General features: G+C 41.4%; 209 protein-coding genes, 7 tRNA genes, 3 rRNA genes, 1 pseudogene and 1 other annotated feature (2 of these 221 cut by a window edge). Of the genes and pseudogenes, 135 read left to right on the forward strand and 85 right to left on the reverse strand.

From position 1 onward, the window contains the following. From tkt to fbaA, 4 genes are all read left to right on the forward strand, one after another. Positions 1-848 carry the end of a transketolase gene (gene tkt, locus AB6N04_RS00500; protein WP_369310009.1) on the forward strand. It extends 1,144 nt beyond the left edge of the window, so 848 of the gene's 1,992 nt are visible here — the last part of the coding sequence; its start codon lies beyond the left edge, outside the window; it ends in the stop codon at positions 846-848. 478 nt (positions 849-1,326) lie between these two features. Then, the gene (gene epd, locus AB6N04_RS00505; RefSeq protein WP_369310010.1) at positions 1,327-2,346 is read left to right on the forward strand and encodes an erythrose-4-phosphate dehydrogenase; all 1,020 of its coding nucleotides are present in this window, start codon (positions 1,327-1,329) and stop codon (positions 2,344-2,346) included. A 93-nt stretch (positions 2,347-2,439) separates the two neighbouring features. Then, positions 2,440-3,603: a phosphoglycerate kinase gene (gene pgk, locus AB6N04_RS00510; protein ID WP_369310011.1), complete on the forward strand. Its 1,164-nt coding sequence runs from the start codon at positions 2,440-2,442 to the stop codon at positions 3,601-3,603. 59 nt (positions 3,604-3,662) lie between these two features. Then, the gene (fbaA, locus tag AB6N04_RS00515) at positions 3,663-4,739 is read left to right on the forward strand and encodes a class II fructose-bisphosphate aldolase (protein ID WP_369310012.1); all 1,077 of its coding nucleotides are present in this window, start codon (positions 3,663-3,665) and stop codon (positions 4,737-4,739) included. Between the two features lie 420 nt (positions 4,740-5,159). On the opposite strand, the gene AB6N04_RS00520 is transcribed toward fbaA, so the two are convergent. Beyond that, positions 5,160-6,014, reverse strand: coding sequence for a LysR substrate-binding domain-containing protein (locus AB6N04_RS00520; protein WP_369310013.1), 855 nt, complete (start codon positions 6,012-6,014; stop codon positions 5,160-5,162). A gap of 84 nt (positions 6,015-6,098) precedes the next feature. On the opposite strand from AB6N04_RS00520, the gene AB6N04_RS00525 reads away from it, so the two are divergent. From AB6N04_RS00525 to AB6N04_RS00560, 8 genes are all read left to right on the forward strand, one after another. Next, a complete protein-coding gene (locus AB6N04_RS00525; protein WP_369310014.1) occupies positions 6,099-6,785 on the forward strand; it encodes an ankyrin repeat domain-containing protein in 687 nt (228 codons plus the stop codon). Further along, the gene (locus AB6N04_RS00530; protein ID WP_369310015.1) at positions 6,785-7,249 is read left to right on the forward strand and encodes a nucleoside deaminase; all 465 of its coding nucleotides are present in this window, start codon (positions 6,785-6,787) and stop codon (positions 7,247-7,249) included. The genes AB6N04_RS00525 and AB6N04_RS00530 overlap by 1 nt, the downstream gene beginning before the upstream one ends. Then, complete coding sequence (locus tag AB6N04_RS00535; RefSeq protein ID WP_369310016.1) at positions 7,249-8,430, forward strand: cyanate transporter; 1,182 nt, start codon at positions 7,249-7,251, stop codon at positions 8,428-8,430. Before AB6N04_RS00530 ends, AB6N04_RS00535 begins: the two co-directional genes overlap by 1 nt. Positions 8,431-8,526: 96 nt before the next feature. Continuing rightward, positions 8,527-9,396 (forward strand): helix-turn-helix transcriptional regulator, encoded by an 870-nt coding sequence (locus tag AB6N04_RS00540; RefSeq protein WP_369310017.1) that lies wholly within the window; start codon positions 8,527-8,529, stop codon positions 9,394-9,396. 108 nt (positions 9,397-9,504) lie between these two features. Beyond that, positions 9,505-11,646, forward strand: coding sequence for a TonB-dependent siderophore receptor (locus AB6N04_RS00545; RefSeq protein WP_369310018.1), 2,142 nt, complete (start codon positions 9,505-9,507; stop codon positions 11,644-11,646). Next, entirely contained in the window at positions 11,646-11,897 is a 252-nt protein-coding gene (locus AB6N04_RS00550; protein WP_369310019.1) for a hypothetical protein, read from the forward strand. The genes AB6N04_RS00545 and AB6N04_RS00550 overlap by 1 nt, the downstream gene beginning before the upstream one ends. After that, positions 11,894-13,309, forward strand: a complete 1,416-nt coding sequence (locus tag AB6N04_RS00555) for a PepSY-associated TM helix domain-containing protein (RefSeq protein ID WP_369310020.1) — start codon at positions 11,894-11,896, stop codon at positions 13,307-13,309. The genes AB6N04_RS00550 and AB6N04_RS00555 overlap by 4 nt, the downstream gene beginning before the upstream one ends. Before the next feature lies 1 nt (position 13,310). Next, positions 13,311-14,525 (forward strand): RhtX/FptX family siderophore transporter, encoded by a 1,215-nt coding sequence (locus tag AB6N04_RS00560; RefSeq protein WP_369310021.1) that lies wholly within the window; start codon positions 13,311-13,313, stop codon positions 14,523-14,525. Positions 14,526-14,564: 39 nt separating this feature from the next. Here AB6N04_RS00560 and AB6N04_RS00565 read toward each other — a convergent pair whose 3' ends face one another. From AB6N04_RS00565 to AB6N04_RS00645, 17 genes are all read right to left on the reverse strand, one after another. Continuing rightward, the gene (locus tag AB6N04_RS00565; RefSeq protein WP_369310022.1) at positions 14,565-14,972 is read right to left on the reverse strand and encodes a hypothetical protein; all 408 of its coding nucleotides are present in this window, start codon (positions 14,970-14,972) and stop codon (positions 14,565-14,567) included. After that, positions 14,972-15,511, reverse strand: a complete 540-nt coding sequence (locus AB6N04_RS00570) for a LemA family protein (RefSeq protein WP_369310023.1) — start codon at positions 15,509-15,511, stop codon at positions 14,972-14,974. Before AB6N04_RS00570 ends, AB6N04_RS00565 begins: the two co-directional genes overlap by 1 nt. Position 15,512: 1 nt before the next feature. Next, on the reverse strand, positions 15,513-16,550 hold the full coding sequence (locus AB6N04_RS00575; protein WP_369311918.1) for a hypothetical protein: 1,038 nt from the start codon (positions 16,548-16,550) through the stop codon (positions 15,513-15,515). 18 nt (positions 16,551-16,568) lie between these two features. Next, a complete protein-coding gene (locus tag AB6N04_RS00580) occupies positions 16,569-17,129 on the reverse strand; it encodes a LemA family protein (RefSeq protein WP_369310024.1) in 561 nt (186 codons plus the stop codon). Positions 17,130-17,381: 252 nt separating this feature from the next. Then, complete coding sequence (gene hpaC / locus AB6N04_RS00585; RefSeq protein WP_369310025.1) at positions 17,382-17,900, reverse strand: 4-hydroxyphenylacetate 3-monooxygenase, reductase component; 519 nt, start codon at positions 17,898-17,900, stop codon at positions 17,382-17,384. 19 nt (positions 17,901-17,919) lie between these two features. Beyond that, a complete protein-coding gene (hpaB, locus tag AB6N04_RS00590) occupies positions 17,920-19,482 on the reverse strand; it encodes a 4-hydroxyphenylacetate 3-monooxygenase, oxygenase component (RefSeq protein WP_369310026.1) in 1,563 nt (520 codons plus the stop codon). Between the two features lie 478 nt (positions 19,483-19,960). Next, positions 19,961-20,833 (reverse strand): 4-hydroxyphenylacetate catabolism regulatory protein HpaA, encoded by an 873-nt coding sequence (gene hpaA / locus AB6N04_RS00595; RefSeq protein ID WP_369311920.1) that lies wholly within the window; start codon positions 20,831-20,833, stop codon positions 19,961-19,963. Between the two features lie 206 nt (positions 20,834-21,039). Then, positions 21,040-22,407, reverse strand: coding sequence for a 4-hydroxyphenylacetate permease (gene hpaX / locus AB6N04_RS00600; RefSeq protein WP_369310027.1), 1,368 nt, complete (start codon positions 22,405-22,407; stop codon positions 21,040-21,042). Positions 22,408-22,566: 159 nt separating this feature from the next. Then, the gene (gene hpaI / locus AB6N04_RS00605) at positions 22,567-23,373 is read right to left on the reverse strand and encodes a 4-hydroxy-2-oxoheptanedioate aldolase (RefSeq protein WP_369310028.1); all 807 of its coding nucleotides are present in this window, start codon (positions 23,371-23,373) and stop codon (positions 22,567-22,569) included. Positions 23,374-23,383: 10 nt separating this feature from the next. Beyond that, entirely contained in the window at positions 23,384-24,187 is an 804-nt protein-coding gene (gene hpaH, locus AB6N04_RS00610; protein WP_369310029.1) for a 2-oxo-hept-4-ene-1,7-dioate hydratase, read from the reverse strand. Between the two features lie 142 nt (positions 24,188-24,329). Then, positions 24,330-25,793 (reverse strand): NAD-dependent succinate-semialdehyde dehydrogenase, encoded by a 1,464-nt coding sequence (locus AB6N04_RS00615; RefSeq protein ID WP_369310030.1) that lies wholly within the window; start codon positions 25,791-25,793, stop codon positions 24,330-24,332. Next, positions 25,790-27,016, reverse strand: a complete 1,227-nt coding sequence (locus tag AB6N04_RS00620; RefSeq protein WP_369310031.1) for a Bcr/CflA family multidrug efflux MFS transporter — start codon at positions 27,014-27,016, stop codon at positions 25,790-25,792. Before AB6N04_RS00620 ends, AB6N04_RS00615 begins: the two co-directional genes overlap by 4 nt. A 27-nt stretch (positions 27,017-27,043) precedes the next feature. Then, positions 27,044-27,427 carry a 5-carboxymethyl-2-hydroxymuconate Delta-isomerase gene (locus AB6N04_RS00625; RefSeq protein WP_369310032.1) on the reverse strand — a complete coding sequence of 128 codons (384 nt, stop codon included), beginning with the start codon at positions 27,425-27,427 and terminating at the stop codon, positions 27,044-27,046. A gap of 9 nt (positions 27,428-27,436) precedes the next feature. Beyond that, complete coding sequence (hpaD, locus tag AB6N04_RS00630) at positions 27,437-28,318, reverse strand: 3,4-dihydroxyphenylacetate 2,3-dioxygenase (RefSeq protein WP_369310033.1); 882 nt, start codon at positions 28,316-28,318, stop codon at positions 27,437-27,439. Positions 28,319-28,588: 270 nt separating this feature from the next. After that, positions 28,589-30,055: a 5-carboxymethyl-2-hydroxymuconate semialdehyde dehydrogenase gene (gene hpaE / locus AB6N04_RS00635; protein WP_369310034.1), complete on the reverse strand. Its 1,467-nt coding sequence runs from the start codon at positions 30,053-30,055 to the stop codon at positions 28,589-28,591. Next, positions 30,055-30,822 (reverse strand): fumarylacetoacetate hydrolase family protein, encoded by a 768-nt coding sequence (locus AB6N04_RS00640; RefSeq protein WP_369310035.1) that lies wholly within the window; start codon positions 30,820-30,822, stop codon positions 30,055-30,057. The genes hpaE and AB6N04_RS00640 overlap by 1 nt, the downstream gene beginning before the upstream one ends. Further along, a complete protein-coding gene (locus AB6N04_RS00645) occupies positions 30,822-31,451 on the reverse strand; it encodes a fumarylacetoacetate hydrolase family protein (protein WP_369310036.1) in 630 nt (209 codons plus the stop codon). Before AB6N04_RS00645 ends, AB6N04_RS00640 begins: the two co-directional genes overlap by 1 nt. A 433-nt stretch (positions 31,452-31,884) precedes the next feature. Here AB6N04_RS00645 and hpaR point away from each other — a divergent pair, with 433 nt between their 5' ends. After that, a complete protein-coding gene (hpaR, locus tag AB6N04_RS00650; RefSeq protein ID WP_369310037.1) occupies positions 31,885-32,340 on the forward strand; it encodes a homoprotocatechuate degradation operon regulator HpaR in 456 nt (151 codons plus the stop codon). A 544-nt stretch (positions 32,341-32,884) separates the two neighbouring features. Beyond that, complete coding sequence (locus AB6N04_RS00655; protein ID WP_369310038.1) at positions 32,885-33,490, forward strand: hypothetical protein; 606 nt, start codon at positions 32,885-32,887, stop codon at positions 33,488-33,490. A 140-nt stretch (positions 33,491-33,630) separates the two neighbouring features. On the opposite strand, the gene AB6N04_RS00660 is transcribed toward AB6N04_RS00655, so the two are convergent. The 4 genes from AB6N04_RS00660 to AB6N04_RS00675 form a co-directional block, all read right to left on the reverse strand. Further along, on the reverse strand, positions 33,631-35,637 hold the full coding sequence (locus tag AB6N04_RS00660; RefSeq protein ID WP_369310039.1) for a BCCT family transporter: 2,007 nt from the start codon (positions 35,635-35,637) through the stop codon (positions 33,631-33,633). A 430-nt stretch (positions 35,638-36,067) separates the two neighbouring features. After that, complete coding sequence (locus tag AB6N04_RS00665; protein WP_369310040.1) at positions 36,068-36,334, reverse strand: DksA/TraR family C4-type zinc finger protein; 267 nt, start codon at positions 36,332-36,334, stop codon at positions 36,068-36,070. 74 nt (positions 36,335-36,408) lie between these two features. Continuing rightward, a complete protein-coding gene (locus tag AB6N04_RS00670; protein ID WP_369310041.1) occupies positions 36,409-36,849 on the reverse strand; it encodes a GNAT family N-acetyltransferase in 441 nt (146 codons plus the stop codon). A gap of 650 nt (positions 36,850-37,499) precedes the next feature. Further along, positions 37,500-37,823, reverse strand: a complete 324-nt coding sequence (locus AB6N04_RS00675) for a hypothetical protein (RefSeq protein ID WP_369310042.1) — start codon at positions 37,821-37,823, stop codon at positions 37,500-37,502. A gap of 303 nt (positions 37,824-38,126) precedes the next feature. On the opposite strand from AB6N04_RS00675, the gene AB6N04_RS00680 reads away from it, so the two are divergent. Then, a complete protein-coding gene (locus AB6N04_RS00680; protein ID WP_369310043.1) occupies positions 38,127-38,813 on the forward strand; it encodes a DUF421 domain-containing protein in 687 nt (228 codons plus the stop codon). Between the two features lie 112 nt (positions 38,814-38,925). Here AB6N04_RS00680 and cptA read toward each other — a convergent pair whose 3' ends face one another. Beyond that, positions 38,926-40,635: a phosphoethanolamine transferase CptA gene (cptA, locus tag AB6N04_RS00685; protein WP_369310044.1), complete on the reverse strand. Its 1,710-nt coding sequence runs from the start codon at positions 40,633-40,635 to the stop codon at positions 38,926-38,928. 357 nt (positions 40,636-40,992) lie between these two features. Between cptA and AB6N04_RS00690 the strand changes: the two genes are divergently transcribed. The 5 genes from AB6N04_RS00690 (at position 40,993) to cdiI (ending at position 52,368) form a co-directional block, all read left to right on the forward strand. Then, complete coding sequence (locus tag AB6N04_RS00690) at positions 40,993-42,171, forward strand: ion channel (RefSeq protein WP_369310045.1); 1,179 nt, start codon at positions 40,993-40,995, stop codon at positions 42,169-42,171. A gap of 24 nt (positions 42,172-42,195) precedes the next feature. Beyond that, positions 42,196-42,813 carry a cytochrome c biogenesis heme-transporting ATPase CcmA gene (gene ccmA / locus AB6N04_RS00695; protein WP_369310046.1) on the forward strand — a complete coding sequence of 206 codons (618 nt, stop codon included), beginning with the start codon at positions 42,196-42,198 and terminating at the stop codon, positions 42,811-42,813. Then, entirely contained in the window at positions 42,813-43,478 is a 666-nt protein-coding gene (ccmB, locus tag AB6N04_RS00700) for a heme exporter protein CcmB (protein WP_369310047.1), read from the forward strand. The genes ccmA and ccmB overlap by 1 nt, the downstream gene beginning before the upstream one ends. Positions 43,479-43,615: 137 nt before the next feature. Then, the gene (locus tag AB6N04_RS00705) at positions 43,616-52,021 is read left to right on the forward strand and encodes a hemagglutinin repeat-containing protein (RefSeq protein WP_369310048.1); all 8,406 of its coding nucleotides are present in this window, start codon (positions 43,616-43,618) and stop codon (positions 52,019-52,021) included. Continuing rightward, positions 52,018-52,368, forward strand: a complete 351-nt coding sequence (gene cdiI / locus AB6N04_RS00710) for a ribonuclease toxin immunity protein CdiI (RefSeq protein ID WP_369310049.1) — start codon at positions 52,018-52,020, stop codon at positions 52,366-52,368. The genes AB6N04_RS00705 and cdiI overlap by 4 nt, the downstream gene beginning before the upstream one ends. An 85-nt stretch (positions 52,369-52,453) precedes the next feature. On the opposite strand, the gene AB6N04_RS00715 is transcribed toward cdiI, so the two are convergent. Next, positions 52,454-52,555, reverse strand: a complete 102-nt coding sequence (locus AB6N04_RS00715) for a SymE family type I addiction module toxin (protein WP_369310050.1) — start codon at positions 52,553-52,555, stop codon at positions 52,454-52,456. A 500-nt stretch (positions 52,556-53,055) separates the two neighbouring features. Here AB6N04_RS00715 and AB6N04_RS00720 point away from each other — a divergent pair, with 500 nt between their 5' ends. The 5 genes from AB6N04_RS00720 to AB6N04_RS00740 all read left to right on the forward strand — a co-directional run bounded on the left by AB6N04_RS00720 (position 53,056) and on the right by AB6N04_RS00740 (position 56,715). Beyond that, a complete protein-coding gene (locus AB6N04_RS00720; protein ID WP_369310051.1) occupies positions 53,056-53,700 on the forward strand; it encodes a hypothetical protein in 645 nt (214 codons plus the stop codon). Positions 53,701-54,163: 463 nt separating this feature from the next. Continuing rightward, entirely contained in the window at positions 54,164-54,940 is a 777-nt protein-coding gene (locus AB6N04_RS00725; RefSeq protein WP_369310052.1) for a DNA/RNA non-specific endonuclease, read from the forward strand. A 2-nt stretch (positions 54,941-54,942) separates the two neighbouring features. Further along, on the forward strand, positions 54,943-55,272 hold the full coding sequence (locus tag AB6N04_RS00730) for a hypothetical protein (protein WP_369310053.1): 330 nt from the start codon (positions 54,943-54,945) through the stop codon (positions 55,270-55,272). A 450-nt stretch (positions 55,273-55,722) separates the two neighbouring features. Next, positions 55,723-56,304 (forward strand): hypothetical protein, encoded by a 582-nt coding sequence (locus AB6N04_RS00735; RefSeq protein ID WP_369310054.1) that lies wholly within the window; start codon positions 55,723-55,725, stop codon positions 56,302-56,304. Between the two features lie 48 nt (positions 56,305-56,352). Beyond that, complete coding sequence (locus AB6N04_RS00740; protein WP_369310055.1) at positions 56,353-56,715, forward strand: hypothetical protein; 363 nt, start codon at positions 56,353-56,355, stop codon at positions 56,713-56,715. A 70-nt stretch (positions 56,716-56,785) separates the two neighbouring features. Here AB6N04_RS00740 and AB6N04_RS00745 read toward each other — a convergent pair whose 3' ends face one another. After that, positions 56,786-56,941 carry a SymE family type I addiction module toxin gene (locus AB6N04_RS00745; RefSeq protein WP_369310056.1) on the reverse strand — a complete coding sequence of 52 codons (156 nt, stop codon included), beginning with the start codon at positions 56,939-56,941 and terminating at the stop codon, positions 56,786-56,788. A gap of 373 nt (positions 56,942-57,314) precedes the next feature. On the opposite strand from AB6N04_RS00745, the gene AB6N04_RS00750 reads away from it, so the two are divergent. Genes AB6N04_RS00750 through AB6N04_RS00760 form a run of 3 tightly spaced genes read left to right on the forward strand, consistent with a single transcriptional unit; the run spans position 57,315 to position 58,663 of the window. Further along, entirely contained in the window at positions 57,315-57,932 is a 618-nt protein-coding gene (locus AB6N04_RS00750; protein ID WP_369310057.1) for a hypothetical protein, read from the forward strand. Then, positions 57,929-58,297, forward strand: coding sequence for a cysteine peptidase family C39 domain-containing protein (locus AB6N04_RS00755; protein ID WP_369310058.1), 369 nt, complete (start codon positions 57,929-57,931; stop codon positions 58,295-58,297). Before AB6N04_RS00750 ends, AB6N04_RS00755 begins: the two co-directional genes overlap by 4 nt. Positions 58,298-58,309: 12 nt before the next feature. After that, on the forward strand, positions 58,310-58,663 hold the full coding sequence (locus AB6N04_RS00760; RefSeq protein ID WP_369310059.1) for a hypothetical protein: 354 nt from the start codon (positions 58,310-58,312) through the stop codon (positions 58,661-58,663). Positions 58,664-58,765: 102 nt separating this feature from the next. Here AB6N04_RS00760 and AB6N04_RS00765 read toward each other — a convergent pair whose 3' ends face one another. Further along, entirely contained in the window at positions 58,766-58,873 is a 108-nt protein-coding gene (locus AB6N04_RS00765) for a SymE family type I addiction module toxin (protein WP_369311922.1), read from the reverse strand. A gap of 177 nt (positions 58,874-59,050) precedes the next feature. Between AB6N04_RS00765 and AB6N04_RS00770 the strand changes: the two genes are divergently transcribed. The 12 genes from AB6N04_RS00770 to AB6N04_RS00825 all read left to right on the forward strand — a co-directional run bounded on the left by AB6N04_RS00770 (position 59,051) and on the right by AB6N04_RS00825 (position 66,975). Then, positions 59,051-59,620: a hypothetical protein gene (locus AB6N04_RS00770; RefSeq protein ID WP_369310060.1), complete on the forward strand. Its 570-nt coding sequence runs from the start codon at positions 59,051-59,053 to the stop codon at positions 59,618-59,620. A 69-nt stretch (positions 59,621-59,689) separates the two neighbouring features. After that, entirely contained in the window at positions 59,690-59,914 is a 225-nt protein-coding gene (locus AB6N04_RS00775; RefSeq protein ID WP_042844926.1) for a hypothetical protein, read from the forward strand. After that, positions 59,914-60,363, forward strand: a complete 450-nt coding sequence (locus tag AB6N04_RS00780) for a hypothetical protein (protein WP_369310061.1) — start codon at positions 59,914-59,916, stop codon at positions 60,361-60,363. The genes AB6N04_RS00775 and AB6N04_RS00780 overlap by 1 nt, the downstream gene beginning before the upstream one ends. A gap of 293 nt (positions 60,364-60,656) precedes the next feature. Beyond that, positions 60,657-61,013, forward strand: coding sequence for a hypothetical protein (locus AB6N04_RS00785; protein ID WP_369310062.1), 357 nt, complete (start codon positions 60,657-60,659; stop codon positions 61,011-61,013). Positions 61,014-61,300: 287 nt separating this feature from the next. Beyond that, on the forward strand, positions 61,301-61,495 hold the full coding sequence (locus tag AB6N04_RS00790; RefSeq protein ID WP_369310063.1) for a hypothetical protein: 195 nt from the start codon (positions 61,301-61,303) through the stop codon (positions 61,493-61,495). Positions 61,496-61,504: 9 nt separating this feature from the next. Continuing rightward, positions 61,505-61,849, forward strand: a complete 345-nt coding sequence (locus AB6N04_RS00795) for a DUF6572 domain-containing protein (protein ID WP_369310064.1) — start codon at positions 61,505-61,507, stop codon at positions 61,847-61,849. Between the two features lie 189 nt (positions 61,850-62,038). Continuing rightward, positions 62,039-62,386 carry a DUF6572 domain-containing protein gene (locus tag AB6N04_RS00800; protein ID WP_369310065.1) on the forward strand — a complete coding sequence of 116 codons (348 nt, stop codon included), beginning with the start codon at positions 62,039-62,041 and terminating at the stop codon, positions 62,384-62,386. A 248-nt stretch (positions 62,387-62,634) separates the two neighbouring features. Continuing rightward, a complete protein-coding gene (locus AB6N04_RS00805) occupies positions 62,635-63,018 on the forward strand; it encodes a hypothetical protein (protein WP_369310066.1) in 384 nt (127 codons plus the stop codon). A gap of 184 nt (positions 63,019-63,202) precedes the next feature. Next, the gene (locus AB6N04_RS00810; protein WP_369310067.1) at positions 63,203-63,610 is read left to right on the forward strand and encodes a DUF3597 domain-containing protein; all 408 of its coding nucleotides are present in this window, start codon (positions 63,203-63,205) and stop codon (positions 63,608-63,610) included. Between the two features lie 915 nt (positions 63,611-64,525). Further along, positions 64,526-64,873, forward strand: a complete 348-nt coding sequence (locus AB6N04_RS00815; protein ID WP_369310068.1) for a thioredoxin family protein — start codon at positions 64,526-64,528, stop codon at positions 64,871-64,873. Between the two features lie 54 nt (positions 64,874-64,927). Continuing rightward, on the forward strand, positions 64,928-65,722 hold the full coding sequence (locus tag AB6N04_RS00820; RefSeq protein ID WP_369310069.1) for a sulfite exporter TauE/SafE family protein: 795 nt from the start codon (positions 64,928-64,930) through the stop codon (positions 65,720-65,722). 245 nt (positions 65,723-65,967) lie between these two features. Continuing rightward, positions 65,968-66,975, forward strand: a complete 1,008-nt coding sequence (locus AB6N04_RS00825) for a LacI family DNA-binding transcriptional regulator (protein ID WP_369310070.1) — start codon at positions 65,968-65,970, stop codon at positions 66,973-66,975. Positions 66,976-67,152: 177 nt separating this feature from the next. Here AB6N04_RS00825 and AB6N04_RS00830 read toward each other — a convergent pair whose 3' ends face one another. The 6 genes from AB6N04_RS00830 to AB6N04_RS00855 form a co-directional block, all read right to left on the reverse strand. Next, a complete protein-coding gene (locus tag AB6N04_RS00830) occupies positions 67,153-68,124 on the reverse strand; it encodes an ABC transporter permease (protein WP_369310071.1) in 972 nt (323 codons plus the stop codon). Between the two features lie 10 nt (positions 68,125-68,134). Further along, a complete protein-coding gene (locus AB6N04_RS00835; protein ID WP_369310072.1) occupies positions 68,135-69,619 on the reverse strand; it encodes a sugar ABC transporter ATP-binding protein in 1,485 nt (494 codons plus the stop codon). A gap of 159 nt (positions 69,620-69,778) precedes the next feature. Next, the gene (locus tag AB6N04_RS00840) at positions 69,779-70,693 is read right to left on the reverse strand and encodes an ABC transporter substrate-binding protein (RefSeq protein WP_004905241.1); all 915 of its coding nucleotides are present in this window, start codon (positions 70,691-70,693) and stop codon (positions 69,779-69,781) included. A gap of 95 nt (positions 70,694-70,788) precedes the next feature. Then, the gene (locus tag AB6N04_RS00845; RefSeq protein ID WP_369310073.1) at positions 70,789-71,862 is read right to left on the reverse strand and encodes an alcohol dehydrogenase catalytic domain-containing protein; all 1,074 of its coding nucleotides are present in this window, start codon (positions 71,860-71,862) and stop codon (positions 70,789-70,791) included. A 728-nt stretch (positions 71,863-72,590) separates the two neighbouring features. Then, a complete protein-coding gene (locus AB6N04_RS00850) occupies positions 72,591-73,892 on the reverse strand; it encodes an anaerobic C4-dicarboxylate transporter (RefSeq protein WP_369310074.1) in 1,302 nt (433 codons plus the stop codon). 78 nt (positions 73,893-73,970) lie between these two features. Continuing rightward, positions 73,971-74,702: an aspartate/glutamate racemase family protein gene (locus tag AB6N04_RS00855; protein WP_369310075.1), complete on the reverse strand. Its 732-nt coding sequence runs from the start codon at positions 74,700-74,702 to the stop codon at positions 73,971-73,973. Between the two features lie 456 nt (positions 74,703-75,158). Here AB6N04_RS00855 and hypT point away from each other — a divergent pair, with 456 nt between their 5' ends. Beyond that, positions 75,159-76,067: a hypochlorite stress DNA-binding transcriptional regulator HypT gene (gene hypT / locus AB6N04_RS00860; protein ID WP_369310076.1), complete on the forward strand. Its 909-nt coding sequence runs from the start codon at positions 75,159-75,161 to the stop codon at positions 76,065-76,067. A gap of 60 nt (positions 76,068-76,127) precedes the next feature. Here the strand turns inward: hypT and AB6N04_RS00865 are convergent. The 4 genes from AB6N04_RS00865 to mutY form a co-directional block, all read right to left on the reverse strand. Beyond that, positions 76,128-76,203, reverse strand: a tRNA-Phe gene (locus tag AB6N04_RS00865). Positions 76,204-76,375: 172 nt separating this feature from the next. Further along, a complete protein-coding gene (gene mltC / locus AB6N04_RS00870; RefSeq protein WP_369310077.1) occupies positions 76,376-77,449 on the reverse strand; it encodes a membrane-bound lytic murein transglycosylase MltC in 1,074 nt (357 codons plus the stop codon). A gap of 54 nt (positions 77,450-77,503) precedes the next feature. Then, positions 77,504-77,773 (reverse strand): oxidative damage protection protein, encoded by a 270-nt coding sequence (locus AB6N04_RS00875; RefSeq protein ID WP_369310078.1) that lies wholly within the window; start codon positions 77,771-77,773, stop codon positions 77,504-77,506. A 10-nt stretch (positions 77,774-77,783) separates the two neighbouring features. Next, positions 77,784-78,836 carry an A/G-specific adenine glycosylase gene (gene mutY / locus AB6N04_RS00880; RefSeq protein WP_369310079.1) on the reverse strand — a complete coding sequence of 351 codons (1,053 nt, stop codon included), beginning with the start codon at positions 78,834-78,836 and terminating at the stop codon, positions 77,784-77,786. Positions 78,837-79,128: 292 nt separating this feature from the next. Between mutY and trmB the strand changes: the two genes are divergently transcribed. The 5 genes from trmB (at position 79,129) to AB6N04_RS00905 (ending at position 83,118) form a co-directional block, all read left to right on the forward strand. After that, positions 79,129-79,848, forward strand: a complete 720-nt coding sequence (gene trmB, locus AB6N04_RS00885) for a tRNA (guanosine(46)-N7)-methyltransferase TrmB (protein WP_369310080.1) — start codon at positions 79,129-79,131, stop codon at positions 79,846-79,848. Next, a complete protein-coding gene (locus AB6N04_RS00890; protein WP_369310081.1) occupies positions 79,848-80,177 on the forward strand; it encodes a YggL family protein in 330 nt (109 codons plus the stop codon). The genes trmB and AB6N04_RS00890 overlap by 1 nt, the downstream gene beginning before the upstream one ends. Before the next feature lie 104 nt (positions 80,178-80,281). Next, on the forward strand, positions 80,282-81,208 hold the full coding sequence (gene glsB, locus AB6N04_RS00895) for a glutaminase B (RefSeq protein WP_369310082.1): 927 nt from the start codon (positions 80,282-80,284) through the stop codon (positions 81,206-81,208). 27 nt (positions 81,209-81,235) lie between these two features. Continuing rightward, the gene (locus AB6N04_RS00900; protein ID WP_369310083.1) at positions 81,236-81,967 is read left to right on the forward strand and encodes a DUF2884 family protein; all 732 of its coding nucleotides are present in this window, start codon (positions 81,236-81,238) and stop codon (positions 81,965-81,967) included. Between the two features lie 200 nt (positions 81,968-82,167). After that, positions 82,168-83,118: an ABC transporter substrate-binding protein gene (locus AB6N04_RS00905; RefSeq protein WP_369310084.1), complete on the forward strand. Its 951-nt coding sequence runs from the start codon at positions 82,168-82,170 to the stop codon at positions 83,116-83,118. Between the two features lie 423 nt (positions 83,119-83,541). On the opposite strand, the gene hemW is transcribed toward AB6N04_RS00905, so the two are convergent. The 9 genes from hemW to rsmE all read right to left on the reverse strand — a co-directional run bounded on the left by hemW (position 83,542) and on the right by rsmE (position 90,305). Beyond that, a complete protein-coding gene (gene hemW / locus AB6N04_RS00910) occupies positions 83,542-84,681 on the reverse strand; it encodes a radical SAM family heme chaperone HemW (protein WP_369310085.1) in 1,140 nt (379 codons plus the stop codon). Further along, positions 84,674-85,267, reverse strand: a complete 594-nt coding sequence (gene rdgB, locus AB6N04_RS00915) for an RdgB/HAM1 family non-canonical purine NTP pyrophosphatase (protein ID WP_369310086.1) — start codon at positions 85,265-85,267, stop codon at positions 84,674-84,676. The genes hemW and rdgB overlap by 8 nt, the downstream gene beginning before the upstream one ends. A gap of 16 nt (positions 85,268-85,283) precedes the next feature. After that, positions 85,284-85,868: a YggT family protein gene (locus AB6N04_RS00920; protein WP_369310087.1), complete on the reverse strand. Its 585-nt coding sequence runs from the start codon at positions 85,866-85,868 to the stop codon at positions 85,284-85,286. An 18-nt stretch (positions 85,869-85,886) separates the two neighbouring features. Continuing rightward, positions 85,887-86,708: a pyrroline-5-carboxylate reductase gene (gene proC / locus AB6N04_RS00925; RefSeq protein ID WP_369310088.1), complete on the reverse strand. Its 822-nt coding sequence runs from the start codon at positions 86,706-86,708 to the stop codon at positions 85,887-85,889. Between the two features lie 13 nt (positions 86,709-86,721). Then, entirely contained in the window at positions 86,722-87,414 is a 693-nt protein-coding gene (locus AB6N04_RS00930) for a YggS family pyridoxal phosphate-dependent enzyme (protein WP_369310089.1), read from the reverse strand. 145 nt (positions 87,415-87,559) lie between these two features. Further along, the gene (ruvX, locus tag AB6N04_RS00935; RefSeq protein ID WP_206084733.1) at positions 87,560-87,979 is read right to left on the reverse strand and encodes a Holliday junction resolvase RuvX; all 420 of its coding nucleotides are present in this window, start codon (positions 87,977-87,979) and stop codon (positions 87,560-87,562) included. Then, the gene (locus tag AB6N04_RS00940; RefSeq protein WP_369310090.1) at positions 87,979-88,542 is read right to left on the reverse strand and encodes a YqgE/AlgH family protein; all 564 of its coding nucleotides are present in this window, start codon (positions 88,540-88,542) and stop codon (positions 87,979-87,981) included. Before AB6N04_RS00940 ends, ruvX begins: the two co-directional genes overlap by 1 nt. Before the next feature lie 74 nt (positions 88,543-88,616). Next, a complete protein-coding gene (gene gshB / locus AB6N04_RS00945) occupies positions 88,617-89,564 on the reverse strand; it encodes a glutathione synthase (protein ID WP_369310091.1) in 948 nt (315 codons plus the stop codon). Between the two features lie 9 nt (positions 89,565-89,573). Continuing rightward, a complete protein-coding gene (gene rsmE / locus AB6N04_RS00950; protein ID WP_369310092.1) occupies positions 89,574-90,305 on the reverse strand; it encodes a 16S rRNA (uracil(1498)-N(3))-methyltransferase in 732 nt (243 codons plus the stop codon). A gap of 278 nt (positions 90,306-90,583) precedes the next feature. Here rsmE and AB6N04_RS00955 point away from each other — a divergent pair, with 278 nt between their 5' ends. Then, positions 90,584-91,393 (forward strand): prepilin peptidase, encoded by an 810-nt coding sequence (locus AB6N04_RS00955; protein WP_369310093.1) that lies wholly within the window; start codon positions 90,584-90,586, stop codon positions 91,391-91,393. Between the two features lie 37 nt (positions 91,394-91,430). Here the strand turns inward: AB6N04_RS00955 and AB6N04_RS00960 are convergent, their stop codons facing one another. Next, positions 91,431-92,075 (reverse strand): DsbA family protein, encoded by a 645-nt coding sequence (locus AB6N04_RS00960; RefSeq protein WP_369310094.1) that lies wholly within the window; start codon positions 92,073-92,075, stop codon positions 91,431-91,433. Between the two features lie 143 nt (positions 92,076-92,218). Then, positions 92,219-93,091, reverse strand: a complete 873-nt coding sequence (locus AB6N04_RS00965) for an MBL fold metallo-hydrolase (RefSeq protein WP_369310095.1) — start codon at positions 93,089-93,091, stop codon at positions 92,219-92,221. A gap of 132 nt (positions 93,092-93,223) precedes the next feature. Here AB6N04_RS00965 and AB6N04_RS00970 point away from each other — a divergent pair, with 132 nt between their 5' ends. Beyond that, positions 93,224-94,144 carry a LysR family transcriptional regulator gene (locus tag AB6N04_RS00970; RefSeq protein ID WP_369310096.1) on the forward strand — a complete coding sequence of 307 codons (921 nt, stop codon included), beginning with the start codon at positions 93,224-93,226 and terminating at the stop codon, positions 94,142-94,144. On the opposite strand, the gene AB6N04_RS00975 is transcribed toward AB6N04_RS00970, so the two are convergent. Continuing rightward, entirely contained in the window at positions 94,118-95,053 is a 936-nt protein-coding gene (locus AB6N04_RS00975; protein ID WP_369310097.1) for a LysR family transcriptional regulator, read from the reverse strand. The genes AB6N04_RS00970 and AB6N04_RS00975 overlap by 27 nt on opposite strands. A 126-nt stretch (positions 95,054-95,179) precedes the next feature. Between AB6N04_RS00975 and lysA the strand changes: the two genes are divergently transcribed. After that, entirely contained in the window at positions 95,180-96,445 is a 1,266-nt protein-coding gene (gene lysA / locus AB6N04_RS00980; RefSeq protein WP_369310098.1) for a diaminopimelate decarboxylase, read from the forward strand. A 233-nt stretch (positions 96,446-96,678) separates the two neighbouring features. Here the strand turns inward: lysA and fadE are convergent, their stop codons facing one another. Beyond that, complete coding sequence (gene fadE, locus AB6N04_RS00985) at positions 96,679-99,144, reverse strand: acyl-CoA dehydrogenase FadE (RefSeq protein ID WP_369310099.1); 2,466 nt, start codon at positions 99,142-99,144, stop codon at positions 96,679-96,681. Positions 99,145-99,535: 391 nt separating this feature from the next. Between fadE and lpcA the strand changes: the two genes are divergently transcribed. Next, positions 99,536-100,114, forward strand: coding sequence for a D-sedoheptulose 7-phosphate isomerase (lpcA, locus tag AB6N04_RS00990; RefSeq protein WP_369310100.1), 579 nt, complete (start codon positions 99,536-99,538; stop codon positions 100,112-100,114). Positions 100,115-100,141: 27 nt separating this feature from the next. Next, positions 100,142-100,909, forward strand: coding sequence for a class II glutamine amidotransferase (locus AB6N04_RS00995; protein WP_369310101.1), 768 nt, complete (start codon positions 100,142-100,144; stop codon positions 100,907-100,909). Here the strand turns inward: AB6N04_RS00995 and AB6N04_RS01000 are convergent. Then, entirely contained in the window at positions 100,880-101,617 is a 738-nt protein-coding gene (locus tag AB6N04_RS01000; protein ID WP_369310102.1) for a L,D-transpeptidase family protein, read from the reverse strand. The genes AB6N04_RS00995 and AB6N04_RS01000 overlap by 30 nt on opposite strands. Before the next feature lie 416 nt (positions 101,618-102,033). Between AB6N04_RS01000 and AB6N04_RS01005 the strand changes: the two genes are divergently transcribed. From AB6N04_RS01005 to nqrM, 8 genes are all read left to right on the forward strand, one after another. Continuing rightward, positions 102,034-103,377, forward strand: coding sequence for a Na(+)-translocating NADH-quinone reductase subunit A (locus AB6N04_RS01005; protein WP_369310103.1), 1,344 nt, complete (start codon positions 102,034-102,036; stop codon positions 103,375-103,377). Positions 103,378-103,381: 4 nt separating this feature from the next. Next, complete coding sequence (locus AB6N04_RS01010) at positions 103,382-104,620, forward strand: NADH:ubiquinone reductase (Na(+)-transporting) subunit B (protein WP_369310104.1); 1,239 nt, start codon at positions 103,382-103,384, stop codon at positions 104,618-104,620. Beyond that, positions 104,613-105,407: a Na(+)-translocating NADH-quinone reductase subunit C gene (locus AB6N04_RS01015; protein WP_369310105.1), complete on the forward strand. Its 795-nt coding sequence runs from the start codon at positions 104,613-104,615 to the stop codon at positions 105,405-105,407. The genes AB6N04_RS01010 and AB6N04_RS01015 overlap by 8 nt, the downstream gene beginning before the upstream one ends. Continuing rightward, the gene (locus AB6N04_RS01020; protein ID WP_369310106.1) at positions 105,400-106,029 is read left to right on the forward strand and encodes an NADH:ubiquinone reductase (Na(+)-transporting) subunit D; all 630 of its coding nucleotides are present in this window, start codon (positions 105,400-105,402) and stop codon (positions 106,027-106,029) included. The genes AB6N04_RS01015 and AB6N04_RS01020 overlap by 8 nt, the downstream gene beginning before the upstream one ends. A gap of 4 nt (positions 106,030-106,033) precedes the next feature. Next, entirely contained in the window at positions 106,034-106,630 is a 597-nt protein-coding gene (gene nqrE, locus AB6N04_RS01025; RefSeq protein ID WP_353242789.1) for an NADH:ubiquinone reductase (Na(+)-transporting) subunit E, read from the forward strand. A gap of 15 nt (positions 106,631-106,645) precedes the next feature. Then, positions 106,646-107,872, forward strand: coding sequence for an NADH:ubiquinone reductase (Na(+)-transporting) subunit F (gene nqrF, locus AB6N04_RS01030; protein ID WP_369310107.1), 1,227 nt, complete (start codon positions 106,646-106,648; stop codon positions 107,870-107,872). A gap of 241 nt (positions 107,873-108,113) precedes the next feature. After that, positions 108,114-109,145: an FAD:protein FMN transferase gene (locus tag AB6N04_RS01035; RefSeq protein ID WP_369310108.1), complete on the forward strand. Its 1,032-nt coding sequence runs from the start codon at positions 108,114-108,116 to the stop codon at positions 109,143-109,145. 18 nt (positions 109,146-109,163) lie between these two features. Then, positions 109,164-109,391 (forward strand): (Na+)-NQR maturation NqrM, encoded by a 228-nt coding sequence (nqrM, locus tag AB6N04_RS01040; RefSeq protein ID WP_369310109.1) that lies wholly within the window; start codon positions 109,164-109,166, stop codon positions 109,389-109,391. 63 nt (positions 109,392-109,454) lie between these two features. On the opposite strand, the gene AB6N04_RS01045 is transcribed toward nqrM, so the two are convergent. Next, on the reverse strand, positions 109,455-110,387 hold the full coding sequence (locus tag AB6N04_RS01045; protein ID WP_369310110.1) for a glycerophosphodiester phosphodiesterase family protein: 933 nt from the start codon (positions 110,385-110,387) through the stop codon (positions 109,455-109,457). A gap of 290 nt (positions 110,388-110,677) precedes the next feature. Here AB6N04_RS01045 and dinB point away from each other — a divergent pair, with 290 nt between their 5' ends. After that, positions 110,678-111,733 (forward strand): DNA polymerase IV, encoded by a 1,056-nt coding sequence (dinB, locus tag AB6N04_RS01050; protein ID WP_369310111.1) that lies wholly within the window; start codon positions 110,678-110,680, stop codon positions 111,731-111,733. A gap of 44 nt (positions 111,734-111,777) precedes the next feature. On the opposite strand, the gene pepD is transcribed toward dinB, so the two are convergent. After that, a complete protein-coding gene (gene pepD, locus AB6N04_RS01055) occupies positions 111,778-113,238 on the reverse strand; it encodes a beta-Ala-His dipeptidase (protein ID WP_369310112.1) in 1,461 nt (486 codons plus the stop codon). A gap of 439 nt (positions 113,239-113,677) precedes the next feature. Between pepD and gpt the strand changes: the two genes are divergently transcribed. The 18 genes from gpt (at position 113,678) to luxS (ending at position 131,469) form a co-directional block, all read left to right on the forward strand. Continuing rightward, entirely contained in the window at positions 113,678-114,142 is a 465-nt protein-coding gene (gene gpt, locus AB6N04_RS01060; RefSeq protein ID WP_369310113.1) for a xanthine phosphoribosyltransferase, read from the forward strand. Between the two features lie 184 nt (positions 114,143-114,326). Continuing rightward, the gene (frsA, locus tag AB6N04_RS01065) at positions 114,327-115,577 is read left to right on the forward strand and encodes an esterase FrsA (protein ID WP_369310114.1); all 1,251 of its coding nucleotides are present in this window, start codon (positions 114,327-114,329) and stop codon (positions 115,575-115,577) included. Positions 115,578-115,648: 71 nt separating this feature from the next. Next, complete coding sequence (crl, locus tag AB6N04_RS01070; RefSeq protein WP_369310115.1) at positions 115,649-116,050, forward strand: sigma factor-binding protein Crl; 402 nt, start codon at positions 115,649-115,651, stop codon at positions 116,048-116,050. A gap of 115 nt (positions 116,051-116,165) precedes the next feature. Continuing rightward, a complete protein-coding gene (proB, locus tag AB6N04_RS01075; protein ID WP_369311924.1) occupies positions 116,166-117,269 on the forward strand; it encodes a glutamate 5-kinase in 1,104 nt (367 codons plus the stop codon). Between the two features lie 2 nt (positions 117,270-117,271). Continuing rightward, positions 117,272-118,525, forward strand: coding sequence for a glutamate-5-semialdehyde dehydrogenase (gene proA / locus AB6N04_RS01080; protein ID WP_369310116.1), 1,254 nt, complete (start codon positions 117,272-117,274; stop codon positions 118,523-118,525). 135 nt (positions 118,526-118,660) lie between these two features. Then, a complete protein-coding gene (gene aroL, locus AB6N04_RS01085; RefSeq protein WP_369310117.1) occupies positions 118,661-119,158 on the forward strand; it encodes a shikimate kinase AroL in 498 nt (165 codons plus the stop codon). Positions 119,159-119,443: 285 nt separating this feature from the next. Next, positions 119,444-121,591, forward strand: coding sequence for a bifunctional acyl-ACP--phospholipid O-acyltransferase/long-chain-fatty-acid--ACP ligase (aas, locus tag AB6N04_RS01090; protein WP_369310118.1), 2,148 nt, complete (start codon positions 119,444-119,446; stop codon positions 121,589-121,591). Position 121,592: 1 nt separating this feature from the next. Further along, positions 121,593-122,789, forward strand: a complete 1,197-nt coding sequence (gene lplT / locus AB6N04_RS01095) for a lysophospholipid transporter LplT (RefSeq protein ID WP_369310119.1) — start codon at positions 121,593-121,595, stop codon at positions 122,787-122,789. Positions 122,790-122,808: 19 nt separating this feature from the next. Continuing rightward, positions 122,809-123,312 (forward strand): nicotinamide-nucleotide amidase, encoded by a 504-nt coding sequence (gene pncC / locus AB6N04_RS01100; RefSeq protein WP_369310120.1) that lies wholly within the window; start codon positions 122,809-122,811, stop codon positions 123,310-123,312. Between the two features lie 104 nt (positions 123,313-123,416). Continuing rightward, complete coding sequence (recA, locus tag AB6N04_RS01105; RefSeq protein ID WP_369310121.1) at positions 123,417-124,484, forward strand: recombinase RecA; 1,068 nt, start codon at positions 123,417-123,419, stop codon at positions 124,482-124,484. A 326-nt stretch (positions 124,485-124,810) separates the two neighbouring features. Next, positions 124,811-127,438, forward strand: coding sequence for an alanine--tRNA ligase (gene alaS / locus AB6N04_RS01110; RefSeq protein WP_369310122.1), 2,628 nt, complete (start codon positions 124,811-124,813; stop codon positions 127,436-127,438). Positions 127,439-127,667: 229 nt separating this feature from the next. Next, a complete protein-coding gene (gene csrA, locus AB6N04_RS01115; RefSeq protein WP_004264815.1) occupies positions 127,668-127,853 on the forward strand; it encodes a carbon storage regulator CsrA in 186 nt (61 codons plus the stop codon). Positions 127,854-128,479: 626 nt separating this feature from the next. After that, a tRNA-Ser gene (locus tag AB6N04_RS01120) sits at positions 128,480-128,572 on the forward strand. Between the two features lie 11 nt (positions 128,573-128,583). After that, positions 128,584-128,660 (forward strand) — tRNA-Arg (locus AB6N04_RS01125). Positions 128,661-128,802: 142 nt separating this feature from the next. Continuing rightward, a tRNA-Arg gene (locus AB6N04_RS01130) sits at positions 128,803-128,879 on the forward strand. Positions 128,880-128,970: 91 nt separating this feature from the next. Next, positions 128,971-129,047 (forward strand) — tRNA-Arg (locus AB6N04_RS01135). Positions 129,048-129,233: 186 nt separating this feature from the next. Continuing rightward, complete coding sequence (gene gshA, locus AB6N04_RS01140; RefSeq protein WP_369310123.1) at positions 129,234-130,799, forward strand: glutamate--cysteine ligase; 1,566 nt, start codon at positions 129,234-129,236, stop codon at positions 130,797-130,799. A gap of 154 nt (positions 130,800-130,953) precedes the next feature. Beyond that, a complete protein-coding gene (gene luxS / locus AB6N04_RS01145; protein WP_369310124.1) occupies positions 130,954-131,469 on the forward strand; it encodes an S-ribosylhomocysteine lyase in 516 nt (171 codons plus the stop codon). A gap of 68 nt (positions 131,470-131,537) precedes the next feature. On the opposite strand, the gene AB6N04_RS01150 is transcribed toward luxS, so the two are convergent. Both AB6N04_RS01150 and AB6N04_RS01155 read right to left on the reverse strand, forming a co-directional pair. Beyond that, positions 131,538-132,824 (reverse strand): CNNM domain-containing protein, encoded by a 1,287-nt coding sequence (locus AB6N04_RS01150; protein ID WP_369310125.1) that lies wholly within the window; start codon positions 132,822-132,824, stop codon positions 131,538-131,540. Positions 132,825-132,865: 41 nt separating this feature from the next. Further along, positions 132,866-133,657, reverse strand: a complete 792-nt coding sequence (locus tag AB6N04_RS01155) for an inner membrane protein YpjD (protein WP_369310126.1) — start codon at positions 133,655-133,657, stop codon at positions 132,866-132,868. A gap of 375 nt (positions 133,658-134,032) precedes the next feature. On the opposite strand from AB6N04_RS01155, the gene ffh reads away from it, so the two are divergent. The 8 genes from ffh (at position 134,033) to AB6N04_RS01195 (ending at position 142,529) form a co-directional block, all read left to right on the forward strand. Continuing rightward, positions 134,033-135,394: a signal recognition particle protein gene (gene ffh, locus AB6N04_RS01160; RefSeq protein WP_369310127.1), complete on the forward strand. Its 1,362-nt coding sequence runs from the start codon at positions 134,033-134,035 to the stop codon at positions 135,392-135,394. Between the two features lie 136 nt (positions 135,395-135,530). After that, positions 135,531-135,779 carry a 30S ribosomal protein S16 gene (gene rpsP / locus AB6N04_RS01165; protein ID WP_004264823.1) on the forward strand — a complete coding sequence of 83 codons (249 nt, stop codon included), beginning with the start codon at positions 135,531-135,533 and terminating at the stop codon, positions 135,777-135,779. A gap of 18 nt (positions 135,780-135,797) precedes the next feature. After that, on the forward strand, positions 135,798-136,343 hold the full coding sequence (rimM, locus tag AB6N04_RS01170) for a ribosome maturation factor RimM (protein WP_369310128.1): 546 nt from the start codon (positions 135,798-135,800) through the stop codon (positions 136,341-136,343). Between the two features lie 38 nt (positions 136,344-136,381). Next, positions 136,382-137,146, forward strand: coding sequence for a tRNA (guanosine(37)-N1)-methyltransferase TrmD (gene trmD, locus AB6N04_RS01175; RefSeq protein ID WP_369310129.1), 765 nt, complete (start codon positions 136,382-136,384; stop codon positions 137,144-137,146). Between the two features lie 41 nt (positions 137,147-137,187). Continuing rightward, a complete protein-coding gene (rplS, locus tag AB6N04_RS01180) occupies positions 137,188-137,541 on the forward strand; it encodes a 50S ribosomal protein L19 (RefSeq protein WP_004914006.1) in 354 nt (117 codons plus the stop codon). Positions 137,542-138,421: 880 nt separating this feature from the next. Then, entirely contained in the window at positions 138,422-139,516 is a 1,095-nt protein-coding gene (locus AB6N04_RS01185) for a 3-deoxy-7-phosphoheptulonate synthase (RefSeq protein ID WP_369310130.1), read from the forward strand. Between the two features lie 13 nt (positions 139,517-139,529). Further along, positions 139,530-140,651 carry a bifunctional chorismate mutase/prephenate dehydrogenase gene (gene tyrA, locus AB6N04_RS01190; protein ID WP_369310131.1) on the forward strand — a complete coding sequence of 374 codons (1,122 nt, stop codon included), beginning with the start codon at positions 139,530-139,532 and terminating at the stop codon, positions 140,649-140,651. A gap of 312 nt (positions 140,652-140,963) precedes the next feature. After that, positions 140,964-142,529, forward strand: a complete 1,566-nt coding sequence (locus AB6N04_RS01195) for a methyl-accepting chemotaxis protein (RefSeq protein ID WP_369310132.1) — start codon at positions 140,964-140,966, stop codon at positions 142,527-142,529. A gap of 53 nt (positions 142,530-142,582) precedes the next feature. Here the strand turns inward: AB6N04_RS01195 and pheA are convergent, their stop codons facing one another. The 3 genes from pheA to bamD all read right to left on the reverse strand — a co-directional run bounded on the left by pheA (position 142,583) and on the right by bamD (position 145,452). Continuing rightward, on the reverse strand, positions 142,583-143,755 hold the full coding sequence (gene pheA, locus AB6N04_RS01200) for a bifunctional chorismate mutase/prephenate dehydratase (protein ID WP_369310133.1): 1,173 nt from the start codon (positions 143,753-143,755) through the stop codon (positions 142,583-142,585). A 25-nt stretch (positions 143,756-143,780) separates the two neighbouring features. Then, positions 143,781-143,900 (reverse strand) — a sequence feature (Phe leader region). A gap of 141 nt (positions 143,901-144,041) precedes the next feature. Continuing rightward, on the reverse strand, positions 144,042-144,371 hold the full coding sequence (gene raiA, locus AB6N04_RS01205) for a ribosome-associated translation inhibitor RaiA (RefSeq protein WP_369310134.1): 330 nt from the start codon (positions 144,369-144,371) through the stop codon (positions 144,042-144,044). A gap of 349 nt (positions 144,372-144,720) precedes the next feature. Continuing rightward, positions 144,721-145,452, reverse strand: a complete 732-nt coding sequence (gene bamD / locus AB6N04_RS01210) for an outer membrane protein assembly factor BamD (RefSeq protein WP_369311926.1) — start codon at positions 145,450-145,452, stop codon at positions 144,721-144,723. 137 nt (positions 145,453-145,589) lie between these two features. Between bamD and rluD the strand changes: the two genes are divergently transcribed. The 13 genes from rluD (at position 145,590) to megL (ending at position 163,321) form a co-directional block, all read left to right on the forward strand. After that, the gene (gene rluD, locus AB6N04_RS01215; protein ID WP_369310135.1) at positions 145,590-146,567 is read left to right on the forward strand and encodes a 23S rRNA pseudouridine(1911/1915/1917) synthase RluD; all 978 of its coding nucleotides are present in this window, start codon (positions 145,590-145,592) and stop codon (positions 146,565-146,567) included. After that, complete coding sequence (gene yfiH / locus AB6N04_RS01220) at positions 146,567-147,301, forward strand: purine nucleoside phosphorylase YfiH (RefSeq protein WP_369310136.1); 735 nt, start codon at positions 146,567-146,569, stop codon at positions 147,299-147,301. The genes rluD and yfiH overlap by 1 nt, the downstream gene beginning before the upstream one ends. Before the next feature lie 124 nt (positions 147,302-147,425). Further along, on the forward strand, positions 147,426-149,999 hold the full coding sequence (clpB, locus tag AB6N04_RS01225; RefSeq protein ID WP_369310137.1) for an ATP-dependent chaperone ClpB: 2,574 nt from the start codon (positions 147,426-147,428) through the stop codon (positions 149,997-149,999). Positions 150,000-150,641: 642 nt separating this feature from the next. After that, positions 150,642-152,181, forward strand: a 16S ribosomal RNA gene (locus tag AB6N04_RS01230). A gap of 65 nt (positions 152,182-152,246) precedes the next feature. Then, positions 152,247-152,323: transfer RNA gene (locus AB6N04_RS01235), tRNA-Ile, on the forward strand. Between the two features lie 138 nt (positions 152,324-152,461). Next, a tRNA-Ala gene (locus AB6N04_RS01240) sits at positions 152,462-152,537 on the forward strand. A 331-nt stretch (positions 152,538-152,868) separates the two neighbouring features. Beyond that, positions 152,869-156,163, forward strand: a 23S ribosomal RNA gene (locus AB6N04_RS01245). A gap of 139 nt (positions 156,164-156,302) precedes the next feature. Beyond that, a 5S ribosomal RNA gene (gene rrf, locus AB6N04_RS01250) occupies positions 156,303-156,418 on the forward strand. The 16S, 23S and 5S rRNA genes sit together here with 2 tRNA genes alongside, the layout of an rRNA operon. Positions 156,419-158,856: 2,438 nt before the next feature. After that, positions 158,857-159,648: an endonuclease/exonuclease/phosphatase family protein gene (locus AB6N04_RS01255; RefSeq protein WP_369310138.1), complete on the forward strand. Its 792-nt coding sequence runs from the start codon at positions 158,857-158,859 to the stop codon at positions 159,646-159,648. A gap of 136 nt (positions 159,649-159,784) precedes the next feature. Next, entirely contained in the window at positions 159,785-160,291 is a 507-nt protein-coding gene (locus tag AB6N04_RS01260; RefSeq protein WP_369311928.1) for a DUF1287 domain-containing protein, read from the forward strand. A 218-nt stretch (positions 160,292-160,509) separates the two neighbouring features. After that, entirely contained in the window at positions 160,510-161,697 is a 1,188-nt protein-coding gene (locus AB6N04_RS01265; RefSeq protein ID WP_369310139.1) for an FAD/NAD(P)-binding oxidoreductase, read from the forward strand. Positions 161,698-161,710: 13 nt separating this feature from the next. Further along, positions 161,711-162,103, forward strand: a complete 393-nt coding sequence (locus AB6N04_RS01270; protein ID WP_369310140.1) for a hypothetical protein — start codon at positions 161,711-161,713, stop codon at positions 162,101-162,103. 15 nt (positions 162,104-162,118) lie between these two features. Beyond that, positions 162,119-163,321 carry a methionine gamma-lyase gene (gene megL, locus AB6N04_RS01275; RefSeq protein ID WP_369310141.1) on the forward strand — a complete coding sequence of 401 codons (1,203 nt, stop codon included), beginning with the start codon at positions 162,119-162,121 and terminating at the stop codon, positions 163,319-163,321. 55 nt (positions 163,322-163,376) lie between these two features. Here megL and AB6N04_RS01280 read toward each other — a convergent pair whose 3' ends face one another. Further along, complete coding sequence (locus AB6N04_RS01280) at positions 163,377-164,744, reverse strand: amino acid permease (protein ID WP_369310142.1); 1,368 nt, start codon at positions 164,742-164,744, stop codon at positions 163,377-163,379. Between the two features lie 173 nt (positions 164,745-164,917). On the opposite strand from AB6N04_RS01280, the gene queE reads away from it, so the two are divergent. Further along, the gene (queE, locus tag AB6N04_RS01285; RefSeq protein WP_369310143.1) at positions 164,918-165,589 is read left to right on the forward strand and encodes a 7-carboxy-7-deazaguanine synthase QueE; all 672 of its coding nucleotides are present in this window, start codon (positions 164,918-164,920) and stop codon (positions 165,587-165,589) included. Between the two features lie 63 nt (positions 165,590-165,652). Here the strand turns inward: queE and queD are convergent, their stop codons facing one another. Then, positions 165,653-166,018: a 6-carboxytetrahydropterin synthase QueD gene (gene queD / locus AB6N04_RS01290; protein WP_369310144.1), complete on the reverse strand. Its 366-nt coding sequence runs from the start codon at positions 166,016-166,018 to the stop codon at positions 165,653-165,655. A 364-nt stretch (positions 166,019-166,382) separates the two neighbouring features. On the opposite strand from queD, the gene cysJ reads away from it, so the two are divergent. The 15 genes from cysJ (at position 166,383) to rpoS (ending at position 182,614) form a co-directional block, all read left to right on the forward strand. Beyond that, entirely contained in the window at positions 166,383-168,182 is a 1,800-nt protein-coding gene (gene cysJ / locus AB6N04_RS01295) for an NADPH-dependent assimilatory sulfite reductase flavoprotein subunit (RefSeq protein ID WP_369310145.1), read from the forward strand. Continuing rightward, on the forward strand, positions 168,182-169,915 hold the full coding sequence (cysI, locus tag AB6N04_RS01300) for an assimilatory sulfite reductase (NADPH) hemoprotein subunit (protein ID WP_369310146.1): 1,734 nt from the start codon (positions 168,182-168,184) through the stop codon (positions 169,913-169,915). The genes cysJ and cysI overlap by 1 nt, the downstream gene beginning before the upstream one ends. Next, the gene (cysH, locus tag AB6N04_RS01305; RefSeq protein WP_369310147.1) at positions 169,912-170,646 is read left to right on the forward strand and encodes a phosphoadenosine phosphosulfate reductase; all 735 of its coding nucleotides are present in this window, start codon (positions 169,912-169,914) and stop codon (positions 170,644-170,646) included. Before cysI ends, cysH begins: the two co-directional genes overlap by 4 nt. 946 nt (positions 170,647-171,592) lie before the next feature. After that, positions 171,593-173,005, forward strand: a complete 1,413-nt coding sequence (gene cysG / locus AB6N04_RS01310) for a siroheme synthase CysG (protein WP_369310148.1) — start codon at positions 171,593-171,595, stop codon at positions 173,003-173,005. A 14-nt stretch (positions 173,006-173,019) separates the two neighbouring features. Beyond that, positions 173,020-173,928: a sulfate adenylyltransferase subunit CysD gene (gene cysD / locus AB6N04_RS01315; protein ID WP_369310149.1), complete on the forward strand. Its 909-nt coding sequence runs from the start codon at positions 173,020-173,022 to the stop codon at positions 173,926-173,928. Between the two features lie 27 nt (positions 173,929-173,955). Next, entirely contained in the window at positions 173,956-175,398 is a 1,443-nt protein-coding gene (gene cysN / locus AB6N04_RS01320; RefSeq protein ID WP_369310150.1) for a sulfate adenylyltransferase subunit CysN, read from the forward strand. Position 175,399: 1 nt separating this feature from the next. Further along, positions 175,400-176,008, forward strand: a complete 609-nt coding sequence (gene cysC / locus AB6N04_RS01325; protein ID WP_369310151.1) for an adenylyl-sulfate kinase — start codon at positions 175,400-175,402, stop codon at positions 176,006-176,008. A 187-nt stretch (positions 176,009-176,195) separates the two neighbouring features. After that, positions 176,196-176,492, forward strand: coding sequence for a cell division protein FtsB (gene ftsB / locus AB6N04_RS01330; RefSeq protein ID WP_369310152.1), 297 nt, complete (start codon positions 176,196-176,198; stop codon positions 176,490-176,492). A 58-nt stretch (positions 176,493-176,550) separates the two neighbouring features. Beyond that, on the forward strand, positions 176,551-177,273 hold the full coding sequence (ispD, locus tag AB6N04_RS01335; RefSeq protein ID WP_369310153.1) for a 2-C-methyl-D-erythritol 4-phosphate cytidylyltransferase: 723 nt from the start codon (positions 176,551-176,553) through the stop codon (positions 177,271-177,273). A gap of 9 nt (positions 177,274-177,282) precedes the next feature. Continuing rightward, positions 177,283-177,795: a 2-C-methyl-D-erythritol 2,4-cyclodiphosphate synthase gene (gene ispF / locus AB6N04_RS01340; protein ID WP_369310154.1), complete on the forward strand. Its 513-nt coding sequence runs from the start codon at positions 177,283-177,285 to the stop codon at positions 177,793-177,795. Further along, entirely contained in the window at positions 177,761-178,819 is a 1,059-nt protein-coding gene (gene truD / locus AB6N04_RS01345; RefSeq protein ID WP_369310155.1) for a tRNA pseudouridine(13) synthase TruD, read from the forward strand. The genes ispF and truD overlap by 35 nt, the downstream gene beginning before the upstream one ends. Then, positions 178,797-179,558, forward strand: a complete 762-nt coding sequence (surE, locus tag AB6N04_RS01350; RefSeq protein ID WP_369310156.1) for a 5'/3'-nucleotidase SurE — start codon at positions 178,797-178,799, stop codon at positions 179,556-179,558. Before truD ends, surE begins: the two co-directional genes overlap by 23 nt. After that, positions 179,555-180,181, forward strand: a complete 627-nt coding sequence (locus AB6N04_RS01355; RefSeq protein WP_369310157.1) for a protein-L-isoaspartate(D-aspartate) O-methyltransferase — start codon at positions 179,555-179,557, stop codon at positions 180,179-180,181. The genes surE and AB6N04_RS01355 overlap by 4 nt, the downstream gene beginning before the upstream one ends. A 315-nt stretch (positions 180,182-180,496) precedes the next feature. Then, the gene (gene nlpD, locus AB6N04_RS01360) at positions 180,497-181,573 is read left to right on the forward strand and encodes a murein hydrolase activator NlpD (RefSeq protein WP_369310158.1); all 1,077 of its coding nucleotides are present in this window, start codon (positions 180,497-180,499) and stop codon (positions 181,571-181,573) included. 54 nt (positions 181,574-181,627) lie between these two features. Beyond that, positions 181,628-182,614, forward strand: a complete 987-nt coding sequence (gene rpoS, locus AB6N04_RS01365; protein ID WP_369310159.1) for an RNA polymerase sigma factor RpoS — start codon at positions 181,628-181,630, stop codon at positions 182,612-182,614. A 73-nt stretch (positions 182,615-182,687) separates the two neighbouring features. On the opposite strand, the gene miaE is transcribed toward rpoS, so the two are convergent. Together miaE and mutS are read right to left on the reverse strand one after the other, a co-directional pair. Further along, positions 182,688-183,452, reverse strand: a complete 765-nt coding sequence (miaE, locus tag AB6N04_RS01370; RefSeq protein ID WP_369310160.1) for a tRNA isopentenyl-2-thiomethyl-A-37 hydroxylase MiaE — start codon at positions 183,450-183,452, stop codon at positions 182,688-182,690. Between the two features lies 1 nt (position 183,453). Then, complete coding sequence (gene mutS / locus AB6N04_RS01375) at positions 183,454-186,021, reverse strand: DNA mismatch repair protein MutS (RefSeq protein ID WP_369310161.1); 2,568 nt, start codon at positions 186,019-186,021, stop codon at positions 183,454-183,456. 230 nt (positions 186,022-186,251) lie between these two features. Between mutS and AB6N04_RS01380 the strand changes: the two genes are divergently transcribed. Next, positions 186,252-187,538, forward strand: a complete 1,287-nt coding sequence (locus tag AB6N04_RS01380; protein WP_210813328.1) for a site-specific integrase — start codon at positions 186,252-186,254, stop codon at positions 187,536-187,538. A gap of 359 nt (positions 187,539-187,897) precedes the next feature. On the opposite strand, the gene AB6N04_RS01385 is transcribed toward AB6N04_RS01380, so the two are convergent. Together AB6N04_RS01385 and AB6N04_RS01390 are read right to left on the reverse strand one after the other, a co-directional pair. Next, positions 187,898-189,268, reverse strand: a complete 1,371-nt coding sequence (locus AB6N04_RS01385; RefSeq protein WP_196722448.1) for a hypothetical protein — start codon at positions 189,266-189,268, stop codon at positions 187,898-187,900. Positions 189,269-189,505: 237 nt separating this feature from the next. After that, a pseudogene (locus AB6N04_RS01390) lies at positions 189,506-190,150 on the reverse strand (IS3 family transposase). Between the two features lie 360 nt (positions 190,151-190,510). Between AB6N04_RS01390 and drt4 the strand changes: the two are divergent. Continuing rightward, positions 190,511-192,151 carry an antiviral reverse transcriptase Drt4 gene (drt4, locus tag AB6N04_RS01395; RefSeq protein WP_196722447.1) on the forward strand — a complete coding sequence of 547 codons (1,641 nt, stop codon included), beginning with the start codon at positions 190,511-190,513 and terminating at the stop codon, positions 192,149-192,151. A 369-nt stretch (positions 192,152-192,520) separates the two neighbouring features. Here the strand turns inward: drt4 and AB6N04_RS01400 are convergent, their stop codons facing one another. The 4 genes from AB6N04_RS01400 to AB6N04_RS01415 all read right to left on the reverse strand — a co-directional run bounded on the left by AB6N04_RS01400 (position 192,521) and on the right by AB6N04_RS01415 (position 194,789). Then, the gene (locus AB6N04_RS01400; RefSeq protein ID WP_247603625.1) at positions 192,521-192,832 is read right to left on the reverse strand and encodes a hypothetical protein; all 312 of its coding nucleotides are present in this window, start codon (positions 192,830-192,832) and stop codon (positions 192,521-192,523) included. A gap of 185 nt (positions 192,833-193,017) precedes the next feature. After that, on the reverse strand, positions 193,018-193,428 hold the full coding sequence (locus AB6N04_RS01405) for a hypothetical protein (RefSeq protein WP_196722446.1): 411 nt from the start codon (positions 193,426-193,428) through the stop codon (positions 193,018-193,020). 85 nt (positions 193,429-193,513) lie between these two features. After that, positions 193,514-194,311, reverse strand: a complete 798-nt coding sequence (locus tag AB6N04_RS01410) for a DNA translocase FtsK (protein WP_210813329.1) — start codon at positions 194,309-194,311, stop codon at positions 193,514-193,516. 61 nt (positions 194,312-194,372) lie between these two features. Further along, positions 194,373-194,789, reverse strand: a complete 417-nt coding sequence (locus AB6N04_RS01415) for a hypothetical protein (protein ID WP_196722444.1) — start codon at positions 194,787-194,789, stop codon at positions 194,373-194,375. A 137-nt stretch (positions 194,790-194,926) separates the two neighbouring features. Between AB6N04_RS01415 and AB6N04_RS01420 the strand changes: the two genes are divergently transcribed. From AB6N04_RS01420 to AB6N04_RS01440, 5 genes are all read left to right on the forward strand, one after another. Then, entirely contained in the window at positions 194,927-195,211 is a 285-nt protein-coding gene (locus tag AB6N04_RS01420) for a helix-turn-helix transcriptional regulator (protein ID WP_087802311.1), read from the forward strand. Positions 195,212-195,309: 98 nt separating this feature from the next. Continuing rightward, positions 195,310-195,651, forward strand: coding sequence for a hypothetical protein (locus tag AB6N04_RS01425; protein WP_196722443.1), 342 nt, complete (start codon positions 195,310-195,312; stop codon positions 195,649-195,651). A 9-nt stretch (positions 195,652-195,660) separates the two neighbouring features. Beyond that, complete coding sequence (locus AB6N04_RS01430; protein WP_196722442.1) at positions 195,661-195,978, forward strand: hypothetical protein; 318 nt, start codon at positions 195,661-195,663, stop codon at positions 195,976-195,978. A 281-nt stretch (positions 195,979-196,259) separates the two neighbouring features. Further along, a complete protein-coding gene (locus tag AB6N04_RS01435; protein WP_196722441.1) occupies positions 196,260-196,694 on the forward strand; it encodes a DUF2787 family protein in 435 nt (144 codons plus the stop codon). A 70-nt stretch (positions 196,695-196,764) separates the two neighbouring features. After that, the gene (locus AB6N04_RS01440; protein ID WP_196722440.1) at positions 196,765-197,286 is read left to right on the forward strand and encodes a hypothetical protein; all 522 of its coding nucleotides are present in this window, start codon (positions 196,765-196,767) and stop codon (positions 197,284-197,286) included. 5 nt (positions 197,287-197,291) lie between these two features. Here the strand turns inward: AB6N04_RS01440 and AB6N04_RS01445 are convergent, their stop codons facing one another. Next, entirely contained in the window at positions 197,292-197,888 is a 597-nt protein-coding gene (locus AB6N04_RS01445) for a hypothetical protein (protein ID WP_196722439.1), read from the reverse strand. Between the two features lie 254 nt (positions 197,889-198,142). On the opposite strand from AB6N04_RS01445, the gene AB6N04_RS01450 reads away from it, so the two are divergent. The 3 genes from AB6N04_RS01450 (at position 198,143) to AB6N04_RS01460 (ending at position 201,405) form a co-directional block, all read left to right on the forward strand. Further along, positions 198,143-198,340, forward strand: a complete 198-nt coding sequence (locus AB6N04_RS01450) for an AlpA family transcriptional regulator (protein ID WP_161707213.1) — start codon at positions 198,143-198,145, stop codon at positions 198,338-198,340. Between the two features lie 84 nt (positions 198,341-198,424). Beyond that, positions 198,425-199,531: a hypothetical protein gene (locus AB6N04_RS01455; protein ID WP_196722438.1), complete on the forward strand. Its 1,107-nt coding sequence runs from the start codon at positions 198,425-198,427 to the stop codon at positions 199,529-199,531. 371 nt (positions 199,532-199,902) lie between these two features. Next, entirely contained in the window at positions 199,903-201,405 is a 1,503-nt protein-coding gene (locus AB6N04_RS01460; protein WP_247603641.1) for a hypothetical protein, read from the forward strand. A gap of 231 nt (positions 201,406-201,636) precedes the next feature. On the opposite strand, the gene AB6N04_RS01465 is transcribed toward AB6N04_RS01460, so the two are convergent. Both AB6N04_RS01465 and AB6N04_RS01470 read right to left on the reverse strand, forming a co-directional pair. After that, on the reverse strand, positions 201,637-202,335 hold the full coding sequence (locus AB6N04_RS01465) for a DsbA family oxidoreductase (RefSeq protein ID WP_196722437.1): 699 nt from the start codon (positions 202,333-202,335) through the stop codon (positions 201,637-201,639). A 68-nt stretch (positions 202,336-202,403) separates the two neighbouring features. Then, the gene (locus tag AB6N04_RS01470) at positions 202,404-203,513 is read right to left on the reverse strand and encodes an alkene reductase (protein WP_196722436.1); all 1,110 of its coding nucleotides are present in this window, start codon (positions 203,511-203,513) and stop codon (positions 202,404-202,406) included. 215 nt (positions 203,514-203,728) lie between these two features. On the opposite strand from AB6N04_RS01470, the gene AB6N04_RS01475 reads away from it, so the two are divergent. The 6 genes from AB6N04_RS01475 (at position 203,729) to AB6N04_RS01500 (ending at position 207,284) form a co-directional block, all read left to right on the forward strand. Then, positions 203,729-204,070, forward strand: coding sequence for a thioredoxin domain-containing protein (locus tag AB6N04_RS01475; RefSeq protein WP_196722435.1), 342 nt, complete (start codon positions 203,729-203,731; stop codon positions 204,068-204,070). Between the two features lie 144 nt (positions 204,071-204,214). After that, complete coding sequence (locus tag AB6N04_RS01480; protein WP_196722434.1) at positions 204,215-205,009, forward strand: SDR family NAD(P)-dependent oxidoreductase; 795 nt, start codon at positions 204,215-204,217, stop codon at positions 205,007-205,009. A gap of 26 nt (positions 205,010-205,035) precedes the next feature. Then, on the forward strand, positions 205,036-205,371 hold the full coding sequence (locus tag AB6N04_RS01485) for a carboxymuconolactone decarboxylase family protein (protein WP_196722433.1): 336 nt from the start codon (positions 205,036-205,038) through the stop codon (positions 205,369-205,371). An 89-nt stretch (positions 205,372-205,460) separates the two neighbouring features. Further along, positions 205,461-206,012, forward strand: coding sequence for an OsmC family protein (locus tag AB6N04_RS01490; RefSeq protein WP_196722432.1), 552 nt, complete (start codon positions 205,461-205,463; stop codon positions 206,010-206,012). Between the two features lie 87 nt (positions 206,013-206,099). Next, the gene (locus tag AB6N04_RS01495; RefSeq protein ID WP_196722431.1) at positions 206,100-206,660 is read left to right on the forward strand and encodes a TetR/AcrR family transcriptional regulator; all 561 of its coding nucleotides are present in this window, start codon (positions 206,100-206,102) and stop codon (positions 206,658-206,660) included. A gap of 459 nt (positions 206,661-207,119) precedes the next feature. Then, positions 207,120-207,284 (forward strand): hypothetical protein, encoded by a 165-nt coding sequence (locus tag AB6N04_RS01500; protein ID WP_196722430.1) that lies wholly within the window; start codon positions 207,120-207,122, stop codon positions 207,282-207,284. Here the strand turns inward: AB6N04_RS01500 and AB6N04_RS01505 are convergent. Beyond that, positions 207,281-207,898 (reverse strand): Fic family protein, encoded by a 618-nt coding sequence (locus tag AB6N04_RS01505; protein ID WP_196722429.1) that lies wholly within the window; start codon positions 207,896-207,898, stop codon positions 207,281-207,283. The genes AB6N04_RS01500 and AB6N04_RS01505 overlap by 4 nt on opposite strands. A 708-nt stretch (positions 207,899-208,606) precedes the next feature. Between AB6N04_RS01505 and AB6N04_RS01510 the strand changes: the two genes are divergently transcribed. Further along, positions 208,607-209,620, forward strand: a complete 1,014-nt coding sequence (locus tag AB6N04_RS01510; RefSeq protein ID WP_369310162.1) for a tyrosine-type recombinase/integrase — start codon at positions 208,607-208,609, stop codon at positions 209,618-209,620. 178 nt (positions 209,621-209,798) lie between these two features. On the opposite strand, the gene AB6N04_RS01515 is transcribed toward AB6N04_RS01510, so the two are convergent. The 5 genes from AB6N04_RS01515 to AB6N04_RS01535 form a co-directional block, all read right to left on the reverse strand. Further along, positions 209,799-210,665 carry a hypothetical protein gene (locus tag AB6N04_RS01515; protein WP_369310163.1) on the reverse strand — a complete coding sequence of 289 codons (867 nt, stop codon included), beginning with the start codon at positions 210,663-210,665 and terminating at the stop codon, positions 209,799-209,801. A gap of 104 nt (positions 210,666-210,769) precedes the next feature. Beyond that, entirely contained in the window at positions 210,770-211,606 is an 837-nt protein-coding gene (locus AB6N04_RS01520; RefSeq protein ID WP_369310164.1) for a hypothetical protein, read from the reverse strand. Positions 211,607-211,699: 93 nt separating this feature from the next. Further along, positions 211,700-212,530: a hypothetical protein gene (locus tag AB6N04_RS01525; RefSeq protein WP_369310165.1), complete on the reverse strand. Its 831-nt coding sequence runs from the start codon at positions 212,528-212,530 to the stop codon at positions 211,700-211,702. Then, positions 212,527-214,956, reverse strand: a complete 2,430-nt coding sequence (locus AB6N04_RS01530) for a peptidoglycan DD-metalloendopeptidase family protein (protein ID WP_369310166.1) — start codon at positions 214,954-214,956, stop codon at positions 212,527-212,529. Before AB6N04_RS01530 ends, AB6N04_RS01525 begins: the two co-directional genes overlap by 4 nt. Continuing rightward, on the reverse strand, positions 214,947-215,435 hold the full coding sequence (locus AB6N04_RS01535) for a hypothetical protein (protein ID WP_369310167.1): 489 nt from the start codon (positions 215,433-215,435) through the stop codon (positions 214,947-214,949). The genes AB6N04_RS01530 and AB6N04_RS01535 overlap by 10 nt, the downstream gene beginning before the upstream one ends. Before the next feature lie 963 nt (positions 215,436-216,398). Between AB6N04_RS01535 and AB6N04_RS01540 the strand changes: the two genes are divergently transcribed. After that, positions 216,399-216,746, forward strand: coding sequence for a hypothetical protein (locus tag AB6N04_RS01540; RefSeq protein WP_369310168.1), 348 nt, complete (start codon positions 216,399-216,401; stop codon positions 216,744-216,746). A gap of 63 nt (positions 216,747-216,809) precedes the next feature. Here AB6N04_RS01540 and AB6N04_RS01545 read toward each other — a convergent pair whose 3' ends face one another. The 6 genes from AB6N04_RS01545 to AB6N04_RS01570 all read right to left on the reverse strand — a co-directional run bounded on the left by AB6N04_RS01545 (position 216,810) and on the right by AB6N04_RS01570 (position 226,617). Continuing rightward, the gene (locus AB6N04_RS01545) at positions 216,810-218,126 is read right to left on the reverse strand and encodes a cytochrome c (RefSeq protein WP_369310169.1); all 1,317 of its coding nucleotides are present in this window, start codon (positions 218,124-218,126) and stop codon (positions 216,810-216,812) included. An 11-nt stretch (positions 218,127-218,137) separates the two neighbouring features. Further along, a complete protein-coding gene (locus AB6N04_RS01550) occupies positions 218,138-218,704 on the reverse strand; it encodes a (2Fe-2S)-binding protein (protein ID WP_369310170.1) in 567 nt (188 codons plus the stop codon). Next, the gene (locus tag AB6N04_RS01555; protein WP_369310171.1) at positions 218,701-221,619 is read right to left on the reverse strand and encodes a xanthine dehydrogenase family protein molybdopterin-binding subunit; all 2,919 of its coding nucleotides are present in this window, start codon (positions 221,617-221,619) and stop codon (positions 218,701-218,703) included. The genes AB6N04_RS01550 and AB6N04_RS01555 overlap by 4 nt, the downstream gene beginning before the upstream one ends. Positions 221,620-222,041: 422 nt before the next feature. Beyond that, positions 222,042-223,277 carry a cytochrome c gene (locus AB6N04_RS01560; RefSeq protein WP_369310172.1) on the reverse strand — a complete coding sequence of 412 codons (1,236 nt, stop codon included), beginning with the start codon at positions 223,275-223,277 and terminating at the stop codon, positions 222,042-222,044. Continuing rightward, positions 223,274-223,825 carry a (2Fe-2S)-binding protein gene (locus AB6N04_RS01565; protein ID WP_369310173.1) on the reverse strand — a complete coding sequence of 184 codons (552 nt, stop codon included), beginning with the start codon at positions 223,823-223,825 and terminating at the stop codon, positions 223,274-223,276. The genes AB6N04_RS01560 and AB6N04_RS01565 overlap by 4 nt, the downstream gene beginning before the upstream one ends. Continuing rightward, a complete protein-coding gene (locus AB6N04_RS01570; RefSeq protein WP_369310174.1) occupies positions 223,822-226,617 on the reverse strand; it encodes a xanthine dehydrogenase family protein molybdopterin-binding subunit in 2,796 nt (931 codons plus the stop codon). The genes AB6N04_RS01565 and AB6N04_RS01570 overlap by 4 nt, the downstream gene beginning before the upstream one ends. A gap of 194 nt (positions 226,618-226,811) precedes the next feature. Here AB6N04_RS01570 and AB6N04_RS01575 point away from each other — a divergent pair, with 194 nt between their 5' ends. Together AB6N04_RS01575 and AB6N04_RS01580 are read left to right on the forward strand one after the other, a co-directional pair. Then, positions 226,812-227,375: an NTP transferase domain-containing protein gene (locus AB6N04_RS01575; RefSeq protein WP_369310175.1), complete on the forward strand. Its 564-nt coding sequence runs from the start codon at positions 226,812-226,814 to the stop codon at positions 227,373-227,375. An 8-nt stretch (positions 227,376-227,383) separates the two neighbouring features. After that, positions 227,384-228,394 (forward strand): XdhC family protein, encoded by a 1,011-nt coding sequence (locus tag AB6N04_RS01580; protein ID WP_369310176.1) that lies wholly within the window; start codon positions 227,384-227,386, stop codon positions 228,392-228,394. A gap of 155 nt (positions 228,395-228,549) precedes the next feature. Here the strand turns inward: AB6N04_RS01580 and AB6N04_RS01585 are convergent, their stop codons facing one another. The 3 genes in view from AB6N04_RS01585 to AB6N04_RS01595 are tightly spaced (at most 56 nt apart) and all read right to left on the reverse strand, a layout consistent with a single transcriptional unit that may run on beyond the window. Then, positions 228,550-228,903, reverse strand: a complete 354-nt coding sequence (locus AB6N04_RS01585; RefSeq protein WP_369310177.1) for a RidA family protein — start codon at positions 228,901-228,903, stop codon at positions 228,550-228,552. Between the two features lie 2 nt (positions 228,904-228,905). Further along, positions 228,906-230,147, reverse strand: a complete 1,242-nt coding sequence (locus AB6N04_RS01590) for a D-amino acid dehydrogenase (RefSeq protein ID WP_369310178.1) — start codon at positions 230,145-230,147, stop codon at positions 228,906-228,908. Between the two features lie 56 nt (positions 230,148-230,203). Then, positions 230,204-230,686, reverse strand: the 3' portion of a protein-coding gene (locus tag AB6N04_RS01595) for a LysR family transcriptional regulator (RefSeq protein WP_369310179.1). Its footprint extends 426 nt past the window's final position; 483 of the gene's 909 nt are visible here — the last part of the coding sequence; its start codon lies beyond the right edge, outside the window; the stop codon is at positions 230,204-230,206.

Here is a 230,686-nt window from a genome sequence, read left to right on the forward strand (position 1 = left end):
CACCAAGTAACTTAACGATGTGGTCAGGTTCTAAACCTTTGAACGTAGACCTTGCAGGTAACTACATTCACTACGGTGTGCGCGAATTTGGTATGTCGGCGATCATGAATGGTATCGCATTACACGGCGGTTTCATTCCTTACGGTGCAACATTCCTGATGTTCGTTGAGTACGCGCGTAATGCCGTGCGTATGGCTGCACTGATGAAAATTCGCAGTATCTTCGTATATACTCACGATTCCATCGGTTTAGGTGAAGATGGTCCAACTCACCAACCTGTTGAGCAGTTGGCAAGCTTACGTGTGACACCAAATCTCAGCACATGGCGTCCGTGTGACCAAGTTGAGTCCGCAGTGGCATGGAAATATGCCGTTGAGCGTAAAGAAGGTCCAAGCGCTCTGATTTTCTCTCGTCAGAACTTAGAGCAACAACCGCGTACTGCTGAGCAACTCGCCAATATCGAGAAAGGTGCTTACATTCTGAAAGATTGTGCAGGTACGCCTGAGCTTATCTTCATTGCAACAGGTTCTGAAGTTGAATTAGCGGTGAAAGCGGCTGAGCAACTGACGGCGGAAGGTCGCAAAATTCGCGTTGTTTCAATGCCATCAACAGATGCATTTGATAAACAAGATGCAGCGTACCGCGAAGCGGTGTTACCTGCTAATGTTAGTGCTCGTGTGGCTATCGAAGCAGGTATTGCAGACTACTGGTTCAAATACACCGGCTTAAATGGTGCTATTATCGGTATGCATACCTTTGGTGAATCTGCGCCTGCGGAAGAACTGTACAAAGCGTTCGGTATCACCGTAGAAAAAGCGGTTGAAGTAGCGAAATCGCTTCTGAAATAAGTGATCTCATGATGGGATATCCGTATATTGGATCTCCCACATAGTCTTATTTTGCTGAACAACGCCTAACATGAGTTAGGCGTTGAGGTTGTTGACAAAGCGGGAGAAAAGCGTGGTTTTTCCCACTTTGTGTTATCAGCCGAAAATCAATATATTGATTTTCCTTATTTTTTCAAAACCTATCCAACTGGCTGGCAAACCTAATCGGTTTGTCAGCAGTCTGAACGCCTAACATTAGTTAGGCGTTGTTTTTTTGTGCACCAATCGAGGATTATCTATTGCGTTCTCTTGCTTTATCCCTTAATCTAATCCTAAATTAGCTGAACCGTTTCAGTGAAATGAAAATTAATGAAAAAATATTTTAAAAGTGTCGGTTACAGCACACTTTTGATGTTTAACCACTAAAATGAGCAGTAGAGTGAGTGCGAGTCAGTTATCCTTAGCAACCGTGTGATTTTGCTCATATACAAGGTGTGGAATGGCAATCAGGGTGGCAATAAATGGCTTTGGCCGCATTGGTCGAAGCGTTTTAAGAGCGTTATATGAATCGAGCCGTCGGGCAGAGATAGTCGTTGTGGCAATTAACGAACTTGCTGAACCAGAAGGCATCGCGCATTTGCTGAAGTATGATTCCAGCCATGGGCGATTTGCATGGGATGTGAGGCTAAATGGCTCACTCTTACAAGTCGGAGATGACAATATCCGCTTATTTCACCAAACTGATATCACTGATTTACCTTGGAAAGAACTTAGCATTGATATTGTGCTTGATTGCAGTGGTGCTTATGGTTCTCGTGATGATGGTTTAAAACATATCGCTGCGGGGGCTAAAAAAGTGCTCTTCTCCCACCCGGGTACGGATGATCTTGATGCGACTATAGTCTATGGTGTTAACCACGAATGCTTAACAGCTTCAGATAAGATTGTTTCAAACGCATCTTGTACAACCAACTGCATTATCCCGATTATCAAATTGCTAGATGAGGCATTTACGATTGAGTCAGGGACTGTGACCACGATCCACGCGTCAATGAATGACCAACCGGTTATCGATGCCTATCATAAAGATTTACGAAGAACGCGTGCAGCCAGTCAGTCCATTATCCCTGTGGATACCAAATTAGCGGCGGGGATTACGCGTATTTTCCCAAAATTTAAAGACCATTTTGAAGCGATTTCTGTGCGCGTACCGACAACCAATGTGACAGCCATTGATTTGAGTGTTACCGTACATGATGATGTTTGTGTTGAAAAAGTGAACCAATTACTGCGAGGCGCTGCACAAGGGCATTTTCGTGGTATAGTGGACTACACAGAATTGCCGTTAGTCTCGATGGATTTTAATCACGATCCACACAGTGCTATTATTGATGGTACGCAAACGCGAGTTAGCGGAAAACATTTAATAAAAACCCTCGTTTGGTGTGATAACGAATGGGGATTTGCTAACCGGATGCTAGATACCACACTAGCTATGGCAGCAACAGGTTTAAACTAATTGGCTACTGACAGACAGCAGGGCATGATAACCTTTTCGCCTCTGCCCAGTAGTTGATGGAAACTTTATAGAGAATCAACAAGAGGATTCACCATGTCTGTAATTAAGATGACCGATTTAGACTTAGCGGGTAAACGCGTTTTTATTCGTTCTGATTTAAACGTTCCTGTAAAAGATGGCAAAGTTACTTCTGACGCACGTATCCGTGCTTCATTACCAACAATTGAAGCTGCTCTGAAGCAAGGTGCTAAAGTCATGGTCACTTCTCACCTCGGTCGACCGACTGAAGGGGAGTACAACGAAGAGTTTTCACTGCAACCTGTTGTTGACTATCTGGCAGATAAAATCGATTACCCTGTTCGTTTAGTCAAAGATTATTTAAATGGCATTGATATTGCCGCTGGCGAGTTAGTCGTTCTGGAAAACGTTCGTTTCAACAAAGGCGAGAAAAAAGACGACGAAACGCTGTCAAAGCAATACGCTGCATTATGTGATGTGTATGTTATGGATGCGTTTGGTACAGCTCACCGTGCTCAAGCGTCAACTCATGGCGTGGCAAAATTTTCGCCAGTTGCTTGTGCTGGTCCACTATTAAGCAATGAGTTGGAAGCATTAGGTAAAGCTCTGGATAACCCTGCGCGCCCAATGGTTGCGATTGTAGGGGGCTCTAAAGTGTCCACTAAACTGACGGTGTTAGATTCACTGTCTAAAATCGCTGACCAATTGATTGTTGGTGGCGGTATCGCAAATACCTTTATCGCAGCAGAAGGCAACAATGTTGGTCGTTCATTATATGAAGATGACTTGATCCCTGAAGCAAAAAAACTACTGGCTAACTGCCAAATTCCAGTACCGACGGATGTTCGCGTGGCGACTGAGTTCTCTGAAACTGCGGAAGCGACACTGAAATCCAGCAGTGAAATCAAAGACGACGAACAAATTCTGGATTTAGGTGATGAATCAGCGCAACGTCTGGCTGAAATCCTGAAAAATGCCAAAACCATTCTATGGAATGGCCCAGTTGGTGTATTCGAATTCCCTAACTTCCGTAAGGGAACGGAGATCGTTGCAAAAGCCATCGCAGAAAGTGACGCATTCTCTATCGCTGGTGGTGGTGACACATTAGCGGCTATCGATTTATTCGGTATCGCAGACAAAATTTCATATATCTCTACGGGTGGCGGTGCTTTCCTTGAGTTTGTTGAAGGTAAAAAGCTCCCAGCCGTTGTGATGCTAGAAGAACGTGCTAAAGCGTAATTAATTGTTCATACACAACAGGCAGCGTAGGCTGCCTGTTTACCACAGGACCTTTTCACATGTCTAAAATTTTTGATTTTGTTAAACCGGGTGTTATCACGGGTGATGATGTACAGAAAGTTTTCGCAGTTGCTAAAGAAAATAACTTTGCATTGCCAGCGGTGAACTGTGTTGGTACGGATTCAATTAACGCCGTACTTGAAGCGGCCGCAAAAGTGCGTGCACCTGTTATTGTTCAGTTTTCAAACGGTGGTGCTGCATTTATCGCAGGTAAAGGTTTGAAAGCAGAAGGCCAACAAGCTGCAATCTTAGGTGCAATTTCCGGTGCTTATCATGTGCACCAAATGGCAGAGCACTACGGTGTGCCAGTCATTCTGCATACTGACCACTGTGCGAAAAAATTACTGCCATGGATCGACGGCCTGTTAGACGCAGGTGAAAAACACTATGCGAAAACCGGTAAACCACTGTTCTCTTCTCACATGATTGACCTGTCAGAAGAAACACTGGAAGAAAACATCGAAATCTGTGCTAAATATTTAGCGCGTATGGCTAAAATCGATATGACGCTGGAAATCGAATTAGGCTGTACAGGTGGTGAAGAAGACGGTGTTGATAACACAGGTATGGACAGCTCTGAGCTGTATACTCAACCAGAAGACGTTGCATATGCATACGAGAAACTGAGCGCAGTGAGCCCACGTTTCACTATTGCCGCTTCTTTCGGTAACGTTCACGGCGTTTATAAGCCAGGTAATGTTCAATTAACGCCAAAAATTCTGCGTAATTCACAAGACTACGTTTCAGAAAAATATAACCTGCCACACAACAGCTTAGACTTCGTATTCCACGGTGGTTCTGGCTCAAGTGCTGCTGAAATCAAAGAAGCAGTTAGCTACGGTGTTATCAAAATGAACATCGACACTGATACTCAGTGGGCGACTTGGGATGGTATTTTACAGTACTACAAAAAGAACGAAGGCTATCTGCAAGGTCAGTTAGGTAATCCAGAAGGTGCGGATAAACCTAACAAAAAATACTATGACCCACGTGTATGGCTGCGTAAAGCACAAGAGTCAATGGTTGTTCGTTTAGAACAAGCTTTCAAAGAACTGAATTGTGTTGATGTACTGTAATTAGTACAGACTAGACGTCGAATCGAAATCCCCTAGTAAGGTGACTTGCTGGGGGATTTTTTTATCAGTTTGCAGGGCCCCTTGATGAAAGCTTAATCGCCATTGATTTGCTAAATTTTGAGCCAAATGGATGAGCGGTTAGTTTCGTTTTTTACTCATCTTGTAGTTCAATTCTGGTGTAAGTCATTCGTAGCGTATTATGACTTGGTTGCGAACAGTGAAAGTATTTGGCGTAAATTGTTCTGGATTTTTCATTAACCAATGAAACTAAGCTATCTTGTTTATTGGTTGAAAAGGCAGAACGGTTAAATTCAAAAAATCAGGGTGCAAGATACCTTGCAGAAAATTGATATTTTATCGATTAACGTAAAAGTGCAGTTTTTTCTGGTTTAATCAAAGTAATAAATAAGATAGCCATCATTAACGTTGCGCCAATTGCAGAGCCAGTTTTTCAGCGAGATCGGTAAGGGTATCGGATACATTGCGATGAAAATGCATGGCAATTTCCATTTCTTGTGCGGCTGGGAAACCGTCTTCTTCCGTTAAAATACGATGTTGTGGAAGTTTCGCGCGCAGTGGCAGTAAGCTAACCCCTAGGCCATCTGTAATGGCGCTTTGAATACCCGCAAGGCTGGAGCAGGTATAGGTAATGTGCCAAGGGCGTTGCGCGTTATCTAATAACTTAAACATATCATTGCGGTATAAGCCATTTTCAGGGAATACAATTAATGGCACAGAGTCGCTATTGAGTGGTTGATGCTGATTGCTGGTCAACCAGCACAGTGGTTCAGGCCAACAATAGTCACTCTTAAACTCGCCTTTTTTCTGCTTAACGATGATTAAATCTAATTCTCCATGTTGATAGCGTTGATGAAGCTGGCGACTTAAGCCGCTAGTGACTTCTAATCGTACATTGGGGTTCCCTTGCATAAAGGCGGCAAGGGTGGGGGTGACTTGTCCTGACGCTAGATCTTCAGGGAAACCTAAGCGAAGAGTTTGGATCACCGCACTGCCGGTGATCTTCATAAAAAAGGTGTCGTTCAATGCTAAGATTTTTTTCGCATAACTCAGCAGGATCTCACCCGTTTCAGTCAAGGTTAAAATACGATGACCCCGAATAAACAATGATTGGCCTACTAAGGTTTCTAACCGTTGAATTTGCTGGCTCAAAGTGGATTGTGTTGAATTTAAATGTTGTGATGCGACAGTGAAATTGCCTGTTTCGGCAACGGTAATAAAAGTGTTCAACAGCACTAAATTGAGCAATGGATTCATTTATTTAATACCTGTCATTTAGTTATTTAATTTCTAAATAGCATACTTTTTGAGTAGATTAAATAGATGAGAAGGAGATAAATCATGAAAACAACATTGTTACGTGTTAATTGGTTGGTTTATTTACTGGGTATTGTTTCAATTTCATTGATATTTATGGTGAAAGGAATGGCAAAACCACAATCTGATACGCTGGTTATGGCAGCGGAGAAAGGTGATTTACGCCAAGTGCAAATGTTAGTAGAGCAAGGGGCAAACATTGAACAGCGGGATCTGCGCCAACGTACTCCATTAATGGCTGCGACCCATGAAAATCGTGTTGATGTAGCGCGCTATTTAATTGAGCACGGTGCCGATGTAAATGCAAAGGACAATATGCAGGACTCGCCATACCTCTATGCGGGGGCGCGGGGGCTGCAAGATATTTTGTTGTTAACGTTGAGAAATGGGGCTGATTTAAAAAGTACCAATCGATATGGTGGTACTGCATTGATCCCGGCTGCGGAACGTGGGCATATCGAGACGGTTAAAACGTTAATAGATGCAGGTGTGGATGTAAACCATATTAATCGGTTAGGGTGGACGGCACTGATTGAAGCCATTATTTTGGGAGATGGTAGTGATAAATATGCACAAATTGTCACACTACTGATTAACGGTGGAGCAGATGTTAATTTGGCGGATGGATCAGGGATCTCGCCGCTAACGCTAGCAAAAAGTAAAGGCTATCGTAACTTGATTGAACTTCTTGAAACAGCAGGAGCGAAATAATGTCGGATAAGCAATTTTTACAACAGGCAATTTCCCTTGCACAAGAAAATGTGCAGGCAGGTGGTCGCCCATTTGGCGCAGTTGTGGTTAGCCAAGGAAAAGTGGTGGCGACGGGGGTAAATCAAATGCTTGAATTACATGATCCCACCGCCCATGCGGAGTTAATGGCGTTACGTCAAGCGGGGAAGGTATTGAACCGTGTTAAATTGGATGATTGTGTTGTTTACGCAAGTGGACAGCCTTGCCCTATGTGCCTTGCGGCAATTCGCATGGCAGGTATTTCTCGCATTGTTTACGGCTATTCAAACCAAGATGCTGAACCCTTTGGCTTATCGACTGAGGAGATTGCCAAGGCACTGCGTGTGGCACCTGAACAGCAATTAGGTTTACAGTTTGAGCAGTTAAGGCCCAATGATGCTCCGGGTTGTGCGTTGTACCAAATGTGGTGGGAACGGCAAATATAATGGAAAAAACAGCGTCGTATTCCTTCGCATTAGTGATCACCATCGTATTAGTTGGCCTCAATTTGCGCCCTTTTATGACGGGGCCAGGTCCTGTGATTGACAATATTATTCAAACCACAGGGATGAGTTACCAAATGATTTCGTTGCTTACCTTATTACCTATGTTGTTAATGGGGATTGGTGCATTAGTGGTGCCCGCATTAAACCAACGAATTGGTGAGCGAAGCGGAATTGCGTTGGCGATGTTATTGCTATTTTTAGGCTCCTTTTTTCGCTATTTTGCCGAAAATGGCAACATATTATTGTTTACAGCATTGCTGTGTGGTGCTGGTGCCGCTTATATCCAAGCGGTTTTTCCCGGTTTTATTAAAGCGCATTTCCCCCAAAAAATGGCCATGATGACAGGGCTCTATTCTGCGACATTAATGGCGGGAGGCGCGATAGGTGCGCAGTTAACACCTATTCTAGACAGTGTCACAGGACATTGGCAAAGTGCGTTAGCATGGCTTGCATTACCTGCGTTAATTGCGCTCATCGCGATTTTGCTCAACATTCGCACGATGAAGAAAACCAATGTTAGCCACGTTTCAGTAGTGGCATTTCTTAAAAAACCGCGAGCTTGGCTATTGATGGTCGGTTTTGGGTTAATCAATGCAGGCTACGGCAGCGTAGTAACGTGGCTAGCGCCTTTTTTCCAAGAACAGGGAATGAGTGCAGCACAAAGTGGTTCATTTGTTGCCATGCTAACCGTGTTCCAAGCGCTGTCTGCATTGATGATACCCGTATTCGCTTCTCACAATGTCGATCGTCGTTTTTGGCTTATTGCAACCTTAAGTTGCCAAGCCATAGGGTTTATCGGGTTAATGTTGTTTGCTGCTGAGCTCCCTTTTGTGTGGATAGCGCTGTTGGGTGTTGGCTTAGGTGGTTGTTTTGCGCTTAGTATCATTACTGCACTGGATCATATTCCTCATCCGGTGAACGCAGGGGCATTAACGGCATTAATGCAAGCTGGCGGATTTATTCTCGCCGCATTTGGTCCACTGGCTGCCGCATGGTTACAACAACTCAGCCAGAGTTTTACATGGGTATGGGGAATGCATGTTATTTTTGTTTTAGTGACATTGCGGCTTTATTTGCGTTTAAACCCGAAAGGATATAGCCAAATCTTCACTTTGAAATAAAAAGTTTCTTTTATTTTATTGCGAATGATAATTATTGTTATTCTAATGTTTTTTTGCCAAGATAGCTGCATATTTGTTCATTCCACAAGAGTCACTATGTCGCAGCCTATTGAAAAAACATTCACTCAAGCCCACTCAATACAGGAAGAGCATTGTGTAGGGGAGTTTATTCGTGTTCGCCGTGGGGAGTTTGTTATTAACCGTGACTTAGGGATTGAGGAAGAACAAAAAGCAGGGTTGAAGATTGTCGCTATCCACCAAGGTATGATGGCGTGCCACAGTAGTGAAGGACAGAGGATTGATGTCAGTTCGCCGTCATTGATTTTATCCAGTAGCGCCAACTGCTATCAACTCAATAATCAGTTTTATCGCCAGCAGCCCATGAAATACACCATGATTGATATTTCCCCTCAATGGTTAGAACTGCAACAATTAAATTTACCGGCGTCTTATTATCATCCCTACAAACCGACACTATTGCGTTTGGCAATACCACCTAATGTGTTAGCGATGACACACCAACTCTTTAGCCAGCCGATCCATGCTGCGGTTCGCCAGCTCTATTTGGGGGCTAAAGTCGCTGAAATTACGGCATTGTGCCTGCATCATTCATTATCTCATCAAGAGTCTGTCTCTTTATCCTCATTGAGACAAAGAGATATTGATACTTTGCATATGGCAAAAGAAATATTGATTCAGGAAATGGAATCCCCACCAAGTTTGGATGAATTAGCTAAACGCTTAGGGCTGAATACCCGTAAGTTGACGCAAGGATTCCGCCAATTATTTGGTAATAGTATTTATGGCTGGTTGCAGGAATATCGCTTAGAAACAGCTTTTCAATTACTCAGTTTAAATGATGCCAATATTTCGACGGTGGCTTATCAAGTCGGGTATACCCCAGCACATTTTTCAGTCGCATTTCGTAAACGCTTTGGCATTTCTCCCAATCAACTCAAAAAATAGTAAACACTTCGCCGGATAACCAAAGATAAATTCCGGCAGTCGAAAGTATCCCCTGCTATTAATTGCTAAATTGATAACAATTATCATTTAACTTTTTAAGGGTGGGAAATGCTGTCCGTGTCTAACATCAAATCATTGGGGATCTTCCGTCTTACACCTTGTGCGCTACTGTGTGCAACAGCAAGTTGGTCTTTGATAGCAAATGGCGAACCTGAAGTACAGCCTAAGCATGATGCTATTCAAGTGACGGCATCTTCGGCTTCAGATGATGATTATCTCGCGCCCGGTGTGACGACATTAGGCAAAATGCCTCTTAAACCACGGGAAGTGGCGCAGTCCGTCAGCGTGATAGACAAAGAGCAAATCGAAAAACAAAATCTGCAAACCCTTGATGAGGTGATGCAACGTGCAACCGGGGTGACGAGTGCACCTTATGTGAAGCTGACAACTGCTTATTATGTGCGTGGTTTCCAAATTGATTCATTTGAAATGGATGGCGTCCCTGCGTTATTAGGGAATATGGCGAGTTCACCTCAAGATATGGCGGTGTATGAGCGCGTTGAAATTTTACGTGGTTCAAATGGATTATTGCATGGTATGGGAAACCCTGCGGCAACAGTCAATATGGTACGTAAGCATGCACCTAAAGAAAATAGGGCTAAACTGAGCCTCAGCGCCGGCAGTTGGGATCGTTATCGAGGGGAAGTGGACGTAGGCGGGTTACTGAACGAATCGGGATCGGTGCGCGGACGTTTTGTGATGGCGTGGGAAGACAGGGATTATTTCTATGATGTATCAGACCAACAAACGCGCTTGATGTACGGTACGGTTGATATTGATATCACTCCTGACACCTTGTTACGTCTGGGAGCTCAGTTTCAAACTATCGATTCGGTGACTAACATGGCGGGGGTTCCTTTTGGCAAAGATGGCACAGATTTACATTTACCCCGTAAAACCTATTTAGATGTCGATTGGGATCGCTTCAAATGGGATACCTCACGCAGCTTTGCAGGCATTGAGCATCAAATCAATGACGATTGGCAATATAAATTAAACGCTGAATATCAACATGTTAACGCCAGACTCCTGTATGCAGGGGCGTGGGGTAATATTGATCCGGTAACAGGGGATGGGGCGATGTTGATGGGGGGCGCGTATAAATTTCGTAATGAGCAAACCAGTTTAGACACCAGCTTAAATGGCAAAGTTGATGGGTGGGGCTTAACGCACGATCTTATTGTTGGAGCGAGCTATTCTCACGCCAGTGAAAAGCAGTACAGTGCCGATCTTGATCCCGCTTTAAATGTCCCTGTAAATGTCTATCGCTGGGATCCACACAGTGTACCGAAACCTAAAATTGGTGCCTACAGTTCAGCGGGAGCAACCAAAACCACCCAAAAAGGCGTATACGGTATGAGCCGCATCAAAGTCGTGGAACCTGTGACGGTGATTGTCGGGTTGCGCGATAGCTGGTGGGATGTGAAAACACCTACAGCGAACTTCACTGAAAATGGCCGTATTACACCTTACGGTGGTGTGATTTGGGACTTTGCACCGCAATGGTCTTGGTACAACAGTTACTCGACAGTATACCAACCGCAAACAGGGAAAACATGGAGCGGTAAAATGCTTAAACCTGTTGAAGGCCAAACTTTAGAAACCGGGATCAAAGGGTCATTGTTAAACGGCGGACTAAATTTATCGGGTGCGGTTTATCAAATTGATATCAAAAATAACCCACAAATAGATCCTGAGCACCCAACGGGTGGTTTCAATAACTATTTTATTAGTGGTGGAAAAGTCCGTAGCCAAGGCTTTGAGCTTGAAGGTATTGGGTATTTATCCCCATTCTGGGACTTATCAGTGGGGTATACCTATACAGATACAAAATACCGCAATGATAGCCAGCATCAAGGGGATGCCTACAACACCTTGACACCTCGTCATATGTTGCGTGTTTGGTCAAACTATGATCTACCTTGGGATGAACGCAAATGGAGCGTAGGTGGTGGTATGCAAGCACAAAGTGCTTATAGCACCAGTAATGGAAATGTGACGCTGCGACAAGGTGGTTACGCGATTTTCAATGCACGCCTCGGTTACCAAATTGATGAAACATGGACAGCAGCGGTTAACGTGAATAACGTATTTGATCGTCGTTACTATTCTGGCTTGTTCTCTCCTCAATGGAATAACCGCTATGGTGATCCACGCAATGTGATGTTCACTTTAAAGGCTGATTTCTAATGAGATTAGTGAGTGCCTTGTCGGTGGTTGGAACCATCATGGGTGGTGTCGTGCTATCGATGTTGATAGCACGCTTTTATCCGTCATTAGATCCCGTTAATCGCTTATATGCTGCTGTCTTTCTGAGCTGTTTAGTGACGATGGGATTATTCGTGTATAACCTGATTGCCCCGACTTGGCAGCGCAAGTTATTACGTAGCTATGGCTGGTGGCCACTCCCGCTTGCGTTGATGGTAGGAGGCGTATTGTGAGCCTTAGCAAAACGCCTTCATTAGCACACCGTTTAGCTGTACTGCACCGCAGTGCAGGGGCATTTTTCGGCATCTGTTTATTTGTCATTTTATTAAGTGGTTGCTGGAGTTTAGGTAGTGATGCACTGCGCTTATGGTGGAATGGCGAGCCATTATCAGGAAATATATTACCGTTAAATCAATTGGTTGCTTTGCAAGCAGATGCAAAAATGATCCAATTGCCTCAAGCACACAACCCGATCATCACGTTTTGCCAAGGTATGGGGCAATGTACAGCTAGCTATAGTGCTATTACTGGCAAGGCAATCGAACAAGATACTCCAGCGATGTGGTTAGTTACGTTACATAAAAATCTCTTTTTGGATTTTCCTGGACGTGTTTTCCTGAGTTTATTTGGCTTTGCGTTGGCCGTGCTATTAATCACGGGATGGTTGATTCAACGCAAACGAGTCGCCACGATGTTGCGTTTACCGAGGCGGACAAACCTACGGCTCTTTTTTTATGATCTACACAGTTGGCTAGGGCTTTGGTGCTACCCATGGCTTATTCTATTTGCACTGACAGGGGCGCTCTCTGGATTAGGGGCGCTTGGTACGGTCTCATTGGCACAAAGAGCAGCACCTGAATCCCCTCAAATGATTATGAAAAACCTGATGGGTGGGGAAGAGATGGTTGAAATTCCCACTTATGTATCAGAAAACACGGTGAAAGCAGTTGTTGGAGCGTTATATCAAATTGCCCCCTCTTTTATTCCTCAACAAATTGTATTTCAAGGCGAAAATTGGGTTATTGGTGGCGTGCGAAAGGGGCAGATTTCAACCGCTAATTTTGAACAATATCAATTTGATAGCGCCACAAAACAGTTAGTCGGTATCCGGGATTCTTCTTTGCAAGGTGGGTGGACAAGGGCATTTATTGCCGTTCAGCCAGTGCATTACGGGCAATACCAATGGTGGCCTCAAGCTGAAAATATTGCGACTAGGTTGCATTTTATCGCGGGTATTGGTGCGTTGTTATTAGTTTCTACTGGGTTAGCAATGTGGTGTTGGCGGCGAATGGAGATGCTATCAGCTCGCGTGATTGTGGGAAGTTGTGGCGGGCTGCTATTCGCAAGTAGCGCTTTGCTTGCATTGGCACCTTGGTCTTTTTTGTTGTCATCCTTTGCTTTTTTTCTATGTTGGGGCACCTGTTTGCTGCTGTGTTTGTTGCTTAAAAATGCGCGAACCAGTTTAGCTCTCATCTGCTTGTTATCAGCCTGCCTGTTGTTTAGTGCGTTTATTGCTTCATGGATTAATCACCCACAGCCATTTTCACGTATTGATCTCTGTATGTTGTGTAGCTCAGTGGGGTTATTTGTCGTTTTTTTCGCTTGTCAGACGTTGTTATGCACAGCAAAACGTGTTCGGAGTTAAAATGAAAGATCTTTTACAAAATAAGCAGTTAGTTTTGACACTTGGTCTACTTTACCTTGCTCAAGGGATCCCAATGGGGATTGCAATGGATGCGCTGCCTACTTTTTTACGCCACGATGGTGGAGAATTGAAGGTGTTGGCTTTTTTGCCTTTAGTGGGCTTGCCATGGGTGGTGAAATTTTTATGGGCGTCATTTGTGGATAACCACTGGGGGAAAAGACTCGGACGACGAAAAAGCTGGATCATTCCAATGCAAATTATTGTCACTCTGGCGATGTTTGCACTCAGTACATTGGGGTTATCTGTTGAAAACGCACTCCCTTGTGTGGTGTTGCTATTTATTGCTTCGTTTGCCAGTGCAACCCAAGATATAGCAACGGATGGCATGGCGGCAGAGCAAGTGAGTGGCACTATGTTATCAAAAATTAATGCCGTACAGATTGCAGGTGTCATGGCTGGTTTCTTTATTGGCGGTGCGGGTCTAATGATCATGAGCGAAAGTTTCGGGCAGCATATGGCATTGGGGATTTTAGCCTGTGTACCGTTACTCAGTTTATTTTTTGTATCGTTTTGCCCGTTAAAAAACACGCTAATCCCGGCACATTCCGATGAAAAAGCGAGTCTATTTAAAACGTTTAAACGCCGAGGTGCGCCGCGTTTATTATTATTAACGTTATTGTCTGCGGTGACGGCGGTTTCAGGGTTTGGCTTGGCTAAATTATTTTTAAACGATGCTGGGTGGTCATTGGCACAAATCGGTAAGATGGGGATGGCAGGGGGAATGGTTACCTTGGTTCTCGGTTGTGGTGGTGGCGCATGGCTAATTGGTAAAATCGGTGTGTGGCGTGCATTTTCGTTTGGCTTATGGTTTGCGCTAGTGTCTTCGTTACTATGGATGTTGCAATCATTCAATGGTGTTTCGATTGGGATGGTGGCACTTTGCATCACCTTTGGATCATTATCCGCCGGGATCACGTCGGTGGCGATTATGACAGCAGGGATGCAATTTGCATCGCAATATCAACAAGCGGGAACGGATATGACCGCAGTACAGAGTACGCGAGATATTGGTGAGCTTGTCAGCTCTATGATGTTAGTCGGATTGACGGCGGCAGTTGGCTATACAGGCGGATTTATGTTAGGTGCCTTTATTGCATTTATCGCTTTAATTGTCACTTTTTCTCATCGACGTTACATGCAACGTATTGAAGCTTAGTTTTTAGCCCCCTGATTATTTGGCTAATTAGGGGGAGAATTACTTTTTATGGCGTTTTTTTCTTTTAGTTTTGGAAGCTGTGGTTTTTTCTTCAGCTTTTGTTTTGTAAGTCTCTAAAACCATATCAACATAACGCTGATTACTTAAAAAGAATGTGATGCAACTGATGATGACAACCAGCCATATTAAGAAGAGCTTGAGTGCATTTTCAATATTAAATAATAAAAATGCCGGGATGAGGAGCATCATACTAATAAAGATTGAGCATAAAAGAGCGAATGCAATGTAGCTCACAAACTGTTTAAGACCAAGTAAACTGAATATAGGAATGATAATAAACAGCGAAAGCAGTGTGCCAAAGGTTGCAATCATAATAATGAAAGCTGGCTCTTCAAGAGAAACCACCCAATCGGTAACACCCAATAAAGAAAACGGAATACTGATCATTATTTGGGTTCCTGTTGTGCATAGAGTAACGGGATATCTTTGAAACGGAATAACGATGCGAAAATGAGATTTGGAAATTGATGAATTTCCGTATTATAAAGCGTCACGGTCTGATTAAAAAATTCACGCCTATCTGCGATTTGATTTTCTATCTGTTTAACCTGCTTTTGCAGTCCAAGTAACGTATTTTTACTAACCAGTTCAGGGTATTTTTCAGCAAGAGCAAAAATAGAGGTGAGATTTTTAGGTAACTGGTTTGTAATGTTAATCTTATTTTTTAATGAGAGAGCCGCAATAAATTGTTCTCTTTGTTGTAATAATTCTTCAAATACGGCTTTTTCATGCCCCATTGCTTTAGTTGCAATAATGGCTAATTGAGGTAATAAATCAACCCGCTTTTTTAATAGTACATCGATATTTGCGAACGCTTTATCACAGTTATTTTTTAAAAATACCATGTTGTTATAAAGATTAATGAAATAACGGATCACGATATAAGCAATAACAGAAATAATGAGAAAAAAAATGATTATTTCCATGTTAGTCTCGGCCCCAAAAAGAGATCTGTTCAAAATGGAATGTGAGATAACCATTTTGATAGCTGATTGGTGTGATTAACAGTGTTGCAATGACCAACAGTGCAAGGCAGACTGTAATGACTGCATTACGACGCAATGGGCTCAAAATGTTCCATTTTACCACATAATCAGCAGTTGACAGACCAAGTAAGTAATGAGGCGGCTTACGCGTCATGATCAATTTACCGTTCTCAGCGGTGACACTCCCGATAAGTAAATAACGAACATTTTTTTCAATTAAATATTCGGTATAGCGGCGGTTACCGTCTTCTCTATCAATATGAGGTTCAATTCCCGTATAGACAAAATAGTCGGGATCACAGGAAACCGAAATTGACCCTGTATCGTCAGTGATCGTGAAGTCAACTAGGCGTGCTTGGCTATTTTGCAGGTGGTAGCTTTTTTTCCCTTCTTTATCTTTAGAAATCGAATATTCATAGTAAAAAGATCCAATACAAGACTTGTGACCCAGTTTACTGGTTATTTCAGTCTGGCTCGTGATTGTTCCTTCGACTTCTGCCAGCCCTATCGCGACAGAGCGAATTTTTGAAGTGGCTAGGTTCTTTTGAAATTTTAAAAATCGTTTTTTCGGTGTATTTTCGAGCGCTTTAAAAACAAAAAGCAAAGCAAAAGCAATAAAGAAAATGCGGGTATCAATAAAAAAACCCGAAAATAGACAAGATAGGAGGAGCCCAATAAAGGTGACTTTGACTAATGCGTTAAACTTATTAGTCCCCTCATTTTGTAGGCGAATATATTCTTTATGAGCGCGTTTACTGACCAGTACTAAATTGCGGATCACAAAATAGGAAATAGCGAGGATCACTAGATAATAAGCTATAACGGCATAGTCACCTTGGTGTGGTGAAATATTATGCCAAGCGCCAAATGCAATACTGAGAAACGGAATCGCTCCCCAATTTATTTTTTTATTGAGTGAAAACTTATTATCTAAAAAGAAAATAAGTGCCCCAATACTTGCCCCTAGTAGATAATACATATTCACAACGTTGCACCTTTACTTAAATTGGATGCCATCATATTTTTTTTCAGCATCAGTAATTTCGAGTAAAGGGAGCGGTGTGAAACGGAAAAAATTGGCAACAATGCTATCAGGGAACATTTGGATCGCGGTATTGTATTCGGTTGTTGCATCATTAAAGCCTTCACGGCGCTGCGCAATTTTATCTTCCACTTCGCTCAGTGAAATTTGTATTTGTGTGAATTGTTCACCTGAGATGAGGGTTGGATAATTTTCTGCAATGGCAATGATATTTTTTAGCGAATGTCCCATGTCATTAGATGCGGAAATTTTATCATCCATATTTGTGGCATTGAAGTAACGCTGGCGGGCATCGCTCAGGGAAGTGAATAATGCTTTCTCATGCTCCATTGATTTTTCTACAATGGTAACGAGTTGTGGGATCTGATCTGCACGTTGTTTTAAAACCACATCAATATTGGCAAATTGATTACTGACTTGGTTTCGAGTGCTAATAAGGCGATTATAAATAGAGATCCCCCAGCCTACGAATATAAATAGTAATACAATTAGAACGATGATAGATATCATTGTCATAATAAAACCTTCTAAATTAATCAATTAAGAAAATTTGTAAAGATAACTTAAAGCTATAAAAAAATAATGGGTTATGCAATCAGAAAAGAGAGAATGATTCAGTAATGCAAGGTGATAGCCGTTTGGAAAGGTTTAAATATTAACAATCAGCTTATTGTTTTTTGATCGGAAGCACAAGCGGGAAAAGCTTAAGCTTCCATCCAGTATTTGAATGGAAGCTTTTAAGTGCTATTTAACGTACTGCTTATAGACTTATGCAGTCACTTCTAAGAGTTGATGCATAACAGGATGGAATTTGCGTTTAAAGTAAACTAACCCATGCCCTGTATCATTGACAATGATTTGTTTTATTTCAACCATATAGACAGAGTGCGTGCCAATGTCTTGCACTTGTGTGATCTCGCCTTCAAGGTTGGCAAGGGCATTTTTTAGTAAAGGTTGCTGTAAAATACCGTTATCCCACACATTCCAGCTAAAGCGCTCTTCCATTGTAGAGCCTTTCATCCCCGCAAAATGGCACGCTAACTCTTCTTGATCATGGCTTAATACATTCACACACAGGCGGCCATTCTTTTGAAACACCGCATTCATTGCACTGTTGCGGTTGACACAGACCATCAAAGTTGGTGGCGTATCTGTAACGGAACAGACTGCGGTTGCTGTAATTCCACAGCGACCTTCAGCACCATTCGTGGTGACAATGTTCACTGCTGCACCGAGACTTGCCATCGCATCTCTGAAACGCAGGCGATGTTCATTTTCTAAAGACATATTGACCTCCTGCTACTGATTACTTCAGCAGCGAATCTAACTGATTAATATCATTGTTGTTATACAGGTGTGGACGTTTCCATCCGTGTTGATCGTAATCTGATAAACAGCGATCAACCATATCTGTCATGGCTTTCATGTTGCCAGAACCTTGTGCATGACGCAGACATTGCAGACGAATTTCGTCTTGGCTACCTGCGTAGTTAATTTCATACAGTTCATGGCGACCACCAAACTCGCTGCCAATTGCATCCCACATGAGCTTGAGGATCTTAATACGTTCTACGTGATCCATTCCATTTGAACCACGTACATATTTCGCTAAGTACTTATCAATTTCTGGATTATTCATATCACGAACGCTTGATGGTAAGTAAATCAGACCACTGGTGACGTTACTTTCAATGATATTCTTAATTTTAGTGTAGGCCATTGGTGCCATAACACGATAAGTCTGGATAGCTTGTGTATCTGGTAAGAATGCGCCGCCTTCCCAAGCTTTCGCTTCGGAGGTCATAGCATCAGTCAATGACCAGAACAAGTTACGCCACGCAACCACTTCACCCAGATCAGCTTGTACACCACGGAAATCAATAACACCTGTACATTCTAAACTTTTTTGTAACAATCCGGTAATGAAGTCTAATTTAACGGCTAAACGGACACAAGCTTGTAATGGGAATAAACGAGCGAATCCGCCTTGTACAGCCCAGTTACGAGCGCGGTCGAAGTCACGATAAATCAATACGTTTTCCCATGGGATTAATACATGATCCATTATCAAGATGGCATCATTTTCATCGAAACGGCTTGAAAGTGGGTAATCAAATGGTGCGCCCGTTGCGCCTGCCACTAGTTCATAAGATGCGCGGGAAATTAGTTTCACACCATCGGCATCCATTGGTGCAACAAACATCAGTGCAAAATCAGGGTTATCACCCATCACTTGTGCAGAGCCAAAGCCAATAAAGTTATAGTGTGTTAACGCTGAGTTGGTCGCTACCACTTTAGCGCCGCTGACGATAATACCCGCATCGGTTTCTTTTTCGAGTTTGATATAAACATCTTTCACTTCATCAGCTGGCTTGTGACGATCAATCGGTGGGTTAACAATCGCATGGTTAAAGTACAAGCCGCTTTCTTGAATGCGTTTGTACCATTGGCGAGCGTTATCTGCAAATTGGCCATAATATTCAGGATTTGCACCTAAACAGCTGGCGAATGCCGCCTTATAGTCTGGAGTGCGTCCCATCCATCCATAGCTTTGGCGTGACCAATCTGCGATGGCATCACGTTGTTGGCGCAATTCATTTGCGCTCGTTGCGAAACGGAAGAATTTATGTGTGTATCCACCGTTACCTGTGTCTGTGTTCCAGCAAAGTTGGTTATGAGTCGTTTTATCGTGGAGCGCATCATATAACTGTCCTATGGAAGCTGCTGAATTACGAAAAGCAGGGTGTGTGGTGACATCTTTTACGCGTTCGCCATAAATATAAATTTCACGGCCATCTTGTAGGCTTTTTAGGTATTCTTGGCTATTAAAAGGGCGTTTAGCATCGGAACGGAAATCTTCTGGTTTCATGTCTACCTCGTTATCTCACAATGAGGGCTTGCATTGATAGGGAACAAAGGTGCAAGCGAAATATGTTAATTTTATGTTTGTTTTGTGTTTCTTAATTGAATCGCTTTCTGTGCAAGTTTTAAAGAGATTTTCGAAAGGTTTACTGGTACTTTTCGTTGAAATGGAAGGTTTATAAAAGAAATGTGATCTTATCGATGTTTTGATATTAATATAATAATTATTTTTAATTTTATTTATATATTTATCATAATATTACGTTATATTCATATATTAATGTTGATTTGTTTTAATAAAATTAATTGTTTATTTTATCATCAATCATTTCACTTTTTGTTATTCTTGTTATGGCTATTTAAGAAAATTAAAACAAAGCAAGCAAGAGATAAAAATGTTTTTAAAATGTAAAATAAAATTTAATTGCCGCTGAGCATTTCAACGACAATGATGTTTTTCAACTGAATACAGTGCTGCGAATCGATTAATGGATATTTTGTTCGCGCCAAGTGCTTGGCGAGCAACCCACTAATCGGTTAAAAAAGCGGGCAAAATAGGCAGGATCTTTAAACCCTAGCTGGTAAGCAATTTCAAAAACAGGGCTATCTGAGAAAATGAGTAGCCGCTTTGCTTCACGTAAAATGCGATCAAAAATCAGCCGCTTAGGTGGTCGATTGGCAAATCGGCGGCACATATCTTTGAGGCGAGATTCTGTGACGCCAAGTTTTTTGGCATATTCAGGCACCGCAAGGTGTTCATGGTAATGTAAGTCAATTAACTGGTTAAACCGTTGGAATAGGCGATGTTCTCCACGAACACCGCTGGTAGGGTGCTCATCCAGCGGGATAGACCTTAAGAGAAAGGTAAAGAGTGCCTGTGCCAAAGAGGATAAAACCTGATCTTTCCCCACGAAGCTGTTCGCTGATTCACGTGCCATTAAAGCCCAATAATGATTAAAAGTCTCAATATCATCAGGTTTATCGGCAACGGACAAGCAAATAGCCGGAATATCCACCAAGTCAGGATGAGCAGGGTAAAGGGAGGCAAGTAAAGGTGTGATCAGATCTTGGCGCACAGTGAGTACGTGCCCATCCGTGTCTTCTTGGGTAAAAAAAGCATGGGCAACGGACGGTGGCGTTAATATAAACAGTGGTGCTTGGACAGAATAACGTGATTCGTCGAGCTGCAAAGTGATATGACCAGTAACCAAATAGTGCAATTGGAAGAAACCGTCATGGCGATGTGCTTGCATATCGCGACCAAAAAAGGCCGCCATGTTACCGAAAGTTTGGTAGTGGACGTCGTCGGTACCTTGGGTTTCGTCGTAGTCTTTACCAATGTCTATATTTGTAATCATGTCCTTCATATTTCGACCTGTAGCGTTGTTGGCTTCACTGCGCTACTTGGGGAGCATACTTATGTATGCTCCCCAAGATATTGTCGTTTGCCGTGTAGCTGCAACTTGAATTATTTTGAACAATATTTAGGAGGAAGCTTAAATAATTTCAATTATTCCAATCCGTTGCAGCACTATATTGAGTAAAGCTAGACAGTTTTTACCGTTTACGGTGTTGCTCTTGGGCGTGAGCTTTTCATTGGGATAGCAATGACTAACAGCGCACCAACCACCAGCAAACCTGCCACAAAATACAGACCTGAGTTAAAGCTACCTGTTTGATCTTTTAACCAACCAATTAACAGCGGACTGACGGCGGAGCCTATATTACCTGTTGCGTTGATAACCGCAATGCCGATAGCTCGAGCTCGTAAACTGATCGATTGGTCTGGGGTCGTCCAGAAGACGGCCATCGCTGTGAATGAACCTGTTGATGCCATGATAATACCAATTAGCTGAATAACAGGGTGACTGGTCATTGCAGCGAGGATCCAACCAGCAGCAGCGAATAAATAGGGTAAGGCGGTGTGCATCTTGCGTTCTTGCAATTTATCTGAACGACGGCTCCAATAGATCATCCCTAAAATCGTACAGAATTGCGGTATTGCGGTCAGTAACCCAATCATGGCATTGCTACTGTTTTGGTTGAAGCTCTGCATGATTTGTGGTGTCCAAATATTAATCGCACTTAACGTATTGGTTAAACAGAAATAAGCCACGGTATACATTAAGATAATTGGGGTGAAAATCTCTTTCCATAAACTGGTGTTTTGTAGTGCGCTATGGCTTTTTGCCCCCTGTGGTTGTACAAGTTCCAGTTGGTCTCTATCCATCATTTCTTGCAGTGTGTCTTTGTCTTCTTGCGTCAACCATTTTGCTTTTTTCGGTGAATCATCAAGATAAAACCACACTACTATCCCCAAAATCACAGATGGGAAACCTTCTAACAGGAATAACCACTGCCAACCTTTTAAGTTTAAAATGCCATCCATACCTAAAATATAGCCAGAAGCTAGCGAGCCAAACGCCATGGTGACAGGCATCGCAATCATAAATAAGGCATTTGCACGGGCACGGAAATAGGCAGGAAACCAGTAAGTCAGGTAAACCAAAATCCCCGGTAGGAAGCCCGCTTCAGCGATCCCCACTAACATCCGCAGAACGTACAAACTGGTTGGCCCTGTGGCAAACATGGTTGCCGTTGATGCAATCCCCCAAAGTACCATGATGGTGGCTATCCAACGGCGAGCACCGACAATCCCCAACATGATGTTGCTTGGAATACCGAATATAACGTAAGTAACATAGAATAAAGTGGCGGCTAAGCCGAACATGGTTGAGGTTAGACCGATATCTTTCCCCATAGTAAGACCTGCAAAGCCGATATTAATCCGGTCTAAGAAAGAGAAAACAAACAGCACGAATAAAAAGACGATCAGCCGTTTGAATAACTTATTAATCACCTGCTGTTGAGGCTTGGTTAAATTCTTATGTTGTTCAGCAGGATTCGTGTTTGCAACTTGTTGATTGCTCATTGTAGGGCCCTCAATGCTTTCTTCTGAAAATTATTATAGGTACAAGGGACGACGAGGCAGTCATGGTAGTGTCTGCCCTTTATTGCAACTTTTATATTTCACTCGTTTAGATAAGCTATTTGTTTGTAGGGTAAGGTTTATCTAAATGAGGTGGTTCAGCTAGTACACACTGGGGCTGCTGGACGTGATATTCGAAACCGTTTTGCCAAATTTAGCGGCAAGGGCTTCTGCGGTACGTGCTAGCAGTGTGGTGTCTACTCCGACAGCAACAAACAGTGCGCCGAGTTTCAGATAATGTTCAGCAACCTCGGGGGCGGCCATTAAAATGCCAGGAGCGAGACCCGCGGCACGAATTTGAACGATCGCTTTTTCAATTGCGGCTTTGACTTCTGGGTGATTAGGATTACCCGAAAACCCCATGTCCGCACTGAGATCCGCAGGGCCGATAAACACCCCATCAACCCCTTCCACTTTTAAGATCTCCGGCAGGTTATTCATGGCTTCACGCGTTTCGACTTGGACTATCACGCACATTTCATCGTTGGCTCGTGTTAGGTAATCAGGTACACGATTCCAGCGAGAGGCGCGAGCCAATGCACTGCCAACACCGCGGATCCCAGCAGGTGGGTAACGCATTGCACGTACTGCTTGTTTCGCTTGTTCGGCATTTTGTATCATCGGCAGTAGTAGTGTTTGTGCACCAATGTCCAGCAGTTGCTTGATGATCACCGGGTCATTCCACGGTGGGCGGACAACAGGCTGTGATGGATAAGGGGCGATCGCTTGCAACTGTGATAATGTCGTTTGTACATTGTTTGGTGCATGTTCACCGTCAATCAATAACCAGTCAAATCCAGCACCAGCCAGTAATTCGGCACTGTATGGACTGCATAGACCGAGCCATAAACCAATTTGAGGTTGACCATTTTTTAAGGCTTTTTTAAATTTATTTTCTAAGATGTCCATCGTGATTTCCTTATACAAAACGGCAGCTTATAGAGCCCATATTGCCGTAATCGACGTGGAATACATCGCCTTTACGCGCAGGAACTGGGCGAGTAAATGAACCACCAAGAATGATCTGACCCGCTTCAAGTTGGACATTATGTGGTGCTAATTTATTGGCTAGCCATGCAACCCCGTTCGCTGGGTGATTCAATACCGCCGCTGCGACACCTGATTCTTCGATTACGCCGTTGCGATAAAGTAGGGCGCTGATCCAACGCAGATCTAAATCGCGAGGCTTTATTGGTCTGCCTCCTAAAATGACGGCTGCGTTTGCTGCATTATCTGAAATAGTATCGAACACTTTACGTGGGCGATTCGTTTCTGGATCATTGTTATGGCAGCGGGCATCGATCAGCTCAAGCGCTGGGATCACATAGTCCGTGGCGTTATATACATCAAAGATAGTGCAGTTCGGTCCGCGCAATGGTTTCGCGAGAACAAAGGCTAACTCAACCTCAATACGAGGAACAATAAAGCGCTCTGTTGGAATATCACTGCCATCATCAAAAAACATATCGTCAAGAAGCGCGCCGTAATCAGGTTCATCAATTTGTGAACTGGCTTGCATGGCTTTTGAGGTTAGTCCAATTTTATGGCCTTTAAGCATGCGCCCTTCTGCAATTTTTAACCCAACCCATTCCTTTTGAATGGCATAAGCATCGTCAATCGTCATTTCAGGGTGGTCTAATGAAATCTGGCGAATTTGCACACCTGACTTTTCAGCCTGATTTAGACGTTGGGCGATTTGTGAGATTACATCTTTTTGTAACATCTTAATTTTCCTTTTGCACCTCAGCTCGTCATACTTCGAGCGATAACTGCGTTGACCGCCTTGTTATCACTCGAACTATTTAGTGCTAAATTCGATGCTTTAGAAACGATGGCTAAAGCATCATACGAGGTTTCTTTACTGATTAATTAGAAAGACCCCCAAAGCAGAGGTATTTCACTTCTAGATAATCTTCAATCCCGTAGCGTGAGCCTTCACGCCCCAGCCCAGACTGTTTAATGCCACCAAATGGGGCGACTTCGTTTGAAATAATGCCTTCGTTAATACCCACCATGCCGCTTTCCAGTGCTTCAGCCACGCGGTAAATGCGACCGATATCCCGTGAATAGAAATAGGATGCCAAGCCAAATTCAGTGTCATTGGCAAGGGCAATGGCTTCTTGTTCATCACGGAATTTAAACAGTGGCGCGAGTGGACCAAAGGTTTCTTCTTTGGCAACTTTCATGGATTTTGTCACACCGGTGATAACGGTTGGTTCAAAGAATAACCCCCCTAGACTTGCAGGTTTACCCCCTGCAACCACTTTTGCACCGTGCGAAACGGCGTCAGCAATATGCTCAGTAACTTTGTCGATGGCGGCTTGATTAATTAATGGACCTTGCTGGGAATCCGCTTCAGTTGCAGGACCAATTTTTAATTGATTAACGGCCTTGGCTAGGCGAGCAGCGAATTCATCATAGACACCTTCTTGCACTAAAATGCGGTTTGCACATACGCAAGTTTGACCGCTATTGCGGAATTTTGCCGCTAAGGCACCTTGAACCGCCGCATCGAGGTCTGCGTCATCAAACACGATAAACGGTGCGTTACCGCCGAGTTCTAATGACATTTTTTTCACGGTGTTGGCACATTGCTCCATCAATAATTTACCAACACGGGTTGAACCTGTGAATGTAAGCTTGCGCACGATTGGACTTGAGGTCATCACGCCACCAATGGCTTGTGCGTCAGTTCCCGGAACGATATTAAATACCCCAGCAGGAATACCCGCTTCTTCGCCAAGCGCCGCTAAGGCAAGAGCTGACAGTGGTGTTTCAGCCGCAGGTTTTAACACCATCGTACAGCCTGCCGCAAGGGCTGGTCCCACTTTACGCGTGATCATTGCATTCGGGAAATTCCAAGGTGTAATCGCTGCGACAACCCCTACAGGTTGTTTGATGGTCACAAGACGACGACCTGGTAATGGTGAGGGAATACTTTCCCCATAAACACGTTTACCTTCTTCGGCGAACCATTCGATAAAACTCGCACCGTAAGCAATTTCACCCATCGATTCTGTCATCGATTTGCCTTGCTCAGCGCTAAGCAGTTGTGCTAACTCCTTTTGGTTATCCATCATCAAACGGAACCATTTATTCAAGATTTGGCTACGCTCTTTGGCGGTTTTCGCTCGCCAAGCGGGTAATGCTTTTTCGGCTGCTTCAATGGCTTTTTGGGTTTCTACCGCGCCGACATTACTCACTTTTGCAATCACCGTATTATCCGCAGGGTTCGTCACCTCAAACACACTTTTGTTTTGGGCATCAACCCATTGACCATCGATATAAGCTTGTTGGCGAAATAATGCTGAATTGGTGTTTATGCTCATTTTTCGTTTTTCTCCGAAGACACAGACTGGATTTGTGAGCGGATGTTTTTAGCCGATAAACGTTGGCTTGCAAAACTTAATCCGGCACAGCTAGCCATCACAAGTGTCATAGCAAAAGGGGATTCATCCTGTAAAACAGAAACTGCAACACTGGCCAGTGCTGCCAATGCAAATTGAATCGAAATCGCAAGAGCGCTGGCACTACCCGCGATTTTGCCGCGATGTTGCAGTAACCGTGACAAACTGTTGGTGCCGATAGCGTTGACCATCGATAAGAACAGCACCACAAGAATAACAATTATGGGAAGACTTTGTTGGTAAAAAAGAAGTAAAAGCAGACCAAATGCTAATTGAAACCCACTTTGCATGGTGAGTATGCGCGTTAAACTGTAAATTTTTAGCAGTTTCACGTTCAACAATACCATTACAATCATCCCCAAAATATTGCAGCCGAACAGTAAACCATAATACTGTTCAGATACCCCAAAATAGTTGATGTACACAAACGGTGAACCACTGATAAAGGCAAACATACCAGCAAAAGAGAACGCCATCGTGCCGATAATACTCAATGCTTCTCGGTCTGTGAGCACCTGTAGGTAGTTTTTAAACGCCAGACAAATTAAGTTCTCTGACGTGTGCTGATGGACTAGCGTTTCCGGTAATAGTAGGAAAATCGTACTCACCGAAATCAGGCCAATAAACGCCAACAAATAAAAAATCGCTTGCCATTGAAAATGAATTAATAAAAAGCCACCCAGTAGTGGTGCTAGTAAAGGGGCGACCATGGTAACTAAGGTCATTAACGACAGCACTCTGGGGAGTTCATTAGCTGGGTAAACATCCCTCGCTATCGCCCTTGCCATTACAATTGCAGCACCGCTACCAAACGCTTGTAATGCTCTGAAGATAATCAATGTATTTGCACTGGTGGCTTGGGCACACAGTAGGCTTGCCACAGTAAAAATGGCAAGCCCGCTTAACAACATTTTTCGGCGACCCAATAGATCACTGAGTGGGCCGTAAAACAGCATACCGACACAGAAACCTGAAAAAAATGCCCCAAGGGTGTACTGCATTTGCCCCTGAGTGGCATGTAAATCTATCCCCATTTGAGGTAGAGCAGGAAGGTACATATCGATAGACAATGGTCCAAATGCCACCAATGATCCTAATAATGGGATCAGCCAGTGTGGGATGCGTTTATCGAAACTTTTGACCATCGTGCCCTCGCTTTTTAGACTCAACCATCACCCTTTGAATAAGGCGTGAACATTGTTTTGTTTGTAGTTCAATACGGGATCAAGCTCTTCCATGGTAAATGACAGTGCTAAGTAGCGTTTTGCCATCAAATCCGCAAAATGCGTTTTGATTAGGTCGAAAATCATTTCTCCTGTTTTTTGTCTGTCTTCAAGAGAGCGACCTGCACCAATTTTTAACGTCATATGCACAAAGGCATAATCTTGCTTACCGTCTGCCATTTGCCAGGTATCTAACCAAATCGCACGACTACGGATGCCGCCTAATGGGAAAATACCTGTGCCCGCTAGGGCTTCATTCACTTTGGCAAATAGTTCGGGAAGCTTGGCGTCTTCACGAATATTTTCGGTACATTCTGCATAAAAATGTGGCATAACAATTCCTTACGCAGTTTCAGTTTGTTTGTCAGTAATATAGCTTGGCAGTGGGAATACCGCATTAAGTTGCCCTGTACCAGAGCTTGCGAATAAATCGGTTAATATTTCCACTTTCTCAGCGTATTTATCCCAACCTAACATGCCAAGTAACATGACAGTGTCGTGCATATGCCCTTCACCGTAGCAGTAATCCGCATATTCAGGCAGCATTTTGCAAAACTCTTGGAAGCGGCCTTCACGCCATAATTTGACGACGCGTTTATCCATTTGCTCATCAAATTCACGGGTATAACTATTCATCCCATCTTCCGCTTTTTGGTCGTCAATAAAGCGGTGTGATAACGACCCACTCGCGAGCACAGCAACCGTACCATCGTATTTTTCAATGGCTGTGAGGACGGCTTCACCTAACTTGCGGCTGTCTTCAAAACTATGTGAAGTACAAAATGCAGAGATAGAAATCACTTTAAAGTGGCGATCGCTATTCATATAGCGCATCGGTACTAATGTGGCGTATTCAAGAGTTAAGCTTGGAATTTCATGGGCTTGGGCTCTGACACCTAATTTACGCGCTTCTTCACCGATCATTTGACCTAATGCGGAGTTACCATCGTATTCATACTCCATATCGCGAATAAAGTGAGGTAGTTCATTACTGGTATAAATACCTTTGAAATGATCAGCGCAATTGATGTGATACGCGCTGTTGACTAACCAGTGGGTATCAAAAACGATAATGGTATCAACGCCTAATTCACGGCAGCGACGGCTGATTTCTTTATGTCCATCGATAGCGGCTTGGCGGCAACCATGATTTTTACCCGGTAGTTCAGATAGGTACATGGATGGGACGTGTGTTATTTTTGCAGCTAGAGCTAATTTACCCATTTTCTTCCCCTTTATTTGTCATACTTCACGTTGTAGCGATGTTGGCCTTACTCTGCCACTCGAGTCACATACTTATGTATGCGCCTCTTATCCGTCATACCTCGCGCTGTAGCGATGTTGGCTTCGGGTCACATACTTTATGTATGCTCCCCGAGATGCCATCATTTGCTGCCTTGCCACATCATGAATTATTTAGGATAAACAATAGCTTGGCTTAATCTGCTATGACGTTGAGTTAATAATAATTCACAAAAAGGCTGATAATAAAAGCTATACCCCCCAGCGAGGGATATTGTGGTCTCCGTAAGAGATACACACATTCTTCATTTCGGCGAATACTTCGAAACTGTATTCACCACCTTCACGACCAACACCAGAAGCTTTAACACCGCCGAATGGTTGGCGTAAGTCGCGAACGTTTTGGGTGTTAACAAACACCATACCTGCTTCGATACTGCGCGATAATCGAAGGATTTTGCTAACATCTTGTGTCCAAATATAAGATGCAAGGCCATATTCGATATCGTTAGCCATGCGTAAGCCGTCTTCTTCAGATTTGAACGGGATCAAGCAAGCCACAGGACCAAAGATCTCTTCTTGTGCGACGCGCATACGGTTATCTACATCAGCAAGCACTGTTGGACGTAAGAAATTGCCACCTTTTAGGTGATCAGGCAGATCCGTTGGTTTATCAGGACCTCCCGCTAATAAAGTTGCACCTTCTTCCATACCTAAACGGATATAACCAGAGACTTTGTTCCAGTGTTGTTCACTGATTAATGCACCCACTTGGGTTTTCGGATCGTTCGGGTCACCAACAATCAAACGATTTGCTCGCTCAGCAAAGCGTTTCACAAACTCTGGATAAATGCTTTCTTGAATGAAAATACGTGAGCCTGCGGTACAACGTTCACCATTGATAGAGAAAATGGTAAATAAAGCGGCATCCAGTGCACGTTCGATATCTGCATCTTCAAATATCAGAACAGGGGATTTACCACCTAATTCCATTGAGTATTTCTTCAGGCCTGCATTTTGCATGATCGTGCGCCCTGTTGTAGTGCCTCCCGTAAAGGACACGGCACGGACGTCATGGTGTTTTACTAATGCATCACCTGCTGTGCTCCCATAGCCTTGAACCACGTTTAAAACGCCCGCTGGGATACCCGCTTCAAGAGCTAATTCACCGAGGCGGTTTGCGGATAATGGCGACAATTCAGACATTTTTAACACTGCGGTATTACCCAATGCTAAACAAGGTGCTGTTTTCCATGTTGCGGTCATAAACGGCACGTTCCACGGGGAAATCAGCGCACATACCCCTACAGGCTGAACCAACGTGTAGTTCATCATCTTGTCGTCAACGGGATAGGTGCGCCCGTTCATTTGCTGGCAAATTTCAGCGAAGAATTCAAAGTTGTGTGAAGCGCGAGGGATCAACACATTTTTAGTTTGGTGAATTGGCAAACCAGTATCTTTGGTTTCCATTTCTGCGATTTGAGGCACGTTTTCATCGATGAGCTCACCCAAACGGCGCATTAAGCGAGCGCGCTCTTTCATTGGGGTATTGGCCCACTTCGGAAAAGCGTCTTTCGCTGCGGCAACAGCTTGGTTGATTTCGTCTTGACCGCCAGAAGCGACTTCAGCAAGTACTTCCCCAGTCGCAGGGTTCGTCGTTTGGAAATAGTCCTTACTGGCAACGTTTTTACCGTTGATCCAATGATTAATCTTAGTCATTACATACGCTCCTCATATTCTTTTTCGCTGACAATGGTATTGACTAGTCGGCCAACGCCTTCAACTTCAACAATGACTTCGTCACCCGGCACGACGTCAGACAGCCCTTTTGGTGTGCCTGTCGCAATCATGTCCCCCGGTTGCAGTGTCATAAAGTCACTGAGGTAAGCAATTAAAAATGGAATATCAAAAATCAAATCTGCCGTAGTCCCTTTTTGGCGTAACTCCCCATTTACATAGGTATAAAGCGCGAGGTTATGTGGGTCTTTCACATCGTCTTTATCCACTATCCAAGGACCAATCGGTGTTAATGTATCGCGGCTTTTTACCCGTAAATTCGGGCGATAGTAGTTTTCCAGATAGTCGCGGATCGCATAGTCATTACAGACGGTGTAACCCGCAACATAGTCCATTGCATCTTCTTTCGATACTTTGTGTGCGGCTTTACCAATTACCACCACCAGTTCAGATTCATAATGCATATACTCAACATTATCTGGGCGAACAGACACTTGGCGGTGCCCGGTTAAACTGCTTTCAGCTTTTAAGAAAATTAATGGCTCTTCAGGTGGCTTAAATTCTAATTCTGCGGCGTGGTCTGCATAGTTCAAACCTAGAGCAAATAATGTGCCTTGTGCAGGTGGTAACCAAGTCACATCAGGCGAATCCCCTGCAACACGCTCTTTGTTTGGTAATGTGATAGTCTCGTTATCGCCAACGGTGACGGCATATTCTGTCCCTTTAAAAAGGATTTTTGCATGCTTCATTATTTTCCTCCTGCCGCAACAACGGTATTTTTCAGGCTAGGAAAGCCTTCTGCTTGGATCACCACTTCATCACCTGGTTGGATAGTGACGCGTTGTTGCGGTGTTCCCATCAGGATCACATCCCCTTGTTTTAAGGTCGCAAAATCACTAAGGGCAGCAACTAACTCGCTAGCATCACGGATCAAATCTTTTGTTGACCAGCGGTCGACTTCTTTACCATTTATTTGTGTGATGATATCAACTGGCGTATTCAGTGAGGTTTTCACCATTTCGCCAATTGGGCAGAAAGTGTCACGGCATTTTGCTTTGATAGCAGGGCGGTAGAAGGTGTCTTCCGGCAGGCTCACTTCATTTGCAAGGGCAAATCCAGCAATAAACTTCATTGCATCCCCTTTGCTGACTTTACGTGCATCTTGACCAATCACGAGTGCGAGAGTGGCGCCACTTTGTACTTCTTCACCCGCAGGGTGCAAAATTTCCTCGCCACAATTGATGCGCGTATTACGCGGTTTAATAAACCACACTGGGGTTTTGGGTGGGGTTTTATAAGGGGCTTGCTGGAATGCCTCTTGCCAGTGGTCAAGCTGGCTTTGATGATTGAGGGCAACGGCAAATACTGTGCCTTTCATTGACAACTCCTTAATGAGAAGAATTCAACTTTTGAGTAATTATTAACATATTAATAAAGTATAATTTTGGAATTAGCAATAGTTTTATAAAATTGTTAATTTTAATTGTGATCGTATTAACACAATCAGGTTGTTATTGTGTAAGTTATTGTTATTAATATTTTTATTATTTTTTCAACTTTATTTTAATTACATTTATTTAACTTGGGTTGTGAGTAAAAAATTATTTACTCATTAATATTTTAGGGTTTTTCTTTGAGATTGTTATTTTAGCGTGCTACTCTTTATCAGAGGTAGGTGAAGTGGGGGAAAATCACAGTAAACTAGGTGTGACTTTTTCAGGGATATACTAAGAAAAGTATCAAAAGCCCGTAACCTCAAAGCACCTAAATTGGGTTCAAATAACATTAATTAAGTGGTGAGTTTTAAGCTTATGCATGAATCGTTGACAATTGCATTATTGCAGGCGAGAGAAACCGCAATGGGGTTCTTTCGGCCGATATTAAAGTCGTATAATTTGACTGAACAGCAATGGCGTATTATTCGCGTTTTAGCTGATAACCGTTCAATTGATTTTCATGAGTTATCAGTTCAAACCTGTATTCTCCGTCCAAGCCTAACGGGGATCCTAACTCGCATGGAGCGCGAAGGTTTAATTTTCCGCTTAAAACCACTAAATGACCAACGTAAGCTCTACGTTTCCCTAACGCCAGCAGGGCAGGAACTGTTTGACAAGGCGCGTCAGGAAGTGGAAGAAGGCTATCAAAAAATTGAATTAGCCTTTTCGCCAGAGAAAATGCAGCAACTGACGGCATTGTTGGATGAGCTAATCACCTTAGAGAGTCCAGATTATAGTGGGATTGTTTCTGAGAAGAGAAAGAGCGCCTAATTTTCGTCATATTTCGAACTCTAGCTGTGTTGGCTTCTTTCGGCTATTTGGGTCACATACTGATGTATGCTCCCCAAACTATCCTCAATTGCCGCCTTGCTAGAGCTCGAACTATTTAGAAAATTACGGTGTTATCATATTTCGAACTTTAGCTGTGTTGGCTTCTTTCGGCTATTTAGTTCACATACTGATGTATGCTCCCCAAACTATCCTCAATTGCCGCCTTGCTAGAGCTCGAACTATTTAGAAAATTACGGTGTTATCATATTTCGAACTTTAGCTGTGTTGGCTTCTTTCGGCTATTTAGTTCACATACTGATGTATGCTCCCCAAACTATCCAACATTTTGTAAAAATAGAGTCGGTTCTTGTGCTGAGATATCAGCCGCAGACTCGTTGATACGCCAAGGAGTCAAGCCAGAAAATATCCGATTTACCCAAGCGGTCAGGCTACGAGAGGTTTGGGGAAAAGATACAATTCCGCTAAAAGCAATAAAAGAAACATGTGACAATTGCCTAGTTACATGGCCAACAGGAGTAGATAAATGAGTATGTTAGATATTAATTGGGAACCTAGCTTTGGTTCGGTTTTTACTTGGTTTGCCATGGATAAAAACGGAAAAATCGCTGTCATGATTAATAATAGTTTTGGTGATTTACCTAAATCGTTACTGGCGATTGGTAATGTTACAGAACTATTGAATAATTTAAATGAATACATGTGGGAAGAATCAGCAATCTTTGTAAACTATCCTCTGGATAAAGGCGGCTCAGCTATTTTAGATTTATATTCATCATGTCTTTATCGACATCTATCTTCGAAAAAAGAAGTTGAAGAGTGCATAAAAAACGAGTTAATGACTTCGGGACATTACAGTGATACTAATCTGTCAGTCAATAAAGGCTTTTTTATATATCAAGCTATAGAGGGCAATAACCCTGGTGATGATTACCCTGTCGGCTATGAGGGGGAAACTAAGATGGGGGATTATTTTCGCTATTTGATGCCGACTATTTATGCTTCAATTGAAGATTTTCCCAAAGAGTTACACCATGGAATTGCGGTATCTGATACCATTGATTTCACTGTAGACCAATTATTCGATAACGATAAAATTAGTGAGTATTTTCCTCGTATGTACCATGATTAAAATCATGGACTATTATACGAATAAATTAAAACATGACATAAGTTAGGAAAGTATCATAAGTAACCGCCATCTATGCATAAAGATGGCGGTTACTGAGGTGTAAACTTTAGCCTTTAATATTCAATGCTTCTCTTTTTAGGCTACTTACCCAATAAGTGTAAGAAATGAATATGTTTTTCGTACTGATCAAGAATATCGTGAATGATCTGCTCTTTTGCCCAGCCCATCACATCGTAGTCTTGTCCACCTTCCTTTAAGTGAATTTCTGCGCGGTAATAACGTTGTTCTTCGCTCTTTTCTTCATCACTGTCAGTGCCCATACCCGCTAAGGCAAATGAGGGTTGAATATAGTAACGGAGGCGAACTTCATAGAGGAAGTTCATATCGTCACCTAAATCCACCTCAAAGCCGATCCTGTCGTCTTTATCTGTGTGAATATGGCAAACAGTTCCTTGTTTAGCTAACTCTTCTGAAACCATCTCCATTGATGGCTTGACGGCCTCTTCCATAAAACGCTTTACGTGAGCACGTTTAGGAAAATAGACGATATTGCGTAAGCGGCGTTGCCAAGGGATTGGGTTACGGCTTGCCGTAGGCGCAATAGTGGCTAATTGTTGGCTATCGCGTTTATAGGCATCCACTCGCAGCGCTTTGAACAGTCCATAGATAGAAACAAGTAGCACCATCGCAAACGGTAAAGCGCTGGCAATCGTTAGGGTTTGTAGTGCTTGTAAGCCACCAGCAAGCAGCATAGTGATGGCGACAACGCCCATTAGACCAGCCCAAAAAATACGTTGCCAAATAGGCGTGTTAGAGTCGCCTCCTGAGGCTAATGTATCGACGACCATCGCCCCTGAGTCAGCCGAGGTAACAAAGAATACCACCACCATCAACATCGCAAAAAATGATAATACAGACGAAAACGGGAAATAAGTAAGAAACTCAAATAAAGCGAGAGACACATCAGCTTGAACCGTTTCTGCTAATAGTGTTGCGCCTTTATTTTTGATTAAGTCTATTGCGGTGTTACCAAAGAAGGTCATCCACATCAGTGTGAATCCCGCAGGCACGAACAGCACCCCCATAACAAATTCACGGATAGTACGACCACGGGAAATCCGTGCGATAAACATACCAACAAACGGTGACCAAGATAACCACCACCCCCAATATAGCAGCGTCCAGCCACCTAACCAATCGCTTGATTTAGGTTCATAGGCGTATAAATTAAAGGTTTTGGTCACAATCTCAGAAAGATAACCGCCTGTATTTTCCACAAACGATTTTAGCAACAGAACAGTAGGCCCTAATATTACGATCAGCACCAATAACAAGAAGGCGAGACCGAGGTTAAGTTCCGATAAAATGCGAATGCCTTTATCCAGTCCTGAAACCACAGAAAGCGTCGCTAATGCAGTAAAAGTAACAATTAACCCGACTTGCACCATTTCATTCACTGGCCAGCCAAATAGGTGATTTAGGCCCGCGTTGACCTGCAATACCCCAAAGCCCAATGAGGTGGCAACACCAAACACTGTTCCCACAACCGCAAAGATATCAACAGCATGACCAATAGGACCATAAATACGATCACCGATAATGGGATAGAGCGCTGAGCGCAAGGTGAGCGGCAGCCCGTGGCGATAACTAAAAAACGCTAAAATTAAGGCGACAATGGCGTAAATAGCCCAAGCGTGTAATCCCCAGTGGAAAAAGGTCAAACGCATCGCTTCTTTTGCCGCTTCAATGGTTTGGGCTTCGCCCACGGGGGGGTTAAGGTAATGCATTACAGGCTCTGCAACCCCGAAGAACATCAACCCAATTCCCATTCCTGCGGAAAACAGCATGGCAAACCAAGAAACATAGCTAAAATTTGGCTGTGCGTGGTCAGGCCCCAGTTTTATTTGCCCATAACGGGAGAGTCCCAGATAAGTCACACTCAGTAGGATGATGGCTACAGCAAGGATGTAAAACCAACTGGCGTTGTTAAACAAGTTTTGTTGAAGATGACTTAGATGAGATTCTGCGACTTTTGGCATGAGGGCGGCAAAACCGACAATAACCAAAATGATAAGAGCAGAGCTATAAAACACTGGGGGGCTAATTTTAGAACGAATTTTTTTAGAATCAGTATTAGTTTGACTCATAACAACCTTCTTTTGTTTTATTTTATTTTGGGCATACCAAAAGCGAAAGCGGTATGCAACGACCTGTCCTTCTTAATGAAACAATGGATAACTGCGAAAAGATCCCCAGAGGGAACGTAATAGAAAGAACAATAAAAACGCGTTATACGTGGTGTTGATGACAGTGAAAACTGCCGAAAAAATCATAAATGTCGAGTCTTCGCCACCTTGATAAGTTAAAAAATAGGCGGTTATACTGCCATGATCAGGGGGAATGATCAACAATCGGGGAAAATAAGATTAGAAAGGTAGGTAAAATATCGTATTGATTATCAAATTATTAATAGTCAAGATTGATAAAATTACATGTTTTACCAATAAGTTAAGGATGATGGATGAAAGTGGTCATTAACTTGCAATAAATTGCCAATTAGTAGATGAAAAAGTGATGTTATCTTAATTGGCTATCCTTACTGCCACGGCGATTATAACCACTAAAAGCGGCTTGTTTTTTGTCTAATTCTGATTGGCATGCAAAGCATAATTTCACCCCTAATACCGCCATCCGTCGTGCTTCAGGGATCGGTTCGCCGCACTCTTGGCAAAATAGCGCACTTTCCCCACTATGCAGTTGGCTGCGTGCTTTCGCAATTGCGTCATCCAATGTAGCATCAATTTGTTCTTGTACCGCATTTTCATTTGCCCAGCCGTTAGCCATGGCTCACCTCGAACTGTTTAATTTTCGACCATATTTTACATATGGAGGCAAGAAAAACAATTTCAAGGGGGCAGTTAATGGCTTAACGATAAGCTCATAAAAATATGATCCATGCCATCTTCATCGTACATTTCCCCTTCGGTTTGATAACCTAAGCTTTGATAGAAGGAAATAGCCGTGTGCTGGGCAGACAGAATAATTTTTTGATACTGATGAGTATTGCCATACAGTTGGACAAATTTCATCAATTCTCGACCTAATCCTTTGCCACGATGGGCTTTTTGTACTGCAACACGACCCACTTTGATTAACCCATTATCTAAAAATATGCAGCGCAAAACCGCCGCAGGTTGTTGGTTTAAATATAAAACGACGTGCAATGCCGAGTCGTCATATTCATCCACATCAATTTCAGCGGGGAACCCTTGCTCTTGGGTAAATACCTGCTGGCGTAACTCAAAGGCATCTGCCACCAGAGCGGGGTGTGCATGGCCAAGGCTATGTTTGATTTCCATGGTGAGGTCCTAGGGGCTGTTTATCTTTGCTGCTGATTTTTACCGCTAAAAAAAAGATTAAAAAACAACCAAAAAAATGAATAAATAACTCCGTCGTGCTGACTGACGACGATTTGAATCAACTATTTTCCCTAAACACTGCCCTACGGGTTCGATTAAAGCACGTTTCACTCATTTAATGCTGCGTTGAGAGGCTCTTGCCTAGTTCACTAGGCGGCGAACCTCTCGCCTTGCCTAAAATGGCTTTAATTCGAATAAAAATCGACCATCAAAGCTCAACAGCCCCTAGGGGCTGTTGAGCTGTCCCGCTGATTTTTACCGCTAAAAAAGTAAAGGAATACTTACTATATAACGAGATAGCGGTAGAACAAGGTAAATTGTGTTTCTGTTGATGATGGCAATAGACAAAAACAGACAATTGTAGGCGAGAAGTCTGCATTTTAGGCTGCTGCCAAACATAACATGTTTGGCAGCAGGTTGGATAGATTTTGAAAATAAATGAGGAAAAGCAATGCATTGCTTTTCGCCTAATAATACAACGTGGGAAAAGCTAGGCTTTTATCCCACGTTGTCAACAACCTCAAATGCAGGTGATTTAAAGTAATGAATAAGTGAAATAGCTATTTTTTCACTCTCACACTTTTTCAATATTACTTGTTATCTGTTTTTGTATCATTTTCAGCTTTGATGGATTCCGTTTTATCTTTAACGTCAGTTGCTAGCTCATCAGCTTTATTGATGGCATCCGTTTTAACCTCTTGACCCAGCTCTGATGCATCTTGTTTCAACTCTTGGGCTTTATTTTTTGTATCTTCAGCAAGTTCGTTGGCTTTTTGCTCACCATCAGCCTTTAGTTGCTGGGTTTTCTCTTCAGCTTGCTTAACCGTATCGCTGGGTTTAGATGAATCATCACAGCCTGTTATGACAGTCAATAAGCCGACAAAAAGTAATGAAGCGATGACTTTCTTATTCATAAACATGTCCTTAGGGAAAAATGAATTTAAAACCATTTATCAGCATTGAGACTCATGCTCATATTTTAATATAGTTGAGTTTAGGGTTTTTATAAAGAGAATAAGCGAATTTTTGAAATATTAAATTAGGGATTTAATTGGAAGATATGTTTAATTGCTATATTATGTTGAAAATAGATGCTTTTTATCGATTCATAAGTCATAACATCTAAAATCGCGTAAATGGGCTAAACTGGTTGCAACTTATTGCATAATCAGTAATAAAAATAACGCGTTGGACTAGCTAAATAAAAGGATAGCAATATGACTTACTATTATTCATTTATCATTCTAAAGTTCCTTATTGGTTTTGCTATTGTTATCACTCATATGAATTTATCTGGGAAAACACAGCTATCCCAAATGACGCCAATTGATTTTATTGGTAATTTTGTTTTAGGTGGAATTATCGGAGGGGTTATTTATAGTGATACTATACCACTGTATCAATATATAACGATTCTAATAATTGGTGTTTTATTTATTAGTTCTTTGAATTTATTAACCAAGAAAGTGAATTTTTTCCGTAATGTGGCGATTGGTAACCCAATACCCATTATCAAAAAGGGGCAATTCATTATGGAAAATATCTTAAAGAAAAAAAATAAAATCGACATTATCAATATCTCATCACGTATTCATGCCCAGGGGATCCACTCTTTTCAAGAAATTTACTACGCACAAATTGAGCCGGATGGGCAACTGACCATTATTTGTGATGAAAAGAATATGCCCTCTGTCATTTTAATGAAAGATGGTGTGATCAGAGCCAGCGAATTAGAGTCGATAGAAAGAGACGAGGCGTGGTTAAAACAACAGATTGAATCTCAAGGAATTGAATCGCTCGATGATATTTTCTTGGCTGAATTTTGGCGCGGTGAAGTGAGCTTTATTTTGCAAGATGGAAAGATAAATCGTAAAGATGCCCATGAGCTGAAAGTCATTGCTTGATATCCTCCCCGCCCTAAAGGCATCCAACTATTAGGGGCTGTTCAGGGAGGGAGACGGTTTTAAGATAAGCAAGTAGATGAAATGTACAGCACTCCATCTACTTGTTATATCATTATTTTTTTAAATCATCGTACAGCATGATTGAGGATTTATTATCAGGGTCACCGATATAGCGAGGCTGAGGTTTAAATTCAGGGCTAAACAGGCTCTTTTCGGGATCATAACCTGTGTAGTTAAAGCCTGCTAAGTCAGACCAAGCGTAGATAAAATCCATCGTACTGAATGGACGAGTTGTTTTATCATTTAAATCAAACTGATGTGTGCTTAACCATTCAGGTGATTGCCACACAAGGAATGGGACATTGTAGATAACTTTGCTTGGTTTACCTTCACTGCGCCCTAACATTTCATGTGGTGGCGTATCATAGACATCTTCCCCGTGATCAGAGAAGAAAACTAAAAAACCATTTTCTTTTGAAGAATCAAAGTCTTTAATTAAAGTCGAAACCACATAGTCATTATAATGTTGAGCATTATCATAGGCATTGTAGTCTTTAACTTGGTCGCCCTTTAGGTTCGCAGGCACGATGCTATCTTTTTGCGTAAAGACCGCCTTATCTTCTGGGTAGCGGAATTCATAACGCATATGGGTTCCTAACAGGTGTACCACGATAAATTTCTTTTCTGCTGGATCCGCAAGTGCTTCTTTGAAAGGTGCAAACACGACATCATCATAGATACGTGAACTCTGAGCCATATCATTGTTGAGATAATACTGCTTATCTGTCTGACGAGAGAAGGCTGTCAGTAAAGTATTTCGTTCAGTCATGGTTTGCTGATTAGTGATCCAGAATGTTTTAAAGCCCGCTTGCTTCATCATATTCATGATAGAAGGGCGTGAATTAAACAATTCAGGTTCTGTTTGCGTCGCAAATGTGAGAATTTGCTGTAGTGCTTCAATAGTGTACGGACGCGGAGTCACGACATCATTAAATACTGATAAGTTAGCCGGATAATCTTTTGCTAACTCAGCTAATTCAGGCGTGGTCGGACGTTGATAACCATACAAACTCATTCTGTCACGACTGGTGGATTCGCCAATCACTAAGACAAAAGTGCGTGGCGTGTTACCATTGGCATCCACAAAGTTGGCGAGAGGAGGAATTTTACTATTATCGCGGATCAACTCTTCCATATTGGCTAGCTGGTTTTTATAAAGGAAGTAGCCGCTTACAAACTGCCATGGTGCCGCGTAGGCCAGCTTGCTATTGATATAGGAGGCAACATTCGCCAGTGGTCTATCTTGTTTGATCCCCTTGTTGTAATACGGGACGCCGAACAAAATAACCAATATAAGGAAGGAAATTATTATGTTGCCTTTTTTCGGGATATAAACTGGCTTAAGACGTGACCATAGGAAGATTGCAACTAGGGTGTAAGCAAGAATGACTCCAACAACTTTAAAGCTAAAGTACTGTTTGAGGAATTCACCGGCTTCATTGGTATTGGTTTCAAACATCACAAACATGACGCTTTGTGATATTTGGTGGCCATAAACTACAAAGTAAGCCAGTGCAACGACAGAAGACAGCCACAAGATGACCCCTATAACGCCTGCTATCAGTTTAATTTTCCGAGGAAAAAGTAAGGCAGGTATCAACCATAATGAGCTATAGAGCAGTGAATCTCTTAACCCAATGCTATTACTTTGGCCTGTGGCGACCACATACAGTTGCAATAACGATGAGAAATACCAAAAGAAGATTAATAGCCAGAACAGTGATAGCCAGCTAAATTTCTCTGTGCGTGTAGTGTTGAGCATAGTTTTTTTAACTCTTATTTTCTTTAATCGCTAAGTAATATTGAAAAATAATCGTGAAATCGGTGTTTAGATATACCGCCTAAACTTAAGTTCAAAAAATAGTTTGGTTAGGATGATAAATATTTAAGCATTCTTTAATGTTCTGTTTTTCAAGTAAAATGGAATTGAGCTACATTCATTTTAGCTCTTCACCGAGTTGGGTGACTTTCAATTATAGACGATGTTTTATCATTCATGATCTAAATGGTAAGAAAACGAATTATCGTTTGTTATCGGGCTAAGCGAATTGATATTATCTTTTATTATTCTATGGTATATAAAAAGTTTTAACGGTTACTGAAAAGGGTGAAATCAGTCATGTTAGATAACGGGTTTGTGGCTTTTTTAAAATCATCCTTAACGATTAGGATAGTGCTTTCCCTCCTTATCATCATTGATGGTTCGATGATTTTAAAACCCGTTTTAAGTGCTTATACTGACTACATTGATTGGCGTGAAAATGGTTTTACCGAATGGTTAAAATCGTTAGGATTTATGAAATTATTAGATATTCCGCGCTTTTTACTCGGTATTTCGCTTATTTTTTTGTCTTTATTTATGTTAAATGGTGCACGTATCGCTTGGGTTTTCTCTTTGTTTTTATTAGGGATCATTTCTTTTGTTGATCTACGAATAGCGCAAGAAAATATTCAGCAAGGTTATTTTTCATTGGCTTTATTTATTGCGCTGGGGGTGTTTTGGAAACTTTATCATCACCATAGCTTAACCAGTGCAGGGTTCGTAGCAATTACTTGTATTATCTCGTTATTACTCTATTCCATTTTCGGTACGCTCTATATTGGTAATGAATTCCTACCTGTCGTGAAAGATGGTACGACTGCGTTTTATTTTGCATTGGTATGCATGACCACCGTCGGATTCGGCGATATTGTCCCTGTAACATTAGATGCGCGAGTTTTTACCGTCACGGTGATCATTTTAGGGATCACTATTTTTACCACTTCAGTGGTGTATGTTGTTGGCGTATTAGCAAAAGGCACAAAAGACATTGTGCGCAAGAGGTTTTCTTATATGAAAAATCATTATGTGGTGATTGGTAGTACGCCAATGGCGGTCAATGTATATCAAGGGCTGAAAAAACGAGAACTCCCCGTGGCAGTTATTTGCCAAGAAAATCATCGTAGCCATTACCCTGAAAAGGACAATATTGTTACAGGTGACCCAACCAGTTCAGAGCTACTTGCCGCAGCGAATGTCAAACATGCAAAGTGTGTGCTGATCATGACAGACAGTGATTCACTCAGTACATTTGCCTTATTGGGGGTGAAGGAATTATCTGGTAGTGATAGTACGGTAAAAACCGTTGTCATGAGCAATCAAGAAAGCAATATGGATAAAATTCGGTTGCTTAAACCCGATATGCTATTTTCGCTATCCTCCTTAGGTTCTGAAGTTTTGATGCAAGTGCTTTGCGGTGAAGCAATATCGAGTGATTCCATCAGTGATATGCTGTTGAACAAAATTGCCAAACCTTAGAATAAAAAACAGGAAATCAACGGCATGCTAAGTGCACAACAAGTCAGTTGCCTTCGTCAACATCGCATTTTGTTTCAACAACTCAATTTTACTGTTCAACCGAGTGAAATTTTGCAGGTTGAAGGGCCTAATGGGGCTGGAAAAACGACGCTTTTACGGATGATGGCGGGATTACTGAAGCCTGATGAAGGCGATGTGTGTTGGCAAAATCAATCGATTGATAAGTTAAAAGAAGATTTTACTCGCCATCTACTTTATTTAGGTCATAAGCCTGCCGTTAAATCTTTACTCACACCGTATGAAAACCTCAAGTTTTATTATCAAATGCACCATAAAGGGCCAGAAGGCGATCGTATATGGCAGGCTTTAGAGGAAGTTTCACTGATTGGTTTTGAAGATATACCTGTGAATCAACTTTCTGCGGGGCAGCAGCGTCGTGTGAATCTTGCTCGTTTATGGTTAAGTGATGCGCCGTTGTGGATTTTAGATGAGCCTTTTACGGCAATTGATGTGGCCGGGGTTGAGCGGCTAACCGCGCGTTTTCATCAACATGCCAAGCAAGGGGGGATTATTTTATTTACCTCTCATCAGGCGATGTCAGGGCAATTTGGTTCGTTAAAACTGACGGGCGGGGGTGAATAATGTTTTGGTTATTAATTAAAAGAGAACTTAAAATAGCCTTTCGTAGCTTTTCAGAGTTAGTGAACCCGCTATGGTTTTTCTTGATTGTGATAACCCTTTTCCCTCTTAGTATTGGGCCTGAACCACAGCTATTAGCACGGATCTCCGTAGGCGTTTTTTGGGTTGCGGCGATTTTGTCTTCTTTACTTTCTTTAGAGCGCTTATTTAAAGATGATTATCTCGATGGCTCTCTTGAACAACTATTATTAGCGCCTCACCCTTTATTTATTACCGTGTTTGCAAAAGTCATTGCTCACTGGTTAGTAACAGGATTACCGCTGATTTTATTGTCACCGATAGCTGCCCTTATGTTGTCATTTAGTGGTGAGACGCTAATGGTTTTAGTGGGGACATTATTGCTAGGTACGCCAGTTTTAAGTTTTATTGGTGCAATTGGCGCAGCATTAACCGTGTCATTAAAAAAAGGCGGTGTATTAGTTAGTTTGCTGGTGCTACCCCTGTATATTCCTGTGTTGATTTATGCGACAGGCACCATGGAAGCCCACAGTTTTAAAATGCCATTAGATGGTTATTTTGCTATTCTCGCCGCATTATTTGCAGCAAGTGTTACTTTCTCTCCTTTAGCGATTGCCGCTGCATTGAAAATCAATATTAGCAATAGCTAAAAATCACGATATTTTTCTTTCAATAAGGGCAAATTATTGCCCTTCAGGATATTTTCTAGTTATTTTTACTGGTGTAACAATGGCTGATCAAAGCCAATACCCTTGAAAATCAACAAGGTAAAATATTCAGTGCAAGAATGGGTAAGCTTGACTTACAAATTCAGCAGGCACTGGATAACACCAGTGGAACATTGACGGGTCGCCAAGGTGTGTTTGTTGAAACCCAATCGTTGATTAACCGCACAGGTAAAGTGATTGCTAGCATGGGGAATATCACCTTAAATAGCCAATCACTTGAGGGGGATAAAGGTGAAATACTGGCAGCTAACACTTTGAATATTCAAAGTGGAACCCTTTCACTTAATCACGCGCTCACCCAAGCCAATCACATCTTAATGACGGCGAATACCCTTGACCACCAAGGGGGTAAATTATTACAAACTGGCGATAAAACAGGGAAAATTACCTTACAAGGAAATCTAAATAATCAAGCGGGTGAAATAGGCAGTAATGGCTCCCTTTCATTAACAGCCAATAGTCTCGACAATCGTGATGGACAAGTTATTACCGCAAAAAATGGTCATCTTAACATTGAGTTAGATAATGAATTATTAAATCAAAGTGGCGCTCTTATTGGTGAGAGTGGGCTGAGCATAGCGGCCAGTGACATCCAAAATCAGCAAGGGAAACTGGTTGCCCGCCACGGTGATGCAATGTTGACTGTGGCTAATGGTATCAATAACCAAGCAGGCTTAATTGCCGCAGAGCAACTGTTGCAGATGCGCAACCAAGCACTACAAAATCAGTTAGGTTACCTGCAAGCCAATACCATTAATATTAATACCTATAACCAACGATTTGATAATACACAAGGTTCGTTATTAGCTAAGCAAACATTAGTGCTAAATAGCGGTCAAATTGACAACCAGCAAGGTTCTATTCAATCAGGCAGTAACATGCTGATTGATACTCATGGTGAGCAGCTCAATAATACGCAAAGTGGTGATAATAAAGGTATTTATGCACAAGGCGAACTGGCTCTAACCACAGGAGACCTCAATAATGAACAAGGTCGTATTGTGGCGAAAGGCCCGCTTGCATTGAACAGTCAAGGTGTTAACAACCAGCAAGGTTTAGTGGGAAGCCAATCTGGGCTTTCAATGGCAACGCAGCAACTGGATAACCGTGAAGGCGTGATCAAAGGCCACTCTGTGAGTATTGATACACAGGGGCAGCGCCTGATCAATTTTGCTAAAAAATCCGAGCAGGGCATTTTTGCTAGTCAAAACCTAGCGATAACAGTGGGTGAGTTAATTAACCGCCAAGGGCAAATACAAGCGAACCAAATTTCTCTCGATAGCCAGAAAAACCGGGTTGATAACACAGAAGGTGAAATTCTTGCTGTTAATCATTTAATGGCAAATACAGGTGCGCTGGAAAACCAACAAGGTCGCCTTCAAGCAGGTCAGCAACTGACATTAAACACCCATGGTGAAGCAGTTAATAATAGCCATACGCAAAAAAGCGGAGGGTTATTAAGTGGCGGTGGTTTATCGATTAAAAGCGGTAAACTGCTTAATCAGCAGGGACAAATTCAAAGTTCAGGCGAGGCATCACTCACCACGACAGGGATTGAAAACCAGAACGGTCAAATTTTTGCTGGCCAGTCAATGGATATCAATACGCTGCAACAGGCATTGTTAAATCAGCAAGGGACATTAGCGAGTAATGGCAAGCTCGAACTGAATATTGGGGATTTCAATAATGCCCAAGGGGTAGCGCAAGGAAAGCTTGGGCTTAGGGTGAAAGCTGCACAGATTGATAACCAAAAAGGGTTATTACTGAGCCAATCTGCGTTACAACTGACAGGAAAAAACCTCGATAATACACAAGGGGTTATCCAATCACACGGGAATGCAACGCTGGATATTCATCAGCGGGTTGAAAACCAGCAAGGGCAGCTTTTATCTGGTCAAAACCTGAGCGTGAATACTCAGCAACTCAATAATACGAGCGGTGTTATTCAAGGCCTCAATCGTGTTGAACTCGCGGTAAAACAGCAAATCGAGAATAAACAAGGCTGGATAAAAGCCAATGAAAACCTAGATGTTTCTGCGGAGTCCATTGATAACAAAAATACAGCTCAAGCAGGTAAAGGCCTTGAGGGGCTAAATGTTAGCCTTAGAACCACGCGTTTAGATAACCAAAGCGGTGCGGTTCGTGCGGGGCAAGGGATTGAAGCGAATATCGCGCAAAGCCTAAATAACACTCAAGGGATGCTATCTGCGGGGACGAAACTAAGTCTAACCGACAATGCGCAAGGTAAAGCCTTAGCCGTATCAAATCAGCAAGGGGTGATAGTCAGTAATGGCTCCGCCACGATTACGGCGAACCAGCTAACGGGTGAAGGTAAACTTGTCGCACAAAAAGCATTATCACTAACATTCCATCAACTATTTGAAAATACAGGGCGCATTCAGGCAGGGGAAAACCTAACAGCTAACTTTGCACAAGGGTTTACTAATAAAGGGCTAATTTCTAGCCTTGGCGAGCTGGCTTTAAACACCACGACCGTTATTAACCAACTTTCCGGTGAAATCAGTGGGCAAAATACCCGTATTAAAGCCAGTGGTCGGGTACTGAATACGGGGCTTATTGATGGTGTATTGACCTATATTGTTGCTAATTCCTTAGATAATTTAGGAACAGGTCGTATTTATGGTGATTTCCTCGCTATTGCGGTTAATTCGCTAGTGAATGATAAACAAGGGGACAAAGCCGCCGTTATCGCAGGACGTAAAGAGGTTAACCTTGCAGTTTCTGACCTTTTAAACCGTGACCACGCTCTGATTTACAGTGATGGCGATTTAGTTATCGGTAACCAATTGAACGACCAGCTACAAGCCATTGGTCATGCCAAAAGCGTGAAAAATCACAGTGCTAACATGGAAGCGGCCGGTAACCTCACACTAAAAACCGATAACCTTGAAAATAAAGATATCCATTTACAACTGACTGACGATGCAGTGGAAGTGAGCCGTGAGCATTTTAATTGGTACGACTACGGTAATGGGCGACGTTATAAAATTCAGCCACGTAATGGAAACCAAACTCGCTATGCCATAAATGAAGATGGCACGCTCAACAAGGAAGTGGGTATTCATTATGAAAAATCCAATCGCTGGCGGATGTTTGAGTATGGTAAGTGGACTAAATATTTCTATGAATATGACTACGACCGTATCATTTATGAAACACAAGTTGTCAAACGCGATGCAGCGTTGATCACGAGTGGTAAACATTTGACGATTGATGGGCAGCAACTGAACAATGAAAATTCACGCGTTGTTGCGGGGCAAAACCTGATCTTAACAGGCTATGACTTAAACAACGAAGAAGCGCAAGGTATTCGCCGTATTTTTGAAGATGGAAACACCATTTATCGCTATAAGGGCGGTAAAAAATGGAAAACGCGTACTAGTACATCAAAATACCAAGGAATTAATAGCGAAGAAGATTTAGCGTTACATTTATTAGAAGTTACCGAGAATGCAGGGGACATCAATAAAACGCAGGTAGATTCAGTCAAACTTAATCAACTGGTTGGGCAAGCAGAACGTGTTTCTGATGCGGATAGCCAAGAGAACCAAGGCGTAAATGTTACAGAGCAGACGTTAAAAGAGAGTAAAAATACGCCGTTAGACTTGTTGCCAGGTCAGCAAATAGAAGTAGTACAGTTACCTTCAATTTCAGCCAAAGTGGATGTTAATGACGACAAATCGGTTGATCCATCGTTACAAACGGTTGATGCCAATATCGTTAAAGGAACTGATATACAAAGTCAAAGTGATGTAGGTAAAGGGGAAAACATCACTGCGGAGACTGGCCCTCAAGGAAAAGACAATCTCGATATCGTGATAAGAACCGTCGGGCCAAATACTCAATTACCTGACAATAGCCTATTTAATCTGACACCGGGCAGTGATAGTCAATACCTGATTGAAACCGACTCGCGCTTTACCAACTATAAAAAATGGTTATCCAGTATTGATATTGTCACCAATGAGCAACTGCATAAGCGCTTAGGTGATGGTTATTATGAACAGCGTTTAGTTCGTGACCAATTGATTGAAACCACCGGTCAACGTTTATTGGGTAACTACAGTAGTGATGAAGAGCAGTACCGTGCACTGTTGACTAGCGGTGTAGCATTTGGTCAACAGTTTAATCTCACTCCAGGTATTGCGCTATCGCCTGAACAAATGGCGAACTTAACGACAGACATTGTATGGATGGTGAATAAAGAAGTCACCCTACCTGATGGTCGTGTTGAGTTAGTCAGCGTACCTCAGGTATATGTCCGAGCACGACAAGGCGATTTAAACGGTAATGGTGCCTTACTTGCGGGACGCAATGTTTCTGCCAATATGACCGGTAACATCCTCAATAGTGGTGAAATCAGTAGCCGTGAAATAACGGACTTACGTGCTGAAAATATTGAAAATAGTGGGCGTATTCAGGGGAAAGATGTCCAACTTGATGCCCTAAAAGACATTAAAAATGTTGGCGGAGAAATCCGTGGATTAGACAGCGTTTCGCTGTCAGCGGGTCGCGATATCCTTAGTGAAACAGTGCAGCGTGGTGATGGCAAATCACAATGGCTCGATCGCCCAGCCAGTATTTATGTCACAGGTGATAACGGTCAGCTTACCTTAAAAGCGGTACAAGATATTAACTTGAACGCCACCGATGTCGGCAATTTAGGGGTGGAAGGTAAAACATCCATTATTGCGGGACGCGATATCAGTTTAGAAACCCGTGATATCAGTTCGGCGTTTGATTACACCCATAACTCTAGCAATTATTATCGTGGCGAAAATAGTACTGAAGTTGGCACACAAATTCAAACTAAGGGAGATTTAACACTTTCCGCAGGACAAGATCTTTCTGCGCGTGCAGCGAATGTGTCCAGCGGCGGTGAATTAGCCGTGAATGTAGGGCGTGATATTAACCTGACCTCTGGCGTGGAAAGTAGTGATTATGCCAAGCACACCAAACACACGGATAAAGGTTTCTTATCCAGTACCACAAAAGAAACCCATGACGCAGTAAACGAACGCTTGGCTATTAGCAGTACATTTAGCGGCGACAGCGTAAAAATGACGGCGGGTAATGACGTTAATATCGAAGGGAGTAATGTACTCGGAACCAACGATGTCAATGTTAGCGCTGGAAACCAATTAAATGTGACCACTTCTGATGAGGCCTCTCATGAAACCCATATGTCGAAGACTAAAAAATCAGGGCTAATGAGTAGTGGTGGTTTAGGTTTCACCGTTGGCTCAACCTCACAAAAAGTGACTACTGAAACCGACAGCAACCAGAAAAAAGGCAGTGTGATTGGCAGCTCGGCAGGCGATGTCACACTGACGGCGGGTGGCGCAGCAAATATTCACGGTAGTGATGTGATTGCGGCGAAGGATATTAATATCACAGGGAGTGATGTGAATATTACGGCGGCTGAAAACAGCCGAACGGATATAACGACTGTGGAAAGTAAGTCTAGCGGCCTCACGGTATCATTAGGTGGTACAGCGGGCAGTCTGTTAGACGGTATGGCGCAGACAGCGAAATCGGCGAAACAGGAAGACGATGGCCAATTAGCGGCACTGAAAGGGATGAAAGCGGGTCTGCAAGGTGTGCAAGCAGAACAAGCTGGTGAGCTGGCTGGGCTGAAAAAAGGCGGCAGTGTAAAAGATGCCTTTGGTGTCAACGTGTCTTATGGCAGTAGCTCGTCAAAATCTACCACTAAAACGCAGCAACATACCGCATCTGGCAGTAGCTTAAGTGCGGGGGATAACATCAACCTCACCGCAACGGGCAAAAAAGAGGAAAGCCAAGGCAGTATTGCGGTGCAAGGCAGTCAATTAACAGCAGATAAAAACATCACGTTAACCGCCAAAAATGACATCAACCTGACCAGTGCTAGCAACACGCAAACGGTGGATGGCAAAAACTCAAGCTCAGGTAGTTCAATTGGTGCGGGTATCAGCTCAGGTGGCTGGAATGTCAATGCCAGCGTCAATAAAGGCAGCGGCTTTGAAAAAGGCAATAGTGAGTTTTACACCGATACACAGGTGGATGCAGGTAAACAACTGGCCTTGAACAGCGGTAAAGACACTACATTAACGGGTGCGCAGGTCAGTGGTGAAACGGTGAAAGCCAATGTAGGGGGCGATCTAACCTTATCCAGCCAGCAAACGACCGACAAATATGACTCGAAGCAAAAAGGCGGTAGCCTATCGGGCAGCATTGGCACAGGGTTGAATACCACGGCATCGGTGAATGTGAATAAAACCGAGATGCACAGTGATTATCAATCTGTGGATAAACAAACGGGCATCCATGCCGGAAAAGGCGGCTTTGATATCACGGTGGGTAATCATACGCAACTTGACGGTGCGGTGATTGGCAGTACGGCAGAGGCGGATAAAAACACACTGGATACGGGCACACTGGGCTTTGGGAATATCAAAAATAAAGCCGAGTATAAAGTGGAAAGCCACAGTGGTGGGTTTAGCACGGGTGGCTCGCCATTTGAAGACCAGTTGGCGGGTAATGCGGCAGGCTCCTTGCTGACCAATGTGAATAACAAGGGCAAAGAGAGCAACACCACCCATGCGGCGGTATCGGAAGGTGAGATCATCGTTCGTGATAAGGCGAACCAGCAACAAAACCTCAATGACTTAAGCCGTGATGTGGACAATGCCCATGAGAAGCTGAATACGATTTTTGACAAAGAAAAAGAGCAAAAACGGATAGAAAAGACGCAGTTAGTGGGCGAGTTAGGTAAGCAGATTACTGATATTGCGGTGACGAATGAAAGGATAAAAGCGACTAAGGAAGAAAGGAAAAACTTCGATAAAACGCCAGTCACAGATGATGAGCGGAAAAAAGCGATTGATGCCATCAAAGATCCGAACTTGAAAGGGGATGAAACGGCTATTCGAGAGGCCATATTGAATGACCGTATTGAGAAAGCAGTTCAAAGCTCGGAATGGGGTGTGGGGGGCGATAAGCGTCGGATAGTTGAGTCGGGCACAGCGTTAATTCAAGGTTTGGTCAATGGGGATGTGAACAAAGCGGTGGCAAATGCGAGTGCGCCGTATATCGCAAATGAAATTGCCAAAAATATCGGTCAGGATAATAAAGCGGGTCGATTAACGGCTCACGGAATTGCCAATGTTGCATTAGCGCTGGCAAAAGGTGAAAATGCAGGAGCACAATCAGTCGGTGCCATGACTGCTGAAGCGGTGGGCATGCTATCGGAAGAGTTGTACAAGAAAAAACCGCATGAACTGACAGAAGATGAAAAAGCGACAGTCAGTGCATTCGCGAGTCTGGCCGCAGGCATTGCGGGCGGGTTAGTGGGGGGAGATACATCGAGTGCAGCGAATGCGGCTGAGGCAGGGAAGACGACAGTTGAGAATAACTTCTTGAGTCCTGATGATAGAGATGCAAGAGATAAAGCACTTGAAGATCAAAAGGCAGGCAGAAACCTGAAGAAAGCCTCTCAAGATATTATTTATTTATCAGATAAAGATGCTTATACCGATAAGTTAGTCGATCTCTATCGTAAGGGAGAATTAGATAGTAAAGGACAACTTGAATTAACAGAATACCTTGATGCTATTGGGATACAGTTACAGTTAAGAGGTATGAGTGAAAGCGAAGCGAAAAAACAGATAGAAATTATCTTAAAGTATCCTGGTGAATTCAAAAATGATCGCTCCGCTTATTACGAAGCCTTGGGTCAATTGAGTGCGGAAGAAAAGCATGCATGGCAAGCGGCTATAGGTACGGATGCTTTATTAGCTGGTCCGGGGCGAGCTAGCCAAATAATGCGATTGGCTTTAATATCAGGTGGATCATATCAAGCAGGAACAGGGATTGGTCAAATTGCAGATGGTAAAATTGCTGAAGGCTTAATCAATGTTGGTCTTGGTAGTGCAGTTGTATCAGGTGGTTACCTAGGAAATAAAGTTACTACAGGTAAGCCAAATGGTGGAACTACTATATCGAAAGAGATAACTTATGCAGATGGTATTCATTTCGCTCTGGAGCAGAAAAATCATTTAACCACTTTTGATGGAATAACTAACAAGGGTGTATATGGAACGCATAATCTGAATCAATTTACTCAAGCAGCATCTGAAAATGGAATAAAGATTATTAGCCAGACGCCAAGTAACATTAAGGGAATTAGTGAAGTTGTGTATCAAGTACCTAAAAAAAATAGAGAAGGGAACATTATTCCTGGAGAATTTAAAGATAAACTTTATGTTAAAACAGTATATGACCCGAAAGTTTTTCCTGACCAAAAAATGTTAGATTTAGGTCAGCAAGCTGCTTCCAATGGTTACAAAGATGCGATATCTCAAGGTCGACGCGAGTATCAATCAACCGCAGGAGGGGTAAAATTCCAAGTATATTTGGATCAACAAACAGGTAGAGTTAGGAACTTTTTTCCGGTGGCTGAATGAATAATAAACAACTTTTCGAAGACATAGATTATAACAATGATCCTGAGTGGGTTATAAAAGAGTTTTTTAACTCTATATATTCTCAGCACAAGTTTTTATGGGCATTGCCATTTATCCTGAAAAGATATGGATGCTGTGTTAATGAAACTGATTGTACTTTTCCAGATTTAGATGACCCAGATCCTATGTATCATTTTGAAGGAATTATGTTCAGTGTCTATGACGGAGAGGTTATCGTACCTGAATCTGTAGGTTTTAATTACGTCAGGCTTGCATGTGAAATATATATAAAACTCCATCCGGATGATCAAAAAACAGTCAATAACCTGTTGATGCAAATACACTAAGAATGCTCCCTGCTTTACATGGGACTTAACTACCTCACTCCTCAGCCAGCCGGATAACCAACTCTCCGGCTTGGCAAGTGAGGGGTTAGTGGCTTCCTACCTCAAACCCGAACTCCTTCAACCACTTACCGCTAATGGTCAGCTGTGGGCTGGGGTTGGGTTTTCCTCGGTTCGGTAAGTAACCCACTGAATATCGTCTGGTTTTTGGGGCTTCTTCTTTAGCGGCTTATGTCTGAGTTTTTATATTTAAAGGCGAAAACGCATGTCGGCAAAATCGGCACGGTAGATAAAAAGCTCTTTGAAAATGTGATGGTAACTGGCTGAATGCACTAGCAAAAAAGGATTTTATCTGCCCGTTTTGCAATGGAATGAGTTGTTGTTGAGAATAACTATCTTAGCTTCGATGAAGCAAGAGAATTTGATAAGGCAATTACAAAATGCAGAGCTGAAGGAAGTGACTACCAACCAGTTATAGACCATTATTCTAAATTAAATAAAATAAACTCAGATAAATACAAAGCAGATTGTGATAGGTATTCACTGAACTGTACTGCCGGGTATGAAAGGTTAAAACTTGATGGTGGGATCTCAGCAGCAGAAAGGCCGACATGGTTATACGGCTCTTTAGACAATGAAGATGTAAGAAACGCTGTTTTATATGAAAATCAGAAAGATCTCGAATATGGCATGGGTAAATCAGATAACTGGGATAGGCTGGGAGCATTTGTTGCAGAGCCTGAAAATACATTTGGTTTGCTCGCAGGAGGGAAGACTTTATTCAGTTCGAATATATCAACAGGCGCTAAATTAACGGACTCTGGTTTAAGCATGGGCGCTAATGGTGGAGTTCAGCTCTATAATGGAAATACAGGCGATAAATTTGATTATTTAAACTTCTTCACTTCAGGAGTTACTGGTTGGGGAGGAAGTGGGAAATCACTCCAAACTAACATGGGGCTCAATGTTGGAAATGCTTACCTAACAAGTCAAGTTTCAGGGCAAGATTCGGAAGCTGCAATGGTTGGCACTGGTTTTGGAACAATGCTTGGTTATGGGCTAGGCTCAGGTATAACAAGTAAAATGGAGGCTGTCGAAATTAAGAATCATTTCGGGATGTCAGCAAGTAAAAAAGCATTCGAATATAGTGATAAGCCTAGATACTCTAACTTCCTTACGGAAGGAACAAAGTTTAGCCCTGTACCAGGAATTGTTGGCGGTGGATTAGGTTCGTTTAGTCTAGAATATGGCAACTCGGTTGTAAATTCTAATATTTTAGAGAATAAAAAAACTATTGAAGGAAATAAACAAGTAAATGATGGTGAAAACAAATGAAGCCGTCAATACGTTCTTTATTTTTTATAATATTGGCCTGCGCTATAGTTTTTTCAATTAGTGCTATATCAGTAGAATGGCTCTTGACTGATAGTTCTATCTTTGACTTGGAATGGAGACGTGGATTTGAGATAGGAAGCATGCTTGGCAGCTGCGTTGGTGCAGCAATTTGGCTAATGTATAAATTTAATATACGTTGAGTCCGCGACATTATGCCCGCTACTCAAGGTAGAGTTGTTGTTGAGAATAATGAGCTCAGTCAAAAAGACTATACTGATTTAGTCCAAAAATTAGTTGATGCAGAAAAACTGGTGCTGATAAAGAAGCAATTTATCAAGAAGCTAGGGATAAAAGTAATGCGGAAGATCAGAAAAACCTATCTCCAGATTGTGTCAACGATCCTGCATGCATTTATGCGGTCACAACCAATATAAAAGAAGGTAATAAGGCGGCTAAAAGCCAAATGCAAAACCTTTTTGTGGATTTAGTTTATGGTCTAAGCTCCGACGAAAGAGCGAAGCTAAATGAATTCATGTTAGAGACAAATTCTGACAGTGCGCAAAAACTTTATGATGCAATGCCAGATGGCGTGAAAAAAGTTGCTGAAGTAGCGATGATCGTTGCGGATTATCACATATTGCCAAATACAGGTAGTGTGAATCCAATGGTTGGGATCAAAGGAAAAGGGAATAAGGGAAATAAAGGAAATGAACCAAAGAATACCTCGACACCTAACGGTTCTTCATCTGACCATAAAATTATTGAGATAAAATCGGGTGGTAAAGGTGAGTGGAATAAACAACTAAATAAGCCAGAGCCAAATACAGTCTATAAAGTTGATGGTAACAATACCTATAAGACTGATTCTCAAGGGCGAGTGCAAAGTGTAGAAGCAAAACTTTCATTAAATAAAAATGATAGAAATAGCTATCAGCAATGTAAAGCTGGCAAGTGTGGTGTTGCGGGTGATGAAGGTGGACATTTAATTGGTACTCGATTTAATGAACCAGGAGAAAAAATTAACATTGTTCCAATGAATTCTAATTTGAATAGAGTTGAATGGAAAAAAATGGAGAACTTATGGGCAAAAGCTTTGAAAGAGAATAAGCAAGTTGATGTCAAAATTGAGCCTGTATATATAGGGAATAGTGATCGACCAGCAAAATTCAACGTAAGATATACAATTGAAGGAGAAAGACCGGTGATCAAAAACTTTAATGATGCTCAAGGTGGGAATTAGACATGAACGACCAAGTTATATACCAAAAAATTGGGCAATTACTTGTTGATTCTGGTCCATCTGATGCTAAAAAAATCATTGTTAGAGCTGAGCTTTTTTGTGAAAGAGATGGTTGTACCTATGAGTTTGATTATGTAAATAAAAATAATGAGTTAAATTGGTATGATCCTGATGGTAAAGCTATAAGTGATTTGACTGATACATTAGAAAATTTGAGAAGTTTTTATATTGATAATATAAAATCGGAAGAAAGTTCATTTTGGCATGGATGTGAAATTACTTTAGACTTAGAAACAATGAAAATTAATATAGATTTTAAGTACGAAGACTAAAGCAAAAGATCCCAATACAAGATTGGGATCTTCCTTGAATGATCTTACTCACTCTTCAGTCAACCGGATAATCAACTGTCCGGCTTGGCGTGTAAGGGTGTAGTGGCTGCCTACCTCAAATCCTAACTCCTTCAACCATTTCATTTACTGCTGATGGTCAGCTGTGGGCTGGGATTGGGTTTTCCTCGGTTCGGTAAGTAACCCATTGAATATCTTCTGGATTTTTGGGCTTCTTCTTTAGCGGCTTATGTCTGAGTTTTTATATTTAAAGACGAAAATGCACGTCGGCAAAATCGGCACGATAGGTTAAAATGCTCTTTTAAAATGTGTGGTAACTTGCTGAATGTACTAGGAAAAATGGGTTTTTCTGCCCGTTTTGTAATGGAATGAGTTGTTGTTGAGAATAATGCATTAACTAATGAAGATGCCAAGCCTGGTTGGGGCTTACCAATGACACCGGGCGATAAAATCAAGGCCGAAGCTGACCAAAAGATCGCAAAAGAACTTGAAAATAGTTTAGGCAGTATATTTGATTGTTCTTTTGGAATGAGTTGCTCAAATGATATTGATCAGGTAGGTAAAGATCCGAATGTTGCAAAAAAGCTAACTGCGGAAGAAAAAGAAGCCCTTGGTATTTCTGGCGGTGGTACCGCTGGTACACCTAACGGTTTTGAGCCAGATGATGAAAAATTTAAACAACAAGAAATTCAAACTACACATAGAAAAAATGAAATTAAGGAACTATTTGAATACGATAATAGTAGATCTGGTATTCAAATTGGAAATAGGACTTTAATTGAAATGCCAAATAAAGGTAATGCAAAAATTTTTAGTGGGGCGTCAGAAGCAGAAATCAAACAGTATTTTATTGAATTAACAGGTAATAAGTCACTACCAGAAGCAAGGGTCGTACCTGGTAAAGGAAATATTTATACAGTTAAAACCCCAAATGGAAGTTTTAACTTGCGTGATTTTTTAACTCAACAAGTGAAACAGGAAAAGCTTGGACAATTGATATTCCAAGAGGTATAGCCAAGGATGCTGCACCAGTAGAAATAAAATTTTTGAAGTGAGCCAAAAATGAACAAAATTTTACATTTTAAGGAAATTGTTGATGACTCAAGAGGGTTGTGGTTGTCAGGGCTTTTTGGTGCTGTTGTTGGTTGGAATCCAAATAACTCTTTTTATGAAAATAAAAATATATTCTTTTCTATAATTGAAGAATTGTTGGATAAGCAGACAATTAAATTTTGTTCCCCTGAAGATCCATTAGGGAAAGTTATTCCATATTGGGATACGGACAATAAGAACATTGTTAATTTTCTTAAGCAACATTGGCCTACTAGCGCTAATACTGAAGAAGATGATGATCTAAACTTTTATTTTTATGACATGCCTGCTGTACTATGGAAGACTGATTCAGGGAAATATGTAGGTTCATAGTTTTTATTATTTGTTGAAACTAATAATGAAAAAGAGCTCCCCGCCCCACGCAGGGAGCTCCTTGGCAGCTTTACTCCCCCTCAGCCAACCGGATGATCAACTGCCCGGCTTGGTGAGTGAGGGTGTAGTGACTGCCCACCTCAAACCCTAACTCTTGCAGCCACTTACCGCTAATGGTCAGCTGTGGGCTGGGGTTGGGTTTTCCTCGGTTCGGCAAGTAACTCACTGAGTATCGTCTGGTTTTTTGGGCTTCTTCTTTAGCGGCTTATGTCTGAGTTTTTATATTTAAAGGCAAAAACACACGTCGGGGGTGTTCGAGTCCAAACATGAAAATGCTCTTTAAAGAACTTCATTTAACCAACTGAATATACAAACAAAAATGTGTTTCACCTGCCCATTTTGCAATGAAATGAGTTGTTGTTGAGAATAACTATCTGACGGGAGCTGATAAACGAGAAGCAGATGAAAAATATGCTCGTTGTAACGGTGATAAAGATTGCCAATTAAAAGTTGTACGTGAAACTAATGAACTGAGTCAACGTAAAGATGATGAGTTATTAGCATATAAACAACAGCTAGTTAGAGAAATGGGTAAAGAAATGGAAGCGGCAGTGATCGCTTGCCAAGGTGATATGGAATGCCAACGCCAAGAATACGCAACGATAAAAACAGATTATGATAACCGCTATAGAGAACATATGAAAATAGTCACAGAAAATACATCTTTGGGGGATTTGGATTATCAATATTATCCAGATAACACACGAGTTGAGAGTGTTATTGATGGAGTTGTGAATACAGGCCCAGAAAAAGCAGTAGATCTTGCTAAAAATGTGACTAACTATGTAACTAATCATTCTGCTAGTGAAATGCTTGGTGATACCCTCCAAGTTGGTAAAATAGTTATTGGTATTCCTCAGGAGTGGTTGAGTCAAGATATTCCCGCTCAGTCATTAGAGAAAGCTTTATTTTCCTTAGGTGTATCAACAGGACATGAAATTGGTGAAGCTACCTTTTACAACATGGTTGGTACATCAGTAGTTTCTGTTGGCGGGAAAGCTCTTCAGTGGAGCAATGGCAAATGGATCCCTGTAAAAATAGGAAATCTGGAACCAGGAAACCCTTTAAGCACAAGTATAGTAAGAAATGGTGATAGATTAGTCCTTAATCAGGGTAACTTACCTACATGCGGCCTAATTCGTGTGCAATGGTTATGAATACTTCAGGGCTGAATTATGATCTTGGAAAGTTAATTACTGATGCTAAAGTTACTCCTCAAGGAGCTAGAATGAACAATTTAGCTTCAGCAATGAGAAACCAAGAACTTGCCGATGCTCGCTTTATATCTAGAGTATCTGTTGAGGATCTTGCTGCTGCAACATCAAAAGGAAATCCAGCAATTGTTGCAATGAAGCTTAATAGAGGTGGTCATGCGGTAGTTGTTGATGGGATTACAGTCAGGAACGGTCAAACTGTTGTTGCAATACGGGATCCTGCATTAGGAAGACAATATTTTACCCCTATTGATGAATTTAAAAATAAATATATGGGACAGGCAATAATCACGTCACCAAAAAAATAATAAGGAGAATATATGAATAGCAAGTGGGATTTATTTTCCTTGCAGGGAAATGTGATTAGGGAACTAAGCGGCTTTTTGTTTATTACAATGGTTGATGGCTCACTTAAAGGATTTATAGCGGATTCAGATAACATAAATAGTACAGATAAATGTACTAAGATAATTTTATCAGAAAGTAATATTAAAAAAATTTTTGAGCAAGATGAAACATTTGGAAGTTTAGTTGGCAGCAAATACTTTTATTTTGTTATGCCCATCATATTGAAAGATGTTGTTGTATGCCAAGAAAATCATGAGTTTATATTGATTAAAAGTAGTGTTTTAATATTATTCGAAGATGATATAAAACAAGAAATATTTATTTGATAATAAATCAGTGTCTCTAAAAATAGAGATCCCCAGTCCCACACTGGGATCTCCTTAGCCGCTCTACTCCCCCTCAGCCAGCCGGATAATCAGCAGTCCGGCTTAGCGGGTGAGAGTAACATTGCTACCCACCGTAAAACCTAACTCACTCAACCATTTGCCGCTGAATGTCAGTTGCTGGTTGGGGTTACCACGGTTGGGGGGCGTAATCTACTGTATAGTGTCTGGTTTTATCTCTCTCTAAGCTCAAAAACGCACATAGGGAATTTTGAGTCCAAATGCCAAAACGCACTGGGAAAAACGAGTTGTAAGTGACTAAGAAAACTAGAAAAAGTGATTTTATTGGGCTGGGTCGCAATGGAATGAGTTGTTGTTGAGAATAACTCAATGGCACTTGGTGGAAACCTTGGGTTCTTATTTGCTGATATCCCAGATTGTGATGCGAGCTGTAAAGTAGACATAACTAAAGGCATTAATAATGGTAATTTAGTTATGTCTGGAGCATCGATGGGTGTCATTGCAGCTGGCTACTCATTAGTTATAGCACCAGAAATGATAGCAACTGTTCGAGCTGCTTTAACTGGCTGTAAAGCAGCACCTGTAATATGCTTAAATGAAGTGGGTATATTTACAGCAGAGGTAGTAACACCGGGAGGAACTGGTGCCGGCGGTGCATTGATTATCGGTAAAACAGCACAAGAAGTCTCGACAGTTAAACAAGTAATACAGTCAGAAGCCAAGGCTGGTAAGATTAACTTGAATCAGTTGACGAGTGCGGAGTCAACAGTAATAAACTCAGGTAAAGATATCCTTAAGTTGCCTAATGGAAAACAAGGGACAGTCATACAGAATGCATTAGAACCTCATGAATACCAGCAAGCATTAGATATTGTTAAATATAAGGGTGGTAATTTTAAAGGAGTTGAAAAAGAAAATTTCCAAGGAATAGATGGATAGCTAGATGGTGTTCCGGTCCAATTAAAATTAGTAGAAGGGCAGAGCATCAACGCTGTTAGGCGCAATATTGTGAGTGGTGCCAAAGATATGCAAAAAGCTGGCTATCAAGGGGATCTATATGTGGATGCATCTAAAACAGGTGTAAGCATGAAAGAAATGATTGACCACTTTAAATCTGGCTCTCCAGTTAGCAATATCACAAAAGAAGGCACGGTAAATAATATTTACATTAAAACCCAAGATGGCTGGCTTAATGTTACAAGTGGCTCAATTAGTACCAATGGAGGAAAATAATGTCTAACGAAATTTTATTTCCAATTAAAAAGCTTCCTCAATTTGAAGGTATCCTCAATAGTATCGTCGATGGGTTTAATGACTTTTCTTTGTCTACAAAACAATTAACTATAGGTATATCAGCTAAAAAAGGACTAAATTTACTTGATAAGTTTATCTATATACACGACCACCAATATGATTATTTTTGTTGGATAAGTTTTAACTTTATTGAAGAAAATCTACGTGATATAGATGATATAGAGTACCCATATATGGTAAGTGTCTCCACAAGAGGTGAGAGCAACTTAAAGTTTTCAGTTTTAATTTTATATATAATATCTAGCTCATTGAATTCAAGAGTAATTTATGATGATGCTTATTTAATCCAAGCTAAAGAGCCTTATCCATCTTCTGAATTAAAACCATTTGTTGAGCGTTACATTCAAGATCTTTACTCTATTAATTAATGAGACGATCCCAGTTCTCTGCTGGGATCGTCCTTAAATATTTTACTCGTTCTCAACCAGCTGGATAATCAACTGTCCGGCTTGGCGAGTGAGGGTTGTGTCCACTCCCCACTAGTTGAGATACATTAGATTAGCCAAATTCAATATCATTCTAGAAGAGGCAGGAATGTTGGTAGTTATTATAAAGTCTCCACGACAGCACAAAGTGCAATAAAATTTGTAGAACTAAACACATATAAGCCGACGCAAGGTGAAAAAACTACAAAAATTAATAAAACTAAAGAGTAGATATTATGGAAAAATTTGAATGGATAGCTCGTGCTTTTATGCAGTCAAGTGACACCCAAATAAGTTTATTTCCTGATTGTGTAAATGTGGCAGATCAACTTGCCACAGAGTGGGAAATAGCATTAGATGACATAAGTTATGAGTTGTTATCTATTGAACAAAGCTTTGCGATTAAAGAGTTTGATGATTATATGTTATCAATCAGTGGTCCATATAATGTGCGATTTTGGAATAATGAAGCGCTTTCATTAAGTACAGAATGGGAAAAAATGAGAGCACTAGCTAGAAAGGTTGTAGTTAGCATTGGATGGTCCGAAACTCCGCCTCCAAAAGATAATTCAATATATATAAATCATAACTAATAAGTGCTCTTAATCGAATTCCACTATCATACTCGGATCCTATTAACTACCTCACTCCTCTGCCAACCGGATAATCAACCGTCCGGTTAGCGGGTGAGGGTATAGTGACTTTCGACCTCAAATTTTAAATTCTTCAACCAGCTATTATTTATAGTTAGCTGCGGCTGGGAGGTGATACCTCGGGTTGATAAGCAATTAAATGAAGATATTGGTAATAAGTGGTTCATCTATCCATTTTGTAATTGAACGAGTTGTTGTTAGAATTGATATAATAGCTAAGGATAAGAATGGAACTATTAAGTGTCTTGATTACAAGAGATCTTAAAATTGCTTATTCATTAAAAATCAAGAAAACGGCTTCTCTGAACTTAAAGCTGAAGGTAGAACTATTGTCGGGAAAGGAATATCTAGGTTTGAGGGGAAATACTAAGATACCTCCAACAGTAGTTGAAGTTGTTAGGCCAAAAGTAACTGATAATTAAGGATGTTATATGTCAATAGAAGATTTAAATAAAATTGATTTAATTACTGTTACTTGTGATGACGTAGAGCCTCCTCAAGCGATATTAGTGATTACAGATCATTTACAATGGTCAGAGTGTACTAATGAGCATCTATATAAATTGCAAGAAAAAATTAATAAATATATAGATTTTGTTGAGAGCGGAGAAATGTTAGAAAAATATCCTGATACATTTTATAAGGATATTGTGTTTAAAATTTTCTTTAAGTATAAAATTCCTTATGAGTGTATTGAGTTTATAAAGCGCGTTAGTGAAATATTATTACCTATAAAAATTCAACTGACGTATGAAGAAAAAAATATTATTGATTGAACACTTCATATCATTTTGAAATGATGTAAATACCAGTCTAAACAGGGAGCTTTAATATCAATTTTACTCCTCAGTCAGCCGAATAATCAACTGTACGATGGGGTAAGGCGGCGCGAGCACCTATATTAAACTATAATATATTCAGGTGGTTACCGCTAAAATGCCAAACCGGGAAAATAGAGGGAATAAATGTCAATAGTAGAGACAAATAAAGTAGATATGATTGGTATACCAAAAGATAATACAGATATTGTTCTATTAGGCATAACTGACCATCTATATTGGAATAAGGACATACTTGAACATTTATATTTACTACAAGAAAAAATTAATAGCTATATTCGTTTTATTGAAAGTAAAGAGGTATATGAGGCTTTCCCTGAATCGAAAGGAATTAATAATTTTTTGATAGAAATATTTTTTCTACATGAAATACCATCAGAATGCATTGAATTTCTTGAAAAAGTAAAAGGCGTACTGATTAGCATTAATACTTCATTAAGATATGAAGTAAATAGTGAATCACCCTTTGTTTAGTTTACTTGGTTGTTTTATTCAACCACTTGTCGCTGATAACCAGTTGTGGGCTAGGGGGGGGCTCGGTTCGGTAAATAACCTACTGAAATTTTTCGCTTTTGAACACCTCTCCTTTAGCTATGAAAGTCTGAATTTCGGGTGAAACTATCGCTTTTTTACGGTGAGTTGATATAACAACTGTACCGATTGACATTAAAAAAGATATATTAGAAACAACGACGAGTTAATCGTTTTGGGAGCAAAAACAAATGCATATTCATTGGTTAGAAAAAACAAAAAGCGACTTAATACATCATGGAGCTAGTGATCTTTATTATTTGGTAGAATCATTGATTAAAAAAGAAAAAATGACATATAGGCAATTTGTATATGATGCATCATATGGTATCAGTAATGGTGAAGATGAAGGATTTAATTTTGCACTGGATAGTGATTATGATGATCCAAATGACTTTGCGTCTGTTGAGTTTTATGTTGGGGGTATGGAAAGTACCGAGATCAGTGTGCCTACTTTTATAGAGTTAATACAATATTTATCAGATAATTATATCCTTGATAATCCGACTGATAAAATATCAGTCGAAAAATCAATGTTAAGAATTAGACAGCGCTACAATAAGTTTTTTAAATGAATAATTAATCTGCTTTATTTCGACTTTTAAGTGACATATTCAATCCGTGACTAAATACCATCATTGAGCGGCGACTACCAAAAACTCATTGCTAACGCATAACAGGAAAAATAGATTTATCAGCATAGAGTGCTATAGTTGATTTGAAGAATGTTATCATTTAGCGCAATTCGAGAGGCCATTTATGAGTTTTTTCCAAGAAATTTTGACTAAAGTCTTCAAACCTGCAGATGTAAAAATAGAGAATAGCGCAGATCCCGTCACAGCTATGACAGAGGCAATTAGAGCTAATATTAATATTAGCAATGATGCGATTTCAGATAATAAAATTGATGCCATGGCTGTTTTAGAGGGCTTAGCAAAAAGTTATCCGCAAAAGCTGAATTGGAAAGTATCGATTGTTGATTTATTAACTTTATTAGGTTTGGATAACAGCTTAACTGCACGAAAAAATCTAGCAGCAGAGCTTGGTTATCAAGGCGATACAAGTGATACGGCAACGATGAACGTATGGTTAATTAAAGAAGTTATTAAACAGTTAGAGCAAGCGGGTGGTAATGTCAGCGAGCTTGTGAAGCAGCTCAAAAAATAATTATTAGTTGTGCCGTAGAGAGCACTACGGCACAACTGAAAAGAGGTAATTAAATAAAAACAGTACACCCTTTATTTCTCAACGCTTCAATCATCTTGGGTTCTCCAATAAAACTATTTCACCGTAAATCGAGTTTAATTATGTTCGGCAAGTTTATTAAACTATCAGGTCATGTTTTAAGTTGATTGGCACGTAAATCCAAGTATTGGATAGATGCCATTTCACCTATTGGTTCAGGTCGAGAATACGAATGGAAGATAATCCAGCAATATCATCATTAAGTTCCGATATATTGTTATTTATCAAATGCATTTCATGTACGTTGGATAATTGAGCGTATTAATTCTTTAACTCATTGATTTAATTGGTGTAAAACTGTATTTCTGTAAGGTGGTAAGCTGAAAAATCAAAAGGATATTTGCTTTAATTGGTTATCCGTTGCATTGAAATAAACCAGTTTTTTAATCGGGATAATGCACTTGATAAAGAACGGATGCCATTATCGCTCAATGCATTAACTTTGCTATTACAGCAGGAATAGAGTCAATGTAGTTACAGGAAAGATTGAGAGCAGTTAAGTTTTCACACTGAATTCCTCGATGAGGAAAAACACTGAGCTTATTGTTATAGGCACTGATCAATCTGTACTTGAAAGGCGCTAAAATGCATGTATCAATTTCTTCTTGGCAGTTTGAATCCAAATTTAGTTCAAATTCTGAATTTGAACGTTGATGTAACATCACCTTCCTCACGTTAATGTAAACCTATTATATTAGGTGCAGTTTATCTGTAAAATATTATGACGAATAACATAATAAGACTAAGTAGAATAGTGTTTTAAGGCATTAATCGTATCTTGTTTATGATACAGTTTAAGTAAATAACGGGATATCAATACCAATCAAGGTGGCCCAAATGTCTAATATTATAGTATTAGATAATGATAATTTTTCACGTACACTGTATAACCCTGAAGAACAAGAGTCAGCGGCTATTGTGGTCTACTTTTCAGCGTCATGGTGTTTACCTTGCCAAAATATGAAGCCTATTTTTGAGCAGTTAGCGAACCATTTTGAAAAAAAGGCTATTAAGTTTGGTGTTGTTGATATAGCTCAATCCCCAATTTTAGCCCCCAAATATGGTATTAAATCGGTTCCTACTATTGCTGTTTTCAAAGGATCTCGGTTGATAAAAGCGATGCCAGGGGAGTTTTCCTTAAGCAAAGCCATAGAAGCTTTAAACCAAATTTTTTGTGTTAATTAGGTGTTGGGTTTAAAGTAACCTTTACCTCATCATGATAAAAATAAATTCATCGTTATGCTGTTATTGATTTTTGAAGGTTTACTCATTGGATGTTTGCTGGGATTAACCGGTGCGGGGGGCGGGATTTTAGCAGTGCCTGCCTTAATGGTTAGCCAAAATTGGACTGTTGCGCTGGCCGCACCTGTAGGGCTTTTAGCAATAACCTTAGCTGCTTTTATTGGTGTCATTCAAGGGCTTATTAATAAAACAATACGCTATAAAGCCGCCATATGGATTGCGATCGTCAGCATTCCTTTTGCTAAATATGGTATTTATCTTGCTCAAATCATTACGCCTATCTGGCTTACATTAGCTTTTAGCTTAGTGATGCTTTTTGTTGCGTATCGCACTTTTTTTAGCCAGTTAGCTGAGTTAAATGATGCGCCATGCCAAATTAACCAAGCAACAGGCAAATTTATTTGGAATATTAAAACGGCGTCGATATTGGGTGTTATAGGCATTATTGCCGGGCTTTTAACTGGATTATTGGGTGTTGGCGGGGGCTTCGTGATTGTTCCAGCGTTACGCAAAGTCTCTAATTTAAATATAAAAAGCATTATTGCGACATCATTAATGGTCATTTTTTGTATCGGTAGTGTGAGTATCTTAATAAATATTTTTAATGGATTTCAATACCCTAAAGAAATTAGCTTAATATTTATCATCTCTTGTATAACTGGATTGCTAATAGGGAGATTCATCATAAATTATATATCAGCCAGATGGGTTAAAAATATATTTGGGATTTTAATCGTTATTGTTTCTCTCGGGTTACTCTATTCAGTATTTGATGAATTAAATATACTTTGAGTGTGTTGTTTAAATATTAACCAGATTAAATTATTCAATAGGTAATCTAACTGTTTTTATATTTTATGCTATATGTCACTATTTTTAATTTAGTGAGTTATTGTGCCATTAGCGAATAAAAACGATTTATCTTCACCTTGAATAAGGTATAATGAATAATCGCATTTTCATCTTCTCTGATAATAGCTTAAATGGATTTTTACTATATCAATCAGGGGCGTCGTTAAAGGTTGACTAATATAACTATGACAAAACAAGATAGCTCAACAACAATAATTGATATAGCTAAGCGTGCAAATGTTACGGATATTACCGTTTCGCGTGCATTTAATCACCCTGAAATGGTAAAGAAAGAGACAAGGGACAAAATATTAGCAATTGCTCAAGAGCTCAATTATGTTCCCAATCTTTTTGCCCGAAACCTGAAAAATAAAAATAGCCGTATAATTGGTGTGGTTACAGACAGTACATTTAACCCTTTTTATGTGGTGCTCATTCAAACCGTTTCTCGCTTGGCAAAAGAGAAAGGGTATCAAGTGATGATTTTTGATTCGGATAGCGATGAAAAAGCAGAGAAAACGGCAATCGAGACCCTTGTTAGTTACAAAGCGAGTGGTATTTTGTTATCCCCAGTGCGTGATGATAAAGCCTACCAACCTAGCTATCTTTCCTTAATTGATCAACATAATGTTCCGTTAGTCTTTGTCGATCGTGCAATTTATGGTCATGAAAAAAAATATTCAGGGTTATTTTTAAAAAACTTTGAAATTGGTGCATTAACAGGAAAGTTCCTTAATGAACAAAATAGCGAGAATACATTAATTATTTCTGGTCCTAAAGATTCAGAAATTAGTTTATCTCGTTTATCTGGAATATATGCAAGTTTTCCAAATAGAAAAAATCTTAACGTCTTATATAGTAGCTATATGTTTAATAAAAATGATGAAGCTTATTTAAGACAAAAAGTACAAGAACTTTATACGCCAGGTATGTACATTGTTGGTCTAAATGGAATTATTACCGCTGGCATGTATAAAATTATTGCTGAATTAGGATTGTCATGCCGCTATTTTTCTGTCGATTTACCGCCGTATGCAGACACTTATCACTTATCTATTTCTGGTGTTCATCATGATTCAGTTTACCTTGGTGAATTAACTACAGAGTTATTATTTTCAGAAATAGAGCGTGATACAAATAAAGCCCATGAAACGAAACAAATTTTTGTTAATGGTAAGCTTGTTGTTTATTAATAAAGAATAAGAGCTTCTTTAGGACGTTCTTATTCTTTTTCTGCTATGAGTGCAATATACCTAAATATTCTGTTTTATATTCCAATATACCTAAATTGTATTAATGATTAAAAAATCGGTTAATTGCGTGTTGGTGGTAGCAGTCAATTAACCGAGTATGCTGAAATGCGGGATAACTTAGCGTTTCATTGAGCTAATAAATGTTGCTCCCCAAATAATCAAGCCTTTCACAATGTATTGAACATAAGGAGAAATACCTAGTAAATTCAATCCATTATTTAACACGCCAAGGATCATTGCTCCAATTAGTGTACCGATGATCATGCCACGCCCACCCGCAATGGAAGCGCCACCTAATACGACAGCAGCAATCGCATCTAATTCAAAGCCGACTCCAGCATTTGGTTGCCCACTCATGACTCGTGACGTAAAAATTAACCCTGCAAATGCCGCGGTAAAACCACTTATTACATAAACCAACATTTTGTAGCGCTCAACTCGAATACCACTTAAGCGAGCAGCTTCTTCATTACCGCCGATGGCATAAATATAACGGCCAAAGGAGACATGGTTTAAGACAACGTAAAAAATAAGATAAAGGCCAAGCATTAATAAAATAGGGACTTGAATGCCCATTAATTCTTCACGCCCCCAGAAGGCAAATTCTTTAGGTAACCCTGAAATTGGATAGCCGCCGGTATAAATTAATGCTAAACCTTTCGCAATAATCATCGCCCCTAATGTGACGATAATTGGTGGCATTTTTCCGTAAGCGGCTAAAATTCCGTTTATAAAGCCAAATGCTATTCCTGATAATAAACCCAGTGCAATAGCTGCATAGGGGTCCATACCATAATATTTCATCAAGCCAGCCATTAAGGTGCCGGATAATGCCATAACTGCACCGACAGATAAATCAATTCCGCCCGTTAAAATGGCAAATGTCATACCGATAGCAATAATGGCGTTAATTGAAACTTGTCGTGCAATAGTCGAAAGGTTATTTACCGTTAAAAAATGCTCGTTAAAAATGGACATGCAGGTAAATAATAGAATTAAACCAACAAGTGGTAAAAATGCCGGTATTTTGGTTAATTTAGAAAAATTAAATTTATTTTTAGTTAAAGGAATTGCACTTTGATTAGACATAGTCGTTACCCTATATAATATTGCCAGCCGCATGCACCATAATCTGAGTCGAGTTAATATCATCTCCAGTTAACTCAGCGGCAATTTCACCATCACGAAAGACCAAAACTCTGTCGCTCACACCAATAACTTCGGGTAATTCAGACGAGATCATAATAATCGAAATCCCTTTTTCAGTGAGCGAGCGCATTAGCTGGTATATTTCTGATTTTGCCCCGACATCAATACCTCGAGTGGGCTCATCAAAAATAAGAATTTTGGCTTGTTTGTTTAGCCAGCGGGCGATAACAACTTTTTGCTGATTACCACCACTTAATGTGGAAACCGCAGTGTGAGGCTCTGGTGTTTTAACTTTTACTTGAGAAATTAAATCAATGGATAAAGTCAGTTCTTTTTTGTTTTGAATTAAAAATAGTTTTTGAGCATGGTTATTCAGCCAAATATTTTCTTTAACAGAGAAGGGTAAAACCAAACCTTGGGTTTTTCGGCTTTCAGGTAATAAGCCAATGCCTAATTGCAGTGCTGCGGCGGCAGATTTAATTTTGACCTCTTTACCGTTTAAAATAACTTTTTTCTTATACGCTTTGTCTGCGCCGATCATGGCAAGGATAGTTTCGGTTCTTCCTGACCCTACAAGGCCCGCTAATCCCAAAATTTCACCTTTTTTCAACTGAATATGATTAATTGGACTATTAGCAAAACGCTGTATTTCAGCATCAAGAATAATCTCTTGTTGGTTGAATTCTCGTTTGTGTGGATAAATATTTTCCACTTCTCGTCCAACCATCATTTCAATAATGACGTCTAAATCAGTTTCATCCACTTTGCGAGAGCCAATATATTGGCCGTCACGTAACACACTAATGGTATCGCATATTTCATAAATTTCTTCTAGGTGATGAGAAATAAAAAACATGCCAACACCTTTGGCCTTTAAATCGCGCATAACATCGAATAAATGATTCGCTTCATTAGGTGTCAGCGTTGCAGTTGGCTCATCTAATACTAAAATTTTGGCATCTAAAGAAAGTGCCTTCGCAATTTCAACAAATTGTTGCTCCGCAATACTTAAATGGCTAATTGGCTCGTCAATATCGATATTGACACCAAGTTCTGCCAACAGCGCTTGGGACTTTTGACGCATGAGTTTTCTATCTAATAAACCAAATTTGTTTTTTAGCTCGCGATTTAAAAAGATATTTTCAAATGCATTTAAATAAGGAATTAGGGAAAACTCTTGGAAAATAATACCAACGCCTGCTTTGATCGCATCTCTATAATTATGAAATGTGTGCTCTTTGCCTTCTATCAGAATTTTTCCGCTATCAGGCTTGTGTATTCCACATAAAACTTTCATTAGCGTAGATTTACCTGCGCCATTTTCACCTAATAATGCGTGAACTTCCCCCTTTTCAAGGGAAAGATTAATATTATCTAACGCCTTAACCCCAGGGAAAGTTTTACTGACATCTTGTAATGCTAATAATTGCATCATATTGCTTCCCTATATTTCTTAACCGCTTAAAAATGGGTAACAAAGTCATCTGGAATAAAGTGATTCCAATATGCATTTAATTATTAATTGTTATGAAGAGGTATTGCACCCTGAACACAAGGTACAGGTGCAATACCACATTAGTCAGTTAGCATTCGATTACCAGTGGAAATCTTTCGCATTTGTTTTGTCGATTAATTTAACATCGATTGGAACTTCTTTTGGTACGTTAGCTCCCCAATATTTCGCCAGACCCATTGCTAAACCAATACGAACTTGGTCCCGAGGGAACTGGGCTGAAGTTGCAATAAATGGTGAGTTACCCTTGGCAATTTCAGCAACAGCTTCAGGTGAACCATCAACACTGACCAGTTTTACATCACGACCAGACGATTCGATAGCTGCTAATGCACCCAGTGAGCCTACATCGTTAACACTGAAAATACCGTTCAAAGTTGGATTCGCTTGCAGCATGTTTTCTGTAACGTTCATCGCCGTATCACGCTCTTGCTTACCATTCAATTTAGTGACAATTTTAATGTTTGGATATTCTTTCATTGCCGCTTCAAAGCCACGAACACGTTCGAGGATCGGTACCACTGGAATACCATCTAAAATAGCCACTTCGCCTTTGCCACCAAGTGCTTCACCTAAGCGTTTACCAGCCATTAAACCCGCATCGTAGTTTTTAGAACCGACGAAAGAGTCAATTGGGCCATTGGCTTGCGCATCAATAGCGATGACCACAACTCCTGCTTTTTTCGCTGCCAGTACCGCCGTTTCTGCACCAACGCTATCAGCAGGATTGATTAACAGAATATCGATTTTTTTCTGTAACATATCTTCGATATCGCTGGTTTGTTTTGACACATCATGAGCCGCATCAGAAATATACAGTTGAGCTCCCATATCGCCAGTTGCGCTCTCTAACGCTTCTTTCATCGTGACGAAATATTCGTTGTTTAATTCTTGAAACGACATGCCAACTGAAACGGGTTTTGCCGTAGCGTTGAACGCCATACCTAAGGTCAGGACACTTGCGGCTACAGCTAATTTTTTGAATTTACTCAACATAAGATGTTCTCCTAAAGAGCGTTTAATTATATGTAGGGTCTTAATTGTCTAGTGTTTATTTAAATTGTTAATTATTACAAACAGTTAGTGCATGTCTATGGCTTGATAACGACTTTAATTGAGTCTGCCGATTTCGCCATGACAAAGGCTTCTTCCCAATCATCAATGGAATAGAAGTGGGTAACGATATCGTCAGCGCTCACTAAGCCACGACTAAAGAGATCGATAGCAACCTCATAGCTGTATGGGCCTAAGTGGGCACCGCGAATATCAAGTTCTTTACGGTCACCAATAATTGACCAGTCAACCGTCGTTTCTTTACCAAATACGCTGAATTCAACAAAACGGCCAAGTTTACGGATCATTTCTAATCCTTGGGTCACGCCAACAGGAGCTCCAGTTGCTTCGATATAAACATCGCAGCCGTAACCTTCGGTCATCTGTTTAACTAACTTGATGGCATCTTCTTTCAGTGGGTTGATCACTACATCAGCCCCCAATTTTTTTGCTAATTCAAGGCGTTCGTCGATAGCATCGATCACAACGAGTTTTTTAGGCGTTTTGAGTTTAGCTACTTGGATCATGCATAGGCCAAGTGGCCCTGCACCAGCAATGACGACGACGTCATTTAAGTCAATATCACCACGGCGCACAGTGTGAATAGCGCAGGCCATGGGTTCGATTAATGCGGCGTCTTTATCAGAGAGTTCATCTGGGATTTTGTGAATGATAGCTCGCTCAGAAAAACGCATATATTCCGCCATTCCTCCATCTGCGACGTCTTTCTGGAACCCATAGATATCATGGGTTTCGCACATCCAGTATTTACCTGATTTACAAAAACGGCACTCCCAGCAAGGGACGATTTGTTCTGCGAGGATACGATCGCCAATTTTTAATTTATATTTTTCAGCAGATCCTTCACCCAATTCTGCAACTCTGCCATAGAACTCGTGACCAGGTACGACAGGTGCTTTGATCCATGGGTCATCACCCCAGAACATTTGTGCACCATCATTGGCTTTGCAGTCTCCCGCACAGATCCCGCAGCCATCCACTTTAATGACAACTTCACGAAAGCCTGCGGTAGGTCTTTTAATATTTTCAAAGCGATAGTCATGGGGTCCATGACAAACAACGGCTTTCATTTTTTCCGGTAGGTTACTCATGTTCTAAAACCTCTTTCTTGTTGTTAGCCCTAATGTTGACGTCAACATTAAGCGTTTTTTTATCGCTAAATTGCTTTGATTTTTTAACGCTTAACGAACAGTTCTGATACGAATGTAAGAAAAATGGTTATTTAATGTTATAAATAAAATAATGCACTTTTAATATGACGACGTCGTCATTTTTGAAAGTATGGGAAGGAAAAATTAAAATTTGTGATTTAACTCTTATTTTTAATTGCCTTCTAGGTACTTTCAATAGGGATGGAAACGTCAATCATGGATTTGTAACGCATTGAAAAATAGCCAGATAAAATAAAATTTATCTCTCGTTTTAGACTCTTTAAGAAATTAATATGAAGCCGAGTATAATTATTTTAATTGTTTTCAGAAGTGGATAATTCATGCAAAAACATTTCAGCTCACATTTTTTGATAAAAGTTTATTTTATTTACATAAAGTAAAGTGATTCAAATCATTAATTAGACGTTATTTTTATTTTCTTTTTATTGAGTAAATTGAAAGAGCAGTAGTAAAAGATTGAAATTTGATTTTTATTAAAATTAAGTATGAATACATAAAATTTGAAAGAAAAAAGGCTTTACTCTGCATTGTATTTAATAAATTCAACCAAGAATAAAGCCAAAAAGTAACAATCAATAATGTCATTTTGTCAGAAATAGGTATTTTTGTGTGGTAGTAATTAGTGGGGGGAGCCCCCACTAGTCGAGTTAAACAATCATTGGCGCAATAATAAATCCAAAGGCAACCCCTGCAATAATTCCGCCTAACCCCGGTAGCATAAAGGGGTGGTTAAGAATATATTTTCCGACGCGGGTTGAACCTGTGGAATCAAATTCAATTGCTGCTAGTGACGTTGGGTAAGTTGGTAACACGAAGACCCCAGTGACGGCGACGAAAGAGGCTAAAATAGCCCATGTTGGCATATCCAAGGCGATGGCTAATGGAATAATAAGTGGTGTGGTTGCCCCTTGGGAATAGAGTAGTGCACAGGTAAAAAACAGTACGACAGCCAATAAGATAGGGTAAGCAGATAACACATCCCCCGCAATCGCTTTGATCTGATCCATATGGGCATCAACAAAAGTGGTACCTAATGTCACAATCCCCAATATAACGGCAAGAGAGCTCATCCCAGAACGGAACGTTGGGGCTAAGACGATAGCATTTGGTGATGTTTTGCAGAAAATAACCATCAAACATGCCGCACTGAGCATACAGATGATAATGATATCACGGGTTCCCATTGGTTTACCGATGTCAAAACCTGGACGTAATTGCGGGAATGCGGCCAAAATGACAATTGCAACGGTGGCGATAAGAAAAACGACAACTGAAAATTTTTCACGGGTGGTGCTTTCGCCTTTTTTCTCTTCGTATTTATGGACTAACCCTTTTTGCAAGCGGTCTAAATAGACTTCATCATCTTCCAGTTCGCAGCCTTGGCGTGAAGCAATAAATGCTGCAACCATCGCTGCAACAAAGGATGCAGGCAAACAAACCGACATAACAACAATAAAAGTCACGCCATTGCCTTCCATAATGGTCAACATGGCAGCCATTGCTGCACTGATTGGCGAGCCTGAAATCGCGATTTGTGAGGCAACGACAGAACCTGCCAATGTGCGAGAAGGACGGATACCAGAATCTTTGGCGATTTCAGCAATAACGGGGAGCATTGAGAAAACAATAAAACCGGTTCCCGCCATAATGGTCATCACCCAAGTAGTGATTGGTGCAATAATGTTTAGGTACTTAGGATTTTTACGCATAAATGTGCTTGCGAGACGGACTAAATAATCCATTCCACCTGCGGCTTGCAATGCGGATGCAGCGACAACAACGGTCATAATAATTAAAATAACATCGACAGGGGGCGAACCTATTGGTAAACCAAATCCAATGGTTAATATTGCTAGCCCTAACCCTCCGCATAGGCCAATACCAATTCCGCCCATACGTATACCGAAGAAAATTGCACCTAGTACAACAATGATCTCTAGCCAAACCATAATCGTCTCCAATAGACAATATACTGTCATAAGTAATAGAATTTATAAAATTGATTATTTTTAATAATGGTTAAATATTTACTGTGAATTCTGGCTTGTTATTAAATGTGATTTTCCAACTCGATTTTCATACCATTGAATACCAGCTCTAACTAAAGAGCTGGTTGAGTCTATATATTTATCGGGATATTTATTAACTTCATTAACTAAAATGACAGGAACTTCAGTACACCCTAAAATGATGACCTCAGCGCCACGTGAAAATAATAAATCAGCTTGAGATTTCATAATTTCCTCAGCCAAATCTTTATTTCCAGATTTTAATAAATAAATACTTTTCATTACTCGTTTCTGGCTTTCATCATCTGGTGTAATACAGTTTAATTTTTCTTGTTCAATACTTTTTTGGTAAAGTCCCATATACATGGTTGCATTAGTCGCCAATAAGCCGATATTCTTTTTCTGAGTTAATAGAACTTCATGCATTGTCGTTTCAACAATGCTGAGCATATCCACATGGCAAGCATTTTTTAATTCATCGAACCAAAAATGAGCAGTATTACAAGGGATAACAATGCATTCTGCGCCCGCATCTTCGAGTTTCTTTAAGTAATCAGTCATTAAGGGGAGTGGTGAAACACCATGGTTAAGCAATGCTTCTGTACGATCTGGAATATCAGGAATGGATGAGATAATTAATGGAATATGTTCTTGGTCTTTATTGGCAACAGTATATGTTACAAACTTATTAAATAAATCTACGGTTGCTGCTGGGCCCATTCCACCTAATACACCAATTAAACCTTTCATTATTACGCTCCTGCGTTTTTTATCTTTTTTGATTTAAGATAAATTAGACGCGATATTACTTAACTTATTTAACATGAAATATATTGTTTAATTAATTATTAACGAGAGTTTCTAATTAATTATGACTTAGTTTTTAGCAATGTTTTTTAGGGAAGAGAAATGCAAGTAAGTATGGCGTGATGCAAGATATGCATTAAGATTTTAATATTAACTCGGATGAACGCAATGAAATGACGGGCAAACCTTGAATATAATTGGGTTTGATGGAGATGCTTGTGTTTATAAAAAATAAAGTTTGATTTTTATTAATGTTTGAAACGTTAACCTTATGCATAATACAAATAACAGACCTACAATTTAAGTATGATAATTTAACTATCGATTAACTAAATATACCAATAAAAATCTCATTATTATTTTATATTTTAACAGCAAGTCTGCTTAAGGCTTAATAACATGAAAAATATAGAAACAAAATGGTTGTACGATTTTTTAACTTTGGAATCTTGCCGACATTTTTCCCATGCAGCTGAGCAGAGAAATATTTCACAGCCCGCTTTTAGTCGGCGTATCAAAGCGTTAGAGGAGGCTATCGGAGTGGAATTGTTCGATAGAACCACGTCTCCCTTGCAGTTATCTGAAGAGGGGAAAGTGTTCCATTCTCAAGCTCGCAGTCTGCTACAGCAGTTGGAATGTAACCTGAATGAGTTATCAGGGCATAACATTTTAAGCTTACCGAATATTAAAATTGCGGCGGCGCATTCTTTATCACTAACACTGCTTCCGAAACTTGTTCATGCGTTGTCGGGGTTCGGGGAAGAGTTTGTTTATCATGTTGAAGCTATTGACGTAGTGCAAGTGGTGAATGCACTCAGAGAAGGGAAAAGTGATTTTATCATTTCATTTTATGATGAGGATTTAATGCAATCCCCGTTTTCCTGTTTGAATGTTTTTGAATCTGAGCTGTACCCTATTTGCGCGGCAGATGAATTTGGTAAACCGTTATTCGATATTTATCAACCTCAAGTGCCATTACTGAATTATACCAGTGCTTCATATATGGGGCGGTTAGTCAATCGTCGGTTAAGTGAGTTCGGTGCAATTAATTCAAAAACATTGTTTATGTCATCCATGAGCGAATTATTAAAAAACATGGCACTGGATGGCCATGGTATTGCATGGTTGCCAATTTATTCCGTGGTGAATGAATTAAAAGAAAAGAAGCTGGTTTGTCTTGATACACCGGAGTTAACGATCCCAATTCAAGCTTATATTTACCGTATGGATACTCGTTTAAATAAAACTGCCGAAGATTTTTGGCGCATCTTGAAGAGAAATATTCCAGAAGACTTAAAGCATTTGTAAAATGAGATAAAACCCCTATAACGCAAAAACCCGCCTTTTGGGCGGGTTCTCTAAATAAGGTGGTGCCCGGACTCGGAATCGAACCAAGGACACGGGGATTTTCAATCCCCTGCTCTACCGACTGAGCTATCCGGGCAACGGAGCGTATTAAACCTGATTTCAGAGGGCGAGTCAAGGCGGTTTCTAAAAACTTTCGACTGTATGCGCTTTTTTTCAACATGTTAGCTAATTTTTAAACGAAACTCCCTAAAAATCGTCAGGACAATGAAGCCCCTCGTCGTTGAACGAGGGACTTTTGTACGTCGATGTTAGCGCAGATATTTTTTTTGTGCTTTGTTCACTTTGATTAAATAGTTTCGTGACTCTGCCGCAGGGTGTTTTGTCGATAAAATTTCATACACTTCACCCGGTTCTAAGTGATTAATGCGCTGGGCCGCTTGCTTTTTATCACTATGGAAGACGCGTAGAACGCTACCTGCACCGCCATTGTATGCGGTAATAACGGCATAACGGCGAGAAGTCTGATTGCGAATGTCCCCTAAGTAGCTGTTTTGCAAGATAGCTAAATAAGCGGTACCCGTATCAATGTTCTTTTCTGGGTCGAATAAGTAACTGCGGCTTGGTACGCCGGATTTGCCTTGGGAGCGGAAAACGTCCTTTCCTGCGGTATTCGGCATGATTTGCATCAACCCTAATGCATCTGAACGGCTGACTGCATAAGGGTTAAAACTGGATTCAATTTGCATAATGGCTAGAATTAACGATTCATCGACACCATATTTTGCTGACGACTTTTTAATATACGGCAAATATTTGTGGGCGCGTTTATCTAAATGGTTAGGCACTAATTGCATTGTGACTGACCAAACAATGTTCATGCCAGATTGGCGACGCTGTATTTTATTTTCTATCAGATAATCTGCAAATTTTGTTGCTCGCCATTCCCAACGAATCGCTTCCCCTGTGTTATCTAGCACCTGACCAAATAAAAATGGCTCTTTACTGTGGGGGATATTGTTAATATCGGAATAGAGATCGATAGAGTTAGGATCATCGCCCATCAATAAAGTGGTGACAATCGCTTTTTTGAGGTGTTGTGATGGTTCTACAGCGGAAATGGTCTCAACCGTGATGGTCCCTGCATCGAAATTAATATGACTACGAGTACGGTATTCGTCCGTATATTTAACGTAATCTTTGGGCCCCGCAATTAGGACTTCCTTTATACCCCAAATATTTTCGATATTATGGGCAAACTGGCCCATTAAAATATCAAACCCATTGGTGTCTTTGACATAATCAGGGTTAAAGTCCGTTTTTTGATTGCTGGAACAAGAAATAATTAAAGGGATCAACACACTTAGGGCAAATAGTTTTTTCATACGATCCACAGTATTGGTGCAAACGTCTACCCACAGAGTAGGTAGACAGACAGATTATTTTTCAGGTGTATAGCCGTCAATGTGAATATCATGGCCTTCAAATAGGAACTTGACCATTTCTTGTTCTAACATTTTACGATCGTCTGGGTTCATTGTATTGAGTTTCTTTTCATTAATTAGCATGGTTTGTTTTGCCATCCATTGGCTCCATGCTTCTTTGGAAATCTCATTAAAAATACGTTTCCCTAACTCACCTGGGTAAAGTTGAAAATCTTGCCCATCTGCGTCACGTTGTAAGAATGTACAAAAAATCGTTCTACTCATTAAATTTTCCTCAAATATCAGGTAGTAAGGCGAGCTGTTTTAATAAACTTTCAACTGGGGCGGCAAGGCCGATAGTTGCGCCTAGGTGTAAGTTATACCAGAGTCCTTTGCCTTCATCCATGGCAGAATTAAATGTCTGAATTTTAACCTTTACAGGGATAATATCTAAATGAAAATGGCTAAATGTGTGGCGAAAGGCGATTAATTGCTCGGGAGCTTCATGGGAAAGCCCTGAACCTGCTAACCATGTTGTTAATTGTTCGCAAGATCCAAACTGTGGGAAAGCAAATAATCCCCCCCAAATACCTGATGGGGGACGCTGTTCTAGCCACACATTGTCATCGTGTTGCAAAATCAAAAACCAAGCGCTTTTCTCTGGAATTTTCTGCTTTGGTTTTTTCCCCGGATATTCTTGCCATGAATTATTGGCATAGGCAATACAGCCAAAGTTTAGCGGACAAAGCTCGCATTTCGGTTTACTGCGGGTGCAAACCATCGCACCTAAGTCCATCATTGCTTGGTTAAAAAATTCCACACCATCTCTTGGCGTGACATCAGTACTTATTTCCCATAGACGGTTTTCGACGTCTTTTTTACCCGGCCAGCCACCGATGGCGTAAGCCCGCGCTAACACGCGTTTCACATTGCCGTCCAAAATAGGGTAATGCTGTTGTTGGGATAAAGATAAAATAGCCCCTGCGGTGGAGCGACCAACCCCCGGCAAGGCTAACACGTCATCGAAAGTTGTCGGGAACTTGCCATCATACTGACTGGCAACGACTTTCGCGGCTTTGTGTAAATTACGTGCACGGGCATAATAGCCAAGACCTGTCCATAAATGTAAAACTTCATCCAACGGTGCATTGGCGAGGGCGGTAATATCCTCAAAACGAGAAATAAACTTCTCAAAATAAGGAATAACAGTACTGACTTGGGTTTGCTGTAGCATGACCTCGGATAGCCACACATGGTAAGAGGATTTTTCCTGCTGCCAGGGTAATGTTTTGCGACCATATTTGTGATACCAGTCGAGCACGGCACGTGAAAATTGTTGAGCTTCCATTGAATACTTTATTTCTATCAATTTTTTAATAATGTTAAGGATTGCAACATAGACACGATAGGCTGTAAACCGCTTATTGTGTGGTTTAGTGTAAAGTTAGCCAATTATCAACTGCAACCTTGTAGAAGTTTTGCTAAACTCCTACTCTTACCCTGTATGTTGTGGTTAGCTAATTAACCTAGCGGATTGAATTACCAAGGGTAATTTAAACATAATTGCTATTTACTAGCCTTATAGAACTTGATCGTTGGCACATTAACTTAATTGGGCAACTATTTTTAGAACCTTTATTATGATCAATAATGTTATCTCCCCCGAATATAATGAAGAAGGGCGGGTTATGCGCCGTGTCCGTAGTTTTGTCCGCCGTCAAGGGCGTCTGACAAAACGTCAGGAAGACGCATTAGAAAAAGAATGGGCCGAAATGGGGATTGATTTTGTCAATGAACCCTTTGATTTCGCCAAAGTATTCAGTAACTCAAATCCAGTAACACTGGAAATTGGGTTTGGTATGGGTGCCTCATTAGTGACCATGGCATCGCAAAATCCACAGCAAAACTTTTTGGGTATTGAAGTGCATGCACCGGGGGTAGGGGCATGCTTAGCATCGGCAAAAGAAGAAAAGGTCAGCAATGTCCGTGTGATGTGCCATGATGCTATTGAAGTGCTGGATTGCATGGTGCCAAATGAGAGCCTTGCGATGGTTCAGTTATTTTTCCCTGATCCATGGCATAAAGCAAAACACAATAAACGCCGCATTGTTCAAGTGCCATTTGCTGAGAAAATTCGCAGTAAATTGGTGGTTGGCGGTGTTTTCCATATGGCGACAGATTGGGAGCCGTATGCAGAGCATATGCTTGAAGTCATGACGAGTGTCGAAGGGTATAAAAATTTATCACCAACAGGTGATTATGTTCCTCGTCCAAGCTCAAGACCTGAAACAAAATTTGAAAAGCGAGGCCAGCGGTTAGGGCACGGTGTATGGGATTTAATGTTTGAGAGGATCAAATAATGGCTAAACAACCACGTAGTCGTCGTTTACGTAAAAAAATGCGCTTGGATGAATTCCAAGAGTTAGGTTTTACGGTTAAATGGAGCTTTAAAGAAGGTACACCGATTGAAGATGTTGACACCACCGTTGACCAACTGATTGCTGAAGTTATCGAACCAAATGGTTTAGCATTTGAAGCGAGCGGCTACCTGAGCTGGGAAGGGACTGTCTGCCTACAGAAAATTGGTAAATGTACCGAAGAACACCGTCAACTGGTAGAAAACTGGCTAAAATCAAAAGGAATGAACGACGTTATTGTTTCTGAACTGTTTGATGTTTGGTGGGAATAATCACTTTTTAGTTGATTAAATTTCGCTAAATAAATAGGCTGAGTTTTTCAGTGTTTGAAGAGGCATCCAATATTTGGGTGCCTTTATTTTCTGGAGTAAAAGTTTTGAGTGCTATGTTTTCTAACCAGCTACTTAACGACATTCTAGACCAAGTTCGACCGCTAATCGGTCAAGGTTGTGTTGCCAACTATATTCCTGCTTTAGGTTGTGTGCCTTCTCATCATCTCGGTATTGCCGTCTCCACCATTGAAGGTGATGTTTTTACTGCGGGGGATGCCCATCAACGTTTTTCCATTCAATCTATTTCGAAAGTGTTAAGCCTGACACTGGCTATGACACGCTACGAAGAAAATGAAATCTGGCGTCGTGTAGGCAAAGAGCCATCAGGGCTGCCGTTTAATTCATTAATTCAAATCGAAATGGAAAAAGGGATCCCTCGTAATCCCTTTATTAATGCAGGTGCAATTGTCATTGCAGATATGTTGCAGTCACGTCTTAGTGCACCAAAACAGCGTATGTTAGAGTTTGTCCGAAAGTTAGCCTGTGAACCGGACATTAGCTACGACACTGTTGTTGCTCGTTCTGAAATGGAGCACGCAAGTCGCAATGCGGCAATTGCATACTTAATGAAATCATTCGGCAATTTTGAAAATGATGTTTTGACAGTGCTGGAAACTTATTTTCATTATTGTTCTCTAAGTATGAGTTGTGTTGAATTAGCGAGATGTTTTTCTTATTTAACATCGCAAGGAATATCATCTTGCTCCATAGATCCCATTATCACCCCCTTACAATCAAGGCAAATTAATGCGTTGATGATGACATGTGGTATGTATGATGGCTCTGGTGAATTTGCATTTCGTATTGGAATGCCAGGGAAATCAGGTGTTGGTGGCGGTATTGTTTGTGTGGTTCCTAATCAATTTACCGTCGCAGTGTGGTCACCTGAACTTGATGCAGCAGGGAACTCTTTGGTAGGTTGCGCTGCTTTAGAGCTATTATCGAAACGAATTGGGCGTTCAGTTTTTTAATTAATTCAACGCCTTCTAGGAGATGTTATGTTACGCCGTACATTAGTTGCATTTTCACTATTAGCAAGTGCCGCGAGCCAAGCTGCGGACTATAACTGCTCGGTAACACCGAAAGATGATATTTTCATGACGCCAGAAAGCGTGCAAGTTATTGGTCGCAGTGGCGATTTAGTGATTACACCAAATGGTGATATTACCTTAAATGGCAAAAATATTGCGGCGACAGATGCGCAGAAACAGCAAGCGATCCGTTATCAATCAGCTATTCGGAACGATTTGCCTTGGATAAAACAAGAGTCTGAGAAAAAATTGGCAACGTCACGTGAAACGGTAGATAAAGTGGTTGTGAAGGTGATTGGCAGCGACAGTAATGTGCGTAAGCGTCTCACTAAATTAGAAAAAGACCTGAATGCTCAAATCAACCAAATCATTGAAACTCGCCCAAATGGCTATGTTTTTCATCATGAAGCGATGAAAAATGTGGAAGCAAAAGGCAAGCAATTGGTGAACGAAAGTTTGGGGGGAATTTTACAAGATAGTATAAATGAAATGGGGCGCAAGCAACTGTTATCAGGCGGTGATGCCAACCAAGCGCTACAAGGTATGCTAGGTAATTTAGGTGGTTTGCAGAAAGAACTTGAAACAGAATGGAAAAAGCAAGAGAAAAGCTTTCAATTGTTTGGTGTTCAAGTGTGTTCAAAAGTGACGAGTATTGAGCAACAACGTGTTTCTTTATTAAATTCCCTTAAAGCAAATTAAACAATTTTTTAAATCGCTAAAAACAGCCATATGCTTAATGCATGGCTGTTTTTTATTTGTGGGTTATTATTTTTCTTGATAAGTGTGATTCCAATTCCATTAATGGGAATGAAAATGAAATTGATTCTTATTTGATTGACATATAAGTACTGGTCTTTACAATGCGAGTTTGGCTTAATGACTTAATTGGGATCGTTTAAATGAAAAAGTTCATTCCTGCTTTACTTGTTTCTGTATTGTCATTCTCTGCACCTTTAGCCCTAGGCGCTGAATCTACCGTTTTCACTCCAAATGCTGTCACTGCCCAAAGTGCTGAAAAAGTGACCATTAAGCATTTATCGGGAGAAACGGAAGTGATTAAAAAACCTAAAAAAGTGGTTTTATTTGACTTTGGTGTATACGACTCAATGCAAAAACTGGGTTTAGGCGATAACGTTGTGGCTTTACCTACCGCAAATGCCCCTGCTTATGTAAAAGGGAGCATTCCTGCTTCAATGGAAAATGCTGGCGGCATGAAACAGCCAGATCTTGCTAAAATTGAACAATTAAAACCGGATTTAATTGTGATCACGGGGCGTCAGGGGAAATCATACGAAGCATTATCCAAAATTGCGCCAACCATTAATTTAGGCTCTGATAGCAAACATTATATTGAGTCAGTGAAAGCCAACTTAATGGTGCTGGGGGACTTATACGGTAACCAAAAGACCGTTGACGAACAAATCATTCAGCTAGACAAGACCATTGCAGATGCTCAGAAAAAAGCGGCTGATGCTAAGAAAAAAGTGCTAGTGTTAATGCACAACGATGGCAAATTAATCCCAAGTAACCAAGCGGTAGTTTACGATGTGGTAAAAGCCCAACGGGCGGAATTACCGGTTGATGAAAATGCGGATAAATCTAAACGCCGTGTTGTTGATACCAAAACCATTGCACAAGCAAACCCTGATGTGATCTTAATCGTTGATCGAAGTGAAGCTATTGGTGCTGGGAAATTAGAAAAATCAGTTTTTGAAGACACCAACATTCAAGAAACAAAAGCGTATAAAGACGGTAAAATCACTTACCTACAATCTGATCTGTGGTACTTATCAGGTGGTGGGTTTGTTAGCTTAACAGAGCAAATTAACGCGGTGGTTAACGCACTTTAATGCATATTCGCCGTTGTTCTTGGGGGCGTTTATCTTTGAAGGTCAATTTTTATTCGAGTTAAAGTTATTTTAGGCAAGGGGAGAGGCTCGCCGCCGAGTGAACACGGCAAGAGCCTCTCAACGTAGCATTAAATGAGTGAACGTGCTTTAATTGAACCCACAGGGCAGCGTTTAGGGACAATAGTTGATTCAAATCGTCGTCAGTCAGCACGACGGGTACATTGATCCATTTTTTAGGTTGTTTCTTAACCTTTTTTAGCGGTAAAAATCAGCAGCCAAGATAAACAGCCCCTCGTGATGGCGGCAATATGAAATACCCTTATTGTTATTTTTGTCGATCTCATTTTTATTTCTAATAAAAAGCCCGTAGGGTCACTTCATTCATCTTATGTTTCGCGGGCTTTCATCAATTCACTGACGTGATTATTCCTCGCCTAAAAATAGCTCTAACAGCGAGTTAAGAAATAATTTTCCATGCTCTGTGATTTGCCATTCATCAGCTGTTTCAGTGATATAACCTTTGGCTAGAGCTTCATCAAGGGCGGGTCTTACAGTTAATTCTGACAAACCAGTGTATTGAGTAAACTCTTGGCGAGGCATAGCTTCAAGTAATCGGAAGCGGTTCATGAAATATTCAAATGGCTTATCTTCAGCTTTCACATCATAAGACTGATGGGTGTAGCGACCTTCCATATAACCCCGTGGGTGCTTGGTTTTTACCGTACGTAAAATCCGCCCATCTTCAAAGGTAATTTTGCCATGGGCACCACAGCCAATCCCAAGATAATCACCAAAACGCCAGTAATTGAGGTTGTGTTCGCACTGAAACCCCGGTTTGGCATAGGCCGAGGTTTCATATTGAACATACCCCGCAGCGCTAAGTAGCTTGTGACCTTCAGTGTAAATATCCCATAGCGTATCGTCATCAGGCAGAGTCGGTGGTCTTGAACCGAATTGTGTATTGGGTTCAATCGTTAGCTGATACCAAGACAAATGGGGGGGAGCCAGTTCAATGGCTTGTTTTAAATCTGACAAGCCCTCATCACGAGTTTGTGCGGGTAAGCCATGCATTAAATCAAGATTGAAACTGCGTAAGTTGAGGTTAGCCGCCAGTTTTGCTGCACGTTTTGCTTCTTCAGCGCCATGAATGCGACCTAAAGTGATCAGCTTGTCATTACCAAAACTTTGCACACCGATTGAAATACGATTGATACCTGCGGCTTGGTAACCCGAAAAACGATCAGCTTCCACTGTTCCGGGATTGGCTTCCATGGTGACTTCGGCATGCGGATCTAATTGGATACGAGTGCGAACACCATCCATCAATGCTTGCATGGCTTCAGCTGTCAGCAAGCTCGGTGTTCCCCCCCCGATAAAAATCGTTTTAACGGGGCGGTTACCAATCAATTTCGCATCAATATTTAAGTCAGCTAATAAGTGCTCAACATATTCTTTTTGCGGGATCTCCCCTTTCAGGGTATGCGAATTAAAGTCGCAATATGGGCACTTTTGTACACACCAAGGAATATGGATATATAAGCTCAGTGGTGGCAATTTATCCATCTTTTAGGGCATCCAGCATCATTGCTAAGGCTTTACCACGATGGGAAACAGCTTGTTTTTCTGCTTTACTTAATTGGGCGGAAGTACAACCGAGTTCTGGCACGTAAAAGATAGGGTCGTAACCGAAACCCCCTTGTCCTTTACGTTCACGAGTGATAATGCCGTGCCAACGGCCGTGAAAGACCAGTGGCGTAGGATCTTCGGCATGGCGCAGATAAACCAACACGCAGTTAAATTGTGCCTGACGCTGACCATCAGGCACATCTTTCATTGCATCCAATAGTTTAACGAGGTTTTGCTCGTCCGTTGCATCTTCCCCTGCATAGCGTGCCGAGTAGATCCCCGGCGCGCCACCAAGCGCATCAACTGAGATCCCTGAATCATCGGCGATCGCAGGTAAACCCGTTTGTGCCGCAGCGTGTCGAGCTTTTAGGATCGCATTTTCAATAAAGGTTAAACCAGTCTCTTCTGCGGACTCAACGCCCAATGACGTTTGTGCAACGATATCCATGCCGAAATCGCGGAGTAGGTCAGCTAACTCATTTACCTTGCCGGGATTACCGGTGGCTAAAACAACTTTTTGCATCGTTTAAAACTCGTTTTTACATAATACCAATGGAATACATCATCGCGGTCAATGATGGGTCAATCATCAGGGAAATATCCACACGTAAATAATTCAAGGCAATTAAGATAAACATCACAATCATTGCGGAGAAATCTAAGCCTCCCATTGCGGGGATAATACGGCGAATTGGTGCCATTAATGGCTCAGTTAATTGGTATAATAAATAGTCAACAGGATTACGGCCTTGGCTGACCCAACTGAGGATTGCGCGGATCAATATCATCCAAAAAACCAATTTACCAGCGTATGTTAGCAGTAAGATGATCCCCATTGGTAGAATAGTCACGCCTAAGATAGGCAGTAAGTTGGTTACCCACATGCCAAAAATAATCGCTGCAATGGCTAAAACGAAGGCAACAACAACGGATGCGCTATCAATTGAGCCGATTGCTGGGATCACACGGCGCAGAGGTGCCACGATAGGCTGTGTGGCTTTTACCACAAACTTGGAAAATGGATTATAGAAATCTGCACGGACACACTGCATCCAAACGCGGAGCAGTAACACAAAAATATACAGTTGGATCAAAGTAGTAACGACAAATACTAAAGTCTTCATGGCTCATTCCGCGATTAATTAAAAAAGTTTTTCCATTTCTTCTGCTCTGTTGATGGCACTTTGCATCGCGTTAGCAACAGTTTGCGGAAGGTTTTCATTGTAAAATTGCTCTAAAGCCATCGCGGTGGTACCGCCTTTAGAGGTGACTTGTTCACGTAAGGTTGAAAAAGCCGTGTCGTGCTGGGATTTTGCCAGTTCAACGGAGCCTTCAATGGCATTGAGCACTAATTCACGTGCTTGCACGGCATCATAGCCGAGTTGCTCTGCTTTTTGTTGCATGGCTTCCATAAACAAAAAGAAATAAGCAGGTGAACTCCCGGTAATTGCGATGATATTATTGATTTCTTGCTCTTTTTGGCACCAAATTGTCGAACCTACACTTTGCATCAATTGTTGTGCGAATTGTTTATCTTGCTCAGTCACTTTGGCTTGCGCAAATAACCCGCTAACACCTTTACCAACCAAAGAAGGGGTGTTTGGCATGATGCGCACTAAATTCAATTGATGGGAAAAATAGTCGTTATAGCGTTCTGCGGGAATGCCAGCAGCTATAGTTAGCACTAACTTTTTATCAAAATCAGTCGCATTTTTCAGTGGCTCACAAACTTCTTTCATCATTTGTGGTTTAACCGCTAGCACAATGACATCTGCGTGCTTAACTGCTGCAAGGTTATCATCACTGCTAATAACGCCATATTGTGAGGCAATTTTATCTCGGCGTACTGGCGTTGGAGAACAAACAGTGATCATCGATGCGGGGTAACCGTGGCTAACGAGCCCTGCGATGATTGCGTGAGCCATATTCCCAGCTCCGATGAAAGCAATTTTACGGTGTTGCATTCTGTTCTCCTTATTATTGATGGTATTGGCGTGCGCCAAAAATCGCAGTTCCTATCCGCACAAGGGTTGAGCCGCAGTGAATAGCAGCACGCATATCGTCAGTCATTCCCATCGAAAGGGTGTCGACTGTTGGGTAAATGGCTTGTAGTTGCTTAAAGGCATTATTCATTCGATGAAATGTTTCACACTGACGGTTATAGTCTGTTTCTGGCGCAGGGATTGTCATCAAACCCCGCAAAACAAGGTTTGGCATGGTCACAACTTGAGCGGCGAGCTCCTCGACATCGTTTAATGTAATGCCAGATTTGCTATTTTCATCGCTAATATTAATTTGGATGAGCACGTTTAGAGGTGCTTTATTGCTAGGGCGTTGGTCATTTAGACGTTGAGCTATTTTGACTCTGTCTAGCGTGTGGAACCAATCGAAATGCTCTGCAACTAAACGGCTTTTATTGGATTGCAGTGGGCCGATAAAATGCCAAACAAGGTCAGTTCTATCTGAAAAATAATGAATTTTTTCAACGCCTTCTTGAACGTAGTTTTCACCGAATTGGCGCTGACCCGCTTCGATGGCTTCTAAAATAGCGTCGCAAGGCTTGGTTTTACTAACCGCCAGCAGTGTAATGTCCTGTGGTGAACGATGACATTCTTCAGCAGCAGTTTGAATACGTGCGGTAACATCAGAGATATTATTTTGAATGGTCATGTGTTTATTCATTATAGTTTAATTCAATACTATTTTATTCATGGTGTTCATGAACAGTGACTTGACCATAGTGTAAAGCAATTCGCGTTAGAACGGCACCTTTGCATCAGATTTCCGTGAAAAATAACTGCAAATTCGGGCAAAATTAACTATGTTGCTCAAACCAACTTTCAAGGATCACCACTGCGGAGGCTGAATCCACTTTTCCTTTGCTAAGTGCACGGTAGCCACCTTGCTCAAATAATCCCGCTTTTGCCTCAACGGTAGAAAGCCGTTCATCATGCAATTCGACTTTGACACCAAAACGGCCATGAATGCGATTTGCAAAATTGCGAGCTTGGCTTGTGACCAATTGCTCAGTGCCATCCATATTAAGCGGAAGGCCAACAATAACCAACTGAGGAAGCCATTCTTTAAGTAACTTTTCGATTTGTTGCCAATCAGGGCGTCCATCACTTGCTTTCAGCGATGTTAATGGGCGCGCAGTACCCGTGATCTCTTGTCCAATTGCAACACCAATACTTTTAGTTCCAAAATCAAAGGCTAATAGTGTTCTACCTGACATTATGCGTGCCCCGCCTGCATGGAGATAGTGTGAATATTTACGCCAAGTAAGTTTGCCGCAGCCGCCCAACGTTCATTAATTGGGGTATCAAAAATCAGCTCAGGGGATGCTTCAACTGTCAACCAGCTATTTTCCATAATTTCCCGCTCTAATTGCCCCGGTTCCCAACTGGAATAACCTAATGCGACTAAAGAATTTTTCGGTGATTGGTCACTACCGAGTGTTTCTAAAATATCTTTCGATGTGGTGACCATCACGTCATCGTTAAGATGCAAGCTAGATAAAAAGCCACTAATGGGGGTATGTAAGATAAAACCATGTTCTTCCGCAACCGGTCCGCCAGCGATTACAGGGCGTTGCAAATTACGCTTATTCACATTATCGGATACCGAAATTTCGAGCTTTTTCAGCATGGTATCGACTGAAAAGTCATCAATGGGTTTATTAATCACCAAACCCATTGCGCCTTTTTCATTATGTTCACACACATAAACCACAGACTGCTCAAAATAAGGGTCTATGAGGGATGGCATGGCAATAAGAAAATGGTTTTGCAGATTCAAACTTAAACTCCATTCATTTTTACTCAATACATTGGCTAAAGGGTCGAGATGACCTCTTTAGCCAGATCTATCACTTATTTTTTCAAACGACGCTCAATGGCATCCATCAACATACCTGTGATGGAAATATCGAAAGCCGCTTCGATTTCACGAGCACAGGTTGGGCTGGTGACGTTAATTTCAGTCAGGCGATCTCCAATGATATCTAACCCAACGAATACTAAGCCTTTTTCTTTCAGCGTTGGTGCGACTGCGCGCGCAATTGCCCAATCACTTTCTGTTAACGGGCGCGCTTCGCCGCGACCACCAGCGGCTAAATTACCACGAGTTTCACCTTGTGCAGGGATGCGTGCTAAACAGTAAGGTACTGGTTCACCATCAACAACTAACACGCGCTTATCGCCATCTTTGATGGCAGGCAAAAAGTTTTGTGCCATGCAGTAGCGTGAGCTGTGCTCTGTGAGAGTCTCAATGATCACACCAATATTCGGGTCATCTTGTTTCAAACGGAAAATCGATGCTCCCCCCATACCATCAAGGGGCTTGAAAATAACATCCCCATGTTTTTGGTGAAATTCTCTTAACTTTTGCGGACTGCGAGTCACTAAGGTGTCAGGTGTTAATTCAGGGAACCAAGCGGTAAATAATTTTTCATTACAGTCTCTGAGGCTTTGTGGTTTATTCACAATGAGAGAACCCGCTTGTTCTGCGCGTTCTAAGATATAGGTTGCATAAATAAACTCGGTATCAAATGGCGGATCTTTGCGCATTAAAATAGCATCAAGGGAGCCGAGAGCGATATCTTGTTCACTATGGAATTCGTACCATTTGGCTGGATTTTCTTCGACCGTGACGATTTTAGTCTGTGCACGAGCTTCACCTTGATGTAAATAAAGGTCATTCATTTCCATATAATGGATTTCATAACCACGACGCTGAGCTTCCAACATCATTGCAAAACTGGTGTCTTTCTTGATTTTGATGGATGAAATAGGATCCATCACTATACCGAGCTTGATCATTTTTTCTCCTTAACCCAGATCACCTAAGCGCACTTGCAGTGCAGTGATAGCGGTTAGCGCAGTCGTTTCTGTTCTAAGAACTCTAGGGCCTAACAGTATATCGGTAAATTGATAATTGGCTGTCATGGCGATTTCATCCGCTGAAAGCCCGCCTTCTGGGCCAATCAACAGTCTTACTTTTTTTAATTGAGTCGGCAGCGTATTGATACTTTCTGTCGCTCTTGGGTGAAGATTTACTTTGAATGCACCATCATCCTCAGCACACCAAGCCTCAAGGCTTTGTACTGGACGAATCTCGGGGAGGCGGTTTCTGCCGCATTGCTCACAAGCGGCAATGGCAATTTTTTGCCATTGTTGTCGTTTTTTCTCTAGCCGCTCTCCATCAAGACGTACACCACAACGCTCTGAAATTAAAGGTGTAATCGTATTAACACCTAACTCGACGGATTTTTGAATGGTAAATTCCATTTTTTCCCCACGAGACATCACCTGACCTAAATGGAGGTCAAGAGGGGATTCTCTATCATCAAGCTTGCCACTTTCAATGTAGACCTGAACATGCTTTTTCGACGCTGCTGTAATCTCAGCACTAAACGTTTGGTTGCTGCCATCAAACAGCTCAAGCTTTTGGCCAATCATCATGCGAAGGACTCTGCCTACATGGTTTGCGGCATCATCACCAAGAGAAATGGTTGTATTGGTTTGTATTGGCTCAGGGTGATAAATGCGTGGAATGCGCATGACGTTTCCTTAGTACAGACTCGATTAATAAATATGATAACTCTGGTGAATATGGGGATTGAATCGTAAAACTCAAGTTCTGCTATCTAGTTTATAACGAAAAAAAGGGTATTTATAGTGCGTCTGTGCCATCGTTGTTAAATTAGACGTGACTGATAAATAAAAAGAAAAATTTGAGCTCGAATAAGCTGACGATATTAAGCGGAATAAAAGTGTTTAGGTTGTGAGTCTTCCTGAGTATATTTATTTTTCTCTCCATAATGGAATAAGGAGTTAACATGTTTGATTTCGGGTACTTAGCGTTAGAAAAATGCATTTTTATATTTAATGAGATCATAAATTTTTTATTAAAACTGAAAGCACAATGGAATTGTTTTTATGGTGAACTGATTAATATCATGGTTAATAAGGAAGTTTATTTAATTTCAACGCTATTAGTTCTATCTGTAATTATTAATCGTAAGTTGTTGAGTTATATCCCTAAAAAGTATTTTCAATTATCTCCTATAGATGTCAGCTATTTTTCATTGATACTTATTTATTCAATATTGGGCGGGAGTATTTTTTTCACATTGGATCATTTGCTTGTTATTTTTTTCTTATTGCTATTTTTAAACTTCGCTATTTTATTATTGATTATAGATTATAAAATAGGGTATTTACCGAATGTATTAACATTTCCATTTTTAATCACGGGCTTACTATATCAAATCAGTGTACCAGCAGGGAATGTTGTCTCGGCGATTTATGCCATTGTAGTTGCTTACCTTAGTGTTTTTGCATTAACCGTTGTGATGGAAAAAATCAAAAAACAGCCACAAATGGGGCGAGGGGATTTTAAACTGATTGCTGCATGCGCAGCATGGCTAGGTGTGTTGAATTTACCCTATTTTTTGGGAGTAGCAGCAGCGCTAGGGCTAATGCACTACAGTATGAGTTATTGGGTATTGCCTAGATTAAAGGCGATTAATGGAAAATTGCATTTAATGAGTGGAAGTTGTGTGAATACGGGAAGCCCGACTATTCCTTTTGGGCCAGCAATCTTGGTTAGTGCAACTATTTGGCTGTGTTTATCACTTATTCAATAATAAATGAATGACACAGCCAAATGACGAACTTATTCCATTACTTGACGGCTTTTACCATAGTATCTAGGAATTGTTGCCATTTATCTGTTGCTCCAAGGTAGTTCTGTAGTGGTACTCGCAACCATTGAGCGTTTTGTTGAATAAGTAATGTTGGAAAACCAGAAGCGCCAGATTGCCCTAATAGTTTTTGACTGTCTTGAATATGAGCTGCTGTTTCATTTTGCTCGCACAGTGCATAATCAGTGGTATATTGCGCTACATCCAGACCAATGCTTTGCGCTAAATCCATAAGGACAGATGTATCGTTAATATGGCGGCCTGAAATATAGTGGGCTTTTTGAATGGCTTTTAGCATTTCAAAGCCTTTTCCTTGCTTTGTTGCTGCCAATATCGCTGTTTGCGGTATTGCGGAGTCCATCACTAAATTAGGCTCATGTAACATTGTGAGGTAGTCATCACTAAAGACTTGCCCTGTCATTGATGCGATGCGTTTATCTGATTGGATAATATGTTGACGGAAATCATCATCTAAATGCAGGCGAGAGCGACCGGCTAACATGCCACCACCATGCATTTCGATATGAATGTTTGGGTGTTTTGCGGCAACCTCAATCAGTGGCGCTGCCGCATAACACCAACCACAATAAGGGTCGTAAATATAATGTAGGGTAATATTGCTCATAATAATGTCTCATTGGGCTATTTATTAATATATGAAGGGTTGTACCATAACCTATCCCCCTAAATCATTTTGTTTTTAATGTGCCTCTACAATTTAAAAGAAGAGTCAAAAATAAATGAAACAGAGGGGATAGCTTGGCGACATTATTGAGGCCACTGCATTTCGCCTTTAACCACTTTGGCACTTAGTGCTAAGCTCGATTTTTCATCTAAATTAGGATATTGAGTTTCCATTTTATTAATCAGCTCATCGGCATTTTTACTTACTTTCATTGCTGCTTCAAAGTCATTTAAATATTGCTGAGTAAATGTGACGGTTCCAATATCAAATTTAGAAGTGCCGGTAAAATGTCCAGGTACAACGGTATCGGGTTTTAGCGCCTTAATACTCTCTAACGTTTGTTGCCAATTTTGGCGTGAACCTTCAGTTTGCGTATCTGCCACCCAAACATGAATATTATCCGAAACGATGACTCCTCCCACAACTGCTTTTAAGGAGGGGATCCATACATAAGTTCTATCCGCGGATGTACCATCTAGTCCTTTGATTTCTAGCGTTTCACCATCGACGGTAAAGCTATTTCCTTTAATAACGTCAGGAACAACGATATAGCTTGGAACTTGATTTTTTAATTCACTTCCCCAATAGGCAAGTTTGGCATCTTTAGTTGCATTAATAGCTTTAACTGTTTCGGCTGTTGCTATCACTTTTGCCTCAGGGAAGGCTTTGGTTACTGTCTCTAAACCAAAATAATAATCAGGATCTGAATGGCTAATATAAATGGTGGTTAATTTTTTATTCAGTTTTTGGATTTTATCGACCAGCTTTTGTGCATCATTATTTTGAAACTGAGCATCGATGAGCGCCACTTCTGTTGGGCCGCTAATAATTTCAGATGAAACAGGGAAAACACTGTTAAGACCTGGGTTATATACGTCTAGTGTTAGCTTTTCGGCCTGTGCCATATTCAGGGTTGTTATGAATAATGTGGTTGCTGCTAATAAGTTGAATTTCATTTTTATATCCTAAAATAAAGTCAAGCAGTTAAATGTTTTTTGGCTTGGCGTGTATATTAGATTGTAATAATAGTGGGAAAAACAGCATAATTAGAGCTTGTTTGTTGCATAAATCGAACGAATAAGGGTGTTATGGATAGACTAAAAGCAGTAGAAGTGTTTATCACAATCGTGGAAAGTGGCAGTTTAAGCAGTGCGGCAGACAAATTAGATATGTCCCGTGCAATGGTAACGCGTTATTTATCCGAGATGGAGCAATGGGCGGGAGTACGGTTATTAAACCGTACAACAAGGCGACTTAGTTTAACCTCAGCAGGTGAAGGTGTTTACCAGCAATCGTTACAGCTAAACGCGATTTCCCAAACCGTGCCAGTTCAGCAAGAACATGATAGCCAAGCATTGTCAGGGCTTGTGCGTATCAGTTGCTCGCAATCTATAGCCCAAAGTGCACTCGCCATTGCAATCACTGAGTTTATGCAGCAGTACCCCAATATGACAATTGATATGCAGATCTCGAATAAATCAGTAAACCTTATTGAAGAGCGCATCGATTTAGCCATTCGTATCACGAACCAGTTAGAGCCGAGTTTAATTGCTAGGCCTCTTTCAACTTGCTATTCAGTAATTTGTGCGTCTCCGCGTTTTTTGGACGGAAAAAAACGACCAACGAAACCGGCAGATTTAGCATTACTGGACTGTTTAACGTATAACTTTTTTGGTCGTAGCATATGGACGTTTGAAAAACAGGGTGAGCAGCATACGGTGCTAGTGGATGGACGGCTGAGTGCTAATGAGTCGATTTTTATTGCCGAAGCGACCTTAAAAGGGGCAGGAATTTCTATGCAGCCTTACTATTCAGTTGCAAAGTATTTAGACTCAGGGGAACTTATCCAATTATTACCTGATTATACCCCGATGCCGTTAGGTATTTACGCGGTGTATACCAGCCGACAAAAAATGCCAACTTCATTACGTGTTGTGATTGATTATCTTGCCAACTGGTTTAGTACCTCACCGCATTGGTTATCACTGATGCAGCAAGGCCTGCGTTAAATTTTGCTCAATTTGGTTAAATTGGTTCTTTAAGTGTTGTGTAAAAATGGTTGTGAGTTGTGATGACGGTCGGTGAATAGGCTTAATTAAACTCACCGTAAAAGGAATTGAAAAACTTAATGGGCGCAATGCTAATTTACCTGAAGATTGCTGATGGAAATCCAGAGCAGTCAGAGGGTTAACTATCGATATTCCAATACCTTTCAGTGCCATAGCACAAATAGAAGATGCGGAATGTGTTTCCATCACCATTTTTCGGTCAATTTTCTGCTCTGCAAACGTTGAGTCAATTAATTGGCGATAACTATCCGTTAAAGACAAGCTGATAAAACGCTGGTGGTGAAAATCGCTGGGGGTTAGCACTTTTTTGTGGGTGAGTGGGTGCTCGGCGGATAAAACACACACTTCATTTAAACTTCCCAGTGTTTGTTGCTCAGTACCAGGTGGCATCTGCTGATGTTCGGTTAAACCAAAGTCATAGCGCTGGGCAGAAAGCCATTCCTCAAGCACAGGAGACTCTTGAGGGATCACCGTAATACTGACATCGGGGTAGTTTTCCATAAAAGATTGGCAGACGGATGGTAAAAGAGATTGGGCGAAAGCTGGCAAGCAGGTTACTGAGATTTGAGCATGTTCAAAACGACGGATCGTTTCGGCTGAGTTTTTGATGCGCTCTAACCCGTAATAAGAGCGTTCGACCTCTTCTAAAAATCGCAGCCCTTGCACGGTGGGGTGCAAGCGTCCTTTGACTCGGTCAAAAAGCTTAAATTGTAATAGATGCTCAAGACGAGCCAACTCACGGCTAATGGTTGGCTGTGATGTATTCAGTAATGCGGCGGCCTCCGTTAAGTTAGGGGTGGTCATCACTGCACGAAATATTTCAATATGTCGCCATGAAATGGCTTGCATTTTTCACCTCAAAATTAAATCCATATCAAATATGAATAGACTTTAGCAAAATGGATATTTTTTTTCCCATCTTATTCTTTGAATAATAGACTTTAATAGAATAAAAACTTGCAAACGAGAAACATCATGACGTCATTCGCAACCACCACAAGCCAATATTTAACTCCTGAACATTTACGTGCGTTACCCGCACAATATGGTACCCCTGTTTGGGTCTATGACAGCTCGGTAATTATTGAGCGTATCAAGCAATTACAAATTTTTGATACGGTGCGTTTTGCACAAAAAGCCAGCTCCAATATTCATATTTTACGCCTAATGAAAGAACAGGGTGTTAAAGTGGATTCGGTTTCTTTAGGGGAAATTGAACGTGCGCTGGTGGCTGGCTTCAAGCCGGGGCGTGATAAATCAGAAATCGTGTTTACCGCAGATGTGCTGGATAGAGCAACACTGGCTAAAGTGACGGAATTGGATATTCCTGTCAACGCGGGTTCAATCGATATGTTAGATCAAATAGGCCAGCAAAAAGTGGGGCACCCTGTTTGGCTACGCATTAATCCGGGCTTTGGTCATGGTCATAGTCAAAAAACCAATACGGGTGGTGAAAATAGCAAACACGGCATTTGGCACGAAGATTTGCCTGCTGCATTAGAAAAAATTCGCCATTACAATTTATCGTTAATCGGTATTCATATGCATATTGGGTCTGGTGTAGATTATCAACATCTTGCCGATGTGTGTGATTCAATGGTGGCACTGGTGACCACGGCAGGGGTTGATATTCATGCTATTTCAGCAGGCGGCGGATTATCGACGCCTTACCGTGAAGGTGATGAATTAATCGATGTGCAGCATTACTATAGCTTATGGGATAACGCTCGCCAGCGTATAGCCCAACATCTGGGGCACGGCATTGAGCTTGAAATAGAACCCGGTCGTTATTTAGTTGCAGAGTCAGGGGTTTTGCTGGCGGAAGTTCGAGCGGTTAAAGATATGGGCAGTCGCCACTATGTTTTAGTTGATAGTGGATTTAATGATTTAATGCGCCCAGCGATGTATGGTAGTTACCATCACATTTCTGTTTTGCCCGCAGACGGAAGCATTGCGGATGAGTCCCAATTAAAAGATACCATTATCGCTGGTCCTTTATGTGAATCTGGTGATGTATTTACCCAGCTCGAGGGGGGGCTCGTGGTGACTCGTGCGTTACCTAAAGTCAATGTGGGGGATTACTTGGTTTTCCACGATACTGGGGCTTATGGCGCATCAATGTCTTCAAACTATAATAGCCGCCCATTATTACCAGAGGTGATGTTTATTGATGGCAAACCTCAATTAATTCGCCGTCGCCAAACGATTGAAGAATTATTGGCGTTAGAGCTATCCGTGTAAAAACAGATTAAATACGATAAAAACAGCGACTAACTCGCTGGAGGTTGTTAATAAAGTGGGATAAAAGCGCGATTTTTACCACTTTGTGTTTTCAGGCAAAAATCAATATATTGATTTTCCTTGCTTATTTTCAAAACCTATCAAACCTGCCGCCAAACATAACATGTTTGTCAACAGTCTGAAACGCAAGGAGCGTAATATGCTCCTTGCGTTTTATTCTTCGGTTATTGTGTCTAAGCCGCTTTCTTTTTCTTACTGCTGTCTTCGTTTGAAGGTTCACTCGGAGACTTTTTTGATGGTAGTACGCCTAAATCATCAAATTCAAACTCATCCACATTAATGGTACGTAAGCGGCTGATTTCTGCTTTACGTAAGATATCGGCCTCTTCCTGCGTGATCACATTTTCAGGAAGCATTTGATCCGCTAGTTTGTCCAAACGGGTGAAGCTTAGCTTGCGTTCTTTCAGACGGCAGATGCGTTCGAAAATAGGCTCTGCGGCAATAATATCGAATAACGCTTGGTTTACTAACCCGTGCGGGTTATTTTCTGTTGGTGTCAGGTATTGCCCACGACCTAATCTGTCACGGGTTTCTGACGGCTCCATTAACAGTTGAGCCAATTTATGATCCAGTCTGTCTGATGGCATAGACATCGCGCGACCAGTCGGGAATAAAGTCACTCGCATCATAGCGGCCACCATTTTGTTCGGGAAGTTTTTCAACAAATCATCAATTGCTTTTTCAGACTGATATAAACAATCTTCAACCGCCCATTTTACCAACGGTAAATCCGCTTTTTGACGACCTTCATCCTCATAGCGTTTCAACGTCGCAGATGCGAGGTACAGATTGCTGAGAATATCTCCTAAACGGGCTGAAATACGTTCGCGACGTTTTAAGCTACCCCCTAACACGCCCATCGCAACATCCGATAATAACGCTAAGTTAGCACTGTGGCGGTTTAACATTTGATAATAACGGCGCGTTTCATCTTTGGTTGGTGCGCTACTGCCGCGACCATTGGTTAAACCTAGCCAGAAGCTGCGAAATAGGTTACTAATGACGTGACCAATGTGACCAAATACAGCTTTATCAAACTTGTGTAGATTGTTATCTTGCGCAGCAGCCATTTCTTCTAAGACAAAAGGATGGCAACGGATCGCACCTTGCCCAAAGATGATCATGCTACGGGTGAGGATATTCGCACCTTCTACAGTAATCGCGATCGGTGCACCTTGGTAAGCTCGCGCAACAAAGTTGGAATCCCCTAAACAGATGCCTTTACCGCCAGTAATATCCATCGCATCAATAATTGAACGTTGACCTCGGTGAGTACAATGGTATTTAACAATAGCGGAAAGTACTGCGGGTTTTTCACCTAACATAATACCTGAGGTAATGAGTGTCGCGGCGGCATCCATTAAGTAGGTATTACCTGCGATGCGTGCTAACGGCTCCTCAATACCTTCCATTTTACCAATCGGTAATTTGAATTGGCGGCGGATATAGGCGTAAGCACCTGTTGCAATAGCGATACTTTTCAAGCTACCTGTTGAGTTTGATGGCAGAGTAATTCCGCGTCCAACAGAAAGACATTCGACTAACATCCTCCAACCTTGCCCCGCCATTTTAGGCCCACCGATAATGTAATCGATAGGGACAAAAATATCTTTTCCACGAGTTGGACCATTCATAAATGGAATATTGAGTGGGAAGTGGCGATGACCAATTTCAACTCCCGGTGTGTTAGTTGGGATCAGTGCACATGTAATGCCGAGGTTTTTCTCCCCACCTAATAATTGGTCTGGGTCTGACAGCTTAAATGCAAGACCAAGTACAGTCGCAATAGGGGCTAAGGTAATATAGCGTTTATTCCATGATAAGCGCATACCTAATACTTGCTCACCTTGCCATTCTCCCATACAGACAACACCTGAATCTGGGATCGCCCCCGCATCGGAACCTGCCTCAGGGCTCGTTAAGGCAAAGCAAGGGATCTCTTCACCCGTTGCGAGACCAGGTAAATAGCGTTGCTTTTGCTCATCAGTACCATAATGTTGCAATAACTCACCTGGACCTAATGAGTTTGGTACGCCTACGGTGATGGCTAAAATACCCGATACGCCAGCAAGTTTTTGTAAAACTTGGGATTGTGCATAAGCTGAAAACTCAAGGCCACCATACTCTTTTTTAATGATCATGGCGAAAAAGCGGTGGTCGCGCAGATATTGCCAAACTTCTGGTGTTAAATCAGCAAGTTCATGGCTGACTTGGAAATCGTTCACCATACCGCATACCGTTTCCACTGGGCCATCAATAAAGGCTTGCTCTTCTGCGGTTAATTGCGGTTTTGGGTAGTTGTGTAGTTTGTTCCAATCTGGCGCTCCACGGAAAAGATCGCCTTCCCACCATGTTGTTCCTGCATCAATGGCCTCTTTTTCCGTTTTCGACATGGGTGGCATGACTTTTTGGAACATTTTCATGGCACGCACTGAGAAAAAGGATTGGCGTACAGGCGAAAAAACGAAAGGAAATAAGACGAGAGCCACTGGTAGCAACATCCAGTAACTCCAAATATTTAACACACCCATCACTGCGGTATAGGTTAATAGCAGCACTGTACTGAGTACAAGGGAAGTTCTGTGATAACAAAGTACGCCTATTAAGGCTAAAAATAACGCAATACTGAGAAGGATCATAGTGAAGCTCCTATCGACTTGTAAGAGGTCTGACCTGTTTGTTATCTCAATCTATACCTATTAATAAAGGATTAGCAATATATTTACATCCTAATTACAACTCAGTTCACAAAAACACCAAATAATGGCAAGAAAAGTTGAAATTAAACTAACCGCCCTTAAAGAAAATAAGGTTATTGAGTATAACCAAATGTTATTTTTGTCGGCGAGGTCAAGACAGCACAATCAAAAGTAGAAACAAAGTGTCCCCTGTGTAACAATCTGAGTATTAAAGCTTTATGACTGATATCCAGCTAAATTTATGTTGTTCCGTGATCGATTTAGCGCGAAGTACTTGGTGTGTTAGTCAGCTATATTCTCAATAACGTATTCTAAATTAAGGGGAAACCTCATGTACCAAGATCTGATCCGTGGTGAATTAACTGAAGCGGCTGAGACGTTATCGAATTTCTTAAGCGACGAAGGGAATATTGAAGCCATTCAACAAGCGGCAGTGCTATTAGCCGATTCTTTTAAAGCGGGTGGTAAAGTATTATCTTGTGGCAATGGAGGCTCTCATTGTGATGCAATGCATTTTGCTGAGGAACTTACGGGTCGTTATCGTGAAAATCGCCCTGGTTACCCTGCAATTGCGATTTCAGATGTTAGTCATTTATCCTGTGTGAGCAATGATTTTGGCTATGAGTTTGTTTTTTCTCGCTTTATTGAAGCTGTTGGTATGAAAGGTGATGTCTTACTGGGGATTTCGACCTCGGGGAATTCAGGCAATATCATCAAAGCAATCGCTGCTGCACGTGAAAAAGGCATGAAAGTCATCACATTAACAGGGAAAGATGGCGGAAAAATGGCAGGTACAGCAGATATTGAAATTCGTGTACCTCATTTTGGTTATGCAGACCGTATTCAAGAAATTCATATTAAAGTTATCCATATTCTTATTCAATTAATTGAAAAAGAGATGGTGAAGTAGCGAATTAGTCGTTGTAGGAGTTTTTAAATGTGCGAGCTACTCGGCATGAGTGCCAATGTTCCAACGGATATTACCTTTAGTTTGAGTGGGTTAATTTCTCGTGGTGGTCAGACTGGTCCACACAAAGATGGCTGGGGAATTACATTCTACGAGGGCCTTGGGTGTCGCACATTTAAAGATCCGCAACCGAGCTTTATGTCTCCCGTTGCGCGTTTCGTACAGGAATACCCCATCAAATCGGAAAGCATTGTGGCGCATATTCGCCAAGCCAATCAGGGAGACGTATCGTTAGTGAATACTCACCCTTTTACTAGAGAGCTGTGGGGGCGCAATTGGACTTATGCTCATAATGGGCAACTTAAAGGTTTTCGTTCCCTTGATACGGGTCGCTATTGGCCAATTGGGGAAACAGACAGTGAATGGGCTTTTTGTTGGATCTTACAGCAACTGAGTGAGAAATATCCGCGAAAGCCGTCGAACTGGAAAAGTGTCTTTCGTTTTATTGCCACCTTAGCGGATCAACTACGTAGCAAAGGTGTCTTTAATATGTTGCTATCTGATGGGCAATATTTGATGGCATTTTGTTCAACGAAGTTGCATTGGATCACCCGCAGAGCGCCGTTTGGTATGGCTAAGTTACTCGATCAAGATATTGAAATTGATTTTGCACAATGCACCACACCAACAGATATCGTCTCTGTGATTGCCACTCAACCTTTGACAGGAAATGAAAACTGGCAAAGGATTGAGCCGGGTGACTTTGTGTTATTCCACCTTGGTGAGCGCATACTGTGATTTCATCCCCAATAATTTTGTTGGGGTATCAGGTAGGCCTATGACAGCATATTTCCCTGAATTGACCGAAACTTGGGCTATTCTTCCTGTCTGGTTGAAATACTCATAGGCCGGCTGTAACTGTTTCCAAAACGTGTAATGGCTCGAATTTCGGTAGCGCAGCATATTTTCTTTCGTCATTTTAAACGGATAGATATTAACATTAATTGCCGATTGGCCATTTAGTAAAGCGGTTTCTACGGTTTGGTAGATTTCGCCCATATATTTATCTGTCATTGCGTAACATCCCACAGAGACACAACTGCCGTGGATCATCAGGTAGCTTCCGCTATATCCTTGGGCTTTATCAAACTCATTAGGAAAACCGATATTGATAGATCGGTAATACCGACTATTAGGATTGAGTTGTTCAGCTGTAATTTGATAAAAACCCTCAGGACTTTTAAGGTCACCCTCAATTTTCTTTGGTCCTAATCCACCAGAAAACTTACAAATTGGATAGGTTTTTGACAGGGTGTATTTGCCAGTCGGTGTTTTTTGGTAGATTTCAAGTACACCTTCTTGTTTAAATATTTGTATAAATATCGATGGATCAGGATCTGCATGTGATCCACTCTTTAGCAAAAATGAAGAGTTATCCGCCGAAGTAACCGATGTATACATCAATATTAATGGGGATACGGCATAGATTAATTTATTTAGTCTCATACTTAAGCCAAATACTGAAGGTGGTGTTGATTAAAAATAACACATGTTTTACACATTTTAGATGAGCTGTTCAAAAATTAATATAGGTTGTTAATAGTTTTTAACTGGATCTTTGTTGTTTAAATAATGCACAGCAATCGATAAATATGAGCTTATTACTCGAAAATATCGAATTGTTAACAGGAAAAATTAAATAATAATGCAATTTGCTTGAACTATATCACTTCTCTAGACGGACAGAATGAGCTGAAACTGATAAAATCACGCCTGGCAGAAGATAAGAATTTAGTAACAATTTTGTGAGAATACTTGTTCAAGTCACGAAGGGTGACTTGAGTAGTTTTTATGACTGAGTCGCTATCATTCATTGCTGAATCGTTAGCTTAGGGTTTAACTGATAAACTTGTGCAGATCTTATGATTAAAATTAAAAAAGGCCTCAACCTTCCCATCGCAGGTGAGCCAGCCCAAGTGATAGAAGACGGCCCGAAAATTCAACACGTAGCATTGCTAGGTGAAGAATATGTCGGAATGCGTCCTTCGATGCTGGTTAAAGAAGGTGAGCGTGTAATAAAAGGACAGGTTCTCTTTGAAGATAAAAAGAACCCAGGGGTAGTATTTACGAGTCCAGCCTGCGGTAAAATTGTTGCTATTCATCGTGGTGAGCGTCGTGTACTTCAATCTGTTGTCATCGAAATAGACGGTGATGACCAAGTCACTTTTGCAGCATTCTCTCGTGAGGCATTACCAGAACTCACGCGTGAGCAAGTCGAAGATAATCTGATTAAATCGGGTTTGTGGACCTCTTTAAGAACGCGTCCATTTAGCCGTTCCCCACAACCGGGTTCTTCACCTGTAGCTATTTTCGTGACAGCGATGGATACCAACCCATTGGCTGCGGATCCTATTGGGATCATTCGTGAAAACGAGCAAGCATTTAATGATGGTCTATTGGTTCTTAGCCGTTTAACTGAAGGTAAAATCCATGTGTGTCATGGAGAGGGAGATTTACCGAAAGTTAACAGCCAACCACAAATTACCTATACCCAATTTTGCGGTCCACACCCTGCGGGGTTAGTTGGTACTCACATTCATTTCTTAGAGCCTGTTAGCATTAAGAAAAAAGTGTGGAGCCTCAATTATCAAGATGTTATCGCTATTGGTAAGTTATTTGTTACGGGTCACTTATATACGGATCGTGTGGTTTCCCTTGCGGGGCCACAAGTTGAAAAACCACGCTTATTGCGCACTCGCCTTGGCGCTGATTTGTATGAATTAACTCAAGGTCAACTCAAAGCAGGTGAAAATCGCATTATTTCAGGTTCTGTGCTTTGGGGCGTTACCTGTGATGAAACCCATCACTATCTTGGTCGTTTTCATAACCAAGTTTCTGTTCTCGCAGAAGGTCGCGAAAAAGAATTATTTGGATGGATAATGCCTGGTGTGAACAAGTTCACTATTACTCGCACTACCATCGGCCATTTTCTGAAAAATAAACGTTTTAATTTTACGACCACGATGAACGGAGGTGAGCGTTCGATGGTACCAATTGGTAACTATGAACGCGTTATGCCGCTCGACATCATGATCACGCATTTGTTGCGCGATCTCCTTGCGGGGGATACCGATACATCACAAGAATTGGGTTGTTTAGAGCTGGACGAAGAAGATTTGGGGCTGTGCACCTATGTCTGTCCAGCGAAATATGAATATGGCCCTGTATTGCGTGATGTACTGTCCAAGATAGAGCTAGAAGGGTAATTCCATGGGTCTGAAACATTTATTTGAAAAATATGAGCACCATTTTGAACCCGGTGGAAAATTAGCGAAATACTATGTGTTGTTTGAAGCGGTTTCGACGGTTTTCTACACGCCGGGTACGGTCACTAAGGGGCGTTCTCACGTTCGAGATACTATCGATCTTAAGCGTATGATGATCTTGGTGTGGCTCGCTGTTTTCCCAGCGATGTTCTGGGGAATGTATAATGTGGGAAATCAGGCGATCCCTGCGTTACATCAGCTCTACAGTGGTGCTGAGTTACAGCAAATTATTGCGAGTGATTGGCATTATAGCTTAGCGCAGTTTTTAGGCGCATCACTTTCGATGGATGCAGGGTGGGGGAGTAAAATGCTGCTTGGAGCAGTCTATTTTCTGCCTATTTATGCCGTTGTTTTCATTGTTGGTGGGTTCTGGGAAGTCTTATTTGCCCTAATCCGCGGCCATGAAATTAATGAAGGTTTCTTCATTACCTCCATTTTATTTGCATTGATTGTCCCACCAACCATTCCATTGTGGCAAGCCGCACTTGGGATTACCTTCGGGGTGGTTATTGCTAAAGAAATCTTTGGTGGAACAGGGCGTAACTTCTTAAACCCAGCATTAGCTGGTCGCGCATTCTTGTTCTTTGCCTATCCAGCTCAAATCTCAGGTGACTTAGTCTGGACAGCGGCTGATGGTTTCTCTGGTGCAACGCCATTGTCTCAGTGGGCAACGGGCGGAGAACATGCACTAATGAACACCGTTAGCGGTGAGCCTATCACATGGATGCAAGCCTTTTTAGGTAATATGCCTGGCTCAATCGGTGAAGTATCAACATTGATGCTGTTTATCGGTGGTGCATTGATTATGTTTTTCCGCATCGCATCTTGGCGTATTGTCGCAGGTGTGATGTTAGGCATGATTGCAATGTCTTATGTGTTTAATCTTATCGGTTCAGACTCTAACCCATTGTTTGCTATGCCGTGGTGGTGGCACATGGTGTTAGGTGGTTTTGCATTCGGTATGATTTTTATGGCGACAGACCCTGTGTCAGCTTCCTTTACAGATAAAGGTAAATGGGCTTACGGTATTCTGATCGGTGTAATGTGTGTTCTTATCAGGGTAGTTAACCCAGCTTACCCAGAAGGGATGATGCTGGCTATCCTGTTCGCCAACCTGTTTGCTCCTCTGTTTGACTATCTGGTCGTTCAAGCAAATATTAAGCGGAGAAAAGCTCGTGGCTAATGAAAAACCAATCAATAATGATGGCATTGGAAGGACATTCCTTGTCGTATTTATTCTGTGCTTAGTGTGCTCAATTGTCGTTGCCGGTGCTGCGGTTGGCTTAAAACCACAGCAGCAGGAACAAATTCAGTTAGATACTCAACGTAATATTTTGAGCGTTGCGGGGCTCTTAGCACCGAAAATGAGCGCGAATGAAGTTCAAAAAGTTTATGCAGAACGCATTGAACCAAAAATTTTAAACTTTAAAACCAATGAGTTATCTGATAGCACTGGGCGTTTTGTGTTAAATGATGAACTGCGCAGTGATGAAACGAGTATTGCTCTCTCACCACAGGAAGATATTGCGAAAATTCGTCGTCGGGCGAATAACGCTGAAATCTACTTGGTAAAAGATGATGCAGGTAAGGTTTCGCAGATTATTTTGCCCGTCTACGGTTCAGGTTTATGGTCAGTGATGTACGCCTTTATCGCAATTGATGTGGATGGCGTGACATCACGTGGTATCACTTACTATGCGCATGGTGAAACTCCAGGTTTGGGTGGTGAAGTGGATAACCCGCAGTGGAAAGCGCAATGGCCGGGTAAAAAACTGTTTAATGAACAAGGTATTCCGGCAATTAAAATCGTGCGTAGTGGGGCAACCGATAGCCCTTATGGCATCGATGGCCTTTCGGGTGCAACCCTAACATCAAACGGTATTCAGCATATGTTTGATTTCTGGTTAGGGGATAACGGCTTTGGTCCGTTCCTGAAAAAAGTACGTGAAGGAGCGCTGAATAATGGCTGATTCTAAAGAAGTAAAACGCGTCCTACTCGGACCGTTATTCGATAATAACCCTATTGCCTTACAAGTTTTGGGGGTATGTTCTGCATTAGCAGTGACGACCAAACTAGAAACGGCATTGGTTATGACCATTGCAGTGACACTGGTTACCGCATTCTCTAACTTTTTTATCTCATTAATTCGAAACTACATTCCAAGTAGCGTTCGTATTATTGTGCAAATGGCAATTATTGCTTCGCTGGTTATCGTAGTGGATCAAATATTGCGTGCTTATGCTTATGAGATATCAAAACAGCTTTCGGTATTTGTTGGCTTAATCATCACTAACTGTATCGTGATGGGGCGTGCGGAGGCTTATGCCATGAAAGCGCCACCAATTGAAAGCTTTATGGATGGTATTGGTAATGGTCTTGGCTATGGCGTGATCCTTGTTTTAGTCGGTTTCCTACGTGAGCTGTTTGGCTCCGGCAAATTGTTCGGTATTACCGTCTTCGAATCACTGCAAAATGGGGGGTGGTACATGCCAAATGGCTTGTTCTTACTCGCACCAAGCGCATTCTTTATTATCGGTATGCTGATTTGGGGCTTGCGTACCCTGAAACCCACTCAGATAGAGAAGGATTAATCAAATGGAACATTATATAAGCCTATTTGTTAAATCCATTTTTATTGAAAACATGGCATTAGCTTTCTTCTTGGGGATGTGTACTTTCCTTGCTGTATCGAAGAATGTGAAAACTGCGTTTGGCCTAGGGATTGCCGTCACCGTTGTGCTTGGGATCTCGGTTCCTGCAAACAACTTGGTCTACAACCTTGTGTTGCGCGATGGGGCAATAGCTGAAGGCGTGGATTTATCCTTCCTAAACTTTATTACCTTTATTGGGGTAATAGCGGCGCTGGTGCAAATCCTTGAAATGATTTTGGATCGTTACTTCCCATCGCTGTATAACGCATTAGGTATCTTCTTGCCATTGATCACCGTTAACTGTGCAATTTTTGGCGGCGTATCTTTCATGGCCCAGCGTGATTATAACTTTAGCGAATCCGTTGTTTATGGGTTTGGTTCAGGGATCGGCTGGATGCTTGCTATCGTCTTGATGGCTGCTATCCGTGAGAAGATGAAATACTCCGATATCCCCGCAGGTCTAAAAGGGTTAGGTATCACCTTTGTGACGACCGGTTTGATGGCATTGGGCTTTATGTCCTTCTCCGGTGTACAGCTATAAAGGCGAGAAGAATTCATGGAAATTATTATTCTAGGTGTAGTGATGTTTACCCTGATTGTCTTGGTACTGACAGGTTTGATCCTGTTTGCAAAGTCCAAGCTGGTCAATACAGGGAACATTAAAGTTGAAGTTAATGGCGATCCTGATAAAAGCTTTGAAGCCCCTGCGGGCGACAAACTGCTTAGTATGCTATCGAGCCAAGGTATTTTTGTATCATCGGCTTGCGGTGGTGGTGGCTCATGTGGTCAATGCCGTGTGAAAATCAAAGAAGGTGGCGGTGATATTTTACCTACCGAACTTTCGCACATTAATAAACGTGAAGCCAAAGAAGGCTGTCGTTTAGCCTGTCAGGTTAACGTGAAGCAAGATCTTAAAATTGAGCTTCCAGAAGAAATTTTTGGCGTGAAAAAATGGGAATGCGAAGTTATCTCTAACGATAACAAGGCGACTTTCATTAAAGAATTAAAGCTGAAAATTCCAGAGGGAGAGGTTGTTCCTTTCCGTGCTGGGGGCTACATTCAGATTGAATGTCCTGAACATGTTGTAAAATATGAAGATTTCGATGTTCCTGAGGAATATCGTGAAGATTGGGATAAATCTAATCTGTTCCGTTATGTTTCTGAAGTTAAAGAACCAACTGTACGTGCATATTCAATGGCTAACTATCCTGAAGAGCACGGCATCATTATGCTAAACGTACGTATTGCAACGCCTCCGCCGCGTAACCCTGATGTGCCACCAGGAATTATGTCGTCTTATATTTGGTCATTAAAACCCGGCGATAAAGTGACAATTTCAGGTCCATTTGGTGAATTTTTCGCAAAAGACACGGATGCTGAAATGATCTTTATTGGTGGTGGTGCAGGTATGGCACCAATGCGCTCCCATATTTTTGACCAGTTACGTCGTTTGGACTCAAAACGTAAAATCAGTTTCTGGTATGGTGCGCGTTCAGTTCGTGAGATGTTCTATACCGAAGATTTTGATCAGCTGGCGGCGGAACATGAAAACTTTACATGGAATGTAGCGCTTTCAGACCCATTACCAGAAGATAACTGGAATGGTTATACAGGCTTTATCCATAATGTTCTGTATGAAAACTATTTGAAAGACCACCCAGCACCAGAGGATTGTGAGTTCTATATGTGTGGGCCTCCGGTGATGAATGCAGCTGTGATTAAAATGCTAAAAGATCTGGGCGTTGAAGACGAAAATATCTTGCTGGATGATTTCGGTGGTTAAGTTATTTTATTGGATTTATTGTACTTACCAAGTAAAGTACAGACAGTAATTAAATAAAGAGGGAAAATTATTCCCTCTTTATCATTTATATTAATGCTGTTAGTTGCTAATTATCAGGTTGGTTATTAATAGGTTGAGAGTTATTCGACTTGAACATTCTCTGCATGGGTGACGATGTAAAGTGTGTTAATAGTCTGAGCGAACCTAACAATACGCGCTCATGATTGACGCGGAGAAAATTATGCTGAACAAAAGAATTTATACCCCAGTCTTACTGTTTTTTACCGCGCTATTTTTGACAGCGTGTGGCGGCCCTGAACAACAAAACTTGCAAGGGCAGACGATGGGGACGTATTACACTGTTAAATATGTCACTGATTCATCGGAACAAAAACCTGAAACGATTCAGAATGAAATAGATAAACGTTTGGAAGAAGTGAACGACCAAATGTCAACATATCGTCCAGATTCTGAATTAAGCCGTTTTAACCAATTCAAAGAAGTCAATACACCGTTTCCCGTCTCTGCGGCAACAGCAAAAGTGGTGAGCAAAGCTATTGAAATTAATAAGCTGACTGAAGGTTCTTTGGATGTGACAGTGGGGCCTCTGGTTAATTTATGGGGCTTTGGTCCCGAAGGGCGAGTGACTAAAGCGCCTTCAGATGAGGAACTTGCCAAGCGTCGTGCATGGGTGGGAATTGAAAAGCTTTCAGTTAAAGATAACAACCTAATTAAAACCATTCCAGAGTTGTATGTTGACTTATCTTCTATTGCTAAGGGGTATGGTGTTGATGTCGTAGCTGAGTATTTAGAGTCACTGGGTATCAATGACTATATGGTTGATATTGGTGGTGAAGTACGCACTAAAGGCAAAAATGGTAAACAAGCACCATGGCGTATTGCCATTGAAAAACCCTCGACAGATGGCGTCAGCCAAACAGCACAAGAAATTATTGAACCTGGCGACCGTTCTATCGCAACCTCAGGCGACTATCGCAACTATTTTGAGCAAGATGGGGTGCGTTTCTCTCATACCATTGACCCAAAAACAGGTCGCCCAATTACACACAACTTGGTTTCTATCACTGTGCTCGCTGAGAATTGCATGAGTGCAGATGGCTTATCAACAGGGTTAAATGTACTAGGACCAGAAGCGGGCTTTGCCCTTGCTGAAAAAATGAATATACCTGTTTTTATGATTGTTAAGACAGATAAAGGCTTTGAAGAGCGCTATACTAAGGCTTTCGAACCATTTTTAACGAAGAAACAGTAGGTCTGGGAGGCTAAAGGTATGCTAAATGTTTTTATTGCAACTTTTGCACTGTTTTTACTGGCCTTTTTGGGGATGTCACTGGGCTACATTATTAAGCGTAAGAGTATCCAAGGTAGCTGTGGTGGCTTAAGTAGCATTGGTGTCGAAAAGGTGTGTGATTGCCCTGAACCTTGTGATGCGCGTAAAAAGCGTATGGCACGTGAAGAAGCACGTCAAAAGCGGTTAGAAAAGGATCGTATTATCTAGATTGACCCTATATTTTGAATAACCTTAACTGTTGATTTAACAGTTAAGGTTTGCTTTTAGCGCTTATTTATTAAAAGCTTTCGGTGAATCCACCATTACGGCATCGGCACCAATCTCCTTCGCTAGTTGGTAATCACTTTGGTTATTTACGCCAAAAACAATAATGTATGCATCCCCATCACGTTTAAAACAGTCTATTGCCGCTTTATCCCATGAAAGTGTTGCAGGGGAACGAGCCTCACCTAGGGTATATTTTTCAACAATTTCAACTTTACGATGTAATTCAAAACCATACCAACGAACGGTAGGGTTATTGGCTTTATGAGTCGGTTTTGCGTCTGAAATTGAACATTGGTGGCTCATAACGCTATTTGCCAAAATAGTGCGAGTTTTATCACGGCTTTCAAATGTTTGAATTTTAGGTGATAGCTGATTAAGAGCAGTTAAGAACTCGGTATTGGTAGAGTAAAAACGCACTTGATTGAATGCGTTTGTTTTTTCCAATAACGCTAAAATGGCTTTGGCTTGAATTTTTGGGTTAGCATCTGGAGATTTTAAGTCAATATAAAATACAGTGTCTGGATATTTCTTTAATACAGTTTCTAATGTCCTAATAGTCGTGGTTGCAGTAGGCAACTGTTGGTTATTTTTTTGATTAAATTGGTATGCCGCATTGATGTGACTAAGTTGCTCAGCAGTATACGCAGAAACAAGACCTTTTTTATCAGTTAGGGAATCAAGGTCGCTTGGGCGGTATAACACGAGTTGATTGTCTTGGCTAAGTTGTGCTGTTAGCCAAATAGCATCTGCTTTATTCTTTTTAGCAAGATCAATTGCATAAAGCGTATTTTCGGGCGCATCAGCGGTACCTGCACGGTGTGCAACTATTTGCGGTGAAGTCATCTGAGTTGTGAATGCAAATGAATTTTGGGCGACTAAAAGTAATAATCCAATGAGCGCGATAGGGTTAAATTTTAAAGCTGATATCATTGCCATGAGTATTATCCATAAAATTATTTTTAACGAATTGAGTGGGAGATAAGTCAGCCTGTTGTATTACTTTTTTATTAATCTGTAATCCGTTCAGACTATTTTTAAGACTAACTCTATGTGTTTTTTGACTTGTAAAGTGTGACAGGAAAATATGACAACTAAATGAATTATTTTTGATTAACAGCGGGTTACCTAGAATTGAAAATCAACTTAACGCAGAGGTGCCTCTTGATTGCGTGGTTAATAAAAATACTGTATATTTAATCAGTTGATTGGTTTTGGTGAGTGAACCCGTGCGTAAAATTATTCATATTGATATGGACTGCTTTTATGCGGCGATAGAGATGCGCGATGACCCGAGCTTACGTAATGTGCCTATTGCGGTTGGGGGAAGTGCAGATCGTCGTGGGGTCATTAGCACTGCGAACTATGAAGCGCGGCGCTATGGCGTACATAGTGCGATGTCGACTGCAATTGCGCTACGTCTTTGCCCGCATTTAAAAGTCGTCCCTGGGCGCATGTCATTGTATAAAGAAACAGCTATTCATATTCGCAAGATCTTTGCGCGCTACACCGATTTAATTGAACCACTTTCCCTTGATGAAGCTTATTTAGATGTGACGGATTGCGCTCAGTTACATGGTTCTGCCACACTGATTGCACAAGCTATCCGGCAGCAAATTTTTGATGAATTACAACTAACCGCGTCAGCGGGGATCGCACCTATCAAATTTTTAGCGAAAATCGCCTCGGATATGAATAAACCCAATGGTCAGTTTGTGATCACACCACAAAATATGGAACAATTTGTTCTTACGCTACCACTGAAAAAGATCCCCGGAGTCGGCAAAGTGACAGCTCAAAAATTGGCAGATATGGGGCTGAATACTTGTGCCGATGTACAGCAATATGATGCGGTTGCATTAATCAAACGCATGGGGAAATTTGGACAAGCGCTTTGGGAACGTTGTCATGCTATTGATGAACGTCCAGTTAACCCTGATAGACTCAGAAAATCGGTGGGGGTTGAGCGTACACTTGCTGAAGATATCCATCAATGGAGTGATTGCCTTTTGTTGCTAGATAAGTTGTATGATGAATTGCAGTTGCGTTTAGCAAAAGTAAAACCTGATTTGCGCATTGCTCGCCAAGGGGTGAAATTCAAGTTTGATGATTTTCAGCAAACAACGCAAGAACATGTGTATCCTATACTTAATAAACAAGATTTAGTGCAACTAGCACAACAAGTTTGGGATAACCGTCGACTAGAAAGAGGCGTTAGGCTGGTGGGATTACATGTGATGTTACAAAGCCCACAATTAGAAAGACAGTTATTGCTTGAGCTTTAAAAAATGCGCACCACAAGGGCGCGCATTCTATTTTATATCAGCGATTACGCTTTAACTGGGATGGCTTTTAACACCGCAGTTAACAGTTTCCAATATTCACCAACACTGGCAATGTGAACGCGTTCGTCTGGTGAGTGAGCACCACGAATAGTTGGCCCAATTGATACCATGTCCATGTCTGGGTATGGCTTTTTGAATAAACCGCACTCAAGGCCAGCATGGATCACCATTACATTCGGGATCTTACCAAATAATTTGTTATATGTTTCGCTCACTAAATGCATTACCGCAGAGTCAGCGTCTGGTTGCCAGCCTGGGTAGCTACCTTCTGCGCGGTACTGTGCTTTCGCTAATTTACTGATAGATGTCAGCATGTTAACGACATAGTTTTTACCGCTATCAATCAGTGAACGAACCAGGAAGATGACTTCTGCTTTATCGTCCGTCATGCGTACCACACCTTCATTCAGTGAGGTTTCAACGACGCCTTTTGCGACATCGCTCATGCGAATAACGCCATTTGGCGCGGCATTTAAAAAGAACACAAACCGTTGTTGGCAGTCATCAGACAGTGCTTTTAGATCGCTTTGTGTTTCATCTAACAGTAGCATTAAGTTAGGTTCAACGACCGCTAATTCATTTTTTAGGATATTTTCGTAGCGTGCTCTTAATGCGGTTAGATCAGCGACTTTATCTGCTGGTACAGCAATAATTGCGTGTGCTTCACGTGGAATAGCATTACGGACAGTACCGCCTTTAAACTCGAGTAATTTCAGGTTAAGATCTTCTGCATGACCAGCAAGGAAGCGCGCTAATAGCTTGTTTGCATTCCCTAAACCTAAATGAACGTCACCACCCGAGTGACCGCCTTTTAAACCTTTTAAGGTCAAAGTAAAAGTTTGATACCCTTGTGGTAACGCTTCACGAGCCAAGTCAAAAGTGGTTGTGAAATCAACTCCCCCTGCGCAACCCATGTAGATTTCGCCTTCTTCTTCGGAGTCGGTATTGATTAAGATTTCGGCTTGTAACCAGCCTGCTTTTAAGCCAAATGCACCTTCCATTCCGGCTTCTTCGGTCATCGTTAGTAGCACTTCCATCGGGCCGTGTTCAACGGTATCATCAGCTAAAACAGCCAGTGCTGAAGCAAGACCAATACCGTTATCTGCCCCTAATGTGGTCCCTTCAGCTGTTACCCATTCACCGTTCACATACGGGCGGATGGGATCGGTTTTAAAATCATGCACAGTGTCATTATTTTTTTGCGGAACCATGTCTAAATGCGCTTGTAGAACAACAGCTTTACGGTTTTCGTAGCCTGGGGTAGCTGGTTTTCGGATCAAAATATTACCAACGTCATCGCGTTCAACGTGGAACCCTTTTTGTTTTGACCAATCAACGATATGTGCAGCTAAAGCCTCTTCATGATATGAAGGATGAGGGATAGAGCAAATGGTAGCGAAGATGTCCCACAGTGGTTGTGGGGATAATTTGGCTAACTCAGACACGTTTTGTCTCCTTTTTTTTCCTTTATATTTCAACCTGTAGCCTTGTTGGCTGCACTTGCAAATCCCTAGCTATATAGTCGCATATGCTGATTGGATCCGCATATTTCCAGCTAGCTATAATTTGGAACCATTGAAGAAAGAGATTCTTAATATTCCGTGCAGTAGCTAATTGATAATCAACACCAGTTTCGGCTTCATTTTTTAAAAGGAATATTGCTGTAATTATGACCTAACAGCCTGAAGTTTCGAATTAAAGGCTGCCTCTTTTATAAACTCAGGATAACACTTTCTTTTGAAGAATGGACAGTGTAAATGATAATAATTGATGGCGAATGATGCTTTTTACTGGTTTTTAACGCGCCGAATCACTATAATCTCGCGCAACCTTTTTTCCGCAAGACACATTTCAGATTTACTCAGCAGTCGGGACCCGAATTTTATGAGCGAAAAATATGTCGTAACGTGGGATATGTTGCAAATACATGCCCGTAAACTCGCACAACGTTTATTACCAGTAGAACAATGGACAGGTATTATCGCGGTTAGTCGTGGTGGACTTGTACCAGGCGCACTTCTTGCTCGTGAGCTGGGTATTCGTCACGTTGATACCGTTTGTATTTCAAGCTATGACCATGATAACCAACGCGAATTAAAAGTGATTAAACGCGCTGAAGGTGATGGAGAAGGCTTTATCGTCATTGATGATTTGGTTGATACTGGCGGTACTGCACAAGCTATTCGTGATATGTATCCAAAAGCTCGCTTTGTGACCATCTTTGCAAAACCAGCAGGTCGTCCGTTAGTCGATGACTATGTGGTTGATATTCCACAAGACACATGGATTGAACAGCCTTGGGATATGGGGGTTGTCTTCGTTAAACCATTGTGTGAACAAGATAAATAAATCCGTTAGTGACTTAGGTTAGGTAAAAATACTGTAATTATAAAGGGTTATGGATTTTTTTTGACTGTGGTAACACATTAATACCTAAAATTTTTGAGTCAAACGCGATATAATTTGGGGAGTGCATTATGTGCATTCCCCTTATTTTTGGCTTCCATTCAGCGACGGTATACAGGAAATTGGGATGACTCAGCAAAATTTATCCGAAAAACTCTTCAAGCCTAAAATCAGACAGGTTGAAACATCAACACTGGTTTCTTATTCCGCCCAAACGCTGCCGCAAATCAAAGAGCACAGCTTACTGAGTGGTTCCCACCATGCGGGGTGGTATCGCATGATTAACCGTTTGATGTGGATTTGGCGTGGTATTGATGCATTAGAAATAGAAGAGGTTCTTAGCCGTATTGCGATTTCTACTGCACCACGAAGTAATGATAATCAGTTAGATACGGTTATCGGTAACCGCTCAGGCAATTGGTGCTTTGAGTGGTCTCAACAAGCCATGCACTGGCAACAAAAAGCGCTAGAGTTTGAACAAGGCGTTGAGGCAGGCAAGGCATGGTTGCGTGCGGCGAATTTATATAGCATCGCAGCCTACCCGTTTATTAAAGGTGATGAGCTGGCAGATCAAGCGATCCTACTTGCCAATAAAGCCTATGATAGTGCGGCGAAATTTTCACAATATCGTTTAAAGAAAATCCCTTTCAAAGTGGATGGCGGCAAAGAAGTTTGCGGCTTTTTGCATATTCCTTCTCGTGGGCAAGGCCCTTATCCAACGGTGATGATTTGTGGCATGTTAGATAGCTTACAGATTGATTTCTGCCGTTATTTTCGTGATTACCTTGAACCATTAGGTATTGCAATGCTCACGCTGGATATGCCATCCATTGGTTATTCAGCCAAATATAAATTAACCCAAGAGACCACTGCGTTACATGAGCAAATTATTCGCCAACTGGATGATATTGCATGGATTGACCATACGCGTTTTGGCATCGTTGGGATACGTTTTGGCGCGAACATAGCCTTAAGATTAGCTTATATGTGTCCAGAGATAATAAAAGGGGTAGCTGTAATAGGTCCAATAGTGCACAGTTTATTGCATGAAGAGAAATATCAGCAGGATATTCCTCGGATGGTTTTGGATGTGTTCGCCAGTCGTTTGGGGATTTATCAAGTTGATGGTTCAGCATTGCGCTATGAGTTAAGCTGTTATTCCCTTAAAAATCAAGGACTATTAGGGCGAAGAAGTAAAGTGCCTATGTTGGCTGTGAGTTTAAAAGATGATATTTATAGTCCGAAAGCAGAGGCCGACTTAATTAGACGCTCTTCTATAGATGCGGATGTGATTATGCTGCCAAGTCACCCGGTTTTTGCTAATTTTGAAAAAGCATTAAGTGAAACAACTTACTGGTTAAAAGCAAAAATACTTTAAAATAATTTAATAACTTGCTTATTTTTTCCCATTTGTTAAAAAGGGATCTTCCCAAGAAGGAGATCCTTAACATGGCTTTACCGACTGATTATACAAATGGAAAATATTTAAAGAAATTTGCAGCGTTAGGTCCTTATTTAAGAGAAAAGCAATGCTTAAATGGTTGCTACCTATTTGATAGCTTGGTTGTGTGTGTGAATGTGAATGTTGCACCAGAAAAACGTGAGTTTTGGGGGTGGTGGTTAAAGCTTGTTGCAACTGAGAAAGGCTTTGAATTTACCTACCATCTGGGGCTTTATAATGGGCATGGCAGTTGGCAGGCTAAGGAATTAAAAGACAGTAGCACTATGGAAGCGGTTGAGAAAAACTTAGTGTCTTTTCACCAAGCCCTCACTAAGCAATTATCTGATCTTGAGTTAACCCTCTTCCCTTCACCGCTAATGTCAGAATTAAAACTGGAATTAAGCGCATAAATTTGTTTTAAACCAACTTTTGTTGAATTTTGCGTTATGCCTGTTGGCATAACGCGCTTCTCCTGATAAAAATGATACCTACTTTTATTTTATTAATCCTAATGGCAGAAAAATGATGAAAAATAGCCAGACGCTGGTTGTTAAGTTAGGCACCAGTGTACTTACAGGGGGCTCGCGCCGTTTAAACCAAGCTCATATTGTTGAGCTGGTGAGGCAGTGTGCGCAGCAATATGAAAAAGGGCACCGTATTATTATCGTGACATCTGGGGCAATAGCTGCGGGTCGCGAACATTTAAATTACCCCGAACTGCCGGCTACCATTGCATCTAAACAGTTGCTTGCGGCGGTCGGCCAAAGTCGTCTGATTCAATTGTGGGAAAGATTATTTTCTATTTATGGCATCCACATTGGGCAAATGCTGTTAACACGTGCCGATTTAGAAGACAGGGAACGCTTTTTAAATGCGCGAGATACCTTACAAGCGCTGCTGAATAACGGCATTATTCCTGTTATTAATGAAAATGATGCTGTGGCAACAGCAGAGATTAAAGTCGGCGATAATGACAACTTATCAGCACTTGCGGCAATTCTCGGTGATGCTGATAAATTACTGCTACTAACAGATATTGAAGGCTTATATGATGCCGATCCTCGCAGTAACCCGGATGCAAAATTGATCCCCGAAGTGTATGGTATTAATGATGAGCTTAGGAAAATGGCGGGCGATAGCGTAAGCGGCTTAGGAACAGGCGGTATGGCCACCAAATTACAAGCTGCGGATGTTGCTGGGCGCGCGGGTATTGATGTGGTGATTGCTGCGGGTAATAAACCTGATGTTATTAATGCGGTAATTGAAAATATCCCAGTAGGAACCCGTTTTTACGGGCAGAAGAATCCCATGGAAAACCGCAAACGCTGGATTTTCGGTGCGCCAGCGGCGGGGGATGTTTACATTGATGATGGGGCTCAACTGGCAATTTTGGAAAAAGGCAGCTCATTATTGCCAAAAGGCATTAAGAAAATCGAAGGGGATTTCTCTCGTGGTGCGGTGATCCGGATCCGTAACATGGCAGGTAAAGATCTTGCACATGGTGTCACCCATTACAATAGTGACGCACTCAGAATGATTGCGGGTCATCATTCTCAAGATATAAACAAGATACTTGGTTATGAACACGGTTCAGTCGCTGTTCATCGCGATGATATGATAGTGAGTTAATTATGTTAGAAACAATGGGTAAAGCAGCAAGGGCTGCGTCATGGCAATTAGCTCAGCTAAGCACAAAACAAAAAAATGCAGCACTACAACAAATTGCGGATTTATTAGAGCAAGAAAGTGCAATTATTTTGGCGGCAAATGAAAAAGACATGGAGCAGGCAAGAGCGAGTGGCATGAGCGAAGCGCTACAAGACCGCTTGTTGTTAACGCCTGAACGCTTAAAAAATATCGCGAATGATGTGCGTAAAGTGTGCCAATTAGCCGATCCTGTCGGCCAAGTGATTGATGGTTGCAAACTGGATAGCGGCTTAAATTTGCAGCGCCGTCGTGTTCCATTGGGTGTGATTGGCGTTATTTACGAAGCGCGTCCTAATGTCACTGTCGATGTCGCCTCTTTATGTCTAAAAACAGGAAATGCTGCAATTATGCGTGGGGGGAAAGAAACCCACAACACCAATCTGGCGGTTGTCAGTGTGATCCAAAAGGCTCTGAAAAATAGTGGATTGCCAGCGGAAGCCGTCCAAGCTATTAATAACCCAGATCGTGAATTAGTGGCGCAATTACTGAAATTGGATCGTTATGTCGATATGCTAATTCCTCGTGGTGGGGCAGGGTTACATAAGCTGTGTCGTGAGCAATCAACGATCCCTGTTATCACTGGTGGAATTGGCGTGTGCCATACTTTTGTTGACGAATCGGTCAATTTTGATAAAGCCATCAATGTGATTATTAATGCAAAAGTGCAGCGCCCGAGCGCATGTAACTCATTGGAAACACTACTTGTTCATAAAAATATTGCAGCTGAATTTTTGCCACTACTCAGTGAAAAAATGGCTGAACAACAAGTCACTTTACACGCCAGCGAACAAGCGATGCCATTTTTACAACAAGGCCCGGCAAAAGTGGTCGAGGTGAAACCTGAAAATTTAGTTGATGAGTGGTTGTCCTTAGATCTTAACGTGGAAATCGTTACCGATGTTGATGCGGCTATCGACCACATTCGCCATTATGGCACGGCACATTCCGATGCAATATTGACAGAATCGATTGGCCAAGCGGATTATTTTGTACAATGCGTTGATTCTGCAGCAGTTTATGTTAATGCAAGCACCCGCTTTACTGACGGCGGTCAATTTGGTCTAGGCGCGGAAGTGGCTGTGAGTACACAAAAACTGCATGCACGAGGTCCTATGGGGCTGGATGCGCTGACAACCTATAAATGGATTGGTTACGGCGACTTTTTAAATCGCCCTTAAGAAGTGAAAATAAAATCATCAAGCCACACAAGTGAAGTGTGGCTTTCTTTTTTATAGTTTGCCGTGTTTGGCAGCGTTTATAGGCAAATGAATGTCTAAATTTTATTAGCATTTATGATGATGGGATGGAAATTAATGTTTTACATTATTGGTCCAAGAGGTTCAGGTAAAACAACAATTGGAAAACGATTTGCGGCATCTAAAGGCTACCAATTTGTTGATACAGATAAGTTAATACTTGAAAAGTCAGGGAAAAGTATTGCTAAGATAGTTGAGGAGAACGGTTGGGATTATTTTCGCCAGCTAGAAAGTGACGTCTTAAAATCAATTGCACAGGATGATGTCATTGTGTCTACAGGGGGCGGGATCATCCTTTCTGATGAAAACCAAAAGGTGATGCGTGATAACGGGACAGTTATCTACTTAAATGCTAACCCTGAAATTTTAGCTAAACGTCTTGCTGCTGAGCCTCAGGCAGAACAACGCCCAAGCCTAACAGGCAAATCCTTAGTGGAAGAAATTGAAGAGGTTATGCAGCAACGAGAACCTATTTATCGTGCAGTCGCTCATCATATTATTGATGCGACGCAACCTATTGATGAAATTATCGCGCAACTCAATGATTTATCTTAAACTCATTATAGCTAGGGCTGTTTATCTTTGATGGTCAATTTTTATTCAAGTTGTCGCCAGCCAGCCACGACGGATACATCTTTCACTTTTTGGATTGTTTTTTTGACCTTTTTTAGCGGTAAAAATCAGCAGCAAAGATAAACAGCCCCTAGATACTTTTCATATGGGGCTTTTTCGGATAATGCCCCTTAATGAGGTGTGTGTTGCTCAGTAAGATAACTGTTATTACGGCATAACAATATGTTAGTTGTAAACGAAAATATAATCATAATATAGGGACTCATTATGTTGGTGAAAATAATAAAAACCATCCTTAAATTTTTATTTCGTGTTGAAGTTATTGGTGATGCGAAAGAATTCGATCAAGATAAGTGTTTGATTACACCAAATCATGTCTCTTTTTTGGATGGTGTTTTGGTCGCCCTTTTTCTCCCTGTAAAACCTGTATTTGCCGTTTATTCGACATTTGCTACCCCAAAAATGATCAAACGCCTTAAGCCCTACGCGGATATCGTTCCCCTTGATCCTGCAAATCCGTTAGGTATCCGCCATCTCGTTAAAGAGGTCGAAAAAGGGCGGCCGATAGTGATTTTCCCTGAAGGGCGAATTTCGGTGCATGGTTCTTTGATGAAAATCTATGAAGGTGCAGCGTTTGTCGCGGCTAAATCCGAAGCAAAAGTTGTTCCCATTCGCATTGAAGGGGCTGAGCGCAGTCATTTTGGACGCTTAAAAGGGATTATCCCTCTTAAGTGGTTTCCTAAAATTACGCTACATATTTTACCTGCACAAACAATCCCTATGCCGGAAGCGCCTAAATCAGTTGAACGCCGAGCATTAGCGGGTGAGCATCTCTATCAAATCATGAAATCTGCGCGTATGGCCTGTCAACCTCAGGTCACGCTGGTTGAAGAATTTATTGGAAGCGTACAACGTTTTGGGCGTTTCACACCGTGTATTGAAGACATTGCATTTAAAGAAGACTCTTATCAAACTCTATTGAAAAAAACCTTAGGGGTTGGGCGTATTATTGAGCGCTATACCCATGAAAACGAACGGGTTGGTTTATTGCTACCTAATGCAACGGTGACGGCGGCTGCCATTTTTGGTGCGCTGATGAGAGGACGCGTACCTGCGATGTTAAATTACACTGCGGGTAGCCATGGGATCAGTAACGCGCTCAAAGCCTCAATGGCTAAAGTCGTCTTCACCTCAAGACAATTTTTAGAAAAAGGTAATTTAACCCATATTCCAGAACAAGTACCGGAAGCCAATTGGATTTACCTTGAAGATTTAAAAGATACGGTCACTTGGCAGGATAAGCTATGGATTATCAAACACTTAATTAATCCTCGCAAAGCAGTTATTCCTCGAAAGCCAGCGGATGAAGCGATTGTATTGTTTACCTCAGGTTCAGAGGGGACACCAAAAGGGGTCGTTCATAGTCATGCAAGCTTAATGGCAAACGTTGAACAAATTAAAACCATTGCAGACTTCACTCCTCGAGATCGCTTTATGTCATCACTGCCGTTATTCCATGCATTTGGTCTAACGGTTGGGTTACTTATTCCATTATTTTCGGGGAGTCGTGTTTTTCTTTATCCAAGTCCACTCCATTACCGGATTATTCCTGAGTTGGTGTATGACAAAAATTGCACAGTCTTATTCGGTACTTCAACCTTTTTGGGGAATTATGCGCGCTTTGCTCACCAATATGACTTTGCTCGTTTACGCTATGTGGTCGCAGGGGCTGAAAAGCTTTCGGATAAAACAAAGAAAATTTGGTTTGAAAAATTCGGTATTCGTATTCTTGAAGGTTATGGTGTGACGGAGTGTGCGCCAATCGTCTCTATCAACGTCCCAATGGCGGCGAAAGAAGGCACTGTAGGGCAAATATTACCAGAAATGGAAGCCCGTATTATCCCTATTTCCGGTATTGAAAACGGCGGTAAACTGCAACTTAAAGGCCCGAATATCATGAAAGGGTATTTACGTGTAGAAGCACCAGGCGTACTCGAAACACCAAGCGCCGAAAACGCACAAGGCGAGGTTGAAGATGGTTGGTACGATACTGGCGATATTGTTGAATTGGATAATAAAAATTTCTGCACTATCAAAGGTCGTGTTAAACGCTTTGCTAAGCTTGCGGGTGAAATGGTGTCACTTGAAAGTATTGAACAAATGGTCGCAGCATTATCACCTAATGCTAATCACGGTGTAGTGACAAAACCAGATAGTAGCAAAGGTGAGGCATTAGTGTTGTTTACGACTGATAAAGAGTTAGATAGAAGCGCTTTATCGGCAGCGGCCAAAAGCCGAGGATTAACTGAACTTGCAGTTCCTCGAGATATCCGTTTTGTGAAAGAGCTACCAGTTTTGGGAAGCGGGAAAACGGACTTTGTCACACTAAAACAAATGGCCGTAAAGGATGCTTAATATGCAAGAGAGTTCAACAAATTTACCGCTAATGAGCCGAGGAATGAAAGCCGTTTTGGCATCTCAATTTCTTTCGGCATTTGCGGATAATGCACTGTTATTTGCCATATTAGCGCAACTCAAAGCTGAGTTTTATCCAGAATGGAGCCACCCTATCTTGCAAATGGTGTTTGTGTTTACTTATATTGTGTTAGCCCCATTTGTAGGGCAAATCGCAGATAGGTTTTCCAAAGGCCGAGTGATGTTGTTCTCCAACATCTTTAAATTTATAGGTGCGTTGGGGATTTGCTTGGGATTAAATCCGTTTCTTTGCTATGGATTAGTGGGGATTGGTGCGGCATCTTATTCACCGGCTAAATACGGTATCCTAGGTGAATTAACAGGGGGAGATAACCTGGTTAAGGCCAATGGCGTGATGGAAGCATCAACCATTGCCGCGATCCTAATCGGTTCAGTAGTCGGGGGAATGCTCTCTGATATTAATCTATTATTAGCATTAGGGACATGTGCGCTCTTATACGCTCTTGCCGTCATTGCTAACTTCTTTATTCCTCATCTTGAGGCGGCAAGGCCCGGAAAAGGCTGGCATTTCAAACTACTCGTGACTGATTTCTTCCAAGCGTGCCGTATCTTGTGGGCAAATCAGGAGAGCCGTTTTTCACTCGTAGGAACCAGCTTATTTTGGGGGGCAGGGGTGACATTACGTTTCTTGCTCGTCGCGTGGGTGCCTGTGGCTTTAGGTTTGCAAGATAACACAACGCCAACCATCTTAAATGCAATGGTTGCAGTGGGGATTGTTGTAGGTGCGGGGCTTGCTGCTAAATTTATTACCTTGAAAACGGTGTACCGTTGCATTCCTGCTGGGGTTATTATCGGCGTGATGGTAGTGTTACTGTCCTTACAAACTCATATTATTCCATCCTACTTTATTTTGATTGTTTTAGGGGTGTTTGGTGGGCTATTTGTTGTTCCCCTGAATGCGTTATTACAAGAGAAAGGAAAAGAAACGGTTGGCGCAGGAAATGCTATTGCAGTACAAAATTTAGGCGAAAACAGCGCGATGTTGATTATGCTAGGCTTATATTCCCTAGCAATTAAGGCTGGTTTATCTGTGGTGAATGCGGGTATTGGCTTTGGTGCGGTGTTTGCGATAGCGATTGCGGGTTTATGGGTTTGGGATCGTGCTCGTAAAAAATGATGTAAAGGTGGATTACATAATGATAGATGAGAAGCGACTCGAAACATTAAGTATTCAGATAGGGCAAAAACTGCAAGCGCAAGGTAAAACAGTTACTACGGCAGAGTCCTGTACTGGGGGATGGATTGCAAAGGTACTGACGGATATTTCTGGAAGCTCAGGCTATTTCCAGCGTGGTTTTGTCACTTACAGTAACGAAGCCAAGCACCAAATGATTGGTGTAACAGGTGCATCTTTACAACAATTTGGTGCAGTTAGCCAACAAGTGGTAGAGGAAATGGCCTCGGGGGCATTACAACAAGCCGTTGCTGATTTTGCGATTTCTGTCAGTGGTATTGCAGGTCCAGGTGGCGGTAGTATAGACAAGCCTGTTGGTACGGTATGGTTTGGTTTTGCCCAAAAACAAGGGGATGGCACGGTATCGGTTATCACTCGACATTGTGTGTTTCAAGGTGATAGAAATCAAGTGCGTTTACAATCAACAGGTTATGCACTAGAAACATTTTTGAGTCTGTTAAATTAAAAATTTCCTTGATACTGTATGATTATACAGTATACTTAGTTCCAACAAATCGAATTCAATCGTTTTATTCGCAGTGGTAAAGCCATTGCACTTAGGGAGTAAACATGGCTATTGATGAAAACAAACAAAAAGCACTGGCAGCGGCATTAGGTCAAATTGAAAAACAATTTGGTAAAGGTTCCATTATGCGTCTTGGTGAAGACCGCTCAATGGATGTTGAAACTATCTCAACAGGTTCTTTATCTCTTGACGTTGCATTAGGTGCTGGTGGCCTGCCATTAGGTCGTATTGTTGAAATCTACGGCCCAGAAGCTTCAGGTAAAACAACTCTCACATTACAAGTTATCGCCGCAGCACAACGCAGTGGAAAAACCTGTGCGTTTATCGATGCTGAGCACGCACTTGATCCTATCTACGCTAAAAAACTCGGCGTTGACATCGATAACTTACTGTGTTCACAGCCTGACACAGGTGAGCAAGCCCTTGAAATCTGTGACGCTCTGACGCGTTCTGGCGCTGTTGACGTGATTATCGTTGACTCTGTTGCTGCATTAACCCCTAAAGCTGAAATTGAAGGTGAGATTGGTGATTCTCACATGGGGCTTGCTGCTCGTATGATGAGCCAAGCAATGCGTAAATTAGCGGGTAACTTAAAAAACTCAAATACGCTTCTGATCTTTATCAACCAAATTCGTATGAAAATTGGTGTGATGTTCGGTAACCCAGAAACGACAACGGGTGGTAATGCACTGAAGTTCTACGCATCAGTTCGCTTAGATATCCGTCGTATTGGCGCGGTAAAAAACGGTGAAGAAATCATTGGTAGTGAAACACGCGTTAAAGTGGTAAAAAATAAAGTTGCCGCACCGTTTAAACAGGCAGAATTCCAAATTCTTTATGGTGAAGGGATTAACACCTTTGGTGAGTTAATTGACTTGGGTGTTAAACACAAGCTAATTGAAAAAGCAGGTGCTTGGTATAGCTATAACGGCGATAAAATCGGTCAAGGTAAAGCTAACTCAACAACTTATTTAAAAGAACATCCTGAAGTTGCTCAAGAAATTGACACAAAACTGCGTGAAATGTTACTCAATCACACTGGTGAATTTAGCAGTGCAGCAACAGACTATATCAGTGATTCTGATGAAGAAGAAGCACCAGAAGAATTTTAATTATTAGCTAGTGAGTTGATTAATCATTAAATTATAGGCGTTGCTCTTATGGAGTAGCGCCTTTTTTGTTTTTTCCAATCACAATAATAGTTTATTCAACAGTTTTTCTGTGGAAAAATACGCTAACCAGAGGTATAAACATACTTTCAGAAAATATCTAGACGCTTTACAATGAAAGCCACGAATGGATGTAGCTATAGTTTTACTTCTATGCAAAGAGACTTTATCTTATCAGTCACTTTTTAATCGGAGAGTTGATTAGAGGTGATGTTACATTCCATCTCAACAATTCATAATTCTGTTTCCAGCTTGATATCGGGATAAATATGAGTAAAAGCACCGCTGAGATCCGCCAAGCGTTTCTCGACTTTTTTCATACAAAAGGTCATCAGGTGGTCACCAGCAGTTCGCTAGTGCCTAACAATGACCCGACACTATTGTTCACAAACGCAGGGATGAACCAGTTCAAAGATGTATTTCTTGGTCTGGATAAGAGAGCATATTCCCGAGCGACAACTGCACAGCGCTGTGTGCGCGCAGGTGGTAAACATAACGACTTAGAAAACGTAGGTTACACAGCTCGTCATCACACCTTCTTTGAAATGTTAGGTAATTTTAGTTTTGGTGACTACTTTAAACACGATGCAATCCGCTTTGCTTGGGAATTACTGACAAGTGAAGAGTGGTTTAACCTGCCAAAAGAAAGATTGTGGGTTACTGTTTATGCGACAGATGATGAAGCTTATGATATTTGGAACAAAGAAATCGGTGTTCCAGTAGAACGGATCATCCGTATTGGTGATAACAAAGGTGCACCTTATGCTTCAGATAATTTCTGGCAGATGGGTGATACAGGTCCATGCGGTCCTTGTACTGAAATTTTTTATGATCACGGCGATCATATTTGGGGTGGCCCTCCAGGGAGCCCAGAAGAAGATGGTGACCGTTATATTGAAATCTGGAACCTCGTCTTCATGCAATTTAACCGTCAATCAGACGGCACCATGGAACCGCTACCGAAGCCTTCTGTTGATACTGGGATGGGCTTAGAGCGTATCTCAGCGGTACTGCAACACGTTAATTCTAACTATGACATCGATATTTTCCGTGAATTAATTGCAGCGGCAGCGAAAGCGACAGGTGCAACGGATTTGGAAAATAAATCACTGCGTGTCATTGCAGATCATATTCGTTCTTGTGCTTTCCTCGTGAGCGATGGTGTTATTCCATCAAACGAAGGCCGTGGTTATGTTCTGCGCCGTATTATTCGCCGTGCAGTTCGCCATGGGTACATGCTTGGTGCAAAAGAGACTTTCTTCTATAAATTAGTTGCTCCACTTATCAAGGTGATGGGCTCCGCAGCGGAAGAACTTCAACGCCAACAAACCATGGTTGAAAAAGTTCTTAAAACAGAAGAAGAACAATTTGCACGCACTTTAGAACGCGGCTTGCAATTATTAGATGAAGAACTGGCGTCATTAAAAGGGGATACTCTTGATGGTGAGGCTGCGTTTCGTCTCTATGATACTTACGGTTTCCCAATTGATCTTACGGCTGATGTTTGCCGTGAACGCAATATCAAAGTCGATGAAGAAGGTTTCGAACGTGCGATGGAAGACCAACGTCGTCGCGCCAGAGAATCGAGTGGCTTCGGTGCTGACTATAACGCATTAATCAAAGTTGATAAGCGTAGTGAGTTTTCCGGTTATCAATATGATGAACAACAAGCGACTATCACTGCACTGTATAAAGATGGTCAACCTGTTGATAGCTTAAACGCAGGTGAAGAAGGCTTAGTCATTCTTGATAAAACAGCATTTTATGCCGAATCAGGTGGACAGGTTGGTGACATTGGTTACTTAAATAATGACAATGCTCGCTTCACTGTGACAGATACACAAAAATATGGGCAAGCCATTGGTCATATCGGTAAAGTCGAATCAGGTTCATTAGTTATTAACCACCGTATTACCGCCGTAGTTGATAGCGCGAGACGTAATGCTATTCGCTTAAATCACTCTGCAACGCATTTATTACATGCGGCATTGCGCCAAGTTCTGGGGGATCATGTTTCTCAAAAAGGTTCTCTTGTTAATGACAAGTACCTGCGTTTCGATTTTTCCCATTTTGAAGCTATGACGCAAGAGCAACTTCGCCAAGTTGAAGATATCGTCAATGCTCAAATTCGTCAAAATTCAGAAATTGAAACTGAATTGATGGATTTAGAGGGGGCGAAAGCGAAAGGAGCTATGGCATTATTTGGTGAAAAATACGAAGAACGTGTTCGTGTACTAAGCATGGGCGATTTTTCTATTGAATTATGTGGCGGTACACACGCAAGCCGCACAGGTGATATCGGTCTATTCCGTATTCTGAGCGAATCAGGAACAGCTGCGGGTGTTCGTCGTATTGAAGCGACAACAGGCGAGATGGCTATTGAGAGTATTCATCATCAATCAGAGCAACTTTCAGCTATTGCTCATTTATTAAAAGGTGATATTAATAGCCTCGTTGAGAAAGTGAAGTCAGCATTAGATAAATCTCGTCAGTTAGAAAAAGAGATTTTGCAACTAAAAGATCAACAAGCTTCTCAAGAAAGTGCTTCACTAAGTAGCAAAGCAAAAGATGTGAAAGGCGTCAAATTGTTAGTGAAACAATTGGGCGATACTGATCCTAAACTATTGAGAACCATGGTTGATGATCTTAAAAACCAGTTGAAGTCTGCGATTATCGTGCTTTCGACAACAAGTGGTGATAAAGTCAGTATGATTGTTGGCGTGACTAATGATTTGACTGCTAAAATTAAAGCAGGTGATTTAATCTCATATGTTGCTCAGCAGGTAGGTGGTAAAGGTGGTGGACGCCCTGACATGGCACAAGCAGGTGGTACTGACGTAAGTGCATTACCAGCAGCGATGTCCAGTGTTGAAGAGTGGGTTGAATCACGACTGTAAGTACTTACTAAGTTGCCTTATAGAAATATAAGGCAACTTTAAATCTGTTGCGGCATTGTTAATGTATTGCTTGTAGTGCTATATTTTGCTTGTAAATAATTAGAATGCTTGCCTTGATGGCATCAATGCTTTAGGTGAATGTCATTGCTTTACGTTTTCACGGTGTGTGATGGACAATAGCGGGGGATACCTAGAGACCCGACTCTTTTAATATTTCAAGGAGCAAAGAATGCTTATTCTGACTCGTCGAGTTGGTGAAACACTCATGATAGGCGATGAGGTAACAGTTACTGTATTGGGTGTTAAAGGCAACCAAGTTCGTATTGGTGTTAATGCCCCAAAAGAAGTTTCTGTTCACCGTGAAGAAATTTATCAACGGATCCAGGCCGAAAAAACTCAACCAGATAATCAATAATAATGAATAAGCGTCCAATGATTGACCACACAGCAAGAATGGACGCTTGTCTTACCTCTCATTTTTGAAATTTTCATTTTTTTCGTGCTTTTCCTAATACCTAGGGGCTGTTTATCCTTGCTGCTGATTTTTACAGCTAAAAAAGGTTAATAAACAACCAGAAAATGGATGGGTGTATCCGTCGTGCTAACTGACGACGACTTGAATCAACTATTATCCCTAAACGCTGGCCGACGGGTTCGATTAACGCACGTTTCACTCATTTATTGCTGTGTTGAAAGGCTCTTGCCGAGTTCACTTGGCGGTGAACCTTTCGCTTTGCCTAAAATGGCTTTAATTCGAATAAAAATTGACCATCAAAGATAAACCACCCCTAGCGTTGTGATTTAGTCGGGTGTCATTACTCATTATTATCAATTCATTTTTATACATAAAGTAAGTTAGATAAGAGCTGAAAACGTTATTTTTCGGTGTTAAACTAATCATCTTGCTTGTGAAATGTGCAAACAGACTGCGGAATGCAAAAAGTTGCGAAAAATTGTTTGACTTCTAAGTCTAGGAAAGTAATATGTGCGCCACACAGAGACGAGATGTTTGAAAAAACAAATCTTGTGTAACTAAAATATGGTGAGGTGGCCGAGAGGCTGAAGGCGCTCCCCTGCTAAGGGAGTATGCGGTCAAAAGCTGCATCGAGGGTTCGAATCCCTCCCTCACCGCCATTTTAGATTATGCATCCGTAGCTCAGCTGGATAGAGTACTCGGCTACGAACCGAGCGGTCGGAGGTTCGAATCCTCCCGGATGCACCATTTAACCCTATGGGTAAGCCTATTAGGGGGCTGTTTTGGTTTTATTAAATTAATAAACAAAATAGTGCAGTAACGAAGAAGTTGATTTACAGAAGTAGATGTTGATAGAAAGTTTGAGAGAAGCACGTCTTGCAGTAAATATGCATCCGTAGCTCAGCTGGATAGAGTACTCGGCTACGAACCGAGCGGTCGGAGGTTCGAATCCTCCCGGATGCACCATCTCTTAGCTAATGTATTAGCGTATCAATAATATCTTAAGTGTAATCATTCACAGTTATTGAAATAACTCGATAAGTATCGACAGAATTTTGCATCCGTAGCTCAGCTGGATAGAGTACTCGGCTACGAACCGAGCGGTCGGAGGTTCGAATCCTCCCGGATGCACCATCATAAGAAAAGCTCCTCAAACTGAGGAGTTTTTTTTTGCCTGAAAAGTCAATTAAATAACATTTCTAATGCCTCTTTTCGTCTAATCCCTTTTAAACCACACATCTAGACAGCGACAATTTAGCTGATTTACGATAAAGTAATTGCCTTAATAAAATAAATTAACATCACAGGCGGGAGGTCGATTTGATCCCGGACGTATCGAAAGCGCTCTCATGGTTAGAGGCGCACCCAGAAACATTAAATGGTATCCAACGTGGTATTGAACGTGAAACATTGCGTGTGACCCCGACAGGCTCAATTGCAGAAACATTGCATCCTGAAGGGCTGGGACAAGCTTTAACACATAAATGGATCACGACAGATTTTGCGGAGTCCTTACTCGAATTTATTACTCCTGTAGATAAAAGTATTAGTCATAACTTGGCTTTTCTCAGGGATTTACATCGCTATACTGCGCGTCACCTTCAGAATGAAAGAATGTGGCCACTCAGTATGCCGTGCTTTATCGAAAGTGAAGATAAAATCACTCTTGCTCAATATGGCTCTTCTAACGTCGGGCGTTTTAAAACCTTGTACCGTGAAGGCCTTAAAAATCGTTATGGCGCATTGATGCAGACGATAGCAGGGGTGCATTATAACTTCTCTTTGCCAACTGAATTTTGGCAGGCATGGGCTGGTGTTGATGATCCAGAAAGCGAAATCGGTAAAGAAAAAATTTCTGATGGTTATTTACGTTTGATCAGAAACTACTATCGTTTCGGTTGGGTGATCCCGTATCTATTTGGTGCGTCGCCGGCGATCTGTGGTTCTTTCTTAAAAGATAGAGACACCGCATTAACATTTGATAGAACCGAATGTGGTACTTACTATTTACCTTATGCGACATCTTTGCGCATGAGTGACTTGGGTTACACCAATAAATCACAAAGTGATTTGAATATTACATTCAATAAGTTGAGTGAATACGTTGAAAATCTGAAAAAAGCCATTCACAAACCTTCCGTTGAGTTTGAAAAACTGGGGGTGAAAAAAGATGGCAAGTATATTCAGCTCAACACTAACGTGCTGCAAATTGAAAATGAACTCTATGCACCAATTAGGCCTAAACGCGTCCCTAAAGGTACAGAGTCGCCTTCTGACGCGTTATTACGTGGTGGTATTGAATATATTGAAGTCCGTTCATTGGACATCAACCCATTCAGTGCAATTGGTGTGAATGATACACAAGCCCGTTTTGTTGATCTATTCTTAATATGGTGTGTGCTTGCAGATGCGCCAGAAATGAATGCACAGGAGCTTGATTGTTGCCGCCAAAACTGGAATCGTGTGATCCTTGAAGGGCGCAAACCAGGCCAAGTGATTGGTTTTGGTTGTGGTAGCGAAATGAAACCGCTAGTGGAAGTAGGGCAGCAGTTATTTAATGACTTGATCCGTGTTGCTGAAGTGCTTGACACATGCTGTGATGCAAAATACCAAGATGTTTGTCATCAATTTGTTGCGATGTTTGAGGATCCAACGCTGACATACTCGGCTCTCGTCATGGACGAGATGTTAGAAAAAGGCATTGGTGGTTATGGGTTAGAATTAGCTGAGAAATATTTTGAACAGTTAATCAATGAGCCATACGAAGTGATTACAGAAGCGCAATTTGAGCAAGCAAGGTTAGCTTCTATTGAGAAGCAAAGAAGGATGGAGCAGAGCGAAACTGAACCTTTTGAAGACTATTTGCGCATTCATGCTGGACGCTAAAAGAAAATGGCCACTCAAGGTGGCCAAATAAAAATCTCTTAGAGAATTAGGGATGATAACAATTGCGCGTCTTTCATTAATTCAGACTTCATGTTTTCAAAATAGTTTCATTTATTTTCAAAATAAATTTTTTAATTTTTGAGGAGGTCACGAAATGCCATTATTAGATAGCTTTACTGTCGATCATACTCGCATGGCAGCCCCCGCTGTCCGCGTGGCAAAAACGATGAAAACGCCAAGTGGTGACACCATCACTGTTTTTGATTTGCGCTTTACTGTGCCAAATGAAGAAGCCATGACAGAAAAAGGCACTCATACATTAGAACACTTGTTTGCTGGTTTTATGCGTGATCACCTCAACGGTGATGGTGTTGAAATTATCGATATCTCCCCGATGGGTTGCCGCACAGGCTTTTACATGAGTTTAATTGGCCAACCAACTGAACAACGCGTTGCTGATGCGTGGAAAGCGGCTATGGAAGATGTGCTGAACGTAAAGGATCAAAACAAAATCCCTGAGTTGAATGTGTATCAGTGCGGGACTTATAAGATGCATTCACTGGCAGAAGCTCAGCAAATTGCACGTAATGTGTTGTCATCAAATATTGGTATTAATAAAAATGATGAACTCGCATTGCCAGAAGAAAAATTGAAACAGCTTCACGTTTAGTCTCAGAGATCCATTCATAAATATCAAAAAGCGCCTTGGGTCATACTGGCGCTTTTTTAGAGGAAAACTTATAGATCAGGGACTTGAGAGCTAAAGGTGAGTGGGGTGATCCTCACCTGCTTGATGGTGTTTTCATTCATGGCTAACACTTCTATCATATAATGACCCACCACGATTTGCTCTTCAAGTTGTGGAATATCACCAACAACCTCTAACACCATGCCATTAACCGTTCTAGGACCCTCTACAGGCAAATTCCAATCAAATGCCTTATTCAGGTCTCGAATATTGGCTGAGCCGTCCACAAGGACGCTACCATCGCTTTGAGGCAATACCTCTTCCGCTAATGACGGCGACATTGATGTTGTAAAATCACCGACGATTTCTTCTAAAATATCTTCTACAGTGATAAGGCCTTGAATTTCACCGTACTCATCGACAATAATTCCTAATTTTTCTTTCTTGTGTTGAAAATTAATGAGCTGAACATTTAGTGGCGTACTATTTGGGATAAAATAAATATTGTCCGCGGCTTTAATGAGGTTCTGCTTGTTAAATTCACGTTTTTCCATCATCAATCGATAAGCTTCTCGAACGCGTAAAATCCCGATTGAATCATCAAGGGAATCGCGGTAAAGCACAATACGACCGTGAGGGGAATGGGTTAACTGCCTGATGATTGACTTCCAATCATCATTCACATCAATTCCGACAATTTCGTTCCTTGGTAGCATGATATCGCCGACAGTCACCTTGTCTAAATCCAGTATGGAAATCAACATATCTTGATTACGACGGCTAATTTTATGTTTTGATTCGTTAACGATAGTTCGCAGCTCTTCTTTGTTAACGGCGTCTGTACGCGCCGTTAATGAACGAATGCCTAAACAGCGTAAAAGTAGCGCGGAAATGGTATTAAATGTCCATACCACTGGCATCATTATGATCTGCAAGGGCTTTAGAAAATAGCTACTTGGAAAGGCAATTTTTTCTGGGTAGAGTGCGGCTAATGTTTTTGGCATGACTTCAGCAAAAATGAGGATCACAAACGTTAAGATCCCTGTTGCCATTGCGACACCCGCATTGCCATATAAACGCATACCAATGATGGTGGCTAAGGCAGAAGCGACGATATTAATTAAGTTATTGCCAATCAGGACAAGGCTGAGGAGTTTATCTGGATGTTTGAGTAGCTTTTCGACACGTATTGCCGAGCGATTGCCTTGTTTTGCTAAATGTTTTAAGCGATAACGATTTAATGTCATCATGCCTGTCTCCGAGGCAGAGAAGTAGGCTGACATTAAAATTAAAACAATCAGTATGATGATTAGCGTACTGGTAGACACATCATCCAAAACAAGGTTCCTTATGACAAAATAGGGAGGCGAATAAAAATTTAAGGTATCATAAACTGTTGGAGTAAACGGTTACCAAAAAAAGCCATGGTCAAAATGATTGAGCCAGCGACGTGGAAAAATAATACGCGTTTTCCGCGCCAACCACCGAGGAAATGTCCCCAAAGCAAGGTAATATAGACAAACCAAGCAATTACCGATAATACAGATTTATGTACATTTTCTTTATCAAAGATATTATCCATATAGATAAAACCCGTGCATAAAGTCAGCGTGAGTAAGATGACACCCACTTGAGTGATATGGAACATTTTACGTTCTACCACCATCATCGGTGGCATATCAGGACTGAATTTTAAGGTTTTATTTTTAAGTTGATGATCAATTAGCGCAACTTGAAATGCATATAAGGCAGCGATAAGTAACGTGGCATAGCTTAGTAAGGCTAAACCAATATGCACAAATAAAGGGACACTGGCTTCTAAGTGAGTAATAAACTCCCCAGGCATAATGGTCGAAAGCAATAAGTTAATGATAGCAAAGCTGTACACTATCGGGGTCAAATACCACGCTTTTCCACAATAGGCGACAACCGTCATAATGATGCACATCAGTAAACTCACCGCAGAACCGAGGTTCAACAAGGTGAGATTCTGTCCTTCGGCTTCACTAAAAATAAGTAATTTTAAGGTGATGGCGTGGGTCACTAACGCAACAATGGCAAGTAGCATTGCCAAACGGCGATAAAGTGGTTGTTTGCGCACTTGGCCTGGGACGATCAGCAGCAGGCTAATCATGTATGTACAAACTGCTATGACTGCAAATACGGGCATAGTATAGTGTCGATATTCATTTTTAGTGGAAAGTTATTTCATAGTATAACTTGTACAAGTTCAGGCTCCAACTATTGGGCGAACCAATTGTGGTATATTCGCGATAGATAGCATTTCATGTATCTTTTTATTTCACTGATGGTAGTGAAATCAATGCTATCATAGCCTGTATAATCTGTTTCAAACAGAGGGCAGCGAAAAAATAGCGGATGTGGTACACTCAGGAAAATAATTTTTATTGTAGTTTTTCCTTCATTTGATTGAAGGTTTGATACTTATAATTCAACTTGTTGAACCTAAAACACTTGAAATGAGGTGTTTTAGCAACCAGATCAGGCTAAACATCGGCCCATCAACAGAATTGAGCTAAGACATATGTTTGATAATTTAACCGACAGACTCTCGCGCACGTTGCGCAATATCAGCGGACGTGGGCGTCTCACTGATGACAATATTAAAGACACATTACGCGAAGTTCGCATGGCATTGCTGGAAGCTGACGTGGCATTGCCAGTTGTCCGTGAATTTATCCAGAAAGTCAAAGAAAATGCAGTTGGTCAAGATGTTAATAAAAGCCTAACACCGGGCCAAGAGTTCATTAAAATTGTTCAAAATGAACTCACTCGGGCGATGGGGGAAGAAAACCATCAACTGAACTTATCGGCTCAGCCGCCAGCGGTTGTATTAATGGCAGGTTTGCAAGGTGCCGGTAAAACCACCAGTGTTGCAAAACTTGGTAAGCACTTAAAAGAAAAACAAAAGAAAAAAGTTTTAGTCGTCTCTGCTGACGTATATCGCCCCGCAGCGATCAAACAACTTGAAACGTTAGCGGCATCTGTGGGGATTGATTTCTTCCCATCGGATGTGCAAGAAAAGCCCGCAGTTATCGTGCAAAAGGCCTTAAAACACGCACAACTTCAATTTTACGATGTGTTATTAGTGGATACCGCCGGTCGCTTACACGTTGATGAAGCGATGATGGAAGAAATCCAAGAGGTCCATCGTATTATTAAGCCCGTTGAAACCTTATTTGTTGTCGATGCAATGACGGGGCAGGATGCGGCAAACACAGCTAAAGCGTTTAACGAAGCCTTACCATTGACAGGGGTTGTGTTAACCAAAGTCGATGGTGATGCGCGTGGTGGTGCGGCATTGTCAATTCGTGCTATCACGGGTAAACCCATTAAATTTTTAGGGGTTGGCGAAAAAACGGATGCTTTAGAGCCGTTCCATCCAGAACGCGTAGCATCTCGCATCCTTGGTATGGGGGATGTGATTTCTCTGATTGAAGAGATTGAGCACAAAGTTGACCGTGATGAAGCGGAAAAATTAGCCAAAAAACTGAAAACGGGTGATAGCTTTGATTTAAATGACTTCTTAAGTCAATTGAAGCAAATGCGTAATATGGGCGGTATGGCGAGCATGATGAGTAAAATGCCTGGCATGTCCCAATTACCGGATGCAGTAAAATCTCAAATGGATGATAAAATCACGATCCGTATGGAAGCGATGATTAACTCCATGACGCGCAAAGAGCGCGAAAAACCAGAAATTATTAAAGGTTCTCGTAAACGTCGTATCGCGGCAGGTTCAGGAACTAGCGTGCAAGAAGTAAACCGCCTTTTAAAACAATTTGATGATATGCAACGCATGATGAAGAAAATGAAAAAAGGTGGCTTAGCCAAGATGATGCGCGGCATGAAGGGTATGATGCCTCCGGGTTTTCCGGGGCGTTAAGCAATAAAGCCTCAAACAAAACGCACTTTTGATTGATTTTTGCGTCAAAGTGAGTAAACTTTTCGGGCTTTTTATATGACAGCCGGACTCTATCCCTCGATGGAGTCTGGTTGTTTTGTTAACTAATGAGGATGTTATGGTAACAATTCGTTTATCTCGTGGCGGCGCTAAAAAACGTCCGTTCTACCAAATCGTTGTAACCGATAGCCGCAATGCGCGTGACGGTCGTTTTATTGAGCGTATCGGTTTCTTCAACCCGATCGCTGCAGGTCAAGCAGAAGAACTGCGTTTAGACCTAGATCGTGTTGAGCATTGGGTTGGCTTAGGCGCAACTATTTCTGACCGTGTTGCACAACTGGTCAAACAAGCTAAGAAAGCAGCTTAATCTGTCGCGGTGGTAACAATGAGCAAGCAAACTAAACTACAGCCACCTAACAATCCCATTATATTGGGGAAATTAGGTTCGGCTTACGGTATTCGTGGTTGGCTCAAAGTTTTTTCGTCCACCGAACATGCTGAAAGTATTTTTGAGTATCAGCCTTGGTTTATCCAACGTTCAGGTCAATGGCAACAAATTGAAATTGAAGATTGGAAACATCATAACAAGGATATCATCGTCAAGCTGAACGGGGTCGATGACCGCGATGCAGCTGCGCTTTTGACTAACTTTGAAATTGCGGTTGATTCAACCCAATTGCCTGAGTTAGAAAACGAATACTACTGGAAAGACCTGATGGGTTGTCACGTAGTCACGTTACAAGGCTATGACCTTGGTACTGTCACTGAGATGATGGAGACCGGTTCTAATGATGTACTGGTTATTAAGGCGAATTTAAAAGATGCATTTGGCATCAAGGAGCGGTTGGTTCCGTTTCTTGATGGGCAGGTTATCAAGAAAGTCGATCTCGATGCTAAACTCATTGAAGTAGATTGGGATCCTGGTTTTTAAATCTCCGGTTGAACGGTTTTGATAAGTGGGACGGTATCATGTGGATTGGTGTAATTAGCCTGTTTCCCGAAATGTTCCGCGCAATAACCGAGTACGGGGTAACTGGTCGGGCAGTGAAAAATGGCCTGCTAACGTTTGAGTGCTGGAATCCGCGGGATTTTACCCACGATAAGCACAAAACTGTTGATGATCGCCCCTATGGAGGTGGTCCTGGCATGCTGATGATGGTGCAACCGCTTAAGGATGCAATCAACGCAGCAAGAACTGAGGCTGGTGAGGGTGCAAAGGTTATTTATCTTTCACCGCAAGGGCGCAAACTAAGTCAAGACGGTGTTTGCGAGCTGGCAACTAATGAGAAATTAATTCTTGTTTGTGGTCGCTATGAAGGCATTGATGAGCGTATCATCCAAACCGAAGTTGACGAAGAATGGTCAATCGGCGATTACGTTCTTAGTGGTGGGGAGCTCCCCGCGATGGTGTTGATAGACTCAGTCTCTCGGTTTATACCGGGGGTGCTTGGTCATCAAGCTTCTGCTCAAGAAGATTCTTTTGCTGATGGCTTGTTAGATTGTCCTCACTATACCCGCCCTGAAGTGTTAGATGGCATGCAAGTTCCGGATGTATTACTTTCGGGAAATCACGCTAAAATAGATAGCTGGCGTATGAAACAATCACTTGGCCGTACCTGGCTTAGAAGACCTGAACTTCTGGAAAGCCTAGCTCTGACTGACGAGCAGAGGATGTTGCTGACTGAGTTCCAACGTGAATATCAGTCCGAGCAACAAATGAATCCAGACAATTAATTGTCTAAATATATCAGTTTACCTAGGGTAAGAGAGTTATTATGAGCAACATTATTAAACAACTTGAACAAGAGCAAATGAAGCAGGACGTACCTTCATTCCGTCAGGGTGACACCGTGGAAGTTAAGGTATGGGTCGTAGAAGGCTCTAAAAAACGTCTGCAGGCATTCGAGGGCGTGGTTATCGCTATTCGTAACCGCGGTCTGCACTCTGCATTCACTGTTCGTAAAATTTCTAACGGCGAAGGTGTTGAGCGTGTATTCCAAACTCACTCTCCAGTCGTAGATAGCATCGCTGTTAAACGTCGTGGTGCTGTTCGCAGAGCTAAACTGTACTACCTGCGTGAGCGTTCTGGTAAGGCAGCTCGTATTAAAGAGCGTCTGAACGCCAAGTAATACGCTTTCGCTACATCCGAAAGGTTAGGGGCCCGCATCTTGCGGGCCTTTTTATATTCGTCATATTTCAAGCTGTAGCTGTGTTGGCTTCGTTCGGCCACACAGGTCACATACTTGTGTATGCTCCCTGCGATGTCCTCACTTTGCCGCCTTGCTACAACTTGAACTATTTAGAATATATAGTGGTGAGATAATTATATATTCGTCATATTTCAAGCTGTGGTAGTGTTGGCTTCGTTCGGCCACACAGGTCACATACTGATGTCTGCTCCCTGCGATGTCCTCACTTTACCGCCTTGCGACAACTTGAACTATTTAGAATATATAGTGGTGAGATAATTTTATATTCGTCATATTTCAAGCTGTAGCTGTGTTGGCTTCGTTCGGCCACACAGGTCACATACTTGTGTATGCTCCCTGCGATGTCCTCATTTTGCCGCCTACTTATAATTCGAATTATTTAGGGAAATAACGAGACTAAATCGACTTAGCTGAAAGATCGAATTGTATCGCATTGGCTTCGTTCGGCCACACAGGTCACATACTTGTGTATGCTCCCTGCGATGTCCTCACTTTGCCGCCTTGCTACAACTTGAACTATTTAGAATATAGCGGAGTGGTTATTTCTCTATTCTGTAAGAAAATGTTTACGATAAATTGATTTTGAACCGAAAATTAAATATTGAGTATGTTGTTTTTATGTTAATTTGTATTATTATCAATAAATTAAGTTGATGTAAATAATAATTTACGATAATGGAAATATTTTACACAAATGGATTGAATTGTTTACGATGCATGGTATGTTATTACCCATGCACTCAAACACAATACGTAAACAATAAACTAAGCAAATATAAGCTAATTAAGTAGGTAAAAAATGATCATGCAAAAAGATGTACTCAACAATGTGAATATTCAAGACGAGCAGGTATTAATCACCCCTGAGAGTCTGAAAGAAAAATATCCGCTGAGTCACAGCAACCTGCATGCCATTGCGACATCGCGTCAAGTGATTGCAGATATCATTCATCAACGCGACCCTCGCTTACTTGTGGTATGTGGTCCTTGCTCAATCCATGATGTGGATGCTGCGATTGAATATGGTGAGCGTCTACAAAAATTAGCCGAAGAATTAAGTGATAGCTTATATATTGTGATGCGCGTGTATTTTGAAAAACCACGTACCACCGTGGGGTGGAAAGGTCTAATTAGTGATCCATTTATGGACGGTTCATTCCAGATGGAAAAAGGCCTGCATATTGCCCGTGACTTATTGACTAGCTTAGTCAATATGGGATTGCCACTGGCGACTGAAGCATTAGATCCAAATAATCCACAATACTTAGGGGATTTATTCAGTTGGTCTGCAATTGGCGCAAGAACGACAGAATCACAAACTCACCGTGAAATGGCATCTGGGCTCTCTATGCCCGTTGGATTTAAAAATGGTACGGATGGTAGTTTAGCTACCGCAATTAATGCATTGAAAGCCGCGGCAATGCCACACCGTTTTATGGGAATTAACCAATCTGGCCAAGTTTGCTTATTACACACCAAAGGCAACAACAATGGTCATGTGATCTTACGCGGTGGTAAAACACCAAACTACAGTGCAGAAGATATTGCGGCGTGTGAAGCCGAAATGCGTAAAGCAGGGCTAAAACCATCACTGATGGTGGATTGCAGTCACGGTAACTCAAATAAAGATTATCGCCGTCAGCCACTGGTGGTTGATTCAATTATCGAACAAATTATTAATGGTAATGAGTCAATTACAGGTATTATGTTGGAAAGCCACCTTAATGAAGGCAACCAAACATCTGAACAGCCACGGGACGCAATGAAATACGGCGTTTCTGTGACAGATGCCTGCATTAACTGGCAGACAACAGAAACGGTATTGCGTAATTTACATCAAGCATTACTACCAGTGCTTGAACAACGCACACAGAAATTGAGTAAGGTGAGCTGAGCAAGGTATTAGTATGTCTGTTGAGTTATCTCATTTACGGGATCAGATTGATGCGGTTGATAAATCCTTATTGGATTTATTAGCCAAAAGGTTGCAACTCGTGGCGGAAGTTGGTGAAGTCAAAAGCTTACATGGGTTGCCAATTTACGTGCCTGAGCGTGAGTCGAGCATGTTAGCGGCTCGCCGAGCTGAAGCAGAGCGCATGGGGATCCCGCCTGATCTGATTGAAGATATTTTACGTCGGATCATGCGTGAATCTTATGCACGTGAAAATGACAAAGGCTTCAAGACGCTTAATCCAAACGCAGGTCCGATTGTGATTGTCGGTGGTGACGGGAAGATGGGGCGCTTATTTCAGCGTCTTCTTACGTTGTCTGGCTACCATGTTAAAACATTGAATCAAAATGATTGGCCTCAGGCTGAGTCGCTTGTTGCGGGTGCTAGTGTAGTGATGGTCAGCGTGCCTATTCACTTAACTGTTCAGGTGATTAACCAATTACCAAAACTAGATAAACACACTATTTTGATGGATATAGCATCTATCAAACAGCAACCACTAGAGGCTATGCTAGCTGCACATGAAGGGCCTGTATTAGGGCTCCATCCGATGTTTGGCCCAGATATTGGTAGTGTGGCAAAACAAGTTTTTGCTTATTGTAATGGTCGTGGCGCGGAGTCTTATCAATGGTTCCTCGAACAATTAGTTGTTTGGGGGGCGCGTTTGAAAGAAATTTCAGCGCAAGAGCATGATAAAAACATGAGTTTTATCCAAGCACTACGCCATTTTACTACCTTTACATATGGGCAAAATTTGGCGAAAGAGGATATCGATTTGCAGCAGCTTCTTGAGTTGTCATCGCCAATCTACCGTTTAGAACTGGCAATGGTAGGGCGGCTATTTGCTCAAGATCCTCAGTTATATGCAGATATCATCATGTCTTCAGATAAAAACGTAGAGCTCATTCGCCGCTATCATCAGCGTTTGGGACAATCGATTGAAATGCTCGAGAACAAAGATAAGGCAGAATTTATTCGCCAATTTAATCAAGTTAGCGAGTGGTTCGGCGAAGATGCTCACCACTTTATGAAAGAAAGTCAGTCATTGTTACAACGAGCTAACGATAACCGCAAGTAATCATCCCCGCCTTCTATTGTGTTGTTTGCAGTAGAGGGCTTTTTACTATTAATTTTTTGTTATTTTAGATAATGCTTGTTTTTCGAGTATCTAAATTCGATATTTTATTTTTAATAGGTAATTTTACTTATTTCCTGTACTTTTAATTGAAAAGCCTTCCTTCTGGTCTAAAACAACTATCTTTCCCTGTTTAATGGTAAATTAATCGATTTATAAAATTGAAATTTAAAAATCGATCGATTTATGTGGTAAAGATATAACATATTTTACCGATAATACTACTCATTCAACGATGGCTAGCGTGGTAAACATATGTCTTTTAAAAATCTTAAAATTAGTATGAAGTTAACAATCGCATTTGGGGGATTTGTTACGCTTATTATCCTGAGTTCACTCTTTTCTTTGGCCAATATGAACCGAGCCAATGATGGAATGAAACAAGTTCTGTATGAAAGCTATCCTATAGCCTCCACTGCCGGGCAGATGATGGATAACTTTTATTCCTTTATTGGTATTCAAGAATTGATTTTGCTTGATGACAGAGGGAGTGATAAGCGGCGTGAAGAGTTAGCCAAAATTACATTAAAAATTAATGAATTGATGGATAGCCTAGAAAAAAATGTGACGGATGAGCGTTCTAAAGAGGTTCTTTCTGAATTGCGGATTATTCGTCAACAATTTCATGCATCAATCACACGTATCAATACATTCCTTTTTGAAAATAATCGCCAAGCCGCCATTGATGAAATGATGACAAAAACATCAAGCATTCAGCGTGATTATCGAGACCATATTCAAACATTAATGGCTATCCAAGATTTAGAAATGCAAGAAATTGGTCGTACTGTAAATGCCGACTACGAAAGCAATAAAATTTTACTCGCCATTCTCTCTGTGATCAGCATTGCTGCGGGTTGTGTGATGGGGTGGTTTATTACCATCATGATCACCCGTCCACTGGAAAGTGCGGTCGACTTGGCACAATCTATTGCTAACGGTGATTTAACGAAGGAAGTCACCGTCGATTCAAAGGATGAAACAGGTATTTTATTAAATGCATTGAATGCTATGAAAGCCCAGCTAGTTGAAATTGTCCAAGAGGTGCAAAAAGGCTCTGAAAGTATTTCTGCCGCTGCTGGGCAAATTGTGGCTGGCAACCAAAATTTAGCAGCGCGTACTGAAGAACAAGCGGCATCTGTTGAACAGACAGCAAGCTCAATGGAACAAATCACATCAACAGTAAAAAACACCACTGAGCACACTCATGAAGCTAGCATGTTAGCAGAAGAAGCCGCAGTCGTTGTGCAAAATAATGGTCAAATGATGAATCTGTTGACGAATAAGATGCGGGCTATTAACACATCATCATTGCAAATGACTGATATTATTAACTTAATCGACTCTATTGCATTCCAAACCAATATATTAGCGCTAAACGCTTCAGTTGAAGCAGCGAGAGCTGGTGAACATGGTCGCGGTTTTGCAGTGGTGGCAGGGGAAGTGCGTTTGTTAGCACAAAAAAGTGCTGCTTCGGCTAATGATATCAAAGGGTTGATTGAGAACTCTTCATCACAAACTAAAGAGGGGATGGAGTTAGTTGAGAAAGCGGCTGAACAAATTCATGGCATGATTGATAGTGTGAAAGAAATGAGCACGTTACTGCAAGAAATCGGTCAAGCAAGCCAAGAAGAAAGTGATGGAATTTCACAAATTAACAGTGCTGTCGGGCAATTAGATTTAACCACACAACAAAATGCCAGTTTAGTGGAAGAATCGGTTGTCGCGGCGGATTCATTAAATGAGCAAGCATTCCATCTGAAAAAATTAGTCAATTACTTTCGTGTTAATGGGGATTCCCCGTCAGAAGCGGTGATGTGATCATGATGAAAGGCTGCTTTTCTATTTAAGCAGTAAGCAGCCTTTGCTATTGATTATGGTGCCACTTTTTCAGGTTCAACAGGCACAATATTTTCTGATGGATAGCAACCTAACACTTTTATCGAGCGGGTAATTGTGGAAAGCTCTTTTAGTGCTTGCTGCAAATTATCTGAACGCAGATTTGCATGAACATCCACATAAAACATCTCTTCCCAAGGTTTACCATTAATGGGACGAGATTCCAATTTACTCATAATTATCTTATTGTTTTTTAAAATAACGAGTGCATCAACTAAGGCCCCAGCTTGCTGACCTGTTGTGATCAACAAGGTGGTTTTAGCAGGAACTTGTTCTGTCACTTCAATAGGCTGTGGTGCAACAACAATAAAACGGGTCATATTGATTTGTTGGTTCGCTAAATTGTGCTCAACAACTTGCAAGTTATACAAAGCGCCGCCAGCTTCACTGCCTAGTGCTGCAACATTTGGTGCATTTTGTTCAGCAACCATCTGCATTGCAGTAGATGTGCTGTCGCAATATTTGATTTTCCATTGTGGGAACTGAGATAAATATTGGCTGCATTGTTGGAAAGGCTGGGGGTGACTGTAAACGGTATCAATTCTACTTAAGTCTGTATTTCCGGTGGTGAGCAAGCAATGATTAATCGGCAAGCGAATTTCTCCTACAATGGAGAGAGAAGTATTTTGCAGTAAATCGTAAACATCATTAATTGCTCCAGAGCTGGTATTTTCAATCGGTAAAATACCGTACTCTGCTTGTCCACTTTCAACCAATGAAAAAATATCTTGAAACTTATTACAGCTGCATTCAACGAGTTGATCAAAATGACGAGCAGAATATTGGCGTGCAGCAATATGTGAGTAAGAACCTTTTGGTCCTAAAAACGCAAAACGAGCCGTATCACTAGGTGTTAAATTTAAGTGTTTTTGTAAAATCGCTTGTTGGGTTAATACCGAGTCTTCGATGATCATTTGGAATAAGCGAGTAATATAAAAGCCATCAAGACCAAGTGGTTTGCCTTTGTTAATTAGCACATCTAAAAGTTGACGTTCGCGGTCTTTATCACGAATAGGACGGTTATCATTAATTTTTGTTTCTGCAACTTCCGCTGCGAACCCACGGCGCTTCGCCAAAAGGTTTAGGAGTTCAGTATCTAACTGGCTTATTTTTTCTCTTACTTTCAGTAAATTAGTGCTGTTTTCCATCCTGGCCACCCTGTAATATCGTGATATAAAAAAAGCCCCCTAGTTGGGGGCTTTCTAATTTTGTCTTCTTTTTTTTTCTCGAACGACAAAAGCCCCTGATTAGGAGTTGCTAAAGAAGAAAAAGAAAACAAAATTACGTTTCATGTGAATACCTTCAAATTGACTTGATTCAAATAAACCCGATACGCTCTAAGAAGTCAATAAAAAAGAATCATAAACATAAAAAACGCGCCTATTGCAGGCGCGTTTTGCAAAGTTTCAAGATAAGTTGATAGATAATATAAAATTATAACGTAACGAGGTTCGCTTCTTTTACACTATTGTTGGCTCTTCTTGATTCTCCTTTATGTTGCACTTTATTGAGTTGTCTTTCGAGTTTGTTGATCAGTTCATTTATTGCAACGTACATATCTTCATGTTTGGCGCTTGCGACTAATTTACCTGTCGCTGTTTTGATATTTGCATCAACCATGAAACCTTGTGGCTCTTTTGATAAAACAACATGCGTGTTTATCAGGGAAACTTGCCACTTATTCAATTTTGTTAGACGGCTTTCAATGTGTTCACGAATCGCTGGGGTAATATCCATTTGTTTACTTGTTATGTTCACTATCATAGTGTTACCTCTCATTGTTTCCGTCTTTGATGAGTTCAGAATACGCATTATCAGCAATAAAAAATTGATGTAGATCACAACTGACTTAGGGGAGATGTAACACGCATCTGAAGTGTGATTTTGCATAAAAAAGGGAATGAAAAGCATTGCCAAAATGAATGGATTAGGGGAAACTGATTAAGTTGGCTATCGATACGGTTAATAGTCGGATCTTTTTTTGGGTTAAAATTTAGCTAACCTAATAGATTGATTAATCGAAACAAAAACGTGAGATAACCGGGCAATATTAGAAGCCAATCAGATAAACAAAAACAGCAGCCTAGGCTGCTGTTTTAGATCGAACTCGATATTATTGAGGGTTTGCCGCAATAATACTTTCGGCTTTATTGGCTTCTTGATTTAACCCCATTTGTTTATAAGCAATTTCCATGTATGGCAAGGCATTACGTGTTGCTTCTGTATCTGGGTAATCTTTCAGCATCTGCTCTGTGCGATTAACAACCGCGACATAAGCCCCCCGTTTGTTGTAATATTCAACCACAGAAAGGTCGAATTTTGCTAAACGTTCTTTTAAATAAACTAAGCGTTTACTCGCATCATTTGCATACATGCTGTTAGGATAGTAGCGAACCAGCTGGCTTAAGTCTTTAAATGCGACGCGAGCGTGCTGAGGGTCTCTATCTGAACGGTCGATGCCAAACAGACCTTGTAATAAACTGTCATCCAGCGCCATCGCCGTTAAGCCGCGCATGTAGAGGACATAGTCAATATTTGGATGGGTTGGGTTTAAACGCATGAAACGGTCAATTGCGGCTATCGCCATTGGCAGCTCAGCTGATTTATAATAGGCGTAAATCAGGTCTAATTGAACCTGCTGGGCATATGGACCAAATGGATAACGGTTATCAAGGGCTTCAAACTGTTTAATAGCAGCTTTAAAGTTACCGTCCTGCAGTTTTTGCTGACCCGTTGCATAGATTTCAGCTGGGGAGCTATCAGGGCTGACTTCTGGGTTGCTGGAACACCCAGCTAAAACCAGGCTCAACGTGGCTGCTGCCACCAGATTTTTCATACGTATCATCACGTGTAGGTTATCCTCTGAGTGTTTCGAGGGAGTCTATCCATAAGGCTCCCGGCAAAATTCGAGTTACAATAGCATATATTTTAAATGAAACGGCTGCGCCGTCAAAATACAAACACCAAAAAGTAGATTAATTTATGGCTCAACAAGTACAACTTAGTGCAACTATCGCTGAATCACAGCTCGGTCAACGTTTAGATCAGGCTTTGGCTGAATTGTTCCCTGATTATTCACGTTCACGCATAAAAGAGTGGATTTTAGATGATAGAGTGCAGGTTAATGGCAAAGTTATCAATAAGCCAAAGGAAAAAGTTTTAGGTAGCGAACAAATTTTAATCGATGCCCTTATTGAAGAAGATAATCGTTGGGAACCCCAAGATATTCCTCTTAACATTATTTATGAAGATGAAGATATCCTAATTATCAATAAACCACGAGGTTTAGTGGTGCATCCAGGTGCTGGTAACCCTGATGGAACAATCCTAAATGCATTATTGTACCGTTATCCAGAAATTGTTGACGTGCCCAGAGCAGGTATTGTCCATCGTCTCGATAAAGACACCACCGGGTTAATGGTTGTTGCGAAAACGGTTCCTGCGCAAACACATTTAGTGGAGTCTTTACAGTTAAGAGAAATTACTCGTGAATATGAAGCAGTTGCCGTAGGTCGCATGACAGCTGGTGGTATGGTCGAAGAACCGATTTCTCGTCACCCGACCAAAAGAACCCATATGGCTGTACACCCAATGGGTAAACCTGCGGTTACACATTACCGTATAATGGAACATTTTAGGGCGCACACTCGTTTACGCTTACGTTTAGAAACCGGCAGAACACACCAAATTCGTGTGCATATGGCCCATATTAACCATCCATTAATTGGGGATCCATTATACGGTGGTCGTCCTCGTCCATTGAAAGGTGCCACGGCAGAGTTTTTAGAAGTGATGCGTAATTTCGATAGGCAAGCACTGCACGCCACAATGCTACGTCTTTACCATCCTATTTCAGGAATACAAATGGAGTGGCACGCACCGTTACCTGATGATATGGTTAAGCTTATTGACGCCTTAAAGGCAGACACTGAACTTCATAAAGACAATATGGATTGGTAATGAGCACACTGATTTTTCCTGACTGGCCTCAGCCTAAAAGCGTATCAAGTTGTAGCACAACCCGTGCCGGTGGCGTGAGCCTGCCACCTTTTGACAGCTTGAATCTTGGCGATCATGTAGAAGATAGCCCTGAAGCCGTCAGTGAAAATCGTCAACGTCTTATCGAACTGGCTCAATTGCCACAGCAACCCGTATGGCTTGAGCAAGTTCACGGTACGCGTGTTGTGCATCTTGATGGTCGTGAAATTAAAAACAGACAGGCTGATGCGGTATACAGTAATCAAGTAGGGCAAGTTTGTACTGTCATGACAGCGGATTGCTTACCGGTTTTATTTTGTAACCTAGCCGGGACCGAAGTTGCAGCGGCACACGCAGGGTGGCGAGGATTATGCAATGGCGTACTTGAAAATACGGTGCGTCAATTTATTAGCCCTACCAATGAAATTATGGCGTGGCTCGGCCCTGCAATTGGTGCTGAAAAATTTGAGGTTGGCCCGGAAGTTAAAGATGCTTTTGTTAATCAATCACCTGATTTGGTCTCTGCTTTTATCCCTCATAATGATAAATATCATGCTAATATTTATTTATTAGCCCGTAAAAAGCTCAATGCGGTAGGTATAACTGCTATCTATGGTGGGGGTTTTTGTACGGTAAGTGATGAAAACAGGTTTTTTTCCTACCGACGTGCGGGAAAAACCGGGAGAATGGCTTCTTTGATATGGGTAAATAACTAGTGTTTAGTGTTTTACTCTAAATTAACGAATATAATGAAAATTATTTAATACGAAACTTGAATATTTAAAAATAGACCTCATCTAGTATCCAGTAGCAAATTTAATCTCATTTATCGGAGGTGTTATGCGTCTGGACCGTTTAACGAATAAATTCCAGCAAGCTCTCGCTGACGCCCAATCTTTAGCCCTTGGGCGTGAAAACCAGTTTATCGAACCTATTCATCTATTAAGTGCTTTATTCAATCAAGAAGGTGGCACTGTTCGTCCTTTGCTAACGACATTAGGCGTTAACGCCGTGCAATTTAAGCAAAAGATCGAAGATGCATTAGGGCGTTTACCTCAAGTGCAAGGTGTTGCGGGAGACGTTCAACCATCAAGTGACTTAATGCGTCACTTAAATTTATGTGATCAATTGGCACAAAAGCATGGAGATGACTTTATCTCCTCTGAATTATTTCTTGTCGCCGCTTTAGAAGCCAATACAACATTAGCAGACATGCTTAAAGCGGCAGGTGTTAATAAAGATAATTTAAATAAGGCAATAGAACAGATGCGTGGTGGAGAAAAAGTGAATGACCAAAGCGCTGAAGACCAGCGCCAAGCCTTGAAAAAATACACTGTCGATTTAACTGAGCGAGCAGAACAAGGCAAATTAGACCCAGTAATTGGCCGTGATGAAGAAATTCGTCGTACCATTCAAGTATTACAACGTCGTACCAAAAATAACCCTGTGCTAATTGGTGAGCCAGGTGTAGGTAAAACAGCCATTGTTGAAGGGCTGGCGCAGCGTATTGTTAATGGCGAAATCCCTGAGGGACTGAAAAATAAACGTGTTTTATCCCTTGATATGGGCGCTCTGATTGCTGGTGCCAAATATCGTGGTGAATTTGAAGAACGTTTAAAAGCGGTACTGAGTGACCTTGCAAAACAAGAAGGTAACGTCATTCTATTTATTGACGAACTGCATACTATGGTTGGTGCAGGTAAAGCGGATGGTGCAATGGATGCGGGAAATATGTTGAAGCCTGCTCTTGCACGTGGTGAATTACATTGTGTTGGTGCTACGACGTTAGATGAGTATCGCCAATATATTGAAAAAGACCCAGCGTTAGAGCGCCGATTCCAAAAAGTGTATGTCGCAGAGCCTTCAGTTGAAGACACGATTGCCATTTTACGTGGTTTGAAAGAGCGCTATGAGCTCCATCACCATGTACAAATTACGGATCCTGCGATAGTCGCTGCGGCAACATTGTCGCATCGTTATATTACGGATCGTATGTTGCCAGACAAAGCTATCGATTTAATTGATGAGGCGGGAGCAAGTCTGCGGATGCAGATGGATTCAAAACCTGAATCCTTAGATAGATTAGAACGCCGTATTATTCAACTGAAACTTGAACAGCAAGCACTGAAAAAAGAATCAGATGATGCGAGTAAAAAACGTCTTGAAATGCTAGAAGAAGAGCTAGCAGAGAAAGAACGTGAGTACTCTGCGTTAGAAGAGGAATGGAAAGCTGAAAAAGCATCATTAACGGGAACTCAGCATATTAAAGCTGAACTTGAAAATACGCGTATTGAGATGGAAAAAGCACGCCGTATGGGTGATTTAGCGAAAATGTCTGAATTGCAATATGGGCGTATTCCTGAGCTAGAAAAACAACTTGAAGCCGCAACCAAAGCGGAAGGTAAAAGCATGAAGCTTTTACGTAACAAGGTAACAGATGTTGAAATCGCTGAAATCCTAGCGCGCTGGACAGGTATTCCTGTTTCAAGAATGCTTGAAAGCGAAAGAGAGAAATTATTGCGCATGGAACAGCAACTCCATCAACGGGTGATTGGTCAAGATGAGGCAGTAGTGGCGGTATCGAATGCCATTCGTCGTAGCCGAGCTGGGTTGTCTGATCCAAATCGACCAATTGGCTCCTTTATGTTCTTAGGGCCAACAGGGGTTGGTAAAACTGAGTTATGTAAAGCGTTAGCTAACTTTATGTTCGACAGTGATGACGCAATGGTGCGTATCGACATGTCTGAATTTATGGAAAAACATGCGGTATCACGTTTAGTGGGGGCACCTCCAGGATATGTGGGTTATGAAGAAGGCGGGTATCTCACCGAAGCTGTAAGGCGCCGTCCATATTCGGTAATTCTGCTAGATGAAGTTGAAAAAGCACACCCTGATGTATTTAACATCTTATTGCAAGTGTTGGATGATGGGCGTTTAACGGATGGACAAGGTCGTACTGTCGACTTCCGTAATACCGTTATTATTATGACATCTAACTTGGGTTCTGATTTAATCCAAGAAAGATTTGGCATGATTGGTTACTCAGAAATGAAAGATATGGTGATGGAAGTGGTATCCCATAGCTTCCGACCTGAGTTTATTAACCGTATTGATGAAGTGGTGGTATTCCATCCATTAGGTAAAGAGCAAATTACGAATATTGCGAATATTCAGTTGGCTCGTTTATATAAACGTCTTGAAGAACACGGCTATGAAGTTACAACAACACCCGCAGCACTTGAAAAAATTGGTGAGGCCGGTTTTGATCCAATTTTTGGTGCAAGGCCGTTGAAACGTGCAATTCAACAGGAAATCGAAAACCCACTGGCACAAGAAATCTTGTCTGGTCGGTTGATTCCAGGCAAACCAGTTGTCTTAGATGTTGAAAATAACGAAATTGTAGCAAAACAGTAATTAATGAAGGTGAGTTAGTTCATTGATTCAAGAGTAAAATGCAAGGCGGCACTCAATATGCCGCCTTTTTCTTATCAAATTGGCGAAAAAAGTGCTTTTATCGGTCTAAAATTGGGCGTAAAGTGCAAAAGATAATCAGTTGAAAATTATTTTTAAGAAAACACTTGCCAGATTTTTCTAGCTGCCTATAATGCGCATCCACTGACCGGGAACAAGACAACGCAAAGCGCGATGAACACTGAAACGGCAGCGAGAGATTCTGAAAAGAAAAAGCAAAAAATTGCTTGACTCTCACGGAGGAAAACGTATTATACGCCTCCTCGCGACAACGACCTTGAAGTCGAAAATCGAAAGATTTAGTCGCAACGCTCTTTAACAATTTATCAGACAATCTGTGTGGGCACTCACAGGACACTATCAAAAAAATATTTGATTTTAAGTCTTGAAGAGTGACTAACACGTTAATTCATATATATGAACTTAATAGGTAGTAACGTTATTTTGGAAGGGTAACGCGAAAGCAAGCAGCGATGAACCGAGACAGTACTTAAGTACGGCGAGGTGAAGCGATGCGCAGCTGACAAAGTTAACCGAACAAAAGAGCGTTACGAGACAGTAACATTCTTTGAGCATCAAGCTTTTTAATTGAAGAGTTTGATCATGGCTCAGATTGAACGCTGGCGGCAGGCCTAACACATGCAAGTCGAGCGGTAACAGGGGAAGCTTGCTTCCCGCTGACGAGCGGCGGACGGGTGAGTAATGTATGGGGATCTGCCCGATAGAGGGGGATAACCACTGGAAACGGTGGCTAATACCGCATAATCTCTAAGGAGCAAAGCAGGGGAACTTCGGTCCTTGCGCTATCGGATGAACCCATATGGGATTAGCTAGTAGGTGAGGTAATGGCTCACCTAGGCGACGATCCCTAGCTGGTCTGAGAGGATGATCAGCCACACTGGGACTGAGACACGGCCCAGACTCCTACGGGAGGCAGCAGTGGGGAATATTGCACAATGGGCGCAAGCCTGATGCAGCCATGCCGCGTGTATGAAGAAGGCCCTAGGGTTGTAAAGTACTTTCAGTCGGGAGGAAGGCGTTGATGCTAATATCATCAACGATTGACGTTACCGACAGAAGAAGCACCGGCTAACTCCGTGCCAGCAGCCGCGGTAATACGGAGGGTGCAAGCGTTAATCGGAATTACTGGGCGTAAAGCGCACGCAGGCGGTTGATTAAGTTAGATGTGAAATCCCCGGGCTTAACCTGGGAATGGCATCTAAGACTGGTCAGCTAGAGTCTTGTAGAGGGGGGTAGAATTCCATGTGTAGCGGTGAAATGCGTAGAGATGTGGAGGAATACCGGTGGCGAAGGCGGCCCCCTGGACAAAGACTGACGCTCAGGTGCGAAAGCGTGGGGAGCAAACAGGATTAGATACCCTGGTAGTCCACGCTGTAAACGATGTCGATTTGGAGGTTGTTCCCTAGAGGAGTGGCTTCCGGAGCTAACGCGTTAAATCGACCGCCTGGGGAGTACGGCCGCAAGGTTAAAACTCAAATGAATTGACGGGGGCCCGCACAAGCGGTGGAGCATGTGGTTTAATTCGATGCAACGCGAAGAACCTTACCTACTCTTGACATCCAGAGAACTTAGCAGAGATGCTTTGGTGCCTTCGGGAACTCTGAGACAGGTGCTGCATGGCTGTCGTCAGCTCGTGTTGTGAAATGTTGGGTTAAGTCCCGCAACGAGCGCAACCCTTATCCTTTGTTGCCAGCGATACGGTCGGGAACTCAAAGGAGACTGCCGGTGATAAACCGGAGGAAGGTGGGGATGACGTCAAGTCATCATGGCCCTTACGAGTAGGGCTACACACGTGCTACAATGGCGTATACAAAGAGAAGCGACCTCGCGAGAGCAAGCGGAACTCATAAAGTGCGTCGTAGTCCGGATTGGAGTCTGCAACTCGACTCCATGAAGTCGGAATCGCTAGTAATCGTAGATCAGAATGCTACGGTGAATACGTTCCCGGGCCTTGTACACACCGCCCGTCACACCATGGGAGTGGGTTGCAAAAGAAGTAGGTAGCTTAACCTTCGGGAGGGCGCTTACCACTTTGTGATTCATGACTGGGGTGAAGTCGTAACAAGGTAACCGTAGGGGAACCTGCGGTTGGATCACCTCCTTACCATTGAAGTGTATTTGTGAAGTGCTCACACAGATTGTCTGATGAAATAGAGTAGCGGTATCGATAGGCTTGTAGCTCAGGTGGTTAGAGCGCACCCCTGATAAGGGTGAGGTCGGTGGTTCAAGTCCACTCAGGCCTACCACTTTTCTCTTATGCTGCGTTATGGCTCAGCTCGTTTACTCAAGTAAACGTCGCTAATCCATGCCTTGCCTAAGAAAAAAGACCTCCGAGTAAGAAAAAAATCTTATCAGGAGATTGATTGATACCGAAAAACCTTTATGGGGCTATAGCTCAGCTGGGAGAGCGCCTGCCTTGCACGCAGGAGGTCAGCGGTTCGATCCCGCTTAGCTCCACCATAATTTTTCTGATTATTCAGAATAGATTAGCAATAGTCTATTGCGAATAATTATGCTCTTTAACAATCTGGAACAAGCTGAAAATTGAAAACAACGCACATCGTTTATCGCTTAAACGATGTGAGAGTCTCTCAAAAATCTCAACTCAAGATGTTCTTTGTCATGATGGCAAAACGTAATGAGCGAGCAGTCAGCGATTCAAGGCGGCCAGCGCACAGCAAGCGCAGCGTACATGAGTACGTGAGCATTGCGAGCACTGCCCAACATAGAATCGATGCACGCGCAGCCATTACCCGTCAGAATGACACGAAAAGACACCTTCGGGTTGTGAGGTTAAGCGACTAAGCGTACACGGTGGATGCCTAGGCAATCAGAGGCGATGAAGGACGTGCTAATCTGCGAAAAGCGTCGGCAAGGTGATATGAACCGTTATAACCGACGATATCCGAATGGGGAAACCCAGTGCAATTCGTTGCACTATCGTTTGATGAATCCATAGTCAAACGAGGCGAACCGAGGGAACTGAAACATCTCAGTACCTCGAGGAAAAGAAATCAACCGAGATTCCCCTAGTAGCGGCGAGCGAACGGGGAGCAGCCCAGAGTCTTAATCAGCATCAGCATCAGGAGAACGGTCTGGAAAGTCCGGCAGTAAAGGGTGATAGCCCCGTATCCGAAGGTGTTGGTGTTGTGAACTCGACGAGTAGGGCGGGACACGTGTTATCCTGTCTGAATATGGGGGGACCATCCTCCAAGGCTAAATACTCCTGATTGACCGATAGTGAACCAGTACCGTGAGGGAAAGGCGAAAAGAACCCCGGCGAGGGGAGTGAAATAGAACCTGAAACCGTGTACGTACAAGCAGTGGGAGCCCCATCACTCAAGTGCCTCGGCAATTGAGTGATGGCTTAAAACACCACCACAAGAGCAGCGCAGCATTGGCTAACAAGGTTGGTCGATTTTTTCAAGCCGCCGCGCAGTGGACATAGAAGTCCATGAGCAGCGGAAGTTAAAAAATCGGGCAAGATTGGACGGCAAGGCAAGCGGGACATTTGAGGATGGGGTGACTGCGTACCTTTTGTATAATGGGTCAGCGACTTATATTCTGTAGCAAGGTTAACCGAATAGGGGAGCCGTAGGGAAACCGAGTCTTAACTGGGCGAATGAGTTGCAGGGTATAGACCCGAAACCCGGTGATCTAGCCATGGGCAGGTTGAAGGTTGGGTAACACTAACTGGAGGACCGAACCGACTAATGTTGAAAAATTAGCGGATGACTTGTGGCTGGGGGTGAAAGGCCAATCAAACCGGGAGATAGCTGGTTCTCCCCGAAAGCTATTTAGGTAGCGCCTCGTGAACTCATCTTCGGGGGTAGAGCACTGTTTCGACTAGGGGGTCATCCCGACTTACCAACTCGATGCAAACTACGAATACCGAAGAATGTTATCACGGGAGACACACGGCGGGTGCTAACGTTCGTCGTGAAGAGGGAAACAACCCAGACCGCCAGCTAAGGTCCCAAAGTCATAGTTAAGTGGGAAACGAAGTGGGAAGGCTCAGACAGCCAGGATGTTGGCTTAGAAGCAGCCATCATTTAAAGAAAGCGTAATAGCTCACTGGTCGAGTCGGCCTGCGCGGAAGATGTAACGGGGCTAAACTATGCACCGAAGCTGCGGCAGCGAACGTATCACTTAAACTGATTAAGTGGTACTGCAATGTATCAAAACGATTGACGGAACGCAGTGACGTCAATGCGTTTATCAAAGTCGAGGCGGTAAAGCACACGACACATACTGATTAAGTGATACATAAGTATCAAAACGATTGACGGAACGCAGTGACGTCAATGCGTTCATTAAAGTCGAGGCGGCAACGCACGGCGAGTCAGTTTAAGGATACGTTCGTTGGGTAGGGGAGCGTTCTGTAAGCCTGTGAAGGTGTACTGTGAGGTATGCTGGAGGTATCAGAAGTGCGAATGCTGACATAAGTAACGATAATGCGGGTGAAAAACCCGCACGCCGGAAGACCAAGGGTTCCTGTCCAACGTTAATCGGGGCAGGGTGAGTCGACCCCTAAGGCGAGGCAGAAATGCGTAGTCGATGGGAAACGGGTTAATATTCCCGTACTAGTGATAATTGCGATGGGGGGACGGAGAAGGCTAGGCTGGCCGGGCGACGGTTGTCCCGGTTTAAGGATGTAGGTGGGTGAATTAGGCAAATCCGGTTCACTATACACTGAGATCTGATGACGAGTCACTACGGTGGCGAAGTAGCTCATGCCCCGCTTCCAGGAAAAGCCTCTAAGCTCTAGATTATCATTAATCGTACCCCAAACCGACACAGGTGGTCAGGTAGAGAATACTCAGGCGCTTGAGAGAACTCGGGTGAAGGAACTAGGCAAAATGGTGCCGTAACTTCGGGAGAAGGCACGCTGGCATTAGGTGAAGTGGTTTACCCATGGAGCTGAAGCCAGTCGCAGATACCAGCTGGCTGCAACTGTTTATTAAAAACACAGCACTGTGCAAACACGAAAGTGGACGTATACGGTGTGACGCCTGCCCGGTGCTGGAAGGTTAATTGATGGGGTTATCCGTAAGGAGAAGCTCTTGATCGAAGCCCCAGTAAACGGCGGCCGTAACTATAACGGTCCTAAGGTAGCGAAATTCCTTGTCGGGTAAGTTCCGACCTGCACGAATGGCGTAATGATGGCCAGGCTGTCTCCACCCGAGACTCAGTGAAATTGAACTCGCTGTGAAGATGCAGTGTACCCGCGGCAAGACGGAAAGACCCCGTGAACCTTTACTATAGCTTGACACTGAACATTGAGCCTTGATGTGTAGGATAGGTGGGAGGCTTAGAAGCGTGGACGCCAGTCTGCGTGGAGCCAACCTTGAAATACCACCCTTTAATGTTTGATGTTCTAACGTTGCCCCGTGATCCGGGGTGCGGACAGTGTCTGGTGGGTAGTTTGACTGGGGCGGTCTCCTCCCAAAGAGTAACGGAGGAGCACGAAGGTTGGCTAAGCATGGTCGGACATCATGCGGTTAGTGCAAAGGCATAAGCCAGCTTGACTGCGAGAGTGACGGCTCGAGCAGGTACGAAAGTAGGTCTTAGTGATCCGGTGGTTCTGAATGGAAGGGCCATCGCTCAACGGATAAAAGGTACTCCGGGGATAACAGGCTGATACCGCCCAAGAGTTCATATCGACGGCGGTGTTTGGCACCTCGATGTCGGCTCATCACATCCTGGGGCTGAAGTAGGTCCCAAGGGTACGGCTGTTCGCCGTTTAAAGTGGTACGCGAGCTGGGTTTAGAACGTCGTGAGACAGTTCGGTCCCTATCTGCCGTGGGCGTTGGAAGATTGAAAGGGGCTGCTCCTAGTACGAGAGGACCGGAGTGGACGCACCACTGGTGTTCGGGTTGTCATGCCAATGGCACTGCCCGGTAGCTAAGTGCGGAAAAGATAACCGCTGAAAGCATCTAAGCGGGAAACTTGCCTTGAGATGAGTCTTCCCTGACTCTTAAAGGGTCCTAAAGGAACGTTTAAGACTAAGACGTTGATAGGTTGGGTGTGTAAGCGTAGCGATACGTTGAGCTAACCAATACTAATGAACCGTGAGGCTTAACCTGACAACACCGAAGGTGTTTTAGAGAGAGTGTGTTGATATTCAAGAGGGTGAGAAGCCGAAAGGTGAAGGACACAACAGCTTGTTCAAGATTGCACTTCTGGTTTAGTGAAAGATAACTAAACGGGAAGAGACAGAATTTGTCTGGCGGCAATAGCGCGGTGGTCCCACCTGACCCCATGCCGAACTCAGCAGTGAAACGCCGTAGCGCCGATGGTAGTGTGGGGTCTCCCCATGTGAGAGTAGGGAACTGCCAGACATTAAATTAGTGAGAAAGCCACCCAATGGGTGGCTTTTTTGCGTTTGGCGAATGGTAAGCTAATAAAATCATTGCATCAAGCACAGCCAGTACTGGGTAAATCACGATAAAATGGGTTCAGCCGCAAGGCTGCAATTTTTAACCCAGCAATGATAATCGTATTATATATCCCCTTAGCAATTACCTTGTCAATTCCCCTGTTTTTGTCGCAATTTAATAATCAAATAAGGCATTGAGTGTGAGCTCGGATTAATTGATATGTATAGCTATTTAATCTACGTTAGCCACGCGCTGACTAACCTTATGAATAAGGGATACAACAAGAATAATCAGGCAAGTATGAGTCCCCTCAGCAATTACCTTTTGTGTGAGCACGTTTTTTAGCTATTTCGATGTGCAATTAGAGCATTGAGTGCGAGCTCGGATTAAATGATAGATAGCCATCTTGTCTGCGCTAGCTACGCGCTGACCGCTCTTATGGATAAGGGATACAAAAGAATGCTAAGGCAAGTACTAGTCCTCTCAGCAATTACCTTTTCAATGACCCTGTTTTTCGCTAGTTAAAAAGCAAATAAGGCATTGAGAGCGAGCTCGGATTAAACGATAGATATAGCTATCTTGTCTGCGCTAGCCACGCGCTGACTAACCTTATGAATAAGGGATACAAAAGAATGCTAAGGCAAGTATGAGTCCCCTTAGCAATTACCTTTTGTGTGAGCACGTTTTTTAGCTATTTCGATGTGCAAATAGGGCATAGAGTGCGAGCTCGGATTAAACGATAGATATAACTATTTAATCTGCGCTAGCTACGCGCTGACCGCTCTTATAGATAACGGATACAAAAGAATGCTAAGGCAAGTATGAGTCCCCTCCGCAATTACCTTTTGTGTAAGCACGTTTTTAGCTATTTCGATGTGCAAATAGAGCATTGAGTGTGAGCTCGGATTAAACGAGAGATATAGCTATTTAATCTACGTTAGCTACACACTGATCGAGCTTATGGATAAGAAATAGCACAAGAATAGTTAGGCAATGATTTGTCACCTTAGCAATTACCTTTTGTGTGAGCACAATTTTAGCTATCTCGATGTACAAATAGGGCATTGAAAACAGGCTCAGATTAATCGGTATTGGTCTCTATCTTATCTATACTAGACAAGCGCTGACTGCTCCTATGGATAAGAAATAGCACAAGAATAGTCAGGCAATGATTTGTCACCTGAGCAATTACCTTTCGTGTAAGCACAATTTTAGCTATCTCGATGTACAAATAGGGCATTGAAGACAGGCTCAGATTAATCGATATGTATAGCTATTTAATCTACGTTAGCTACGCGCTGACCGAGCTTATGGATAATAAATAGCACAAGAATAGTCAGGCAATGATTTGTCACCTGAGCAATTACCTTTTGTGCGAGCACGTTTTTAGCTATCTCGATGTGCAAATAAGGCATTGAGTGCGAGCTCGGATTAATTGATATGTATAGCTATTTAATCTGTGCTAGGCACGCGCTGACCGCTCTTATGGATAATTAATAGTACAAGAATAGTCAGGCAAATATTTGTCCCCTCAGCAATTACCTTTCGTGTGAGCACGTTTTTTAGCTATCTCGATCTGCAAATAGGGCATTGAGAGCGAGCTCCGATTAAACGATAGATATAGCCATCTTATCTGCGCTAGACATTTGCTGACTGCTCTTATGGATAACGGATACAAAAGAATGTTAAAGCAAGTATTTGTCCCCTCAGCAGTTACCTTTTCAATGACCCTGTTTTTCGCTAGTTAAAAAGCAAATAAGGCATTGAGTGCGAGCTCGGATTAAACGATAGATATAGCCATCTTGTCTGCACTAGATACGCGCTGACCGAGCTTATGGATAATAAATAGCACAAGAATGGTCAGGCAATGATTTGTCCCCTTAGCAATTACCTGGTCAATGACCCTGTTTTTGTTGCAATTTAGTAAGTAAATAGGGCATTGAGCGAGGTCGGATTAAACGATAGATATAGCTATTTAATCTACGCTAGCTACGCGCTGACCGAGCTTATGGATAAGAAATAACACAAGAATGGTTAGGCAATGATTTGTTTCTCTAGCTTGATGTATGATAGCTGCTTATCGATATTTAGCGTATGAATATAATTAACGGCATAAAGTCGCGAGTAACCGCACATTGAATAAGTCAGTATAGAAAATGAAATGTAAGTGAATAAAAATCATTTTATATTTCAAAGTGTTAATTGATTGTTTAATGTGTGTAGGATAAGAAGCGGTAGAGTATTAAGTCGCAATGCGCCGGATAATGATGATATCTACGAGTAGTAGAAAATAGTTTACTAAATTAGATAAGCGAGGACATGGTGGATTTGGTATACTAGACCCTAATTAGTAAGTGTAGAATTTTATCATTCCATTGTCATAATGTAGGAAGTTGAATTTGGCGAAAAGAACCTATTCTGTTCGATATATAGCAGGTCAACCAGCTAAACGTATTCAGCCGATGCCTGTTCATATGTTAGGAGGATCTCTTCCAATTGGTTTGCCTTTGTTTGCTGCTGGTGAAACACTGGATGTTGTGACATGGAATATTTATAAACAGCAACGACCTAATTGGAAAGTCGCTCTGAGTGAATTAGTTAAAGATCGCAAATTAGTTTTACTCCAAGAAGCTCAAATGTCCCCTGAACTGATTTCTTTTGCTGCTTCAAAGCAGCTTATTGCAGATCAAGTTCCTGCACTCCCATTTTCCCCACATCCATCGGGAGTGATGACTCTTGCAACATCCCATCCTATTTATTGCTGTCCGCTGCGTGAAAAAGAGCCTTTGCTTCGCCTGGCTAAATCGGCTCTGATTACGGTTTATCCCTTACCAAATGGAAAGCAACTAATGGTAGCAAACGTTCATGCTATCAATTTTAGCTTTGGTGTTGATGTTTATACAAGGCAACTGAATAATCTTGGGATCCATATTGGTAAGCATGTAGGGCCTGTTATTCTGGCTGGAGATTTCAATGCATGGAGTCGGCAAAGGGTGAATGCGTTAAAACGGTTTATTCGTAGAGTTGGATTAAAAGAAATTGCTCTTGATGAGGATTTACGCACGAAAGCGTTTGGCCGTCCATTGGATTATATTTTTTATCGAGGACTCAAAGCGATTGATAGTAAAGTATTAATCACAGATGCGTCTGATCATAACCCAATAATAACTCGCTTTGATGTACCTAAATAATTAAGATTTTCATACCTTATTTTTCTCTGTTTTTATTGTAGATTTATCCATATATTCATATGGAGGATCTTTTTTGCCAAAGTTATTACTTTTTTTCTTATTGCTTTGTTTATCTCAAACGGCAAACAGTGCGAATATGGCATTAGCTAAACATGCAGAGCAACTTCCTCAGTTAGTCATTTATGATCCTGCCTATCGCCAAATAGCATACCCTAACGGTGATGTTCCTGAATATTATGGTGTTTGCTCTGATGTCGTGATACGCAGTTACCGAAAAATAGGTATCGATCTACAAAAATTAGTGCATGAAGATATGAAATCGAACTTCAGCGAATACCCGAGCCAGCGTATTTGGGGGCTGCATAAAACGGATACCAATATTGATCACCGCAGAGTACCTAATTTAGAAGTGTTTTTTTCTCGTAAAGGAAAGAATAAACCGATCACCAAAGATCCAAAAGACTATATACCCGGTGATATTGTTACATGGCGATTAGACAATGGAAGACCACATATTGGTATCGTGACATCTATAAAATCTGCAAATAATAAAAATAATTTAATTATGCATAATATTGGTTATGGTCAAATCGCAGAAGATGTTTTATTTAGATGGAAAATCATAGGTCATTATTCTTATTGATTTTTTATTTTCAAAAAGTAATTACATAGATGATAGTTTTTATAATTAACTTATTCATTGGTTTTTATATTTAAAAGTTATTAATTTTACTTGTTATTAATTGAATTATATTGAATTAAATGTATTAGAAATAATTAAAATTAAACTATATTTATAATATGTTAATGTAGTAATGTGATTGATATCTTCCTATTTTTAGTTATTAGCTTGGAGATGTTATGAAAAGTATTGTTATCGTTGGTGGTGGTACAGGAGGGACAATGTTAGCGAATATATTGTCTCGAAAATTAAACAAAGAGATTTTTTCAAAAAAAATAAAAATCACACTCATTACCGATAATCCAATTCATTATTACAAACCTGCTTTTATGTATGTTGCATTTAATTTATTCTTTAAAGATGAGTTGATGAGAGAGCAAGGGTCACTATTACGACCTGAAATTCAATTAGAGATTGATAAAATAGAATCGTTTGATTTTAAAAATAAAGAATTACACTCTAGGAGTGGGAAAAAATATAATTATGATTTTTTAGTTGTCGCCACAGGCTGTGTTCCACGACCAGATAGAATTGAAGGTTTGAAAGAGATTGGAAATCATTTTTATGCTTATGATGCCGCGAGAAAATTAGCTGACCAAATTGCTAAGATTGAAAAAGGGCGTATTTTTATTACAGTTTCATTTCCTGAAACACCTAATGTACCTCACCAATGCGGTATCGCGCCAATGGAAACAACATTGATGCTTGATGATTTTTTACGTAAACGACGAGTTAGGGACAATATTGAAATTGTTTATACTTACCCAACAGTTTCCCAATTACTGAGGAATTGCCTATTTTTGCAACAACCGGTATGTGAGGCGATACCTGAAATTTTTAATATTAAAAATATCAAAGCGCAACGCGGTTTTACATTAAGTAAAGTTGATCCCGATAAAAAAATTGCTTATTCGAAAGAGGGGGATGAACAACCTTTTGATATTTTAATAAGTACTCCCCCGATCACCGCAGTTGAGGCGGTTATCAATACCAATTTAAGTGAACATAAAAACGGTGAAGGTTGGTTACCAACAGATCATGAAACCATGCAAGTTTATGGCACAGATGGTGTTTATGTCATTGGTGATACAGTTGATTTACCAATAAGTAAAGCTGGGGGGAGTTGTCATAATCAGGCGGCAATTATTGCTGATAATATTTGTGGTGAACTGACCTATGGCTATCCATCCGCTATTTATGATGGGCGAGTTCAAGCGGTTGCACAGATGGGGCTTAATGCGGGGATGCCATTACAATACGATTATAAACACGATGTTATTCCTACTCCAGCAACCAAAGTGGGCGGATTATTAAGAAATGGTTTCAATCGAGGAATTTATTGGGCTGCTATTCGTGGTTTAGTGTAATAGGGGAATAATTATGTCAAATAATGATCAGCAAGCAAAACTTCTTGAATTACTAAATAGCGAGCCAGCAAACCATTTAGCGGAAAAAATAGCACCATTATTATATTTACAGCGATTTGATAATATTGTTGATTTATTATCTTTAATATCTGATCTGGTGGATATTATGGATACAGGTACAGTAGAAAAATTAGCAAACAGTTTTGAGGATACGTTAACACCTGTTTGGGAGTTGGGTACGGCTTATAATATGGCAAAGATGGAAGCCAAATATTCAGAAAAGAAACATAATTTTCGATCCGTTTATAATTTATTAAAAGATCCCGATACATTACGTGGAATAAGTACCGTTTTACGAACTTTACAAATTGTTGGTTCTCGATTGAGTAAAACCCAGGAGGGATAATATTTCGGAGGTGGTATGATTTTAGATAAATTGTATTCTTTTGATACTCGTGTAATACATAATTATTATGATCCAACCAAAAACTTAGGTTCATTAACGGCCCCTATTTACCAGACATCAACCTATGTTTTTGAAAGTGTAGAAGAAGGTGCTGCCTGTTTTAGTGGCGAATCGAATGGTTATATTTATACTCGTATTAATAATCCAACGTTAAGCCTATTAGAAAAGCGTATTGCAGATTTAGAGGAAGGGGATGCGGGGATTGTGTTTTCTTCTGGTATGGGGGCGATAACATCGACACTTTGGACGTTACTGAGTCCTGGTGATGAGTTATTGGTAGATATGACCGTATATGGTTGTACTTATGCTTTTTTCCATCATGGTTTAGCGCGTTTTGGTGTAAAGGTTCGTCATATTGATATGAGCTCCCCAAAAAATGTGGCTCGTGAGTTAACAGATAAAACGCGCGTACTTTTTTTTGAATCGCCTGCGAATCCGAATATGCGTTTGGTGGATATTAAAGCTATAAGCGATATTGTACATCAATATCGTCAATCCCATCAGCAGGAAATATTGACGGTTGTAGATAATACCTATTGCACTCCTTATATCCAAAAACCATTAGAATTAGGCGCTGACATCGTTATTCATTCACTAACTAAATATATGAATGGTCATGGCGATGTGATGGCAGGGGCCGTAGTGACAACAGAGGATTTAGCGAAAAAAATTAGACTGGTGGGACTAAAGGATATGACAGGGGCTTGTCTTTCTCCACACGATGCGAACCTAGTATTACGGGGAATGAAAACACTGTCTATTCGTATGGAACGTATTGTAGAAAACACACAAAGCGTTGCAGAGTATTTGGCAGCGCATCCTCATGTTGCTCAAGTTATGTATCCTGGGCTGCCAAGTTTTACCCAATATGAACTGGCTCAAAAGCAAATGCGATTACCCGGTGGGATGATTGCATTTGAACTTAAAGGTGGACTTGAAGCAGGTAAGCAATTTTTGAATCGCTTAAATTTGTTTGCGAGAGCGGTTAGTTTGGGGGATTGTGAATCCCTTGCCCAGCATCCTGCAAGTATGACGCATTCAACTTACACTGCTGAAGAGCGGAAGCAATACGGTATTAGTGATGGATTAATCCGGTTATCTATCGGGTTAGAAAACGCAACGGATTTGATTGAAGACTTGAAACAAGCACTAGCATAATTAAAACAGCCCGATATCATCATGATATCGGGCTCTGTGCTATGAATATTAATGATTATTTGCTTTGAAATTGACGCATAATAAAAAATGCCACACTGAGTATTCCCACCCACACAAGCCCAACCAATAATGCGACTTGTGTATCTTTAAAAAAGCCCAGTAACGCGATAACAAACACCATAAAGGCGATGGTGATCGCAGGTCCAACAGGCCAAAATGGTACTGGGAATTTCAGTTTTTTCACTTCTTCCTTACTCATTTTACGGCGCATTGCGACTTGAGATAACAGGATCATCAACCAAACCCATACCGTTGCAAAAGTTGCAATTGAGGCAATGATAACGAAAATTTTCTCAGGTAATAGGTAGTTGAGATAAACCCCCAGTAACATCACAACAGACATCACTAAAACTGTTACCCATGGCACACCATTTTTAGTTAACTTAGTAAAAACTTGAGGTGCTTGTTTATCTTGCGCCATGCCATACATCATGCGACCAGCACCAAAAATATCACTGTTAATAGCAGATATTGCCGCTGTGATGACCACAATATTTAAAATATTTGCGGCTGATGAAATGTTTAAACTGGAGAAAATTTGGACAAACGGGCTACCGTTTTGACCAACTTGGTTCCATGGATAGATACACATTAGAATAAATAAGGTCAATCCGTAGAATAATAAGATACGGATTGGTACTGCATTAATCGCTTTAGGTATGGTTTTTTCTGGGTTTTGTGCTTCGCTGGCAGTGATCCCAATGACTTCAATTCCACCAAAAGCGAACATCACAATCGCAAGGGAAGCAATTACCCCTGAGATACCATTTGGCATAAAGCCGCCATGTTCCCATAAGTTATGGATACCAACAGCATGGTCTGTTTCTTGGCCAAAGCCATAAAACATTAAGAAGGCTCCCCCGACAATCATCGCAATGATGGCGGAGACTTTCACGATGGACAGCCAGAATTCCATTTCACCGAAGATTTTGACGTGACATAAATTCAGCGCACCGATGAATAAAACGATGCTTAACACCCATATCCACTGGTCAACATCGGGGAACCAGAACCCCATATACATCCCAAAAGCGGTGATATCTGCTAAGCAAACAACCAGCATTTCAAAGACATAGTTCCAACCTGTTAAGAAACCAGCTAAAGGTCCCATGTAATGGCTAGCGTAGTGTGAGAAAGAGCCGGGAACAGGATGATGCACAGCCATCTCACCTAAAGCGCGCATGACCATAAATACAGCAGCACCACCGACCATATAGGCGAGCAGAACCGCAGGACCCGCAGCTTGAATTGCGGACGCGGAACCATAGAATAAACCAGTTCCAATCGCAGAGCCTAAAGCCATAAAGCGAATGTGCCTGACACTCAGTCCCTTTCTGAGTTGGTTTGTTTGACTACTTTGCATGTCTTTTCCTGTCTTTTCTTAGGAGATATCGTTCCGAATGTCGTTTCGGTATTGTTAATTAAGTTGGACGTACATTGTTGAACCCTAGGTGGCTACATTATCACAAACTTCCTTGTTCGTGAGATAGATATCTGCAATATAATGTCTACTTAGTTAACTAATTTAGGAGTGATATGAAATACCCAATTAACGAGATCTTCCAAACATTGCAGGGAGAGGGGTTTTTTACTGGTGTTCCAGCGGTTTTTATTCGTTTACAAGGCTGCCCTGTAGGGTGCAGTTGGTGCGATACCAAACAAACGTGGGAAAAAGAACAAGACAAACAAACTACCCTCGGTGATATCGCATTAAAGACCCTTGATTCAGACTCATGGGCGATGGCCAATAGTGATGCATTAATTCAATTAATGCAGGTAAAGCAATTTACAGCAAAGCATATTGTGATCACAGGGGGAGAACCCTGCATTTATGATTTAACGCCACTGACTGAGTCATTGGAACGACAGGGGTATCAATGCCAAATTGAAACTAGCGGGACTTACCCTATTCAATGTTCAGAAAAAACCTGGGTAACGGTTTCACCAAAAGTGGGGATGAAAGGAGGGCTCGAAGTATTAGCTCAGGCAGTTAATCGGGCAAATGAAGTTAAACATCCTGTTGCGCGGGAAAAAGACATTGAGGCGCTCAATACCCTTTTAGCGTTACGTTCATCGAGCAACCCACCGATTGTTGCACTGCAACCCATTAGCCAAAAAGAGGCCGCAACGAAATTATGTATTGAAACCTGCATTCAGCGTAATTGGCGTCTATCGATTCAAACACATAAATATTTAAATATTCAATAATAGAAACCCCAGTCATAAAAAATAATATGGCTGGGGTAAAATTGACCGAATTGATTATAGTATTTAAACTTCCCCGCGATAAACACAGCCTGCTGTGCAGGTTTCCTTTACGGTAACTGCGCTTAATAACGGCAAATGAGGTTTAGTTTGCTGCCAAATCCAGTGCGCTAAGACTTCACTTGTTGGATTCTCTAACCCTTCAATATCATTAAGATAATGGTGATCCAGTTGTTCCCAAATGGGTTTAAATATTGCTTTGACCTCAGAAAAGTCAATGATCCAGCCACTGTGTGCATCCACTTCACCCGTGATTTCTAAACGCACCATGAAAGAATGCCCATGAAGACGCCCACACTTATGCCCCTCCGGAACGTGGGGTAATTTGTGTGCGGCTTCGAATGTGAAATCTTTATAGATAGTTGTGCTCATTAGTGGCTCCTTAAGGTTAATAAACAGGGTATTGTACTGTATTTTTGCGGCAACTTGTCGTTATTTGCCAAATTATGACTAACCTGTTTTATCAATATGATCCATCGAGTATTTCATTTAGGCTTTTTAGTTATGATTTATGGCTATCGTTTCTTATCCCGTTATTGATGGTTGTTATAACCTAATCGTATACCCTGTGTATTGTCGGTAACACGGTATTTTTTTCTTTGTTACCTAAATTATTTAGGGAAAAGATTGAACGGTAGGTTGTAGATCTTTTCCGAGTGAGTGCGCTAATTTGCCTACCTCGCTCGTTTGCTTGTGAGAAAAATTCAAAGATGAATAACTTTGGGGTTACAGGATAATGACAAAAAAACAGCCACCATTCGCATCGCTACCAATATCAACTGAGCAGCTAACACGTTTACAAACGGTAGTCGATGATTTTTCATCCCACCAGCTAGCGTGGCTGTCTGGTTATTTGTGGGGAAGGGTAAATCAAACGACAGATGTGTCTGCGAGTGCACCTGTTGCAGTCCAAGAAACCGTGACAATTATTTCTGCCTCACAAACGGGGAATGCCCGCCGTTTATCAGAGCAGCTAAGAGAACGTTTAGTCGGTGAAAAAATTAATGTCAATTTAGTGAACGCGGGTGATTATAAATTTAAGCAGATTAATCAAGAAAAAGTATTGATTATTGTGGCGTCAACTCAAGGAGAAGGTGAACCAGCGGAAGAGGCTGTAGCCCTCTACAAATACCTATTCTCGAAAAAAGCACCGGATTTATCACAAACGCAATACGCGGTATTTGCCCTGGGAGATTCTTCCTACGAAAAATTTTGCCAAGCGGGCAAGGATTTCGATTCACAACTCGCATTATTGGGTGCAAAGCCATTATTTGAACGAGTTGATGCGGACGTTGAATATCACGCTGTCGCTAATGAATGGATTGACAATTTAACAACGATCTTGAAAGAACGCGTGCCAGCACAAAGTGAAAGCCAATTATTGTCTGGGCAAGAGGGGAGTATTAATGAAATTCACTCCTCACCTTACAGTAAAACGGCACCATTAACGGCTTCGTTACTCACTAACCAGAAAATCACTAGCCGTGATTCACAAAAAGACGTGAGGCACATTGAAATTGATTTGGGCGATTCAGGACTGCGTTACCAGCCGGGTGATGCCCTTGGTGTGTGGTTTGATAATGATCCCGCTTTAGTGGATGAGCTGGTGGCTTTACTGTGGTTAAAAGGTGATGAAGACGTCTTTATTGGCACTCAGCGTCACTCGTTGCGTGATGCGCTGATTTACCAATTAGAGTTAACACAAAATACCCCAGTGATTGTTGAAAAGTATGCACAACTTTCTAAAGATGATGCATTGTTATCGCTGATCAGTGATAAATCCGCCATGTTACATTATGCGCAAAATACGCCGATTGTGGATATGGTGCGCCAAGCGGCGTCTCAACCAAGTGCGCAAGAGTTTATTGATTTACTGCGTCCATTAACACCTCGCTTGTATTCCATTTCATCATCTCAGTCAGAAACAGAAGACGAAGTCCATGTGACGGTGGGGGTTGTTCGCTATGACATTGATGGACGTCCTCGCACTGGGGGGGCATCAGGGTTTTTAGCTGACAGACTCAAGGAAGGTGATGAACTGCGTATTTTTATAGAACATAATGATAATTTTCGCTTACCAACTGACCCCACAACCCCTGTGATTATGATTGGTCCGGGTACAGGTATCGCGCCATTTCGTGCATTTTTACAGCAACGGGATAATGACGGCGCAACAGGGAAAAACTGGTTATTTTTTGGTAATCCCCATTTTGTCGATGATTTTCTGTATCAAGTGGAATGGCAACGCTACGTGAAACAGGGGTTATTAACTCAAATTTCTTTGGCTTGGTCGCGGGACCAACCCCAAAAAGTCTATGTACAAGACAAGTTGCGTGAACAAGGTGAGGCGGTATGGCAATGGCTACAAGACGGGGCGCATATTTACGTCTGCGGTGATGCAAACCGTATGGCGAAAGATGTTGAACAGGCTTTATTGGATATCATCGGTCAGTACGGCAACATGGACAGCGAAGCCGCCGATGAATTTTTAAGTGAGCTGCGCGTAATGCGCCGTTATCAGAGGGATGTTTATTAATGAGCAATGAACAGCAACACAACCCCTTAATCGTTGAAGGCAAATTGGCCGATAGCGAACGTATGAAGAAAGACAGTAACTATTTGCGCGGCACTATTAAGGAAGATTTGAAAAACGGCTTAACGGGCGGCTTTGAAGGGGATAATTTTTTATTGATCCGCTTTCATGGAATGTACCAACAAGACGATCGTGATATTCGAGCCGAGCGTGCTGAACAAAAATTAGAGCCACGTCATGCAATGATGTTGCGTTGCCGTTTGCCTGGGGGAATTATCACGCCAAAGCAGTGGTTGGATATTGATAAATTTGCTTCAGAACATACATTGTATGGCAGCGTGCGTATTACTAATCGGCAAACATTTCAGTTCCACGGTATCCTTAAAGGGGACGTAAAACCGGCCCATCAGATGTTAAACCATGTCGGTTTGGATGCACTAGCAACAGCGAATGACGTGAATCGTAATGTGTTATGTACTTCTAACCCTGTGCAGTCGGAGTTACATCAGCAAGCTTATGAATGGGCAAAGAAAATATCAGAACATTTGTTACCTCGTACCAATGCCTACGCCGAAATTTGGCTAGATAAAGAAAAAGTGGCAACAACCGATGAAGAACCGATTTTAGGGCAAACCTACTTACCACGAAAATTTAAAACATCGGTGGTTATTCCACCATTGAATGATGTGGATTTGCACGCAAATGACATGAATTTTGTTGCGATTGCTGAACAGGGTGAGTTGATCGGCTTTAATGTATTAGTTGGCGGCGGCTTGGCAATGACACATGGGGACACCGCAACATTTCCACGCTTAGCCAGTGAGTTTGGGTTTATTCCATTAGATAAAACACTGGCAATAGCTGAAGCGATAGTCACAACGCAGCGTGATTGGGGGAACCGGACTGAACGCAAGAATGCCAAAACCAAATACACCTTAGAGCGTGTCGGTGTCGATACTTTTAAAGCTGAAGTTGAGAAACGCGCGGGAGTAAGTTTTGAACCGACTCGTCCTTATGAATTTACCGAGCGTGGCGATAAAATTGGCTGGCTTAAAGGGATCGACAATCGCTGGCACCTCACGTTATTTATTGAAAATGGTCGATTAATTGATTTGCCGGACAAACCATTGAAAACAGGGGTTGCAGAGATTGCCCGTATTCACCAAGGGGATTTTCGTTTAACGGCAAATCAAAATCTTATCGTGGCCGGTGTACCAGAAAGTGAAAAAGCGGCTATCGAAGCGATTGCAAGAGCCCATGGGTTAATGAGCGATACGATTACACGCCAGCGTGAAAATTCGATGGCTTGTGTTTCATTTCCTACATGTCCTTTGGCGATGGCAGAAGCAGAACGCTTCTTACCTGAGTTTACTCATCATGTTGAAAAAATTATGGCGGCGCACCACGTAGCAGATGAGTACATTGTTTTACGTATTACGGGGTGCCCAAATGGCTGCGGGCGGGCGATGCTGGCGGAAGTTGGGTTAGTGGGCAAAGCGTTAGATAGGTATAACTTACACCTTGGTGGTAATCGGATAGGCACCCGAATTCCTCGCATGTATCGTGAAAATATTAGTAGTGCCGAAATTTTATCCATCCTTGATGAGCTAATTGGTGATTGGGCGAAAAATCGTCTAGCGCAAGAGGGATTTGGTGATTTTCTGATCCGTACTGCGGTGGTGAAGCCAGTATTAAATTCCGCAGTGGATTTCTATGAGGTTAAGGAGGCACAATGAGCCGACTTCAGCTTTCCGCATTAGTCGGGTTAGATAAAACGCAGCAAACGGCCTATTTATCTGAGTTGAATACCCAACTAGAAAATAAGACGCCGCAGCAGCGAATTGAATGGGCAGTAGATAATTTACCTGCGCAGTTTGTGTTGTCATCCAGTTTTGGTATTCAAGCGGCACTAACGTTGCATATGGTGACACAAGTATTGCCCGAAATCCCTGTGATTTTGACGGATACAGGCTATCTTTTTCCTGAAACTTACCAGTTTATTGAGCAATTAACGGATAGGCTACAACTGAATTTGCAAGTTTATCGCGCCAAGCAAACCCCCGCTTGGCAAGAGGCTATCTATGGACAGCTGTGGACGCAAGGTCTTGAAGGCATAGAGCGTTATAACCAATTGAATAAAGTTGAGCCAATGGAAAGAGCCCTAAATGAGTTGCAAGCACAAAGTTGGTTTGCAGGGTTAAGACGGGAACAATCAGGGAGTAGGGCTAATTTACCAGTGCTTGGGATAGGGAAAGGCATTTTTAAAATCCTACCTGTGATTGATTGGAATAATAAGCAAGTTTATGAATATCTAACAAAGCATAATTTGCCTTACCATCCGTTATGGGAACAGGGCTATTTATCGGTTGGCGATATCCATACGACTCGAAAATGGGAAGAAGGCATGAATGAAGAAGACACGCGTTTTTTTGGCATGAAGCGTGAGTGCGGGCTTCATGAAAACTAAATACTCGTCATAATTTAAGCTGTAGCGTTGTTGGCTGCGTGCATTCGCACTAGTCACATACTGGTGTATGCTCCTAGCGACTCATTTACTTGCCGCCTAGCTACAACGTAAATTATTTAGAGTATTAATTGGTTCATAATTTAAGCTGTAGTGTTGTTGGCTGCGTGCATTCGCACTAGTCACATACTGGTGTATGCTCCTAGCGACTCATTTACTTGCCGCCTAGCTACAACGTAAATTATTTAGAGTATTAATTGGTTCATAATTTAAGCTGTAGCGTTGTTGGCTGCGTGCATTCGCACTAGTCACATACTGGTGTATGCTCCTAGCGACTCATTTACTTGCCGCCTAGCTACAACGTAAATTATTTAGAGTATTAATTGGTTCATAATTTAAGCTGTAGTGTTGTTGGCTGCGTGCATTCGCACTAGTCACATACTGGTGTATGCTCCTAGCGACTCATTTACTTGCCGCCTAGCTACAACGTAAATTATTTAGAGTATTAATTGGTTCATAATTTAAGCTGTAGTGTTGTTGGCTGCGTGCATTCGCACTAGTCTGGCATATGTACCGATGCATATTGTTGTTGCCTAAAAGTCATTTGAATTAGTTAGCGTATTAATTGTCCATCATTCAAACTGTAGCTTGCGTTTAGAATGTAAATAATGACAGATTTAATAAAATATTTGTTTAATTACAAAGGGATAGTTATATCCAAAAAACAGTTATCAGTTTATTTTTAATGGTTGTCAATAAAAAACAAAATTTTCGTTAAGTTTTATTTGTTTGCTGTTTTTGGGGTGTATTTATCGTTAGTTGGTGAAAGTTTGGCTTATTCCTTTCAGTTACAAGCCATATTTTTTTAGCATTTCAAACATTAACTTTTACGCCATATAGTCAATTTTATATTTCATATAATTTGTTTGTATAACGATGGGTGAGCAAGATGGATTATTTACCGTTATTTGTCGATGTACGTACACGCAAAGTAGTGCTAATTGGCGGCGGCGTAGTGGCAGCACGCAAGGCTGAATTACTCATCAAGGCACAAGCTCAGCTAGTTGTTATCTCCCCATCATTATGTGTGCAATTACAAACGCAGCATCAGCATAATCATTTTGTGTGGTTGGCTGAAGAGTACCGTTCTTCCCTATTGGATGACGCTTTTTTGGTGATTGCGGCCACGGATGACGCGCTACTTAATGAAACCGTTTTTTACGATGCCAATGAGCGCAATATTTTTGTCAATGTTGTTGATGATCAGCCGCTGTGCTCGTTTATCGTCCCTTCGATTATTGACCGTTCCCCGGTGATTGTGGCGATTTCCTCTGGTGGGACAGCCCCTGTGTTAGCGCGTTTACTTCGAGAAAAACTGGAAGCCATGTTGCCATTGTCTTTAGGGAAAATGGCTGAAATTGCAGGGCGCTGGCGTAGTAAAGTCAAAGAGACGTTAAGCAATATGCGAGAAAGAAAGCGTTTTTGGGAAAAAAGTTTTAGTGGTCAGTTTGCCTCTTTAGTAGAAAAAGGGCTATTAAGTGAAGCGGAACAACAACTTGAGTGCCAACTTTATGAAAAAGATCATCTCGGCGAATTGATTTTAGTCGGTGCGGGCCCCGGTGATGCGGGGCTACTCACCCTAAAAGGGTTAAGAGTATTACAAAGTGCAGAAGTGGTGTTATACGATAATTTGGTGAGTGAGGAGATCCTCGAGTTGGTGCGCCGTGATGCAGAGAAAATCTGTGTGGGAAAACGGGCAGGTGATCACAGCGTTTCCCAAGAAGAAACCAATGAAATGATCGTGAAATTTGCTCAGCAAGGTAAAAAAGTAGTGCGGTTAAAAGGGGGGGATCCGTTTATTTTTGGGCGTGGAGGTGAAGAGTTACAAGTTGCCGCCAAAGCGGAGATCCCTTTCCAAGTGGTGCCGGGCGTGACAGCGGCAATTGGGGCGACGGCCTACGCGGGGATCCCACTAACTCATCGAGAACATTCACAAAGTATCACGTTTATTACCGGACATTGCCGTGCAAATGGAGCAGATTTGGATTGGCAGGGGTTGGCGCGAGGTCAACAAACCTTAGCCATTTACATGGGAACAGTGAAAGCGGCCAAAATCAGTGAACAACTGATTCAATTTGGACGTGCGAGTGATACGCCTGTTGCTGTTATTGGCTGCGGAACAAGGGGGAGCCAAAAAGTCGTGACAGGCCAATTACATGCTCTTGAATCACTGGCTCAACAAGCGCCTTCACCGGCGTTGATTGTGATTGGCGAGGTGACGGCATTGCATAACGAACTCGCATGGTTTGGTAAGCAAACAGAAGATATCCGTTGGCGCAGCGCTGTGCTGGAATTAGCTTAAAGATGGAGGTTATCGTGAACGAGAAAAAATTGACTCACTTACAGCAATTAGAGGCTGAAAGTATCCATATCATTCGTGAGGTGGCTGCTGAATTCGCTAATCCTGTGATGTTGTATTCCATCGGTAAAGACTCCTCTGTGATGCTGCATTTAGCGCGTAAGGCCTTTTATCCAGGAAAATTGCCATTCCCATTATTACATGTGGATACCGGGTGGAAATTTCGTGAAATGTATCAGTTTCGTGATGCGACTGCGCAAAAATATGGCTTTGAATTATTGATTTACCGTAATCCTGAAGGGGAAAGATTAGGGATTAATCCGTTTGTACATGGCAGCGCAAAGCACACAGACATTATGAAAACCGAAGGTCTGAAACAAGCGCTCGATAAATACGGTTTTGATGCGGCCTTTGGTGGCGCACGGCGTGACGAAGAAAAATCTCGCGCAAAAGAGCGGATCTACTCATTTAGAGATCGTTCTCATCGTTGGGATCCGAAAAATCAGCGCCCTGAACTTTGGCACAACTACAATGGTCAGATCAATAAAGGGGAAAGCATCCGTGTGTTCCCACTTTCAAACTGGACTGAACTGGATATTTGGCAATATATCTACTTGGAAAATATCGATATTGTTCCACTGTATTTTGCGAAGGAACGGCCTGTTATCGAACGGGATGGCACTTTATTAATGGTGGATGACGATCGTATTGACCTAAAAGTTGGTGAAGTGATCAGTCAGCAACAAGTGCGTTTTCGAACATTAGGCTGCTGGCCGCTAACAGGAGCGGTTAGATCCCAAGCGCAAACGCTACCTGAAATCATTGAAGAAATGTTGATTTCGACCACCAGTGAGCGACAAGGACGATTGATTGATAGTGATCAGTCCGCGTCCATGGAGCTAAAGAAGCGCCAAGGTTATTTTTAATTCGCAAGACAAGATAAGGAGCAAATTATGACACAAGTCGTTTATAACGAATCTATTGCTCAGCAAATTGAGCGACAAGGCGGCGTGGAAGCTTACTTACTTGCCCAGCAACAAAAGGGACTTTTACGCTTTTTAACCTGTGGAAATGTGGATGATGGAAAAAGTACATTAATCGGTCGTTTATTGCACGATACTCGTCAAATTTACCAAGATCAGCTCACAACGCTGCAAAGTGATAGTAAGCGAATGGGAACCCAAGGGGAAAAACTCGACCTTGCCTTGCTGGTGGATGGTCTTGCCGCTGAGCGCGAGCAGGGGATCACTATCGATGTGGCGTATCGCTATTTTTCGACGGAAAAACGTAAGTTTATCATTGCGGATACGCCAGGACATGAGCAATATACCCGCAATATGGCGACAGGTGCATCAACTTGCTCACTTTCTATTTTGTTGATCGATGCTCGAAAAGGGGTACAAGAACAAACCCGCCGTCACAGTTTTATTAGTACCCTATTAGGGATCCGCCATTTAATTGTTGCGGTAAATAAAATGGATCTCGTGGAATACAGTGAAGCCGTATTCGATAAAATTAAGCAGGATTACCAACAATTTGCCACTGAATTGCCTGTTGAATTGAATGTTTGGTTTGTCCCGATTTCAGCCCTTGATGGTGACAATATCGTCAATCCGAGTGAGCATTTACCTTGGTATCAAGGGGAAACCTTATTGTCTATTTTAGAAAATGTGCAGGTTGAGCAGAAAGCTTCTGAGCAAGCACTCCGTTTCCCTGTGCAATATGTGAATCGACCTAATTTAGATTTTCGTGGCTATAGCGGCACTTTATCGTCAGGGATAGTTCGAGTGGGGCAAGCGGTGAAAGTGCTGCCATCAGGGGCAACAGCAAAAATCAAAGAGATAGTGACGTTTTCAGGTTTACAGGACTTTGCTATATCGGGTGAAGCTATCACGTTAGTGTTGGATAATGAAATCGATGTTAGCCGTGGCGATTTAATTGTCGCAGAAGACGAAAACTTGCAAACCACACAGCACGCGCTGATTGATGTGGTGTGGATGGCAGAACAACCCCTTGTTCAAGGGCAGCAGCTAGACATCAAAATTGCTGGAAAGCGCAGCCGAGGGAAAGTTGAAAACATTCAATATCAGGTAGATGTGAATAATCTGACGCAAAAAGTTGCCACGGAATTACCCTTAAATGGTATTGGTTTAGTGGAATTTTCATTTGATGAACCATTGTTGTTGGAAAACTACCAGCGCAATACAGACACAGGGGGAATGATCCTTATTGATCGACTGACGAATGTGACTGTAGGGGCAGGGCTGGTGCGAGAAGCACAAGAGCCGGTTTTTGAATCGACAGGGGAATTTAGTGAGTTTGAAATCGAGCTTAACCAGTTGATCCGCCGACATTTTCCCCATTGGGGGGCTCGGGACGTACTCGGTGGAAAATAGAATGACGCAAGATAACAATATTGTGTGGCATCAGCACGCGGTGACTCGCCCTTTGCGTGAAAGTCATAATGGTCATAAAGGGGCAGTACTGTGGTTTACTGGGCTATCAGGCTCGGGTAAGTCTACGCTGGCGGGGGCTATTGAATATCAACTGGCTTCGATGGGGGTCAAAACCTATTTATTGGATGGCGATAATATCCGTCATGGGTTATGTCGTGACCTCGGATTTAGTGAGGCAGATAGGCAAGAAAACATTCGGCGGGTTGGGGAAGTCGCCAAATTGATGGTCGATGCTGGCTTAATCGTAGCAACGGCGTTTATTTCGCCTTTCCGATCTGATAGGCAAAGTGTACGCGAATTATTTGAGCCAAACCAATTTTTTGAATTATACGTTGATACACCGATAGGTATTTGTGAGCAGCGCGACCCAAAAGGCTTATACCAACAAGCACGGGAAGGTAAAATTAAACAATTTACGGGAATTGACTCCCCTTATGAAACGCCATTAAGTCCTGAGTTAAGGCTTGATGGTCAACAACCCATCTCAGATTCTCTCTCCCAAATTATTGCGCTATTACTGCGTCATAATATCATTAAAGTCGACTATTAATGCCACCTAACTGTCACCTTAAATTAACGGGTATCTTAAGTAACTGATTTTTATCTTTAGTGGTAAAATAAGGTGATAGTTAAGGTGGTTAGATCAGACTGATTCTGACTTTTTAATATAATTTTTTCTCACAGTAGCGCGATTCGCTGAGTTATGGGATGATTAGCAAATCATTTCAGGGGGCAAGATGGGTAAATTAACGCTACTATTAATCGCGATATTAGCATGGTTGCAGTATTCCTTATGGTTAGGCAAGAATGGCATACACGATTATGTTCAAGTGAAAGACGATGTTGCCGCACAGGAAATTATTAACTCGCGCTTGAAAATGCGTAATGAGCAACTATTTGCAGAAATTAATGATCTAAATGATGGTCAAGATGCCATAGAAGAGCGTGCGCGTAGTGAACTCGGTATGATTAAACCGGGTGAGTCTTTTTATCGTATGGTAAAAGAAAGCAGTAACCAGAAATCTGCTCAATAAAATGCCCCTAACATAATGAGCCCGTTTGCCTGATAATTTCTGATGTAAGAATCAAATAATGACAAATCCAAGTGTTGCCCCACAAATTATTGCGCTGATCCCTGCGGCAGGAATTGGTAGTCGCATGAATGCCGATTGCCCTAAGCAGTATTTGCAGGTTGCGGGCAAAACCATTATCGAACATACCATCGACGCATTGTTAGCGAATAACAGGGTGCGTACGGTTGTTATCGCACTGAGCGCCAACGATGACTATTTTCAGAAATTGGATATAGCGAAAGATCCCCGGGTGACGGTGGTCACGGGGGGAAAAGAGCGTGCGGATTCCGTTTTAGCAGGGCTTGACTACCTTGCCTCTCAATCCGATTACCATGATTGCTGGGTATTGGTGCATGATGCGGCTCGACCTTGTCTTCACCAACAAGATCTAAACAACATTATTCAGTTAGCGACGGAACAAGATTGTTGTGGTGGCATTCTTGCAGCTCCAGTGCGTGATACGATGAAACGTAGTCTAAAAACCTCTGTGCTCATTGATCACACAGTCGAACGCGAGGCACTATGGCATGCACTGACTCCTCAATTTTTTCCGTTGGAACTCTTACGGAATTGTCTAAGTAAAGCCTTGAAAGAAAACGCCGTGATCACCGATGAAGCTTCGGCACTTGAGTATTGCGGTTATCAACCTGTTCTTGTGGCAGGTCGAGCAGATAACTTAAAAGTGACACAGCCTGAAGATCTCGCGCTGGCGGAATTTTATCTTTCAAGAATGAATAACTAAGGAAAAACAATGAGAATCGGACACGGTTTTGACGTACACAAATTTGGAGGCGAAGGCCCTATCGTAATTGGTGGCGTGCGTATTCCCTATGAGCAAGGCTTACTGGCTCATTCTGATGGCGATGTTGTTCTGCATGCGTTAACGGATGCTATTTTAGGGGCCGCAGCGCTCGGCGATATCGGTAAATTATTTCCTGATACTGATCCTGCGTATAAAGGCGCAGATAGCCGAGTCTTATTAAGAGAGGCTTTTTGCCAAGTGCGCGCTAAAGGTTATCGTATTGGTAATATCGATATTACCATTATGGCGCAAGCACCAAAAATGCTGCCACATATCCCGCAAATGCGCGTAAATATCGCGGAAGATTTAGAATGCCATATGGATGATGTGAATGCGAAAGCGACAACGACAGAACAATTAGGCTTTGTTGGTCGTAAAGAAGGCATCGCGTGTGCCGCCGTCGTCCTTTTAATGAAAGATAATAGTAATGAAAGCAATGAATGTTCAGTACCTGCATGGTAAGCCCCTTTCGACAGGAACCTTAAAAAGTACGCCTGAAGATTTTATCGTTAAAGAAGACCTCGGCTTTGAGCTAGACGGCGAAGGTGAGCACGTGATGGTGCGTGTGGAAAAAACAGGATGCAATACGCTGTTTGTTGCAGAGCAACTTGCCAAATTTGCGAAAATTTCAGCCAGAGCCGTGAGTTATGCAGGTTTGAAAGATAGACATGCTGTAACAGAACAGTGGTTTTGTTTGCAAATGCCGGGCAAAGAGACGCCAGATTTTTCAGCGTGGCAATTGGACGGTTGCCGGGTACTTGCGGTGACGCGACAAAAGCGTAAATTACGTATTGGTTCCCTGAAAGGAAATCAATTTGAAATTATCTTGCGTGATATTTCAGATGTCAGTGACGTTGAACAACGTTTACAAAAAGTCGCGGCTTCTGGAGTGCCAAATTACTTTGGTGAACAGCGTTTTGGGCGAGATGGGCAAAACTTAACCCAAGCTTTGCGCTGGGCTAAGCAAGAAATTCAAGTTCGCGAACGTAACAAACGCAGTTTTTATTTGTCAGCAGCGCGTAGCGCTATGTTTAATCATGTGGCTAGCGAGCGAATTGCCCAAGGAACTATGCAGCAGGTATTGTTAGGGGATGCCCTGCAATTAACGGGGAGAGGCAGTTGGTTTGTTGCAACACAAGAAGAAATCCCATCATTGCAAAGCCGTTTGTTATCATCTGAGCTAAGTGTGACGGCACCTTTACCGGGAGATGGTGAGTTAGGATCTCAAGATGATGCGCTGGCTTTTGAAGTGGCATGTTTAGCTGAATATCAGGAATTTATGCCTTTGATACAACGTGAACGCGTTGCGTCTGTTCGACGAGCAATTATCACTAAGCCACAAAATTTTGCCTGGCAATGGTTGGATAATACGACGGTAAAACTGACGTTCTTCTTGAATTCAGGCAGTTTTGCGACCAGCGTTGTGCGTGAAATTATTAATCAAAATGAGCAGGATAATGTCGATGCTAAATATTTTATTGAGTAATGACGATGGCGTAAATGCACCGGGAATTCAAACGCTTGCAGCAGCACTACGCCAATATTATCATGTTCAAGTGATTGCGCCCGATCGTAATCGAAGTGGCGCGTCTAATGCGCTCACATTAGACAGACCGCTAAAAATTCAAACGTTAAGTAATGGCGACCTTTCCGTTCAAGAAGGGACACCAACAGATTGTGTGTACATTGGCGTCAATAAAGTGGTTCGCCCACGTCCTGATATTGTGGTGTCGGGGATTAACTGCGGCCCTAATTTAGGGGATGATGTTATTTATTCAGGCACAGTGGCGGCAGCAACAGAAGGTCGTCATTTAGGGCTTCCTTCGATTGCGGTTTCGTTAGATGGTGAAGTGCATTATGAAACCGCAGCGAAAGTAACTTGCGACATTCTTGTGATGCTACAAAAGAACCCATTACGAGCAGGGAATATCTTGAATATTAATGTGCCAGATATCCCTTATGCAGAACTTAAAGGGATCAAAGTGACGCGCTGTGGTAGTCGTCATGCGGCATCAGAAGTGTATAATCTTGAAGATCCCAAAGGGAATATGCTTTACTGGTTAGGACCCGTTGGAGAGATCCGTGACGCAGGGCCGGGAACGGATTTTGAAGCCGTGCAAAATGGTTATGTTTCCATCACACCATTACAAGTCGACTTAACTGCGTATAAAGCACATACGTTACTTGAAGAGTGGTTGGAAAAATCAGGAGTGACATTAAAATGAAAACAGGGCTCATGAAAGAACTCTTGGCACAGTTGCGCCAACAGGGAATTCACGATGAGCGCCTATTGGATGCAATTTCACAGGTTCCTCGTGAACGGTTTGTGGATGAAGCGCTCTCACACAAAGCCTATGATAATATCCCGTTACCAATCGGTCACGGGCAAACTATCTCACAGCCGTATATTGTCGCTAAAATGACGGCGTTACTGTCGTTAACAGCGAATGATAGTGTATTGGAAATCGGTACAGGATCGGGGTATCAAACAGCGGTATTAGCGCATCTTGCCCATCATGTATTTTCGGTTGAACGGGTTAAAAGCTTGCAATGGACAGCTAAACGCCGGCTGAAACAGCTTGATCTGCATAATGTATCCACACGCCACGGTGACGGTTGGGAAGGTTGGCAATCCAAAGGTCCATTCGATGCCATTATTGTCACTGCTGCCCCAACAGAAATCCCGACCATGCTGTTAGGCCAATTGAAAGATGGCGGGCGTCTGGTATTACCCGTAGGTGATAAAGAACAATCTCTGAAGTTAATCACTCGACGTGGCAATGATTACCACGCAAACGTCATTGAAAAAGTGCGTTTTGTGCCGCTTATTGCGGGGGAATTACTTTAATCTATTTGCAATGGTATTTCGGCATTATATTAAATGGGGTGATTTTTTATCATCAGGTTAAATAAAATGCCATTGCAGAAGTTTTGCTTCCTCAAATAGCAGTAAAACTATTCCAAATATGATATTTTACCCATCTAAAATTGAATTATGGGCTTAAACTATTAAGTCATAATCTCAAATTGTTATCTTTTTGATATATTTAACTTGTTCACTATTTTGTATTTCTGCTTTAATAAGTGAAATATTTTATGGTAACTCTATTACTGACATAAAACTGAATTGTCGCGTCAGATTTTTCTTCACGGGAGAAGAAGCATGAAAATTGTTAGCCCTATAAGCAGAATTCGATGGGCAGTCATCTTTTCATTTAGCGGAGCGCTATTGGCTGGCTGTTCTACGCCTTATCATCCAGCAGCACCTATTTCGAGTGTGAATGATAGCCAATCACGTCAGCCAGTGGCTCAACGGACAACATCTACTGCGCCAAGTCATACAGGGATGAGTACGGCAATGCCGTCATCACGTCCAAATCTATCCAGCAATACCAATAATCAGCCAATAAACCGCCCATCAACACCCGTAAATACGGGCGCAGATGGACGTATTGTTTATAACCGTGATTATGGCAGTATTCCAAAAGGCAGTTATAGCGGAAATAGCTACACGGTTCAGCGTGGTGACACGTTATTTTATATCGCCTATATAACTGGCAATGATTTCCGTGAGTTAGCGTCGAGAAATAATATTCCGGAGCCCTACAGCCTAAATGTTGGTCAGGTTATTAATATTGGTAACACAAATGTGAACTCGAACACGCAATTGGCGTCGAATTCATCAAATAGTCATCAGCAACCGGTTGATCTTCGAACAACTAATGAGTATCCTGCAAATAGTGGTGGTCAAACTTCCGGTAAGATGTTGCCGAATAATAGAAAACCTGCAACGCAAGTTTCTACGACAACAACGAATACGGTTACCGCCCCAACTGCTTCTACAGCAGCAAGTGGCACAAATAATTCGTCAATTAAGTGGCGTTGGCCAGCTGAAGGGAAAATCATTGAAGGTTTCTCTGATGCACAAGGTGGGAACAAAGGGGTGGATATCGCGGGTTCCCGAGGTCAATCAGTGCTTGCTTCTGCGCCAGGAAAAGTCGTTTACGCAGGTAATGCCCTGCGCGGATATGGAAATCTAATAATTATAAAACATAACGATGACTACTTGAGTGCTTATGCACACAACGATACGTTGCTTGTGCGCGATCAACAGGATGTTACTGAAGGTCAAAAAATAGCTACGATGGGTAGTACTGGTACAAGTTCAGTTAGACTACACTTTGAAATTCGTTACAAGGGAAAATCAGTAAACCCGTTGCGTTATTTACCGCAACGATAAACTGGGCAGAGTGCTCTGACATTCTGTCCGCATTATCTAGGGTAGGAGTCACTGATGAGCCAAAGTACGCTGAAAGTTAACGAGTTATATAATGACCTTGATGAAAGCAATTTAGATGACGCTTTTGATGAGAGTCAGTTTAAAGAAGAAGATCTGGTTTCTGAACAGGAAGATGAAATGGATTTACTCCAGAACACGAACCAACGTGTTCTGGATGCCACCCAAATTTATCTAAGTGAAATTGGATTCTCACCACTCCTCACCGCTGAAGAGGAAATTTTCTATGCTAGGCGTGCACTGCGAGGTGATGTTGCCTCACGCCAGCGTATGATAGAAAGTAACCTCCGTTTAGTTGTGAAAATATCTCGCCGTTATAATAACCGAGGTCTTGCTTTACTCGATTTGATCGAAGAGGGCAATCTTGGGTTGATCCGTGCGGTTGAAAAATTCGACCCAGAGAAAGGGTTTCGTTTTTCAACGTATGCCACGTGGTGGATCCGTCAAACGATTGAACGTGCCATTATGAATCAAACCCGAACCATCCGCCTTCCAATTCATATCGTAAAAGAACTCAATATCTACCTCCGTACTGCACGTGAATTAGCCCAAAAGTTGGACCATGAGCCAAGCCCTGAAGAGATCGCTGAGCAGTTAGATAAACCTGTCGAAGATGTCAGTCGTATGTTGCGTTTAAATGAACGTATAACATCCGTCGACACGCCAATTGCAGGGGACTCAGAGAAATCTTTGCTTGAGGTATTGTCTGATGATAACGATTCAGGTCCAGAAAATACAATTCAAGACAACGACTTAAAAGAAAATATCGTTAAGTGGTTGTATGAATTGAACCCAAAACAAAGGGAGGTTTTAGCACGACGTTTTGGGCTTTTAGGTTATGAAGCGGAAACTCTGGAAGAGGTTGGGCGCGAAATTGGGCTCACTCGTGAACGAGTTCGTCAGATCCAAGTGGAAGGTTTAAGGCGATTAAAAGATATTTTACATGGTGAAGATCTGACTTTAGAGTCACTATTCAATATGTAACGTGTTAACGTGATAAACCAAAATCCCTATAGGCGAAAGTTTATAGGGATTTTTTTATCCGGCAGAAATGGCATTAATTAATCGGCACACCGCTGTGAAATTTAAAGTCATCATCAGGTGTTGAAATTAGTTCAGCTTCAATAATTCCAAAGTAATTAACGCGTTCAGTAATATCTTGTTTACTAATTAACTGGGCTAAATGCAGATAGTCTTGGTAATGACGAGCTTCTGAACGTAATAATGAAATATAAAATTTCGCCAGTTGTTCATCTAAATAAGGTGCTAATTTAGCAAATCGCTCACAAGAGCGCGCTTCAATATAAGCCCCAATAATCAGTTTATCCACTAAGGTTTTTGGATCATGTGGGTGAATATGGCTAAACAAGCTTTTAGCATAGCGCCCAGCAGTAATCCCATCATAAGGGATATTGCGCTGATGCATAATCTCCAGCACCTGATAAAAGTGGTGTAGCTCCTCTTTGATCAGCAGTACCATCTTATCAATTAAATCTTGGCTGTAAGGTGATTGCTTACGTGCCAATATCTGCTTAGAGATTTGGTTTTTATTTTTTAAGGTGTGAACATCACCGACCCTATCATAAGCAAAGGCTTCGTAGGGTTTAAACCATTCAAGTAATGTGGCTGCACTATCTTTATCTACGGCGTATTTGCGGATTAAAAATAGGGCACTTTGCGCGGCTTTTAACTCACACAATAAATGATCTTTGAGGATAATCGGCAAATTTTCAGGCTGGCTGGCTTTCTGCACCCATTTATCTGGGGTTTCACACTGTAAAAATTGCCGAATTGGCGCCAGTAGCGCTGCATATTCATCCATATTAGTTATCCATGTCCTTTAAACGATAAATCCAATCAAGGGCTTGGCGAGGTGTCAATTTGTCTGGGTCAATACTATCAAGTGCGGTTAATACGGGGGAAGGTTCCACCTCTTCAGCGGTTAAGAAGCTCAGTTGCGCACTATCAACATGGCTGGCATTGGCATTGTTCGAGATAATTTCCAGCTCTTTTAGTTTTTGTTTTGCCCGCTTAATGACATCTTTAGGTACACCAGCTAACGAGGCAACAGCCAGACCATAACTTTTACTGGCTGCACCTTCTTGAACATTGTGCATAAAGGCAATAGTATCACCATGTTCGATGGCATCGAGATGGATATTCACTGCCCCCTCAAGCTTTTCAGGTAAGGTTGTTAGTTCAAAGTAATGGGTTGCAAACAATGTCATTGCTTTGATTTTATTCACTAAATTCTCAGCACATGCCCATGCAAGGGAAAGCCCATCATAGGTCGAGGTGCCGCGACCGATTTCATCCATCAACACTAAACTGTGCTCTGTGGCATTATGCAGAATGTTTGCCGTTTCCGTCATTTCGACCATGAATGTTGAACGACCAGAAGCAAGATCATCCGATGCCCCCACACGGGTAAAGATACGGTCAATCGGGCCAATAACCGCTTTACTGGCAGGTACAAAGCTACCAATATAGGCGAGCAGTGTGATCAACGCAGTTTGACGCATATAGGTACTTTTACCGCCCATATTTGGCCCAGTAATAATTAGCAAACGACGCTGTGGCGACAGTGATAGGGGATTGGAGATAAACGGCTCACTGAGCACTTGCTCCACGACAGGGTGACGGCCTTCAGTAATTTGAATACCTGCTTTTTCAGTAAGTTGTGGGCAGCTGTAGCCTAATGTTTCTGCACGCTCAGCAAGATTGGTTAAGACATCAAGTTCAGATAACGCTTCTGCACTGGTTTGCAACGCAGCAAGATGCGGAAGAAGGCGATCAAACAGTTCGTCATACAAGGCTTTTTCGATGGCCAGTGCTTTACTTTTAGATGTCAGAACCTTGTCTTCGTACTCTTTGAGCTCAGGAATAATGTAGCGCTCAGCATTTTTCAGTGTTTGGCGGCGCACATAATGGATGGGCGTTAGATGGCTTTGACCACGACTAACTTGGATATAATAGCCATGAACTGCGTTATAGCCCACTTTTAGGGTATCAATACCCAGTTTTTCACGTTCACGGATTTCTAACCTGTCGAGGTAATCTGTTGCGCCATCCGCCAGAGCTCTCCACTCGTCCAGTTCAATGTTGTAACCTGGTGCAATTACGCCCCCATCACGCACTAATACGGGAGGAGCATCAATAATCGCGGTTTCCAATAAGCTTTGTAACTCATCAAATTGGCCAATTCGGCTTTGCAGTTCTTTTAAATAAGGGCTGCTGGATTGATTAAGGATTTGATGGATATCACTATATTGCTGGAATGCATGGCGCATACGGGTTAAATCACGTGGGCGCGCAGAGCGCAGAGCAAGACGAGCAAGAACTCGTTCTAAGTCACCAACTTGGCGTAGAAATGGTTGTAATTCAACCCCTTGTTCCTGTAAGGCACTAATGGCTTGCTGGCGGTTATTTAAGATCTGAATATTACGCAGTGGGGTATGTAACCAGCGTTTTAACATACGGCTTCCCATCGGCGTGACGCACATATCTAAAATAGACGCGAGCGTATTTTCTGTGCCACCCGCGAGGTTTTGGGTAATTTCTAAATTCCGCCGAGTCGCGGCATCCAAAATGACATTATCATGTTGTTTTTCCATCACAATACTGCGAATATGCGGCAGCGCAGTCCGTTGCGTATCTTTGACGTATTGTAGTAAACAGCCCGCCGCCCGCAGAGCTTTATGGGCATTTTCCACACCAAAACCCACTAAATCTTTGGTGCCAAATTGCAAGCCGAGTTGCTGTTTAGCCGTATCCAGTTCATATTCCCACAACGGACGACGACGTAAGCCTTTATTGTGCTCAATCAAATGCATGCTGGCAAAATCTTCCGGGTACAGGAGCTCAGCAGGGCGAGTGCGTTGTAATTCAGCTTGGAGGGCTTCTTCATCGGCAATTTCACTGATAATAAAGCGACCCGATGTGATGTCTAATGTGGCAAAGCCATAGCCTTGAGTGTCTTGCCAGACAGCCGCAAGTAAGTTGTCTTGGCGCTCGTTTAATAACGCTTCATCGGTGATGGTACCCGGCGTGACAATGCGCACGACTTGGCGCTCAACAGGGCCTTTGCTGGTGGCAGGATCACCAATTTGTTCACAAATCGCCACAGACTCACCCATTTGTACGAGTTTAGCAAGGTAACCTTCTGCTGCATGGTGTGGCACACCGGCCATTGGAATGGGTTGACCGGCAGATTGCCCTCGTTTAGTGAGGGATATATCTAATAATTGCGAGGCTTTTTTAGCATCATCAAAGAAGAGTTCGTAAAAATCGCCCATACGGTAAAACAGCAGTATGTCTGGATGTTGTGCTTTTAGTTTTAAATACTGCTGCATCATTGGTGTGTGGGAGTCGAGATTCTGGTTGTCTGTCATAAGGTTATCTATCTTAACTTATTGAATTTGCTTGATTCTGTGTTTCTTTGTTGTCTCATGTAATAACATGATGTCTTATGAAATATCACAGAATCTCATATAAAAGTGTAGGTTAAAGTGTAGGTTGCTGGTGGTGGTATGGTATAATGAGCATAACAAAACTAACAACCTACACTTTTTACGAAAAATCGTTAATTATCTTATAGTCAGCGCTAAACAAGGTAATACCTATGAGCCAAAAAACACCAGCGAAGCCCTTATCAGCGAAAGCCATTGAGGCGATGAAGCCTAACTGTAATGTTAGGACTGATACAGGGGAAAATACAGGTTTACGAGTATTTTGTGGTGCGACTGGTATTAAGACATTTATTTATCGATATAGTAGCCCAGTTACACATAAACTTGTACAGATAAAAATCGGTAATTTTCCTCAAATATCGTTGAGTGAAGCGAGAGTTAAGCTGCAAGAATTGAAACAGCTACGTCAATTAGGACGATGTCCCGCTACAGAGCTAAAAGAAGAAAAACAGCATAAAAAGCAGAAACAACTACAGCCTCAAGAAACAAAGCTAACTGTAAAGGCGCTTATCGAGCTGTACCTTGTTGAACGTATCGAAGATCGCAAGGGAAAAGACGGTAAAATCATTGCAGGAGCAAGAAAGAAGAAAGGGCAAATAGAAGTCCGTCGTATGCTTGAAGCGGATGTTATTCGCGTCTTAGGTGAACGAATGGCACATGAAGTTACTCGAAAAGATGTCATTAAACTGGTTCGTGAAATAGAAGCTCGAGGCGCTAAGGTTCAAGCGGGTAATGTATTACGTGAACTGTCAGCAGCATACGAATTTGCGATAGGTTTAGATTATTTTGATGATAATTTTGCAAACCCTGCATTATTGGCGAAATCGAGCTTGCAGCAAGCTAAATTTAAACTAACCAGTAATAAAGGTACTCGTTATCTAGATGATAATGAACTCAAGAAGTTTTTAGCATGGTTACCTAGTTCTGCTTACACTAATGTTGTGAAAAATGTTTTCCGTCTGACGCTTTGGACAGGCTGCCGAACCGGTGAAGTGTGTGCAATGGCATGGGATGATGTGGATCTTGAAAAAGGCACTATTCATTTGAAAGAAACTAAGACAGGAATTGAACGATACGTGCAATTACCTGAGCAAGCAGTCACCTACTTGAAATCAATGCGCATGAACTCAGATAAATACCTTTTCCCATCTCAAGTAACAAAACTACCTATCCAACAAAAATATCTAACTGAATGTGCGTGGCGTTTACGCAAAGAAGGCAAAATGCTAGATATTCCTGCTTGGTCGCCCCATGATTTACGTCGAACAGTGCGTACTGGGTTGGCTAAATTAGGCTGCCCTAATGAAGTGGGCGAGGCGATACTTGGGCATTCACGTAGTGGTATCGAAGGAACGTATGATTTGTACAGTTATGAGAGCGAATGCAAGGTGTGGTTGCAGAAATGGGCGGATCATATGGGGTCTTTTGGGGCATGTTAGGCTATAATTTTTTTCATACTAATTTATTTTAGATGCTCACTCATTGGTTACCAGCAACTTTTATGCTGTATGGAAATACAATAGACCGTAGTTTTAGGGTAACTATATACCGAAAATATCTGATAAATTGAAGAATTGGGTACTGCTAGGAAAGCTAAGTGTGTTATCAGACAACATTATGTTCATCTCAAATTTCAGTCCGATTCAGCTTACACAAGAATTACTGAAAAAGTATTCGACAACAACCAGTCAGGTAAATGCCTGACTGGAATGGATATGGAATTTTAAGGCGTTGCGGATATATCTATAAAAAAACATATTGGAAGTATCTAAGATAGCACATGATACTATAATTATTCTCAATCATTTTGTAAGAATGACGATAATATTCCTTTTAAATCAACATTATACTTAAGCTTGCATATTTCAAATGAATCTTGAATGGACCTAATTAATATTTTCTCTGCTTTTATTGAAGGCATAGTAATTAAATCTTCATATATACTAATCAATGTTTTCCATTTGAATTCTCTTGAGTTTAAGTATATTTTCATTTTTTTTAATACTTCATCTCTTGGTTTTTCATAACCATTTGATAACCCTGACAACATATTACTAACGAATTTAATAAGGCTTTGATCTGTATTAGTTAAATTTTCCCTTAAACTCTCAATAGGATTATCCATATCTATTTTTTTAGATAATTTTAAAAGTCCATTATATAGATTAAAAGGTCGAGTACCTCTTCCGGAATGATTAGATTTATATTTGGTTTTATTTTTCTTACTACCTACGAGTAAACAATAAATAATATAGATTTTTTTTGGATCGGTATTATATTTCTCGATTGATTCTAATTTCGAGCCTCTATCAACATACCATATTGAAAATACTAAATTAGCAAGAATATTGAGTTCTGTTTTAGGTATGTCAATATTATATGAATTCAAAGCGCTATTTAGTAACTTATCGTTATGAATATATTCATTTGTATGAAAGAGAATATATTCATTCTCATAAGGATGAAACTCGAAATTGAGATCAACGTTATGAATGGAATGACCTTCAATAATTTTTTTAACATGATTTATTGCCTCATTCATTAGTAATTGATGAGCGATGTCTTTAATTACAGGTGTATAAAAACTCATCTCTGTGTAATATTGTTTTTTTACATCTAAAAAAATACGTTGAATTAAGCTTTGAACATTTGGGATCCAAATATCAAAAGGGATATTTATATCGTTAAAATCAAATAATGCTCTTGGTATAGTTCTGTACATTTCCATACATATGGTTTCATAAATTAGTGCAATACTTTTTGTTCTTATTATTCCATCTAACAACTCTGAATACATTTTAATTAAATATTGACCGTTACTATTTTCTGTAAAATCAAATAGTGATATTCCTTTGTTATTGGGATTGTTTTCAAATAAATCTTGCCATCTTTTTTTTAAACCCCACTCTTGGGTAAGTGTATCCATCCATATAATTGAGTGAATAAGTTGATAAATTGCATTTGGATCTTTCTTGTAATATTCTTTATACCTTTCGTTTGTCAGCATTCTTTTGGCTTTAGCTTTTGGGTATTCCAAGGAGTCTATTTCATCTTTTCCATTTAGACGCAGTTCTTCATTTATTATTTCAATAAAAATATCGTCTGTTACTCTCTGTTTGGGCGTTTCTTTTTGGATTGAAAATTCTGAATTTTTAATGAAATCTATCATGCTAACTCCTAATGAAATCTATCATGCTAACTCCTAATGAATCATTATATTAATAGTTTAATTAATCTGGAGAAGAAAGTAGTTACTTCGCCAATATTAGTTGGATTAAGGATATTGTAGCTGGGCTCAGCGAAAACTAGAAAAGCGTTTCCTTACTTAATATATTTATTTAAGGTTTTTGTTTGTGATGCCAAAAATTTACGATAAGTTGCTACAGATAATCTAGATACTTCTAAGTTATTGATAATATTGTTTTTCGTATTTAGTGGGGGGCATCTGTTCGCTCGAACTATGTCGACGTTTGCGGTTATAAAACATTTCGATGTAATCAAAAATATCGCGTTAGGCTTCTTCTCTCGTTTCGTAGATTTTTTTCTTTATCTGTTCACTCTTCAGCAACAGGAAAAAGCTTTTTGCTACAGTGTTGTCATGACAGTTACTATGACGGCTCATGCAACCCTTTAGCCCATGTGATTTCATGAACGACCACTATTCATGACTTGTGTACTGGCTATTTTGAACAGAATGAACCTATACCTATTTTGGGGATTACGTCGGCACTCGGCCATCAGAAACGCATTCAGGAGAATATCTTTCGTCACTCGATATTGCATGGGTAAGTCGCGAAGTATGCAGTTGCTTTTTTAATATGTCCTGTTCGCCCATAACCCGCTGCTCTTTCTGGAGTCATCGGATCTCAGGCTAAGCATCTGATAGGACTTTACTGGTGTAGGAGTCTGGTCTGTTTGATTTTATCTAGGTGTAAATATTATGAGTGGTGATACCGAGACATGTTGCTACGTAGGAAACAGAATGATTGCGATTAACAATTTGTTTTACCGCTTCAATTTTAAACTCTTCTGGATATTGCTTACCTTTCATGGGCTCCTCTTTTTAAGTCATTTTAAATGACTTTGAGGTGCCAGTTAAACCTGTGATGATTCCGTTCGATTATAGAAATACGACAACACAGCCCCAAAGTAACTTGGAAAATTGAAGAGCTTGATGCCTTGGATATACTTTCAATGGTTTCATTAGTACACTAGCGCCTAGATGATGTAGTTGAGGCAAGGAAGACCAAAGAAAACAAAATATAATAATACTACTTCAGAGTGGCAACTAACTTTCATCATATTGGATTAGGTTTGTGGAATATGGAATACATTGGCTTTGTTTGAGTTTTTTGGTGCTAGTTGTGAACTTAGTAAAGCGTGATGTCATAAAATTGACTAGGAGTATCTAGTGTTAGATTCACAATATGTAAAGGAAGCTTTGCTGAAGTTCAACTACTTACCTTTACAGAAAGATAAAAATGAAGAACTCCCAGAACTTTTTAGTTCTGAACTTTTAAGTTCTAGTATTTGCGATGAATTAGCAGCAATAGATCTTCGAAAGGGTGGATACGACCACTTTAACTATTTTGCTACTAGATTCAATAATGTGCATAGACAACTTAGTGTGCCTCATCCATTGGCATATGCACATTTAGTTAGTCATATCTCCGATAATTGGAGTAGATTTAGACATATAGAAGATAATCAAAATAGTGTAATTCGTCCATTCAAACATAAAGATGGGCGAATTATCGTAATGGCTTATGAGCGTGCGAAAGAGAAAACTAAACGTTATCAAGATGGAGTTAGAGGTAAAAAATTTATTGTTCATAGTGATATCTCAAATTTTTACCCAAGCCTTTATACCCATTCAATTCCATGGGCATTACTAGGTATTGATGAAGCGAAGCAAAACACAAATTCAGGGCCTGAGAATAAGCTAGACACTCTTCAAAGGATGACTAAACGTAATGAAACTATGGGGATTGCTATAGGTCCAGGAACATCAAATATAGTAAGTGAATTGATTCTTTTTGAAGTTGACAAGGCTCTCACTGAAGAAGGATTTGATTTCTATCGTTTTATCGATGATTACACTGCATTTTGTTCTACTTATGAGCAGTCCGAAAAGTTTATTAGAGTGCTGTCTGAGCAATTATCTAAATTTGGTCTTTTATTAAACATCAAGAAAACTGAGATTAAAAAGTTGCCACAAGCGTCTGCTGCTGATTGGGTTTCTGATCTTGGTTCGAGGTTCAGTCAGCGAATCAAAGTCAGTGAGCATTACTGTACACGTATGCTTGATTACTCTGTTGATCTTCAGGGAAAAAATAGTGGTGGAAGCATACTGAAATACACCATTAAGTCCTTGGCTAATAAGGCAAGCCCGTCTGGGAAAAAGGTATTACTAGAATATACTGCAAATTTGTCTATGCATTATCCAGTATTACTACCTTTACTCATACAACTTTTTCCAGTGGTTCGTTGTAAAGCAGGTGATAAATACTATCAATCTTTACTTTCAGCACTGAAAGAATGCACGATAAATAAATGTTCTGACGGAATTGTTTGGTGCCTTTATTACATTAAGAAATATTATAATAGCGAGTTACCAGAGGCTATGGCGAAAGAGATTATTGTTACTGGAGATTGCCTATCAATAACAATGTTAACCTTGTATCAAAAGCATGAAGCAAAAGTGATTGATTTTGCTAGAGAAGTAATGAGTAAGTCCCTTTTTGAAATCGATCAATACTGGATTCTTCTCTATCAATTATACTTCAACAAACAAATAGACAACCCATATAAGAAACCGGAGAAGTATCACAACTTAGCTAAAAAAAGTAATGGTGAAGTTAATGAAGATAAAGCGGAAAATTGGTCAAACCATGATGCAAAATCTTTTGATGTTTTGCGTAAAAATAAAGTAACCTTTATGGACTTACAGACGTTGTCCTTACCTAAGAGACCTAAATGGAGTTGGATCAGGTCAATAGTTAGTAGAGCCTCTAGGTCGTTAGTTAAAAAAGTTGAGGAAAATGTGACATAATATACGATAGTGGTATGGTTTTTCCTTACTCAGAATAATTCTCAACTAACTAAATTAGTGGAGTCAATGACACGAAATAGTCCAATTTTGAGCGATAGCACCAGTAACCTAAGGTGCGATTTGTCGGCATTGGTATTGCAGATAGCTTTTTCCCGATAATAATACCGTATGCTTAAAATGTGATGGTTACTTTTGCTTTTGAGCTTTTTCATTGATTCTGTACCCCTCACCGCACTCAGTGTTGATTTTTCAAGGGTGAAAGACTGAGAAGTTTCTTATTTAATGCACTCTAGTAGTTCACCACATTCCATATGATGAGTAAATCAGGCCACTTACCAATCTATCTTGGTGTTCCTAACTTAGACTTTCTCATCCATCCTCATTCGGAACCCATAAACCTTGCCATTCTTCTTGTGCTATTCGAGGTAGCTTCCAACAGGGTTGATAGCTAATGCGCCCATGTTGTCGTAACACGTCCAATGGGGTTTCAGGGCGCAGCGTGGCAAGGAAACGGTAAGAACTGGCGTTGTTGCGGAGCGTATCCTGATAAATGTCATCGCTGTCAGTATCAGTCAGGTATTCAAAGGGAGAAACAGATTTCAATATATTGGCTGTACCACCTTCAATTTCGATTTCTTCAGCCCAAACCACGATACGTTGCCAGACAATAGACTGAATCAAACAACGGTACTCTAGGGATTGCGTATCAAGTGGTAGTTCAGTAAATAACGGTACGGGGGATGTCTCAATTAGTGGAATGTGAATCGAGAGTAAGAAACTAACATAAATGAAAAGATAATATATAATCGGCTTAATTATGTTAGATTCAAAAAATTCATTAATAATAATGATGTAAAATCAGGATGCTATTTTTTATATATGCCATCCATTGCACCTTCAGCCCCTACACCACATTGCGCAGTGCAACCAAAATTTGTTTTGATTGCTATCTTTCCTGTTTTATCTTTAGAAAATTCCATTTTGCAATATTGGTCACCATAGTCACTATCTGTGCTGACTAGCGCTGTTGCATTCCAAGTATTTGAAGATGAATCTCTTTCTGTGATATAGGCAGTACCCTCAGCTTCACAGACATACATATCAATATTGGCATTAATCTGGAAATCGAACTTTGCAGCATCGTTTTTACTTGGTGTGATTTCTAGTATTCCATGTTTACTTTTGTATTCTGCGGGATTTTGGAAAGGTGAATTTGCTGCCTGTGCTGTTGATAAGAAGATGGTTACAGTGGCAATGACTAGTGATGAATATTTCATATTATTCCTCTAAATATTAATGTGGTTATACAAGGTGATTTATGCCTTGCAGATTATGATTATTAATACATTAGGCCTAAAATTATTAAACCTGGCTTTTCCAATAAATCAAGTATCGCAAATAGTCCCCCCCATCCTCTTGTAGCCCATGCATCAACGGTTTCATGCTTTTATGGGGTAAGTCAGGCCACTCACCAATTCCTCTTGGCTGATGAATATTTTCTTCACTTAGGCTTTCCCATCCTGCTTCATTCGGCACCCACAAACCTTGCCATTCTTCTTGTGCTATACAAGGTAGCTTCCAGCAGGGCTGATAGCTAATTCGTCCATGTTGTCGTAACACATCCAATGGTGTTTCAGGGCGAAGTGTGGCAAGGAAACGGTAAGAACTGGCGTTGTTGCGGAGCGTATCCTGATAAATGTCATCACTGTGGGTATCAATCAGGTATTCAAACGGTGAGACAGATTTCAATATATTGGCTGTACCACCTTCAATCTCGATTTCTTCAACCCAAACTACAATACGTTGCCAGACGATAGCCTGAATCAAGCAACGGTATTCTAGGGATTGCGTATCTAGTGGTGAATCAGTGAATAACGGTGTCTGTGCTGTCTCAATAGGCGCAGCAAAGTCTGATGCATCGAAAGAGTGGTAGTGAGTCGGATACCCTAGGACCTCACGATAACCGTATTGATTCAAGGGCATAATCACACCCAAATACTCAAGTTGATGAATAATACGCTCAGCACGGTGAAAACCTATCCGAAAATGGTGCTGTAAGCGTCTCGGTGACGCCCTGTTAATAAGAATGACATAATCAATAGCTTTAGCTGTTAATGGGTCATAGCTGTTGTCTAGCGTGTTGTGGTGAGATAACTGCATAGTGCCTCTGAGTCAGTGACGAAAATACAGTTATTAAAATAACAAAAGATATTAAAAGATACTAATTCAATTCTTCCTGTTTCATTGTGAGCGCATTTTTTAATAACGCTCTTCTTTTCTCTGCTGACAGTGATTTGTAGATTTCAAGTAAAAGGTTAAGATCTGCACTTTCAGAAGATAGCGCGTTTTGCTTGATGAGCTCTTTTTCATCGGTATTTAGGATCACCTTAAAGGCATCAATATGATAGAGGTCGCCACGCTTATTAGGGTTCTTCTTGCGAAAGTGGGGATGAAGAGCTGTGATTGACTCTAGACGGACTCTAACGCCTTTCGCTGTCGTCGGGATATCCATATCTTTATATTCAGGATAACGTGTTGGATCGTCAGCTTTTTCTTTTCCTATAGCAGCTAGCTCTCCACTGGTAAACCAGAGCTTGGGCGCATTATCCATTTCAGTTAGTTGTTTTTTATCAGTCATGATTTTTATAAATCCCATACATATCAAAAGGATAAAATAACCGCACTAGAAAGATGTTAAAATCATAAAGATATCTATTGATAATTCCCTTTAATTGGTTTTTAATAGACGAGGAATTAAACAGTGGAGTTATTACTATGTCTAACCCTGTAGCATCTCAAAAAAAGCCCCGAAAAGGAAGCGCTGCGGATTGGCACCGTGCGGATATTGTGGCGGCTTTGCATAAAAAAGGGGTCACACTAGCGCAATTATCTCGTGAGCATGGTCTTTCTTCTCGGACGTTAAATAATGCGCTAGAGAGAGCGTACCCAAGAGCTGAACAGATCATTGCGGATGTTATTGGCACGGCTCCTGAAACAATATGGCCGAGTCGTTACATCAATAAACCATCCTCTAATAATCATAGAAGGTCATTGAAATAGCCTAAATATTTACCCTTGCCTATCGATAAGGCATTGCACCCATTCTAGCGTCAATACCATGGAAAAACCCCTTAATTCATTTAATTGAAGGAACAGTCATGTCTATCAAAAATAAATTGCAAAAAATCCGAGAAGAAAACGAAGCAAAAGGATTAAATGATCCAGCTTTATTTAAACAGCGTTTGTTCAACGGTGGCTTTGGATTAGCTAAAACCTTTTGGCTATTTTGGTTTTTACCGATTTTATTCTTAAATATCGTTGAATTTTTTATTACTAAAAAGGTGACATTGAATAAAGTAGAAGCATTGATTCTTATTTGGGATGTTTGCTGTTTTTACTTTATCGTGAAAATACCGAATCGTCGTGCTTGGTATTACGCGGCGTTGGTTGTGATTGCACTCGATATATTAGCAGGGATCATAGTGAATTTTCTGCTGTAAGGTGACAATGTGAAAATGAAACTTAACCAGTGGATGAAATTAATCATATTAACGGCGATGGTTGGTTTAACAGGATGTAATGAGAGTACCGTTAATTGTAATAGTGATGGTGCAAAAGCATTAGCGTTACAAGTGGTCAATCAACATGTCGGTTGGGCGATGTATGAGCAGCTTGAGAATGTGCGAACGCAACGTCAAAATACACAACGAGGCGTTTATCTCTGTGCTGCGGAAGCAACAGGAAAAGCAGGCTCTGTCACGGTAATTTATTCCGTGCAGCTCACGGATGATAAAAAAAGTTTTGTTGTTACGTTACTCAACGGTTAATTGCTATGCCAGCCTATTATTAGGTTGGCATTTTACCCTTTGACGCTTCCATTCTTTCATTCACTTTCCACATCAATATTCCCCCGCCATAAATAAAAATCACGGTACGTATATCAAAATAGCAATGATGGCTAAATGCATGTAACTACCTGATTATTAATAACAAATAACTTGTTTTTACTAGTGGTTATGGTAAAATATTAGCATGGCACTATACCCAAAATATGATTGGGTTGTGCTTAACAGTTTATTTCTACTTTTTTATTTAAAGGCCACTTTATATGACTATTCATCAGTCAGGGCTACGCTTGCCTATCGCACAAGCTTTTAGCCAATTATTATTACATGAACTGAATAATTCAGTGATTAACTCCGCGATTGATTTAACCACTGTTAGGGCGGTTACCTTAAATTTTCGAGACCCATTGTATAGTGCTGAAACAGGAGGTTTCCATCCTGTCGAAATACGTTTGTTACGGCTGCATGAGCAATGGCAGTTTGATTATGTGACAGATTTTTCATACATGGGAAGCTATTATCCTGAGCTTGAAAAGGAACTCGATATTTGTTGGTCGCAGGGTTATATCTATCATTTTTTGATGGGGGATATTGATGAAGAAGAGGGCGGAGCAATGTTTGAACTGTGGCAACGTAATTTTATTCAATACCACAAAATGAAATGTTATGAAGTCAGTATTCAGTGGGAAACACACTAATTAAGTAAAAAATAATACCAGCGCTGGTGATCTCATTAAGTACAGTACAATCAATAGAAGGTTTGAGTTGATGTTGATACCGTCCAAGCAAGGGGATTTAGATTGCCTCTGTGGGATTTACAGTCTGGTCAATATGGGTACATGGTTCTATGGAGACCGCATAAAACCCCGCCCACTATTTAACTATCTATTACGGGAATACAGTGAATACTGGTCACTGTACAAGTGTTTAACCCAAGGTATTGATATTCCTGAAATGGATTACTTGATTAAGCGCCTAACCTCAAAATACCCATCACAAGCCCCTCTACACGTCACCACGCCATTTCGTTACAAAGATGGACTTACAACACAAAAAATAATGTCTGCCTGTCAGGTGTTCTTAGACGCTCATACAACGTCACGTCGGCTTATTCTTCTGGGTGATCAGTGGCATTGGTCGCTGGTGGAGCATATGGACAGTGAATATCTCTATTTCTTTGATAGCCACCAGCAAGAGAAAGTGAGCTGCACCAGCTATGGATTAAGAGGTAACAAAGTACGGCGGTTGTATAGTGAATCTGTTTATTTTGTTGAAATATCACCTTTATAAATAGGTTATTTTTTCAATGTATTTAACTTTTTAAGTTTATTAATGACCGATTGAGTATCTAGCAAATATAAAATATCTAACGGTGTCCATGTTGTAATATTTCTTTCATCAAAATTATTATTGAATATATAGGGAGGAATGAAACACTTTGTTTTAGTCATGGATTTGGCAATTGATTTTAGTTCTCCTTCGATTATTTTCTTTTCTTTACTATCAGGAAGTGTTTCAAATTCGTTTTTAAGAATGAAAATGTTTTTGTTTAAAACACATTCTTTCCAAATGGTTTTAAACGTATTTATTAATAATTTTGCATTGTCATTTTTAGACTCAATAACTGCGGTAATATAATAATAATCGATAACATTCATAATTGTTTGGCTGAAAATTCGTCCTGTGGCTTTTTCTCTTTCCATCATGTCATCATGACCAAAATGAACACAGATTTCTCTCAATCTTGTTTTATTTTTATCATGCATGTTAATGGTGAATGGTGCGCCTAATTTTTTCAGTCTATTCTCTCTGCTTGTTTTTGCCCTTTTGCAATTATCTTCCTTTTTATTTTCTTGTTCTATCTTCTTTCTCTGACCTATTTTTCCAGACATTAGATGCTCCATTTTGTGACAGTCATGTAGTTCTCATGAGTTTAGTAAAAACACCCAATAATTGTGACGGTCATACATTACGGTGATTTTTATGTGTGACCGTCACTAATATTTTAAAGAATTTTAGCAGGTTTAGTCCAGAAAATCACTGTGACCGTCACTTAATCCGCCTTTTGGCCTTTTGTGACTATCACAATCGATCATTTTTTATGGTTGTAAAGAGTAACTCCATAAACTGACAGGAGTTATGTCTCATGCAACACGAACACTTTTTAACGATTAAGCAAGTTTTAGAAATCACTCAGGTTTCACGCGCGACCTTATACCGTTGGATAAAGGCAGGCGATTTTCCTGCGCAATATTCATTGACTGCATCTGGTCGCTCGGTTCGTTGGAAAGCGAGCGAAATAGTTCAATGGTGTGAAAAATGCGTAAAAAAGGAGGGGCAATAATTATGTGGATCTATAAGCCTGTTATAACCCCTTTATATGATTATATAGAGAATAATAATATTCAAGTGAGTAATGGGGGTAGCTATGTCTACCCTTAAACCTAATATTGATAATTTGAATAAATCAATCGCTATTCCTCATGAATTAGGTCATTACGAAATGATGCATAGAATAGATAAACTTAGTATTGTAGGTGATCTTGAAATTGATGATACCGATGAATTGTTCGATAGATTAAATAAGATGAAAGGCAGTCGTTTTTATTCAATTAGAAGAAGAAAAACGAAAAGTAAATATATTAAGAAACTTTATCGCTATCAAATTAAGGTAGGAAATATATGTAATCCGAAGCAAGTATTTATGATTTATTATATGCCGACGGAAATGGATTTTAAGAAAACAGATAAATATGAAGGAAGAGGTGCTGTTAGATTTGAATTTAGTCCTCAACATTTTACTGTTGATGATATTAATAAATTAGTTCTTTATTTAGGAAAGAAGAAGCGCCTAGGTAAGTATCTGTATAAAATATTGAAAAGCGCATGGGTGACTCGCATTGATTATGCTTTAGACATATATGATATGCGTCTCTCAGACTATCATATTGGATTTAAAGGGGCATGTTGTGGCGAACGTTATTCAAGTGAAGACGAGTTTCAAGGGCAACGGCTTGGTAGCAATAAATCAGAGTATCACGCCTCTTGCTATGAGAAGCTGGATGTTGGTGATGACTTAGACACTTTACATGATAAAGATCTACAACTGATAATCACTAATTGGCGCGAAATACAGGATTACCGCCGCTTCCTGCGCTTAGAAGTTCGTTATAAACCGAGAAGTAAGGCGCTTTTATTACGAGATATTCACAATCTTCACAATTTGCTGGAACGTATTGCGTTCTATCAAAAGCCACTGTGTACCAAAGAAGGGGATTTAGATTGGGAGTTGTTACTGTCGGGCATGATATTACCTGAGCTACGCGATTATGTAAATAAAACCAACCCAAAGGAGGCTAAAAAGATCTTAAAACGTCTAGATAATAGATTGAAAAACAATCAAGTTGATCTTTTCGATAAAGATGAAATTTGGTACGACTTTCATTTATTGGTTGAGAAGCTCGGCATTCTTGGCAATGATGCTCTTTGGCAGAAGAGTTTGCGTGAAGAATGGGCTCGCAAACACGGTTATTAGTAGCCTGTATCACGGGTAATGGTGTTGGGTCGCTGCGGCGGTATAGTGTGGCGACTCAACATATAACAATATTATGTATATATATCAATGCTGGTTACCAGCATAACAGCAAGTTTAGCAAGCATCATAAGCATAATGTATATGAATAATAACGTTATCTATATATGGCTATAGCGTGGGGATATTGGGGTTAGCTATTTTCGCCTAGACCGCGAGTTGTTCGTCTTAACAGATCGTTTTGAGTAGCTGGCACCGGTATTTGACGCTTTCTCGGTTTTTCTAATCACCTACTAAAAAATGGGGTTAGCGGTAACCCCATTAAAAATGCATTTGCGTAATTCAATTTACTATTAACAACATGGTAAATTGAAATGACAGCATATATCACCAAAGATAACATTCTTGTTACAGAAGCTACAGTTGAAGCCTATAAAGCGATTGTTTTGAGTGTTCCCTTTGATAAGACCGTCGATCAACGTCAAAAATCTAAATATCACCGTGCAATTGCTTTGTTCTTACAGCATATTATCTGCAGTGCGACAGTTAGCAAAAATACGAAGAAAAAAGCGAGGCTTAAAGGAAATAAAAAATGGACGTACTCTGTGCCATTTCCTGCTGAACTAGGGAAAGAGAAATTCCCTATGATTTTTAAGCAAAGTCGTGATTTAGGCTTAGAACGCGGTTTAGAGTGCTTAGAACAAGCTAAAATTATTAAAATTATCCAACATAGCTATGGAACCCATAAGTGCCGAGAATTTGCTTTATCTAAAAGTGTCCTTAAAGCCTTATTTCCCGGTAAACGAAAGGATTATCTTAAACGTACAGATCGCTATACCTATTTGACGAATATTTTTGATAAACGTAAGAAACCCGAAACACTGTATAAACTGATGTTAAAAAGCTCTTACAACGTAAAGCCGCCTAAGCATAAACTAGCGATTGAAAATGACAATTTTAGACAGCGTATTATCAGTGCGTATCAACAACTCGAAGCATTACCTATCAACCTTGATAAACTACAAGCATATTGTAATGACCATCCTACCGCAAAGAATAAGAGCTTTTATTTTAATTTTATCTCTCATTTGATGGAGGTGGGCGTCAAGATAATTAGCAAAACGCCATTGATTATTGAATATCGACAAGCGTATAAAACCGCCAAAGTGGGTAGCCGTTCTTTTGAGATAGGTACAGGCTTTCAATATTTACCCAGCAAGATGAAATGGGCATGTTTAGCCAACGGGTACAATTATGATATTAAAGGGTGTCAGTTAGCTATCTTAGAGCAAGAATTCAAGAAATATGGAATTAGCACTGATTCGCTATCAGTATTAAGTGATTCTAATATCCAAAAAGTATTTAATGTAGGTAAAAGTTTCATCAAAATTATTCGTTATGGCACGATTTTTAGTGCAGGTCAGGTCAGCCTATCATCTCGCGGGAATATGGTGAAAAAGCTGAGGAAGCGGAAAAAGAATTATTCCGATGATTTTGTGTCAGAGATGCTGGAATATTGGAAATTAGAAACAACAGAGCTTCGCGAAAGCATAAATCAACTCCTTGACGAGTATCTAAAAACGGGAAAGAAAAATAAGTATGGGCTTTCTGTCGTGAATGCGGTTGGGCAGCCATTCAATACCACAATGCGAAAAATAAAAAACAAGGAGTGGAAGGCGTGGCGTAGTGATGTGATGCGACGTAAGCTACTCGCTCACATGATTCAAGGGCTAGAAAGCCGTGCAGTCTATGATTATGTAAGCGCCCATAGCGGTGTTTGTGCGCTAGAACATGATGGATTTGTGAGTTTGCATGAGCTGTCTGATGGTGATTGGCAGCATGAGTATTTGGAGATTGTGTTGAAACATGGTTGTTAGTAGTGAATTAAAATTAATTTCTTGGAATTCGTTTGCGCTTTCTCTGTGGCACAGAATCATGCTTAATTAAGTGGCAGTTCTGTGCCAAAAGCGGAAGTTGGAATGTCAGCAACACTCTAAAAGTTGACGGTTCGTTTGATGACGATAATCATTTTTATGCTGGCTCCCGCGGATGATTATTGCCTGAAAACTATCAGTAAGAGCCAGAATAGTCTCGCATGCCTAGGGACGTTACTTACAACTATCAATTCCGCAGACTTGCCCTTCCATGAACATGGACTCATCTTTGGTTTCTTCCCAAACTTGTCTCAAGGTGTTCAAAAAATTTGCAGCTGACTGGGCGCCACTAATTGCATATTTGTTGTTGATTACGAAAAGAGGCACACCATTTGCGCCTATCGCGCGCGCTTTGGCCTCGTCGTCATCAACAGAGCTTCTGAATACAGGGTTTTCGAGGGCGATTTCAGCCAGTGGCTTTGTCATACCAACTTCAACCGCCAGCGCAATCAGTTCATTACGATCAAAAATAGAACGTCCTTCAGTCGTGGCTGCAAAAAATAATCTTTCTGACATCTGATCGCCAAGGCCTGATTCACGCGCAGCAGCTGCGAGAGCATGCGCTTCACGTGTATCCCCGAAAAGCATGGTGTCAAAGTTATAAATTAACCCTTCCGATTTTCCTGTACTTTCAATCTGGTTCATCATTAACTCTGCGGCATGCTCACCACCAAACTTCTGATATAATGCCGACCTGAATGGAATTGGAGGATGGTCACTCGCAATACGATAGCTGTGATGATGTACATCAACCTGTTTCGAGTGTTCAAACTCTTCCAGACTCTTTTCAAATCGCTTTTTAGCGATCCAACACCACGGACAGACATAATCAGACCAGACATCTACTGAGATTCGGGGCATTAATGATTTCATTTTGTACTCTGATGATATATGACAGGTAAAGTAAAATGCCCGGATTTATATTATCCGGGCTGACTTAATTATTGTTCACTGTAAATCGGGTAATCGGTATAGCCCTTTTCCGGAGAGCCGCTTACACCGTAATACGTCGTGCGATCGCTTTCCGCCAGCGGCCAGTTATTTTTCATTCTTTCAACCAGGTCCGGGTTAGCGATAAACGGCACACCAAACGCAACCAGGTCAACTTCGTTGTTATTCAGACGTTCTTCTGCAATATCACGGTTGAATCCGCCTGCTGCAATGATCGTCCCGCCAAATGATTCACGGAAATCAGCTTTAAATTTCTCAGCAGTTGGCGGCGCGGTGACGTAAGTCGGCTGGAAGTAGAGATGCACGTAGGCCAGGGAGCGCTGACTGAGAGCCTTCACCATTTCTGACCAGGTTTCTTCTTCTCCTGCGTAAGGGGCAAGATCATAGATGCGACCGAACGGAGAGAGTCGTACTGCGACTTTGTTGCTGCCGATAGCATCGGAAACGGCATCAATGGTCTCCAGCAGGAAGCGCTGACGATTTTCGACCGAACCACCATACTCGTCGGTACGGGTATTCAGTTCACTGCTCAGGAACTGGTCGAAGATGAAACCGTTAGCTGCCATGATTTCAACACCATCAAACCCGGCTTCCACAGCCAGTTGTGCTGACTTCACGAAATCGCGGGTAACGCGTTTCACTTCATGCGTTTCGAGAGCACGTGGAACGCTTGGCACTACCGGTCCGGGTTTACCACTTTCGTCCCAGGCAAATACTGTTGTATTGGTCGCAGGGATGATGCCTGAAGATACGGGGGCAATGTTACCAGGTTGCAGTGAGGTATGGGACATACGCCCCACATGCCACAGCTGAGCGAAAATACGCCCGCCTTTCGCATGGACAGCATCCGTGACCTTACGCCACCCCTCAACATGCGCATCGTTATAGAGACCAGGCGTATAGAGATACCCGCGACCTTCTTCGGAAACAGGCAACCCTTCGGTGATCAGCAGCCCGGCTGAAGCGCGCTGCGCGTAATACAAAGCCACTACGTCATCGGCAATGTCATTTAGCGTGCGGGTACGCGTCATAGGAGCCATAACCACGCGATTTTTCAGCTCAACGCCACCGAGGTTATAAGGGGTAAATAACGTCTTCATTGCATTCCTCATCTTAAGAGTCACGAAATTTCTGGCCACAACGACCGTTCTGGTCACTCCGTCAAAAATCACCCTGAACATAAAACATGGATGTCGGGTCAATCTTGTCAGCTAGTGAAAGTGTGCGTACCATATCAACCTACTACTAGGTAGGCAAGTAAAAATCTATTTTTTACGTACTGAAATGGCTGACACATACAACGCCGGGGATAACGATGAAAAACGTACGCACCTACAATGAAGACAACTTTCATGATATCGCATGGGGTGAGGGGCTGGCAGTAATCAGGTTCTTTGCGCCATGGTGTCCACCCTGCCGTGAGAGTGAATCGGAATATCTGCAATTTGCGGAAAAATTGGAAAAACACGTCAAGTCTGGCGTGGTTAATATTGATAAATCACCAATATTATCAACAGTATATGAAGTATTTGGACTTCCTTCAGTTCTGGTGTTCAGAAACGGTCAGCTGATGGCACGTATTACAGGACAGAAAACCGCAGAACAATACGGAGCTATTTTTTCATCCATTGCTGAACACGAAGCAGACGTACACTGACGATACCGCCCGTTGGGTTTTGAGGCGTCAAAACCCAACATCGGTCAGAAAAAATTAAAACGTAAACTTGACAAAGAAAATACACCCGCTTAGTCTACCTACCAGTTGATAGGCAACCGAAATACTTACCTTACCGGAGGCATTATGCAAGATACGCAGTTTACGAATCATAAAGTCCTGATCATTGGTGGCACCAGTGGGATCGGTCTTGAAGCAGCAAAGATGGTTTTAGAGCAGGGCGGAAAGGCTGTCATTGTCGGCAGCCGCGCTGAAAAAGCAGAAGCCGCACGCCGGGAACTCGTGGCTATTTCGGGTGAGAAGAATGCTTCCGCACTGACAGCTGATTTATCCAGTATGGAAAGTGTTGCAAAGCTCATTGCCGCCCTGAAAAAGGATCACAGCGACATTGATATGCTGGTCAATTCGGCAGGCATTTACTATCCAAAAAGTTTCATTGAGCATTCAGTCGAAGATTACAACAACTTCCTCGATCTGAACCGGGCATTCTTCTTTATTACTCAGCATGTTGCTGCATCACTTGTAGATCAGAAGAAAGCGGGATCTATTGTGAACGTTACTGCAGTCGCTGCACGCCAGGCAGTAGAAACCATCACCGCATCAGCTTACTCCATGGCCAAAACGGGTCTGGATACTCTGACACGCCACGCAGCCGCAGAACTGGCTGAGCACGGTATCCGTGTCAATGCAGTAAGCCCTGGTATTGTTGAAACCCGAATTTTCGAACGTTTTATTCCGGGTGAACAACTGGATGGTGCGCTGGCCAGTTTCAATAACTTCCATCCGCTGGGCCGGAACGGTACACCGCGCGATGTTGCGGAAACTATCGTTTTCCTGCTTTCAGATAAGGCTTCATGGGTAACCGGAGCGGTCTGGGATGTGGATGGCGGTGTAATGGCAGCCCGGAAACTCGGCAATTAATTTTTTACTAATCAGAGGAAATCAACATGTCTACAGAATGGGGCAACCGTCTCTCCGCGCTGATCAAAAGCGTCGGTAATCTGGCCAAAACCAATAAACCTGTTGCTAACGCATTTCATGGTCTTGAAACCGCTACGCGTGAAAACAGTGTTCTGGATGCAAAAACGCACGAACTGATAGCCATTGCTGTGGCAGTAACTACACGTTGTGACGGTTGCATTTCCGCACACGTGGCCGCTGCCAAAAAAGCCGGTGCAACGAAAGATGAGATCGGTGCTGCAGTGGGTACTGCGATTGCGCTTAACGCCGGGGCTGCTTTTGTCTATTCAGCACGCGTGATGGATGCCTACGACGAGCTGTAATTCTGGCTTATTTAGTTACCGACAGACTCAAACCCGGGTACTTTCTGTAATCTGGAGCCCGGTAAATCTCAATGAACAGGAATATCAAAATGACAGAGAAAGTGAATGGTATTGATGTTGCTGCATTCCAGCAATTCGCCGAAAAAGTGACCCAAACCCCGGAAAAAGCAAAAGCCAAGTTTAACGTAGAGACCCGCTGGGCAGGACAGACCCGTTCAGTATCTACCATGAAATCATATGAACTCTTTGGTGACATCATCGAGCGTACCTTCCATGTCGCCGCTGATGAACCATCAGAGATACTTGGCAGCGATACGGCACCCAATCCGCAAGAACTGCTCATGGCTGCGCTGAATGCCTGTTTGACCGTTGCGTATGTGGCGGTAGCTGCCAGCAAGGGCATCAAGGTTAATTCCCTGAAAATTGAAACGTCAGGTGAGCTGGATTTGCGTGGTTTCCTTGGGCTGGATGAAAATGTTAACCCCGGATATGATTCAGTCCAGTATACCGCATTTATTGATGCTGACGCTCAGCCGGCAGAAATTGAAGAAATTCATCAGGCGGTACTGAAGACGTCACCAAACTATGCGAATTTCTCGCGTTCCATTAAGATGGAGCCGAAACTCGTCATTGCACAATAATCTGAATGGCATAGTGGCAGATACTTCACTCTGAACCAGAAGCAAGCTCCTGCCCTTGCTTCATCATTTTTAACACAGGTCGTTTATATGTCTATGGATACCCGACAATCATTAATTAATTCTGCAGAGTTTATGCTGCGCTCCAGGGGCTATGCTGCCTTCAGCTACGCTGACTTGGAAAAAATGGTCGGTATCAGAAAGGCCAGTATTCACCATTATTTTCCAAAAAAAGAAGATCTTGGTGTAGAAATTGTTGAAGTCTACATCAGTCGTTCAGCGATGGATTTCGAAAAAATTGATCACGACTTTCCAAATGCTTTTGGGAGGCTTTGCGCTTTCGCCGCGTTGTTTCGGGCTGCGATGGCTGATGGCATGTTACCGTTATGCGGCGCACTGGCGGCTGAAATGGCAGCCCTGCCTGAAACCATGCAAAGCCTTACGCGGAAATACTTTACCCTACAGTTGCAGTGGCTTGAGAAGACCATAGAGGAAGGCACTGCGGCTGGTGATTTCGCGGCAACAAGCACACCCCGGCAGAAAGCGTTTCAGATTTTAAGCCTGCTTGAAGGCAGCAGCTTTGTTCGCTGGGCAATGAATGACGGCATGGATTTAGATCCGGCAGTAATCGGTACTATCGTCGGGCATTAATCTGAAATACTGGCAGGTATATTCACAATTCATTTCACCAAAAAATCAGATGTTAAAAGCTCCTACATCGACTTCAGTCGAGGCTCGTAACTTAACGTATCTGTTTCGGATTATTTTTTCAGGCACAACAATCTGTTATCCCTGAATATCACTCAAATCAGATTAGCAACATTCGAAACATTATTTTTGTACCAGCCAATAGCTTTGGCTGGTACAAAAAGTAATGTTTACGTCTTCTAGGCGGCTCTGAAACAGCATTGAATGGGGAGATGAAGCGTATTCACCTTACCTCTACCCACAATCGACCTCTGTAATCAAACAAACTTCCGCTGTTCGCTCAAAGCAGATGGAAATGAAGTGACATTGTGCTGTAAAATTTTTAACTAGAACAGTGATCTATATTGTCATATAAAACAAAGCTGATAAAATGCACTATCGTCAGTTTGAAGTGAGACTACCATGAAAAAGAATGAATTAATTCAAGCAACAAGACCAACTCGTATTCAACTTATTCGTTCGGTAGCAACCTCTACAGCTATTGAAACAGGGCAAGAGCCTCGCCGTCTTGAAGAAGAGATGAAAGTGAAGCGTGAGAAGTTTGGGCATTTGAAACTTGCGATTTAGTTTTCTTTTAAGGCTTCGTTAACCCAATATTTCATAGGTTCATAGTTAAGGTTTAACCCTGCGTGGATTGCTGCGATATACTGCTCAGGGTGTTGAGTCCAACTTTCATAGTCTAACGGCTGGAAACCAGCTTGTACTGCCATCACATCTGCGAGTAAACGCGATAAGCGCCCATTTCCTTCCCTAAATGGATGTATCAGAATTAATTCCACATGTACTGTTGCTATAGCTTCTATGACTTGCTCTCGGCTCATATTAGTGCAGGGTGTGTACTTCACTAGATATTCTTTCTCGAATTGAGCAAGTAACGTTGCAACACGACCCGCAGGGGCAAACATAAACCCACCCTTGCTAATATTTACTGTGCGTAATTGACCTGCCCAATCGTAAACATTTCCTAACCATTGGCGATGCCAACGCTGAATAAGTGATACGGTAATTTGCTCAGAGGGGAATTGTTCTTCAAAAATGACTTGATACAGTTTTTCTAACAGGACAAGCTCAGCATCATTGATATCATCAACGTTTGAAAGCCCTAGCTTATTAGCTAGCACTTCTTTATCAGAACCATCAGCAAATTTTCCTTCGCTGCTAAACACATCGTATTTATTCATATAAGCGTGTTCTTATGGTGTGGGTATGAATTTTGTACGTTATAATGCTAAAAACATCAAATAAATAATAACTACCTATAAATCAACGGATTAATTAAGTGTAGGTTAAATTGTAGGTTTTATAAGAAAAATAATAAATATCGTTATATTTCAACGCTAACACACCCATGCATCATTGGTGTGTGGGATTCGAAATTTTGGCTGTCAGTCATCGGGTTATCTATATTAACTTATTGAATTAACTTGATTCTATGCTTATACATATATTTTATAAGAGAATATTTTGTCTTATAAAAGATCACAGAATCCCATATTTAAATGTAGGTTGAAGTGCAAGCAGTTGATGGTGATAGCATATAACGATCATAACAAAACTAACGACCTGCACTTTTCACTAAAAACCTTTAATTATCTTATCGTCAGCGTTAAACAAGGTAACACTAATAAGCCAAAGGCCACCAGTAAAACCCTGACCAGCGAAAGCCATTGAGGCAATAAACCCTAACAGTAAAGATAGGTCTGATACGGGGAAAATACAGGTTAACGTGTATTTTGTGGCGCAACAGGCATTAAGACATTTTTCTATCATTATAGTAGCCCAGTTACACGCAAACTTGTACCGCTAAAGATCGGTAATTTTCCTCAATTTTCACTGAGTGAGGCGAGAATTAAGTTACAAGCGTTGAAACAGTTACGTCAATTAGGCCGATGCCTGTCACTGAGCTAAAAGAAGAAAAGCAATATAAAAAACAGGAACAGCTCCAGCTACAAAAAACACAGTTAACAGTAAAAGAACTTGTTGAGCTTTATTTAGTTGAACGGATTGAAGATCGTAAATGCAAAGACGGTAAAATTATGTCTGGCTCAAGAAAGAAGAAAGGGCAAAAGGAAGTTCGTCGCATACTTGAAGCCGATGTTGTTCGTGTTTTAGGTGAGCTTATGGCACATGAAGTAACCCGAAAAAATGTGATAGCGCTTGTGGGTGAAATTGATGGTCGAGGCGCTAAGGTTCAAGCGGGCAATGTATTGCGTGAACTGTCGGCAGCTTATGAGTTTGCAATTGGTATAGAGTATTTTGATGATAATTTCGCGAACCCAGCTTTATTGGCGAAAGCGAGTTTGCAGCAAGCGAAGTTTAAACTAACCAGTAATAAAGGTACTCGTTATCTAGATGATAATAAACTCAAGAAATTTTTAGCATGGTTGCCTAGTTCTGCTTACAACAATGTTGTGAAAAATGTTTTCCGTCTGACGCTTTGGACAGGCTGCCGAACTGGTGAAGTGTGCGCAATGGCTTGGGATGATGTGGATCTTGAAAAAGGGACTATTCATCTGAAAGAAACTAAGACAGGAATTAAGCGTTACGTGCAATTGCCTCATCAAGCAATCACTTACTTGAAATCAATACGCATGAACTCTGATAAATACCTTTTTCCATCTCAAGTCACAAAGTTGCCCATTCAGCAAAAGTATCTAACAGAATGTGCATGGCGTTTACGCAAAGATGGCAAGATGCTAGGTATCCCTGATTGGTCACCTCATGATTTACGCCGTACCGTGCGTACTGGTTTGGCTAAATTAGGTTGCCCTAATGAAGTCGGTGAGGCGATACTTGGCCATATGCGTGGCGGCATTGAAGGAACGTATAATTTATACAAGTATGATAGTGAATGTAAGATGTGGTTGCAGAAGTGGGCGGATCATATGGGGAGTTTGGTATGACACGTTAAACCATAACTTGCTTCTCATTTATTTGATTTTTAATGATTAAATTTGTACTCAGCGGTGTACTCATGTTGAGTAATGTATCCACTAAGGATCGCTCTTGTAATATTATTCAAATAAAAATACACAGAATTATTTACAGGGTCTACAAGGTGTTTATTGTAAGATAATATAGTTAGTCAGGGTAACTATAACTAGTTATTTTTGTTCCTTTTTGTTCTTTCTCAATAACAATCGCTGTACTTCCACCTTGAAATTGTTGGTCTATAATTAGTTTTTTTGGTGATTCCCATTTATAATTAACAGAAGCACCGTCTTTAGGGTACTCTTTTTTGTGGTTTTTATTTAATTCAATACTCTTTTCAAGATAATCAGTATCATAATCTAGGCGGTATTGCGTATATGCCTTAAGAAGAGAAAATCCATCATAAAAACACTCTGTTCTATAACCGTCGCCTTCAAACACAGGAGGTTGCTCTGGTATTGTGCAATATTTGTCTTTTTTCGCTACAGGATCAGGCTCATTTTTTGTGGTTGAGAAAAATACCCATCGACCGTCATAAGAAAATATGATTTTATCATTGACCAATAAGAATTTTTTCGTATCAATTCTACAACCAGAATTATCGTCTATAGCCTCAATAACGCCAACCAAGCCAGTTGTATCAACTCCATATTTTGATAACGTTCGATTAGACGCTTCTGACTGTTTCGTACTACCCCAGTAATCTTCGCTTGGTAGCTGAGTATAATTATATGTATATTGGCAAGGGTTTAGGTCAGAAGGAAAACTACGTATTATTACCTCTTCAGGGGTAATAATGACTCTATTTTCTTTTATATACGCTTTTATATATTCTAGTATAGACTCTTCACTACGTTCGTTATATGGGCTCCTGTACATCATGGCTTGCTCACCAAACGAGCTTAATTTCCATGTTACTTTTTTTTCTTTTGAGTCTAAAACAAGTTGAGGAACTGATTTCTCAGCATTCACTGATGTTCCACATAGAATAAATAATAGGATTAAATATTTTTTCATAGCGTTACCGTAGAATAATTCAATGTTATAAAATAGAGTCTTTTGTCAATAGTTGCTTGTGATGAGTGAAAAGTTCTTGTCTTTTTAATATGAACTGAACTCAGTTAATCTGGGTGACCATAAATGGTTATTTTTGTACCTTTTTTCTCTTTCTCAATAACAATATCTGTATCACCACCTTCAAATAGTTGTTTTATGATTAATTTATCAGACGACTCCCATAAATAATTAACATTAACCCTATCATTAATATAGTTTTTTTGTAAATTTTCATTCAACTTGATGTTATCTTCTAGGTATTGCTCATCATAATCAGACTTGTATTTTTTGTAGGCCGAAATTATATCCAAATCTTTATAATAACAATTGGTTATTTTTCCAACTCCTTCAAATATCTCTTCTAATGTTTGTTCTGGAGATGTACAATTATTAATTTCAGCTTTATCTTTATTTTCTTTTATCATATTTTTTTCTATTGAATAAATAACTAGTCGCTCTCCTCCTATTAGAATGAGATTGTCACCAATTAATAAAAACTCATTAAACATATCAGCACAGTTTGTTATTTTATCTTTTGTAGTAATAACACCAACCTCTTCACCTATTGTAATTCCATTTTTTTTAAAGATCTCCCTGTAAAATGAAGCAGTATTATTACTTTTCCAGTAATTTATTGGGCTTACTTTTTTATATGTATATTTATAACTACATTCATTTTCAACCACAACATTAGTTTTATCTATAATAATATTTTTGTTATATAAAAATTTCTTAAAAAACACCTTAGATACCCCATTTGAATTTATCTTCAAACTTTCAGGATCTGATTTATAAGTCCATGTCAATTCTTTATATTCTGATTCTTCAATAATTTCTGGTGCAGTGTTTATAGCATAGCTATAAAATGATAATGTGAATGTTAAAAATAATAACTTTTTCATAATTATTTAATTTAATTAATAATTGGCATTTAAAGAGAGTATTTTTAGATAAACTCACCCTAATAACCCCCCCTGGAATACTGTATAATAAATTTAGTCAGGACGATCAATTGTTGTAATCACCGTCCCATTAAAATCATTTTTGTTCTCTTCTAAAATAATTTCTTTATCCCCTCCCGGGAATTTTTGTTCTATTGTTAATTTTTTCACTCCATCCCACTTATAAGAAACAAAAACACTGCGATCCATATGACCATCTCCGTATGTTTTATTTAAATCTTTGCCATTGCTTATCTTATCTAATAGATATATTTCTCCATTTTTAATAGCTATATTATAATTGTAGGTATATGCTTCAAAAATATTTTTGTCTGGAAAGTAACAATAAGATTTAAATTCGAATTCTTCAATATTATCCTCTGACGTACACCAAAAATCCAAAACCGGCTTTTCATTAACATGAGAATAAACGTCTATTTTTTCATAGGCTATGTTTATTAATTTATTGTCAATTAGTAATAAATCACCATATTTTTCACCACAAATATCATTCGGATTATCAGGATAAAAAACACCAATTTCATCCCCTATCTTTATTTTTTTGTCATTAAAAAAATTCATATAAAAACTCAGTGTTTTATTACTCATCCAATATGAGATAGGTTTTTTTTTAACCTTAGAGTAAATAAACTCACAATCATTATTTATACTTATGTTTTTTTTATCAATAGTAATGTATTTATCATTTAAAAAATAATCAAAATAGTTTTTTGATGTTTCATTATTCATACTATCTAAATTAGTATGGAATGAATGTGAATAACGCCAAAAAACATTTTCTTTTATAATTGTTTCAGATTTGCAAGAGAAAGCAAAAGTACAAAAAACTAAAGTTATAAAAAATTTATTTTTAATAAAAATCATAAGCTATAGTCGCCTCGTAAAAAAATATTTTTTTCAGCTTCCCTGCGCCTTACTAATCCCAGAGTTCCATTATTTGTTATGTCTAAAAATTCTTTCGCTGCCAATTCATAATCCTCCGTATTTATAGAGCTAAGTAATTTTGGTGCTTTTCCATCTCTTAAAAAATTACTACCACAATTAAACAAAAGACTAACAAGTGCATCATATTCATGCTGGAATAATTTTACAGCTATATCTCTTTTTATTGCATTTTCGAATCTAACTAAATCAGAATTAAATAATTCATCTGCTTTCTCCTCTGTTATACCATTGGCAAACGTATCATCTAACACCATGTTTTCACATTTATTTCTACTAATTAAATGGCCATAACCGATAGTACAAAATCCCTCAGAATCATTATATGCATTCAATTGCATTGACTCCCATTTTTTTATAAATTCTTTACCATTTTCAGATAAAGATAAACTATTTAAATCTAATCTATCATTTTCTTTATCTAGAAACGAAGAATCATACCCCTCAATAAGTATATCAATAGGGTCAACATTGTCTTTACGTCGCTGATAAGGCAATCTTTGCATCTCTGTCAACGGTGTTTTGATATTTTCACCATCAGTAAAATACTCAAAATGCAACATATAGATAGTTTTGCCTTTGACCACTTCAAGGTGTTTTCCATTTTTGATTAAATATCCGGTATAACCCAGTATATCCCCTTGATTAACGTTATCACCGACTTTAACTTCTATTGATTCTGGATTAACTTCACCATAACGAATGATAAAACAGCGACCATCTTTTGTATGATGCTGTACAGATATTTGGTGTGTTTCGCAATAAAAACTCCTGACTTCAAAGACTTTACCATCGCAAATTGCTTGGACAGGAGCATTAGGAGCAGTATATAAATCAATCGCCGCATGTTTTCTATTGTTTGGTCTATTGGTGCCAAATACCGTCTGATTTCCCTTATTTCGATTTCGCCAGTAATAATATTTATAAACGCCATCAATGTCATTTAATGGCTTAGTTTGCAAAGGAAAAATAATATTATGCGTTTTTTCAGTATTTATCGCATCCAAAAACACCAGTGGGTGCATATGCCATAGTGAGGGCGCTAATTTATCTTTTGTGACCTCTTGCATCCATGTCATACTTTCAATAAATTCTTCACTGTATGCTTTCCATTGTGGAGCATCTTTCGCTAAAAATTGTAAAAAGGGCTGCCAAATAGCATCTTTTGCCGTGTAATACCAATCACTATGATGTTTTACAATAGTTTTATTAATGACACCAGCAAACATGGGATGATGAAACATATAACGATATTCATTCGAGTTATAGCTGGTAGTGTTCGGTGAGGTCATTTGTGTGAGTAATTGCTTATAGTTAAAGGCGATAATCGCTTTATTAGGCCTTGAGGAAAGTTCAGCTGTTTCAATAATTTCTTTAAAAATGGATGAGATAAATGGGGCATCTGTTTTCCCCAAACCCGGTAAATAATCAAAGGTGTTAGTTTCACTGATGACTGTTTTAAATCCTAGCTGAGAAAGATCATACTGAGAGAGTAATTTTGAATATTGTTTGAGATTATTATCTTCTTCTTGTCGCTTTTGTCTCTCTTGGTATCCCAATGCCCCAAAATTATTCACACTGTTTGATTCTGCACTGAGTGCCCCGAAATTCGGACGTTTCGGTAAATACGCGAGGTATTCAGGCAGGTAATAGTATTCGTTTTTATCTTTATCTTGCTTGATGTCTAGATTACTCAACGTATAAAGCGATTCATGAGTTGTTACACGTTCAGACCGAACAAAGACATCAGGCTCACTAACACTATTCGTCCAGAGCATTAAACCCGGAGAGCATTTTAGATAACGGGGCATATCACGATCGATAGCTTCTTGATTTTGTAAAAATAACGGTAAATTATCATCATCACTAAAGCATTCGATATGAACTTGATAACGAGACTCAAAACCGCGCTCTTTAGGGGCTTGATAAAATCCCATATGACCAATGCTATCCCCTGCACGAATGGGAATAGGCGAGGAAGGGCACATCACTTTATCAAATTGAGCGTGTTCCTTTGCTGGTGTGGAAAGCACCGATTTCCACCAAGACGGTGTGATATCGTCTTTTTTCAATTGAATATTATTTTTATCGACTAAAAGCCAATATTTTTTAGCCGTATCATCATTGGATTTCAGCGTAACAAGTCCATATTCTCGTTTTTCTCTGTTCACTTCTACGGTCATGCGGGTTTGATTATCCCACTCCACTATCGTGCCACTGGGGAGTGAGGCTTCACGAGCTGGGTTAGGCGTTCCTTTCCAGTCTGAAGAATAGGCATTTAATGTATTTTTAAGATCCCAGAGCTGTGAGCCCGATTTTTGATAGGCTTGGTGAGGGGCTAAATGCATATATAAGGTATAAAACGCAATCCACTGCTTTGCGCTTCGCCTAATTGCACTTGATGACGAACTAAAACAAAGGAGCCAGACAGTTGCAATGTCATGCTATTCCATTGTATTGGGATATAATCTTGATTTATGCGGTAGGCAACAATCTCTCCGTCAGCCATACACTGGATAGGCTGCTCACCAGTGTATTTAATCGGAAATGCAGATTGCTCTTCAAATTTATTCGAACTGAGCGCACACCAAGGCGTTGTTGTATTCGTAATGTGAATGCCGCTATGCCACATGTAATTACGGCCCAGTAGGTAGCTACCTGTCGCTTCACCTTTTAAATGCCCTAAAATCTCATCGAGTTTAGTAAAGAGTTGCCCTTGTTTGTTTTTAGGAACAGGAAATACACGAGTCAACCGTTTGATTGCTTTCTTTTGTTCAGAAGCATTCTCTGTTGTTTCTTCAGCCGATGTCGTGTTTTTTCCTACCATTTTTGCATCTTTCCTTGTTCGAATAAAAATGAATGCTGTGGGACGGTCAGTATAATTTCAGATAGCATCTCACGCTTAAGTTAAATTTACAATTTATAACACTGGCTTTCCCAATAAATTAAGTACCGCAAATAATCTCCTCCGTGCTCTTGCAGCCCATGCACCAACGGTTTCATGTTTTTATGGGGTAAGTCAGGCTGCTCACCAATCCCTCTTGGCTGATGAATATTTTCCTCACTTAAACTTTCCCATCTGGGCTCATTCGCTACCCATAAGTTTTGCCACTCTTCTTGTAGAATAGGGGGTAGCTTCCAGCATGGCTGATAGCTAATGCGCCGATGTTGCTTAATTAACTAATAACAAAGGACTCGTTATTTAGACGATAACGAACTCAAGACATTTTTAGTGTGGTTGCCGAGTTCTACTTACCCCAATGTCGTGAAAAATGTTTTCCGTCTGATGCTTTGGGTAGGCTACCGCGCTGGTGATGTCGGGATCATTGCACAATCACGTTAATCAAAAAGTTAAGCCAGAGCTATTGTGTTAGCACGTTATATGGTGTGTTTAATGTTCATCGAAGCAGCTATAAATATTGGTGTTGTCGCTTAAATAACGTGACAGCAGAGCAATTACAACTGTGCGCTAATGTGCGTGAAGATCATGAAGAAAGTTGGGGCTTAGCAGGGGCTAGGCGATTGTGGATATGGCCACTGTAAAAGGAACGAGATTGCCCTGCTACCTAGCCTCTAACATAATGAAATTATTAGGTTTATTTACCATAAATGAAATTGCATTTTCAAATAATCAAGCAAAGTAATACCATGATAAATGCAATACGCATAGCAGTACTCTTTATAATGGCAATTTATCTTTGATTAAAAAGCGGTTTGGACTTGTCCCAAAAACGGAAATTACAACTTAAGTGGGGTGGTGCAGCATGAGAAAACCTAAGAGGTGAATAATATGGGAATAATCGAATTTCCTGATGAAGTTGATTTTTTAAGTTTTTTCGAAAGTGAGCCTATTCATCGAGATATTGAAGATGCGCTGACATTTGGGTATGAATTCAAACAGGGCAATATTTGTCTATTATTCTATTTTACGGCTTATGAAGGTTGCGTTACGCTGATATTGAAGCAAGAAGATACGGAGTTACTTGTATTACATTTGAATAACATAATAAAAATTATAATTACTGAGGATGAAGGTGCGCTAATCCTTCGCTCCAAAGCGGGTTGTGATGAAAATAATAATTATTATGTACAAATTAGACCAACAATCTTAATTAATAACAAAGGATATGCGGGATGATGTATCTGTATTATTGATTTGTGAGATAGCGCTTCTTTATTATTAAGAAGCGCTTTTGGGTTATTACATTGCTTTTTTTAGTTTTTCAACTTGCTGTGCGGTAACGGGTTTGCCTTGACCACCCCATTCGGCGCGTGCCCACGAAACTAAATCGGCGATTTCTTGAGGGGTTAAATCGTCGGCGAAACTCGGCATTGCGTACATGCGCTGTCCGTTAGGGAATGTAGTGGTAGGAATACCGGTTAACACTACACTAATAAAGGTTTCAGGGCTGTCCATGGCTAAAATCGCATTGCCTTTTAGGGCTGGAATGCCATTTGGAACGCCTTCACCCGTAATACCGTGGCAACCTGCACAGGTGGACATATACATTAAACGACCCGTTTCCATTGTTGCACCAATATCCGTGGTGGGTTGAGCATTAGCTTCGGGCAACGCAGTGGGTGGAGTTTTGGCACCAAGAACATTTCCTTGCTTGTCTGTCATCAAATATATTGCCATGTCATCCACGTCACTTTTTTTCATTTGGCTGGTGGAAAAATGGGTTACGGTACTCATATCAGCAAACGCAGAGCCTTGGGGGGCGTTACCCGTCAGTAAAAATTGGCTTAAAGATGCAGTATCGTAACCATGTTTAGACAATGCCTCGGCTGTAATATCTGGGATCGCAAGACCAGCTTCTTCTCCTCCTTGTAATGAGCGGGAAAACTCCACGCCCATCATAAAGTTACGTGGTGAATGGCAAGCGCCGCAGTGGGCGAGTCCTTCCACAATATATGCGCCTCGGTTCCACTGTTCAGAGCGCTGCGGGTCATGTGGGGCACTTTGTTTCGGAAAATTGAGTAGCGTCCAAAAATTCATAAAAGGGCGGACAGGTAAAACAAATACCCCGGTATTTTCTTTGTTGGAAACGGCCATTGGCGGCAGGCTCATTACATAGGCATACAGAGCATCTATATCTTCTGACGTGGTCATCTGTGTGAAAACAAATGGCATTGCAGGGTAGAGATTGCCTCTCTCTTTGCCTATGCCATCTTTCAGTGCACGGTGGAAATCGGCACGGGTATAGTTGCCGATACCAAATTGTTTATCTGGGGTAATATTGGTGGAATAAATCGTACCAAAAGGTGTGCCGATAGCACGGCCCCCCGCAGCCAGAGGTCCTTCAGGTAAGGAATGACAACCAAAGCAATCTCCTGCAATAGCCAGTTCTTGCCCACGGGGTAATAATCGTGCCACCTCTTCAGAGGTAAGTGGTTTATCTAAGTCAGGGCCAATACTGGTAGTACGAAATGCACCAAACAGGATAGCAAGCATCAGCGCAATAAATAGTGCGATGATGATATAGAGCGTTTTACGTATGGAGCGAGATTTAGCCATCGTCATTCTCCCTAATCAATCACACAGCCAGGAGTGTCTAAGGCGACTTTTCTCACAGCTTCGTAGTAACGCACATAGCCTGTGCAGCGGCAAATATGTTCATTTAGTGCATCCTCAATAGCTTGTTCAAGAAAGGCCCGTTTGACAGGGTTTTTCTTGAGTTTATTGATGAATACGGTTGCTCCTGTAACAAAGCCCGGCGCACAGTAGCCACATTGAAATGAAAAATTTTCAATAAACGCTTGTTGAATAGGTGTTAATTCGACAATTTTGCCTTGTTCATCAACCTTTGCCTGCCCCTCGATAGTGACGATATTTTTGTGATTAAAATAATGTGCGCCGAAAATACAGGTGCGACTTTCAACAGTGGTGCCATCGGGTTGAATTTCCATAATGGTACAGGCGTGGCAGATCCCTTGACCGCAACCAAAGTGAGTGCCTGTCAGGTCGAGATATTCATGAAGAAACTCAATCATTGGCATCCCAACAGGGACATCAATAGGGCCAACTTTTTGACCGTTGATGGTCAGGGTTAATGGCTTGCGCTCAATAATCGGAACGGCATTTTTGATATTCATGAGAGGGCCTTTTTAATTTTATCTACCGTAATAGGGAATTCATAAAAACGTTTCCCCGTCGCGTGGGTGAGGGCATTGCTGGTGGCGGGTAGGATAGGGATCATCCCCAATTCTGCCATGCCTTTTGGCGGTGAAGTTTCAGACAGCGGCGGTAAATAATCGATAGTTTGCTGCCAAACAGCTACGTCTTTTGCACGCGGCAGAACATAGCGGTTAAAGTTCCATGTACCATTACCCGGGCCATCGCCATACAGCGGAAGTTCTTCCATTAATGCATGTCCGATACCCATTGCTGTTCCCCCTTGAATTTGTCCTGAAACCAATTCAGGGACGATCATCGTACCGGGATCCATAATCATATGATGGCGCATAACCTCCACTTCTCCCGTCATAGTATTGACGTTGAGTTCAACTAAGCAACATGCAGGAGTCACTGTGGTTGGATCCGCTTTAGCACGCTGGGTTGGTGGGTAATAAGCCATTTTACGTTTGATAAAGTGATAACCGCCCGTTGTCATCTGTTTCTTCAATTCATTAGGTGCACCATCACCGTAACGTATGGATATGGCATCGAGAGGCAAGTTTTTTAACCCTACGGTTGGAATATCAAAATCAGCGCGTGCCCATTGCCAACTGGAATAGCCATGGACGGCGATCCCGGTGATCAACCCCATTTCATGGGCGCGTTTGGCTAATATATTGAATGGAATAGGTTTCATACCGCCACCACCGATACCGTCAGGACCAACACGAATATCTGAAAACTCAACATTTAAGCCATTGAATGCACCGCCTCCAGGACCTTCACTCCAAATACTTTTTGCCGCAGGCCATAAGGTGTTTTCCAGTAAGAAACGCCCTGCTTGACGTGTGCCAAAACCGATATAGTAAACCCCACTGGATGAGCTCATATCTGGGATCAGCGCTGGTGTCCAATAAGGATCATTTTTGGCCAATTCATCTTGTTTTTTCTGATCTGCCCAACTGGTTTTTAACGGGAGTTCAGCAAACTCTGTGACACCAAATTCCACGACATCAGGGGCTTTACTCAGAGCTTGCCATACCATGACCTGTTGGGCAGTGGTTCCTCCTGTGCCAATTTCTTGCATACAGTGGCGCATGGTCAGTTTGCCATCGGCATCAAATTCAAGGGAAAGGATGGTGGGAACACCACTAGAGCCATACACCTGTTGAACTTGTGCAAAGCCAACGCCGTAAAGTTTCCCGGGATTTTTAGCCTCATATTCGGCCTTGTTTTTCTCTCGTTCGACCCATATTGGGTGTTTTTCGGCGAGATTTAGCATTTCCACATTACGCGGATCACCTGCAATGACACCGCCTTGAGTATTGGGGTAGCCTTCTAAAATGGCATTACGACGGCGCAATTCGATCGGGTCGATATTTAGGTTGTGGGCGATTTCATCCACCATCAATTCGGTTATCGCCATGGATTGTAACGAACCAAAACCGCGCATCGAACCGGCTTCCACAGCAGGTGTTGCCATGGCGAGTGCAGTTAAATCGGATTTTGGAAAATAGTAAATCGACTGCGCCCCGCGCACTGCAACATGGGAAACCGCAACGGATAAATTTTCACGACCCCCACCATTACAGTTATACGTGCCTTTTAATATATCGAATTTACCCGTTTTTTTATCACCAATAATGGTTACGTCCATCTCAATGGAATGGCGCTTCATACCCATTTGGAATTGTTCATAACGGTCATTAGCCATGCGAACAGGGAGTCCGTCCGCATAGAAACTGGCAACCAATGCATAGAATGGAAAAACCGAATAATCCTTTGAACCATAACCGACAGTGGAACCTGTCAATAAAATGATGTTTTCAACAGAAAAGTTTTTATTATTCTTCGATAATTCAGCTGCGGCATTGACTACGCCTGCGGGAGATTGCGTTGCCGTCAAAATGTGTAGGGTTTTTGTTTGTGCATCATACCACGTGTTGCAGTTATCAGGCTCCATGGCACAAGGATCGATGGATTGGGAAAAACCGTGGCGCTCAAGGACAAATTTATCTGGGTTTTGGCGCGCAGCGGCAATTTCTTGCTCAATTTGCCGCGCGTAGTCCATGGCTCTTTCTTGCTTATCAGGATGTTGTTCGGCTTGATGTAGGGCTTGGATAAAGCCACCGCCACGATCTTTGCGGATAACGGGTGGAACGGTGATGGCATGTTTGGGGTCATAAGGAGGCCAAACAGGTGTGTTGCCATCAAAACCGCCTTTGATCCCTGAATCTTGGTAAGGAGAGAAGATTGAAGGGGAAAGTGGTGTTTCACCACCGATCCGCACATAACGCGCTGCGCCATAGTTGGCTGGCGGTTTAGGACCTGTGACGGCCCCGTATTTCACTGTGTTTGTCGCAAAGCGTAACATACGCTGAGCCGCACTGTATTTATCGAAGTCTTGATAAATTAAAATTGCAACGGGGTGGCCAATAATCGGGGCTGTTTCCCCTAATGGAACTAGCACATTGGTACCGTAAAATCCTTTACCCATTCCCGTATCTTGAGGAATATTTAGGCCGTCACGGATCAGGTCTTCTTGCAAAACAACTCTATCTGGTTGCAAGTTTGGCCCTAATATTGAAATATCAATGCCTTCGAATGTTTTCTCAGCGTCAGTGGCTTTTAACATAAAGGCATAACTTTGTTTTTTCGGCCAGCCGGGAATATCTTTGGCTCGGTAGTCTCGGGCAAAGTTTTTTCTACCTGTGACTTTTTCAACGCCATCCCAACGAAAGCGTGCTTTACCATTTTGCCCAATCCAATCAGTTTTTGCTGAGTCTGAGTCTAGCTCAACCGCAAGGGCAAAGGGAAGTTTCCCCACCATGACGGCAATTCCTGCGATGGTGCCTAATTTAATAAAATTACGTCTAGAAATATGTCCCGTCATTATGCACTCCTAAATTTTATTATTAGGGGGATTTACATTAGAGGCAGTGATAAAAAATGTGCTTATCTAATTAAATGTAAGATTATTTTATGACGAATAAATCAAATCATATTTAGATGATTAATATCTGATTACTCAATAAGTTACATAAATAGTATGGGTATCTATAAAGGGTTATGACAAATGAGTAAAGGGGTTTATACAAGAAAGTGAATAATTTTGATAAAGTCATCTTAATGAGACAATTTCGAATAAAATCGCTACTTAAGATTAAGGTTTATTAAGAGGATTAATAGGGTTTTAATTATCGTTAAATAAAAGGGATGTATAATTTAATATATAACAATTCTATTTTTGACGAATTAATGAAATGAAAAAACCAGACTGATTAACAAATATGATCAGTCTGGCTTTTTCAAGGGTTATTGGCGTAAGGCTTTGATGTGCTCTGGTGTCACATCGGCAGGTTGCCCACCCCATTCCACGCGCAAGAAATTGACGAGTTCACTGATTTGTTGGTCGCTCAGTTTATTGGCGAAGCCTGGCATACTCTGTAGGCTTTGGTTATTCGGAAATTGTTGCTCTGGTAACCCATCCAAGATGGTGTTGATCAGATTGGTGCTATCTGCATTTCGTAATGTCGAATTGCCTTTCATCGCAACAGCGACATTGGGTTTACCACTACCGTCATATGAATGACAACCTGAGCATGTTTCTAAATACACTTGGCGACCTTGGGCGTTACCTTCACCCATTTTTAAGGGTAATGTTGCCGGAGGGTTATCACCCATCAGGTAAGTGGCGATTGCGCTATTATCTTCAGGGGTTAAGTGTTGTGAACTGAGGTAGATCACTGGGTGCATATCACTGTAGGCTGAGCCTTGTGGGGCGATGCCAGTCATAAAAAATTGCTGTAAATCGGCTTTCGTCCAGCCTCTTGCCGCCAGCGCTTGTGGCGTAATATCCGGCGCAATAAAGCGTCCTAATGCCCCTCCTTTCATAAAGTTATCTAAATCCATTTCACCCAATTTGCCCCTTGGTGTGTGGCATTCTGCGCAGTGTTCCAATACGTTAACTAAATATTTTCCACGCAACCATTCAGGGGAACTGCCTTGAGAGACATCAGGAAGCGGTTTGTCATTGAAAAATAGTAAATTCCAACCAATCATCGCCATACGTTGGTTTAGCGGGAAAGGGAGTGAATTTTCAGGGGGGGCGACATCCACAGCAGGGCGGCTCATCAGATAACTGTAAATGGCATCAGAATCTTCCCGCGTTATCCCTTTATAAGAGGTATAAGGCATCGCAGGATAAAGGTGCTTACTTGGCGGTGAGATCCCTTGAGTCAGCGCTTTATAAAAATCATCTTTTGTCCAACGACCAATCCCGAAATCGGCAGAAGGGGTTAGGTTACTGCTGTAAATGATCCCAAAAGGTGTATCAAGGGGGAAACCGCCCGCAAGTGGCGCGCCGTTGGTGCTGGTATGGCAGGCTGCACAGTCACTGGCAAGGGTGAGGTATCGCCCCCGTTCAATTTCTTGAGGTGTGGCTGTGACTTTTTGTACAGGGCCGTCAAGTGTACGGCTTTCATACCAATAAAGCACTGCCCAAACGACAATGATAATTGCGATAAGCCATAAAATGATTTTTTTGATCATTTGATTGCCTCCTTGATAAGCCCCGGAGTTGCAAGAACAACCTCACGTACCGCTTGGTAGTAACGAACATAACCGGTACAACGACAAATATGGTTATTCAACGCTTGTTTAATGGCTTCTTCCAACTCTTCCTCTTTAATCGGATTACGCTGAAGCTCTTCAATAAAAATGGTAGCGGCATTGACAAATCCGGGGGTGCAATAGCCACATTGGAAACTAAAGTTTTCGATAAAGGCTTGTTGCACGGGGGATAATTTAACATCCCCATTTTCTTCTTTGGTGGCAGCACCTTCGATAGTGCGAATACTTTTGTTGTTAAAAAAGTGAGCGCCAGTAATGCAGGTGCGGATTTCTTCACTGGTGCCTGAAGGGTGGTCTAAGATCACAACGCAGGCGTGGCAAATACCTTGACCACAACCAAGACGCGAACCGGTTAAATCGACATATTCATGAAGAAAATCAATCATCATGAGGCCTTCAGGTATGTCCATCGGTCCATAAGATTGACCATTAATGGTTAAAGTCAGCGGAAGGTAGTTTAAGCTCATGATAATACCTCTAGAATATCTTTAGCGCGCACAGGCAGGTGCAAGAAATGGTGACCAGTCGCATCAGCGATAGCATTGACGATAGATGAAACCACAGGGATCATCACAACCTCAGCAACCCCTTTGGGCGGGTCGGTTTCTGAGAGCCCTGGCAGAATTTCACTGGTCTGTTGCCAAACAGCAACGTCACTGGCGAGGGGAAGATGGTAACGGTTGAAGTTCCATGTTCCATTACCAGGGCCGTCTTCATACAGCGGTAAATATTCATGGAGGGCATGGCCGATACCCATAGCCAGACCACCTTGGATTTGCCCCGATACCAGTTGCGGAACAATGAGGTTACCGCACTCCACAACCGAGTGGTGGTTGAGTAATTCCACGTGTCCTGTCGCTTTATCGATGGACAATTCTGTGACAGTTGCCACCGCGCTGTAGTAGGTTACACCCGCATTGTTTCTTTGTGTATCAGGGTAATAGGCTTTTTCACGATGGTAAACTTGGTAATCATTTTCGGCAAAACGTAAAGCGAGCCCGTCTACCGGTAAACGGCGCATTTCTCCTTGAATATGAAAATCAGCTTCAGCCCATTGCCAACGGTTAAATACGTGGCTAACAGCGCCAGTTAAACCGCCCATTTCAAATGTGCGCTCGATTAACCGCGGTAAACTAAGCACTTCTAACCCATCAGCAGTCAACCCTTCAGCGACCCAGCGGGCGTCTTCGCGACGTACGACTAATGGTGCTGCTTGCCCTCCACCAATGCCTTCTTGCCAAATTGACATTGCAGCTGGCCACAAGCCGTATTCGAATACTAACCGTGCAGCTTCTTCTGTACTGTGTGTAAAATAGTATGCGGAGTTACTGGCACTTGATGGAGAACAATAATTGGGGGTCCAAAGTGGGTTTTGTGCTAAACGGTTTTGTTCTTCCTGTGACATGGCAAATGGGTTGCCCGTTGATATCATCGGTAACATTGACCAATCAGTGACGGAAAAGTGGGCGAGCTCAGCAGGTTTTCCGAGCCATTTGGCACAAACCACGGCTTGAGAGGTGGACATCCCTGTGCCCATTTCAGCGCCACTGTGGTAAATCGCAATTTTACCTTCACGAGTGAGCTCAACTCGGGCAAATGAGGATTCAGCCCCCGTCCCAAAGTCTTTTTGCACACAGGAAATACCCGTACCAAATAATTTCCCGCTATTTTGGGCTTCATAATCGGCTTTACGTTTGGCTCTTTCTGTCCACATCGGGTGCGCAGCACAACGTGTTAAGACTTCATCAGCACGGATAGCACCGGCTGGGATTGCGCCTTGGGTATTTTTCATCCCGGATTTAATTAAGTTTTTCAATCTAAACTCAATGGGATCAGCCTTGAGTAACTTGGCGGCTTCTTCCATTAACATATCTGTCGCCGCCATGGCTTGGAGTGTGCCATAACCTCGGGCAGAGCCTGCATCTACCGCCCGTGATGCAATTCCCACAGCGTAGAGATCACTCCGAGGAATATAGTAAATAGCCTGTGCCCCCGTGGCTCCCACCATCACAACGGAGGGGGTAAAGTTGCAGCGACCGCCGCCATCGCCAATGAATGAGGCGCTTAGTGCTTCAATTTTATGTGTTTTTTTATTGACAGCTAATGTGTAATCCATGTCGAAGGCATGGCGTTTGAGGCTGGACTGGAATTGCTCGTAGCGGTCATTTGCGAGACGAATAGGTACGCCGTTGCCATATAGCGTAGCCATTGCGCCATAATAAGGGAATGGGCTGTGATCTTTCGAACCATAACCTACTGTAAAACAAGGGTGTAGGAAAATTTGCTTAATTGGAAATGTTGATTTTGCCAACATTTCAGGTAACGATGCGGCAACTTCTTGGGGTGATTGCGTTGGGATCACGAGGTGGAATGATTGGGTCTTTTCATCATACCAACCATTGGCGTTGTCTGGTTCTAATGCAGAAGTATCAATGGATTGAGAGAAATATTTGCGCTTAATCACCAACCAATCATCAGGTGGGTTTTCCAATTGTTTTGCCAGCGCATCGGCAAAAAACATCCCTTCTTCATCCAATTTTCCCCCCTCACGACCTTCTGGCCATACGGGAAGGTGTTTTTTCATTCCGATGGGCGAAATAGGCATATCTTTCATGCTGGAGTAAATATCAGGGTCGTAAGGGTTTTCGCTACCAATACGCACGCCACGATAGGTGCCCCAAGGGTCACGTTCTAATGGTCCAGTGAATGCGCCATATTGAATAATATCATCATGAAATTTAAGTGTTTCTTTGGCAAAACGGAATTTTGCAAAGTCATGGTAAATAAGTAGGGCTACGGCTTGACCTAAATAAGCGGGGGTTTTTCCTTCAGGAAGAAGTAGGTCTTCACCGTAAAATTCAGGGAAGGCGACGCCGTCTTTCTCCAGATCACGAGCAGTGACAATACGATCTGGCATTAGACCATCACTGAGCCTTTCAAGATTAAAACCTTGATAAATTTTATCTGCCTGAGTCACTCTGAGTAAAAATGCGTGACCTTGCTGCTTAGGCCAGTGAGGAATATCCCGAGCACGAATATCTCTGGCGAAAACTTTCTCACCTTGTACTTTAGAAAAGGCATCAATACGGAATTTGATTCGTTTATCAACGGGGTTCCAATCCGCAGGTTGAAGGATTTTTTCCTCAAATAGCACGTCAAAAGCGCGGCTATACAAAGGGGCGAGATATACTGAAATCCCAGCAATAACGGCACATTTTAGAAAGTGTCTGCGGGAGAGTTCGACATTGCTTTTGCTCATAATAAACCCTTACACTTATTATACTACATGTATATTGTTTTATTTATCATCACTCTGAAAAGTATTAAATAGTAATTCAAATATTGTCCAAATATGAATGAAAAGCAAATTAGTATAAATATTAACTTGTTATCTTATTGAATATCCTTTATCAATAAAAGTATATATAAATATATTGATGAATAATTAACATTATGAATATTGGCATATTAATATTAGCCGCAGGTCACAGTCAGCGATTCCAAAAGGCGGGCGGAAAAGGCAGTAAATTAAATTTACGATTAGATGAGCGAACTGTTTTTGAAAAAACACTCTTAAATTCAATAGGAAGCGGGCTTTCTGTTCATGTGGTGACGCGCACAGATAATCTGGGAGTGATTCATACTTGCTTACAATTTAATATACCATTCTCATTGTTGGATAGTAATGGATTAGGTGAATCTATTGCAATGGGGGTTAAAAACACATCTTATTTAGATGGTTGGCTAATTCATTTGGCAGATATGCCTTACATAAATAGCGAGTTATTTATAGCAATTGCGGATAAATTAAAACAACATTCATTAGTGAGACCAGTCTATAATAGACAGCCAGGTCACCCTGTGGGAATTTCTGCCAAATATTATTTAGACTTAATTCAATTAACCGGGGATGAAGGGGCAAAATCAATATTAAGTCACCATTTTGTTTATGAGTTAGCGATAAATGATCAAAGTGTTATTAAAGATATTGATTATCCAATAATTGATAATGAATAGGAGCATGTATGCTGCGTGAAGATGTTTTTGTTATCTCTCAAGCCCTTTCTTGGATAAAAGAACAACCCATTTGGTTGTGTACGGTATTGAGTACCTATGGTTCTTCTCCTCGTAGTCCTGGGTCTTTGCTTGTTGCCAAAGCAGATGGTCAGTATGTTGGGTCTTTATCTGGCGGTTGTATTGAAGAAGATTTTATTCAGCGAATACAACATGGGGAATACCTTAAGAGTAGCCAAATTATTCGTTACGGTCGCGGTGGATTAGATGCAAAGGTGAATTTACCTTGTGATGGAAGTTTGGATGTTTTAATCGAATATCTACCTAATAGTGTCGAAAGTACCGATTATCTAACTGAAATACATCAAGCACTATTGGGGTATACTGCAATTAATAAAAAAATCACTTTGCCATTTCGTGGTGAAATTAGCACGGTTAAAAATCAACAAACCCCGACTCAAATAGAGCGAGTGGGTGATGATATTCAATTTTATATTGCAGCACCGCCCCGGTTAATTATTGCGGGGATCTCGAATGTGGGAATTTACTGTGCGAATTTCGCCGCAACATTGGGGTTTGAGGTCATTATTTGTGAACATAGAGAGGATGAATTAGCGCGTTTTTCTGGGCAACTTTCTAGCCAATTTGAGGTGGTTAAATTATTTCCTGCACGCTATTTAGAATCCCAAAACTGCACACCAAACACCGCCATTGTCTCTTTAACCCATGATCCCCGTATTGATGACCTGACACTCATGGAGGCTGTGAATACACCTGCATTTTATATTGGTGCTATGGGATCTAGTCGAACAAGCGCACGTCGGCGTGAACGGTTAGCAGAATCGGGAGGCATGTCGCTGGCGGAGATAGAGCGTATTCATGCACCTATAGGGATCCCTATTGGCAGTAAAACCCCGCCTGAAATTGCATTAGCCATTATGGCTGATATTGTTGCGTATAAAAACGGTGTGAAAAGTCAAAATAAGCAGCAAGAAAATGGCCATTTAACCGTAGTGAATTAGTCGGTGATAAGTCTAAACAGGGCGGTAAATATTCTAGGGGCTGTTGATTTTTACCGCTAAAAAGGTCAAAAAACAATCCTAAAATGGCTGTAATTCGAATAGAAATTGACCATCAAAAATAAACAGCCCCTAGCCCTGTCTAGGAATAGCCGATATTATCGTTGAGCGGCAATAACCATAATTTCGACTAGAACTTGCTCCCGCGCCATATTGGCTTCAACTGCCGCACGTGCAGGGCTATGTTCAACAGGCATCCAGTTTTCCCACACTGCGTTAAATGCCGCAAAATCGCGCGCCATATTTTTAATCCAAACTTGGGCGGATAAAATGCAGGTTTTATCGCTTTGGCTTGCCGCGAGCAATGTATCAATTTTATCAAGAACCTCTTGCGTTTGCTGTGTGATATCGCCCGTTAAGTCATTAGGTATTTGGCCTGATAAATACACCAGGCCATTAAATTCAACACTGTCAGCCAAGCGTGGTTTTGGGTTATTACGTTTAATGGACATGCTTACCTCGTTAATCCTGTTAGAGAAATAGGGGATGTTTGCGTTATAATCAACTGGCTTAATATTTCTGCGCTACCGGCCGCCAAAGTGAATCCCAAACTACCATGACCAATATTTAGCCAAAGGTTTTTATATGCCGTTTTTCCAAGTAAAGGTGGACCTTTTGGTGTTGACGGTCGCAATCCATACCAAGCTGGCGCATCATCCACGTTAGGTAAATGTGGGAATGTTTTTTTTACAATATCTTTTAAGGCATTTATGCGGTTATCCCGTAAGCCTAAACTGTCATAGCCAATATCAACCATTGCCGCAATGCGTAGCTGATCATTTAATTTGGCATAAACAATTTTATTACCATAATCGGTGACATTAATTTTCGGGACACAATGTTCAGCTTGTGGGTATTCAACACTGAGACTATACCCTTTTAAACCTAAAAGAGGGACATTAATTCCCAATGGTTTTAGTAAGTTTCGGCTGCCATTCCCGGCACATACAATAACTTCATCAGCTTGAATATTTCCCTGGTGAGTGACTATTTCAGTAATGCGATTATTGTGTTGAATAAAGGACTGAACATTGTGTTGCAAGCAGAGGGTAAATTGTGGCTGCGTGTGCAAATATTGCAGCAGATTTTTGCAAAACAAATAGCAGTCTGCGCTTTCGTCATCGGGGGCATAAATCGCCCCAACAAGTTGGGACTGAATATGTTTTAAGGCGGGCTCTAAGGCAATGATTTCCGAGGGTGTTAAAATCTGTTGAAACTGGCTATCAACGGTCTCACAAGCTTTTTGAAAGCTTTTTTTATCCCGGTGGATGACCAATTTACCTGACTTTTCCCAAGCAAAATCAGCGATATCGCCATTTTGACGCCATATATTCATTATTTTTTGGCTTAATAGCGATAAACGCAGCAGATGAGCGCCATTGATTTTATTGGTTTTGCGGTTACAAGCGAGGGTAAATTGCGCTAACCAAGACCATTGCTGAATTGAAGGGGTAATTTTTAAATTCAATGGGGAATCGTTTTTTCCCATCCAACGCAGCCCTTGTAACGGAACACCCGCATCGGCAAGTGGTGAAACATAACGGTAGCTTAGTTGCCCACCGTTTGCGAAACTGGTTTGCATACCGACATCTGAATCAGATTCAAGTAATGTGACGGTTTGACCTGCTTTAATTAACGCGTATGCGGTGCTTAACCCAATCACACCCGCTCCAATTATCACCACATGTTTAGCCATAATATTTCGCAACCTATAATAACGTAGGAATGAATATTTAACGGCGAATGGGTTAACTAAACAATTGAGTTTTCATTACCAGAGTATAACTTTTGGTTAACGACTTTATTTCTTTTTTCGAGGGTTAATGCCAACGTATTGACATAATTTTGTGCTGCTTTTGTTAATGGTCTATCCGCGCGATGGAAAACAGAAACAGCTAATCGCAACCCTTCTTTTAAGGGATAAATCATCGATTCAGGAAGGGTGTGTTCTGCGGAGAAAATATCTGTAATACTGCAACCCAAGCCTGCTTGGACAAATTCGGCGGCCATATGGTAAGTGTGTACACTGATATTTGACTCAGCGAATTGATGGCGTTTTTGCAACAGTTGCGATAACGAATCAGAACCTGGGTGGATCCAGCGTTCTTGGTCGATATCGACTAAGGAAACGGGCGTATACAGTGGCGGCTTACTATCAACATAAACTAGAGGAATATCGGCAATTGGCAGTACAGTAATACCACCTTCGATGTCAAGATTAAAGCCGATACCAAT

The organism is Providencia rettgeri, from assembly GCF_041075285.1.
In the GTDB taxonomy this organism is placed as follows: domain Bacteria; phylum Pseudomonadota; class Gammaproteobacteria; order Enterobacterales; family Enterobacteriaceae; genus Providencia; species Providencia rettgeri_G.

What these genes read in the sequence shown, in the direction of transcription:
- clpB (WP_369310137.1), top strand. Translation starts at nt 147,426, where the DNA reads ATGCGTCTGGACCGTTTAACGAATAAATTCCAGCAAGCTCTCGCTGAC.
- AB6N04_RS00970 (WP_369310096.1), top strand. Translation starts at nt 93,224, where the DNA reads ATGGATAGACTAAAAGCAGTAGAAGTGTTTATCACAATCGTGGAAAGT.
- nlpD (WP_369310158.1), top strand. Translation starts at nt 180,497, where the DNA reads ATGAAAATTGTTAGCCCTATAAGCAGAATTCGATGGGCAGTCATCTTT.
- mutY (WP_369310079.1), bottom strand. Translation starts at nt 78,836, where the DNA reads ATGGAAGCTCAACAATTTTCACGTGCCGTGCTCGACTGGTATCACAAA.
- AB6N04_RS01585 (WP_369310177.1), bottom strand. Translation starts at nt 228,903, where the DNA reads ATGTCCATTAAACGTAATAACCCAAAACCACGCTTGGCTGACAGTGTT.
- AB6N04_RS01505 (WP_196722429.1), bottom strand. Translation starts at nt 207,898, where the DNA reads ATGAATAAATACGATGTGTTTAGCAGCGAAGGAAAATTTGCTGATGGT.
- AB6N04_RS00905 (WP_369310084.1), top strand. Translation starts at nt 82,168, where the DNA reads ATGAAAAAGTTCATTCCTGCTTTACTTGTTTCTGTATTGTCATTCTCT.
- AB6N04_RS01580 (WP_369310176.1), top strand. Translation starts at nt 227,384, where the DNA reads ATGCTGCGTGAAGATGTTTTTGTTATCTCTCAAGCCCTTTCTTGGATA.
- AB6N04_RS00795 (WP_369310064.1), top strand. Translation starts at nt 61,505, where the DNA reads ATGTCAATAGAAGATTTAAATAAAATTGATTTAATTACTGTTACTTGT.
- AB6N04_RS00955 (WP_369310093.1), top strand. Translation starts at nt 90,584, where the DNA reads ATGTTTGATTTCGGGTACTTAGCGTTAGAAAAATGCATTTTTATATTT.
- AB6N04_RS01485 (WP_196722433.1), top strand. Translation starts at nt 205,036, where the DNA reads ATGTCTACAGAATGGGGCAACCGTCTCTCCGCGCTGATCAAAAGCGTC.
- alaS (WP_369310122.1), top strand. Translation starts at nt 124,811, where the DNA reads ATGAGTAAAAGCACCGCTGAGATCCGCCAAGCGTTTCTCGACTTTTTT.
- AB6N04_RS01020 (WP_369310106.1), top strand. Translation starts at nt 105,400, where the DNA reads ATGGCTGATTCTAAAGAAGTAAAACGCGTCCTACTCGGACCGTTATTC.
- AB6N04_RS00575 (WP_369311918.1), bottom strand. Translation starts at nt 16,550, where the DNA reads ATGTATTATCTACTAGGGGCAAGTATTGGGGCACTTATTTTCTTTTTA.
- AB6N04_RS01490 (WP_196722432.1), top strand. Translation starts at nt 205,461, where the DNA reads ATGACAGAGAAAGTGAATGGTATTGATGTTGCTGCATTCCAGCAATTC.
- ccmA (WP_369310046.1), top strand. Translation starts at nt 42,196, where the DNA reads ATGCTAAGTGCACAACAAGTCAGTTGCCTTCGTCAACATCGCATTTTG.
- AB6N04_RS00770 (WP_369310060.1), top strand. Translation starts at nt 59,051, where the DNA reads ATGGCACTTGGTGGAAACCTTGGGTTCTTATTTGCTGATATCCCAGAT.
- AB6N04_RS00670 (WP_369310041.1), bottom strand. Translation starts at nt 36,849, where the DNA reads ATGGAAATCAAACATAGCCTTGGCCATGCACACCCCGCTCTGGTGGCA.
- AB6N04_RS00755 (WP_369310058.1), top strand. Translation starts at nt 57,929, where the DNA reads ATGAATACTTCAGGGCTGAATTATGATCTTGGAAAGTTAATTACTGAT.
- AB6N04_RS00810 (WP_369310067.1), top strand. Translation starts at nt 63,203, where the DNA reads ATGAGTTTTTTCCAAGAAATTTTGACTAAAGTCTTCAAACCTGCAGAT.
- trmD (WP_369310129.1), top strand. Translation starts at nt 136,382, where the DNA reads ATGTGGATTGGTGTAATTAGCCTGTTTCCCGAAATGTTCCGCGCAATA.
- AB6N04_RS01010 (WP_369310104.1), top strand. Translation starts at nt 103,382, where the DNA reads ATGGGTCTGAAACATTTATTTGAAAAATATGAGCACCATTTTGAACCC.
- hpaH (WP_369310029.1), bottom strand. Translation starts at nt 24,187, where the DNA reads ATGTTACAAAAAGATGTAATCTCACAAATCGCCCAACGTCTAAATCAG.
- AB6N04_RS01380 (WP_210813328.1), top strand. Translation starts at nt 186,252, where the DNA reads ATGAGCCAAAAAACACCAGCGAAGCCCTTATCAGCGAAAGCCATTGAG.
- AB6N04_RS00705 (WP_369310048.1), top strand. Translation starts at nt 43,616, where the DNA reads ATGGGTAAGCTTGACTTACAAATTCAGCAGGCACTGGATAACACCAGT.
- AB6N04_RS00815 (WP_369310068.1), top strand. Translation starts at nt 64,526, where the DNA reads ATGTCTAATATTATAGTATTAGATAATGATAATTTTTCACGTACACTG.
- cysN (WP_369310150.1), top strand. Translation starts at nt 173,956, where the DNA reads ATGACACAAGTCGTTTATAACGAATCTATTGCTCAGCAAATTGAGCGA.
- ispF (WP_369310154.1), top strand. Translation starts at nt 177,283, where the DNA reads ATGAGAATCGGACACGGTTTTGACGTACACAAATTTGGAGGCGAAGGC.
- AB6N04_RS01450 (WP_161707213.1), top strand. Translation starts at nt 198,143, where the DNA reads ATGCAACACGAACACTTTTTAACGATTAAGCAAGTTTTAGAAATCACT.
- hpaD (WP_369310033.1), bottom strand. Translation starts at nt 28,318, where the DNA reads ATGGGTAAATTAGCTCTAGCTGCAAAAATAACACACGTCCCATCCATG.
- AB6N04_RS00890 (WP_369310081.1), top strand. Translation starts at nt 79,848, where the DNA reads ATGGCTAAACAACCACGTAGTCGTCGTTTACGTAAAAAAATGCGCTTG.
- AB6N04_RS01185 (WP_369310130.1), top strand. Translation starts at nt 138,422, where the DNA reads ATGATCATGCAAAAAGATGTACTCAACAATGTGAATATTCAAGACGAG.
- AB6N04_RS00750 (WP_369310057.1), top strand. Translation starts at nt 57,315, where the DNA reads ATGGAAGCGGCAGTGATCGCTTGCCAAGGTGATATGGAATGCCAACGC.
- rpsP (WP_004264823.1), top strand. Translation starts at nt 135,531, where the DNA reads ATGGTAACAATTCGTTTATCTCGTGGCGGCGCTAAAAAACGTCCGTTC.
- AB6N04_RS00735 (WP_369310054.1), top strand. Translation starts at nt 55,723, where the DNA reads ATGACACCGGGCGATAAAATCAAGGCCGAAGCTGACCAAAAGATCGCA.
- AB6N04_RS01550 (WP_369310170.1), bottom strand. Translation starts at nt 218,704, where the DNA reads ATGAATATCAAAAATGCCGTTCCGATTATTGAGCGCAAGCCATTAACC.
- hypT (WP_369310076.1), top strand. Translation starts at nt 75,159, where the DNA reads ATGAAAAATATAGAAACAAAATGGTTGTACGATTTTTTAACTTTGGAA.
- ffh (WP_369310127.1), top strand. Translation starts at nt 134,033, where the DNA reads ATGTTTGATAATTTAACCGACAGACTCTCGCGCACGTTGCGCAATATC.
- AB6N04_RS01035 (WP_369310108.1), top strand. Translation starts at nt 108,114, where the DNA reads ATGCTGAACAAAAGAATTTATACCCCAGTCTTACTGTTTTTTACCGCG.
- AB6N04_RS01465 (WP_196722437.1), bottom strand. Translation starts at nt 202,335, where the DNA reads ATGAAATCATTAATGCCCCGAATCTCAGTAGATGTCTGGTCTGATTAT.
- AB6N04_RS00995 (WP_369310101.1), top strand. Translation starts at nt 100,142, where the DNA reads ATGTGCGAGCTACTCGGCATGAGTGCCAATGTTCCAACGGATATTACC.
- csrA (WP_004264815.1), top strand. Translation starts at nt 127,668, where the DNA reads ATGCTTATTCTGACTCGTCGAGTTGGTGAAACACTCATGATAGGCGAT.
- rluD (WP_369310135.1), top strand. Translation starts at nt 145,590, where the DNA reads ATGGCTCAACAAGTACAACTTAGTGCAACTATCGCTGAATCACAGCTC.
- AB6N04_RS01420 (WP_087802311.1), top strand. Translation starts at nt 194,927, where the DNA reads ATGTCTAACCCTGTAGCATCTCAAAAAAAGCCCCGAAAAGGAAGCGCT.
- AB6N04_RS01425 (WP_196722443.1), top strand. Translation starts at nt 195,310, where the DNA reads ATGTCTATCAAAAATAAATTGCAAAAAATCCGAGAAGAAAACGAAGCA.
- AB6N04_RS00875 (WP_369310078.1), bottom strand. Translation starts at nt 77,773, where the DNA reads ATGAGTAGAACGATTTTTTGTACATTCTTACAACGTGACGCAGATGGG.
- AB6N04_RS01355 (WP_369310157.1), top strand. Translation starts at nt 179,555, where the DNA reads ATGAAAACAGGGCTCATGAAAGAACTCTTGGCACAGTTGCGCCAACAG.
- AB6N04_RS00655 (WP_369310038.1), top strand. Translation starts at nt 32,885, where the DNA reads ATGAGTATGTTAGATATTAATTGGGAACCTAGCTTTGGTTCGGTTTTT.
- AB6N04_RS01565 (WP_369310173.1), bottom strand. Translation starts at nt 223,825, where the DNA reads ATGAGCTTAAACTACCTTCCGCTGACTTTAACCATTAATGGTCAATCT.
- AB6N04_RS00560 (WP_369310021.1), top strand. Translation starts at nt 13,311, where the DNA reads ATGAAAGATCTTTTACAAAATAAGCAGTTAGTTTTGACACTTGGTCTA.
- bamD (WP_369311926.1), bottom strand. Translation starts at nt 145,452, where the DNA reads ATGATACGTATGAAAAATCTGGTGGCAGCAGCCACGTTGAGCCTGGTT.
- AB6N04_RS01515 (WP_369310163.1), bottom strand. Translation starts at nt 210,665, where the DNA reads ATGAAAAAATATTTAATCCTATTATTTATTCTATGTGGAACATCAGTG.
- AB6N04_RS00855 (WP_369310075.1), bottom strand. Translation starts at nt 74,702, where the DNA reads ATGAAAGGTTTAATTGGTGTATTAGGTGGAATGGGCCCAGCAGCAACC.
- AB6N04_RS00720 (WP_369310051.1), top strand. Translation starts at nt 53,056, where the DNA reads ATGGGTAAATCAGATAACTGGGATAGGCTGGGAGCATTTGTTGCAGAG.
- yfiH (WP_369310136.1), top strand. Translation starts at nt 146,567, where the DNA reads ATGAGCACACTGATTTTTCCTGACTGGCCTCAGCCTAAAAGCGTATCA.
- AB6N04_RS00965 (WP_369310095.1), bottom strand. Translation starts at nt 93,091, where the DNA reads ATGAAATTCAACTTATTAGCAGCAACCACATTATTCATAACAACCCTG.
- ftsB (WP_369310152.1), top strand. Translation starts at nt 176,196, where the DNA reads ATGGGTAAATTAACGCTACTATTAATCGCGATATTAGCATGGTTGCAG.
- AB6N04_RS01500 (WP_196722430.1), top strand. Translation starts at nt 207,120, where the DNA reads ATGAAAAAGAATGAATTAATTCAAGCAACAAGACCAACTCGTATTCAA.
- AB6N04_RS01455 (WP_196722438.1), top strand. Translation starts at nt 198,425, where the DNA reads ATGTCTACCCTTAAACCTAATATTGATAATTTGAATAAATCAATCGCT.
- nqrE (WP_353242789.1), top strand. Translation starts at nt 106,034, where the DNA reads ATGGAACATTATATAAGCCTATTTGTTAAATCCATTTTTATTGAAAAC.
- AB6N04_RS01445 (WP_196722439.1), bottom strand. Translation starts at nt 197,888, where the DNA reads ATGTCTGGAAAAATAGGTCAGAGAAAGAAGATAGAACAAGAAAATAAA.
- AB6N04_RS00805 (WP_369310066.1), top strand. Translation starts at nt 62,635, where the DNA reads ATGCATATTCATTGGTTAGAAAAAACAAAAAGCGACTTAATACATCAT.
- AB6N04_RS00845 (WP_369310073.1), bottom strand. Translation starts at nt 71,862, where the DNA reads ATGAGTAACCTACCGGAAAAAATGAAAGCCGTTGTTTGTCATGGACCC.
- AB6N04_RS00660 (WP_369310039.1), bottom strand. Translation starts at nt 35,637, where the DNA reads ATGAGTCAAACTAATACTGATTCTAAAAAAATTCGTTCTAAAATTAGC.
- AB6N04_RS00645 (WP_369310036.1), bottom strand. Translation starts at nt 31,451, where the DNA reads ATGAAAGGCACAGTATTTGCCGTTGCCCTCAATCATCAAAGCCAGCTT.
- hpaA (WP_369311920.1), bottom strand. Translation starts at nt 20,833, where the DNA reads ATGATTACAAATATAGACATTGGTAAAGACTACGACGAAACCCAAGGT.
- hpaE (WP_369310034.1), bottom strand. Translation starts at nt 30,055, where the DNA reads ATGACTAAGATTAATCATTGGATCAACGGTAAAAACGTTGCCAGTAAG.
- aroL (WP_369310117.1), top strand. Translation starts at nt 118,661, where the DNA reads ATGTTTTACATTATTGGTCCAAGAGGTTCAGGTAAAACAACAATTGGA.
- cdiI (WP_369310049.1), top strand. Translation starts at nt 52,018, where the DNA reads ATGAATAATAAACAACTTTTCGAAGACATAGATTATAACAATGATCCT.
- AB6N04_RS00785 (WP_369310062.1), top strand. Translation starts at nt 60,657, where the DNA reads ATGGAAAAATTTGAATGGATAGCTCGTGCTTTTATGCAGTCAAGTGAC.
- lpcA (WP_369310100.1), top strand. Translation starts at nt 99,536, where the DNA reads ATGTACCAAGATCTGATCCGTGGTGAATTAACTGAAGCGGCTGAGACG.
- aas (WP_369310118.1), top strand. Translation starts at nt 119,444, where the DNA reads ATGTTGGTGAAAATAATAAAAACCATCCTTAAATTTTTATTTCGTGTT.
- AB6N04_RS01540 (WP_369310168.1), top strand. Translation starts at nt 216,399, where the DNA reads ATGGGAATAATCGAATTTCCTGATGAAGTTGATTTTTTAAGTTTTTTC.
- mutS (WP_369310161.1), bottom strand. Translation starts at nt 186,021, where the DNA reads ATGACAGACAACCAGAATCTCGACTCCCACACACCAATGATGCAGCAG.
- hpaR (WP_369310037.1), top strand. Translation starts at nt 31,885, where the DNA reads ATGCATGAATCGTTGACAATTGCATTATTGCAGGCGAGAGAAACCGCA.
- AB6N04_RS00615 (WP_369310030.1), bottom strand. Translation starts at nt 25,793, where the DNA reads ATGAGCATAAACACCAATTCAGCATTATTTCGCCAACAAGCTTATATC.
- AB6N04_RS00825 (WP_369310070.1), top strand. Translation starts at nt 65,968, where the DNA reads ATGACAAAACAAGATAGCTCAACAACAATAATTGATATAGCTAAGCGT.
- megL (WP_369310141.1), top strand. Translation starts at nt 162,119, where the DNA reads ATGATTTTAGATAAATTGTATTCTTTTGATACTCGTGTAATACATAAT.
- truD (WP_369310155.1), top strand. Translation starts at nt 177,761, where the DNA reads ATGAAAGCAATGAATGTTCAGTACCTGCATGGTAAGCCCCTTTCGACA.
- AB6N04_RS01590 (WP_369310178.1), bottom strand. Translation starts at nt 230,147, where the DNA reads ATGGCTAAACATGTGGTGATAATTGGAGCGGGTGTGATTGGGTTAAGC.
- AB6N04_RS01545 (WP_369310169.1), bottom strand. Translation starts at nt 218,126, where the DNA reads ATGGCTAAATCTCGCTCCATACGTAAAACGCTCTATATCATCATCGCA.
- hpaI (WP_369310028.1), bottom strand. Translation starts at nt 23,373, where the DNA reads ATGGACATCTTAGAAAATAAATTTAAAAAAGCCTTAAAAAATGGTCAA.
- cptA (WP_369310044.1), bottom strand. Translation starts at nt 40,635, where the DNA reads ATGCTCAACACTACACGCACAGAGAAATTTAGCTGGCTATCACTGTTC.
- AB6N04_RS01535 (WP_369310167.1), bottom strand. Translation starts at nt 215,435, where the DNA reads ATGGTAGGAAAAAACACGACATCGGCTGAAGAAACAACAGAGAATGCT.
- AB6N04_RS00725 (WP_369310052.1), top strand. Translation starts at nt 54,164, where the DNA reads ATGCAAAACCTTTTTGTGGATTTAGTTTATGGTCTAAGCTCCGACGAA.
- proC (WP_369310088.1), bottom strand. Translation starts at nt 86,708, where the DNA reads ATGCAACACCGTAAAATTGCTTTCATCGGAGCTGGGAATATGGCTCAC.
- AB6N04_RS00780 (WP_369310061.1), top strand. Translation starts at nt 59,914, where the DNA reads ATGTCTAACGAAATTTTATTTCCAATTAAAAAGCTTCCTCAATTTGAA.
- proB (WP_369311924.1), top strand. Translation starts at nt 116,166, where the DNA reads ATGAAAAATAGCCAGACGCTGGTTGTTAAGTTAGGCACCAGTGTACTT.
- rsmE (WP_369310092.1), bottom strand. Translation starts at nt 90,305, where the DNA reads ATGCGCATTCCACGCATTTATCACCCTGAGCCAATACAAACCAATACA.
- rpoS (WP_369310159.1), top strand. Translation starts at nt 181,628, where the DNA reads ATGAGCCAAAGTACGCTGAAAGTTAACGAGTTATATAATGACCTTGAT.
- AB6N04_RS00640 (WP_369310035.1), bottom strand. Translation starts at nt 30,822, where the DNA reads ATGAAGCATGCAAAAATCCTTTTTAAAGGGACAGAATATGCCGTCACC.
- AB6N04_RS01475 (WP_196722435.1), top strand. Translation starts at nt 203,729, where the DNA reads ATGAAAAACGTACGCACCTACAATGAAGACAACTTTCATGATATCGCA.
- AB6N04_RS00740 (WP_369310055.1), top strand. Translation starts at nt 56,353, where the DNA reads ATGAACAAAATTTTACATTTTAAGGAAATTGTTGATGACTCAAGAGGG.
- AB6N04_RS00690 (WP_369310045.1), top strand. Translation starts at nt 40,993, where the DNA reads ATGTTAGATAACGGGTTTGTGGCTTTTTTAAAATCATCCTTAACGATT.
- rdgB (WP_369310086.1), bottom strand. Translation starts at nt 85,267, where the DNA reads ATGCAAAAAGTTGTTTTAGCCACCGGTAATCCCGGCAAGGTAAATGAG.
- AB6N04_RS01405 (WP_196722446.1), bottom strand. Translation starts at nt 193,428, where the DNA reads ATGAAATATTCATCACTAGTCATTGCCACTGTAACCATCTTCTTATCA.
- AB6N04_RS00665 (WP_369310040.1), bottom strand. Translation starts at nt 36,334, where the DNA reads ATGGCTAACGGCTGGGCAAATGAAAATGCGGTACAAGAACAAATTGAT.
- AB6N04_RS00535 (WP_369310016.1), top strand. Translation starts at nt 7,249, where the DNA reads ATGGAAAAAACAGCGTCGTATTCCTTCGCATTAGTGATCACCATCGTA.
- AB6N04_RS01560 (WP_369310172.1), bottom strand. Translation starts at nt 223,277, where the DNA reads ATGATCAAAAAAATCATTTTATGGCTTATCGCAATTATCATTGTCGTT.
- ruvX (WP_206084733.1), bottom strand. Translation starts at nt 87,979, where the DNA reads ATGTCAGGTAGAACACTATTAGCCTTTGATTTTGGAACTAAAAGTATT.
- AB6N04_RS00545 (WP_369310018.1), top strand. Translation starts at nt 9,505, where the DNA reads ATGCTGTCCGTGTCTAACATCAAATCATTGGGGATCTTCCGTCTTACA.
- AB6N04_RS01195 (WP_369310132.1), top strand. Translation starts at nt 140,964, where the DNA reads ATGTCTTTTAAAAATCTTAAAATTAGTATGAAGTTAACAATCGCATTT.
- luxS (WP_369310124.1), top strand. Translation starts at nt 130,954, where the DNA reads ATGCCATTATTAGATAGCTTTACTGTCGATCATACTCGCATGGCAGCC.
- crl (WP_369310115.1), top strand. Translation starts at nt 115,649, where the DNA reads ATGGCTTTACCGACTGATTATACAAATGGAAAATATTTAAAGAAATTT.
- nqrM (WP_369310109.1), top strand. Translation starts at nt 109,164, where the DNA reads ATGCTAAATGTTTTTATTGCAACTTTTGCACTGTTTTTACTGGCCTTT.
- pheA (WP_369310133.1), bottom strand. Translation starts at nt 143,755, where the DNA reads ATGGAAAACAGCACTAATTTACTGAAAGTAAGAGAAAAAATAAGCCAG.
- AB6N04_RS01470 (WP_196722436.1), bottom strand. Translation starts at nt 203,513, where the DNA reads ATGAAGACGTTATTTACCCCTTATAACCTCGGTGGCGTTGAGCTGAAA.
- AB6N04_RS00625 (WP_369310032.1), bottom strand. Translation starts at nt 27,427, where the DNA reads ATGCCACATTTTTATGCAGAATGTACCGAAAATATTCGTGAAGACGCC.
- hemW (WP_369310085.1), bottom strand. Translation starts at nt 84,681, where the DNA reads ATGGATAAATTGCCACCACTGAGCTTATATATCCATATTCCTTGGTGT.
- AB6N04_RS00680 (WP_369310043.1), top strand. Translation starts at nt 38,127, where the DNA reads ATGACTTACTATTATTCATTTATCATTCTAAAGTTCCTTATTGGTTTT.
- AB6N04_RS00675 (WP_369310042.1), bottom strand. Translation starts at nt 37,823, where the DNA reads ATGAATAAGAAAGTCATCGCTTCATTACTTTTTGTCGGCTTATTGACT.
- AB6N04_RS01000 (WP_369310102.1), bottom strand. Translation starts at nt 101,617, where the DNA reads ATGAGACTAAATAAATTAATCTATGCCGTATCCCCATTAATATTGATG.
- gshB (WP_369310091.1), bottom strand. Translation starts at nt 89,564, where the DNA reads ATGATCAAGCTCGGTATAGTGATGGATCCTATTTCATCCATCAAAATC.
- AB6N04_RS01435 (WP_196722441.1), top strand. Translation starts at nt 196,260, where the DNA reads ATGACTATTCATCAGTCAGGGCTACGCTTGCCTATCGCACAAGCTTTT.
- AB6N04_RS00920 (WP_369310087.1), bottom strand. Translation starts at nt 85,868, where the DNA reads ATGAAGACTTTAGTATTTGTCGTTACTACTTTGATCCAACTGTATATT.
- queD (WP_369310144.1), bottom strand. Translation starts at nt 166,018, where the DNA reads ATGAGCACAACTATCTATAAAGATTTCACATTCGAAGCCGCACACAAA.
- AB6N04_RS00850 (WP_369310074.1), bottom strand. Translation starts at nt 73,892, where the DNA reads ATGGTTTGGCTAGAGATCATTGTTGTACTAGGTGCAATTTTCTTCGGT.
- raiA (WP_369310134.1), bottom strand. Translation starts at nt 144,371, where the DNA reads ATGATAGTGAACATAACAAGTAAACAAATGGATATTACCCCAGCGATT.
- AB6N04_RS00525 (WP_369310014.1), top strand. Translation starts at nt 6,099, where the DNA reads ATGAAAACAACATTGTTACGTGTTAATTGGTTGGTTTATTTACTGGGT.
- proA (WP_369310116.1), top strand. Translation starts at nt 117,272, where the DNA reads ATGTTAGAAACAATGGGTAAAGCAGCAAGGGCTGCGTCATGGCAATTA.
- pncC (WP_369310120.1), top strand. Translation starts at nt 122,809, where the DNA reads ATGATAGATGAGAAGCGACTCGAAACATTAAGTATTCAGATAGGGCAA.
- AB6N04_RS00520 (WP_369310013.1), bottom strand. Translation starts at nt 6,014, where the DNA reads ATGAATCCATTGCTCAATTTAGTGCTGTTGAACACTTTTATTACCGTT.
- gpt (WP_369310113.1), top strand. Translation starts at nt 113,678, where the DNA reads ATGAGCGAAAAATATGTCGTAACGTGGGATATGTTGCAAATACATGCC.
- AB6N04_RS00530 (WP_369310015.1), top strand. Translation starts at nt 6,785, where the DNA reads ATGTCGGATAAGCAATTTTTACAACAGGCAATTTCCCTTGCACAAGAA.
- tyrA (WP_369310131.1), top strand. Translation starts at nt 139,530, where the DNA reads ATGTCTGTTGAGTTATCTCATTTACGGGATCAGATTGATGCGGTTGAT.
- AB6N04_RS00550 (WP_369310019.1), top strand. Translation starts at nt 11,646, where the DNA reads ATGAGATTAGTGAGTGCCTTGTCGGTGGTTGGAACCATCATGGGTGGT.
- rimM (WP_369310128.1), top strand. Translation starts at nt 135,798, where the DNA reads ATGAGCAAGCAAACTAAACTACAGCCACCTAACAATCCCATTATATTG.
- cysI (WP_369310146.1), top strand. Translation starts at nt 168,182, where the DNA reads ATGAGCAATGAACAGCAACACAACCCCTTAATCGTTGAAGGCAAATTG.
- AB6N04_RS01280 (WP_369310142.1), bottom strand. Translation starts at nt 164,744, where the DNA reads ATGCAAAGTAGTCAAACAAACCAACTCAGAAAGGGACTGAGTGTCAGG.
- AB6N04_RS00900 (WP_369310083.1), top strand. Translation starts at nt 81,236, where the DNA reads ATGTTACGCCGTACATTAGTTGCATTTTCACTATTAGCAAGTGCCGCG.
- trmB (WP_369310080.1), top strand. Translation starts at nt 79,129, where the DNA reads ATGATCAATAATGTTATCTCCCCCGAATATAATGAAGAAGGGCGGGTT.
- AB6N04_RS00830 (WP_369310071.1), bottom strand. Translation starts at nt 68,124, where the DNA reads ATGTCTAATCAAAGTGCAATTCCTTTAACTAAAAATAAATTTAATTTT.
- AB6N04_RS01480 (WP_196722434.1), top strand. Translation starts at nt 204,215, where the DNA reads ATGCAAGATACGCAGTTTACGAATCATAAAGTCCTGATCATTGGTGGC.
- fadE (WP_369310099.1), bottom strand. Translation starts at nt 99,144, where the DNA reads ATGATCCTTCTCAGTATTGCGTTATTTTTAGCCTTAATAGGCGTACTT.
- AB6N04_RS00620 (WP_369310031.1), bottom strand. Translation starts at nt 27,016, where the DNA reads ATGGTCAAAAGTTTCGATAAACGCATCCCACACTGGCTGATCCCATTA.
- hpaX (WP_369310027.1), bottom strand. Translation starts at nt 22,407, where the DNA reads ATGAGCAATCAACAAGTTGCAAACACGAATCCTGCTGAACAACATAAG.
- ccmB (WP_369310047.1), top strand. Translation starts at nt 42,813, where the DNA reads ATGTTTTGGTTATTAATTAAAAGAGAACTTAAAATAGCCTTTCGTAGC.
- AB6N04_RS01155 (WP_369310126.1), bottom strand. Translation starts at nt 133,657, where the DNA reads ATGCCCGTATTTGCAGTCATAGCAGTTTGTACATACATGATTAGCCTG.
- AB6N04_RS01270 (WP_369310140.1), top strand. Translation starts at nt 161,711, where the DNA reads ATGTCAAATAATGATCAGCAAGCAAAACTTCTTGAATTACTAAATAGC.
- miaE (WP_369310160.1), bottom strand. Translation starts at nt 183,452, where the DNA reads ATGGATGAATATGCAGCGCTACTGGCGCCAATTCGGCAATTTTTACAG.
- surE (WP_369310156.1), top strand. Translation starts at nt 178,797, where the DNA reads ATGCTAAATATTTTATTGAGTAATGACGATGGCGTAAATGCACCGGGA.
- AB6N04_RS00835 (WP_369310072.1), bottom strand. Translation starts at nt 69,619, where the DNA reads ATGATGCAATTATTAGCATTACAAGATGTCAGTAAAACTTTCCCTGGG.
- AB6N04_RS01415 (WP_196722444.1), bottom strand. Translation starts at nt 194,789, where the DNA reads ATGACTGATAAAAAACAACTAACTGAAATGGATAATGCGCCCAAGCTC.
- AB6N04_RS01265 (WP_369310139.1), top strand. Translation starts at nt 160,510, where the DNA reads ATGAAAAGTATTGTTATCGTTGGTGGTGGTACAGGAGGGACAATGTTA.
- AB6N04_RS00975 (WP_369310097.1), bottom strand. Translation starts at nt 95,053, where the DNA reads ATGCAAGCCATTTCATGGCGACATATTGAAATATTTCGTGCAGTGATG.
- AB6N04_RS01260 (WP_369311928.1), top strand. Translation starts at nt 159,785, where the DNA reads ATGGCATTAGCTAAACATGCAGAGCAACTTCCTCAGTTAGTCATTTAT.
- AB6N04_RS00930 (WP_369310089.1), bottom strand. Translation starts at nt 87,414, where the DNA reads ATGACCATTCAAAATAATATCTCTGATGTTACCGCACGTATTCAAACT.
- AB6N04_RS01520 (WP_369310164.1), bottom strand. Translation starts at nt 211,606, where the DNA reads ATGAAAAAGTTATTATTTTTAACATTCACATTATCATTTTATAGCTAT.
- AB6N04_RS01385 (WP_196722448.1), bottom strand. Translation starts at nt 189,268, where the DNA reads ATGATAGATTTCATTAAAAATTCAGAATTTTCAATCCAAAAAGAAACG.
- hpaC (WP_369310025.1), bottom strand. Translation starts at nt 17,900, where the DNA reads ATGTCTTTAGAAAATGAACATCGCCTGCGTTTCAGAGATGCGATGGCA.
- epd (WP_369310010.1), top strand. Translation starts at nt 1,327, where the DNA reads ATGGCAATCAGGGTGGCAATAAATGGCTTTGGCCGCATTGGTCGAAGC.
- AB6N04_RS01410 (WP_210813329.1), bottom strand. Translation starts at nt 194,311, where the DNA reads ATGCAGTTATCTCACCACAACACGCTAGACAACAGCTATGACCCATTA.
- AB6N04_RS00820 (WP_369310069.1), top strand. Translation starts at nt 64,928, where the DNA reads ATGCTGTTATTGATTTTTGAAGGTTTACTCATTGGATGTTTGCTGGGA.
- AB6N04_RS01005 (WP_369310103.1), top strand. Translation starts at nt 102,034, where the DNA reads ATGATTAAAATTAAAAAAGGCCTCAACCTTCCCATCGCAGGTGAGCCA.
- AB6N04_RS00790 (WP_369310063.1), top strand. Translation starts at nt 61,301, where the DNA reads ATGGAACTATTAAGTGTCTTGATTACAAGAGATCTTAAAATTGCTTAT.
- AB6N04_RS00730 (WP_369310053.1), top strand. Translation starts at nt 54,943, where the DNA reads ATGAACGACCAAGTTATATACCAAAAAATTGGGCAATTACTTGTTGAT.
- AB6N04_RS01495 (WP_196722431.1), top strand. Translation starts at nt 206,100, where the DNA reads ATGTCTATGGATACCCGACAATCATTAATTAATTCTGCAGAGTTTATG.
- AB6N04_RS01045 (WP_369310110.1), bottom strand. Translation starts at nt 110,387, where the DNA reads ATGGCAATGATATCAGCTTTAAAATTTAACCCTATCGCGCTCATTGGA.
- cysG (WP_369310148.1), top strand. Translation starts at nt 171,593, where the DNA reads ATGGATTATTTACCGTTATTTGTCGATGTACGTACACGCAAAGTAGTG.
- lplT (WP_369310119.1), top strand. Translation starts at nt 121,593, where the DNA reads ATGCAAGAGAGTTCAACAAATTTACCGCTAATGAGCCGAGGAATGAAA.
- lysA (WP_369310098.1), top strand. Translation starts at nt 95,180, where the DNA reads ATGACGTCATTCGCAACCACCACAAGCCAATATTTAACTCCTGAACAT.
- AB6N04_RS00960 (WP_369310094.1), bottom strand. Translation starts at nt 92,075, where the DNA reads ATGAGCAATATTACCCTACATTATATTTACGACCCTTATTGTGGTTGG.
- nqrF (WP_369310107.1), top strand. Translation starts at nt 106,646, where the DNA reads ATGGAAATTATTATTCTAGGTGTAGTGATGTTTACCCTGATTGTCTTG.
- AB6N04_RS00580 (WP_369310024.1), bottom strand. Translation starts at nt 17,129, where the DNA reads ATGACAATGATATCTATCATCGTTCTAATTGTATTACTATTTATATTC.
- AB6N04_RS00840 (WP_004905241.1), bottom strand. Translation starts at nt 70,693, where the DNA reads ATGTTGAGTAAATTCAAAAAATTAGCTGTAGCCGCAAGTGTCCTGACC.
- recA (WP_369310121.1), top strand. Translation starts at nt 123,417, where the DNA reads ATGGCTATTGATGAAAACAAACAAAAAGCACTGGCAGCGGCATTAGGT.
- AB6N04_RS01510 (WP_369310162.1), top strand. Translation starts at nt 208,607, where the DNA reads ATGCCTGTCACTGAGCTAAAAGAAGAAAAGCAATATAAAAAACAGGAA.
- AB6N04_RS01460 (WP_247603641.1), top strand. Translation starts at nt 199,903, where the DNA reads ATGACAGCATATATCACCAAAGATAACATTCTTGTTACAGAAGCTACA.
- hpaB (WP_369310026.1), bottom strand. Translation starts at nt 19,482, where the DNA reads ATGAAACCAGAAGATTTCCGTTCCGATGCTAAACGCCCTTTTAATAGC.
- cysH (WP_369310147.1), top strand. Translation starts at nt 169,912, where the DNA reads ATGAGCCGACTTCAGCTTTCCGCATTAGTCGGGTTAGATAAAACGCAG.
- ispD (WP_369310153.1), top strand. Translation starts at nt 176,551, where the DNA reads ATGACAAATCCAAGTGTTGCCCCACAAATTATTGCGCTGATCCCTGCG.
- frsA (WP_369310114.1), top strand. Translation starts at nt 114,327, where the DNA reads ATGACTCAGCAAAATTTATCCGAAAAACTCTTCAAGCCTAAAATCAGA.
- AB6N04_RS01555 (WP_369310171.1), bottom strand. Translation starts at nt 221,619, where the DNA reads ATGACGGGACATATTTCTAGACGTAATTTTATTAAATTAGGCACCATC.
- cysC (WP_369310151.1), top strand. Translation starts at nt 175,400, where the DNA reads ATGACGCAAGATAACAATATTGTGTGGCATCAGCACGCGGTGACTCGC.
- cysJ (WP_369310145.1), top strand. Translation starts at nt 166,383, where the DNA reads ATGACAAAAAAACAGCCACCATTCGCATCGCTACCAATATCAACTGAG.
- pgk (WP_369310011.1), top strand. Translation starts at nt 2,440, where the DNA reads ATGTCTGTAATTAAGATGACCGATTTAGACTTAGCGGGTAAACGCGTT.
- AB6N04_RS01570 (WP_369310174.1), bottom strand. Translation starts at nt 226,617, where the DNA reads ATGAGCAAAAGCAATGTCGAACTCTCCCGCAGACACTTTCTAAAATGT.
- mltC (WP_369310077.1), bottom strand. Translation starts at nt 77,449, where the DNA reads ATGAAAAAACTATTTGCCCTAAGTGTGTTGATCCCTTTAATTATTTCT.
- fbaA (WP_369310012.1), top strand. Translation starts at nt 3,663, where the DNA reads ATGTCTAAAATTTTTGATTTTGTTAAACCGGGTGTTATCACGGGTGAT.
- AB6N04_RS00565 (WP_369310022.1), bottom strand. Translation starts at nt 14,972, where the DNA reads ATGATCAGTATTCCGTTTTCTTTATTGGGTGTTACCGATTGGGTGGTT.
- AB6N04_RS00760 (WP_369310059.1), top strand. Translation starts at nt 58,310, where the DNA reads ATGAATAGCAAGTGGGATTTATTTTCCTTGCAGGGAAATGTGATTAGG.
- AB6N04_RS00540 (WP_369310017.1), top strand. Translation starts at nt 8,527, where the DNA reads ATGTCGCAGCCTATTGAAAAAACATTCACTCAAGCCCACTCAATACAG.
- rplS (WP_004914006.1), top strand. Translation starts at nt 137,188, where the DNA reads ATGAGCAACATTATTAAACAACTTGAACAAGAGCAAATGAAGCAGGAC.
- AB6N04_RS01525 (WP_369310165.1), bottom strand. Translation starts at nt 212,530, where the DNA reads ATGATTTTTATTAAAAATAAATTTTTTATAACTTTAGTTTTTTGTACT.
- AB6N04_RS01575 (WP_369310175.1), top strand. Translation starts at nt 226,812, where the DNA reads ATGAATATTGGCATATTAATATTAGCCGCAGGTCACAGTCAGCGATTC.
- AB6N04_RS00800 (WP_369310065.1), top strand. Translation starts at nt 62,039, where the DNA reads ATGTCAATAGTAGAGACAAATAAAGTAGATATGATTGGTATACCAAAA.
- AB6N04_RS01530 (WP_369310166.1), bottom strand. Translation starts at nt 214,956, where the DNA reads ATGCATTTAGCCCCTCACCAAGCCTATCAAAAATCGGGCTCACAGCTC.
- AB6N04_RS01440 (WP_196722440.1), top strand. Translation starts at nt 196,765, where the DNA reads ATGTTGATACCGTCCAAGCAAGGGGATTTAGATTGCCTCTGTGGGATT.
- AB6N04_RS00570 (WP_369310023.1), bottom strand. Translation starts at nt 15,511, where the DNA reads ATGGAAATAATCATTTTTTTTCTCATTATTTCTGTTATTGCTTATATC.
- queE (WP_369310143.1), top strand. Translation starts at nt 164,918, where the DNA reads ATGAAATACCCAATTAACGAGATCTTCCAAACATTGCAGGGAGAGGGG.